Source organism: Pantoea sp. GM_Pan_4 (assembly GCF_026541005.1).
GTDB classification, from domain to species: domain Bacteria; phylum Pseudomonadota; class Gammaproteobacteria; order Enterobacterales; family Enterobacteriaceae; genus Pantoea; species Pantoea dispersa.
The window spans coordinates 1-226,105 of record NZ_JALNUZ010000001.1 but is presented as its reverse complement, the minus strand read 5'-3'; the positions used below and the strand labels follow the sequence as shown (position 1 = coordinate 226,105).

Below are 226,105 nucleotides of genomic sequence, written 5' to 3'. Positions count from 1 at the left end.
GCCGGTTTTTTGGCACCGATGCGCGGTGAGCCGGCATCGTCAAACAGCGCCGCGCGGTTTTTCTCTACCATCTGCGCGACCACGTTTTGCTGCTGGCGCGCGGCTTCTTTATCAAATGCGTCGGCGGCTTCCGCCAGAATCGCCGGATTTTGCACCAGGGTTTCGCGAATCAGCTGTTTGATGCGCGCCTCCTGCTCAGGGGTAAATGGCGCGGCGGCCAGGGCGGGTGCTGCCAGTAACATCAGCGAAAGTAACAGGGATTTTTTCATCATTTTTTTGCCTCAGAGAGTGTTGAAATCACCGCATCACGACTTAATAACGGCGATAAAATCTGGCCGTGCGGCAGTGCCGGGCCATAAATCTGGTTAAAGGGGATCGCTACGCGATCGCGGCGGCGCAGGAACTCGCCGATGGCCGGATCCGGTTGTGTCCAGTCACCGCGCAGCAGCACCACATCCTCTGCGCCGAGGGCGGCACGCACGTCAGGCTGATTCAGCACCCGCGATTTATTCACTTTGCAGGTGATGCACCAGTCAGCGGTGACATCGACAAAGACGCGCTTATCCTGCTCCAGCGCCTGATTGATGGCGGCTTCGGTCAGCGGTTGCCACACCAGCGATTCTTCTTCCGGTGAGAGACGCGTCAGCAGTAACAGCGCGCCCGCCAGCGTCACGGTAATGAACACCAGACCTGCCTGCGGCAGCGCGCGGCGTGCGATTAGCCAGCCCGTCAGCGCCAGCATAAGGATGGCCGCCAGCAGAATGGCGACGGTGCTGCCCCAGTGTGGAATCAGCAGCGTCACCAGCCACAGCGTTGCCAGCAGCATCAGCAGCCCCAGCAGCGTGCGCAGATGCAGCATCCAGCGCCCCGGACGTGGCAGGCAGCGCGCCATGCCCGGCAGCGCCGCAACCAGCAGCCACGGCAGACTCATGCCGACGCCGAGCGCGACAAACAGCAGCCACAGCTGCGGCAGCGGCGCGGTCAGCGCATAGGCGACGGCGGTGCCAAGAAACGGTGCGCTGCACGGCGTCGCCAGCAGCGTGGCAAAGGCCCCCTGGCCAAAATGCCCTGCCAGACCGGCACCGCCGTGCGTCGCCAGCCGGGTAGTCAGGCCGGAAGGCAGGCGAAAATGCAGCAGATCGAACAGACTGGCGCTGAACAGGAACATCACCAGCACCATCACCAGCAGAAAGCCGCTGCTCTGAAACTGAATGCCCCAGCCCAGCGCCTGACCGCTGAGCCGTAGCACGGTCATCAGCAGCGCCAGCAGCAGGAAAGAGAACAGAATGCCGGCGCTGGACGCGAGAAACTGCTGACGCGTCTGGCGTTGCGTCTGTCCCTGCTGCTGCACCAGACTGCTCAGTTTGATCGCCAGCACCGGCAGCACACAGGGCATCAGGTTGAGAATCAGCCCGCCGAGCAGCGCCAGCAGCACTACCGACCACAGCGTGGCGTTTCCGGCAGAGGGAGAAAACAGCGGCTGATGACCAAGGGTCAGCTGGCTTTGCTGAGCGATACCGGCGTCAGCGATAACCAGCGACAGCGCTTTACCGCGCAGGTCCGGCGCGGCCTCGCCCCATTCATCGGTTACTGCCACGCGGGCGGTCAGCATCTCGCCCTGCACGCTGATTTGCGGCGCCGCCAGCATGCTGCCCTGCGGATAATCAAAGAACAGTTCCGGCTGCTGCCAGCCCTGCTGACGCTGCGCCCGGATTTGCAGCGTGCCATCAACGAAGCTGGCATCAAGCTGATCGGTCAGCCCGCTGTCAGCCGGGATCTTCCCCATCGCCTGGGCGAAATCACGTGCAAAATCCGGACTGGCGGGCTGCGAGAGATCGAGCTGGAACGGAAAATCCGTCAGGATGCAGACGTCGCTACAGGTGGACAGCGTCAGCGTGCCGGCCAGCGTGCCCTGCGGGGCAGAATCGAGCACGATGGGCAGCGTAACGTTGCCTTTGTAGCCCTGCGTGGTGAGGCCGCTGACGTCAAAGCGCGCTGGCACTGGCCACGACCAGCGGGCGTTGACATCCGGCGTTTGCCAGCGGATTTCCGGCGCGACGCCGCCTTCGCCCGGCGAGCGCCAGTAGGTTTTCCAGCCCGGCTGCAGGCGAATATCCAGCAGCAGTTGCAGGTGATCGCCCTGCGGCGCGGCGCGCAGGCGCACTTCGGCGTGGCTGTTTTGCGCATTGCGCAGCCAGCCGGTATCGGCGGCTTGCACGCTCAGCGCGCAGCTCGCCACGAGGAGCAGCAGGCTCCTGATCAGGAATGTCATAATCGTTTCTCCGGTGAATAACAGGGTTTACGCGGTGTATCGCGTAGTGTTATTCCCGGAAGACGCAGAGCGTGAGATGGCGCCGTCGCAGCGGCACAAACAGCGGTTCACGCCGCCAGACAGTGGCAGACGAGGTCTGGAAGAGCGTGGCGATCAACGCCAGCAGCAGTACGAGGAATGGCAGCGCGGTATCGAGCAGCGGCGCGCTGCCGCTGAGTGACTTAGCGCCCAGCGCACAGGGTTTATCACTGCTGGCACCGTCATCAACGGCGGCGCTGTGAGCAGTAATGCTAACGACAGGCTGAGTCGGGAGATTGAAGCTGCGCTGGACGAGACAAAATGCCAGCACCAGACAAACCAGTGCCAGAATCCATTTTGCGCGTTGGGGCGATATCGTCATGCCACAGCCTCAGAGAAAAGTGCGGCCAGTTTATGCAAAAGCAGCAGAAACACCAACCCCTGCTGTGTAAACTTTTGTCTTTATGCCAGCGGGAGCAGGCTGACAGCAGAGAGGGAGAAATAATTCACGTTGATTAACCTCTCCGCCCTTGTGGTCATAGCCTAAAGGCTATAAACTCATTTATAGCAAAAAAGCTATGGGATAGCGCTATGTGGGAAATATTAACAACGGATGTTTTTGATGACTGGTTTCTTGCGCAAAATGAAGGTTTACGTGAGGACATGTTAGCAGTGATGCAAATCCTGGCGGAGATGGGACCAAAACTCGGTCGTCCCTACGTTGATACCTTGAAGGGGTGTCAGTTTCCTAATCTAAAAGAACTGCGTGTGCAGCATGCAGGCATGCCTGTCAGAGCCTTTTTCGCCTTCGATCCGGTGCGCCGTGCGATTGTACTTTGCGCAGGAAATAAGGCTGGCTGTCAGCAGAAACAATTTTACCGCACAATGATTCGCCTGGCTGAAGCGGAATACCGCAAGCATTTAGTGCATATGGAGGGATAATGGGGACCTACAAGCAACTACTGGCAAAACAATCACCTGAAAGTCAGCAGCGCATCGCTGAAAAGGTGGAAAAGCTGCGTCAGGAAATAGCCCTGAGCCAATTGCGTGAAGAGCTAAACCTTTCGCAAACTGAACTGGCGCGCACCATCGGTGTATCACAACCAACGCTGGCAAAGATGGAAAATCCGGAAAACGATCCGCGCCTGTCAACGCTAAAACGCTACGTCGCCGCGCTTGGTGGGGAACTTCGTATTGATGTTAAACTGCCAAACGGCAAACATTTTGCTTTTCAGCTGTGATTAATCAGTAAACGCCAGCGGCGGCGTTCGCGCAGCAGGCGCTGATGCACCCGCTGCAGCTGGGGTAACGTGAGCGCGGCGACCGCTTCTGGCGTAAGCACCGGCAGTCCCTGCTGTTTTCGCAGTGCCTCACTGGCGGCGTCGGCGTTCTGGTGTGGCTGGCACTGCGCCAGTAGCGTCGCCTGCCAGCCCTGCAGCGTTTCATCGTTGATGGCGGCGAGTTCACTCACCATATCGCGCAAAAACGCTTTGCAGTGTTGCAGCAGCGTGCGCCAGCCAATGGACGGGGATTGCAGCGCCAGCTGGAGTCCATCCACATCCGCCACGCGCTGGTAGCGCGCTGACACCACGTAGCCAATCTGTTGCTCAACCCGCAGGCGCTGAAAGAAGCGTGGTTCAAACATCAGCGCCAGCGCACGCAGCGCCGCGAGGCTGGCATCATCGGCAGCGGGCAGCGGAATAAACAGCAACAAGGCCTGTTCGTTCGCCGCACAGCGCAGCGCGCTGACGCCGTGCTGCAGCGCAGCCGCGCGCGCCGGCGCAGGCTGAGTCTGAACCACCTCGCTCAGCCCGTGCGCGGCGTGCTGACTGACGCTTTCGCTGTGGCCGCACCAGGCGGCCTGCCATGCAGGATGCGCAGCCGGGGCCAGCAGCTGCTGCGGTAGCGCTTCCAGCAACTGACGAATCACAATATTTTGTGCAGCACGGTGCGGTTGCGGCAGCACCGGCGCATTCAGCGCCGCCAGCACGCCAGGCAGCTGTTGCAGCGCGGGCATTGCATCGTCAGGCAGATCAATCACCAGTTGCCAGACGCCCTGCTGCTGTTGCCAGCGTCCGCTGCCACCGGCATGGCGCAGTGCGGCCAGCCGTGGGCGCAGCTGCTGCTGCCAGCTTAGCGCCGCCTCGTCACTCAGGGTGTGATAAAACGCCGGGCGCACCAGCAGCGTTTCCCGCGGCTGCACCGGGTTTGCGCGCAGCAACGGCGGGCAATTTGCCGGGAGTTCCGGCGAATGCCGGACGTCAGCGCACGGATAAAATGACCAGTTAACCGGCGCGACCGGGCCAACCGCGGTCGGTGGCCATGGCGCGCGCTGCAGACAGAATCCCTGCGTGGTATAAGGCACGGCGGACAGCTGTCGCTGCGTCAGCAGCCGCGTGCACGAGGCCTGTGACAGCGCGGCGATAAAACCGGTGAAATCTGCGGGAACGTCAGCTGCCGGCGCCGATCCCAGCGCCTGTCCGCGCAGCTGCGTCAGCGGCGACAGCGCAGCGAAATCCTGCTGGGCCAGTTGCAAATAGTGACGATACTGCGCTGGCGTGGCGGCGCGCACCGCACGCAAATGCTGCCAGAAGAGCTGTTCAATGCGTCTTGCCGCCAACGCTGACAGCGCTGGCGCACTGAAGCGCAACGTCAGCCAGCTATGATCGGCGCTCTGCCACAGCCATTCACACTGCAGCGATGCGCACAATTGCTCGCTGCGCAGCTGCGCCATCAGGCTGCCAGGGGCTTCATCCTGCCAGAAAGCCTCCAGCAATGTGACATTGTCACGCAAGGCGTTTTCTTCGCCGTTGATAAACAGGCTAAGCCAGAATGACTCTTCATCGGGAAGCTGGATGAGCGTTTCAACAGGCTCCGGCGCGGGAATGGCTGGCAATGAGGAGTGCACCGCACCGCCTGACTGGCGAACAGCAAACGCCTCAGCCAGCTGCTGTAATTCATCCAGCGATTGCGGTCCGCTCAGCCACAGCTGCTGGTTGGCGGCGACAAAATGCTGCTGATGAAACAGCCGCAGCGCCTGCTGCAGTTCCGTTACGTTGTCACCAAAGCTCGCCGCACTCCCGACGCGAAAGCGGCGCAGTGCGCCACCGGCCGCGTCGAGCAGCGCTGCTTCACTCAGCGTTTCGGCATGATGCCGTAGCAGCTGAAATTCTGCCTCAATGACCGCCGCTTCCTGCGTAATCGCCGTACCGGTCAGTAGTGGCGCAGCCAGCACATCTGCCAGCCTTGCCACGCCCGCCGCCAGCGCCTGCGCCGGCAGCTGGAAGAACCAGGCACTGCGGCTGAGTTGCGTGGTGGCATTCACCTGACCACCCTGTTGCTGCAGCCACGGCATCAGGCGCTCATCGCCGGTAAAGCCAGCGCTGCCGCAAAACAGCAGATGTTCCAGCAGATGCGCTAGGCCGGGCCAGCGATCGGGTTCGTGCAGGCTGCCCGCGCCGACGCGCACCAGCGCCGAGCTTTCCCGCGCATCGGGCTGGTGCGACAGATGACAGCGCAGACCGTTAGCCAGCGTCAGGCTGCGTTCGCACATCAGGTGACCCGCTGTTTGAAAATCAGCTCAGAATTGCTGCGGTTGCGGAACTGCAGCTGGGCGATTTTGATATCGCTGCAGCTGGCTTCGCGGCGTGCCTCAAGAATTTTTCCATGATGCGGCGACTTGCTGCATACCGGGTCGGTGTTGTCGGCATTGCCGGTCAGCATGTATGCCTGGCAGCGGCAACCGCCGAAATCTTTCTCTTTCTCATCACATGAGCGGCACGGTTCCGGCATCCAGTCGAAGCCGCGATAGCGATTGAAGCCAAACGAGTTGTACCAGATATCCTCCAGGCTCTGCTCCAGCACTGAGGGAAACTGCACCGGCAACTGGCGCGCGCTGTGACAGGGTAACGCCGTACCTTCCGGCGTCACGCTGAGAAATATCGATCCCCAGCCGCCCATACAGGGTTTGGGCCGCTCTTCGTAGTAATCCGGCGTGACAAACAACAGATTGGTGAGATTGCCGCTGCTGCCCATGCGCTCACGGTAGCGCGCAACCACCGCTTCGGCGCGGGCAATCTGCTCGCGCGTTGGCAGTAATCCCTGACGGTTAAGATGCGCCCAGCCGTAAAACTGACAGGTGGCCAGCTCGACATCATCCGCCTCCAGCTCAATACACAGATCGATGATTTTATCGATCTGGTCGATGTTATGGCGGTGCAGCACGAAGTTCAGCACCATCGGGTAGCCGTGCTTTTTCACCGCTTTTGCCATCGCCAGCTTCTGCTGAAACGCCTTCTGCGAACCGGCCAGCGCGGCGTTCAGCGTTTCATCACTCGCCTGGAAACTGATCTGGATGTGATCCAGCCCGGCGTCGGCGAAGGCATCAAGCTTTTTCTCCGTCAGGCCAATGCCGGAGGTGATCAGGTTGGTGTAAAAGCCCAGATCGCGCGCGGCGCGAATCAGCTCCGGCAGATCTTTGCGCGTCAGCGGTTCACCGCCGGAAAAGCCCAGCTGCACGCTGCCCATGGCGCGTGCCTGGCGGAACACCTCGATCCACTGTTCGGTGCTCAGCTCTTGTTCCTGCTGCGAAAAATCCAGCGGGTTCGAGCAGTAAGGACACTGCAGCGGGCAGCGATAAGTCAGCTCCGCCAGCAGCCACAGCGGCGCATTCACGCCAGGTTTATTCGGGTTCACGACACTGGATCCACTTCTGTTCAATGGCCGATTGCAGGAAGTCTTTGACGTCATCATCGACGCCGCCCGCCTCCGGAAAACGCGCATTGAGCGTGGCGATAATGGCCGCCACATCCTGCTTGCCGGTCACCAGTTCCAGAATGGCGGCAGCGGTTTCATTCAGCTTCGCCATCCCTTCCGGGTAAAGCACCACGTGGCTGTCCTGCGCGGCTTCCCACTGCAGACGATAGCCGCGGCGAAACGCCGGAATCAGAGTCTCTTTCATGTGATTACACCAGTCTTGTACTGTGCCAGGCGACCTGATCGGTCACCGTGTGGTACGGCGGACGCTGCAGTGCGTATGCCATGGTCATGGCATCCAGCATGGTCCAGAGAATGTCGAGTTTAAACTGCAGGATCTCCAGCATACGGTTCTGCTGCTCAGCGCTGGTAAAGACTTCCAGCGCCAGCGCCAGGCCATGTTCCACATCGCGGTTCGCCTGGCTCAGGCGGCTGCGGAAGTAGAAATAGCCTTCCTCTTTGATCCACGGATAGTGCTGCGGCCAGCTGTCGAGGCGTGACTGATGAATCTGCGGGGCAAACAGCTCGGTGAGCGAGCTGCACGCCGCTTCCTGCCAGTTGGCGCGACGCGCAAAGTTGACATAGGCATCAACGGCAAACCGTACGCCTGGCAACACCAGCTTCTCTGACAGCAAGACTTTGCGATCGAGACCGACCGCTTCTCCCAGCTGCAGCCAGGCTTCAATGCCGCCTTCCTCACCGTTACGACCGTCGTGATCGAGGATACGCTGTACCCATTTACGGCGCGTTGCCGGATCCGGACAGTTGGCCATGATCGCCGCATCTTTCAGCGGAATATTGGTCTGATAGTAAAAACGGTTCGCCACCCAGCCCTGAATCTGCTCGCGCGTCGCGGCACCGTTGTGCATCGCGATATGGTAAGGATGGTGAATATGGTAATACGCGCCTTTGGCACGCAGCGCCTGTTCAAAGGCTTCGGGTGACAACGCCTCGGTAATGATCACGATGCGGACTCCTGCAAATGAATCGCCATGCCGTCCCAGCTCACTTCAATGCCCTGCTGCGTCAGGAACTGGCGCTGCGGCGAATGCTCGTTGAGAATCGGATTGGTGTTGTTAATGTGAATCAGAATTTTGCGTCTGGCCGGCAGCGCGGCCAGCAGCGCCATCAGCCCCTGCTCTTCCGCCAGCGCCAGATGGCCCATGGCCTTGCCGGTATTTTTGCCGACGCCGGTGGTCAGCAGCTCATCATCCTGCCACACGGTGCCGTCGATCAGCAGGCAGTCGGCTTTTTGCAGCCACGGCATAATCACCGCATCCGGTTCGCCGAGGCCCGGCGCATACAGCAGCGTCTGCCCGCTGGCGGTGTTTTCGATAAACAGCGCCACGTTATGTCCCGGCAGCGGACGATCGCGATACGGCGAATACGGTGGCGCGTTGCTGAGAATCGGAATGGCGGTGAATTGCAGACTGGCGCAGACGTCAACGCGAAACGGCTCAAGCGGCGTGAGCGCACGATGCTGCAGGCCGCCGTTCCAGTGCTGCAGCATGGTAAAAATCGGGAAGCCGCTGGTGAGGTCGGCATGCACTTCCGGCGTGCACCATACCTGATGCGGACAGCCCTCACGCAGGCTCAGCAGACCGGTGGTGTGATCGATCTGGCTGTCGGTCAAAATAATGCTGCCAATCGCCGTTCCGCGCAGCACGCCGTGTTTCACCAGTTCCGGCGTCCGGGCGATTTGCTGGCTGATGTCCGGCGAAGCGTTGCACAACACCCAGTCGGTACCGTTATCGCTGACAATGATTGAGGATTGGGTGCGCGCCTGCGCCTGGAGCGTGCCGTTACGCAGCCCGCTGCAGTTGGCGCAGTTACAGTTCCACTGCGGAAAGCCACCGCCAGCCGCCGAACCGAGGACTTTAATAAACATGTGAAGGACCGAAGCAGGAAAAGAAAATGCCCGCACGAACGGCGGGCAGGACGTCTTAGCGGTTGGAGATGTACAGCGTTACTTCCAGGCCCAGACGCAGGTCAACAAACTCAGGTTTTTTCCACATAATATTCTTCCTCATATTCTTAAAACGCAGAGCAGGCTCTGCTAAAAACATTGCGACAGAAACAAAGCTTCCGCCAGCAATGGATAACGCGGGGCGATGTTGCGCCAATGTAGCGAGCAGATCAACCCTGATTGCGTAAGGAAATACACTTACGCCTGCCAGATTTGGTGCAATACCCGCTGCCAGTTGCCCCAGGCAAGTTGTTCCAGCAATGCCTGATCATAGTTGAGACTGCGCATCAGCGCATACAGCCGCGGCAAACCGGTGACATCTTTAAGCTCTGCGGGCACGCTGATGCCGTCAAAATCCGACCCCAGCGCGACGTGATCGCTTCCCATAATAGTCATCAGATGCTCACAGTGTTTAACAATTTCGATCAAGCCGCCATCATCGTCGCGCTTACCGTCGGCGCGCAGAAAGGCGTTGCCGAAATTAATGCCGACCACGCCACCGCTATCGCGAATCGCCCGCAGTTGGTCGTCGGTAAGGTTGCGCGGCTGCGCGCACAGCGCGTGCGCATTCGAGTGGCTGGCGACCAGCGGCGCGGATGAGAGCCGGGCCGTGTCCCAGAACGCTTTTTCATTCATGTGCGACACGTCGATCATCATGCGCTGCTGATTCGCCAGCGCGATCAGCCGCTCGCCATCGGCAGTCAGCCCCGGACCGCTATCCGGCGAACCGGGAAATGCGCCGGTGACGCCAGCGCCAAAGCGATTTTCCAGATTCCAGAACGGACCGATGCTACGCACGCCCGCCTGCCAGAAGGCGGCAAGATCGGCGCCGTCGCCGTCAAAACCGTCCGCGCCCTCAATGTGCGCCACCATTGCCAGTATGCCATCGCGCCGGCAGGCGGCGATATCGGCGGTGCTGAGGCAGAGGCGCGCCCGGCCGTCAGAACGGGCAACCAGCGTTTTCAGAATCTCCAGCTGCTGCCACAGGATCTCCAGCGGCTGCCAGGCTTCACTGGCCAGCTGCGGCGCCTTTTCGCTGACGTAGCGCTGCGGTGGCACAAACAGCGCAAACAATCCGCCGGCAAAGCCGCCCTGCTGCATGCGCGGAAAATCGAGGTGTCCTTTTTCGATACCGGTAAAGAAGGCGGCGGCTGGATCGTCGCGATGATGCAACCACAGGTTGAGCAACAGATCATTATGACCATCAAAGGTTTTGATTAACATTGGGTTATCCGCCACGGATTTGATGCCGCCATGCTACGCGCATCACGCCTGTTCGCCAAATACCGGCGCACAAAGGGTTACTGTTGTGCCACCTGCAGACCGCGATAAAAGGTCGGCTTGACATCGAGTGGCTGAGCAATCAGGCCGTACTTTTGATAAAAGTCGGCGGTTTCCTGCTGCTGTTGTACGGTGTGGTCGTCAATGCTCTGCCAGTGTGACTGACGTCGGGCAAAAGATTTGGCGGCAGCCTCCTGAGGAAAGCCGATGATCTTCGCCAGCCTGGCGGAATATGCCTCAACGTGGCGATTGGCCCAGCGATCAGCGGCCGCCAGCCGGTTAATATAATCCTGCAGCGCCGCACGTTTACTGGCGTCACTCAGTGCCGCATCGGTGGCGGCGAGGAAGCTGTTGCCGCTGGAGAGCCCCACGCCGTTGATCAGCACGCGGCCGGTATGCGTTACTTCTGCCAGCGCGGTGTAAGGATCCCAGGTTGCCCACGCATCGACGGAACCACTTGCCAGCGCAATGCGCGCATCGGCAGGCGTGAGAAAGCGCCAGCTGACGGCTTTATCGCTCAGCCCGGCACTTTCCAGCGCTTTCAGCGCGATAAAATGACCGATCGACCCGCGCCCGGTGGCGATGCGTTTACCGCGCAGATCCCGCGGCGTTTTGATGGGTGAGTCCGGCGCAACCAGTACCGCCAGCCCGGCCGGGGTGGATTTGCTGACGGCCACCGCTTTGACCTGCGAACCTGCGGCCAGCGAGAACAGCAGCGGCGCATCACCAATAATACCGGCATCAACCGCCCCGGCATTCAGGGCTTCGGCCAGCGGAGCGGCGGCCGGAAATTCCGCCCATTCGATACGGTAGGAGAGATCGTTGAGCTGCTGCGCTGCTTCCAGCTCGGCGCGCATGTTGCCCTTTTGATCGGCAATGCGCAGGGTAACGCCGTGCGCCGCGACGCTGCCGCTGGCCAGTAACAGCATCGTTAAAGTCACTCTTTTCATTATCATTTCTCTGCTGATGAAAAGCCCAGACTACCCTGCGCGTAACAAATGACCGATGCCGATTTCGCATGAGGATTGCCGGAAGGAACATAACGATGCGCGGCTGATGAGGGCGCAAAAAAAAGCCCGCAACACGAGGTGCGGGCAACGTAATACTGGAAGCAATGTGAGCAATGTCGTGCTCTTCTTCGGTAGAGCCACCGTCGAAGCGCAGAAGAATAATAATCATTCCTATTATCATCTGTAAAGCTCTAATTGAGAATTTTTCTCATTTCCACACTAAGGTTGTGCTTACCCCCGTCGCCCGCTGGGTAAAAAAAGCGCAGATGCGCGGCGAATTTGGGGAGTGCGCGTGCTTTGCGATACACTCTCGCTATTGCCCGAGAATCGTTGAGTTCTATGCCAAAATTATTCCCCGCGCTGCTGCTTGGTCTCAGCGTCCTGAGTGCCTCTGCGCTCGCCGCGCCCGCGGACTCTATCCGTCACAGCGGCTTTGTCTATTGCGTGAACGGCACGGTTAACACCTTCAACCCGCAGATGGTCAGCAGCGGGCTGGTGGTCGATACGCTGGCGGCACAGTTGTATGACCGCCTGCTCGACGTCGACCCTTATACCTATCGCCTGATCCCCGATCTGGCGCAGAGCTGGGAAGTGCGCGATAACGGCGCGACTTACCGCTTCCACTTGCGCAAAGATGTTTCGTTCCAGCACACCAACTGGTTTACGCCGACGCGCAAAATGAATGCCGACGACGTGGTCTTCAGTTTTGCCCGCATGTTTGATCGCCAGCATCCGTGGCATAACGTCAACGGCGGCAGCTATCCCTACTTCGACAGCCTGCAGTTTGCCGACTCGGTGCAGAGCGTGAAGAAGCTGGATAACAACACGGTAGAGATCCGCCTCAACAGCCCGGACGCCTCGTTCCTGTGGCATATCGCCACCCACTACGCGCCGGTGTTGTCGCAGGAGTACGCCAGCCAGCTGAGCGCAGCAGGCCAGCAGGAACAGCTGGATCGCCAGCCGGTGGGCACCGGCCCGTTCCAGCTGAGTGAGTACCGTACCGGGCAATATCTGCGTCTGGCGCGCAATCCGCACTACTGGAAAGGCGTGCCGCGTCTGCAACAGGTGGTGATCGACCTCGGCGTGGGCGGCACTGGCCGCCTGTCGAAATTGCTGACCGGCGAGTGTGACGTCCTGGCCTACCCGGCCGCCAGCCAGCTGTCGATTCTGCGCGACGATCCGCGCCTGCGCATGACGCTGCGTCCTGGCATGAACATTGCCTATCTGGCGTTTAACACCCGCAAACCGCCGCTCGACCGGCCGGAAGTGCGCCACGCGCTGGCGCTGGCGATCAATAACGAACGTCTGATGGAGTCGATTTATTACGGCACGGCGGAAACCGCAGCCTCGATTCTGCCGCGCGCCTCGTGGGCTTACGATAATGATGCGCGCGTGACGGAATACAATCCGGCAAAAGCGCGCGAAGCATTAAAAGCACTGGGCATTGAGGATTTGCATCTGCGCCTGGTGGTGCCGACCACCTCAATGTCGTGGAACCCCAGCCCGCTAAAAACCGCCGAGCTGTTGCAGGCGGATCTGGCGCAGGTGGGCGTGCGCGTCACCATCGCGCCGGTCGAGGGGCGTTTTCAGGAAGCACAGCTGATGGCCATGAACCACGATTTAACCCTGACCGGCTGGGCCACAGACAGTAACGATCCGGACAGTTTCTTCCGCCCGTTGCTCAGCTGTGCGGCGATTCGTTCGCAGACCAATTACGCGCACTGGTGTTCGCCGGCGTTTGATGAGGCGCTGCAGCGCGCGCTGCTGTCGCAGCAGCTGTCGGCGCGTATCGATAGCTACGATCGCGCCCAGCAGATGCTGGCGCAGGCGCTGCCGGTGCTGCCGCTGGCGTCGTCGCTGCGCCTGCAGGCTTACCGGCACGATATTAAAGGCCTGGTGCTGAGTCCCTTCGGTAATGCCTCGTTCGCCGGGGTTTACCGCGATGAGCACGGCGAGGAGTAAGCATGATTATCTATCTGTTGCGTCGCCTGCTGTTGTTGATCATCACCCTGTTCTTACTCTCGCTGGTGAGTTTCAGCCTGAGCTATTTCACGCCTAACGCGCCGCTGGAAGGCGCCTCGCTGTTCGATGCCTGGTGGTTCTGGTTTAAAGGGCTGCTGCAGTTTGATTTCGGTGTCTCCAGCACCAACGGTCAGGCAATTGATATACAGCTGCGCGAGGTGTTTCCCGCCACGCTGGAACTGTGCGTGCTGGCGTTTATGCTGGCGCTGCTGGTCGGTATTCCGCTCGGCATCTGCGCCGGCGTAATGCGCAATAAATGGCAGGATAAAGCCATCAGCGCGCTGGCGCTGCTCGGCTTCTCAATGCCGGTGTTCTGGCTGGCGCTGCTGTTTACCCTGCTGTTTTCGCTGACGCTGGGCTGGCTGCCGGTTTCCGGTCGTTTCGACCTGCTCTATCCGGTGCAGAACATTACTGGTTTTGCCCTGATTGACGCCTGGCTTAGCCCTTCACCTTGGCGGCACGAAATGCTGGTCAGTGCGCTGACGCACCTGATTCTGCCGGTGATCGTGCTGGCCGTGGCACCGACCACCGAAGTGATTCGCCTGCTGCGCAACAGCACCAGCGACGTGATGGATAAAAATTACGTCAAGGCAGCGGCAACGCGCGGCTTGTCGCGCTTCACCGTGATTCGCCGTCACGTGTTGCACAACGCACTGCCGCCGGTGATCCCGCGTCTTGGCCTGCAATTCTCCACCATGCTGACGCTGGCGATGATCACCGAAGTGGTGTTCAACTGGCCTGGACTGGGGCGCTGGCTGATTAACGCCATCCGTCAGCAGGATTACGCGGCGATCTCCGCGGGCGTGATGGTGGTTGGCGGGCTGGTGATTCTGGTCAGCGTACTGTCGGATATTATCGGTGCGGCGCTCAATCCGCTGAAACACAAGGAGTGGTATGCCCTCAGATAACATCTACGCCGAGAAGCGGCTGCCGAGTGCGTTTCGCCTCAGCTGGCAGCGCTTTTATCGCGATACCAGCGCCATGATTGGCCTGTACGGCTTCGGCATCCTGCTGTTTCTCTGCCTGTTCGGCGGGCTGCTGTCCCCTTACGGCATCGACCAGCAGTTTCTCGGCTATCAGTTGTTGCCCCCGTCGTGGTCGCGCTACGGCGATGTCTCCTTCTTTCTCGGCACTGACGATCTCGGGCGCGATGTGCTAAGCCGTTTACTGAGCGGCGTGGCACCGACGGTTGGCTCTGCGCTGCTGGTTACGGTGCTGGCAGCAATCTGCGCGCTGCTGCTGGGCGTGCTGGCGGGGATTACCCACGGTTTGCGCTCGGCAGTGATGAATCACGTGCTGGATACGCTGCTGTCGATTCCCTCTCTGCTGCTGGCGATTATCGTGGTGGCCTTTCTTGGCCCGCGGCTGGAGCATGCGATGCTGGCGGTACTGCTGGCGCTGATCCCGCGTCTGGTGCGCGAAATCTACACGGCAGTGCATGACGAGATGGAAAAAGAGTATGTGGTGGCGCTGCGGCTGGATGGCGCGCGCAACCTGAATATTCTGTGGAATGCGGTGCTGCCAAACGTTCTGCCGCTGCTGGTCAGTGAATTTACCCGCTCGCTGTCGATGGCCATCCTCGACATCGCCGCGCTCGGCTTTCTTGACCTCGGCGCGCAGCTGCCCTCGCCCGAATGGGGTGCGATGCTGGGTGACGCGCTGGAGCTGATTTACGTGGCGCCGTGGACGGTGATGCTGCCGGGTGCCGCGCTGATGGTAAGCGTATTGATTGTTAACCTGCTGGGCGATGGCATCCGTCGCGCCGTCGCTGCGGGAGTGGAATAATGCCGTTACTGGACATCCGAAATCTGACCATTGAATTCATGACCGCTGAAGGTCCGGTGAAAGCGGTCGATCGCATCAATCTGACGCTAAACGAGGGCGAAGTGCGTGGCCTGGTGGGCGAATCCGGCTCGGGGAAAAGTCTGGTGGCGAAAGCCATCTGCGGCGTGACCAAAGATAACTGGCGTGTCACCGCCGACCGCATGGTATTCGATGATATCGATCTGCTGCGCCTGTCGCCGCGCGAACGGCGGCGTATCGTTGGCCATAACGTGTCGATGATTTTTCAGGAGCCGCAATCCTGTCTCGATCCTTCTGAAAGTGTCGGCCGCCAGCTGATGCAGGCCATTCCACGCTGGACCTTTAAAGGCCGCTGGTATCAGCGCCTGTGGTTCTGGCGCAAAGAGCGCGCCATTGAGCTGCTGCACCGCGTCGGCATCAAAGATCACAAAGACATTATGCGCAGCTTCCCGTATGAGCTGACCGAAGGCGAATGTCAGAAGGTGATGATCGCCATCGCGCTGGCCAATCAGCCGCGCCTGCTGATTGCTGATGAGCCGACCAATGCCATGGAGCCCACCACCCAGGCGCAGATTTTCCGTCTGCTGAGCCGCCTCAATCAGAATAACAACACCACGATTTTGCTGATCAGCCATGACCTGCGCACCATGAGTCAGTGGGCGGACCGCATCAACGTGATGTACTGCGGACAAACGGTGGAAACCGCGCAGAGTGACGATCTGATGGAAACGCCGCACCATCCGTATACGCAGGCGCTGATCCGCGCCATGCCCGACTTTGGCCGCGCGCTGCCGCATAAAAGCCGCCTGAATACGCTGTCCGGCGCGATACCGTCGCTGGAACATCTGCCGATTGGCTGCCGTCTCGGTCCGCGCTGCCCTTACGCGCAGCGTAAATGCATCGAAACGCCGCGCCTGAGCGGCACTAAAGCGCATCTTTACGCCTGTCACTTCCCGCTGAATATGGAGAGCCAATAATGGAAACCCTGCTGGAAGTGCGCAACCTGAGCAAAACCTACCGCTACCGCACCGGGCTGTTCCGGCGCCAGCATGTTGAAGCGGTGAAAAACGTCAGTTTTACCCTGCGCGAAAAGCAGACACTGGCCATTATCGGCGAGAACGGTTCGGGCAAATCCACGCTGGCGAAGATGCTGAGCGGCATGGTGGCGCCAAGCGAAGGCGAGATGCTGATTGACGATCACCCGCTTAGCTACGGCGATTACGGCTACCGCAGCCAGCGGATTCGCATGATTTTTCAGGATCCGTCGACGTCGCTCAATCCGCGCCAGCGCGTCAGCCAGATCCTTGATTTTCCGCTGCGGCTGAATACCGAGCTTGATGATGAAGCACGCGAAAAGCGCATCATTGCCACGCTGCGTCAGGTCGGGCTGCTGCGCGACCACGCCGGCTACTATCCGCACATGCTGGCCCCCGGACAGAAGCAGCGTCTGGCGCTGGCGCGCGCGCTGATTCTGCAGCCGAAGGTGATTGTCGCTGATGAAGCCCTCGCCTCGCTGGACATGACCATGCGTTCGCAGCTGGTGAACCTGATGCTGGAGCTGCAGGAGAAACACGGCATCGCCTATATTTATGTCACTCAGCATCTTGGCATGATGAAGCACATCAGCGATCAGGTGCTGGTGATGCATCAGGGCGAAGTGGTGGAGCGCGGCGGCACCGCTGACGTGCTGGCCTCGCCGCTGCACGACTTAACCAAACGGCTGATTGCCAGCCATTTTGGCGAAGCGTTAACCGCCGAGGCGTGGCGGCGCGAGCGTTAAATTTTTCGAAACCTTAGAGGAGGGAAATCCCTCCTCTAAAATGTTTACCAGACTAAAAACTTATCGTAGAAGTGATTAGCTAGATTTTTACCTCTCTCAGCTATTTCTTTCTGCCCCCAGGTTTTTTTTGTTGCATATAGCTTTAAAAAATCGCTTACCATATAGTATTCTGATTTGGCATAACTTTTTATTTTTACGTCAAGTTTCTTATTACCTATTCGACTATTAATATTAGCACCCAACGGCAAAAGATTACCGATATCATATCGATTATCAATGGATTCATCGCTTTGGGAGGCAATATGTTCAATAGTAATATTAGAAGGTTCAAATTCATCCGTAAAGGTATTGTCGCGTTCAATTTTCAAGAAAATATATTGTATTATTTTTTTATCTTTGGTTATTTGATCAGAAAATTTTAGCTTTAAAAAACCTTCTACAAAGAGTTCTTTTTCAGGCATCCACGAGGATAAATTTTGGTTTAACTCCTTAATTATCGCTGAAACCTCACGCTTGTTCTTAGCTGTTCTTAAACCACGTGCAGCTTTGGAATAACTACCCTCTATACCGGAAGGACGCATTGAACAGATTGAGTTGAAAGCAAAGTGAAATCTTTCAATTTTTTCAAGGGTGGCATTTAAATCTGTATGCTTCAAATTCCCTTTGGCTTGAGCATCAAAAAGAGACATTATTAGCGGCCGATTTTGTGTAATATTAAAATTTCTTATAGAAACCAAACTGGTAAACAGCTTCTTATCTTGTTGCTGAGGGAAGTCGCTAGCAATAGGAGAAAAAAGCTTTGTATATAACCGAGCTCCATCCAAAAGATCTTCAATGAAGTCATGCGCTGAAAAACCGGGCTTAGAAGACTCTTTCTTAAAAGCGGGATAAATATTTTCCTTACTAGCATATGAATATTTAGATATCCACCAATGTCTAATAAACTGTTCCATATCAACATTGGCACCATCACGCTTAGTCAGTTCTCTTTTAATATTATTCCAATATGTTTTAGCATCATCATCTGGATGAAGTTCTTTTAAAGATTTAAAGATTTTATTTTTTATCAAGTCTACAAAGCTAAGGTTCATTCCTCTTGCATTTAGCGTTTCAAAAATTGTGTAAGCTTCCTCTTCCTCTTTTACTGTGATATAAATAACCTTTAGGTTATTTACTATTTGATCTCTCACACTCACCAGCGTCTTTTTATAAAATTCTTTATCTGATTTCTTAAAGTTGAATTTTTTGGAGAGAGATACATCAGAAAGAAGTTGCAAGCAAAGGTTGTAGCTATTTTCTAGAGTTTTTTCTTCTTCAGATATAGCTAAGGTCTTTCTCTTTTTAGTTATATGTTGAATTTCATTTTGGAAAAATGGTTTGGGGTTCTCATTTTCCAGCTTGAAATAGGGCTGGGCGTTATCATCAACTCCAGAAATATAGTTTTTATAAATTGAGTCTGCTAATGGTTCGTGGCCCACATCAATAAATTTTTGACATAAGGCTGAGAGTAGAATAGTAAGGGTAGTTAGCCTCTGTTGACCATCTACAATCTGCATAGACAGATCTTTATCATCCCCGATAAGAACCATTGAACCGATAAAATACTCTTGATTGATGTATCTACCATCTTCTACTTCAATATTATTAAGAATGTCATCCACTAGCTCTCTGACTTGATCTTTTACCCATGAATAAGGTCGCTGAAATCTTGGAACAACGTACTTCCTTTTCTGTGAAAAAACATCAGATATAGTTCGCGTGTAGGCATGTAATTCCATTTTTAACCTCAGGGATGGTAAATTAGTTTTGGCTTTAATTTAGTGACTGTTCAACCGAATATTACAATAATTATGGCTTCTTTCGATTGATTAGAATCTTTTATCATAATCAATTGAGGTTTAAAACAAGTCTTTAGCAGAGATTGTAGCTTTGTGCTAGAATCCGCACGTCGATTAACGTCGGTCGCACAATTTTTAATCATCGCGACCGCCAACAACAATGACCATAAGGATTACAGCTATGGGTTTTCTTTCCGGTAAGCGCATTCTGATTACTGGCGTTGCCAGTAAACTTTCCATCGCCTACGGTATTGCGCAGGCGATGCACAAACAGGGCGCAGAACTGGCTTTCACCTACCAGAACGACAAACTGAAAGGTCGCGTGGAAGAGTTCGCTAAAGAACTGGGCTCAGACATTGTTCTGCCGTGCGATGTGGCAGAAGACGAGAGCATCACTGCCCTGTTCACTGAACTGGCAAAAACCTGGCCGAAATTTGACGGCTTTGTTCACTCCATCGGCTTCGCCCCGGGCGACCAGCTGGATGGCGACTACGTGAACGCCGTTACCCGTGAAGGCTTCAAAATCGCGCACGACATCAGCGCCTACAGCTTTGTGGCGATGGCCAAAGAGTGCCGCGCGATGCTGAACCCGAACGCAGCACTGCTGACCCTCTCTTACCTGGGTGCAGAGCGCGCTATCCCGAACTACAACGTGATGGGTCTGGCGAAAGCGTCGCTGGAAGCCAACGTGCGTTACATGGCGAACGCGATGGGTCCGGAAGGCGTGCGTGTTAACGCCGTGTCTGCCGGTCCAATCCGTACCCTGGCTGCATCAGGCATCAAAGATTTCCGTAAGATGCTGGCACACTGCGAAGCGGTTACCCCGATTCGCCGCACCGTCACCATCGAAGACGTGGGTAACTCTGCGGCCTTCCTGTGCTCAGACCTGGCGGGTGGTATCACCGGTGAAGTGGTGCACGTGGATGGCGGCTTCAGCATTGCCGCAATGAACGAGCTGGAATTGAAATAAGTTCTGCGGGCGAGCCAGGTGCTCGCCCTTTTTCTTTTCTCTCCCCCGCCTTATAGCCACACGCTATTAATTATTCCCCATCATTCTTTTGCCGTGGACAGCCGTTCAGCGACGATAAGCTAGCCCTTGAGTGGCGATGCGCTTTTCAGATTTGCCCGTTGTGCACTCAGTCCGTTTTTTGCGAAAGGAATGACCATGGAACACCGCCGTTCTCCCGGCCATGACCACTGGTTTTATGAAAGCCAGACTCGCCCTCATACGTCCGCTGCTGCTCCCCTGGTTCCCGAAGCCGCTCATATTGATGACCGTTTTCTGCTCGGCCTGCAGCAGGAAGCCAGCGCACTGCAGCCGCTGCTGCAGCGCTTTCAGCCAGTGCTACAGGCGGCACGCGACCTGAGCCATACCCTGCTGCCCGATGCGGTCAGCACCTCGCTGACCCACACGCTAACGCTGTACGATCGTCTCAGCACCGCACTCACGGTGGCGCAGGTGGCTGGCGTGCAGCGGTTGTGCAATCACTACTCGGCGCGGCTTAATCCGCTGCCGGGACCGGATTCTTCGCGCGAAAGCAATAATCGCCTGACGCAAATCACGCAGTATGCGCGCCAGCTGGCGATGCAGCCGGAGCTGATTACCGCCAGCAGCATCAGCGCGCTGGATGCGGTAGGCCTGACTGAACCCGATATCGTTACGCTCAACCAGCTAGTAGGCTACGTCAGCTATCAGGCGCGCGTGGTCGCCGCGCTTCAGGCGATGATGGGCCTGCCGGTGCGCTGGATCCCTGGCGTCACGCCGCCCGCCGACGCCGATGCGGCGCTGTTCAGTCAGGCTGCTGCCTGGCAGCACGCCATCAAGCCGGTTGAGCTGCGCTATGCCAGTGCTGACCAGCTGGCGGCGGTGACCTTTTGTCAGGGTATGGCCGGACTCGACGACGCTGTCTGGCTACTGGTGCACGATGCCCAGGCGCTGTATGGCTGGGCGACGCTGCGCCAGCGGCTTGAGGCTTATGGTGGGGAAGAGGAACAGCTGGCGCAGGCAGTCAGCGCGCGCGTGCTGGGCTGCCGACGCCAGTTCGCGCAGCTGGCGAACGGCTGGCGCAGGCGTTTGCTGCACGATGTGGATCAGGCCAGCGATGACAGCCTGACGCAGCAGGTAATCGCGCTGAGCGCCCAGCTTACCCGGCTGCCGGAGCGCTTCAGTGCTGCCCATCTGCAGCCGCTGTTAAACGCGGGCTGGGGCAGCGAGCGCCTGTTCACGCTGATGCAGGCGGTGGCATTTGCCAGCTGGCAGGATCGACTGCTGATGGCGCTGGGCGAAGCGCGCTAATCTGCCAGGTGGCGTCGTGCTTCGTCAAAGAAGTGCTGCGACAGCGGCGACGCCCTGCCCGGCTCAGCAATCACCAGCGCCGCCTGACGTCCCATCGGCGCGATATCAATTGGCCGGCGCGCCAGATGGTGCAGCATTTCCGGTAGCAGATGGCCGCAGGGCGACACCATGACGCCCAGACCAACCTGCGCACTCTGAATCAGCTGCATCACCGAGGCGCTTTCCACAATCACCCGCGGCAGCACGCCGGTTTCACGCAGCTGTCCGTCGAGGTAACGCCGGAAATAGCGCGTGGGCTCGGCCAGGCACAGCGGCTGGCTCGCCAGCGTGTACAGCGATAGCCGCTCATGCTGCAGCAGCACCGGGAAGTGATCGGGATGGAAAATGGCTTCGACACCGCGATCGTTGAGCAGCGCGGTCTGGAAATGCAGTTCCCGCAGTGACGTCAGCTCAAAAAAGCCGATACCGCCGTCCACGGTGTGGCTGTTTAGCGCTTCCAGCAGTTGATCGGCGCTCATGGCGGAAACGCGATAGTCGAGCTGCGGATAGCGCGCTTCCACCGCTTTAAGTAACGCCGGCAGCGCCACGCTGCACTGCGGCATCACGCCCAGCCGCAGCGTGCCGTTGACGCCGTGCTTAAGCGACTCCACTTCCAGCTTCAGTCCCTGATACACCGAAACAATTTCGCGCGCCCACGTCAGCACGCGTTCCCCTTCCGGCGTGAAGCCGTCGAAGTTGTTGCTGCGATTGATCAGCGACAGCCCCAGCTCACGCTCAAGGTTTTTAAGCCGCATCGAGAGCGTGGGCTGGCTGACGAAGCTGGCCTCCGCCGCCCTGCCAAAATGGCGCTCGCGTTCAAGATTGCACAGGTAAATCAATTGCTTGATGTCGATTTTCTTATCCACCGTCGAATTTTTATCGCGTTATGGTAGCAAAACTCGTCGCGCTCCAATGCGCACTCAGCGAAGAAATTTCTGCGTTGTCAGGCGGATTGCTCAGGCGGATAGCGGGTGATATATACAAGGAGACGCGGCGGGTCGCCACCGGCCGCGACCCGCATGATTAACGGTTACGCCCGGCATCAGGCGACGCCGAGCGCACTTTTCACCTCATTGGCGATCTTCTCGACCTGCGGCCCGTAAATCACCTGCACATCGTGCTCGCTGACGCGATTAACCCCGTTAGCGCCGGTCGACAGCAGCGTTTGATCCACCACTTCTTTCATCTCTTTGACCCGCACGCGCAGGCGAGTGAAGCAGCAATCGACGTCCTCTATATTGGCCTCTCCGCCCAGCCCGCTGATGATCACACGGGTGCGTTCATCCGCCGCCACCTGCTGCGGTTTGGCTTCCTCTTCGGATTCGCGCCCCGGCGTTTCCACCTGCATCCGGGTAATCACCAGGCGAAAGCCCCAGTAATAAACCGGCGCGTAAATGGCGCCCAGCACCAGCGTCCACCACCAGTGGGTTTTGCTGCCGCCGAGAATGCCAAACACCAGCAGATCAATCGCGCCGCCCTGCACGTTACCGATCATCAGGTGCAGCATCGACATCAGCATAAATGACAGGCCGGTCAGCAGCGCGTGCATCACGTACAGCACCGGTGAGACGAAGATGAAGCAGAACTCCAGCGGTTCGGTGATGCCGGTGGTAAACGAGGTCAGCGCGCCGGCCAGCACCAGCGCTTTGACCCGCTGCTTATGTTCAGGTTTGGCAGTGTGATAGATGGCCAGCGCGGCGGCGGGCAGACCGAACATCATTACCGGGATTTTGCCCTGGGCGAGAAACTGCGTGGCGGTACGCACGGTGTCGTCCGGAATCGCGCCGGGATGGGTCAGCGAGGTGTTGAAAATATTCAGCGCGCCGACGATGGTCTGGCCGTCCACCGTCGCCATGCCGCCAATCGGCGTAAAGCGCACGGTTTCATTGAGGATGTGATGCAGGCCGGTCGGGATCAGCAGGCGCTCGCAGGCGCCGAGCAAAAAGGCACCGTACTGACCGCTTTTACCGATCATCTGACCGACCCACGCAATGCCCTGGCCGATGGTTGGCCAGATTAGCGCTAGCAGCACGCCCGTCAGCGGCAGCACCACCACCGTCACGATGGGCACAAAGCGACGGCCGCCAAAAAAGCTGATCGCCGTGGGCAACTGCTGGGTATAGAAGCGGTTGTGCAGCATCACAGTGAGCAGGCCGGCAATCACCCCGCCCAGCACGCTCATGTTGTAGGTAAAAATGCCGAGCATGTCGATGTACTCGGCTGACGTCATCATGGCGCTGGTCTGGTCCATACCCGCCTGCTGCAGCGCCTCGGGCGTGGTGGTGGCTGCCGTCAGCCCTTTCGCCGCCAGCGTGGCGCTGATCCCCACATTCATGGCGATATAGCCAATCACTGCCGCAAACGCGGCGGTGGGTTTCTCCGCTTTGGCCAGCCCAATTGCGCTGGCGACGGCAAAAAATACCGGCAGGTTGGCAAACAGCGCGCCCGCCACTTTACGAATAAAACCGATGATCAACTGCGGCACCTGTAAACTGGCAAATGCTTCACCGGTGATCGCCGGATTCTGCAACGCGGCGGCCAGACCGAGAAAAATACCGGCGGCAGCAATGACGGAGATCGGCATCATTAAGGCTTTGCCGAATGCGTGAACCTGACTGGCAAGTTGCTTCATGGAGCGCGCCCTTTTGCTAACGGAAAGAGCAATTATTAGCCACTATTTGGCCGCGCACTTACCCGCCGGCGCGCGACAGCGGATAATTTATGATGGCGATCACGCTTTTACCCCTGGCGCGCGATAAACGTTAACTATCGCACCATTAAGTCAATCAATTAGACAACTTTTGGCGTCAGTCGCACACTTCTCACCAACAGAAGTCATATTCTGATAACAATTCATAAACAATAAGCCTGCGACTATCATGAAATTTAAACGTAAGATTCAGCCCTATCGCGCCGCTGCGGGCGGCTGGGGCTCGCTGGAAGCCACCACCCGTTTTGTCCTTGACAGTAAAGCCGCCCTGAAAAACATGCGTAACCTGATGCGCATGAACAAAGCGCGCGGCTTTGACTGCCCGGGCTGTGCCTGGGGCGATGATAACAAGAGCACCTTCAGCTTCTGCGAAAACGGCGCGAAAGCCGTGACCTGGGAAGCGACACGCCGCGTCGTCGAGCCAGAATTTTTTGCCCAGCACAGCGTCAGCACCCTGTATCAGCAGAGCGACTATTTCCTTGAGTATCAGGGCCGCCTGACCCACCCGATGCGCTACAACAGCGCGACCGATCACTATGAGCCGATTAGCTGGGATGACGCCTTTGCGCTGATCGCGCAGCATTTGCAGGCAATGGATCATCCGGACCAGCTGGAGCTGTACACCTCCGGTCGCGCCAGCAATGAAGCCTCGTGGCTGTACCAGCTGTTTGGCCGCGTGCTGGGTACCAACAATTTCCCTGACTGCTCCAACATGTGCCACGAAGCCAGCGGCACCGGACTGAAACGCAGTATTGGCGTCGGTAAAGGCACCATTCGCCTGGATGATTTCGACCACGCTGATGCGATTTTTGTCTTTGGCCAGAACCCCGGCACCAACCATCCGCGCATGCTGCACAGCCTGCGTCACGCTGCCGATCACGGCGCCAGAATCGTGACCTTTAATACCCTGCGTGAGCGCGGCCTGGAACGTTTTGCCGATCCGCAGAAGCCGCTGGAAGTGGTGACGTCGATGGCCGGCAACATCAGTTCTGCCTATTATCAGCCCAACCTCGGCGGCGATATGGCGGCGGTGCGCGGCATGGTTAAAGCGCTACTGGAAGAGCAGCGTAAACGGCTGGCCACCGGTGAAAAAGGCATTTTCGATCAGGCCTTTATTGACGCCAACACCCAGGGCGTTGAGCAGTATCTGGCGGCTGTGGACGAGACCCGCTGGGAGCAGATTGTGCAGCAGTCGGGCCTGAGTGAAGCGCAGATTCGCGAAGCCGCCGCCATTTACCAGAGCGCCGAACGGGTGATCATCACCTGGGCGATGGGCATTACTCAGCACAAACACTCGGTCGATACGGTACGGGAAATCGTTAACCTGCAGCTGCTGTTTGGCCAGCTCGGCAAACAAGGCGCGGGCCTGTGCCCGGTGCGCGGCCACAGTAACGTGCAGGGTAACCGCACCATGGGCATCGACGAGAAACCGTCGAAAGCGTTCCTCGATGCGCTGGGGGCACATTTTGCTTTTGAACCGCCGCGCGAACACGGTCATAACACGGTTGAAGCGCTCAACGCCATGCTGCGTGATGAGGTCAAAGTGCTGATTGCGCTGGGCGGTAACCTTGCCGCGGCGGCGCCGGACTCACCGGTTACCGAAGAAGCGCTGCAGCACTGTGACCTGACGGTGCATATCAGCACCAAGCTGAACCGCAGCCATCTGGTACCGGGCCACGAAGGCCTGATTCTGCCGACGCTGGGCCGTACCGAGCGCGATCGCCAGGCCAGCGGCAACCAGTTCATCACCGTGGAAGATTCGTTCAGCATGGTGCATGCCTCAGAAGGTGTCGGCATTCCGCTGGCGGAAACGCAGCGTTCGGAAACAGCCATTGTGGCCGGTATCGCGCACGCGACGCTGGGCAGCGACCACATCGACTGGCTCGGCATGGCCGCTGATTACAACGTCATTCGCGATCACATTGCGGCGACCATCCCCGGCTTCGCTGATTTTAACCGTCAGTGTGATATTCCCGGCGGCTTTTACCTCGGTAACGCTGCCGCAGAACTGCGTTTCAATACGCCATCGCGTCAGGCAGAATTCAGCGCGGCGGCACTGCCGACCTCGCTGTTCCCGCAGCTGGGCAATGACGTTGAAGTGCCGTTCACGTTGCAGACGCTGCGCTCGCATGACCAGTACAACACCACCATTTATGGCCTGGATGACCGCTATCGCGGCGTGTACGGTCAGCGTGAAGTGGTGTTTATCCACCCGGACGACATGGCGTCGCTCGGTTTCAGCGAAGGGCAGCTGGTTGACATTGAAACCCTGTGGAATGACGGTCTGACGCGTCGCGTCAGCGGCTTTAAGCTGGTGCCGTATAATATTCCGCGCGGTAACCTTGCCGCCTACTATCCGGAGACCAATCCGCTGGTACCGCTCTCCAGCTACGGTGACGGCAGCGGCACGCCCACCTCCAAATCGGTACCGGTGAAGCTGGCGCTGACCGCCGCCGCGCCCACCCAGCGTATCGCCTGAGTTCTGTGCGTTACCAGAAAGTAAAAAGCCGCGTAAAGCGGCTTTTTCGCCTGTTTTAGCCTTGCCGCGCGGACCTGATTCGCGTAAAACTGTCCACCGCTCTTAGGCCACGAAACTAAATATATTATGTTCCAGGATAACCCGCTGCTCGCGCAGCTGAAAGAGAAGCTTCACGCGCAGACCCCGCGCGCCGAAGGTGTTGTGAAAGGCACGGAAAAAGGCTTTGGCTTCCTCGAAGTTGACGCTCAGAAAAGCTACTTCATTCCTCCTCCGCAGATGAAGAAAGTGATGCACGGCGACCGCATTTCCGCCGTGATCCACACTGATAAAGACCGCGAGAGCGCGGAGCCGGAAACCCTGATTGAGCCGTTCCTGACGCGCTTTGTCGGCCGCGTGCAGAAAAAAGATGACCGCCTGTCTATCGTGCCGGATCATCCGCTGCTGAAAGACGCGATTCAGTGCCGTGCGGTGCGTGGCCTGACCCACGATTTCCAGAACGGTGACTGGGCCGTGGCAGAGATGCGCCGCCATCCGCTGAAAGGCGATCGCGGTTTCTATGCCGAACTGACCGAATTTGTTGTCACCGCGGACGATCACCTCGCGCCGTGGTGGGTCACGCTGTCGCGCCACAATCTGGAGCGTGAAGCGCCGGAAGTCGGCTTCGGCGAGATGCTGGACGAACAGCTGCAGCGTGAAGATCTCACCGCGCTGAACTTTGTCACCATCGATAGCGCCAGCACCGAAGATATGGACGATGCGCTGTATGTTGAAGAGCTGGCAGAAGGCAAGCTGGCGCTGACCATCGCCATTGCCGACCCGACCGCTTACGTTGCCGCCGGCAGCGAACTTGACCAGCTGGCCTCCAGACGCGCCTTCACCAACTATCTGCCGGGCTTTAACATCCCGATGCTGCCGCGCGAACTGTCAGATGATGTCTGCTCGCTGCGCCCTAACGTCAGGCGTCCGGCGCTGGTGTGTCGCGTCACTGTGCTGCCGGATGGCAGCCTGGCTGACGATGCCCACTTCTTTGCCGCGTGGATCGAATCCAAAGCCAAGCTGGTGTACGACGAAGTGTCGGACTGGCTGGAGAACAGCGGCAGCTGGCAGCCGGAAAATGACACCATCGCGCAGCAGATTCGCCTGCTGCATCGCCTGTGCCTGGCGCGCGGCGAGTGGCGTCAGACGCACGCGCTGGTGTTTAAAGATCGCCCTGACTACCGCTTTGTGCTGGGTGTGAAAGGCGAAGTGCTGGATATTATTGCGGAACCGCGCCGCATCGCTAACCGCATCGTGGAAGAAGCGATGATCCTCGCTAACGTCTGCGCCGCTAAAGTGCTGCAGGAGAAGCTTGGCTTCGGTATCTACAACCTGCACACCGGTTTCGACCAGGCGAACGCGGAACAGGCGGCTGGCGTGCTGGCTGGTCACGGTATCACGGTTGATCCGCAGGCGATTACTACGCTGGAAGGCTTCCGTCAGCTGCGTCGTCAGCTTGATGCGCAGCCAACCCAGTATCTCGACAGCCGCATTCGTCGTTTCCAGAGTTTCGCCGAAATCAGCACCGAACCGGGCCCGCACTTTGGCCTCGGCCTCGACGCCTACGCGACCTGGACGTCACCGATTCGTAAATTCGGCGACATGATCAACCATCGTCTGCTGAAGGCTATCGTGCGCGGCGAAAGCATTGCGCGGCCACAGGATGACGTGACCCTGATCATGAGTGAGCGTCGCCGTCTCAACCGCATGGCCGAGCGCGATGTCGGTGACTGGCTGTATGCGCGCTTCCTCGCGCCGTTTGCCGGCACTGACCGCAAATTCAGCGCGGAGATCATCGACGTTTCGCGCGGCGGCATGCGCGTGCGCCTGCTGGAGAACGGTGCGGTCGCCTTTATCCCTGCCCCGTTCATTCACGCCGTACGTGACGAACTGGTGTGCTCGCAGGAGAGCGGCACCGTGCAGATCAAAGGTGAAGTGGCCTACCGCGTGACCGATGTGATTGATGTGACCATCGCCGAAGTGCGCATGGAAACACGCAGCGTGGTGGCCCGTCCGGCCGCCTGAGCATGAAATCGTGCGGGATAACATCCGTTATCCCGCATTTTTCCCCACCCGCCTGCGCAGTTGTTAAATTTGTTTCCCGCTTCACACTTCTGATCCAATCCACTGTCGTTAACAATTCATTACATTACTTTTAACTTGTTGTATTCCGATCGCCTTTTTCCCGGTCCCTACAAGGAGTTAACTCATGAACAACGTCAGAACCGGATTGATCTGGTTAGCGGTGGCGTTAATTGGTGCGGCTGCGTTCGCCATGCTGGCGCTCAGTCGCGGCGAGCACGTTAATGCCGTCTGGCTGGTGATAGCCTCCGTCGCCTGCTATAGCATCGCGTATCGCTTCTACAGCCTGTTTATCGCCAGGCGCATTTTTGAGCTGGACGACCGGCGCCGCACGCCGGCAGAGCGCTTCAATGACGGGCTGGACTATGTTCCTACCAACAAATGGGTGCTGTTTGGCCACCACTTTGCCGCCATCGCCGGTGCCGGTCCGCTGGTCGGGCCGATCCTGGCGGCGCAGATGGGTTTTCTGCCCGGCACCATCTGGATTCTGGTCGGCGTGATGCTGGCCGGCGCGGTGCAGGATTTTCTGGTGCTGTTTATCTCCACGCGCCGCGACGGTCGTTCGCTGGGTGAGATGGCGCGCCAGGAACTGGGCTCGTTCGCCGGCGTGGTCACCATGCTCGGTGCGCTCGGTGTGATGATCATTATTCTCTCCGCGCTGGCGCTGGTGGTGGTGAAAGCGCTGGCTAACAGTCCGTGGGGGCTGTTTACCATCGCCGCCACCATTCCGATTGCTCTGTTCATGGGCGTGTACATGCGCTTTCTGCGTCCGGGTAAAATCGCCGAAGTGTCGATCATCGGCTTTGTGCTGATGATGGCGGCGATCATTTACGGCGGTGACGTGGCGGCCGATCCGTACTGGGGACCGATTTTTACCCTGAAAGGCACCGAGCTGACGTGGGTGCTGGTGATCTACGGTTTTGTTGCCTCGTCGCTGCCGGTGTGGCTGCTGCTGGCGCCGCGTGATTACCTCTCCACCTTCCTGAAAATCGGCGTGATCATCGGGCTGGCGGTGGGCATTCTGTTCGCCATGCCGGAACTGAAGATGCCGGCGGTGACGCGCTTTATCGACGGCACGGGGCCGGTGTTCTCCGGCGCGCTGTTCCCGTTCCTGTTTATCACCATTGCCTGCGGCGCGATCTCCGGCTTCCACGCGCTGGTGTCGAGCGGTACGACGCCAAAACTGGTGGAGCGCGAAAGCCATATTCGCTTCATCGGCTATGGCGCCATGCTAATGGAGTCCTTTGTGGCGATCATGGCGCTGATTTGTGCCTCGGTGCTCGATCCAGGCGTCTACTTTGCTATGAACTCACCGGCGGCGCTGATTGGCACCACGGTGGAGAACGCGTCTCAGGTAATTAACGGCTGGGGCTTTGTGGTGACGCCGGAGATGCTGAGCGGTATCGCCGGCGAAGTGGGCGAAAGCACCATTCTCTCCCGCGCCGGTGGCGCTCCGACGTTTGCCGTCGGGATGGCGCATATCATCACCGAGGTGTTTAACAGCCGCGCGATGATGGCGTTCTGGTATCACTTCGCCATTCTGTTTGAGGCGCTGTTTATCCTCACCGCCGTTGATGCCGGTACCCGCGCCTGCCGTTTTATGGTGCAGGATCTGGTCGGGACCGTGGTGCCTTCGCTGGCTAACAATCGCTCGTGGCTCGGAAACATGGCCGGTACCACCGTGGCGGTGGCCGGCTGGGGTTTCTTCGTGTATCAGGGCGTGGTCGATCCGCTCGGCGGCATCAACACCCTGTGGCCGCTGTTCGGCATCGGTAACCAGATGCTGGCGTCGATGGCGCTGATTCTCGGTACCGTGGTGTTGTTCAAAATGAAAAAGCAGCGTTACGCCTGGGTGACGATTGTGCCGACCGCCTGGCTGTTTATCACCTCCATGACCGCCGGCTGGCAGAAAATTTTCCATGAAAAACCGTCAATTGGTTTCCTCGCGCAGGCCAGTAAGTTCCGTAAAGGTCTCGATGAGGGCGTGATTATCGCACCGGCGAAAACCGTTGCCGACATGCAAACCATCGTGTTCAGCAACCAGATCAACGCGGCGCTGTGCGGCTTTTTCATGCTGGTCGCGGTAACCATGCTGATTGCGGCGTTCTTCGTGATCCGGCGCGCGCTGCGCAGTGCAGTGCCGACCACCCATGAGTCGGATGTGTCACTCCGTCAGGAGGTGCGAAATGTCTGAGGCCATTTTACGCTGGAAAAAGCCGCACGCGGGCTGGCAAATTCAGCAGTGCTTACCGCTCGCTGCCCGCGCCCCTGCCGCGCCGTGCTCACGCTGGCAGCGTCTGTGGCAGGGATTACAGCAGAGCTTCCGGTTAATGGTGGGCGTGCACGACTATCAAACTTATCTGAAGCATATGCGCGAAAAACATCCGGAACAGCCCCCTATGGATGAGCGCGCCTTCCATCGTTACTGCCTGGAGGCGCGTTTTCCCAGCCAGGCGGGCAAACTCGGCAAGTGCCCGTGCTAACCTTTCAGCCCCGGAATCCGGGGCTTTTTCGTGCCATTCTTTAATAAAAACAAAAATATATTCAGTTTGCATCTTGTGCTGGCGCAGGAGGTTGAATACTGTTGCTAAAATAATGAGATACCCCTGCTGCGCATTCCTCCGGAGGAAGTTTCCATGACCGATGAACAAGGGCAAACGTTGCTATATACCTTGTTTGGCACAACCAGCCCTCATTGGCGTTTAACTTCAGATAGCGATGCGCTGCATTTTGCCGAAGATGAAAATGCCAATACCAATATGGCGGTGCCCCTGACGCCGGCTCAGGCCAGTCTGCTGCGTGCCATGACGGTAATTACCTCCAGCATTAACCTGACCCTTTCACTGCACGGCTCGCCAGTGCCGATGCACTTTGTCGGCCGTAAAGTGAATCAATCCACCTGGGCCGGCACTGCATCCGCCTGGGGCGATACCTCGTCGGTGGCGCGCGATTTAACCCTTGGCCTCTCCTTCGCCGAACAGGTGGTGTCTGAAGCGAATTCAGTGATCGTCATCCTCGATCAGCGCGGCAACATTCAGCGTTTTAACCGCCTGAGCGAAGAGTACACCGGCCTGAAAGAGCAGGAAGTAATTGGCCGCAATGTGTTTCAGCTGTTTATGACCAAACAGGAAGCGCAGGCGTCGCGCCGCAATATCGCCGGCTTCTTTCGCGACGGTAACTCCTACGAAGTGGAGCGCTGGGTTAAAACCCGAAAAGGTCAGCGACTGTTTCTGTTTCGTAATAAGTTCGTCCACAGCGGTAGCGGAAAAAATGAAATTTTCCTCATCTGTTCCGGAACCGACATCACAGAAGAGCGTCGGGCGCAGGAGCGCTTACGCGTTATGGCCAACACCGACACGGTGACCGGCCTGCCGAATCGCAACGCTATCCATCAGCAAATTAGCCTGGCACTGGAGCTGGCTAACGGCAGCCAGACCGGCGTGGTTTACCTCGATCTCGACAATTTTAAAAAGGTAAACGATGCCTACGGCCATATGTTTGGCGACCAGCTGCTGCAGGCGGTGTCGCTGGCGATCCTCAGCTGTCTCGGCAAGGATCAGACGCTGGCACGTCTCGGCGGTGATGAATTTGTGGTGCTGGCTGAGCACACCAGTCAGGCGGCGCTGGAGGCGATGGCCTCACGCATTCTGGAGCGGCTGCGTCAGCCGTTCCGTATCGGGCTGATCGAAGTCTACAGCGGCTGCTCGATTGGTATCGCCCTCGCCCCGCTGCATGGTGAAGATCGCGAAAGTCTGATTCGTAACGCCGATACCGCGATGTACCACGCTAAAGAGAACGGGCGCGGCAAATTCTGCGTGTTCGCCAGCGAGATGAACCAGCGCGTATTTGAATATCTGTGGCTGGATACCAATCTGCGCAAAGCGCTGGAGCAGGATCATCTGGTGGTGCACTATCAGCCGAAGATCGATCGCGACGGTGAAGTGCGCAGTGCCGAGGCGCTGGTGCGCTGGAATTCACCTGAACGCGGCCTGGTGCCGCCTGGCGATTTCATCTCTTACGCGGAAGAGTCCGGACTGATTGTGCCGCTCGGGCGCTGGGTAATGCTGAACGTGTTGCAGCAAATCGTAAAATGGCGCAGCGAAGGCATTTACCTGCGTGTCGCAGTGAACGTTTCCGCCAAGCAGCTGATCGACCAGAGCATCTACAGCGACCTGAAACAGGCGCTGAGCGAAGCGGGCATCAGTGAGTGCCCGATAGACATCGAGCTGACGGAAAGCTGCCTGATCGAGAACGAGGCCGGTGCGCTGAAGCTGATGAAACAGTTTCAGGAGTTAGGCGCACAGGTGCATCTGGATGATTTCGGCACGGGCTACTCCTCGCTCTCCCAGCTGGCGCGCGTGCCGATCGATGCGATTAAGCTGGATCAAAGTTTTGTGCGCAATATTAACAAGCAACCGGTAGCGCAGTCGCTGGTGCGCGCGATCGTTGCCGTGGCGAAAGCCCTGGATTTACAGGTCATTGCCGAAGGCATCGAAACCAAAGCCGAAGAGAAGTTTGTGCTGACCAACGGTGTCGATGGGCGTCAGGGTTATTATTATGCGAAACCAATGCCCGCAGAGCAGCTCGGGCATTGGCTGGCTAAGCATCCTGCCCGCGTTTAACGTCTTAGCGTACTGCTAACCGGCTTTACGCAGTGATGCGCTGTGACGATTTTGCAGCTGTACCAGACGTTCCATGTAGGCAATATCTTTCGGTTCCAGCGTGAAAGCATAGTCGACCCAATCCTCAGTGATATCCATCAGTTCTGCCCGTGACAGCTGCAGCACGCGCTGTCGCGCTTTCAGCATGGCACGGACTCCATTCAGTTTTGGCCGCAGCGTATCGATAAAGGTGCGCGTGGTGCGGTAGCTGTCACCAGGCTGGAACACTTTGTCGACCAGACCACGGGTTTCATACCACTCTGCGCTGTGCGACTCCCCTTCACAGATCAGCTCTTCGGCCAGCTTCATCCCGGAGCGGCGGGCCACCAGTGAGTAGCCGCCCATGCCGGGGAACAGGTTGAAGGCAATTTCCGGGAAGCCCATACGCGCACTGTTCTGCGCCAGAATGAAGTGGTGCGCCAGCGCCGCTTCAAAACCGCCGCCCAAGGCACTGCCCTCAATCATCGCCAGCGTCACTGCGCCGGTGTCAAACCCGCGGGCCGCCGAATGGATGCAGTCAACACAGGCGCGGGCGTAGGCGCGCAGTGCTTCACGCCGGTTGTTGCGAATGCATTCGACAAAGAAACGCAAATCGCCCCCGGCGTTAAACATCTGCGGCACCAGCGATCCGGTCACCCAGAAATCAATCGGCAGACCGGAACGCTGAGCGGCGTAGCTCAGGTTCATGATCTCCTCAATTAATTCGTGGTTGAAACTGGGGCGCGGCTGAGCGCGCAGCATCATCCACATGGTGTGTCGACCTTCCTCATAATAGGCGGCGAGCTGTGTGGTTTGGCCGACTTCGGTAAACAGGCGGCAGGTTGGTTGGTTAATTACTGTCATCGTCTCATCCTCTATTTATGTGATGCGTTAAACGCCACATCAGCGTAATGCAGAGTGAGGCCAGACCAAATGAGAGTTTGATTTATAACGTAAAATCCAGAGAGATCCCCGAGCCCCTGCCTGAGGAAAGATTAGCGGGCTTACTTAATGACGGCGCAACAGCCGGCAAGCGCATAAAAACGCTTAACGCATGGTGAATAAACGACAGCATCAACAGCCCCGTCTCGTCCGGGCACGCAATCCCCTTAAATAAAAAAGGCACCCGCCGGTGCCTTGAGAAAACATCACGCGCTCAGCCTTGCCCGTACCAGGCGTTCTTCCCGTGCTTGCGCAGATAGTGCAGGTCAAGCAGGGTCTGGGCGATAGGCGGCAGCTCGGCACGCAGCTGCTCGGTGTGCAGCGCCATGTAGGCCACCTCTTCCAGTACCACCGCACTGTGCACCGCGCTATGTGCATCTTTCCCCCAGGCAAACGGCCCGTGGGAGTTCACCAGCGCAGCAGGAATCGCGCCGGGCTCAATGCCGCGCTGCGCAAAGGTTTCAATGATGACCTGGCCGGTGTGCCATTCATATTCCTGCTCAATCTCTGCCCGTTGCATCGCGCGAGTGCAGGGAATGGTGCCATAGAAATCGTCAGCGTGGGTGGTGCCCCATGCCGGGATGTCCCTGCCCGCCTGCGCCCAGATGGTGGCGTGGCGCGAATGGGTGTGCACGATGCCGCCAATCTCCGGCCACGCCAGATACAGTGCGCGGTGTGTCGCGGTATCAGAGGATGGCCGCAACTGGCCCTCCACGACATTGCCGCTTTCCAGTTCGACCACCACCATGTCGTCGCGCTGCATCTGCTCATATTTAACGCCCGAGGGTTTGATCACCAGCAGCCCGCGCTCGCGGTCTACCGCGCTGACATTGCCCCACGTAAAGGTCACCAGGTTGTAACGCGGCAGGTCGAGATTGGCCTCCAGAACCTGCTGTTTCAGCGCTTCCAGCATTGTGTTTTCTCCGCCATACAGTCATCACTGAATTGTGCGGAGCCACCGGTAAAAACGTTATGGAGGGAATGGCTGGATTAGCAGCGGAAAGTGGCTAAAGCGGGCAAAGTGTGGGGTTTGATACGGGATCCGGATGCGGACACCACGTCAGGATTTCAGAGTTTTCTTTCTGCATACACATCCGCTTACGCCTAGAATTATCTCAAGCCTGCGGCGGTACCAAAATGGTCTTTGCCAGCAGCGTGAACAACGCGCGCTAAGGGCTGCGCGCCAGCGTGCAGGCTGAAGGAAAAGCACCGCCTGAGTGCATCGGGCGAACAACTTCAGGGCGTAACATCTATACTTAACGAGTTGCCTCTGAGCAAACCATCAAGGAGATGTCCATGACTACAACAATGAAACGCGTGACGGTTGCCGTGCTGGCAACGACGTTAGTGGTGGCCCTGAGCGGCTGTTCCAACTGGTCAAAACGTGACCGCAACACGGCGATTGGCGCCGGTGCCGGTGCTATTGGTGGATCGGTGCTCACCAACGGCAGCGCGCTGGGTACCGTCGGTGGCGCTGCGGTGGGCGGCATTATTGGCCATCAGGTTGATTAATAATAATATTGTAGCAGGCTACGCAGCGCATCTACGTTACATCGGGCCACCTTGTGTGGCCCGCTTTCATTAACCGCCCGCCAGCTTAACCTTCATGCCTTTGGCTTCCAGCAGCGTTTTAAGCAAATCGCGCTTATCGCCCTGAATCTCAATCACGCCCTCTTTCAGCGCCCCGCCGCAGCCGCACTTCTTCTTAAGCTCGGCCGCCAGCTTTGCCAGCGCGTCATCATCGAGATCGATGCCGGTGATCAGGCACACGCCTTTACCTTTACGCCCGCTGGTCTGGCGCTGAATGCGCACGATGCCATCGCCTTTCGGTCGCTGCGGTTTCTCTTCGCTATGTGTAATACGGCCGGTTTCGGTGGAGTAAACCAGCGGATTGTCCTGAGCCATTAGCCCTCCTGTAAACTGTGCAGGATTTGCTGCAGCGTCTGCGCCGGATCGGCAGATTGGGTGATCGGTCGCCCAATCACCATGTAATCCACGCCGGCCTGTTGTGCCTGCTGCGGCGTCATGATACGACGCTGATCGCCGGCCTCGCTCCCCGCCGGGCGAATACCCGGCGTGACCAGCGCGAAATCCTGCCCGATAACCTGTTTGAAGTGCGCGGCTTCCTGCGCCGAGCACACCACACCATCAAGGCCACATTCGCGCGTCAGCCGTGCCAGACGCTCAGCCTGCTGCGCCGGCGATAGGGTGATGCCAAGGCCTTTGAGATCGTCTTCGTCCATGCTGGTCAGCACCGTTACCGCAATCAGCAAGGGCGCATCACTGCCAAACGGCAGCAGCGCTTCGCGCGCCGCATTCATCATCCGCGCCCCGCCGCTGGCATGCACGTTGACCATCCACACGCCGAGATCCGCTGCCGCCGCGACCGCATGTGCCGTCGTGTTCGGGATGTCATGAAATTTGAGATCGAGGAATACCTCGAAACCGCGCGCCTGCAACGTCTTCACCAGCGACGGTCCAAACAGGGTAAACATCTCTTTACCCACTTTCAGACGGCACTGGCCCGGATCGATACGGTCAACGAACTGCAGTGCGCTATTGAGATCATGATAGTCGAGTGCCACCAGAATCGGTGAGTGAGTAACAGGCATAACGTTTCCTCAGAGGCTGGCACCCGCAGGCGCGATGGACAAACGGCAAGCATTCTACCCGTGCAACCCGGCCACGACAACGTTGCGACGGCGATTGCCTTGCTGTTTGACGAGGCGATGCACAGTGCTGAAATGTGGATGATAATTTCTCTATAAGTATGTTGTAACTACTATGCGTTATGAATAATCACCGAACGCGGCCAGCTTACTGGCCGTCGAGCCCGCGAATCGGTTTAACGGAAGACCAGGCGCGACACGATGGGCAGTGCCAGTAGAGCGCGTGCGCGGTAAAGCCGCACTTCTGGCAGCGGTAGCGCGGTTTAGTACGAATCTGTTCGCCAACCATGTCGCGCAGCACCATCAGACTCTCTTTGGCACGGCCATCTTCTGCCTCATGCAGGTGGAAATCCATCAGACGATGGAACACGCGCATGGTGGGATGACGCTGCAGCTGACGGTTAATGTAAAGCTGAGCCGCTTCCGGCCCCTGCTGCTGCTCCAGAATGTCCGCCAGATAGAGTTCCGCCGCGGCACCGGTGTTCTCTTCAACGCAGCGTTGCAGGAACTGCGCCCAGCTGTCAGGCTGCTCCAGCCGCTGATAGCAGGTTTCCAGCATCGGCAGCGTTTCGCTCACCAGTTCTTTGTCCTGCTCCAGCACGCGCTGCAGCCGCTGCGCCGCTTTCGCGTATTCGCCCTGCTCCATCAGGATACGTCCCATCATGATGGAAACGCGCGCGCTTTGGTGGTCGGCCGCTTCACCCTTTTTCAACAGGTTCATGGCACGATCAAGGTCATCACTGCTCAGCGCCTGCAGCGCCAGCTCGCAGTAGAAATGGGCGATTTCGCCCTTTTGCTTATCTTTGCCGAGTTTTACCAGCCGCTCCGCCACCTCGATGGCTTTCTGCCAGTCGCTGGTCGCCTGATGAATCAGCAGCAGCTGCTGCAGCGCGCTGATGCGAAAATCGGTTTCATCGATCAGCTGACTGAACATGTCTTCGGCGCGATCGTACAAGCCGGCAGCCATGTAGTCGCGTCCCAGCTGCTGAATGGCCAGCAAACGCTGATCGTAAGTAAGCGACGCGCTTTCCATTAACGACTGGTGGATGCGGATGGCGCGGTCGACTTCGCCGCGCGAACGGAACAGGTTACCGAGCGTCAGGTGGGCTTCAACGGTGCCGCTGTCCTCTTTCAACATATCGAGGAACAGATCGACCGCTTTATCCTGCTGATTAGAAAGGAGAAAGTTAACCCCAGCCACGTATTCACGTGACAGACGGTTAGCTTCCTGTTGCTTATCCTGTTGCGCACTGCGGCGGCCCATATACCAGCCGTACGCCGCCGCGACAGGAAGAAGCAGAAACAGCAATTCAAGCATCGAACATTAATCCCGACGCACTGCAGTGGAGGTGCTATTTACCGCAGCAGATTGTTCATTTAGCGCCTGCATGCGCTTCAGTTTACGCTGTGCATGCGCCAGCGAAACACGAATGCGCAGCCAGAATAGGCCACAGATCGCCCAGCCCAGCAAAAATCCGGCACCAAACAGGCAGGCCAGCAAGGTTGAAATGCGGAATTCGCCCTGCGCCAGCAGATAGTTGAAGGTGACAATCTGGTCATTATGCGCTCCGAGCGTGACGGAGATGATGAAAATGACCAAAACCACGAGAAAAATCAGCAAATATTTCACAATGCGTCCTGTCGTGAGGTTATCCGGTAGAGTATGCCAAAAAAGTGCCGCCGTTGCTGCTTATCCGCGCAGCAGTTAGTGCCCTTTCTGCAAGTACAATCAATCATATGGGGGCAAAGGGAGAAATTACAATCCGTCATCGCGCCCGGCAATCTCACGCTGCTCTTCCGGCGGCACGCTGAGCGGGCCACAAAAGCGCTGCGCCAGCCAGGTTGCCAGCGTCACCAGCAGCCAGGAGATCAGCGTCGCGACCACCAGATCGCGCGGCCAGTGCATGCCCAGTACCAGCCGGCTGCCCATGACCAGCGTAGCCCAGACAAACAGCACCACCACCGTGACAACATGCCGGCGCGGCCATAACAGGCCAATCACCAGCAGCGCCCAGCTGGCGGCAAACATGGTATGGCCAGACGGAAAAGCAAAGCCCGTCTCAAACGCCCAGTGATTTTTTAACCAGGCGGGCAGCTTTGTGTCATTGGCGAGCAAGGCGGACACCATTTCGCCGCGCTGCTGCCGTTTCAGCTGATAAAACTGCTGTTCGTTGACGCCGTGGCTGTGCTCAAGCCAGACCACATACGGCCGCGGCTCCTGCACCTGCTCTTTAATAAAGGTTTTGGTCGACTGACCGGCCAGAATCGCGCCGTTCATGATAATCAACAACAGAATGGCCGGCCGGAGGCGAAAGCGCAGGCACCACAATACCCAGCCGCTCAGAATCAGGCTGGTCAGCGTGCCCCACGGACTGGTGACGGTTTCGGTGATCCAGAACAGCACGCGCAACAGATGCCCGCTCTCTCCCGGTTGCCACTGCCAGCCGGAAAGCCATACGCCCAGTGGCATCAGCAGTAATAAAAACGCGCCCAGCGTGGTGCGTTGCACAATTTTTAACATCTTGTCCCTTTATTGTTTCCCGACCTGACAGGCGTATTGCATAACTTTAGTTGAAAAAAGAATAACATACCCGTTGCGGCTTAGATAATTGTGCTTTATCACTACAATCACTCTGACTGATTAGCGGCCCCGGTTCAGGTTGTGGCACAATATCGGCAGTTTCGTCGGGCCAGTCGGGCCCGTGCGTTATCATGATGATAGCGCATCCTCTGAAGGTTCTGGAGAGTCACATGCAGCTGAAACGGGTAGCAGAAGCCAAACTGCCCACGCCATGGGGAGATTTCCTGATGGTTGGTTTTGAAGAACTGGCAACCGGCCACGACCACGTCGCGCTGGTTTATGGTGATATTAGCGATCACAATCCGGTGCTGGCGCGCGTCCACTCCGAATGTCTCACCGGCGATGCGCTGTTCAGCCTGCGCTGCGACTGCGGCTTCCAGCTGGAGGCAGCGCTGACCGCCATTGCGGAAGAAGGACGCGGCGTGCTGCTGTACCATCGTCAGGAAGGCCGTAACATCGGGCTGCTGAACAAAATTCGCGCCTATGCGTTGCAGGACAAAGGCTACGACACGGTGGAAGCGAACCATCAGCTGGGCTTTGCCGCCGATGAGCGTGACTTCACCCTGTGCGCCGACATGTTTAAACTGCTGGGCATTAATGAAGTGCGTTTGCTGACCAACAATCCGCGCAAAGTGGAGATCCTGTCAGAAGCGGGTATCAATATCGTTGAGCGCGTGCCGCTGATCGTTGGCCGTAACCCGAAAAATGCGCACTATCTCGATACGAAAGCCGAGAAGATGGGACATCTGCTGCCGAAATCGTAACGCGGCGGTGCGCTCTCGCATCATGCACTTTCTGCGTCAATAATAAAGCCGGGCATGCCCGGCTTTGTTTTTTAGTTGAGCATATTGCGTATCACGTAATGCAGGATGCCGTCGTTCTGGTAATAGGTCAGCTCATTACCGGTATCGATACGACAACGAGTATCCAGCGTCTGCTGACTGCCGTCAGCCCGCGTCAGCGTTACCGGGACGCTGCAACCGGGCTGCAGCTGCGCCAGATTTGCCACGTCGATACGCTCTTCCCCGGTCAGCTGCAGCGTCTTACGCGTTACGCCCGCCGGGAATTCCAGCGGTAAAATACCCATGCCGATAAGGTTAGAGCGGTGAATACGCTCGAACGATTCGGCAATCACCACGCGCACGCCCTGCAGACGCGGACCTTTCGCCGCCCAGTCGCGGCTGGATCCGGAGCCGTACTCTTTCCCGGCGATCACCGCCAGCGGCACGCCCTCCTCCTGATACTTCATCGCCGCATCGTAGATAGCCAGCTGTTCCTGGCTCGGATAGTGCCGGGTATAACCGCCCTCGACGCCAGGCACCATTTCGTTGCGAATACGGATGTTGGCAAACGTACCGCGCATCATGACTTCGTGGTTGCCGCGTCGTGAACCATACGAGTTGAAGTCGTTACGCTCAACGCCGTGCGCCAGCAGATAACGCCCCGCCGGACTCTCCGCTTTAATGCTGCCAGCCGGGGAGATATGGTCGGTCGTCACCGAATCACCGAGCATCGCCAGGATGCGCGCACCGTGAATGTCCTGCACCGGCTGCGGCGTTTTTTCCATATCGTCAAAGAACGGTGACAGACGAATATAGGTTGAGCCTTCGTCCCAGTCATAGGTGGCGGCTTCGCTGACTTTGATCTGCTGCCACTCGGGCGTGCCGTCGAACACCTCGGCGTACTCTTTATGGAACATGTCGCTGGTAACTTTCTGCACCGATGCGGCAATCTCTTCCGGCGATGGCCAAATGTCCTTCAGATAGACGTCATTGCCCTGCTGATCCTGGCCGATCGGATCAGTCTGCAGGTTGATCTTCATGTTGCCCGCCAGCGCATACGCCACCACCAGCGGCGGAGACGCCAGCCAGTTGGTTTTCACCAGCGGATGGATGCGCCCTTCGAAGTTGCGGTTGCCGGACAACACGGCGCCCACCGTCAAATCGCCCTCTTTGATCGCGCTTTCGATCTCATCCGGCAGCGGGCCGGAGTTACCGATGCAGGTGGTGCAGCCGTAACCCACCAGGTTAAAGCCCAGCTCATCAAGATACGGGGTCAGCTGCGCCACGGCGAGATAGTCGGACACCACTTTTGATCCTGGTGCCAGCGAGGCTTTTACCCAGGGTTTGCGCATCAGCCCGCGCTCGACAGCTTTTTTCGCCAGCAGGCCAGCCGCCATTAAGACGCTGGGGTTGGAGGTGTTAGTACAGGACGTAATCGCGGAGATCACCACGGCACCATCATCCAGCTGGATGCGGTCGCCGGTTTCGCTGTCCAGATAGCTGACCGTTTTGTGCGGCTTCTGCGCATGATTCACTTCCAGCTCGTTACTGGCGTCGAAGGCCGCCGGTACGTCGCCGAGGGAAACGCGGTCCTGCGGACGTTTCGGACCGGCGAGGCTCGACTCTACCTCAGCCATATCCAGCGCCAGCGTGCTGGTGAAGATGGGCTCATCGCCCGGTTTACGCCACAGCCCCTGCTGTTTTGCATAGGCTTCCACCAGCTCAACCTGCTGCGCATCGCGCCCGGTGAGCGTCATGTAGCTGAGCGTTACTTCATCAATCGGGAAGAAACCGCAGGTTGCGCCATATTCTGGTGCCATGTTGGCGATGGTTGCGCGATCCGCCAGCGGCAGATCGGCCAGTCCGTCACCGTAGAATTCGACAAACTTACCGACCACCCCGTGTTTACGCAGCATCTGCGTCACGGTTAATACCAGGTCGGTGGCGGTGATACCGGGGCGCAGTTTGCCGGTCAGCTTGAAACCTACCACATCGGGAATCAGCATTGAAACCGGCTGGCCCAGCATGGCGGCCTCAGCTTCAATGCCGCCCACGCCCCAGCCAAGCACGCCCAGGGCGTTAATCATGGTGGTATGCGAATCGGTGCCGACCAGCGTATCCGGATAAGCCACTTCTTTGCCGTCCAGCGTTTCATGCCAGATGGCTTTACCGAGGTACTCCAGATTGACCTGATGACAGATACCGGTGCCCGGCGGCACGACGCGGAAACGGTTAAAGGCTTTTTGCCCCCAGCGCAGGAAAACGTAGCGTTCGTGGTTGCGTTCCATCTCCAGGCGCACGTTTTCTTCAAACGCATCGTCATCGCCAAAATGGTCGACCGTGACCGAGTGGTCAATCACCAGATCGACCGGTGACAACGGGTTAACTTTCGCCACATCACCGCCCAGCCGCTTAACGGCTTCACGCATCGCCGCCAGGTCAACCACGGCCGGTACGCCGGTGAAATCCTGCATTAATACGCGCGCCGGACGATAAGCAATTTCGCGATCGGCATGTGCAGTTTGCTGCCACGCCACCAGCGCCTGAATATCTGCTGCCGTTACGGAATCTTCATCCTGCCAGCGCAGCAGGTTTTCCAGCAGAACCTTGAGGGATTTTGGTAAGCGATCGATGTCACCTACCTGCTGACCGGCTTTCGGCAAGCTGTAGTAATGATATTTTTTTGCCCCTACTTCCAGCGCATCCTGACTCTGCTCACGTAACGTTAACGACATAACTCCTCCTTTTATGGGCTCTTCTGCTAAACCTCAGAGAGTGCAAGGTTTAGCTTAAAGATAGACCACATTTTCGTTAACGTTTTGATAACAACACGAATTGACACACAAAACCGCAACGAAAAATGCCCTGAATAATGTCAGGGCATTCAGAAAGCGTTAACTGGCAGGATTAGCGAATTACAGGACGGCCCAGACGGCCGCAGCCCAAAAGGCCATTGAGAAGGCATAAACGCTGAGCCATGAAAAAGTTGTGGTATTCATCTGCCACTCCTCCCGGATCGCGGGCAACAAAAAGCCATCGTCTTCAGCGTTGTACTGATGACACCGTTTTTTTAGATGCTGAGTGTTAAAGGACGGGCTTTTAACGTGCCCACCGGAGAGTCCGGTAAAAATGCGCGACAGTATGTCTTAATAAGAATTGGACGCAGACTGCGTTATTTAGACTTCGGATCCATGAATGATTCAATAAAGCTGCGCTGCTGTTCACTCAGTTCCCAGGAAGCCGGGATTGCCACTTGCGGTTCAGCGGGCGCGTCTTTGGCTTTGCACACCGGTGCTTTAGGCTGACGCGCAGCGACCGGATATTTACGACTGAGTGTATTTGCCCACATGGCTTAACCCCACATACGCCAAATCATTAACGCCACCACTACCCAGAACAGTGCTGAAGCAGCGAAGACAGTCAACCAGGCTTTGCGACGGATGTTACCTGAACGCTCTACCTTGGTGCTTTTAGCCCGGAAGTCCGGTTGTACAGTTAATCTCGTAGTCATAGTTTTTGATAATCACTCTCAATAAAACGATTGATAACAACGATGAAGATTTAGGACGAATCCTAAACTTGTTAAGTCCAAAAATCCAGTTATTTTTATTGAGCACAACGATTAACGCTATTTATCAAAACCGCCAAAACTGATGAGATAAATTTAAGCACGCTGCAAACTATTAATTTAATAGTTACATTGTAAATTTGGCTTAAACCAAAATTAGATCCACTTTAAATTTGAGTTTAATTTAACGAGCCAGTTAAAAAGCCCTTTCTCATCAGCTCTTAACTGGAGTATGGGAATATTCCTGGCAGTCCGCAAAGCGGCAAAGTAAAAATTGTGTACTGATTCGCATTTAATAAATAACAATGAAAAAACATGTGACGCATGTTTCATTTACAAAAAAATAATGGAATTTTTTGAGGTTCTGCTGGTGCTAAGCGGCGGGAGGTGTGCGGGAAGTCGCTGGACATCCCGCAAAAATAATGAGTTAGGTGATTACCTGAAAGGAAGCTTGATATCGCGGAACATCGCTTCGATATCTTCGTTTGAGCGCAGCGCCACAGCGGCGTCCACCACGTCTCGCGTCAGATGCGGTGCGAAGCGCTGAATGAAATCATACATATAGCTGCGCAGGAAGGTGCTGCGCCGGAAACCAATCTTGGTGGTGCTATTGGTGAAGATTTCTGAAGCTTCAATGCGCACCAGATCCGGATCGGAAACCGGGTCCACCGCCATGCTGGCAATCACCCCAACCCCCAGGCCTAAACGCACATAGGTTTTGATCACGTCGGCATCGGTTGCGGTAAAAACAATACGCGGCGTTAATCCGGCACGGTTAAACGCAGTATCCAGTTCTGAGCGGCCGGTAAAACCAAAGGTGTAAGTCACCAGCGGGAAATCAGCCAGCTCCTCAATCGACACATTGGATTTCCCCGCCAGCGGATGATCCGGTGTGACCACAATGGCGCGGTTCCAGTGATAGCACGGCAGCATAATCAAGTCGTCGTACAGGTGCAGCGCTTCGGTGGCAATGGCGAAATCGGCATTGCCTTTGGAGACCGCCTCAGCAATTTGTGTGGGCGAGCCCTGATGCATATGCAGGGAGACGCGCGGATAGCGTTCGATAAAGCCTTTGATTACGCCAGGCAGTGCATAGCGCGCCTGAGTGTGGGTCGTGGCCACGTACAGCGATCCTTTATCTGGCCAGGTGTGTTCACCGGCAACCGATTTAATCGCATCCACTTTGGACAAAACTTCGCGGGCAATACGGATAATCTCTTCACCCGCTGGCGTCACCTGCGTCAGATGTTTGCCGCTGCGGGCAAAAATCTGCACGCCCAGCTCATCTTCCAGCATGCGCACCTGCTTACTGATGCCCGGTTGCGAGGTATACAGCCCCTCTGCCGTGGAGGAGACATTGAGGTTGTGGTTAACGACTTCAACGATGTAACGCAACTGCTGCAATTTCATAGTTATATCTTCCCGATAGCGACAGAGGTGCATTCCCTGCAGGCGTGTATCCGCCCTGATGGCGTAATAATGAGGGAAAGCGAGTCAGCAAAATGCAATAAGCTATAACTACTATATCAGTTAACGTAAGAATGTAGAACGATTAGCTATAAGGATGGGAAAAAGGCCAGCGAACGCTGGCCTGTAGGGGAAATTACTTCTTCGCTTCCTGCCACTTACCGTTGATATAGAAAACCGACCAGCCGGTCGCTTTGCCCTCTTTTTCTGAGGCAACATACTGCTGTTTGGTCTTACGGCTAAAACGCACCAGCGTTTTATTGCCTTCCGGGTCCACTGCCGGCGCTTCGGCCAGATATTTCAGTTTCTCCGGCAGACGGTCAGCAAAGCGCTGCAGCTCTTCCACCAGCGGCGCACGGGTTTCACGCGATTTCGGGAAGGTATTAGCGGCCAGGAACACGCCCGCAGCCCCGTCACGCAGCACGAAATACGCATCCGATTTTTCGCACGGCAGCTCCGGCAGCGGTACCGGATCTTCTTTCGGCGGCGCGACTTCGCCGTTACGCAGAATCTTACGGGTATTTTTACACTCGTCGTTGGTACAGGCCATGTACTTACCAAAACGCCCCATCTTCAGGTGCATTTCAGAGCCACATTTTTCGCACTCAACAATCGGACCGTCATAACCTTTGATACGGAATTCACCCTGCTCGATTTCATAACCGTCACACTCCGGGTTATTGCCACAGACGTGCAGTTTACGGCCGTTGTCGATCAGGTAGCTGTCCATCGCGGTGCCGCACTTCTGGCAGCGACGACGGGCGCGTAGCGCGTTGGTTTCGGCATCATCGCCTTCCAGCACGTTAAGCACTTCGTTTTCCGGGATCAGGTTAATGGTCTGCTTGCAGCGCTCTTTCGGCGGCAGTGCATAACCGGAACAGCCCAGGAACACGCCGGTGCTGGCGGTGCGAATCCCCATTTTGCGTCCGCAGGTTGGGCAGTCGATGGAGGTCAGCACCATCTGGTTCGGCTGCATGCCGCCCTCTTCCGGATCTTTCTCCGCCTGCTCCAGCTGCTGGCTGAAATCACTGAAGAATGAATCCAGCACCGCTTTCCATTGCGCTTCGTTATTCGCAACCTGGTCGAGACTGTCTTCCATATGCGCGGTGAAATCATAATTCATCAGCTCACGGAAGTTCTCTTCCAGACGATCGGTAACAATCTCCCCCATCTTCTCGGCGTAGAAACGGCGGTTTTCCACCCGCACGTAACCGCGATCCTGAATGGTGGAAATGATCGAAGCATAGGTAGACGGACGGCCAATGCCACGCTTCTCCAGCTCGCGCACCAGCGAAGCTTCGCTGAAGCGCGCCGGCGGCTTGGTAAAGTGCTGGCCAGGCAGCAGGGATTTCAGATCCAGCGTGTCGCCCACGTTCACCGGCGGCAGCGTCAAATCTTCATCATTTTTACGCAGCGCTGGCATCACTTTAGTCCAGCCGTCGAAACGCAGCGTACGCCCTTTCGCTTTCAGTTTGAAATCTGCCGCGCCGACGGTCAGCGTGGTGGAATCATATTGCGCGGGCACCATCTGGCAGGCCACGAACTGGCGCCAGATCAGCTGATACAGCTTCTGCGCATCCGCTTCCATATCCTTCAGCTGCTCGGCGGCAACGTTGACATCAGAAGGACGAATCGCTTCGTGCGCTTCCTGTGAATTCTCTTTGCTGGCGTAGGTGTTGGGCGCATCCGGCAGGTAGTTCTTGCCGAATTTTTTCTCCACGTAGCCACGCGCCATCGCCACCGCGTCCTGACTCAGGTTGGTGGAATCGGTACGCATATAGGTGATGTGACCGGCTTCATACAGACGCTGTGCCATCATCATGGTTTTCTTCACGCCAAAACCAAGGCGGGTGCTCGCCGCCTGCTGCAGCGTCGAGGTGATAAACGGTGCCGACGGTTTGCTGCTGGTCGGCTTGTCTTCACGATCCAGAACGGCGTAACGCGCCTTTTCCAGGATGGCCACGGCCGCTTCGGTTTGCTCGCGGTTAACCGGGCGGAACGCTTTATCGCCCTGATGCGTTACCCTGACCGCCAGTGCATCGCCTTTCGGCGTCGACAGATCGGCGTCAATTTCCCAGTACTCTTCCGGTACGAAGGCTTTGATTTCGCGCTCGCGCTCCACCACCAGGCGCACGGCAACCGACTGCACGCGTCCGGCCGACAGGCCACGGGCAATTTTTTTCCACAGCAGCGGCGAGACCATATAGCCCACCACGCGGTCCATAAAACGACGCGCCTGCTGCGCATTGACGCGCTCAATATTCAGTTCGCCCGGCTTCTCGAACGCCTGACGAATCGCATTTTTGGTGATTTCGTTAAACACCACGCGGCTGAAGCGTTTGTCATCGCCACCGATCACTTCCCGCAGGTGCCAGGCAATGGCTTCCCCTTCGCGGTCAAGGTCGGTTGCGAGATAGATGTGGTCGGCATCGGCAGCCAGGTTCTTCAGTTCGGAGACGACTTTTTCCTTGCCGGGCAGAATCTGGTAGTCCGCTTCCCAGCCGTGCCACGGGTCAACGCCCATGCGATTAACCAGCGCGGCCTTTTCATCTTTCTTTACTTTCTTGCCGGTTTTCGCCTTTTCCCCGTCGGCACTTTTACGGGCCGTTGAACCACTGGTCGGCAAATCACGGATATGACCGACGCTGGATTTCACCACGTAGTCATTACCGAGGTATTTATTGATTGTTTTGGCCTTTGCCGGGGACTCAACGATGACGAGTGCTTTACCCATATGTACCTTTACCTAATTGAAACGTCCTGATAAACGGGAGAGGATTGGCAGCCCCAAAACCCAATGGGTTCAATATTGCTGCTGACTTTTTGCTTTTCAAGCCAGCGGGGACAATCTCTGGTCAGATTGCATCGGCATTTGCAACTTGATGATTAAGAGCGAGTTTTCCGTCTGACGGTATCACACATCCTGGTGTGATCTCCCTGAAAGCTGAATCGCCCACACTCTACCTGATAAAATCTGTTACGCAACTTAATTAGCATTCTGTTTAATTTCTCGCCAGTTTTCTGACCGAACGCTGATTTGCTGAACGCACCGACAGGCAAGTAATATAGAAGGAGAAAATTCGCTGTCAAAAAAGAGGTGAAAAATGTCAGCAGAAACGGAATCCATTTCACGCCAGGCGCTACTGGAAATCGCTAATCAGCTCCTTCAGCAGCACGATGAATATTTTGCCGGGATGGAAGCCACTGAGGTGATTCAGCAGGGCGAGGTTCTGGTGTTTCGCGGCCCGTGGTTCCTCGACGATGAAGGGTTGCCGACCGCCAAAACCACGGCGGTGTTTAACGTGTTTAAGCACCTTGCCGTGGTGCTCTCCGCGCAGTATCACCTGGCATAAAAAACCCGGCCTGCGCCGGGTTGGTTCACAACAGCGGTTTATCACCGCGCTGCCAGATTTTCAGAATCAGCCGCTCGGCTGCCACGCTGGCACTGTGGGTCATGCGATCAATCATTTTTTTCTTGCGCGCGAAGTGCACGCCCAGCACGCTAAAACGGTCCATGCGCGCAATGATCAGCGCATCGCTGGTACCAATCTCATCAATCAGCCCCAGATCCAGCGCCTGACGGCCATACCAGTGTTCGCCCGTCGCCACTTTGTCCAGATCCAGCGCCGGACGCATCTGATGCACAAAATCTTTAAACAGCTGATGGGTTTCATTCAGGTCTTCCTGAAACTTCTCCCGCCCTTCCTCGGTATTCTCACCAAACAGCGTCAGCGTACGTTTGTACTGGCCGGCAGTGTGCAGCTCCACATCAATGTCGTTGCGCTTCAGCAGCCGGTTAAAGTTAGGGATTTGCGCCACCACGCCGATGGAACCAATGATGGAGAATGGCGCCGCCACGATGCGATCCGCGACACAGGCCATCATGTAGCCACCGCTGGCGGCAACTTTATCCACTACCGCCGTCAGCTGCAGCCCCGCATCACGCAGACGTTGCAGCTGCGACGCGGCCAGGCCATAACCGTGCACCACGCCACCGGGACTTTCCAGCCGCAGCAGCACTTCATCACCCGGTTGCGCTACCGCCAGCACGGCGGAGATCTCTTCGCGCAACGAGCTGACTTCACCGGCGTCCATACTGCCTTTGAACTCCAGCACATAGAGAGTCGGCTTCGCCGCTTCAGTCACACCGGCTTTGGCATTGCGCTTTTCGGCTTTGGCTTTCTGTTTCTCTTCTTTCTTATGCTGCTTCAGCCACACTTTTTGCGCCTGCGGCTTCATCTTCGCCAGCTGCAGGTCCTCTTTCATCTCGCGATAGGCTTCGTCGAGATGGGTTAAGCGCAGCTGACCGCCGCTGTGACGTTTACGCAGCGCGGCATTGAGCACAATCAGTACAATAGCTGCGATCGCCACCACGACGGTGACGGCCTTGGCCAGAAATAATCCATAGCTGGAGAGTAAATCCATTCTGCCGCCTTATTAAACAGTGAATTACAGTCAAACCCTGAGTTTACCCGCTTTGATGCTGTTCGTCGCCTGAAATGCCGGCAGGCGGCACAGAATGCGCGTTGCGGCGATTGCACCTTGCGCCAAATTGAGGCATAAAGCCAAAAAACCCTCTGACCTGCAAAGGACATCGCTGTGCATTATCAACCGAAAAGCGACCTGCTGGACAATCGCATCATTCTTGTGACCGGCGCTTCCGACGGCATCGGCCGCGAAGCCGCCCTGACCTATGCGCGCTACGGTGCGCGCGTGATTCTGCTCGGCCGCAATGCCACCACGCTACAGCAAACCGCTGAGGCGATTAATCAACTCAATAAACAGCCCGCCGCTACGCTGCTGCTGGATCTGGCGCACGCCACACCAGAAAGCTGCCAGCAGCTGGCGCAACAGGTTGCCGCGCTGGTGCCGCGGCTGGATGGCGTGCTGCATAACGCTGGCATTCTCGGTGAGATCGTGCCGCTGGCGGAACTCGATCCGGCGGTCTGGCAGCAGGTGATGCAAATCAATCTCGACGCCACCTTCTATTTAACGCAGGCGCTGCTGCCGCTGCTGCTGAAATCCGACGCCGGTTCGCTGGTGTTCACCACCTCCAGCGTGGGCCGCACCGGCCGCGCAGGCTGGGGCGCGTATGCCGTGTCGAAATTCGCCACCGAAGGCATGATGCAGGTGCTGGCCGATGAGTATAAAAACCGCCATCTGCGGGTGAACTGCATCAATCCCGGCGGCACGCGCACCAAAATGCGCGCCAGCGCCTTCCCGGAGGAGAATGCCAGCCTGCTGAAAACCCCGGCCGACCTGATGCCGCTCTACCTCTATCTGATGGGCGATGACAGCCGCCGTAAAACCGGCATCAGCTACGATGCACAACCGGGGCGCAAGCCGGGACCGGCCAGCGCATGAGCGATCGTCACCAGCAACGCCAGCAGCGGCTGAAAGAGCAGGTTGACGCCCGCATCGCCGCCGCCACCGAAACGCGCGGCATCCTGATGGTGTTTACCGGCAACGGCAAAGGTAAAACCACCGCCGCTTTTGGCACCGCGCTGCGCGCCTGTGGCCACGGTAAAAACGTGGCTGCCGTGCAGTTTATTAAGGGTGAATGGCCTAACGGCGAACGCAATCTGCTGGCGCAGCACGGCGTGGAGTTTCAGGTGATGGCCACCGGCTTTACCTGGGAGACGCAAAACCGTGCCAGCGATACGGCCGCCTGCCAGCAGGTGTGGCAACACGCCAGACGCATGCTGCAAGACGCGTCGCTGGATCTGGTGATACTGGATGAAATCACCTACATGGTGAGTATGGATTATCTCGATCTGGATGAGCTGGTCACTGCACTGCAGCAGCGTCCGCCGCAGCAAAGTGTGATCATTACCGGGCGCGGCTGTCACCGCACGCTACTGGAACTGGCGGATACCGTCAGCGAGATGCGTCCGGTCAAACACGCGTTTGACGCCGGCATTCAGGCACAGCAGGGAATCGACTGGTAAAAACGGACGCCGCAGGCGCGGCGTCGGGGAGCATCAGGCACCGCGTTTGGTGTTGTTGCGACGCGGGCTGTTATTGCTTACCGCGCTATGGCGTTTCACCGCCCGGCGGATTTGGTTCGCTTTGGTGCGGCGACGATCTTTCTCGACCGCCACTTTGGTCACGGTCTCTTCCGGCAGTCCCACCAGCTTACGCAGGTAGTTGACCGCCGGCAGTTCCATCTCCATCCAGCCGCCGCGCGGCAGACCTTTTGGCAGCTGAATATCGCCGTAGCGCACGCGCATCAGACGGCTTACCTGCACGCCAACCGCTTCCCACAGACGACGCACCTCGCGGTTACGCCCTTCCGTCAGGGTGACGTTGTACCACTGGTTAATGCCTTCGCCGCCGGCGAATTTGATGGTTTTGAACGCTGCCGGACCGTCTTCCAGCTGCACGCCCTTGCTCAGCTGACGCACTTTTTCGTCATCCACTTCACCGAATACGCGCACTGCGTATTCACGCTCAACTTCGCGGCTTGGGTGCATCAGGCGGTTGGCGAGCTCACCGTCGGTGGTGAACAACATCAGACCGCAGGTGTTCACGTCCAGACGGCCGACGGCAATCCAGCGTGAACCGCGCAGGCGCGGCAGACGATCAAATACTGTTGGGCGCCCTTCCGGATCGTTGCGCGTGCACAGCTCACCTTCCGGTTTGTAATACGCCAGTACGCGACACACCTCGGTGGCCGATTCAGCAATCGATACCAGATGGCCATCAATACGAATTTTCAGGGTTTTGTCATTTTCGATGCGATCGCCCAGCGTCGCCAGTTTGCCATCGACGCTGATGCGTCCGGCTGAAATCATTGCTTCGATTTCACGGCGCGAACCGTGTCCGGCGCGCGCTAATACTTTTTGTAATTTCTCGCTCATGGAGCTGCCTCGTTGTCGCCTTCCCAGGCGTCGTGGTAATGAAGAGGTAAGATACCGGCGTTACCAGGTCCCGTATCAGAATCTGTGACCGCTTCGCGCCAGGTGCCAGCGCGGACGGCCGGAGATTTTACACCAGCTACAGTTTCGTTAACACCTTTTCCTTTTCTGCCGATAATAAAGCTCCTGTGGTCCGGAGGCTGAAGCGGGCAGCAAGGTCATTGATTCAGATTTCTGATTGATTTGCGTAAAGAGCGTGATGATAGCCTGCGCAACCCGCTGAAATTACGTTGTTTTGCCTGAGACCGTTTATTTATTTAATGACGCGCCGATTAGTGCCGCAATAGATTAAAGAGACTCACCAGTCTGTTACCCGCAGCGTTCCCGGCCAGGCTGCAGTTGTACAAACAGAAAATCGGCGCAAAACACCAAAATCAGCACAAAGAACTGAATAGTGGCGTTAGCAAAGTTTATTACAGCCAGCAACCCCAGCCATACAGCGGATTGGCGCTGCAGGTTGGATTAAGTCTGTATTTTCGCTTTTATTTGATAAAGATTAAATATGATGAATTGTTCTGCCGCGAAAACTGTGTAAAATTTAATCCTGAATTCGGCTAAGCAGTATCAGAAATTATTTTAATTACTTTTTATAAGCTTTCAAACAACAAGCCATTAACAAATAATGGTACAGCTGGCCTGATAATATAATCCGGCGCGCTCGGGAAATGGCGCGCTAATCGTTTCACGGATTGAATTTAATTTGTCTGTCGAAAGTCTTCACCAGGGATTTTGCTGACGGACATTAAATGAAGACCGCCATCATGAGAACCTCCCTGCTTTGGCCGGCGCTTGCAGCGCTGGCACTGAGCGGCTGTTCCGTGGGCCATACTGAGTACAGTCGTACGGCGCTGCAGCACGTGGATATGAGCGTGACCGGCATCCCGACGGTACTGGGTTTGGGCATCCTCGGTACAACCATTCCGTTAACGCCGGAATACAGCCTGACTGCCGCGCACGTGGCCAAAACCGCCGTGCAGCGCGTGAAGGCTTATCACCCCTATTGCGACGTCGCAATTATTTATCATAAAAACAGTCCGGATACGCTGGCGAAATTCCGCAGCAGCGCGGTGGGCGAGCCAATTAAAATGTATGGCTACAGTTTTATTTCCGCGATGCCGGTCGAGTCGAGCGGCGTTAATCTGGCGCGCACCGCCATTAATAATCGCTGGAATAAAAAGCCCTGTATGGCAATGGCTTCCGATGCCGGTGTCGTTCAGGGGATGTCGGGCGGCGCTGTCTATAATGCCGACCAGACAATTAGCGGAGTGATTGTGGGTTACAGCCATGAAATTGCTAACATACGCAGCAAAAAAGTCATCTTAAAAGATGTCTCGCTGTACATTCCGTACGGCGATTTCAAACGCTGGCTGGAAGCCAATATTGGCCAGACGCCACAAACAGCGCCTGGCCCGGCGTAATCACAGGAACGGGCGGGTATCGCCTGCCCCTTCACGCACGATGACGGGCGCATCGCTGGTGAGATCGATCACGGTGGTTGGCTGCTGGCCCAGCGTGCCGCCATCGATAATTAAATCCACCAGCTTGCCGATGCTGTGCTGGATCTCTTCCGGATCGGATTCAGTGAAATCATTGCCTGGCAGCATCAGTGAGGTCGACATCATCGGCTCATTGAGGCGTTCCAGCAGCGCCAGCGCCACCGGGTTTGACGGGACGCGCAGGCCGATGGTTTTACGTTTATCGTTCATCAGACGACGCGGCACTTCTTTGGTGGCCTTCAGAATGAAGGTGTAATTGCCTGGCGTGTTGTTTTTCAGAATGCGAAACGCGCTGTTATCCACCTGCGAATAGGTCGACAGCTCAGAGAGATCGCGGCACATCAGGGTAAAGTTATGGTTACCATCAAGCTGACGAATGCGGCAGATGCGTTCCATGGCATTCTTCTCTTCCAGACGGCATCCCAGCGCATAGCCGGAATCAGTCGGATAGACAATAACGCTGCCCTTATTGAGATAATCCACCGCCTGATTAACCAGACGCGGCTGCGGATTTTCCGGATGAATGTGAAAAAGTTGACTCATAAAAACCTCATGTCACCCATCAACGTGCGATCTGACCGGCGCTAAAGCGGGAAAACGCTCCCAGACCGGCTCCACGCCGCCCGGCAGCCATAGCTTGCGCCCCAGTTCAATCCACGGACAGGGTTGGTGAAAATCGGACCCCTGCGAGGCCGCCAGCTGATTATCGCGCGCATAGCTCGCCAGCTGGGTACGTTCATTCGGTGCCTGCTGACACTGTGCCACTTCCATCGCATCGCCGCCTTCTGCGGCAAAATGCGCAATCAGTCGCTTCAACCATTTGGCCGACAGCCCGTAGCGCGCAGGATGGGCCAGCACCGCCACACCGCCAGAATGATGAATAGCATCAATAGCTTGTTTAATTGTACACCATTGTGGCGGCACGTAGCCGGTTTTGCCGCGCGCCAGATAGTTTTTAAATACCTGCGCCATGTTATCGGCTTTGCCCAGCTCTACCAGATAGCGGGCAAAATGCCCGCGGGTGATCACCCCGCCCTGCGCCAGTCGCTGAGCGCCGGCCAGCGCGTCAGGAATGCGCGCGCGCTCCAGACGTTCGGCAATCAGTTCTGCACGTGCCATACGGCACTGGTGCTGCTGCGCCAGAAAAGTGGTTAACGCCGGATGCTGCGTATCAACGTTGAGCCCGACAATATGAATTTCGTGGTTTTCCCACAGCGTCGACGCTTCCACCCCGGCCAGTACCCGCAGCGGTAGCTGAAGCTGCTGCACCGCCGCCTGCGCTTCGGCAACGCCCGCCACGCTGTCGTGATCGGTAATCGCCAGCACGCCGACGTGCATCTCAACGGCGCGCTGCACCAGCGCGGTCGGCGTCAGCAAACCGTCAGAAGCCTGGGTATGGCTATGTAAATCATAAAGTGGAAAACGGGCGATATCTGACAAGGTCACTCCAGCGACTGCATTAAACCGGCTGGCATGATAACGATTTTGCCCCTAACTGAAAAAGGGTATTGACTTTTTTCACCCGAACCAGTTAACTAGTACACAAGTTCACACGTAACGGGTATTTAATCATGGCTCTTATCGGTACGCATGTTAATGGTTGGTGGCGCGATGATCCCTTTCACGGGCGACGTCGTCATGCACATTTTGCGTAACCGCAGTGCAGATACCTGAGCCCGCCACCGAGCGGGCTTTTTTTTGAGCGAAATTCAGAGAATCCATTATGGCTAATGCGAAACCTACATTGAAGTTGATTACCGGTACCGCGCCCTACCGCGAAGATCCGGCCGCAGTGTTTCATCAATTATGCGGCGCACGTCCGGCAACTCTGCTGCTTGAATCTGCCGATATCGACAGCAAGCAGAACCTGAAAAGCCTGCTGATTGTCGACAGCGCGCTGCGCATCAGCGCACTGGGCAATGTTGTTACCCTGCAGGCGCTGTCGGAAAACGGCCGCGCGCTGCTGCCGCTGCTGGACGAAGCGCTGCCGCCCGAGGTGCGCATCGCCGTTCGCCCGGACGGACGTGAGCTGCATTTCACGCCGGTTGAGGGTCTGCACGATGAAGACTCGCGCCTGAAGGCGCTGTCGGTGTTCGATGCGCTGCGTCTGATTCCGCATCTGGTGAACAGCCCGGCCGAAGAACGTGAAGCCATGCTGCTGGGCGGCCTCTTTGCCTACGATTTGGTGGCGGGATTTGAAGATCTGCCGCCGCTGCGCAATGACCAAAGCTGCCCGGACTACTGCTTCTACCTCGCCGAAACGTTACTGGTGATCGATCACCAGCAGCGCAGCGCCCGTCTGCAGGCCAGCCTGTTTGCACCGTCCACCAGCGAGTTTCAGCGTCTGCAGAGCCGTATTGAACAGCTGCACGGTCAGATGACGCAGCCAGCACCTGCGCTGCCGGTGCAGCGCGTCGAGCAGATGACGCTGAGCACCAGCCAGAGCGATGAGGCTTACTGCAATGTGGTGAGCGAACTGCAGCAGGCCATTCGCATCGGCGAAATCTTCCAGGTGGTACCGTCGCGCCGCTTCTCGCTGCCGTGCCCGTCACCGCTGGCGGCTTACGATACGCTGAAAAACAGCAACCCCAGCCCGTACATGTTCTTTATGCAGGATCAGGATTTTGCGCTGTTCGGCGCTTCGCCGGAGAGCTCGCTGAAGTATGACGCCAGCTCGCGCCAGATCGAAATCTACCCGATTGCCGGTACGCGTCCGCGCGGTCGCCATGCGGATGGCTCGCTGGATCGCGACCTGGACAGCCGTATTGAACTGGAAATGCGCACCGATCATAAAGAGCTGGCTGAGCACCTGATGCTGGTGGATCTGGCGCGCAACGACCTGGCACGTATCTGTGTGCCCGGCAGCCGTTACGTGGCGGATTTAACCAAAGTGGACCGCTACTCGTTTGTGATGCATCTGGTATCCCGCGTGGTCGGCACGCTGCGTAACGATCTTGATGTGCTGCACGCCTATCGCGCCTGCATGAACATGGGCACGCTAAGTGGCGCACCGAAAGTGCGTGCGATGCAGCTGATTGCGGAAAAAGAAGGCACGCGGCGCGGCAGCTACGGCGGCGCGGTCGGCTACTTCACCGCCAGCGGCGACCTTGATACCTGCATCGTCATCCGCTCCGCCTGGGTGGAAGGTGGCGTTGCCACCGTGCAGGCCGGTGCCGGCGTGGTGCTGGATTCTCAGCCTCAGGCTGAAGCGGATGAGAGCCGCAACAAAGCCCGCGCGGTATTGCGCGCCATCGCTACTGCCCATCACTGCAAGGAGATTTTCTGATGGCCGATATCCTGCTGCTCGATAATATCGACTCCTTTACCTACAACCTCGTTGATCAGCTGCGTACCTTTGGCCACAACGTGGTGATTTACCGCAACAACGTCCCGGCAGAAGTGCTGATCGACCGACTGCAGCAGATGGAAAACCCGGTGCTGATGCTCTCACCCGGCCCTGGCGCACCGAAAGATGCGGGCTGCATGCCGCAGCTGTTACAGGCGCTGCGCGGTCAGCTGCCGATCATTGGTATCTGTCTCGGCCATCAGGCCATTGTCGAAGCTTACGGCGGGCACGTCGGCCAGGCGGGCGAAATTCTGCACGGCAAAGCCTCCGCCATTACCCATGATGGCGAGGCGATGTTTACCGGCCTCAGCAACCCGCTGCCGGTGGCGCGTTACCACTCGCTGGTGGGCAGCAATACGCCGGCGGAACTGACGGTTAATGCCAGCTACAACGGCATGGTGATGGCGGTGCGTCACGAAACGGACCGCGTGTGCGGCTTCCAGTTCCATCCCGAGTCGATTCTCACCACGCAGGGCGCACGTCTGCTGGAGCAAACACTGGCCTGGGCGCTGGCGAAATAACAGGGAGATGATGATGCAAACTATTCTGGAAAAACTGTATCAGGCGCAAACGCTGAGCCAGGCCGAGAGCCACCAGCTGTTCAGTGCGATTATTACCGGACAGCTGGAGCCGACGCAGCTGGCAGCGGCGCTGATCGCCATGAAAGTGCGTGGCGAGCGCCCGGAAGAGATCGCCGGTGCCGCCTCCGCGCTGCTGGCCGATGCCAGACCGTTCCCGCGTCCGGACTATACCTTTGCCGATATCGTTGGCACCGGCGGTGACGGCAGCAACAGTATTAATATTTCAACGGCCAGCGCCTTTGTCGCCGCCACCTGCGGGCTGAAAGTGGCTAAGCACGGTAACCGCAGCGTCTCCAGCAAATCCGGATCTTCCGATCTGCTGGCCGCTTTCGGTATCAATCTCGACATGCCGGCGCAGCAGGCACGGCAGGCGCTGGACGATCTCAACGTCTGTTTCCTGTTTGCGCCGCAATATCACAGCGGTTTCCGCCACGCGATGCCGGTGCGCCAGCAGCTGAAAACCCGCACGCTGTTTAACGTGCTTGGTCCGCTGATCAACCCGGCGCGCCCACCGCTGGCGGTGATTGGCGTCTACAGTCCGGAACTGGTGCTGCCCATCGCCCAGACGCTGAAAGTGCTGGGCTACCAGCGTGCTGCTGTGGTGCACGGTGGCGGCATGGATGAAGTAGCGCTGCACAGTGCGACCCAGGTCGCTGAGCTGCGTGACGGTGAGATCACCAGTTACCAGCTGACGCCGGAAGACTTTGGCTTCAGCTTCCAGCCGAAAGAGGCGCTGGCCGGCGGCACACCGGAAGAAAACCGTGACATTCTGACGCGTTTGCTCCAGGGTAAAGGCCAGCCCGCCCACGAGCAGGCCGTTGCGGTAAATGTCGCAATGTTGCTGAAAGTATTCGGAAATGAAGATTTGCGCGATAACGCTGAGCGCGCCATGGCTGCCATTCGCAGCGGTCAGGCGTACGAGCGCGTTGTGGCACTGGCAGCGAGAGGATGAAATGAGTATCAAGGGCACCGTATTAGAGAAAATTGTGCAGGATAAAGCCCTGTGGGTTGAAGCACGTAAATCGCAGCAGCCGCTGGCCTCCTTCCAGAACGATCTGCAGCCGGCGGAGCGTCATTTTTACGAGGCGCTGCGTGGCACGCGCACCGTCTTCATTCTGGAGTGTAAAAAAGCCTCCCCGTCGAAAGGGCTGATTCGCGCCGATTTTGATCCCGCGACTATCGCCGGGATCTACCGCCATTACGCCTCTGCGGTGTCAGTGCTGACCGATGAGAAATATTTCCAGGGCAGCTTTGATTTCCTGCCGGTGGTCAGCGCCGCCATCACGCAGCCGGTGCTGTGCAAAGATTTTATTATCGATCCCTACCAGATTTACCTGGCGCGCCATTATCAGGCCGATGCCATTCTGCTGATGCTGTCCGTACTGGATGATGAGCAGTACCGTCAGCTGGCTGCGGTGGCGCACAGCCTGAAAATGGGCGTGCTGACCGAAGTCAGTAATGAAGAAGAGCTGGAGCGGGCTATCGCGCTGGAAGCTAAAGTGGTCGGCATCAACAACCGCGATCTGCGTGATTTGTCGATTGACCTGAATCGCACGCGTCAGCTGGCCCCGCGTCTCAGCCATGGCGTCACCGTGATCAGCGAGTCCGGCATCCATAATTACGCCCAGGTGCGCGAGCTGAGCCATTTTGCCAACGGCTTTTTAATTGGCTCGGCGCTGATGGAAGAGCACGACCTCGACGCCGGTGTGCGCCGCGTGCTGCTGGGCGATAACAAGGTGTGCGGCCTGACCCGCCCGGAAGACGCGCAGGCCGCGCATCAGGCTGGCGCGCTGTATGCCGGCGTGATTTTTGCCGCCGGTTCGCCGCGCCAGGTTAACGAGGCGCAGGCGCAGGCGGTGATCGCCGCCGCACCGCTGAAGTATGTCGGCGTGTTCCGCAATCAGACTATCAGTGACGTTGTCACGTTAGCCACACGTTTATCGCTTGCGGCCGTCCAGCTGCACGGCGACGAAGACAAAGCCTACGTTGCGGAACTTCGCCAGGCGCTGCCAGCCAGCGTGCGCATCTGGAAGGCGCTGAGCATTCAAGATCGGTTGCCGCCACGCGACTGGCCGCACGTTGATCGCTACGTGCTGGATAATGGCCAGGGTGGCAGCGGTCAGCGCTTTGACTGGTCGCTGCTGCAGGGTGAAGGCCTGGCTAATGTGCTGCTGGCCGGTGGCCTGAGCGCCGATAACTGCGTCGAAGCCGCTCAGCTAGGCTGTGCCGGCCTCGACTTCAACTCCGGCGTGGAGTCCGCGCCGGGCATCAAAGATGCCAGCAAAGTCGCGGCGGTATTCCGCACGCTGCGCGCCTATTAATTGCGTCTGCCCGCCTGCGGGCGGGCCGGATAAGGAAGAGGACACAATGACGACATTACTTAATCCCTACTTTGGCGAGTTCGGCGGCCAGTATGTGCCGCAGATTTTGATGCCAGCACTGCGTCAGCTGGAAACGGCCTTTGTTGAAGCACAGCGCGATCCGGCGTTTCAGGCAGAATTTACTGACCTGCTGAAAAACTACGCCGGTCGCCCGACGGCCCTGACGCTGTGCAGCAACCTGACCAAAGGCAGCAAAACCCGCCTGTACCTGAAGCGCGAAGATCTGCTGCACGGCGGCGCTCACAAAACTAACCAGGTGCTGGGCCAGGCGCTGCTGGCAAAACGCATGGGCAAAAACGAGATCATCGCGGAAACCGGCGCCGGTCAGCACGGCGTGGCGTCGGCACTGGCGTGTGCCCTGCTCGGCATGAAATGCCGTATTTACATGGGCGCGAAAGACGTTGAGCGTCAGTCACCCAACGTGTTCCGTATGCGGCTGATGGGCGCAGAGGTGATTCCGGTACACAGCGGCTCGGCCACGCTGAAAGATGCCTGTAACGAGGCGCTGCGCGACTGGTCCGGCAGCTACGAAACCGCGCACTACATGCTCGGCACTGCCGCAGGTCCGCACCCGTTCCCGACCATTGTGCGTGAATTCCAGCGCATGATTGGCGAAGAGACCAAAGCGCAGATTCTGGAAAAAGAGGGTCGCCTGCCGGATGCAGTACTGGCGTGCGTCGGCGGCGGTTCTAACGCCATCGGCATGTTTGCGGACTTCATCGAAGAGAGCAGCGTGCGCCTGATCGGCGTGGAGCCTGCGGGTCACGGTATTGACACCGGTGAGCACGGTGCGCCGCTCAAGCACGGTCGCGTCGGCATCTATTTCGGCATGAAGGCGCCGATGATGCAGACCGAAGAGGGACAGATCGAAGAGTCCTACTCCATCTCTGCCGGTCTCGATTTCCCGTCGGTCGGTCCGCAGCATGCGCACCTGAACAGCACCGGCCGCGCTGACTACGTGTCAATCACGGATGATGAAGCGCTGGATGCCTTTAAAACGCTGTGTCGTGCCGAAGGCATCATTCCGGCACTGGAGTCATCACACGCGCTGGCGTATGCGCTGAAGATGATCCGCGAAAACCCGGACAAAGAACAGCTGCTGGTGGTGAACCTTTCCGGCCGCGGCGACAAAGACATCTTTACCGTTCACGATATTCTGAAAGCTAAGGGAGAGATCTGATGGAGCGTTATAATCAGCTGTTTCAACGTCTGTCCGCGAAACAGGAAGGCGCGTTTGTGCCCTTCGTCACCCTTGGCGATCCGTCGCCGGCGCTGTCGCTGAAAATTATTGATGCGCTGGTCGCGGGCGGTGCGGATGCGCTGGAGCTGGGCATTCCATTCTCCGATCCGCTGGCCGATGGACCGACGATTCAGGGCGCTACGCTGCGCGCCTTTGCCGCCGGCACCACCGTGGCGCAGTGTTTTGAAATGCTCGCCACCTTGCGCCAGAAATACCCCGATCTGCCGATTGGCCTGCTGATGTACGCCAACCTGGTGTTCAGCAGAGGTATTGACAACTTCTACGCGCAGTGCGCTGCGGTTGGCGTTGACTCGGTGCTGGTGGCAGACGTGCCGGTGGAAGAGTCGGCCCCGTTCCGCCAGGCGGCGATGCGTCACAACATTGCGCCGATCTTTATCTGTCCGCCCAACGCAGATGACGATCTGCTGCGCGAAATCGCCTCGCACGGCCGTGGCTACACCTATCTGCTGTCACGCGCCGGCGTTACCGGTGCAGAAAATCGCGCCAGCCTGCCGCTGCATCATCTGATCGAGAAGCTGCGCGAATATCATGCTGCGCCGCCGCTGCAGGGCTTTGGCATCTCTGAGCCGGGTCAGGTGAAAGAGGCCGTTGCCGCCGGAGCCGCCGGGGCCATCTCCGGCTCGGCCATCGTGAAAATCATCGAGCGTAATCAGAACGACCCAACGGCGCTGCTCAGCGAACTGCAAACGTTCGTCAGCGATCTCAAAGCGGCTACCCGCTGAGTTGGCACGGCCCTGCACTGGCTGCAGGGCCCTTCTTACTTCCTGCCCCCTTTTTTCTCCCCTGCGACAAACTTTTTCATCGCGCCTGAGTTGCCGAAATGCGAGGCACGGCCCACACTTAAGCGTGCCGTCACGTTACGGTGCACCACCATCTATGACAGGGAGATAACCAATGAAATTGTTCAAAGTCGTTGCGGGTTTTTTAGTGGCTGCAGTGATGGCGCTCACCTTAAGTGCCTGTGCACCAACAGCAACAAAGGAAGGGACCGGCGGTTACATCGATGACACGGTCATTACCACCAAAGTGAAGGCACAGCTGCTGAATGACGAGGCGCTGAAATCGACAGAAATTAACGTTGAGACCTTCAAAGGGAAAGTACAGCTGAGCGGCTTTGTCAGCTCGCCGCAGATGGCCAACCGTGCGGTTGCGGTAACGCGTAACGTGGCGGGGGTAAAATCCGTCGTCAACAATATGCAGATTAAGTAACTAAAAGGGCGACCTGCGGGTCGCCCTTTTCTTTCTGGTGTAAAAATCAGAAACGGTAGCCCGCGCCAAAGAAGAACACCCACGGATCGATGCGGGTATTGATATTCTGCTGTTCGCCCGCCGCTTTGAATTTCACTTCGGTATCGATGTCCATGTACCACAATGACGCGTTGAGCATCCAGTCGCGGTTGATCTGATAATCCAGCCCGACCTGACCCGCTACGCCCCAGGAGTCTTTCACGCTCAAATCGCTCAGCTGCGCATCCTGCCCGGTCTGGTTGAACTTCGCATCGTAGAAGGTGGTGTAGTTGATCCCGACGCCAACGTAAGGGCGTAGCGCGCTTTGGCTATCGAAAAAGTAGTACTGCGCCATCAGGGTGGGCGGCAGCTGACGCACGGTAGCGAGGTTGCCGGTCGGGCCAAGTCCCACTTTGTGGCGGAACGGCGTGGCCGCCAGCAGCTCAACGCCGATATTGTCGGTCGCCATCCAGGTAAACGTCAGACCCAGCTGGGTATCATTACTGACGCTGAAGCCGCCCATACCCAGCACATTATCGGAGCCTTCGGTCGGACGAACGGTCGCGCTACCGGCGCGCACAAAAAAATCACCGGCCTGGTGAGCCAGTGCCAGTTGCGGGATCGCCAGCGCCAGCAGCAGCGCGCATTTAGCCAGTTTCATAATCACTCCTTTGCCGGAAAACAGGGTATTGAGGTTAATCGCGGCACAAGATTTACCCCTTTTTTGCCAAAAGATCATCAGCATCAATTCAAATTAATCACTTATAAAACAATGAATTGATTCAGATCAATTTTGCCTTTACAAGCGGACATAAAAATCCTGTTGCCGCCATGACACGGCGTGATTATGTTGCTATTCCCCTTTTGTGATTTTGGTTCGAAGCCTCAGGAGTGGCGGGCGATCAGATGAGCGATTTACTTAACCCCTGTATGACCTGTGGCGCCTGCTGCGCCCATTTTCGCGTTTCTTTTTACTGGGCCGAAGCCGACGACGGCGGTGGCGCGGTGCCGGTTGAACTGACAGAACCCCTGAGCCTGATGATGCGCAACATGCGCGGCACCAACGATCGTGCTCCGCGCTGCGTGGCGCTGCAGGGTGAAATTGGCGGCTGTGTTTCCTGTGGGATTTATGCACAGCGGCCGTCACCGTGCCGGGAGTTCGCCATGTCCGGCGAAAATGGCGTGCCGAATGACGCCTGCGATCGCGCCCGGGCGCGATATGGTTTACCCGCGCTTTTTCACCCTTCTTTACCTGAGATGACAGAAAGTTATGGGATTCCGGGTGCCAGCCTGCCTGCAGAACATGTACAATCGCCGGGTTAATTAACCCGGTTCCTTCAAGGAGTGTACATGTCTATCACGGCAAGCTCGTTATACCGTGACACAGGAAATTTTCTGCGCCATCAGCTGGTCACCATCGTGCTGATGGCGTTGCTGACCTCGTTTATTACCGTGATTGTTGGCCACGCCCTGACGCCGGGCGAGGATCAGTTATCCCTGCTCAGCCAGACCGACAGCAGCGCCTCATCGCTGTTTGAAATCGTTCAGAACATGTCACCGGATCAGCAACGCATTCTGCTGCGCGCCTCTGCCGCCGGCACTTTCGCTGCCCTGATTGGCAACACACTGCTGCTGGGCGGCATGCTGTGCCTGCTGCCGATGGTATCCAGTGGACAGCGCGTCAGCGCGCTGCGCGCGATTGGCGCCTCTGCGCCGCTGCTGCCGAAACTGCTGGTGCAGACCTTCCTGATCACCCTGCTGGTTCAGCTGGGCTTTATGGTACTGATGGTGCCGGGTGTGATTCTGGCGATTCTGCTGTCGCTGGCGCCGGTGATGCTGGCAAGTGAAAAAATGGGCATTTTCAGTGCGATGCGCGCCAGTATGCGTCTGGCCTGGAAGAACATTAAGGTGATCGCCCCGGCGATTATTTTGTGGCTGCTGGGGAAAATTGCGCTGATGTTCTTCTTCTCCTCGCTGACCGTGCTGCCTGCCAATATCGCTTCGGTGGTGCTCAACGCGCTGGGCAACCTGGTATCAGCCATTCTGATTATCTATTTGTACCGGCTGTATATGCTGTTACGTTAAGCGTTACGGCGCCCGCTGCGGCGCCGTAACTCAACGCTCCTGCCCCTGACTGGAAACGCTATGAAGCAGTTACTCGATTTTCTTCCCCTGGTAGTTTTCTTTATTTTCTACAAGCTGTACGACATTTTCGTCGCCTCCGGCGCGCTGGTGGTGGCGACCGGTATCGCTCTGGTGGTCAGCTGGGTGCTGTACCGCAAGCTGGAAAAGATGACCATTTTCACCTTTGTGCTGGTTGCGGTGTTCGGCACCCTGACCTATGTGTTCCACAATGATGAGTTCATCAAGTGGAAAGTCACGGTGATTTACTCGCTGTTCGCGCTGGCGCTGCTGTACAGCCAGTGGTTTATGCAGCAACCGCTGATCCAGACCATGCTTGGCAAAGAGCTGCATCTGCCGGGTGCGGTATGGCGTCGGCTGAATATCGCCTGGGCCCTGTTTTTCCTGGCCTGCGGCCTGGCGAATATTTATGTCGCGTTTTGGTTATCCCAGGCGTTTTGGGTTAACTTTAAGGTGTTCGGTCTTACCGGCCTGACCCTGCTGTTTACGCTGTTAAGCGGCCTGTATATCTGGCGACAGATGCCGCAACAAGAACAAAAATAATCGATGCAGCCCGGTCTCCGCCGGGCTTGTCTTCACCTGCAGAAGAACTGAGCAATGGACGAAAAACATAAGTTGCCGCAAGGCGAGATGGTCTCGCGTACCCTGGCGATGCCGGCAGATACCAATGCCAACGGTGATATCTTCGGCGGCTGGCTGATGTCGCAGATGGATATGGGCGGCGCGATACTGGCTAAAGAGATTGCCAAAGGTCGCGTGGTAACGGTGCGCGTGGACGGTATGACCTTCCTCAAGCCCGTCGCCGTCGGCGATGTGGTGAGCTGCTACGCGCGCTGCATCCGCACCGGCAATAGCTCGATGACCATTAACGTGGAAGTGTGGATTAAAAAAGTGTCGTCCGAACCGATCGGCCAGACTTACTGCGCCACCGAAGCGGTGTTTGTTTATGTGGCGGTCGATAACAGCGGGAAATCCCGTCCACTGCCGGAAGGCCAGGCCAATCTGAGCGATTAAGCGTATAAAAAAGCGGCCCGGAATGGCCGCTTTTTCTTTGCCTGTCTGGCTTTACTCGATGTTCGCGCCGCCGTTAATGCGGAACACGATGTTCATCGTCAGCCCTTTGCCCGGCCGCCCTGGCTGATAGCGCCACTTCTTCATCGCCTGCTTCACTTCGCGCTCAAACATGTTGCGCGGCTCGGCGGACAAAATCTCGACGTTATCGACGCGCCCATCGCTGTCCACGTCAAACTTCACCCGCACCCGCCCTTCAACGCGCAGCGCGAACGCACGCGCCGGATAGGCCGGCTTGCTGACGCTCATCGCTTTCGGTCCATCCGACACCGTCTGCGTCGGGGCCGGGTTACTCTTCGGTGCCGTCGAGGGGCGCGTTTGCGCGGCTGGCGCGTCCTGTTTAAACGGATTCTCCTGCGGCTTCACCTGCTGGCGCGGCTTCGGCTCTGCCTTTTTCTCCACCTTTGGCTTCGGTTTCGGTTTTGGCTTCGGTTTAGGTTCCGGCTTAGGGATCGGCACCGGCTCGGCTTTTGGTGGCTCTGGCGCGACTTCCGGCTCGGGTTCCGGCTCGGGCGGCGGCGGCGGGGTTACTGCTGCCGGCGCCGGTTCAGGCTGCACTTCGGGGGCTACCATGCTAATGCTGATAGGCTGAGACGCTTTAGGAACCTCAATGGTCTGATGAAATGAAGCATAAAGAATGCCGGCGATTACCGAACCGTGAAGGAGCACGGATAAAATCACGGACACAGGCGTTCGGGTTGGAAAAGGCGTAGTCAACGTCGTCATATCAGTCATGTTCATTGAGTGAAGCGCTGATTTTAAATGCAAATAGCAATCAGTTTCAATAAGCACGCTACTGAAGCCCAAAAGAAAGGCGCTTTTTAACCCTGCCTGCGTTGCAGCGCGCGCCCATTATCTTTCGTTTGCACTCTGTTTAGCGATCACTTAACGTGTCTCGCAAATTCGGCAAGTCTAACGGGAGTATCCCATCGTGCTTTACGTCATTTATGCGGAAGATACCGCAGATTCACTGAAAAAACGTAACTCTGTGCGCCCGGCACACCTGGCGCGTCTGCAGCTGCTGCAGGATGAGGGGCGTCTGATTGTCGCCGGTCCTCTGCCTGCCGTCGACAGTAATGAGCCGGGCCCGGCTGGCTTCACCGGTTCTGTGATTGTTGCCGAGTTCTCATCGCTGGAAACGGCCCAGTCATGGGCCAATGACGATCCATATATCGCCGCTGGCGTGTACGACAAAGTCACGGTTAAACCGTTTAAACGGGTGTTCTGATGCAGTGGCAGCCCCTTCTGTTGTTAGTGCTGGTGCTGCTGCTGATTGGTCGTGCGCTGTGGCTGTGGCGCCGTCAGGGCTGGCGTCAGGCGCGCCAGCACATCGTCATGCTGGTGGTACTGGCGGCAGCCCTGCAGATAGTGAATGTTTCACTGGTATTACGCGGCCACTGACGACCGCGTTCATTGCTCAGGTATTCTGCGTGATAAACAGGATGGAGCGGCGCTGCTGCTGCGCTACCTGATGACGAATCGCATGGATGCGCTTATAACGACGTGACTGCCCTTCCAGCCAGCGGGCACGACGGCGATGCGCCTGGCGTAACATTCTCCAGCGGGCCACTTCATTTCTGCTGCGTCTCATCACATCCTCTCTGACTGGCTAAACCCGCGACGCATTATAGTGATCTGGCTAAAAATGCCAAATCGAAACCTTCATCGAAACGTCATCAACGATTAAAGGTTTCGCTGGCGCAGATCAACACGTAAACTTTGCCCATCAAAGCGCGAACGGGACGTCCACTTTATGACCACATTTTATACCCTTATCAGTTGGTTGCTGCTGTTTGGCTACTGGCTGCTGATTGCCGGGGTTACGCTGCGCATCCTGATGAAGCGGCGTGCGGTGACCTCAGCGATGGCCTGGCTGCTGATCATCTACATTCTGCCGCTGGTGGGTATTATCGCCTATCTGTCGTTTGGCGAACTGCATTTAGGTAAACGTCGCGCAGAACGCGCCCGCACCATGTGGCCCTCGACCGCCAAATGGCTCAACGACCTGAAACAGTGTCGTCACATTTTCGCGACTGAACACAGCGACGTGGCGCGTTCCCTGTTCGAGCTGTGCCGTCATCGTCAGGGTATTGCCGGCGTTAAAGGCAATCAGCTGCAGCTGCTGACCAGCGCCGATGACGTGATGCAGGCGCTGATCCGCGATATCCAGCTGGCGCGCCATAATATTGAGATGGTGTTTTACATCTGGCAGCCGGGTGGTCTGGCTGATGATGTAGCGGAATCGCTGATGGCTGCCTCACGGCGCGGCGTGCACTGCCGCCTGATGCTGGACTCCGCCGGCAGCGTGGCGTTCTTCCGCAGTCCGTGGGTGGGCATGATGCGCAACGCCGGTATTGATGTGGTCGAGGCATTGCAGGTCAGCCTGTGGCGTGTGTTCCTGCGCCGCATGGATTTGCGTCAGCACCGCAAAGTGGTGCTGATCGATAACTACATTGCCTATACCGGCAGCATGAATCTGGTGGATCCGCGCTTCTTTAAACAGGATGCTGGCGTGGGTCAATGGATTGATCTGATGGCGCGCATGGAGGGTCCGGTGGCCACCACCATGGGCATCGTCTACGCCTGCGACTGGGAAATCGAAACCGGCAAACGCATTCTGCCGCCGGCGCCGGACGGCAATGTGATGCCGTTTGAGCAGGAGAGCGGTCACACCATTCAGGTGATCGCCTCAGGGCCGGGCTTCCCGGAGGACATGATTCATCAGGCGCTGCTGACGGCGGTGTATTCGGCGCGCGAGCAGCTGATCATGACCACGCCCTACTTCGTGCCGAGCGACGACTTACTGCACGCCATCTGTACCGCCGCGCTGCGTGGCGTTGAGGTGAGCATTGTTGTACCGCGCCACAATGACTCGCTGCTGGTCGGCTGGGCCAGCCGCGCCTTCTTCACTGAACTGCTGGAAGCCGGGGTGAAAATCTATCAGTTTGAAGATGGCCTGTTGCACACCAAGAGCGTGCTGGTGGACGGTCAGCTCAGCCTGGTGGGCACGGTGAACCTGGATATGCGCAGCCTGTGGCTCAACTTCGAGATCACGCTGGTGGTGGATGATGACGGCTTTGGTAGCGATCTCGCCACCGTCCAGGATGATTATATCGCCCGTTCGCGTCTGCTGGACGGCGCGCGCTGGGCAAAACGTGCCTGGTGGCAGCGCATCGTCGAACGACTGTTTTACTTCTTTAGCCCTTTACTGTAAAACGAGCGAAAATATTACCGCCTCAGGGCAAGCAGGAATGACCATGGATTTAAATAATCGCCTTACTGAAGATGAAACGCTGGAACAGGCTTACGATATTTTTCTTGAGCTGGCAGGCGATAACCTCGATCCGGCAGACATCATTCTGTTCAATCTGCAATTTGAAGAGCGCGGCGGCGCCGAGCTGTTTGATCCATCCGAAGACTGGCAGGAACATGTGGATTTCGATCTCAACCCTGACTTCTTCTCAGAAGTGGTGATCGGCCTCGGTGAAGCGGACGGCGAACCGATTACCGATGTGTTCGCACGGATCCTGCTGTGCCGCGAGAAAGACCATAAGCTGTGTCATATTCTGTGGCGTGAATAAGCCGCAGCGCATAAAAAAACGCCGGGCACTTCCCGGCGTTGTTGTTTATGGCAAAGCTATTAAAGCGGATCAACCTTCAGACAGGACACCGCATGGCGGAAACTGCCTTCGAGTAGCGGTCGGGTTTTGGCGCACTCCGGGCCGGCAATCGGGCAGCGGGTGCGGAACACGCAGCCTGATGGCGGATTGATCGGCGACGGCAGTTCCCCTTCCAGCAGCTGAATCTGCTTATTCTTCTCCAGGTCCGGATCAGGAATCGGCACCGCCGACATCAGCGCTTTGGTGTACGGATGCTGTGGATCGTTATACACCGCATCATAGGTACCCAGCTCAACCGCGTGGCCGAGATACATCACCAGTACGCGATCAGAGATGTGCTTCACCACCGCCAGGTCATGCGCGATGAAGATCAGCGACAGGCCCATTTCACGCTGCAGTTTCTGCAGCAGGTTGACCACCTGCGCCTGAATCGACACGTCGAGCGCCGACACCGGCTCATCACAGATAATCAGCTTCGGCTCAAGAATCAGTGCACGGGCGATACCGATACGCTGGCACTGGCCACCGGAGAACTCGTGCGGATAGCGGTTGATGAGGTTCGGCAGCAGACCGACCTTCATCATCATGGTTTTAACCTTATCCTTCACTTCCTGACGCGGCATCTTTGGATAGTAGGTGCGCAGCGGTTCGGCAATGATGTCACCAATGGTCATACGCGGGTTGAGCGAGGCCAGCGGGTCCTGGAAGATCATCTGAATGTCGCTGCGCGCCTGTCGCCACTCTTCCTGGCTCTGGCCCAGCAGATCGCGCCCCAGCCACGCCACGCGCCCGTCGGTGGCTTTCACCAGACCGATAATGGCGCGCGCCAGCGTGGATTTGCCGCAGCCGGATTCACCGACCACGCCAAGGGTTTCGCCTTCATACAGACGCAGACTGACACCATCCACCGCTTTCAGGGTTTTCGGCGGCTGCCAGAACCACTGCTTGCCGTCTTTGATATCGAAATGCACCTTGAGATCGGCGATTTCCAGCAACACTTTTTTCTCTTCAATTACGGTGCTCATACTAACTCCTCCACCGGTTTGAAGCAGGCGCGCAGGCGCCCTTCGGCAAACGGTTCAAGCGGCGGTGATTTGGCACAAATATCCATGGCATAAGCGCAGCGCGGCTGGAACGGACAGCCCTGCGGCAGACGCAACAGGTTGGGCGGGTTGCCGGGAATGGTGGTCAGCGACTCTCCCTCCGCGTCAAGACGCGGCACCGCGCTCAGCAAACCGATCGAGTACGGATGGGCCGGCTGGTAGAACACATCGCGCGCACGGCCATATTCCATGGTGCGCCCGGCATACATCACCAGCACCTTGTCACAGATCCCGGCAACAACGCCAAGATCGTGAGTGATCATGATGATGGCGGTGTTAAATTCACGCTTCAGCTCATTCAGCAGCGTCATGATCTGCGCCTGCACGGTGACATCCAGCGCGGTGGTTGGCTCATCGGCAATCAGCAGCTTTGGCCGGCACAGCAGCGCCATGGCGATCATCACGCGCTGACGCATGCCACCGGAAAACTCGTGCGGGAACATCTTCATGCGCTTGCGCGCTTCAGGCATTTTCACCGCATCCAGCATGCGCACCGACTCTTCAAACGCCTGGGCGCTACTCATGCCTTTGTGCAGTTTCAGCACCTCCATCAGCTGTTCGCCGACGCGCATGTACGGATTGAGCGATGTCATCGGGTCCTGGAAAATCATCGCAATCTGTTCCGCGCGCAGCTTGTTCAGCTTACTTTCCGGCAGATTGAGGATTTCGCTGCCGTTGAACTGCGCCGAGCCGCCAATGCGACCATTTTTCGCCAGCAGCCCCATCAGCGCAAACGCGGTTTGCGATTTTCCGGAGCCGGATTCACCGACAATGCCCAGCGTTTCACCGGCGCGCAGGGAAAAGTTGAGGTCGTTCACAGCGGTCACGTCGCCGTCGTGAGTACTGAAGGTGACGCGCAGATCTTTAACGTCCAGCAGCAGGTTAGCGTTTCCCGCAGGTGCAGCCGCCAGCGGCTGCTGAGTATCATGATGGGTCATCGGGAAACTCCTTAACGATCTTTCGGGTCGAGGGCGTCACGCAGGCCATCGCCGATAAAGTTGAAACAGAACAACGTCACCACCAGGAAGCCCGCCGGGAACATCAGCAGCCACGGTGATACTTCCATCGAGTTAGCGCCGTCGCTCAACAGCGCGCCCCAGCTGCTCAGTGGCTCCTGGGTGCCGAGGCCGAGGAAACTCAGGAAGGATTCAAACAGGATCATGCTTGGCACCAGCAGCGAGGCATACACCACCACCACACCTAGCACGTTCGGCACGATGTGGCGCAGCACGATATTGCCGGTAGAAACACCGCCGACCTGCGCCGCTTCGATGAACTCTTTGCGCTTCAGTCCCAGCGTCTGGCCGCGCACGATACGCGCCATATCCAGCCATGACACCATGCCAATGGCAACGAAGATTAGCAGGATATTGCGGCCAAAGAAGGTCACCAGCAGGATGACGAAGAACATAAACGGGAACGAGTTGAGGATTTCCAGGATACGCATCATCACCGAGTCAATCTTGCCGCCGAGGTAGCCGGCCAGCGAACCGTACAGCGTGCCCACCAGCACCGCGATCAGCGCTGAAGCGATGCCGACCATCAGCGAGATACGGCCGCCAATCGCCACGCGCACCAGCAGGTCACGTCCCGAGGAGTCGGTGCCAAACCAGTGGCCTGAGGTGGTGTCCGGCGGTGCAGACATCATCGCCCAGTCGGTATCATCATATTTGAACTGCGCCAGCATCGGGGCGAACACCACGAACAGCGCAATCACCAGCAGCACCAGCAGGCTGATAAGGGCCGCACGGTTATGAATAAAGCGGCGACGTGCGTCCTGCCACAGGCTGCGCCCTTCCACTTCCAGCTTTTCACTGAACGCGTCCAGAGCTTCGCTATTTTTCTTACTTAACATCATGAGCGAGCTCCACCATCAGTAACGAATTTTTGGATCGATAACGGCGTACAGCACGTCAACGATCGCATTGAACAGGATGGTCAGCACGCCGACCAGAATCGTCAGGCTCATCACCAGCGAGTAGTCACGGTTCAGTGCGCCGTTGACGAATAGCTGACCGATGCCCGGCAGACCGTAAATTGATTCGATTACCATCGAACCGGTGATGATGCCAACAAACGCCGGCCCCATATAGGAGAGCACCGGCAGCAGCGCCGGCTTCAGCGCGTGGCGCAGCACGATACGGCGCAGCGGCAGCCCTTTCGCACGCGCGGTGCGGATGAAGTTGGAGTGCATCACTTCAATCATCGAGCCGCGGGTGATACGGGCGATACTGGCGATGTAAGCCAGTGACAGCGCCACCATCGGCAGCAGCATGTAGTTCCACTGGCCGCCATTCCAGCCGCCGCCTGGCAGCCAGCGTAGGGTGATGGCAAAGATCAGTACCAGCAGCGGTGCCACCACGAAGCTGGGAATGACCACCCCGGTCATCGCCACCCCCATGACCGCATAATCCCACAAACTGTTTTGCTTCAGCGCGGCGATAACCCCCGCCGTGACGCCCAGCACCACCGCAAGGAAGAAGGCTGCCAGCCCCAGTTTGGCCGATACCGGAAACGCATGACCGACCAGGTAGTTAACCGAGTAGTCTTTATATTTAAACGACGGCCCGAAATCACCGTGTGCCAGCTGCACCAGGTAGCTGAGATACTGTTTGCCGATCGGATCGTTGAGATGATATTTGGCCTCAATGTTGGCCATGACTTCCGGCGCCAGCGCACGCTCGCCGGTGAACGGACTGCCGGGTGCCAGTCGCATCATAAAGAAGGAGATGGTGATCAGAATGAATAGCGTCGGGATGGCTTCAAGGAGCCGACGCAGGATGAATTTTAACATTGCCGTACCTACCAGGCTGTTGCTTCACAAAGTCAAAAAGGCGGCGCCGCAGCACCGCCACTGTCGATAGCCTGAGTGCTATTAATGCTTAATGATGTACAGGTTCTTATCCAGGGTTTTATCCAGCGGATCGTTGCCGGTGTAGCCGCCAACGTACGGTTTCACCAGACGCGCGTTCACGTAGTAGTAAACCGGCACGATGGTGCTGTCTTTATCCAGGATCTGCTCTGCTTTCTGATAATCGGCCACGCGCGCTTTGTCATCCGCCGCTTTCACCGCATCGTGAATCACTTTGTCGAAGTCCGCGCTCTTATAGTGCGAGGTGTTACTGCTGCTGTCCGACAACATGATGTTCAGGAAGGAAGTCGGTTCGTTATAGTCGGCACACCATGCCGCGCGGGAGACATCGAAGTTGCCCTGATGACGGGTATCCAGGAAGGTTTTCCACTCCTGGTTTTCCAGCTTAATGTTGACGCCGATGTTCTTTTTCCAGATGGACGAGGCGGCAATCGCCAGTTTTTTGTGCAGATCGGAGGTGTTGTACAGCAGATTGAAGGTCAGCGGTTTGTCGGCGGTATAACCGGCTTCGGCCAGCAGTTTCTTCGCTTCTTCGTTACGCTTGTTCTGATCCCACTTGTACCAGTCCGGCGGCAGCAGTTCCATGCCGTCAGTGGCTGGCGGTGTGAAGCTGTAGGCCGGCTGTTGACCCTGCGCCAGCACTTTGTTCACCATGATGTCGCGATCCAGACCCAGCTTCAGCGCGGTACGCACGCGGACATCGGTAAACGGTGCTTTCTGGTTGTTTATTTCATAGTAGTAGGTGCACAGATACGGTTTCACCATCAGCTCTTTACCGTTATCACGCTGCAGTTTTTTAAACAGCTCGATCGGCATGTTGTTGTAAGTGATGTCGCTGCCGTTCTCGGAGAAATAACGGTTCACATCGCTGACTTCGGAGTTGATTGGCAGGAAGGTGACTTTATTCAGTACGGTATGTTCGTTGTCCCAGTATTCCGGGTTACGCACCAGCGTCACGCGTTCGTTGATCACGTGAGATTCCAGTTTAAATGCACCGTTGCCGACCCAGTTCTGCGGCTGCGTCCACTGGTCGCCAAACTTCTCAATGGCGGGCTTATACACCGGTGACATCACCGCGTTGATCAGCAGCTTATCGAAGTACGGTACCGGCTCGCTCAGCGTCACTTCCAGCGTGTGGTCATCCAGTGCCTTCACGCCGAGATCGGAGGTCGGTTTTTTGCCGGCGATGATGTCATCCACGTTGAGGATGTGGCCATACTGCGGGTAGCTCGCATAGGGCGAGGCGGTTTTTGGATCGACCAGACGCTGCCAGCTGTAGACGAAGTCCTGCGCGGTGACCGGCTCGCCGTTTGACCATTTGGCATTTTTACGCAGATGGAAAGTCCAGACTTTGTAGTCTTTGTTTTCCCAGCTTTCCGCGACGCCCGGCACCGGTTTGCCGTTGCTGTCGCTCACGATCAGACCTTCATACAGGTCACGGGCGATATTATCTTCCGGCACGCCTTCGATTTTGTGCGGATCCAGCGACTGCACTTCATCGCCATTGCCGCGCACCAGTTCCTGTTTCGCTGCCAATTCGGTACCCGCCGGTACGTTGGCCGCCAGTGCAGCATTCCCTGCCAGCGCGCCGATGGCCGCCAGTACGCCTGCGGCGATCAGGCTTTTTTTCGTGATGTTGTTCATTATTACGCTCCAGTTTTATTATCGTCACCGGGTCGGCTGACCGCCCGGCGTACCCCGTTTCCGGGAGATCTCCGCCTGTCTGCGCGAAGATCACTACCACCCTGCAGGGTTACCACGGCAACGTGACGCCCGACTGTAGCGCCGGATCGTCACATTACTCAATGTTTCTTTATGTAATAGTATTTCAGCGCCAGCATATCCTGCGGATCTTTGCCGCTGAAACCGCCCACCCACGGCTTCACCAGCCGCACGCTAACGCGGTAGTAAACCGGAATGATCGGTGAATCCTGATCCAGCTGTTGTTCCGCCTGCTGATAGAGCTGCGCGCGCTGCGCGTCATCTGCGGTGTTGAGCGTTTGCGCCATCAGCGCATCAAATGCGGCACTGTGATAAAACGCGGTGTTGATGGAGGAGCCACTCAGCAGCAGATTGAGGAAGCTGGATGGCTCGTTGTAATCCGCACACCAGGTGGCGCGCACCACATCAAACTGTGCCTGATGACGGGTCTCCAGTAGCGTTTTCCACTCCTGATTTTGCAGCGTGACCTGCGCACCGAGATTCTTTTGCCACATCGAGGCAGCCGCAATCGCCTGACGCTTGTTCTGTTCTGAGGTGTTATACAGCAGGGTAAAACGCAGCGGATGCCGGGCATTGAAGCCAGCTTCCGCCAGCAGCTGCTTCGCTGCCGCGTTACGTTGCGCCTGCGTCTGCTGCGCCCACGCTGGCGTATTGAGAGCAATACCGTGAATAAAGGGCGGCGTCAGGCCGTAGGCCGGGATCTGTCCCTGTCCCATAATTTTCTGCGCGATGATGTCGCGGTCGAGCGTTAACTTCAGCGCGCTGCGTACGCGGACGTCGTCAAACGGCGCTTTCTTGTTATTGATTTCGTAATAGAAGGTGCACAGCAGCGGGCTAACTTTTACTTCATCTCCCAGCGACTGCTGCAGTTTTTTGAACATATCGGGCGGCACCACGCTGTTGGTCATGTCGGTGCCGCCACTGCGATAGCGGTTTATATCGCTATTCTCAGAGGTGAGTGCCAGAAATACGCCTTCGTCCAGCGTGGTATGGGCATTGTCCCAGTAGTGCGGATTACGCTTCACCACGATCTGCTCATTCACCACCCAGTCCGCCAGCGTGTAAGCGCCATTACCCACGTAATGCCGCGGCTGTGTCCAGGCATCGCCCCACTGCTCTACCGCCGGACGATACACCGGTTTCATCGAAGTATGAGCCAGCATATCAACAAAATACGGTACCGGTTCGGAGAGCGTAACCTGCAAATGATGGTCGTCCAGCGCTTTCACGCCCAGCAGGGAAGGCGCAGCTTTACCAGCCAGAATGGCATCAATGTTGCTGATGTGCGCAGCCTGTAAATAGCTGGCGTACGGCGAGGCAGTGCGCGGATCGGCCAGACGCTGCCAGCTGTAGACAAAGTCCTGCGCGGTGACCGGCTCACCATTGCTCCAGCGGGCGTCTTTACGCAGCGTGAACGTCCAGATGCGGCCCTGCTGATTTTGCCACTGCTGCGCCACGCCGGGCACCAGTTGACCGTTGTTGTCGGTCTCAACCAGTCCTTCCAGCAGATTGCGAATCACATTGGATTCCGGCACGCCCTCGACTTTTTGCGGATCAAGTGAGGACACTTCGCTGCCATTGTTAATAACGATGCGTTGCGTATCCGCTAATGACGTCCCGGCCGGGATCTCAGCGGCCTGACTTTGCGCCAGCGCACTGGAGAGGCAAAGCGCCAGAAACGTGCGCGCTGCCGTTTTCGCTACCATGCTTTTCATCAACCAATATCAACCTTCAACATAAACCTGATAGCAGTAAGCAAGAAGCGTACACATTTGTTGCTAGCAGATAAAAAATTTTGCGGTGAGCCGAAAATTATCAGAAGCGTTGCCCGCACGCCAAAGCTAAACCACAAAAATGTTAGCTGATTCTCTTTTATCACGTTGCCGCGCACAGGAAAAGTGTTAATTCTTGAGCAGAATTATCGACTAATCCACTGAAAAATAATGAATTTCACCCTCATTTGCACGTTAATTATTCGTTAATCAACTAACTTTATAATATTTATGAATATTGCTGCTTTTAATGCTGAAGCCCGGATATTTATTCAGATTTATAGCACAAGCTATAGAATGATACTGCGGATGATTTGCAGAGCAGTGGGATATACTGTGACGATTATCACAGTATTTTGCGGCTCAGGGTATATGCGGGATAACATCAGTAGTAAAACTGATGAGGTTAAGCCGATATTAAGCGCGACAAATAAAATCACTATAATGGTGCAATATTTCGTTTAATTGCACCATTCTGGTTCATAAAGCGCTTAGCGATAAAAAATAACCGCCGTTAATTCAGTAATCCTGGAAACAGGGCTTTCATTCCGGTCACGACAAACTCAATGCCCAGCGCCATGAGCAGCAGCCCCATGATACGCGTAATGACGTTGATACCGGTTTGTCCCAATACGCGCACCATCAGCGGTGCGGCCCGGAACAATAACCAGCAGCAGAAGGCAAATATCGCAATCGCCAGGGTAAAGCCAAGCAGATTTGGCCAGCTGTGATAACGCGAGCTCCAGACAATGGTCGAGCTGATCGCGCCCGGCCCTGCCATCAGCGGCAGCGCCAGCGGCACCACGCCGATGCTTTCACGAATCGCCGTTTCTGACTTCTCCTGCTTGTTCTGTTTGTCTTCACCCAGCTTGCCGCTGATCATCGACATGGCGATGGTGACCACCAGAATGCCGCCGGCGATGCGGAAAGAGTCAATCGAGATACCAAACAGATGCAGGATACCGTCGCCAAGAAACAGCGAGGTCCAGAGGATAATCGCCACCGCCAGGTTCGCGGTCAGGTTGGTTTTATTGCGCTCCGCCACCGCCTGGTAGCTGGTCATGCTGATAAATACCGGAATAATGCCGACCGGGTTAACCAGCGCGAACAAACCCACAAAAAATTTAATGTAGCCAGAAAGATCGAGTAGCGCAGGGGTCACGGTGGGCTCCAGATGATGGCGAAAAAAATCGCGCTTAATGTAGTGCAAAAGCCTGGCGAAAAACCAGAGGCTAACGCAGAAATAAATGCTGCACTTAAAGCACTATCCCAGTTTATTCCGCTACTGTTAGCACGATGTTATCGGCCTGCAGCCGGTCAGATCGGCTTCTGTAGCCGTCGACGCTAACTTTACTTGCAAAAGTGAGCGCTGAAAGGTGTCAGCTGATAGTTAAATTGATCTGCATCATAAATCGCCTACCCCATCAGGGGTAATCTTAGCCCATCGGAACTCAACCCTGTGACACAGGTCATCCTGGCGGAAAAACCTTTTTAGTAAGCAACGGCACGGGCATCGCCATCCTTAGCTATCCATAAGCGTAACGAGACTATACTTCTGGATTCAGGCTTGTTTACTAAAAAAGTTTAACTTCCTTAGGAGAGTATTATGGCCGTTACTAATGTTGCCGAGCTTAACGCACTGGTAGAACGTGTTAAAAAGGCACAGCGCGAATACGCCAATTTTAGTCAGGAACAAGTTGATACCATTTTCCGTGCGGCCGCCCTCGCCGCTGCCGATGCCCGTATCCCTCTCGCCAAAATGGCCGTTGCCGAATCCGGCATGGGTATCGTTGAAGATAAAGTCATCAAAAACCACTTCGCTTCCGAATATATCTATAACGCTTACAAAGACGAAAAAACCTGTGGCGTGCTGGACACCGATGATACCTTTGGCACCATCACCATCGCTGAGCCGATTGGCCTGATTTGTGGCATCGTGCCCACCACCAACCCGACCTCTACCGCCATCTTCAAGGCCCTGATTAGCCTGAAAACCCGTAACGGTATCATCTTCTCTCCTCATCCACGTGCCAAAGACGCCACCAATAAAGCGGCTGACATCGTACTGCAGGCTGCTATCGCGGCCGGCGCGCCAAAAGACATTATTGGCTGGATTGATGCGCCATCGGTTGAGCTCTCTAACCAGCTGATGCATCACCCGGATATCAACCTGATTCTCGCCACCGGTGGTCCGGGCATGGTGAAAGCGGCTTACAGCTCCGGCAAACCAGCGATTGGTGTGGGCGCGGGTAACACCCCGGTAGTAATTGACGAAACGGCCGATATCAAACGCGCGGTTGCCTCGATCCTGATGTCAAAAACCTTCGACAACGGCGTGATTTGCGCGTCTGAACAGTCAGTGATTGTGGTGGATTCTGTCTATGATGCCGTGCGTGAGCGCTTCGCCAGCCACGGTGGCTACCTGCTGCAGGGCAAAGAGCTGAAAGCGGTGCAGGATATCATCCTGAAAAATGGCGCGCTGAACGCGGCGATTGTCGGTCAGCCGGCTTACAAAATTGCTGAACTGGCAGGGATTAGCGTGCCGGTGAGCACCAAAATTCTGATTGGTGAAGTGAAACTGGTGGATGAGTCTGAGCCATTCGCCCATGAGAAGCTCTCGCCAACGCTGGCCATGTACCGCGCGAAAGATTATTACGATGCGGTGGATAAAGCAGAAAAACTGGTGGCAATGGGCGGTATCGGCCACACCTCCTGTCTTTACACCGACCAGGATAACCAGCGCGAGCGCGTTAACTTCTTCGGCGACAAAATGAAAACCGCGCGCATCCTGATCAACACCCCGGCTTCACAGGGCGGGATCGGTGACCTGTATAACTTCAAGCTGGCCCCTTCACTCACGCTGGGCTGCGGTTCATGGGGTGGTAACTCTATCTCTGAAAACGTGGGTCCAAAACACCTGATCAACAAGAAAACCGTGGCCAAGCGAGCTGAAAATATGTTGTGGCATAAACTTCCGAAGTCTATCTACTTCCGCCGCGGTTCACTGCCAATTGCGCTGGAAGAAGTGGCGACTGACGGTGCAAAACGCGCCTTTATCGTCACCGACCGCTTCCTGTTCAACAACGGTTATGCTGACCAGGTCACCCGCGTGCTGAAATCACACGGAATCGAAACCGAAGTGTTCTTTGAAGTAGAAGCAGACCCAACGCTGAGCATCGTGCGTAAAGGTGCCGAGCAGATGAACAGCTTCAAACCTGACGTGATCATCGCTCTGGGCGGGGGTTCACCGATGGATGCGGCCAAGATTATGTGGGTAATGTACGAGCATCCGGAAACCCACTTTGAAGAACTGGCGCTGCGCTTTATGGACATCCGTAAACGTATCTACAAGTTCCCGAAAATGGGTGTCAAAGCGCGCATGGTGGCCATCACCACCACTTCCGGTACCGGTTCAGAAGTTACGCCGTTTGCGGTAGTCACCGACGATGCCACCGGCCAGAAATATCCGCTGGCAGACTATGCCCTGACGCCGGATATGGCGATTGTCGATGCCAACCTGGTAATGGAGATGCCGCGTTCGCTGTGCGCCTTTGGGGGTCTGGATGCCGTCACCCATGCGCTGGAAGCCTACGTATCGGTACTGGCCAACGAATACTCTGACGGTCAGGCGCTGCAGGCACTGAAGCTGCTGAAAGAGAATTTACCTGCCAGCTACCGTGACGGCGCGAAAAATCCTGTGGCGCGTGAGCGTGTTCACAATGCGGCGACCATTGCCGGTATCGCTTTTGCCAACGCCTTCCTCGGCGTGTGTCACTCCATGGCGCATAAACTGGGCTCTGAGTTCCACATTCCACACGGTCTGGCCAACGCCCTGCTGATTTGTAACGTGATTCGCTACAACGCGAATGACAATCCAACCAAGCAGACTGCCTTCAGCCAGTACGACCGTCCGCAGGCACGCCGCCGCTATGCGGAGATTGCTGACCATCTCGGTCTGAGCGCTGCCGGTGACCGTACCGCGCAGAAAATTGAAAAACTGCTGGCATGGCTGGAAGAGATGAAAACTCAGCTGGGTATCCCAACTTCTATCCGCGAAGCGGGCGTGCAGGAAGCTGACTTCCTGGCGAAAGTCGACAAGCTGGCGGATGATGCGTTCGATGACCAGTGTACCGGTGCTAACCCACGCTATCCGCTGATTGCCGAACTGAAACAAATCATGCTGGCTACTTTCTATGGCCGTGAGTTCTCAGAAGCAGATAACAGTGTTGCCGCTGAGGGTGAAGCTAAAGCCGTAAAGAGTGAGAAGAAAACCAAGAAGGCCTGATTGGCCTGATACAAAAAAACCCGCTGCGGCGGGTTTTTTTATGCTGCGGCTATTCAGGCGTGAGGCAGTTGTGAACCGTAAATGGCGTTTAGCGAGCCGTCATTAATCGCCTGTTTATAGTGCTTGCGGCACACAGAGATATAGCGCTCATTACCACCGATCACCACCTGCTCCCCTTCGCTGAACGGTTTACCCTGCGCATCCAGCCGTAACACCATGCTGGCTTTGCGTCCACAGTGACACACGGTTTTCAATTCCACCAGCTTATCGGCCCAGGCCAGTAAATACTGACTGCCGGTAAATAACTCACCGCGAAAGTCGGTACGCAGACCATAACACAGCACCGGTATATCCAGATTATCTACCACGTCCGACAGGCCTTTCACCTGCTCCCGCGTCAGAAACTGGCTCTCATCCACCAGTACACAGTGAACCGTCTGCTTCGCGTGCTGTTCCGCTATTTCACTTTCCAGGTTGGTCTGCGCGTTATATAAAAAAGCCGGAGACGAAAGACCAATACGCGAGCTGACTTTTCCGGCGCCGAAGCGGTCGTCAATTTCCGCGGTATACACCAGCGTACGCATACCGCGCTCGTGGTAATTGTAGGAAGACTGCAGCAGTGCGGTGGATTTTCCCGCGTTCATCGCTGAGTAATAAAAATAGAGTTGCGCCATAAAATGTCTCTTGTCACTGCCCGAAACTGTTGCGCGTGAGTCTATCATAAAGCTGCTGCACTGTTGCGATGCATTATTTTTATCAACTGCTCAAATTAACGCCATCGTCATAGATCAGCAGCATCCTTATCAACATTTCGCACGTTATGTCAAAGCCGTGATCATGCAGCAATTTTATTCAGCATTATTAGCGCTGATGCGCGGGCGAAAGGCGCACAGTGGTATTTATCCCTGCAAAACCTGTGCTATCAAATCTATAAAAAGAATAATAAATAGCGCCTTAAAAAGCTTAACAACATTAACTTTACGTTTTGCTTTTTAATCTGGCTATTGCAGTTATTTTTCACCGCCACTATTATGAGGCGGCAGAACAACTCCATTTATTATATTTTGAGATTAGGACAATGAGCGAAGCACTTAAAATTCTTAATAATATCCGTACATTGCGCGCGCAGGCTCGGGAATGCTCTCTGGAAACACTGGAAGAGATGCTGGAAAAACTTGAGGTTGTGGTAAATGAACGTCGTGAAGAAGAATCTCTTGCCCAGGCGGAAAATGCCGAGCGCAGCCGTAAGCTGGAACAATATCGTGAAATGCTGATGGCAGACGGTATTGATCCAAACGAATTGCTGCAGGCATTAGCTGAAACCAAAGCGCCAGGTAAAGCCAAACGCGCGGCACGTCCGGCGAAGTATGGTTACGTCGACGAGAACGGTGAGAACCGTACCTGGACCGGCCAGGGACGTACGCCAGCCGTGATTAAAAAAGCGATTGAAGAACAAGGTAAACAACTGGACGATTTCCTGCTGTAAGGAACCAGTGCTTCGCAGCATGCCAGCCCTGGCGCTGTGCTCTGTTTTACACCGGGTAAGAAAAAAGGAAGCCGCTGGCTTCCTTTTTTTTATCGCGACTTATTGCTGATAGAAGTCGCGGTACCAGTCAACAAAACGCTGCACGCCCTGCTCTACGCTGGTCTGCGGGCGGAAATTTATCGCGTCATACAGCGGCTGCGTGTCTGCGCTGGTGCCTAATACATCGCCGGGCTGCATCGGCAGCATATTTTTCTTCGCCTCAATCCCCAGCGCTTTTTCCAGCGACTCAATGTAAGTCATCAGGCTGGTAGGCTGACTATTGCCAATATTGTACACACGATACGGCGCCGAACTGGTGGCAGGTGAGCCGTTTTCCACCGTCCAGTTTTCATCTGCCTGCGGAATCACGTCCTGCAAACGCACAATCGCTTCGGCAATATCATCAATATAGGTGAAGTCACGTGTCATCTGGCCGCGGTTATACACATCAATCGCGTCACCGGCCAGCATCGCGCAGGTGAACTTAAACAGCGCCATATCCGGACGGCCCCACGGACCATAAACGGTAAAGAAGCGCAATCCGGTGGTAGGTAATTGGTAAAGGTGTGAATAGGTATGCGACATTAATTCGTTGGCTTTTTTCGTCGCAGCATAAAGTGATACCGGATGATCAACGGAATCATCCGTGGAGAACGGCATTTTACGGTTCAGGCCATAAACCGAACTCGATGAAGCATACAGCAGGTGGCCAATCTTATGATGACGGCAACCTTCCAGAATATTTAAGTGACCAATCAGGTTGGCATCAGCGTAGGCGTGCGGATTCTCAATGGAATAGCGAACACCCGCCTGTGCACCTAAATGGATCACACGCGCAAAAGCATGCTGTTCAAACAGGGAAGAAATGGCCTGGCGATCTGCCAGGTCCATTTTAAGAAAAGTAAACGCGGGATGTGCGGTAATCTGGTCGAGGCGCGCCTGTTTCAGGCTGACATCGTAGTAATCATTCAGGTTATCGATACCAACAACCTGGTGACCGGCAGCCAGCAAACGCTGACTAACGTGAAAACCAATAAATCCTGCCGCGCCGGTGACCAGAAAATTCATACATCCCTCATTTATTACACAATTTGAATAGACGCTCCGCGGCCGATTGCATAATAAACGAAACCGCGTTTGCTGATACGCTCCGGATCATACAGGTTACGACCATCAAAAATCACGGGTTGTTTTAACGAGGATTTAATCACGTCGAAATCCGGAGCACGGAAGTTCTGCCACTCGGTGCAGATCACCAGACCATCGGCGCCCTGCAGCGCAGCTTCTTTAGTGCCGCACAGCTTCAGATCGTCACGATGGCCGTAGATGCGCTGAGCTTCTTCCATCGCTTCCGGATCAAACGCCTGCACCGTTGCGCCCGCCTGCCACAGTGCTTCCATCAGCACGCGGCTTGAGGCTTCACGCATGTCGTCGGTGTTCGGTTTGAACGCCAGACCCCACAGCGCAAACGTCTTGCCACGCAGATCGTCGCCAAAGTGACGTTTAATAAACGTCGGCAGCTTGTTCTTCTGCGAATCGTTGACGTCTTCTACCGCCTGCAACAGGCGCGGGGTGTAGCCGATTGACTCTGCAGTGCGAATCAGCGCCTGCACGTCTTTCGGGAAGCAGGAACCGCCGTAACCACAGCCCGGATAAATAAAGTGATAACCGATGCGTGAATCAGAACCGATGCCCTGACGTACTTTTTCCACGTCAGCACCCAGGCGTTCCGCAAGGTTGGAAATCTCGTTCATGAAGCTGATTTTGGTCGCCAGCATGCAGTTAGCTGCATATTTGGTCAGCTCTGCACTGCGGATATCCATCAGAATCATGCGATCGTGATTACGGTTAAACGGCTCGTACAGTTCACGCAGCAGTTCGACCACTTCATCATTGTCAGTGCCCACCACGATACGTTCCGGACGCATGCAATCGTTAACTGCGGCGCCCTCTTTCAGGAACTCCGGGTTGGAGACCACATCGAACGCAATATTGGCATCACGCTGCTTCAGCGTTTCGCTCATCACCGCGCGCACGCGGTCAGCGGTGCCTACCGGTACGGTAGATTTGTCGATGACGACTTTGTGATCGTTCATGTGCTGCGCGATAGTACGCGCAACCGCAGTCACATATTTCAGGTCGGCAGAGCCATCCTCATCCGGCGGCGTGCCCACAGCAATAAACTGCATTACGCCATGGTTTACGCCCTCTTCTGCGTTGGTGCTGAATTTCAGGCGCCCCGCTTCATAGTTCGACATAACCAGCGGCGTCAGGCCCGGTTCAAAAATTGGGATGATGCCCTTTTTCAGGTTTTCGACTTTCTTTTCGTCGACATCAATACAGAGAACGTCATGTCCGACTTCGGCCAACACCGCAGCCTGAACCAGACCGACATAGCCGATACCAAATACAGTGACTTTCATTGAATTATCCTGTGCTTAATGAATTACTTTTTGTTGCCTGCAACGCCGTCGAGCCACTGAGCGAAATCTTTGCCCAGCACCGGATGACGCACGCCATACTCAACAAAAGCTTGCATATAACCCAGTTTGTTACCGCAGTCGTGGCTCACGCCGGTCAGGTGGTAAGCTTCTACGGTCTCTTTTTCCATCAGCATGGCGATGGAGTCGGTCAGCTGTACTTCGCCGCCAGCACCCGGAGGGGTTTTCGCCAGCAGAGGCCAGATGTCCGCAGACAGCACGTAACGACCGACTACCGCCAGGTTAGATGGCGCTTCCGAGGCTTTTGGCTTCTCAACCACGCCCACCATTGGTGCGCTCTGGCCCGGTGCCAGCTCTGCGCCCTGGCAGTCAACCACGCCGTAAGCGGTGACATCGGCAACTGGCTCAACCATGATCTGGCTGCGACCGCTCTCTTCGAAGCGCGTCAGCATTTCTGCCAGGTTATCTTTGGTTGGGTTAGATTCGTACTCATCAATGATCACGTCTGGCAGAATCACCGCGACTGGCTCATCACCAACCAGCGGATGAGCACACATCACGGCGTGACCGAGGCCCTTGGCGATACCCTGACGTACCTGCATGATGGTGACGTGTGGCGGGCAGATTGACTGGATTTCATCCAGCAGCTGACGCTTCACGCGTTTTTCCAGCATCGCTTCCAGTTCGAAACTGGTATCAAAATGGTTTTCGATGGAGTTTTTAGAGGAGTGCGTAACCAGCACGATCTCATTAATACCCGCAGCAATACACTCGTTCACGACATACTGGATCAACGGCTTATCGACCAGCGGTAACATCTCTTTTGGAATAGCTTTGGTGGCAGGCAGCATACGCGTACCCAGACCTGCAACCGGGATTACCGCTTTTTTTACTTTAGACTTATAGGCAGACATCAAATACCTCTCTTAATAGGCCGTTCAAGTTAATACTTGATATGTCGGTTTAAAAAACGAAATGAGTATATCAGTTAGTGTCAGACGGATTTATCCTGGATGGAGTTAATCCGCGGAATTTAAGACTATTACCCAAGTGTAAAGCTAAGCTTTGGCCCTGTCTTTAACCCGCGGAAAATATAAATCTGAGTGGCTATTCTTCGGACGATAACATCAGGCGAAGCCGGCCGCCGGCTCCCCAGACGTGACATTGCCAGGCATCGGCGCGCTGGCTGATTTGATTAAGATGGGTGCTGCCCATAGTGCCAAGCGGCACGCCGTTACTGAGCTGGATTTGCTGAGTATTGATGTGCAGTGTGGCATTCAGGCCGGCTGAAACCAGAATCAGATTTTTCAACTGACGATGGTAGTAGCCCACCAGCAGCGGGAACTGACCGTTCAGGTTGGCCTGACGCAACAGCATATTCACCTGGCGTAGCAGACCATTGAGTTCCGGCAGACGCTGCTTTTGCCCGGACAGTTGCTCCTGCAATAAACCGTTAAACAGTGCTCTGAGCAATAATGCAGCCAGCACGCCGTTGTCGCCGGCACGCGTCACGTCCAGGCAATAAAACGCCAGATCTTTGTCCGACAGCGCGGCAATATCCAGCACCAGCCCCGGCTGTTCCGCCATGGTGAGTTGACGGTAGTTTATGCGGCAGCTGGCGATGGTTTGCTGGACTGGCGGTTGCAGTTGTTTGAGCAGCTTGGCGGCAGCGAGCGGATCGCGCACCAGGGCATCCCAGTCCTGAAACAGCTGTTCATCTTCTTCCACTTTCGAGGTGAACATCGAAGGATAGAGGCACTCAAACACCGCTTCACGGAAACGTTCCAGGTTTTTTAGCGGCTTGAGCAGCACGTCCTGCACGCCAAGGCGCAGCACGTGGGCGATGTCGGCCATGTTCTGCGTGGCGGAGATGATCAGGATGGGCACGCTATTACCGCGTGTACGAATTCGCTCGACAAACTCAATACCGCCCATGCGCGGCATTTCCAGATCGCAAATGACCAGGTCCACCGACTGCGCGGCGAGTAAATTCAGGCCGTCGAGTCCGTCGCCCGCTTCGAACGTGCTGGCTCCGAGGCCAGTTAACAATGTGTCCAGCAATGAACGGAAAACGACCTCATCTTCGACAATGAGTATCTTTTTGCCGATTAGCGGTTTTTCCATTCTCTCCCCCTGCGTACCAGATATTTCAATAGTGGTTCATAAAACGCCGTTGCGCCTTTCAGAATTGGCTGAAGTCACAACCCCCGTGAATGAACAACTGATTATCTGCTACGGACCAGCGGTAATAGTTCATCCATTTTTTTCTCCACGGCGGCCTTGCCTGCCGCAATGGCCTCTTCAGCCCGATGAAAGTCCAGCGTTGAAATCTGCGGACAAAAAGGCTGAATCAGCACATCCGGCGGATCGCCTGCCATACGATTACGTTTCAGGCGATTTTCCAAAACCTGGATTGACGTAGACATAATTTCCATCGCGCCTGGAGACTGGCTGGCGCGCCGATGGGTCAACCCCATCAGACGCTGGCGCAGTTTTTTGCCCCAGCTCAGTGCTTCTGCCGCTGCCGCCTCTTCACCGCTCTGCGGCGTGACCGACAGCAGATCCTGCTGCATCAGGTGCGCATCATGTTGCAGGTCAACGGCAATCACAATGTCAGCGCCCAGCGCGCGGGTCAGCGAAATCGGCACCGGATTGACCACCGCACCATCCACCAGCCAATAACCATTGTAGCCAACCGGAGGCAATAAGCCTGGCATACTACACGAAGCACGCACCGCCTGGTGCAAATCCCCTTCGGTCAGCCACAGCTCGCGTCCGGTGCTGAGGTTGGTTGCCACCACACCAAAGCGCTTATCCGCGTCTTCGATGAGCTCGTTAGGGATCAGCTGACGGATATGGCTAAACACCCGGTCACCGCGCAGCAGGCCGCCACGCTGCCAGGAGAGATCCATCAGACGGATAACATCCCAGTAGCGAAACGCGCTGACCCACTTCTCCATCAACGCCAGACGGCCGTTGACGTAGGCAGAACCCACCAGTGCGCCGACGGAACAGCCGGCGACGACATCCACCTCAATACCGGCGCGCTCCAGCGCGTTGATGACACCAATATGCGCCCAGCCTTTGGCAGCGCCCGATCCCAGGGCCAGCCCAATCCTGACTTTTCTCATCTCACCTCGTGATCAACCTGATGCGTAGCTTCACGCTGGCCAGTCGGCTAACATAGCGCACACTTTCATTAACTTTAATCACTCTCAGGAGATGATGTGTCCGAAAAGTGCCCCTGCTGCAGCGGAGAGCAGTATAGCCTATGTTGTCAGCCCTTTCTGAACGGGCAACAAACGCCACAGCGCGCTGAACAGTTAATGCGCTCGCGTTACAGCGCTTACGTTAAGCAAAACGCCGCCTGGCTGGTGGAAACCTGGCATCCCAGCCAGCGCGTGGCCGGACTGGAGACGCTATTATCCGAAAGTTTCGCCACCACAGAATGGCTTGGCCTGAATGTAACCCGTTGTAATCACGGAAGCCATGAGAATGAAGCCTTCGTGACTTTTTTTGCGCGTTATCTCGAAAAAGGTCGTACCTGCAGCCTGTATGAATGTTCACGCTTTCTTCGCGAGGATCAACGCTGGTACTATGTCGACGGAACAACGCCGGAGTTAGGGCGTAACGATCGCTGTCCTTGTGGCTCCGATAAAAAATACAAAAAATGTTGTGGCTAATGTGGACAGATGCCCAACAGCTTCACCATTCATCGCTTTGACAGGACTCTGATCGAGATGCAAGCGCAAACCATGCAACGAAAAGTTTTACGGACCATTTGCCCCGATGCCAAAGGTCTGATCGCCAAGATCACCAACATTTGCTACAAGCACGAACTGAACATTGTGCAGAACAATGAGTTCGTCGATCACCGTACCGGGCGCTTTTTCATGCGCACAGAGCTGGAAGGCATTTTCAACGACAACACGCTGCTGGCTGACCTCGACAGCGCGCTGCCGACCGGTTCGGTACGTGAGCTGCACAGCGCCGGACGTCGCCGCGTGGTGATTCTGGTCACCAAAGAGGCGCATTGCCTGGGCGACCTGCTGATGAAGAGCGCCTTTGGTGGTCTGGACATGGAAATCGCCGCCGTCATTGGTAACCATGAAACGCTGCGTTCGCTGGTCGAGCGTTTTGACATCCCTTTTGTGCTGGTCAGCCATGAAGGCCTGACGCGCGAAGAGCACGATAACCGCATGGCAGATGAGATCGATCGCTATCAGCCGGATTACGTGGTGCTGGCGAAATACATGCGCGTGCTGACGCCGGCGTTTGTGCAGCGTTATCCCAACCAGATCATCAATATTCACCACTCGTTCCTGCCAGCTTTCATTGGCGCACGCCCTTATCATCAGGCCTATGAGCGCGGCGTGAAGATCATCGGTGCCACAGCGCACTACGTGAACGACAACCTGGATGAAGGCCCGATCATCATGCAGGACGTGATTAACGTCGATCACAGCTATACCGCTGAAGAGATGATGCGTGCCGGACGCGACGTGGAAAAGAATGTACTGAGCCGCGCGCTGTATAAAGTGCTGGGCCAGCGCGTGTTTGTTTACGGCAACCGCACGATCATTCTTTAACCACTGCGGCGCTGATTTGCGCAACTCTTCAGCGCCACGCGTAAAAAGTGGGCAAACGATTGAGTTTTTTACTGCGGGCGCTTTACAGACTGAACGCATTTGGTATGATGCGCCCCGCTTTCAGGCATAAAGATTCAGGCCAGTGGCGGGATTCCCGAGCGGCCAAAGGGAGCAGACTGTAAATCTGCCGTCATCGACTTCGAAGGTTCGAATCCTTCTCCCGCCACCATCTGAATCCATTCTGTGCCTGAATCTTCTGAGCTTCATATCCCTGGCGGGATTCCCGAGCGGCCAAAGGGAGCAGACTGTAAATCTGCCGTCATCGACTTCGAAGGTTCGAATCCTTCTCCCGCCACCATTTCATGCTGCACATCTCCTCCAGCCGATAGAAAAACCAATAAATAACATCCGGAGCAGGATGAGAAGCTTCGACCGAAGGTTCGGGTCGAACGCAGTGAGACAACGCGCGCAGCGCGGCCCGCAGGGTGAGCCGCTTGCGGCGAATAATCCTTCTCCCGCCACCCTTTCATGCTGCACTTTTCACCAGACCGACATCTGAATTTACGCGATGCCAGGCCGGCATCAATGGCGCCCCTGCAGTGGTACGGCCTGAAATGTTACCCATGTGACCGGTTTATATTCTCATCGTCCCAGTTGTCACCCGGATTGTAGGGTGCGCATTAATGCGCACCTGGATATTCACATCAACGCCCCCAGCTGAACGGCATCGCCTGCCTCAGCCCGCTCTCCTGCGTCTCCCACGACAAATCACCTGCGTTCTGCCTCTTACTCTTATCGGCACGCTCTTATGACGCAAGCCATGACTTTTGCCGCAAACCTGGTTACCATCGCCGCAACCTTTTGCGACGAAAAATGGCAGCGAAATGAAATTTGTCTCTTTTAACATCAACGGCTTGCGCGCACGCCCTCATCAGCTGGCGGCGCTGGTTGAACAGCATCAACCGGATGTCATTGGCCTGCAGGAAACCAAAGTGCACGATGATATGTTCCCGCTGGAAGAGGTCAGCAAGCTCGGTTACAACGTGTTTTATCACGGCCAGAAAGGCCATTACGGCGTGGCGCTGCTGACCAAAACGCAGCCGGTGGCAGTTCGACGCGGTTTTCCCGATGACGGTGAAGATTCCCAGCGACGTCTGATCATGGCAGAAATTCCCAGCCCGATTGGCGATATCACCGTCATCAACGGTTACTTCCCGCAGGGGGAAAGCCGTGACCATCCCATCAAGTTCCCGGCCAAAGAGAAGTTTTATCGCGACCTGCAAAGCTATCTTGAGCAGCAACTGGCGGCCGACAAGCCGGTGCTGATCATGGGCGATATGAACATCAGCAGTACCGACCTGGACATTGGTATTGGTGAAGAGAACCGCAAGCGCTGGCTGCGCACCGGCAAATGCTCTTTCCTGCCGGAAGAGCGCGAGTGGATGGACCGTTTGCTGCAGTGGGGACTGGTTGATACGTGGCGTGAGAAAAACCCGGAAACCGCCGATCGCTTCTCGTGGTTCGACTATCGCTCAAAAGGATTTGATGACAACCGCGGTCTGCGCATCGATCTTCTGCTGGCCAGCCCACCGCTGGCGTCGCGCTGCATCGATAGCGGCATCGACTACGCTATTCGCAGTATGGACAAACCGTCCGATCACGCGCCGGTGTGGTCCAGTTTCAAGCTGTAACTGAACAGCGTGGCGCCTGCGCGCCACGCCCGCTTACTTAATGATTTTCCAAATCAGCGGATTGGTGCCCAGTACTTTTTCGTCACGCGCACACTGCAGCAGTACACCTTCCGCTTTCACCACAGCGCCTTCGGAGTAGCTGCGGTTTTCATAGATACAGCACTGCAGGCAGTTGTTCTGCTGGCGATTCTGCCCCTGCGTCCACACTTCCGGCGGCATATCCACCACCACATCGGTATTGCCCATTCGCGCGGGCTCCGGCTGGCGATTAGCCAGCGCGGCATGGCTGCACAGCAGCAGCCCACTCAGCAACAGCGTTGCGTAACGCATTATTCCGTCTCCTTCGTTTTGCGCCGGGGCGTTTTGCCTTTACTGCGCGTCTTCGCTCCGGTCGCGGCTAATCCACGAAAAGCCTGCAGCGACGGCCTCTGGCGCGCTTCACCAATCAAACCAATTAAGGTACTGACCAGCGGCTGCATAAACTCATCATAGCGACAGGCTTTTTCACTGATGCGGGTAAGCGTTGACTCCCAGTGCGCCGTCATATCCGGCCGCGCGGCCATCTCAGGTAACGCATGAATCAGTGCCCTGCCCGCCTCGGTTGAGTGAATATAGCGACCTTTTTTCACCAGAAATGTACGGCGGAACAGCAATTCTATGATGCCGGCACGCGTCGCTTCCGTTCCTAAACCATCGGTCGCACGCAGCACTTTCTTTAATTCTTTATCCTGCACAAAGCGGGCAATACCGGTCATGGCCGACAGCAGTGTGGCGTCGGTGAACGGCCGCGGCGGCTGAGTCTGCTTCGCCAGTACCTCACCACGCTCACACAACAGCTCATCGCCTTTACTCACCACCGGTAGCGGCGTGCCATCATTCTCTTCATCGCGCTCTTTACTGCCCAGCAGCGCACGCCAGCCGGCTTCGGCAAGAAAACGTGCTTTGGCAACGAACTTGCCACCGCCGATATCGAGGTCGATGACGCATTTGCGAAATACCGCGTCGGGACAAAACTGCATCAGATACTGGCGCGCAATCAGACCGTAAATATTGGCTTCATTGTCGCTCAGGTTCACCTTGCTGGCGCGCGCCGTAGGAACGATGGCATGGTGCGCATCCACTTTTTTATCGTCCCAGCAGCGATTTTTCTGATCCGCATTGAAATCCGCTGGCAGCGACACGTCCGGCTGATGCGCCTGAATGGCGTTCAGCACCGCATGACGTCCGGCAAAATGTTCATCCGGCAGATAGCGGCTGTCCGAACGCGGATACGTAATCAGCTTATGGGTTTCATACAAACGCTGACAGCAGTCCAGTACCGTCTGGGCACTCAGGCCAAAACGCTTCGCCGCCTCGATTTGCAGGCTGGAGAGGGAAAACGGCAGCGGCGCCGTTTCTGACTCCCGCTTATCGTTGTAGCCGGTAACCCACGCCGGTTTGCCGTTGATACGTTCAAGCACGTGGTCAGCGAGAGGACGATGCAGCAAACGGCCCTCGTCATCCTGCCACGGTTCACAGGCATCACTGGGGATCCAGCTGGCAACGAAGCGCTCCTCTTTCGGGGTGACGATGTGCGCCTTCACTTCGAAGTAATCCTTCGGCACAAAGTTTTCGATCTCTTCATCGCGCCTCACCACCAGCCCCAGCACCGGCGTCTGAACGCGTCCCACCGAGAGCACGCCGTCGTAACCGGCGTTGCGGCCCAGCAGCGTCCAGGCGCGTGTCATGTTGATGCCATACAGCCAGTCAGCGCGCGCCCGGGCCAGCGCCGAGACGCACAGCGGAATGAATTCACGGTTCTCGCGCAAACGGCTCACTGCGCGCTCGACCGCCGCAGGGTTGAGGTCGTTAATCAGGCAGCGCTGCACCTGCTGGCGCTTTTCAGCCGGCAGCTGCAGATAATCGAGCACTTCGTCGACCAGCAGTTGTCCTTCGCGATCCGGATCACCGGCGTGCACCACCACGCTGGCCTGCTGCAGTAAGCCCTCGATCACTTTGAGCTGCTTCGCCACCGACGGGCGCGGCTGCAGGCGCCATTTGTCCGGGATGATGGGTAAATCCGCCAGATTCCAGCGCGCATAGCGGCTGTCATAGCTGTCAGGCTGCGCCTGTTCCAGCAGATGCCCGACACACCAGGTTACAACCTGATCATTACCACAGGCAATATAGCCGTCGCCACGTCGATGCGGTTTGGGTAGCACATCGGCGATGGCGCGTGCCAGACTGGGTTTTTCAGCAATAAACAAACGCATGAATGGCGTCGTTCCTTTACGTCAGGTGACTACAGTAATCAGTGGATGGGCGCGGTCGGCCGACAGCAGTGTGCCAATCGCCGTGGCCTCAACGCCAGCCTGCGCGGCGCACGCGCGAAACGCCGCCACAGCGTCAGGCTGTACCGCCACCAGCAGCCCGCCGGAAGTTTGCGGATCGCACAGCAGTGCGCGCGTGGCCTCATCCATGGCAGAAATGTGCTCGCCGTAGCTGGCGAAGTTGCGGCTGGTGCCGCCCGGCACCGCGCCGGCCGCAATGTACTGGTCCACGCCGGGCAGACGCGGTACCTGTGCGGCCTGCACGTGTGCGCGCAGGCCGGAGCCCAGACAGATTTCACTCAGGTGCCCCAGCAGACCAAAGCCGGTGACATCGGTCATGGCGCTGACGCCGGGCAGTTTAGCAAATTCCGCCCCTGCGCTATTGAGCTGGCACATCACCTGCGCCGCCAGCGTCTGATGCTCCGCACGCAGCAGCCCTTTTTTCTCTGCGGTAGTCAGAATACCGATGCCGAGCGGTTTGGTGAGGAACAGCTCGCAGCCCGCCTGCGCAGCGCTGTTCTTTTTCACGTGCGCTACATCAACGATGCCGGTAACGGCAAGGCCAAAAATCGGCTCCGGCGCATCGATTGAGTGGCCCCCCGCCAGCGCGATGCCAGCCGCCTGGCAGGCCGCGCGACCGCCTTCAATCACCTGCTGTGCCACTTTCGCGTCCAGCACATTAACCGGCCAGCCGAGAATAGCGATGGCCATGATCGGTTTGCCGCCCATGGCGTAAATATCACTGATGGCGTTAGTGGCCGCGATACGGCCAAAGGTGTGCGGATCGTCAACGATGGGCATAAAGAAGTCAGTGGTGCTGACCACCGCCGTGCCGTTACCAAGATCGTAGACGGCAGCATCGTCACGGGTTTCATTGCCGACCAGCAGTTGCGGATCGTGAAAGGCAGCCAGTTCGCTGTGCAGAATGGTCTCGAGCACCTGAGGTGAAATTTTACAGCCGCAGCCAGCGCCGTGGCTGTATTGCGTCAAACGAAGCGGTTCGCTCATGGCGGGTTCCTTGTGCGCTGAACAGAGAGGGCTATGTTAGCCTGGCTGCCCGCTGCTGGTAAGCGCTGTCGCCGCTAAGCGCGATCTTTCGCACAGCGACTGTGCAATCAGAGTCGTTGCATGCACCTTGCCGCAGAAACCCGCTGCTGTCTGTCAGAAATAACTGACAAACGCCTCGCTGTCGGGCGCGACCACGGTGGTATTGGCTTTCAGCTGCGGCGTACCGAGGTAGAGGAAACCCACAATTGCATCCTGCTCGCGGCAGCCAAAGGCGGCGCGTACCTGCGGATGATCGGTCCATGGCCCGCTGCGCCAGATGCCGTTAAAGCCCTGCGCGACGGCCGCCATTTGCATCGCCATCACCGCGCAGCCCGCGGACACGACCTGCTCCCAGCGCGGCACTTTGGCGGAAGCTTCGCAGTGCGCGACAACGGTAATGATCATCGGCGCGCGGAACGGTGACATCCGGGCCTTCTCAATGGCTTTGTCATCCAGCTGGCTGTCGCGTGCGGCCTGCTCCAGCAGATGACTAAAGCGTTCGCGCCCCTCATTTTCAATAATGATGAAGCGCCACGGCTGCAGCGTGCCGTGATCCGGTGCGCGCATACCCGCATGCAGAATATTCTGCAGCACCTCACCGGCCGGTGCCGGCTCGGTCAGACGCGACGCTGAACGACGGTTTACCAGTAATTCCAGTGCATCCATCTTGATTCTCCCGTGATTAACAAAGCGTGGGCTAATCCTGGCACAGCGCGATCTTTTGTAACAGTCTGGCGCGATTTCCTGCTGACTTTTCGCACGCTGCTCTTTAGGATGAACCCGACATCGGGGCAGACCGCATACCGGCTGCCCTGGCTACGTGAATATGGAGAGTTTATGCGCACATTGTGGCGAATTATTGCTGGCCTGTTCCGCTGGAGCTGGCGGGTGCTGAATTTTATCCGGGAATTTATCCTGAATCTGTTCCTGATTGTGTTAATTCTGGCCGGCGTCGGTATCTGGCTGCAGCTATCCAGCGCCAGCAGCAGTGAACCAGTGCAGCAGGGTGCGCTGAAAGTCGATCTGAGCGGCGTGCTGGTGGACAAACCGTCGGTCAGCAATCGTCTGAGCCGTATCAGCCGCCAGCTGCTGGGTGCCAGCAGCGATCGTTTGCAGGAAAACTCGTTGTTTGATGTGGTCGATGCCATTCGTCAGGCAAAGAGCGATAAAAATATCACCGGCATGGTGCTGGATCTGCGCGATTTTGCCGGCGGCGATCAGCCTTCGCTGCAGTACGTGGGTAAGGCGCTGCGCGAATTCCGCGACGCGGGCAAACCCATTTTTGCCCTCGGCGACAGCTATAGCCAGGCGCAATACTATCTCGCCAGCTACGCCACGAAGGTGTATCTGTCGCCGCAGGGCACGGTGGATCTGCACGGTTTCGCCACCAACGGCCTGTATTACAAATCTCTGCTGGATAAGCTGAAAGTCAGCTCACACGTGTTCCGTGTCGGCACCTATAAGTCCGCAGTTGAACCTTTCCTGCGTGATGATATGTCGCCGGAAGCGCGCGATGCTGACGGCCGCTGGGTCGGCCAGCTGTGGCAGAACTACCTCAACACGGTGTCCGCCAACCGGCAAATCACGCCGCAGCAGCTGTTCCCGGGGGCGGCGGGCATCATTAGCGGTCTGCAGGCCGTTCAGGGCGATACCGCTAAATATGCCCTGGATAACAAACTGGTGGATGTGCTGGATTCGCGCGCTGCCGCCGATCGCGAGCTGGTGAAAACCTTTGGCTGGGATAAAGCCAGCAACGACTACCGCAACGTCAGCATCTATGACTACAACGTCAAACAACCGACGCAGCAGGATGGCAACATTGCGGTGATTCTCGCCAGTGGTGCCATCATGGACGGCGAAGAGAGCGCCGGCAACGTCGGTGGCGACACCACCGCTGCGCAAATCCGTGACGCCCGCCTCGACGACAAAATCAAAGCCATTGTGCTGCGCGTCAACAGCCCGGGCGGCAGCGTAACGGCCTCTGAGGCCATCCGTGAAGAGCTGGCGGCGGCGCACGATGCCGGTAAGCCGGTGGTGGTGTCGATGGGCGGCATGGCGGCATCGGGCGGCTACTGGATCTCCACGCCGGCCGACTACATCGTCGCTGCGCCGAGCACCCTGACCGGGTCGATCGGCATCTTTGGCGTGATCAATACGGTGGAGAACAGCCTGAGCAGCATCGGCGTGCACAGCGATGGCGTTGCCACCTCGCCGCTGGCGGATGTGTCGACCACCAAAGCGCTGCCGACTGAAGTGCAGCAGCTGATGCAGCTGACCATTGAAAACGGTTATCGCAACTTTGTCGGTCTGGTCGCGGCGTCACGCCATAAAACGCCACAGCAGATTGATGCCATTGCGCAGGGTCACGTCTGGACCGGTAGCGATGCTAAAGCCAATGGGCTGGTGGATGCGCTGGGCGACTTCGACGATGCGGTGGCCAAAGCCGCCGAGCTGGCGAAGGTCGCGAAACCTGAACTGAGCTGGTATCAGGACGATCCGGGGATGATCGACCTGCTGCTGAACCAGATGAACGCGTCAGTGCAGGCCGTACTGCCGGCCGCGCTGAAAGTGTGGCTGCCGGCACCGGTCAGCGAAGTGATGGGCGCGCTGCAGGCGCAGCCGGGCCTGATGAATAATCTCAACGATCCGCAAAACCGTTACGCGTTCTGCCTGACCTGCGGCAACGTACGCTAATCTTTACAGCCCGGCCGCTGGTCGGGCTGCTTTTCCCCGCTAATCCCCTTATACTGCGCGTTTTACGGCAAGTCTGAGTCCATTCATGCAAAAGAAAAATATCTATGTAGCCTACACGGGCGGGACCATCGGTATGCAACGCTCCGCGCAGGGTTACATTCCGGTCTCTGGCCATCTGCAGCAGCAGCTGGCGATGATGCCAGAGTTTCACCGTCCGGAAATGCCGGATTTCACCATCCACGAATACCATCCGCTGATTGACTCCTCGGATATGACGCCGCAGGACTGGCAGTCAATCGCTGACGACATCCAGCTGAACTACGATCGCTATGACGGTTTCGTCATTCTGCATGGCACCGATACCATGGCGTTCACCGCGTCGGCGCTGTCGTTCATGCTGGAGAACCTGGCCAAGCCGGTGATCGTCACCGGGTCGCAGATCCCGCTGGCCGAGCTGCGCTCAGACGGTCAGCAGAACCTGCTGAACTCGCTATACGTCGCGGCCAACTATCCGATTAATGAAGTGGCGCTGTTCTTCAACAACACGCTGTTCCGCGGTAACCGCACCACCAAAGCCCACGCCGACGGTTTTAATGCGTTTGCGTCACCGAACCTGTCGCCGCTGCTGGAAGCGGGCATCCATATTCGCCGTCTCAATACGCCGCCAGCACCGCGCGGCAGCGGTGAGCTGATCGTCCATCCGATCACTCCTCAGCCGATTGGCGTGGTGACCATTTATCCTGGCATCTCTGCCGACGTGGTACGCAATTTCCTGCGTCAGCCGGTGAAGGCGCTGATTCTGCGCTCTTACGGTGTGGGCAACGCGCCACAAAACGCCGAGTTTCTTGCCGAACTGCAGCAGGCCAGCGAGCGCGGCATTGTGGTGGTGAACCTGACGCAGTGCATGTCCGGTAAGGTCAATATGGGCGGTTATGCCACCGGCAACGCACTGGAACACGCCGGCGTGATCAGTGGTTTTGATCTGACCGTCGAGGCCACCCTGACTAAACTGCACTTTTTGTTAAGCCAGAACCTCACCAGCGCTGAAATTCGTGCCAAAATGCAGCAGAATTTACGTGGCGAACTGACCGAAGACTGATACGGAGCAAAATCCCATGAAGCGGGCATTGATAATCATCGATATTCAGAACGATTTTTGCCCCGGCGGCCCGATGGCCGTGCGTGAAGGTGACCAGACGGTTGCCGTTGCTAATCGCTATGCACGCGAATTCCGCGCGCGCGGTGAATGCGTGGTGGCGTTGCAGGACTGGCATCCGGCCAATCACGGCAGCTTTGCCTCGGTCTCTGGCGAGCCGGTGTATACCCTCGGTGAACTGAATGGTCTGGCGCAGATCTGGTGGCCGGATCACGGCGTGCAGCACTCACAGGGCGCGGATTTCCATCCGGATCTCGATCGCAGTCTGATTGATGCGGTGTTCCATAAAGGCGGCGATGTGGATGTGGATAGCTACAGCGCCTTTTTCGATAACGGGCACCGCCGCAAAACCGAGCTCGACAGCTGGCTGCGCGAGCGCGGCATTACTCACCTGGTGATGCTCGGCCTGGCGACCGATTATTGCGTTAAGTACAGCGTGCTGGATGCGCTGGAACTGGGATATCACGTTGAGGTGGTGCAGGAAGGCTGCCGTGGCGTCAATCTCAATCCGGACGACAGCGAGATCGCGATCGCGCAGATGCAGGCGCAGGGTGCGGTCATTATCTGAAAATCAGGGCTGGAACTCTCCAGCCCTGCAGCCGGTCAATGCAGGTTGATGCGCGTCACGTCGGACTCGATTCCCCACTCTTCCTTCAGCTGTTTTTTCGACTTCATCACCATCTCACCGCCTTTACCAATGGTCATGTGCTGCGGTTCGTCGTTATGGCGCGCCTGCCACAGCATCACCAGCTGCAGGCAGTTATCTTTCTGATCCTGCGTCAGCGCCACGCCGTCTGGCCACTTGCCGGTTTCCACCGCGCTGGCGAGGCGATCGTAGACTTCCGGCGTCATCGCCGCCAGCATTGCTTCCAGTTCCTGCTTCATGCTCAGCCCTCGTGCTGATTGCCCTGCTCGTCGGTAAAGTTCAGCGACGCTGAGTTGACACAATAGCGCTCACCGGTTGGCTGCGGGCCATCCGGGAAGACGTGGCCCAGATGGGCGTCGCAGTTACCGCAGCGGATTTCGACGCGGTGCATACCGTGCGAGTCATCTTCCAGATAGCGGATAGCTTCATCGTTATACGGCTGGTAAAAGCTCGGCCAGCCGCAGCCGGAGTCATACTTGGTTTCGGAGAGAAACAGCGGTGCGTTGCAGACCAGGCAGTGATAGATGCCCTCCTGCTTGTTGTGCAACAGCGCGCCGGTGAAAGGCGGTTCGGTTCCACGATGCTGAGTGACGTAGCGCTGCATTTCCGACAGCTGGGCAATTTTTGCCTCGGGTGCGGTGTCTTTAGCCATTTTGAGTTCCGGAGTGTCATTCTGTAAAAATCGTCTAGTATTCTAACAAACGAACAACATCTTCCGGGTCTTTTTTCGTGCGGATGCTTTTGCCCCGACCAGCACTGCGCAATTTTGTGATGACGATCACTCTTTGCAACAGTCATCCCTTTTTAGTCTGCATTCGGCGTAAGATAGGTGCGCAATAAGGGCGCTGCGCAAGCGTTTGCGCACCCAATTATTCCTGGCGCTGGAATTGACCTGTCGCAACAATTGACACGATTCCGCTTGACGCCTGGTAAGGTTTTTGTAATTTTACAGCCAACCTTTTATTCACTAACAAATAGCTGGTGGAATATATGACTATCAAAGTAGGTATCAACGGTTTTGGCCGTATCGGTCGCATCGTTTTCCGTGCTGCTCAGCAGCGTTCTGACATCGAAATCGTCGCGATCAACGACCTGCTCGACGCCGATTACATGGCTTACATGCTGAAGTATGACTCTACACACGGTCGTTTCGACGGCACCGTAGAAGTGAAAGATGGCGCGCTGATCGTTAACGGTAAAAAAATCCGTGTTACCGCTGAGAAAGACCCGGCTAACCTGAAATGGGACGAAGTGGGCGTTGACGTTGTTGCTGAAGCAACCGGTATCTTCCTGACCGACGAAACCGCACGTAAACACATCACTGCCGGCGCGAAGAAAGTGGTTCTGACTGGTCCGTCTAAAGATGACACCCCAATGTTCGTTCGTGGTGCCAACTTCGACAAATATGCCGGCCAGGACATCGTGTCTAACGCTTCCTGCACCACCAACTGCCTGGCACCGCTGGCTAAAGTGATCAACGACAAGTTCGGTATCGTTGAAGGTCTGATGACCACTGTTCACGCCACCACCGCCACCCAGAAAACCGTTGATGGCCCGTCTCACAAAGACTGGCGCGGCGGCCGCGGTGCAGCGCAGAACATCATCCCATCTTCTACTGGCGCAGCGAAAGCAGTAGGCAAAGTTCTGCCAGAGCTGAACGGTAAACTGACCGGTATGGCGTTCCGCGTACCAACGCCAAACGTGTCTGTGGTTGACCTGACCGTTCGTCTGGAAAAACCAGCGTCTTATAAAGACATCTGTGCAGCCATCAAAGCCGCTGCTGAAGGTGACATGAAAGACGTGCTGGGCTACATCGAAGACGACGTGGTTTCTACCGACTTCAACGGCGAAACGCTGACTTCCGTGTTCGACGCGAAAGCCGGTATCGCTCTGAACGACAACTTTGTGAAACTGGTTTCCTGGTACGATAACGAAACCGGTTACTCCAACAAGGTTCTGGATCTGATTGCACTGGTTGCTGCTAAGTAAGCTAACCAGCTAAACAGACAAGGGGTGACTTCGGTCGCCCCTTTTTTTTCGATTGGATGAGAGAAGGTCTGACAATGCACAATTCGCTCTTTAACTTGCCCGTGGTGACGCAGATCACCCCTTACCTGTCGCAGCGTCAGATGGGTGAATTGCCAATTCTGGTGATCAGCCATCCGAAAGTGCGCGCCGCCATTGCCCTGCAGGGTGCGCACCTGCTGGCATGGCAGCCGGCCGGTCAGCAGCCCGCCATCTGGCTCAGCGACAAGACGCCATTCGTCAGCGGAAAAGCCATTCGCGGCGGCGTGCCGGTCTGCTGGCCGTGGTTTGGTCCGGCAGGTGAACCTGCGCATGGCTTTGCCCGTAATCAGCCATGGACGCTGACGGCGCATGATGAGAACGAAGATGCGGTCATGCTGACGTTCACGCTGGAAAGTAATACACAAACGAAAAAACTGTGGCCGCACGACTTCACGCTGCTGGCGCGCTTTCGCATTGCTGAACACTGTGAGATTGAGCTGGAAGCCTGGGGCGATTATGAAGCCACGGCCGCGCTGCACAGCTATTTTCAGGTGGCGGACATTGCGCAGGTTGAAGTCAGCGGGCTCGGCAACAGCTACATCGATAAGGTGCAGGACAATGCCATCGGTAGCGCAGCGGACGGTAAACAAACCTATCCCGATCGGGTTGATCGCATTCATACCGCAGCGGAAGACTGCAGCGTGATCCACGATCGCGCCGGTAAGCGACAGATTGAAGTCTACCACCATTATCAAAGTGACGTTGTCACCTGGAATCCTGGCCCGGAACTGTCCTGCAGCATGGCCGATATGCCTAATGATGGCTATAAAACCATGGTGTGCGTGGAGACGGCGCGGATTAACAAGCCGATGAAAAGTGCCGGAGAAACCCCTGCCCGCCTTGGCGTCACGCTGAGAATCCGCAATAAGTAATGCTGAACGGCGCGCACGCGCCGTTTACACCACATCCAGCGCCAGTTTGTGCTGCGGCGGCGGAAAGGCGCGATCCAGCAGCGCCAGCTCATCGCTGGTCAGGGTGATATTCAGGGCCGCCGCATTCTCCTGCACGTGCGCCACGCTGCCCGCCTTGGGAATGGCCATTACGCCCGGCTGGCGAATCACCCAGCTCAACAGCAACTGAGCGATGCTGATGCCCTTCTGTTGTGCAATATGCTGCAGAGTCGCATCGTCAAACAGCGCCTGACGCAGCCGTCCGGCCTGCGCCAGCGGACAGTAAGCCATGACGGGCGTATGGTGCTGCTGACAGAGCGGCAGTAAATCAAATTCAATACCGCGCGAAGCCAGATGGTACAGCACCTGATTAGTCGCGCAGCCCACCCCTCCGGCTTCACTCCACAGCTCCTGCAGATCGTCGCTATCAAAATTGGAGACGCCCCAGTGGCGGATTTTGCCCTGCTGCTGCAGCGTTTGCATGGCGCGCACGGTCTCTTCCAGCGGTACATTACCGCGCCAGTGCAACAGATAAAGATCGAGATAGTCCGTCTGCATACGGCGCAGGCTGCGCTCACAGGCGTCAATCGCATCGACCTCACCGGCGTTCCACGGGTAAACTTTTGATACCAGCCAGGCTTGATCGCGCCGTCCGCGCAGCGCTGCGCCGACCACCTCTTCCGCGCCGCCTTCGGCATACATCTCAGCGGTATCGATCAGTTTCAGTCCGGCGTCCAGTCCAGCCTGCAGCGCAGCGATTTCCTGCGCCCGCTGTGCCGGATTTTCGCCCATATACCAGGTGCCCTGGCCGATAGCCGGTAACGGCGTATCGTCGTTAAACTGCATCGTCTTCATCTCACCTCCTGTTGCGCCATTACGGGGCGCAATATTGGTGCAGGGTAACAAAAACGCCTCATTATGAGGCGTTCGTGCGGTCATCAGAAGCTGTAGCTGACGCCGGTCCACAGCGTAAACTGACCGTCTTTATCTACCATCGGACTGTCTTTGATTTCACTGGCGAAGCGGGTGTAACGGCCTGACAGGCTGGCGTTCCAGCTCTCGCTGATCTGATAGCTGGCGTTCATCTCGACGTAAGGCGACCAGCTGTCGTCCGGGTGATAGCGATCGATGCCGGTACGCGCGCTTTCGTGGCCGGAAACGCCGTAGTAATAGCGGTTTTGGTTGGCACTGTTCCACATTGCGCCAATGCCCGGCGTCAGGCTGAACGCGCCGAAATCAAAGCGGTACAGGTAGGTCAGGTCCCAGATCATGCCGTTGCTGTTATTCAGCACATCGCCCAGCAGCGCGGTACGCACAATTCCCCAGTCAGCAACGTGACGATAAGTCGCGCCGGCCATCAGCGTCATGCGACGCTTGTCCAGCCCTTTCATATCGCCCAGATCGTTATCTTTCGGGTCATACTGCTGCGGCGAGCCCAGCAGCGTTAACGACAGCTGATTCTGCGGGTCTTTCCACAGATAATAACCGCCCTGCAGGCTGCGGAACCAAAAGTTTTCCCCCTCATAATTGATGACCGGGATCGGCAGATAACGGTCCTGGCCGCCGCGGTACGGCGACTGGGCATAAATAACCGAAGCCCCAAGTGACAAGGGTTCAGCGTAAGTGCTGAACGCCGCAAAATAGCAAGGACACATCACAGCAAGCGCTTTAAGTTTGAAATGGTTCACAATTTATTCATTCCATTAATATAACAATCACACGCAGAGTCTAACCAAATTTTGCCACTGGTTTAACTTTTAATGTTGATTTCCTTTTTATCCTGTCAGAAGCGTCTGAGACGCAGCGCACCTGTTGCCGCAAGGGCGTGACGGCCTTAGCGCTTATGAGACTTTGTTATTGATATATCGCTAAATAAGGAGAAAAGACGGAGCAATTTTTCTGATTGCCTTCTACAGTAAAAGTAAGACGAGAATTTTTTGTACGAGCAGAGTAACCATAAGAATTGTGAATCCCGATAAAAAATCGTCAGGTTGGCATAAGGGTTGCTGTACTCAATAAAGAATATCTTCCGGGAGCTGCAAGAGCATCTTATTACGCTCCTTTACCTGTGCTAAAAACGAAAGGACGGGCATCGCTATGAATATATTCGATCACTATCGTCAGCGTTATGAAGCTGCCAAGGACGAAGAGTTCACACTGCAGGAATTCCTCACCATCTGTAAGCAGGATCGCAGTGCATACGCCAACGCGGCAGAACGACTATTGATGGCCATCGGTGAGCCTGTGATGGTCGATACTGCCCAGGAGCCTCGCCTTTCCCGTATCTTCTCGAACCGCGTCATCGGACGCTACCCGGCCTTTGAAGAGTTTTACGGTATGGAGGAAGCGATTGAGCAGATCGTCTCCTACCTGAAACACGCCGCACAGGGGCTGGAGGAGAAGAAACAGATTCTGTACCTGCTCGGCCCGGTGGGCGGCGGTAAATCCTCGCTGGCCGAACGGCTTAAAGCGCTCATGCAGCGCGTGCCAATCTATGTGCTGAGTGCCGACGGTGAACGCAGCCCGGTCAATGACCATCCGCTGTGCCTGTTTAATCCGCAGGAAGACGCCAATATTCTGGAAAAAGAGTACGGCGTGCCGCGGCGTTACCTTGGCACCATTATGTCGCCGTGGGCGGCAAAACGGTTGCATGACTTTGGCGGCGACATCACCCGCTTCAAAGTGGTGAAAGTGTGGCCGTCGATTCTGGAACAGCTGGCTATCGCCAAAACCGAACCGGGTGATGAGAACAACCAGGATATTTCAGCGCTGGTGGGTAAAGTGGATATCCGTAAGCTGGAAAACCACGCGCAGAACGATCCGGATGCCTACGGCTATTCGGGTGCGCTGTGCCGCGCCAACCAGGGCATCATGGAATTCGTGGAGATGTTTAAAGCACCCATTAAAGTGCTGCACCCGCTGCTGACCGCTACTCAGGAAGGTAACTATAACGGTACCGAAGGGATTTCCGCCCTGCCGTTTAACGGCATCATTCTGGCGCACTCCAATGAATCAGAGTGGGTGACGTTCCGTAACAACAAGAACAACGAAGCTTTCCTTGACCGTGTGTACATCGTGAAGGTGCCTTACTGCCTGCGCGTGTCCGAGGAGATCAAAATTTATGAAAAACTGCTCAACCACAGTGAACTGACCACCGCGCCTTGCGCACCCGGCACGCTGGAAACGCTGGCGCGTTTCTCAATTCTGTCGCGCCTGAAAGAGCCGGAAAACTCCAGCATCTACTCGAAGATGCGCGTCTATGACGGTGAAAGCCTGAAAGACACCGATCCGAAAGCGAAGTCGTGGCAGGAGTATCACGATTACGCCGGGGTGGATGAAGGCATGAACGGCCTGTCGACCCGCTTCGCGTTTAAGATTCTGTCACGCGTGTTTAACTTCGACCATGCCGAAGTAGCGGCTAACCCGGTGCACCTGTTTTACGTGCTGGAACAGCAGATCGAGCGCGAGCAGTTCCCGCAGGATCAGGCGGAGAAGTATCTGGAACACCTGAAAGGCTATCTGATTCCGAAATATGCGGAGTTCATTGGCAAAGAGATTCAGACCGCTTACCTCGAATCCTATTCGGAGTATGGTCAGAATATCTTCGACCGCTACGTCACTTATGCGGATTTCTGGATTCAGGATCAGGAGTACCGCGATCCGGATACCGGCCAGCTGTTCGATCGTGAATCACTCAACGCCGAGCTGGAAAAGATTGAGAAACCTGCCGGGATCAGTAACCCGAAAGATTTCCGTAACGAGATTGTCAACTTTGTGCTGCGCGCACGGGCACAGAATAACGGACGCAATCCAAACTGGACCAGCTACGAAAAACTGCGCACGGTGATCGAGAAGAAAATGTTCTCCAACACCGAGGAGTTGTTGCCGGTGATTTCGTTCAACACCAAAACATCCACGGACGAACAGAAAAAACACGACGATTTTGTCGATCGCATGATGGAAAAAGGCTATACCCGCAAGCAGGTGCGTCTGCTGTGTGAATGGTATCTGCGCGTGCGCAAATCGTCATAATCGACAGCGGTAAGCTACGCGGCATCCACATGCCGCCTGAGGAGGCCGGACCCGTTCCGGCCTGGCTTACAGCGTAGTTTGGGGGAATTTATGGCCTATTTCATCGATCGGCGTCTTAACGGCAAGAATAAAAGTGCGGTCAACCGGCAGCGCTTTTTGCGCCGTTATAAGTCGCAAATCAAACAGTCGATCTCCGAGGCCATCAACAAGCGTTCGGTCACCGACGTGGAGAGTGGCGAATCGGTGTCGATTCCTGTTGACGACATCAACGAGCCGATTTTCCATCAGGGGCGCGGCGGCAGTCGTCATCGCGTGCATCCGGGGAACGACCACTTTGTGCAAAACGACCGCATTGAGCGGCCGCAGGGCGGCGGTGGTGGCGGCAGCGGTCAGGGCAATGCCAGCCAGGACGGAGAAGGTCAGGACGAGTTCGTGTTTCAGATTTCCAAGGATGAGTACCTCGATCTGCTGTTTGAAGACTTAGCGCTGCCTAACCTGCGCAAAAATCAGCATCGCCAGCTCAATGAGTACAAAACTCACCGCGCGGGCTTCACCTCGAATGGCGTGCCGGCCAATATCAGCGTGGTGCGCTCGCTGCAAAACTCGCTGGCGCGAAGAACCGCCATGACCGCAGGCAAACGTCGTATGCTGCACGAACTTGAAGCCACACTGAGCGAAGTCGAAAACAGCGAGCCGGCGCAACTGCTGGAAGAGGAGCGGCTGCGTAAAGAGATTGCGGAACTGCGGGCGCGCATTGAGCGCGTGCCGTTTATCGACACCTTTGACCTGCGTTACAAGAATTTCGAGAAGCGGCCTGAACCGTCCAGCCAGGCGGTAATGTTCTGCTTAATGGACGTTTCCGGCTCGATGGACCAGGCAACCAAGGATATGGCGAAACGCTTTTATATCCTGCTCTATCTGTTCCTCAGCCGGACTTACAAAAACGTCGATGTGGTGTATATCCGTCACCATACTCAGGCGAAAGAAGTCGATGAACAGGAGTTCTTCTACTCGCAGGAGACCGGCGGCACTATCGTCTCCAGCGCGCTTAAGCTGATGGACGAAGTGGTGAAAGAGCGTTATGACCCGTCGCAGTGGAATATTTATGCGGCGCAGGCCTCGGACGGCGATAACTGGGCGGATGACTCACCGTTGTGTCATGAAATTCTGGCGAAGCATATTCTGCCGGTGGTGCGCTACTACAGCTACATTGAGATTACCCGACGGGCGCACCAAACTCTGTGGCGCGAGTATGAGCATCTGCAGGCGATGTTTGATAACTTTGCCATTCAGCACATCCGCGAGCCGGAAGACATCTACCCGGTATTTCGTGAGCTTTTCCATAAACAGGTCGCTGAAGCCTGAGTTTACCAGCCGGTCACCGACCGGCTTTTTCTTTACCCCGCCCGGCTTAACCCCTCTGAAAACCCTGCTGTTTTTCTGTGCGGATTTAACCTTCTATGGGATAGCGCGCCACAGAATGAAAAAATGTGCAATTAACCGCTGACAAGCTATTGATAAGGCATTATCTTTTCACCTTGTCTGTGTGAATTGCCCGCAATTTGCTTTTTTATGCCCCGCCGCAGGAGAACGCCGTTGAATGCCAGCATGATTTACAGTTTGTTCATTATTGGTTCCGTGCTGGTCGCAGCAAGTATTCTGCTGAGTTCCTTCTCGTCGCGTCTCGGTATCCCGATTCTGGTGATCTTCCTGGCGCTGGGGATGCTGACCGGCGTGGACGGCATCGGCGGTATTGCCTTTGATAACTATCCGGTGGCCTATCTGGTGTCCAACCTGGCGCTGGCGATTATTCTGCTCGACGGCGGCATGCGCACCAAGGCCAGCTCGTTCAAGGTGGCGCTTGGTCCGGCGCTGTCGCTGGCCACCGTTGGCGTGATGATTACCGCCGGCCTCACCGGTCTGGCTGCCGCCTGGCTGTTTAAGCTCGATCTGATGCAGGGCTTCCTGATTGGCGCCATTATCGGCTCGACCGACGCCGCAGCGGTGTTTTCACTGCTGGGCGACAAAGGGCTTAACGAGCGCGTCAGTTCCACGCTGGAGATTGAATCAGGCAGCAACGATCCGATGGCGGTGTTTCTTACCATTACGCTAATCGACATGATCCAGCAGGGGCAGAGCGGCCTGAGCTGGATGTTTGTGGTGCATCTGGTGCAGCAGTTCGGCCTTGGCATTGTGCTCGGACTGGGCGGCGGCTGGGCGCTGCAGCAACTGATCAACCGCATCAGCCTGGCACAAGGGCTCTATCCGCTGCTGGCGCTGAGCGGCGGCATCATTGTGTTTGCCCTGACCACGGTGATGGAAGGCAGCGGCATTCTGGCGGTGTATCTGTGTGGTTTTCTGCTGGGCAACAGCCCGATTCGTAACCGCCACGGCATTCTGCAGACTTTCGACGGCATGGCCTGGCTGAGCCAGATTGGTATGTTTATCGTGCTCGGCCTGCTGGTGACGCCGTCTGACCTGTGGCATATCGCGCTGCCGGCGATGATTCTCTCACTGTGGCTGATTCTGGTGGCGCGTCCGCTGTCGATTCTGGTCGGGCTGCTGCCGTTTAAAGGCTTTACCGGACGTGAACGCATCTTTATCAGCTGGGTAGGCCTGCGCGGTGCGGTGCCGATTATCCTCGCGGTGTTCCCGATGATGGCCGGGCTGGAGAATTCAAAACTCTACTTCAATATCGCCTTCTTCGTGGTTCTGGTATCTCTGATGCTGCAGGGCACGTCGCTGGGCTATGCCGCTAAACGGGCTAAGGTGGTGGTACCGCCGACCGCGTCGCCCATCAGCCGCGTCGGGCTGGATATCCATCCGGAAAATCCGTGGGAGCAGTTCGTTTATCAGCTCAGCGCCGACAAATGGTGCGTTGGCGCCGCGCTGCGCGATTTGCAAATGCCGCGCGAAACGCGCATTGCCGCCCTGTTCCGCGATAACGCGCTGATGCACCCCAACGGCAATACGCGTCTGAAAGAGGGTGACGTGCTGTGCGTTATTGGCCGTGAGCGCGATTTGCCGGCGCTGGGCAAGATGTTCAGCCAGACGCCGCCGGTGGCGCTGGATCAGCGCTTCTTTGGTGACTTTATCCTTGATGCCGAGGCGCGCCTGCGCGATGTCGCGCAGATCTATGGCCTGGAGCTCGATGAAGAGACTAACGATCAGCAGTCGCTCGGCCAGTTGATTATGGGTCTGCTCGGCAGCACGCCGGTGGTGGGAGATCAGGTCGAGTGGAACCAGCTGACGTGGACGGTGGCGGAAAAAGAGGATAACCAAATCGTCAAAATCGGGGTGCGCGTGCGGGAAGAGAAGGAATAATCTGAGGCCGTATCGCTCGTAAACTGCGTGTCAGCGTCTATGATCACTATTCCACCCAGCAAACGGGAGAAGATGATGGGACACGTGGTGAAGATTGGTCGTTACGAGATCGTCGATGCAGTAATGGATGTGGAGAAGCTGGATACCGTCGGCATCCCCTGTCATACCAACCCCGGCCTGAGTTATCAGCTCGACGGCTGGGATCATGAAACCAGCGTACCGGCGTGGATTGATGGCGAACCGGTTGATCTGCAAATCGGCCACTATGACAAGCAGCAAGACCGCTGGGTATTGAAAAAACCGGCCTGATATTTTCCTCACCGCCATTCACTTTGACTGGCGGTCATTCCGAAAAGTAGTCTTAAAATAGTCTGTTATTTCATGGCACCTTTTACTTTTATTATTATTTTTCAATAAATTAGCTGACCTGTACTTTAATCAAATATTGTTTTTTCAGACTCTTTCCATATTAACTCTGTCAAATAACTCCTGCATACTCTTAAACGTTGCTGCAGCTTTTCGTGACGTAAATCACGTCTCAAACGGCCCTTTCCATGCAGCGCTTATGGCAGCACTGACTCATATCTCGCTGAATATTATTTTATTTCTGCTTTCAGCGGACGACTCCTGAGCGCGTACTTGATTCTGGTCAGGCCATCTTTTACTTAAGAAAAGAGAGCAGGTTTTATGGCAAGTACATTGGTAATGAACGATGCAACCCGCTCGTGGAGCGGACTGCGCAAAAATCTCATCGCGAAAGTGGCACTCAGCTTTTCGGATTTAATTGCACTGAACCTGGCATTATTTTTATCCGCGGCCACCGTCCAGGGTATTTGGGGAGAACTGGACAGTTTTATTCCGCCGCAGCAAATTGAATACCGATTTGTCGCACAGTTAGGTCTGTCAGTGCTGTGCACAGCCTGGTTCTGGGTGCGTATGCGCCACTACACCTACCGCAAACCGTTCTGGTTTGAGCTGAAAGAAATCGTCAAAACGCTGTTTGTGTTTTCGCTGCTGGATCTGGCGCTGATTGCCTTTTCCAAATGGGACTTCTCGCGCATGGTGTGGGTGTTTAGCTGGACCTATGCCCTGCTGCTGCTGCCGCTGATGCGCGCCGGCGTGAAGCGTGCCATCAATCGCGCTGGCCAGTGGCAGAAAGAGACCATTATCATCGGCTCCGGTAAAAACGCCATGGAAGCCTACGCGGCGCTGCAGAGCGAGGAGATCCTCGGCTATAACGTGCAGGCGTTTATCTCGCTGGACGATGAGCATCATCAGGAGAGCGTCAACGGCGTGCCGGTGATCACCTGGAAAGACATCAACTGGCAAACCATGGACCGTGACAACACGCAATTTATCGTCGCCACCGAATTTGAACAGCAGGTGGTGCGCGATAAATGGCTGAAGTTTCTGTCCAAGATGAAATGCCGCTCAATTTCGGTTATCCCTACGCTGCGCGGTGTGCCGCTGTATGGCACCGATATGTCGTTTATCTTCAGCCATGAAGTGATGATCCTGCGCGTCAGTAACAACCTGGCGAAACGCTCCTCGCGTTTCCTCAAGCGCACCTTCGACGTGGTGGTTGCCTCACTGCTGCTGCTGTTTCTTGCCCCGGTGTTCGGTCTGCTGTGCTGGATGGTAAAACGCGATGGCGGCAATGCCATTTACGGCCACGAACGCGTCGGTCAGGATGGCGTGAAGTTTAAATGCCTGAAGTTCCGTTCAATGGTGACCAACTCGCAGGAAGTGCTGCAAAATCTGCTGGCCACCAGTGCCGAAGCGCGCGCTGAGTGGGATCGTGATTTCAAACTGAAGAATGATCCGCGCATCACCAAAATCGGTGGCTTCCTGCGGAAAACCAGCCTGGATGAACTGCCCCAGCTGTGGAACGTGATTCGTGGCGAAATGAGTCTGGTGGGACCGCGTCCGGTGATTGAAGCTGAGCTGGAACGCTACGCGGGCGATGTCGACTACTATCTGATGGCCAAACCGGGCATGACCGGCCTGTGGCAGGTCAGTGGGCGTAACGATATCGACTACGACACGCGCGTCTATTTTGACTCCTGGTACGTGAAGAACTGGGCGCTGTGGACCGACATCGCTATTCTGTTCAAAACCGCTGGCGTGGTGCTGCGCCGCGACGGTGCTTACTGATACCCTCGACGCGATGTCTGCGCCGTCCCGGCAGACATCGCCTTTTCGTTTTAGCCCTTTCTTTTTGGCCGCAGACTCATTACCCTTCTCGCCTGTTTAACAGGACGTTACTGGTTCGTAATGCAAAAGTTTACCCTACTTCTTTTGAGCCTGGTGCTGCTGGCACCGCTGGGCATCGATCTCTACCTCCCCACGCTGCCGCAGATTGCCGAAGGTCTTAACAGCCCGGTCAGTCTGATCCAGACCACCATTCCGCTGTTTTTGCTGGTGATGGGTATAGGTCAGCTGGTCACCGGTCCGCTGGTGGATAATTTTGGCCGTAAGCCGATCGCGCTGATCGGCCTCGCGCTTTACATCATCGGCAGCGCAGTGGCTGCAACCTCCACCGTGTGGCCGGTGTTCTTCCTGGCGCGCCTGATTCAGGGCTGCGCGGTATGCTGTAGCGCGGTGGTGGCATTTAGCGGCGTGCGCGATCGGCTGAGCGGCGATGCCGCGGCGCGGGCTTATGGTTTCCTCAATGGCGCGCTGAACATCGTGCCGGCACTGGCACCGCTGCTCGGCGGTATTCTGGCGGAAGCCTATGGCTGGCGTGCGCCCTTCTGGTTCCTGTGCGGTTATGCGCTGGTGATTGGCGTCATTGTGGTGGTCGCACTGCCGGAAACGCGCCCGGCGGACACGCTGCGCGTCAAAGGACTGCCGCTGGCGCAGTATGCTGCCATCGCCCGGCAGCCGCGCTTTCTCGCTTTCGCCTTTGCCAACGCGGGCGCGCTCGGCATGGTGCTGACCTACGTTTCGCTGGCGCCGCACGTGTTGATGACCGAAGGTGGCCTGACGCCGCTGCAGTTCTCATTTGCCTTTGGCGCCAACGGTTTCTGGATCATGCTGGTCAGCGCCTTTGTTAATAAAACCATTCGCAAGGCGGGCCGCCCGTTTTGTCTCGCCATGGGGTTTGTCACCATGCTGCTCGGTGCGCTGCTGCTGGTGGCGGGGATGACGCTGTTACCTGCGGCCTGGCAAACCCACTGGTCGCTGTACATGATTCCGGTGGCGATCTCGGTGGCCGGCCTGGCCTTCACCGTCGGTCCGGCCACTAGTTATGCGCTGGAGCCGTATCAGCAGCAGGCGGGTGTGGCGGCGGCGCTGCAGGGATTTATCCAGATGGCGGGTGGTGCGGGCGGCAGCCTGGCGATGGTGGCGCTGCCGGTGGCAGAGAAATCAGCGTTAGCGCTGATGATGCTGGTGGGTGCAGCGCTGGCGCTGATCGCCTGGCGCTGCAGTAAGAACATGCGTGGTACAGTGACGGCGCTTAACTAAGCGTGACCGGGACGCGCGGCGCGAGCGCGCACATCAGCTCGTAGCCTACCGTTCCGGCGGCTTTCGCCACCTCATCAATTTTCACCTCGTTACCCCACAGCTCCACGCGCGATCCGATACCCGCCTGCGGGCAGGGTTCGAGGTCAATCATCATCATGTCCATCGAGATCGCCCCAAGCGTTTGCGTGCGGATGCCATCAACGCTGACCGGCGTACCGGTCGGCGCATGGCGCGGATAGCCGTCAGCATAGCCACAGGCCACAATACCGATACGCTGCGGCGCGGCCGCGTGGTAGCGATAACCGTAGCCAACGCCCTCGCCGGCACCGATCTGCTGTATGCCAATAATTTCACTGCTGAGCGTCATTACCGGCTGCAGACCGGTACTGGCGATATCCTGCCAGTCGCCGCTCGGTGACGCGCCATAAAGAATAATCCCGGGCCGCACCCAGTCAAAATGCGCCTGCGGATGCCACAGCGTAGTCGCTGAGTTGGCAAGCGAACGCGGACAGCTCAGCCCTTCCGCCGCCTGTTCGACGCGCTGCATCGGTTCCACCAGCCCCTGCGGGTTTTCCGCATCGGCGAAGTGCGCCATCAGCGTCATTTCCCCCACGTTGGGCAACGCACGCAGCTTGTGCCAGGCCGCCTGTGCCTGTTCCGGACGAAAACCGAGACGGTTCATGCCGCTGTTGATCTTCAGATAAACATCGACTGGCGCCGACAGCTGCGCCTTCGCCAGCGCCTGAATCTGCCAGTTACTGTGTACGCTGGTGGTCAGGCGATAGCGATCGATCAGCGTCAGGTCATCGGCGTGAAAGAAGCCTTCCAGCAGCAGAATTGGCTTTTTCCAGCCCTGCTCGCGCAGCAGGATCGCCTCTTCCATATTCAGCAGCGCGAAACCGTCGGTCTCCGCCAGACTCTGCCATACGCGGGCAATGCCGTGGCCGTAGGCATTGGCCTTCACCACCGACCAGACGCGCGCGTGCGGTGCCGCCTGACGCACAATCGCCAGATTGTGGCGCAGCGCCTGTTGATTAATGGTGGCACCCGTAGGACGTGACATGTTTTTACTCTCCCTGAAGTATCAGCGCGTCGCGCTGGCATTACGCAGCGGCGATGCCGGGGCCGCAAAGCCCGGCAGATAACGCAGCACCGACAAGTCGTCGGCGGCGATGGCCGGTTTACGTCCCGAAATCAGATCGGCCAGCAACTGGCCGGAACCACAGGCCATCGTCCAGCCCAGCGTACCGTGCCCGGTGTTCAGCCAGAGATTGGTCAGCGGCGTGCGCCCGACAATTGGCGTGCCATCCGGCGTCATCGGGCGCAGTCCGGTCCAGAACGTAGCCTGTTCAACATACCCGCCTTCAGGATAGAGATCGCGGACCACCATCTCCAGCGTTTCACGTCGTGCCGGCAACAGTTTGGTGTTAAAACCAACGATTTCGGCCATGCCACCGACGCGAATGCGGTCATCAAAGCGTGTTACCGCCACTTTATAGGTTTCATCCAGAATGGTGGAGACCGGCGCGCCCTGCGGATCTTTGATCGGGATAGTCAGGGAATAGCCTTTCAGCGGATAGACCGGAATCGACACGATGTCTTTCAGCAGCGCCGTGGAGTAAGAGCCAAACGCCACGACGTAAGCATCGGCTTTGATGACCTCATCGCCGCACTTCACGCCATAGATGCGATTACCTTCGCGCAACAGTTGATCCACCGACGTGTCATAACGGAAAGTGACGCCGGCTGCGGCTGCCATCGCCGCCAGACGCTGGGTAAACAGCTGGCAGTCACCGGTTTCGTCATTCGGCAGGCGCAGGCCGCCGGTCAGCTTGTGCGCGGTACCCGCCAGCGCCGGCTCCACGCTGTGCAGCTGATGCGCTTCCAGCAGCTCATAGGGCACCCCCGCTTCACGCAGTACCGCGATGTCTTTGCTGGCGCTGTCAAACTGTTGCTGCGTGCGGAACAGCTGCAAAGTGCCGCCCTGGCGCTCTTCATAGGCGATACCGGTGCTGCTGCGCAGTGCCTTCAGGCAGTCGCGGCTGTATTCGGCGATACGCACCATACGGCCCTTATTTTCCTGGTAGTGACGCATGTCGCAGTTGCGTAGCATGTTCCACATCCACTCCAGCTGGAATTTGCTGCCGTCGAGTCGCACTGCCAGCGGCGCATGCTTCTGAAACATCCACTTTACCGCCTTAAGCGGTACACCGGGCGCCGCCCAGGGTGCCGCATAGCCGGGCGAAATTTGCCCGGCATTGCCGGCACTGGTTTCCAGCGCCGCGCCGGGCTGGCGATCGATTACGGTGACGTCATGCCCCGCCTGCGCCAGATACCACGCACTGGCTACCCCTACGACACCACTACCCAGAATGACTACGCGCATAAGCCCCTCATCGCGAAAAGCATAATTAACTGGTATCACCATCGGGTTTAGCATAACCCGATGGCTGAACTGATATTACATTCGACCCTTTCATTTCACATGTTTTTCACTTAACTGCACACTGAAATCATGCACTCGCGCCAAAATCAGAGTTTTTTGTGCCTTAAAAGCGTTAACCAGCGAATTATTATGCGAAAGGCAGAGCATCTCACTTTTTTCAGGAGAAAGCGCCGCAGTCATATCGCGTGCTTATAAACAGGATTTAATGCTGCAATTTATCACTCAGATAACACATAACCTTATTAGCCACCAAAGCACGCCTATTATGATGATTTTGTACCAAAAGAATTCGATTGAGTTCCCGCATCGGATAAGCGACAGTGGGCTATCATTGAAGTGTTCGCTCAGTTTTTTTGGGCTGTCTTTCTCAGGATGAAGCCTTAAACGATCGTGACAGGTGACACTCTGTTGCCTGCCGCTTGCAAAACAGAGGTGCGCTATGACGACAATGTTTGACGAGCCAACCCGCAACAGCAAACGACTCAGTGACGGTCCCGACTGGACCTTTGAGCTGCTTGATGTCTACCTGGCGGAGATCGACCGCGTGGCCAAAAGCTATGGGCTCGATACCTACCCGCACCAAATTGAAGTGATCACCTCCGAGCAGATGATGGATGCGTACTCCAGCGTGGGGATGCCCATCAATTATGCCCACTGGTCGTTCGGCAAGAAGTTCATCGAAACCGAGCAGCGCTACAAACACGGTCAGCAGGGACTGGCGTACGAGATCGTTATTAACTCGAATCCCTGTATCGCTTATCTGATGGAAGAGAACACCATGACCATGCAGGCGCTGGTGATGGCGCATGCCTGCTATGGCCACAACTCTTTCTTCAAAAACAACTACCTGTTCCGCAGCTGGACCGATGCCAGCTCGATTGTCGATTACCTGCTGTTCGCGCGTAACTACATCTCTGATTGCGAAGAGCGTTATGGCGTGGAAGAGGTCGAGCGGCTGCTGGACTCCTGTCATGCGCTGATGAACTATGGCGTCGATCGCTATAAACGCCCGCAAAAGATTTCGCTGCAGGAAGAGAAAGCGCGGCAGAAAAGCCGGGAAGAGTATCTGCAGAGCCAGGTCAATACGCTGTGGCGCACCCTGCCACGCAAAGAGAAAGAGTTTACTCAGGTCGAGGCGGCGCGCTATCCCTCTGAGCCGCAGGAAAACCTGCTGTACTTTATGGAAAAGAACGCGCCACTGCTGGAGTCGTGGCAGCGTGAAGTGCTGCGCATTGTGCGTAAAGTCAGCCAGTATTTTTACCCGCAGAAACAGACCCAGGTGATGAATGAAGGCTGGGCGACCTTCTGGCACTACACCATCCTGAATCACCTGTACGATGAGGGCAAAGTGTCGGAACGCTTTATGATGGAGTTCCTGCACAGTCATACCAACGTGGTGTATCAGCCGCCGTATAACAGCCAGTGGTATAACGGTATCAACCCGTATGCGCTGGGCTTTGCCATGTTCCAGGACATCAAGCGTATCTGTCAGTCGCCAACCGAAGAAGATCGCTACTGGTTCCCGGACATCGCCGGCTCCGACTGGCTGAAGACGCTGCATTTCGCCATGCGCGAATTTAAAGACGAGAGCTTCATCAGCCAGTTCCTGTCGCCGAAAGTGATGCGGGATTTCCGTCTGTTTACGGTGATGGACGACGATCGCAATAATTATCTTGAGATTGCCGCCATTCATGATGAGGCGGGATATCGTGCGATTCGTCAGCAGCTGTCAGCGCAGTACAATCTGAGCAATCTGGAGCCGAATATTCAGGTGTACAACGTTGACCTGCGCGGTGACCGTTCGCTGACGCTGCGCTATGTGCCGCAGCAGCGCGCCCCGCTGGATAAGAGCCGTCGTGATGTGCTGAAGCATGTGCATCGGCTGTGGGGTTTTGATGTCAATCTGGAACAGCAGAACGAAGATGGCAGCGTGGAGCTGCTGGATCGCTGTCCGGCGCGCGGACCGGCGCTTTAAACACAATCCCCATGCTCAGGGACGAGCATGTATCTTCCTGCCTGGTAAAACCCTAATTTCACAGATAATCCTGCACCAACTTCACAGACAGTCAGTATCCGCTGATGCAGCGGGCTATTCGCAGCGCTGAGGCTTTTACGTAGCGCCAGGAGATTCCCGCGGGGAGGCGGGAATCAGGCCGGGCCGGTCAGGAAGACCGATACCGGCCGGTCCGTCAGGCGCAACGTGAACGCCGAAGGTACCGCGTAAGCGGCGCGAGGAGCAGCCCGGCAGCAGCGAATACTGACTGTCCGGGACTGGAACCCGCGAAACGTTTGTGCGCTGTTAACGCTTACTGCTCAAATCATCCGGCATGCTTTTCTGCATGCTGTGCCAGATTTCACCGCTGCGGCGGCCATACTTACGCACGCTGTCGACGATCTGATCCTGCGTCGGCTGTTTGCCACACAGATCCGCCAGCTGACGATAAAAGTTACGCGCCAGTTCACGCGCTTCCGGATTTGAGAAGTAATGGCGGCCAACGCGGGTGTACAGCCCTTTCAGACCGTTGAGAATCAGGCCGTAAATCGGGTTGCCGGAAGCGAAGGCCAGGCCGCGAAACACGCGGTAATCCAGCTCGGTATAGGCTTCAGCCTGATCTTCCTCGCTCAGCGCACTCTCCAGCACTTCACGCGCCTTATCCGGATGATGACGCAGCGCGCGGCTGATAAAGATCGACGCGATATTGGTGCGCACTGACAACAGGTTATCAATTAACTGCGGCACACTGTCGTGGTCAAGACGGGCGAGCGTTTCGAGGATATTAAGACCAGACGTTTCCCAGAAATCATTGACGCGGGTGGGTTTACCATGCTGAATGGTCAGCCAGCCATCACGAGCCAGCCGCTGCAGCACTTCACGCAGAGTGGTGCGGGTCACGCCGATCAGTTCAGAAAGCTCACGTTCGGCAGGAAGAATCGATCCCGGCGGAAAACGGCTGTTCCAGATGCTTTCAATTATGTACTCTTCAGCGAATCCTGCAGGGCTCTGTGCCTTAATCACCATAGCATTTATTTCTCGTTGCTTTCTTTGTCGTAATGGCACTCATCATACCAGAGGGGTCATAGCGGAAATAGCCTGCCAGCGGATTAAAAGCGCGCGCTGGCGCAAAATTCAGCCGCTGCGCAGCGAAAAAAGCCGCGGGTTACGCTGCGCTTGCGTGGGCGCTTTTGATGCCGTGTGCTAAAAGCCACGATTTTTTGGCGTGGATCAGGGATAAGTCATTTTTATACATGATTTTTTCCCCCTGCCTGGCTGGCACGGGTACGCTTTTGGTTTACACTGCGATGCATTAACGGCTACGGGAAAAGCAATATGTTGCGATACTTGAATCAATGCTCACGCGGACGCGGTGCCTGGTTATTAATGGCCCTGACCGCCCTGGTTTTTGAACTGGTTGCGCTGTTCTTTCAGCACGTGATGGGACTGCAACCCTGCGTAATGTGTATTTATGAGCGTTGTGCGCTGTTTGGCGTCATGGGCGCCGGCCTGGTGGGTGCAATTGCGCCTAAAACGCCGCTGCGCTGGGCCGCCATCGCCATCTGGCTCTACAGCGCTTATGAAGGGGTACGCCTCTCTTATGAGCACACCATGATTCAGCTGCATCCCAACCCGTTTGTGACCTGCGATTTTGCTGCTCGCTTCCCGAGCTGGCTGCCGCTGGATAAATGGCTGCCGGCGGTATTTGTCGCCAGCGGTGACTGCGCCGAACGCGGATGGACTTTCCTGACCTGGAGCATGCCGCAGTGGATGATCGTGATTTTTGCCGCTTATCTGCTGGTGGGCATTCTGGTATTGATTGCGCAACCGTTCAAAGCAAAACGTCGCGATCTGTTTGGTCGCTGAGTCCCAGTCAAACTACGTCTCAGACAAAACAGGCAGCCGCGGCTGCCTGTTGCGTTATCAGCCGTTCCGATCCGGCCGGTCAATGATGTGTTCTTCCCAGTCGCGCACTTCACTCTCGCGCACCGCGATGTATCGCACCGAAATACGCTGAGCATGCATCGCTTTCTTCGACCCGGCAATCAGCGGGTGCCACGCCGGCAGCGTTTTGCCCTCCCCCAACAGCCGGTAAGCGCAGGTGCGCGGCAACCAGTTAAAGGTGGTGAGATTCTCGCGCGTCAGCTTAATGCAATCTTCTTCGTACTCGAAGCGACGCTCATAATTGCGGCACTGACAGGTCTTGATATTGAGCTGATTGCAGGCGACGTTGGTGAAGTAAATCTCATCGGTATCCGCATCCTGCAACTTATTCAGACAGCACTGTCCACAGCCGTCGCACAGCGATTCCCACTCTGCGTCGTTCATTTGGTCCAGGCGTTTGGTCTGCCAGAAAGGTTGGTCGGTCATGATAGCGGTCCGGGTTGAGCAACAAGACCGCACCTTATAAAGCTTCAGGTGCGGTGATGCAAGTATTACAGTACGCGGGTGCTGATACCGTGACCGGCCAGCGACACTTCCAGCTTATCGCCGGAGCGCAACGGGCCCACGCCTTCAGGCGTACCGGTCAGCACCACGTCACCGGCGCGCAGCGTGAAGTACTGGCTCATGTAAGCAATCAGCGGCAGAATTTTATGGATCATATCTGCCGTAGTGCCGTGCTGGCGCACCTCGCCGTTAATAACCAGCTTGAGTTCGGCATCCTGCGGATCGACGCTGAATTCAGCCGCCGGAATAAACCCGGACAGCGGACAGGAGTTATCGAAACTCTTGGCGCGCTCCCATGGCTGACCGGCTTTCTTAAACCCGGCCTGCAGGTCACGCAGCGTTAAATCCAGCGCGACGCCATAACCGGCAATCGCTTTCGCCACGTGCTCCTCGCTGGCCTGCTTCAGGGTGGCGCCAATCAGCACCGCCAGCTCCACTTCATGATGCACCTCACCAAAGCTGGCCGGGATCGACAGTGGCTGCCGCAAATCGCACACTGCGGTTTCCGGTTTGATAAACACCACCGGCTCACTCGGGGTGGCGCTGCCCATCTCTTTAATATGCTTTGCATAGTTGCTGCCGACGCACACCACTTTGCTGACCGGATAATCCAACAGCGCGCCCTGCCAGTTACGATGCTGATACATGCTAATCCCCTGCTTGAGTTGTGTTTGGTGCCAGCCGCGCTGGCGAAGATGTCTCATCAGCCGCCGGAACGTGGCAGGCTGCTGAGCACTATATTAGCGGGTTTATCGCGGCGCACGTGACGGAAAGCGGCAAAAGCCGTTCCCCTGTTCATCAGGTCCGCCGCTTAAGACAACGATTATTGCCCACAATAATGGGTTAAGGTGAGCAATTAAATTAATGCCGAAGCACTGATTATATTTACAGGATATATTTTTACAGATGAATCTGAATTAAACTTTTTTACCCTGTTCAAGATGAATGTTGAGCAGACTTTCAACCGGTGGTGGGATCTGCAAATAATAACCTTGTTCGCTTAAACCCTGCTTCACTTTATTGATGTCAGCGTTGGCCAGCCTGTCGCGCTGGTCGAGCGACAGCACCATCGCCAGTTGCGGTTTACCAAAGCCGCGCAGCAATTCTTCCGGGACGCGCGAAAAATCGTCTTTTTTTTCTACATACAGATAAGTCTGGTCACGTTGCGGGCTTCTATAGATCACACAAAACATATTTTTTACTCGAATTAACTAAGGGCGTCACTTGCCTGAATATAGCAGTAACTATAACATGCTTGCAGAACTTCGAATATTGACCCGCGGATGTTAATGACGATTTTATCGGCGTTTACTTCAGGGTCGTAAAACAGGACTGAGTCAGGACAGATGTCGCAATCGCCAATCGAATTCAAGGGCAGCAGTTTTACCCTGTCAGTTGTTCATCTGCACCATTCGCAACCCGAGGTGATTCGTCAGGCGCTGCAGGACAAAATCGACCAGGCCCCGGCTTTTCTGCACAACGCGCCGGTGGTGCTGAACGTGTCAGCCCTGAACGGTGACATCAACTGGAAGCAGATGCAGCAGGCCGTCAGCGCCACCGGCTTACGCATTGTGGGCGTGAGCGGCTGTAAAGATGAAGCCCTGAAAAAGATGATTGCCCGCGCTGGCCTGCCGGTGCTGTCAGAGGGTAAAGAGAACCGCAAACGCGCTGATGCGCCCGCGCCGGAGCCGGAAGCGGTCGCGCCGCCGGTCAGCGAACCGGCCAGCAAAACGCGTATCATCAATACGCCAGTGCGTTCCGGTCAGCAGATTTACGCGCGCAACGCCGATTTGATCGTCACCAGCAGCGTCAGCGCCGGTGCCGAACTGGTGGCAGACGGCAACATTCATATTTACGGCATGATGCGCGGCCGCGCGCTGGCCGGTGCCAGCGGCGATCGCGACTGCCAGATTTTTTGCACCAACCTGTCAGCAGAGTTGGTCTCCATTGCCGGCGAATACTGGATCATGGACCAGATCCCGGCGGAATTCTTTGGTAAAGCTGCGCGCCTGTGCCTTAAAGAGGGCGCGCTCACCATCCAGACACTTAATTAGGCCCCTTTTCTTTCGTTAAGGAAATCAACATTTATGGCACGCATCATTGTAGTTACATCGGGTAAAGGGGGCGTTGGCAAGACCACGTCAAGCGCGGCCATCGCCACAGGGTTAGCGCAGAAAGGCAAAAAAACCGTGGTGATCGATTTCGATATCGGTCTGCGTAACCTCGACCTGATCATGGGCTGTGAACGCCGCGTGGTGTATGACTTTGTCAACGTTATTCAGGGCGATGCGACGCTGAATCAGGCACTGATTCGCGACAAGCGCACCGAGCAGCTTTACATTCTGCCCGCCTCACAAACCCGTGATAAAGATGCCCTGACCCGCGAAGGCGTGGAAAAAGTGCTGAACGACCTGGCGGCAATGGACTTCGATTTTATCGTCTGCGACTCGCCGGCCGGTATCGAAACCGGTGCGCTGATGGCGCTGTACTTCGCGGATGAAGCGATCATTACCACCAACCCGGAAGTCTCTTCCGTGCGTGACTCAGACCGTATTCTCGGCATCATCTCATCGAAATCGCGTCGCGCTGAAAACAGCGAGGAGCCGGTAAAAGAGCACCTGTTACTGACCCGCTATAACCCGGGACGCGTAACGCGTGGCGACATGCTGAGCATGGAAGACGTGCTGGAAATCCTGCGCATTCCTCTGGTCGGTGTGATTCCGGAAGATCAGTCGGTGCTGCGCGCGTCTAACCAGGGTGAGCCCGTGATCCTCGATGCAAACTCTGACGCCGGTAAAGCTTACGCTGATACCGTAGATCGCCTGCTTGGCGAAGAACGCCCCTTCCGCTTTATCGAAGAAGAGAAGAAGGGTTTCCTGAAACGCCTGTTCGGGGGATAACCAATGGCATTACTTGATTTCTTTTTATCCCGTAAGAAGAACACAGCCAACATAGCCAAGGAAAGGCTGCAGATTATCGTGGCCGAACGCAGAAGGGGCGACAGTGAGCCCCACTATCTGCCGCAGCTGAAGCGCGATATCCTGGAAGTGATCTGTAAATACGTGAAAATTGACCCGGACATGGTCACGGTGCAGCTGGATCAGAAAGGGGATGACATCTCTATCCTCGAGCTCAACGTGACGCTGCCGGAGACGGAAGACGTTCCTAAATGATTGTAGCGGGTTCCTGATTTTCCCCTGCGTGGTTGCGCAGGGGAAAACGTTCCGCTTACAGCGTGTGTAAAATCTCGTCGATACCGGCTTTCAACACCTCACCCCGCCAGCCTGCCAGCAGTTCCGGCGGACGCGTGGCGCTTTTCAGTCCCCAGTGCACACTCAGCACCTGGTTAATCTGGCGCCGTGATGCTAACAGCTCCTGACTGTAACCGGTCTGCTCACTCACCTGCTGTACCAGCGCTTTAATCGCTTTAAACGCCTGCTTGTAGTGCGCGTGGTCAATCAGATTAGGCAACGGCGGCGGTAATGCGGCCTCATCCAGCGCCTGCGCCTCTGCCACCATCGCCACCAGCGCCTTACCGTGGAAGCGGATTTCGTGACCGTTCAGGCCGAGATGATCCAGCTCGCCAAGGCTGCCGGGCATAAAGCGCGCGACTTTCCACAGGTTCTCTTCGCGCACCACAAAATTCACCGCCATGTCTTTCTGCCGGGCGAGGTTGAGACGCCACGCGGCCAGGCGCTGCAGCACCGCCAGCTGGCGCGGACGCAGCTGCCACGCATTGGTGATATCGCGCCACGCCTCTTCCGGCTGCAGCACGTCAAGACGGCGCTGACACAGCGTAGCGCACTCACTCAGCGCCGCCGCCATGTTGCCTGCCGCTTCGGTTTGCGCCACCAGCTGATGGGCGATCGGCAGCAGATAAGCCACATCGGCTGCAGCGTACTGGCACTGCCGCTCGGTAAGCGGACGCGCCAGCCAGTCGGTGCGCGCTTCGCTCTTATCCAGCTCAATCTGGTTGAAATGATTGACCATCGCGGCAAAGCCCCACGACAGCGGCTGCCCGGCGAAAGCGGCCAGAATCTGCGTATCGATCATCGGCTCCGGCAGGCAGCCGAAACGATGCAGGAAGACTTCGAGGTCTTCCCCGCCAGCGTGCAGGAACTTGGTCAGCTGACGATCCTGCAGCAGCGCAACAAACGGTGCCCAGTCGCTGATGGTTAACGGATCGATCAGAACCAGTTGCTCGCCATCGAAGAGCTGGATCAGGCCAAGCTGCGGATAGTACGTGCGGGTGCGCACGAATTCGGTATCCAGCGCCACGGCGCGATGCTGACGGGCCTGCTGGCATACGGCGGCCAGCTGGTCATTATGGTCGATCAGGGTGTAATTCACGTTGTCTTTCTCGCTGCGGCAAACCTCGCACAGCGCTCCATGTTAAAAGCAATAAAAACGCCGGACGGTGCCGGCGTTAACCTGAGCATTCAGCGGAAGCCAGTACTACGCTTCACGCTTCGCCTCGTCGCGCAATTCGCGACGTAAAATTTTACCGACGTTGGTCTTCGGCAGCTCATCACGAAACTCGATAATCTTCGGCACTTTATAGCCGGTGAGCTGACGGCGACAATGATCCAGCACTTCCTCTTTCGTCAGCGATGGATCTTTTTTCACGATGCACACTTTCACCGCTTCGCCGGAGAGATCGCTCGGCACGCCAATCGCCGCCGCTTCGCGCACCTTGGCGTGCTGCATCAGCACATCTTCGATTTCGTTAGGATACACGTTAAAGCCGGACACCAGAATCATGTCTTTTTTACGATCGACGATGCGGATAAAACCTTCAGCGTCCACGGTAACAATATCACCGGTGTGCAGCCAGCCATTTTTCAGCACTTCCTCGCTGGCATCCGGTCGCTGCCAGTAGCCAATCATGACCTGCGGCCCGCGAATGCACAGTTCGCCCGGTTCGCCCGGCGGCACGTCGCGATCTTCATCATCGACAATACGCACGTCGGTGGACGGAACCGGCAAACCGATGCTGCCGGTGTGGCAGGTAATATCATAAGGATTAACCGACACCAGCGGTGAGCATTCGGTGAGTCCGTAGCCCTCCAGCAGATAGTGTCCGGTGAGTTTCTCCCAGCGCTCGGCCACCGCTTTCTGCACCGCCATACCGCCGCCGGCAGACAGACGCAGCGTGGAGAAATCCAGCTGGTTAAAATTGGCATCGTTCAGCAGGGCGTTGAACAACGTATTAACACCGGTGATGGCGGTAAAGGGAAATTTGCTCAGCTCTTTAACGAAGCCGGGAATATCGCGCGGGTTGGTAATCAGCAGGTTGGTGCCGCCCAGGTCGAGGAACAGCAGACAGTTCACCGTTAGGGCAAAGATGTGATAAAGCGGCAGCGCGGTCACCACCTGCTCCTGACCGGCGCGCAGCAGTTTACCGTAGGTGGCTTTGGTCTGCTCCAGATTAGCCTGCATGTTGCCGTGGGTCAGCATGGCGCCTTTCGCCACGCCGGTAGTGCCACCGGTGTACTGCAGAAATGCCAGATCCTGATTATTGATCACAGGACGATGATAGCTCATCTGCTCGCCCTGCTGCAGCGCATGACGGAACGGTACCGCCCCTGGCAGATGGTATTTCGGTACCAGCTTTTTCACATATTTAACGACGAAGTTCACCAGCGTGGCTTTTACCGGCGCCAGCTGATCGCCCATGCGCGTCAGCATCACGTGCTTAACCGGGGTTTCCGCGACCACTTTTTCCAGCGTATGGGCGAAGTTGGAGACAATGACAATTGCATTGGCACCGCTGTCATTAAGCTGGTGCTTCAGCTCGCGCGGCGTGTACAACGGGTTAACATTCACCACCACCATACCGGCACGCAGCACACCAAACAGCGCCACCGGATACTGCAGCAGATTCGGCATCATCAGCGCGACGCGATCGCCCTGCTGTAAGCCTAATCCCTGTTGCAGCCAGGCCGCAAAAGCACGGCTCTGCTGCTCCAGCTGGCGGTAAGTCATTGGCTGGCCCATGTTAATGAAAGCCACCTGATCGGCATAACGTTGCGCTGCGTGTTCGAAAAGATCGACCAAAGAGGGATAACGGTCTGCGTTAATTTCCGCTGGTACATCTGGCGGATAGCGTTTCAGCCAAACCTTGTTCAAAGATTCACCCCGATATTCTTGTTGCGTAGCCATCGCCGCCTCTGCAATCAGTGTTGTTAACAATATTTTAACTGATTGTACCAGTTTGCCTGTTCCGGCATTTTCAGGTTGCGAGGCGCATCACTAAATTTCGCGCATCGGTTGCGCGCCCAATAAAAAGGCCCGTTCGCGAGCACCGCGACCGGGCCGTAAAAAAACCTGTTTAGCGCTATTCGGTAAGAATGGTCTCGACCTGCGCCGGACCGCCGGTATTCATGCCCCAGTAGGGGTTAGGCCCCCAATAGCCGGGATGGCGACGCGTCGGCCCGTACCAAATCCACGGATCGATCGGCTGCGGCGGCGTCATCACCTGCTGAGTCAAATGCCAGCGCTGATAACCGCGCACATCAATCACCACAAAGTTGTAACTGGCTTTGCCAATTTCTCCTTTCTCGGTGCCTTTGATGTTGCCCAGCACCGTGACGTACTGATTATTGACGTCGATCGGATCAACAAAACCATGAATGTCCGCATAAATGCGGCCAATTGAGGCAGCACCGAGGCGCGGTCGCGCGCTGTCATCCAGCGGCTGAGTGGCAATTTCCAGCCGGGTCAGGCCGTTGAGGTTAGTTACCTTCACGACTTTGCCGCCGAAGCGCGACTCCTGGCCGACATACAGCTGCGGCGCATTCATCACGCGTAATAAATCCTGCTGTGGAAGCTGAGAACTCCCTTTAATGGCATCCGGCACTGACACGCAGCCGCTGAGCAACAGCGCACAGGCTAACAGAGCGCCAGACATCCCTTTACGACTAATTGGCATAGCACTTCTCCTGTTATTTCTCCGTTAGACTGAAGGCGCAAAAATAAGTTGCGTGGGCGCCTAGCGTCCCGGCAATTTTTTCCATGCCACTTCATTGCGCAGATAAACCGGCTCAGCATTTTCCACTGCCACGCTGTCGCCGCGCTGCCAGGCGCTGAGCGCCAGCGGCAGCATATCTTCTGCGGCAGGCAGCGTGACCGTGGTGGTCAGCAGTTGTGCCCCGGTCGCGCCAGCCAGCAGCTGCGGATAAGCCTGCCAGCCGGTGCCGACGGTGGCCCACTCGCCGCTCAGCTGCGCGATGCGCGCCTGTGCCGCTTCCGGCTTGAGTACGGCTTCGCTCTCAGCGCCCTGCCACTCGCCCTGCTCATCACGCTGATACTCTGCCCAGTAGACTTCACCCATGCGCGCATCAATCGCCGCCAGCACGCGCGTTGCCCCGGTCAAACGCCAGGCGCCCTGCGCCATGGTTGCCAGCGAGGATACGCCAATCATCGGCAGATTTGCGCCCAGCGCCAGGCCCTGCGCGATGCCAATGCCGATGCGCACGCCGGTAAAACTGCCGGGCCCGCGGCCAAACGCCAGCGCGTCCAGCGCGCTCAGCGCCAGCGACTGCGCCTGCAGCAATTCCTGCACCAGCGGCAGAATACGTTGAGTATGATCGCGGGGCGCGATTTCGAAGCGGGCATCGATCTGCTGCTGATTCAGCAGCGCGGCAGAGCAGGCTTCTGTCGCGGTGTCCAGGGCTAAAATTCGGGCGGACATAACAACCTCAGAGAATCAAAATGGCGCGCATCTTACCATAGCCTGGCACAAATTAGTGCTGCTCTGGCGGACGCACAAAGTCAATCGCACGTTGTAAATCGCGGGTGCGCGGTGTCGGCGGCAGGCTATTAAGGAACAGTCCGCCATACGGACGCGACACCAGCCGCTGGTCACAAATCACCAGCACGCCGCGATCGTCGGTATCGCGAATCAGACGGCCCACGCCCTGCTTGAGGGTGATCACTGCGTCCGGCAGCTGCACATCGTTGAACGGATCGCCGCCGCGCAGACGGCAATCCTCCATGCGCGCCTTCAGCAGCGGATCTTCCGGCGAGGTAAACGGCAGCTTGTCGATGATCACTAGCGACAGCGCATCACCGCGCACGTCAACGCCTTCCCAGAAGCTGCTGGTGGCCACCAGCAGTGCATTGCCGGCATCAAGAAACTGTTTGAGCAGCTGCCCTTTGCTGGTTTCGCCCTGCAACAGCACCGGCAGGGTCATGGAGGCGCGGAACTCCGCCGCCAGCTCACGCATCATTTTGTGCGAGGTGCACAGGAAGAAACAGCGCCCTTTGTTGGCTTCAATCAGCGGTTTCATCATGCGTGCCAGCTGACGCGCACCGCCAGGATAGTTGGGTTCCGGCATGTTGCGCGGCACGCACAGCAAGGCCTGCTGCGCATAATTAAACGGACTTTCGAGGATCAGGGTGCGGGCATTATCCACGCCGAGCCGGCTGGCGAAGTGGCTCATCTGTTCGTTGACCGCCAGCGTCGCTGAGGTAAACACCCACGCCGCTTTGCGTCCGTCCATCACTTCGCGGAAGCGCTCCGCGACCGACAGCGGCGTCAGCGCCAGCGTAAAGTGCCGGCTGCTGCATTCGTACCAGTAGCTGAAGCCCGGTTCATCAATCGCGCGTAAACGCTTGAGCCGGGTGCGATACAGCGCGGCACGCTCGAAGGCGGCGTCCAGCAGCGCGGAACGGCCCAGCGACAGCTTAATCACGTCGTAACACAGCTCGAGCGCATCATCCAGCAGCGTAAACATGCGCATGATGTTGTTGTCGCTCAGCAGGTCACGCAGATTGCCGCGAAAACCGGGCTCGCCCAGCGTCAGGCGGAAATCCTGTGCGCACTGCGCCAGCCGGTCGGCGGATTTCTGCAGCTGCTGCACATCGCGCACCTCGGTGCGGTAGGCAAGGATAATGTCTTTGGCGAGATCCTGCAGTTGCCGGCTCGACAGCTGCTGGCCAAAATACTGGCTGGCAATATCCGGCAGCTGGTGCGCTTCGTCGAAGATCATCACGTCGGCTTCCGGGATCAGCTCGCCAAATCCCCCCTCTTTGACCACCAGGTCAGCGAGAAACAGGTGATGGTTCACCACCACCACATCCGCATCCATCGCTTTTTTGCGCGCCTTCACCACGAAGCAATCTCTGTACAGCGGGCAATCGCTGCCGAGGCAGTTATCGTTGGTGCTGGTAACGTAAGGCCAGATCGGGCTGTCTTCCGCGACGCCGGCGCAGCTGCTGACGTCGCCATCAACGGTCTCCGAGGACCAGCTGCGCACGTTAATCAGATCGCCGAGCGCCTGCACGCTGAGATCGCCGCCGGTCTGATTTTGCTGCTCCAGCCGTTCCAGGCACAGATAGTTGGAGCGCCCTTTCAGCAGCGCGGTTTTGCCGCTGAACGCCAGGGCGCGGGCAATGGTCGGCAGATCGCGGTTGTAGAGCTGATCCTGCAACGCTTTGGAACCGGTCGATACAATGACTTTTTTCTTCGCCCGCAACGCCGGTGCCAGATACGCATAAGTTTTACCGGTGCCGGTGCCGGCCTCGACCACCAGCTCGCCCGCCTGCTGCACCGCTTCGCTCACTGCCTGCGCCATTTCGCGCTGTGCCGCGCGCGGCTTAAAGCCGGGAATCGCCTGCGCTAACGCGCCATCCGCTGCAAAATCGTCTGCCACACATCCTCACCGATTGCTCTTAAAACACCTGTAATTATGTCAGGATTCACCGCAGGCGACCACAACAGATGACAGCCGGCCATGGGATATGGCAGGCTAACGCAGCAAAAATAAAGGAGAACAGCATGACCATTACGCGTATTGATGCCGAGCACCGCATGTCCGAAGCGGTTGTACATGACCAGACCGTGTATTACACCAGCGTGCCGGAGAATCTGGATGACGATGCGGAAGCGCAGACCGCCAACGCGCTGGCGGTGATTGACCGCATCCTGACGCGCGTGGGTTCGGATAAAAGCAAAATTCTCGACGCCACCCTTTTCCTGGTAGACAAAGAGGACTTTGCCGCGATGAACCGCGCCTGGGATGCGTGGGTCTCGCCGGGTAATGCGCCGGTACGCTGCACGGTGCAGGCCGGCCTGATGAATCCGCGCTATAAAGTGGAAATCAAAATCATCGCCGCGCTATAACGCTCGCCGGGCGCTATTCGTCGTCTTCGTCCTCTTCGAAGCGCGCCCGAATCGCTTCGCCCTGATGGTTCTGGCGAATTTCCTGCGCCACCTGCGCAATCGCCTGCCCGCTGGACATGCCGCCGGCCATCAGTTCCTGAATACGTTCCACTGCCTGCTGCTGTTGTTCGTGCGATAAAGCCGGAAGACCTGAAAACATGATGCACTCCTGTAATGGGGGGACGCATTATTCCACGCTGAACAAACAGGTGCCAGCAGCAAAAAAATATGCCAGGCTACGCGCCTGCCTGCTGAACTGATTTAGCCAAACGAACGTGAAAACCCTCTCGCTACAGTATACGCCCGATACACTTTTACACCGTTTTTCCACGCTGGCGCACCGTCCGTGGGCGATGCTGCTGACCTCAGGTCACGCCGAGCACGCGGATAACCGTTTCGATATCCTCACCGCCGACCCGCGGGTGACCCTGACGACGCGCGGTGACAGTACCGCCATCGACGACGGCACCGGCATCAGCCACTCTAACGCCGATCCGCTGCAGCTGGTGCAGCAACAGCTGGACGCGCTGGGCATCTGGCCGGCGTTTGATGCAAATCTGCCGTTTCAGGGCGGCGCGCTGGGTCTGTTTGGTTATGACCTCGGTCGCCGTTTCGAAACGCTGCCGCAGCGGGCGCAGCAGGATTTACACACGCCGGATATGGCGGTCGGCATTTATGACTGGGCGCTGATTGCCGATCATCATCGCCAGACGCTGACGCTGATTGCCCAGCACGACGCGGAGCAGCGCTGGCAGTGGCTACAGGCGCTGGCGGTGCCGCAGCCCAAACCCTTTGCCCTGACCAGCGACTGGCAGGCCAATATGAGCTATGCGCAGTACGCCGCGCGTTTCCAGGCAGTGCAGGCCTACATTCAGGCGGGCGACTGCTACCAGGTTAATCTGGCGCAGCGTTTTCAGGCCAGCTATCGCGGCGATGAGTGGCAGGCGTTTTTACGTCTCAACCGCGCCAACCGCGCGCCGTTCAGCGCCTTCCTTCGTCTGCCGCACAGTGCCGTGCTGAGTCTGTCGCCGGAGCGTTTTCTCTCGCTGCAGCAGCAGCAGATTGAAACCCGGCCGATTAAAGGCACGCTGCCGCGCCTGGCCGATCCGCAGGCCGATCGGTTGCAGGCGGAGAAACTGGCCAGCGCCGAAAAAGATCGGGCGGAAAACCTGATGATTGTGGACCTGCTGCGTAATGATATTGGCCGCGTCGCCGAGCCGGGCAGCGTCAGCGTGCCGGAGCTGTTTGTGGTGGAGCCTTTCCCGGCGGTGCATCACCTGGTGAGCACGGTGCGGGCCAGGCTGCCGGACGCACTCTCCGCTACCGATTTGCTGCGCGCCTGTTTCCCCGGCGGATCCATTACCGGTGCGCCCAAGATCCGCGCCATGGAGATCATCGAGGAACTCGAACCGCAGCGGCGCAATGCGTGGTGCGGCAGTATCGGCTACATCAGCCTGTGCGGGCGTATGGACAGCAGCATTACCATCCGCACGCTGATTGCCGAAAATCAGCAACTGTACTGCGCGGCGGGCGGCGGCCTGGTGGCTGACAGCGATGCTGAGGCGGAATATCAGGAGACGCTGCACAAGCTCAACCGTATTCTGCCCTGTCTGCGTGATGAGGCGTGATATGGAGCTGACGCTGGCGCAGTTTCTCAGTCGCTTTGTGTTGCAGCCGCCGCTGGCGACCGCGCACAGCGTGATCAGCGGACGCCGTGCCGCGGTGCTGGTACCGGTGATTGATGGCGACCAGCCCGAACTGCTGCTGACCCGCCGCTCCGCGCTGCTGCGCAAACACGCCGGGCAGGTGGCGTTCCCCGGCGGCATGATGGATGCCACTGACGATTCGCTGATCGCCACCGCGCTGCGTGAAGCGCAGGAAGAAGTAGGCATCGCACCGCAGCAGGTGCGGGTGGTCGGCGTGTTACCGCCAGTCACCAGCAGTACCGGTTTCGCCGTCACGCCCGTGGTCGGTATCATTCCGCCGCACTTACCGCTGCGGCTCAACCCGGATGAAGTTGAAAGCGCCTTTTCCATGCCGCTCGCAGAGGCGCTGCGGCTGGGGCGCTACAGCGGACTGACGCTGCGCCGCGGTCATCGCCAGCACCAGGTGTGGCTGTCGTGGTATGAAGATTATTTTATCTGGGGCATGACCGCCGGTATCCTGCGCGCGCTCGGCCAGCAGATCGCCCTGCCCTGATCCCCCGTCCCGTTTCACCCTGGCCGAAAAATTGATCCCGTTCACATCCGGGGATACGGATAACTATTTCTGTGGTTTATAATTAGTTTATTTCATGCGAAAAGCTGCTCGCTGCCGCCCGCTGGCGATTACTATTAGCCGCATTAACGGCCTGCGCCGTAGAAAAGAAGATTTGTGAGGAGCGTCACCGGTGATAAGTGTTTTTGACATGTTCAAAGTGGGTATCGGCCCGTCCAGTTCGCATACCGTTGGCCCGATGAAAGCGGGCAAGCAGTTTGTTGATCTGCTGATCGAGCAGGGCAAGCTGCAGGACGTGACGCGCGTGGCGGTGGACGTCTACGGCTCACTGTCGCTCACCGGGAAAGGACACCACACTGACATTGCCATCATTATGGGTCTGGCCGGCTTTGAGCCTGCCAGCGTCGACATCGACAGCATTCCGGCGTTTATCAAAGATGTCGAAACGCGTGAGCGGCTGCTGCTGGCACAGGGCGCGCGCGAGGTCGACTTCCCGCGTGACGGCGGCATGGCCTTCCGCAGCGAAAACCTGTCGCTGCATGAAAACGGCATGACCCTGTACGCTTTTGCCGGCGATCGGCTGCTTGAGCGCAAAACCTATTACTCGATTGGCGGCGGCTTTATTGTCGACGAAGCGCATTTTGGTCAGTCAGTGCTGGATGAGGTCGCCGTGCCCTACCCGTTCCATTCAGCCAAAGAGTTGCTCAGTCATTGCCGCGATACCGGCATGTCGCTTTCCGGGCTGGTGATGAAAAACGAACTGGCGCTGCACAGCCGTGACGAGATTTACGCCTATTTTGGTAACATCTGGCAAACCATGCAGGCGTGTATCGATCGTGGCCTGAATACCGAAGGGGTACTGCCGGGCCCGCTGCGCGTGCCGCGCCGGGCGGCGTCGCTGCGACGTCTGCTGGTCTCCTCGACCAAACACTCCAACGATCCGATGAACGTCATCGACTGGGTCAATATGTTTGCGCTGGCGGTGAATGAAGAGAATGCGGCCGGTGGTCGTGTGGTCACTGCACCGACCAACGGTGCCTGCGGCATCGTGCCGGCGGTGCTGGCGTATTACGATCACTTTATCGAAACGGTCACGCCGGATATCTTTATCCGCTACTTCCTCGCCTCGGGCGCGATTGGCGTGTTGTATAAAATGAACGCTTCGATTTCCGGTGCCGAAGTCGGCTGCCAGGGTGAAGTGGGCGTGGCCTGCTCAATGGCCGCCGCCGGCCTTGCTGAATTACTGGGAGCCAGCCCGGAGCAGGTGTGTGTTGCCGCTGAAATCGGCATGGAACACAACCTCGGACTGACCTGCGATCCGGTCGCTGGTCAGGTACAGGTGCCGTGCATTGAACGCAACGCCATTGCCTCCGTCAAGGCGATTAATGCCGCGCGAATGGCGCTGCGCCGCACCAGCGCGCCGCGCGTATCGCTGGATAAGGTGATCGAGACGATGTACGAGACCGGCAAAGACATGAATGCTAAATATCGTGAGACCTCGCGCGGCGGTCTGGCGATCAAGGTGCAGTGCGACTGACCGGCAAAGTCGCGTTTCGCTGCTGACAATTGCAGCGATCGGCCATTATTTCTGCAATGGCCTCTACCTCCGCGTTATCAAACCAGATACATTATTTTTGCGCGCGACCTCTAATGGTCGCGCGATTTTTTAGTGCCGCTTTTTTTCTCCAGCCGCGCTAAATTTGGCCGCCGCCATGCCGATAACCTTCACGTTAATTTGGCCTCATTCTTTGTCTTAGCAAGGTGGTTACTGATGCTCCTTCCCCAGCAATTTGTGGGTCAATTTCGCCGTAAGCGCCTGCTTATTGCGTTGGTGATCGCGTCGCTGGTTCTCATTCTTACGCTGACTTTTCGCTACATCGAAGAGAAGTCACGCATTGAGCAGCAGTCCCTTGACTTTGCCACCCGCGCGATTGAGCGCTTTGACCGCATGTTTTCGCCGCTGGACGTCTCCGCCAACAACACGCTGGGGCTGGTGGGCGTGCCCTGCACGCAGGTGCGCTATCCGCTGATTGAGAAGATCGCCGCGCTGCAAACCGTGCGCACCGTGCTGCTGGTGCAGGACGATACCATCTACTGTTCGAGTATTTATGGCCCGCGCCACATCTCGTTCAGCCAGACCTATCCCGAGCTGGCGATCAACAACCAGCGCATGATGCTGTCCACCGACGACTACCTGCTAAAAGGTTCGCCGGTGCTGCTGCTGTGGACGCCAAAGTCGCTGGATAACCAGGACGGCCTGCTGCAGATCATCAACATTGAGCTGATGACCAACTATCTGCTGGAGCCGCAGCTGCCGTGGGTGGAACGCGCGATCTTCAACGTAGGCGGACAGAGCCTCGAGTACGGTAATCCGCTGATCGAGCATACCGTGCCGTCCGATGACGAAGTGGCGTACGATCAGGCCTCGCTGCGTTATCCCTACAGCATTACGCTGTACGGTCCCTCTCCGGCGCGGCTGGCGCTCAACACGCTGCCGTCTCAGCTGCCGCTGGCGGTACTGCTGAGCCTGCTGCTGGGCTATATCGTCTGGCTGGCCACCGCCAATCGCATGAGTCTGAGCTGGCAAATCAGCTATGGCATCACCGCTAACGAATTTATGGTTTACTGCCAGCCGCTGATCAATGCCCGCAGCGGCGACTGCGATGGTATCGAGCTGCTGCTGCGCTGGCACAATCCGCGTCAGGGCTGGATTGCCCCGGACGTATTTATTCCGCTGGCCGAACGCCAGAATCTGATTGCACCGCTGACGCGCTTTGTGATTGCCAGAGTCGTCGCGGAGTTGCCTAATCTGCCACAGTGCCCGGCATTTCATATCGCGATTAACGTCGCGGCCAGCCACTTCCGCGACCGCCTGATTGTTGAGGATTTACAGCGCTACTGGTGGCCCGCCAATCCCCTGCCGAAACTGGTGGTGGAGCTGACCGAGCGCGATGCGCTGCCGGTCATCGACCAGACGGTCGTGGCGCAGCTGCATGAAATTGGCGTGCGGCTGGCGATTGACGATTTCGGTACCGGCCACAGTTCGCTGGCCTATCTGAAAGACCTGAAGCCGGACGTACTGAAAATCGATAAAATCTTTACCGCCGCGATTGGCACTGACGCGATCAACGCCACGGTGACGGATATGGTGATTTCACTGGCGCAGCGGCTGAATATCGCGCTGGTCGCGGAGGGCGTAGAAACCGCCGAGCAGGCGCATTATCTGCGCGAGCGCGGCGTGGATCATCTGCAGGGTTACTACTATGCGCGCCCGATGCCGATTGAGGACTTCCCGCAATGGCTGGCGCAGCATCAGGCGCAGCTGGGCGCCTGATGCCGGACGACATCAGGCGTCGCCCTCTTCCTCGTCGTGGTGCGGCTTGTCTTTGGTGACGCGCACCAGATCGATACGGTAATCCGTGGCTTCGATAATCTGGAAGTGCAGCGGTGGCAAATCGATAATCTCGCCCGGCAGCGGCAGCTGTCCCTTCTGCTCAATCAGCAGGCCGGCGAGCGACGCGTGATCTTCATCCGGATCGACCAGCTCATGGTGGTCGAGCAACTGCTGCAGCGAGTGCAGATCGGTACCGCCCTTCACCAGCCAGCCGTCGCCATCCGCCACCACATCCGGCGTTTCGTCTTCGTCCGGGAACTCACCGGCAATCGCTTCCAGCACGTCCAGCGGCGTAATCAGGCCCTGTACCACACCAAATTCGTTGGTAACGATGACGAAGCTCCCTTTAGCACGACGCAATACGCCCAGCAGGTTGATCGGATCCAGCGTTTCCGGTACCACAATCGGCGGCGTGTTGGCCGCGAAGGTCGCGACATCCATACCGTGCTCCAGCGCCACCAGCAGCTCTTTCGCGCGCACCACGCCAATGATCTCATCCAGCTCGCCACGACACACCGGGAACAGACTGTGAGGCGTATCCAACAGCTGAATGCGGATCTCATCCAGCGGACGCGAGACGTCAACCCACGAGATATCGCCGCGCGGCGTCATGATGCTGCGAATCGAACGCTGTGACAGCGTCAGCACGCCGTTAATCATGTAACGCTCTTCGTCTTTAAACGCTTCCTGCGGCATCGCTTCCGTCAGCGACGCTTCTTCGGTATGCGCCGGCTGGTTACGCTGGCGCCCGCCCATCAGACGCAGAATCGCTTCGGCGGTACGTTCACGCATCGGACGGTGCGCCTGATGACGGATAAAGTTCCGGCGCGCAATCTGGTTAAACAGCTCGATCAGAATCGAGAAGCCAATTGCCGCGTACAGATAACCTTTCGGAATATGGAAACCAAAGCCTTCCGCCACCAGCGACAGACCGATCATCAGCAGGAAGCTCAGACACAACACCACCACCGTTGGGTGCGCGTTGACGAAGCGGGTCAGCGGTTTTGAGGCCAGCAGCATCACGCCCATGGCAATCACCACCGCCGTCATCATCACCGGCAGATGGTTCACCATACCGACGGCGGTAATCACCGCATCCAGGGAGAATACCGCGTCCAGCACCACAATCTGCGTCACGACCGCCCAGAAGCTGGCATAGGCTTTGTTGCCCTGATGCTCCATGCCGCGGTTTTCCAGCCGCTCGTGCAGTTCCATGGTGGCCTTAAACAACAGGAACAAACCACCAATCAACAGAATTAAATCTCGTCCGGAAAAGCTGAAATCGCCTACGCTGAATAGGGGTCGCGTTAGCGTCACCATCCAGGAGATCAGCGACAGCAGGCCGAGGCGCATCACCAGCGCCAGCGACAGACCAATCAGGCGCGCTTTATCGCGCTGTTTCGGTGGCAGCTTGTCGGCAAGAATGGCGATAAATACCAGGTTGTCGATGCCGAGCACAATCTCCAGCACGATCAGCGTCAGTAAACCCGCCCAGATTGAGGGGTCGAAGAGAAATTCCATCAATGACTCCTTGCTAAACGTAAGGGCGAACGCGACTGAGCCTGCGCCGGAAGGCGAGACGAGAGAGCGTTAACGGATGAGGCAACACCGGCAGGTGTCAGGGTGCGCGCTGAGCAGCGCGGGGAACAAGTGAAGCGACGTCGGTGACGGTCCATATAGGTGAGCTAAAGCCCGGTACTCCTGAGTAATAAACAGAAAGCTAATGTATCAGTTACATCAACAACGTCAAAAAATTTTCTTACATTTACAAATAACTGCGCCAGCGCAAGAAACTGCCATAAAAATGCCCGTTGCCGCCGGTACGCTCTGAATAGCAGAGCAACGTCACATATTTTATTTTTTCGCTCACTAAAATAAATCGCGACCTTACTGCTGTATCGCGGAATGTTTTGGGCCTTTTCCTGATGACTTTCTTCAATTTAGTCCCGGGCGATCCACAGAAAATAACAACGGTAATTCTCAATGATTCCCGGCCATGGTCGGGAACTCTCATGCGAACGGAGGTAGCAAGTGACCATTGCGCTTGTAATTGGTACACATGGCTGGGCGGCAGAACAGCTGCTTAAAACAGCAGAAATGCTGTTGGGCGAGCAGGAAAATGTCGGATGGATTGATTTCGTGCCCGGCGAGAATGCAGAAACGCTAATCGAAAAATATCAGGCGCAGCTCGCCAGACTCGACACGTCGAAGGGCGTGCTGTTTCTGGTGGACACCTGGGGCGGCAGCCCGTTTAACGCCGCCAGCCGCATCGTGGTGGATAAATCGGGCTATGACGTTATTGCCGGGGTCAACATTCCCATGCTGGTGGAAACCCTGATGGGCCGCGATGACGATCCATCGCTGGAAGAGCTGATCCACATCGCCGTCGAGGCCGGCCGCGAGGGGGTGAAAGCGCTCAAAACCGAATCCGCCGCGCCGGCCGCGGCCGCACCGGCCCCGAAAGCCCCTGCCCAGCCGCAGAAACAGCTGGCGCCGGGCGAGCACATGAAAATTGGCCTGGCCCGTATCGATGACCGTCTGATCCACGGCCAGGTGGCCACGCGCTGGACCAAAGAGACCAACGTGACGCGCATCATCGTCGTCAGTGATGAAGTGGCCAACGATCACGTACGCAAAACCCTGCTGACTCAGGTGGCGCCGCCGGGCGTGACCGCCCACGTGGTGGATATCGCCAAGATGATCCGCGTGTGGAACAACCCGAAGTACGGTTCCGATCGCGTTATGCTGCTGTTTACCAATCCGACCGATGTTGAGCGCGTGGTGGAGCAAGGCGTGGATATCAAGTCGGTGAATATCGGCGGCATGGCCTTCCGTCAGGGGAAAACGCAGGTTAATAACGCGGTGTCGGTGGATGAGAAGGACATCGCTGCCTTCCGCAAGCTGAATGAGCGCGGTATCGAACTGGAAGTGCGTAAAGTCTCCAACGACCCGAAACTGAAAATGATGGACCTGATTGCGAAGGTCAATGCCTGATTCGCCTGTGCCTGCGCGCGTGGGCAAAAAGTTCTGATCTTGCTGAGGAAAAATGCAATGGAAATAACCTCGCTACAAATAGTGTTGATATTTATTGTGGCCTGTATTGCCGGGATGGGATCCATTCTCGATGAGTTCCAGTTCCACCGGCCGCTGGTGGCCTGTACCCTGATTGGTGCAGTGCTGGGTGATATGAAAACCGGCATCATCATCGGCGGTACGCTGGAGATGATCGCGCTGGGCTGGATGAACATCGGTGCGGCAGTGGCACCGGATGCGGCGCTGGCTTCCATCATCTCCACCATTCTGGTCATTGCCGGCGGTCAAAGCGTCGGTGCCGGTATTGCGCTGGCCATCCCGCTGGCCGCGGCCGGTCAGGTGCTGACCATCATCGTGCGTACCATCACTGTCGCCTTCCAGCACGCCGCGGATAAAGCTGCGGAGAAAGGCAACCTGACGGCGATTTCATGGATCCACGTCTCTGCCCTGCTGCTGCAGGCGATGCGTATCGCTATCCCGGCGCTGATTGTGGCGGTCTCGGTCGGTACCAGCGCGGTACACAGCCTGCTGAGTTCAATTCCTGAAGTGGTCACCAATGGTCTGAATATCGCCGGCGGCATGATCGTGGTGGTCGGTTACGCGATGGTCATCAACATGATGCGTGCCGGTTATCTGATGCCGTTCTTCTATCTTGGCTTTGTCACCGCCGCGTTCACCAACTTTAACCTGGTGGCGCTGGGCGTGATTGGCGTGGTAATGGCGGTGCTGTACATCCAGCTGGCGCCAAAATACAACCGCGTCGCAGGCGCTGCCTCGGCGGGCCCGGCTAACAACGACCTCGACAACGAACTCGACTAGGAACAGGTGACATCATGGTAGATACAACCAATACTCCAAAGAAACTCACCCCCGGTGACGTGCGCGGTGTGTTCCTGCGCTCTAACCTGTTTCAGGGTTCGTGGAACTTTGAACGCATGCAGGCGCTGGGCTTCTGCTTCTCAATGGTGCCGGTGATCCGTCGCCTGTATCCGGAAAACAACGACGAGCGCAAGCAGGCGATTAAGCGTCACCTTGAGTTCTTCAACACCCATCCTTACGTGGCAGCGCCAGTGCTCGGCGTGACCATGGCAATGGAAGAGCAGCGCGCCAACGGTGCGGCGATCGATGACGGTGCCATTAACGGCATCAAAGTGGGCCTGATGGGTCCGCTGGCTGGCGTGGGCGACCCGATTTTCTGGGGGACCGTGCGTCCGGTGTTCGCCGCACTGGGTGCCGGTATCGCGATGAGCGGCAGCCTGCTTGGTCCGCTGCTGTTCTTCTTCCTGTTTAACATTGCGCGTATGCTGACCCGCTATTACGGCGTGGCCTATGGCTATCGCAAAGGGGTGGATATCGTCAGCGATATGGGCGGCGGCTTCCTGCAAAAACTTACCGAGGGGGCATCGATACTCGGCCTGTTTGTCATGGGGGCGCTGGTCAACAAGTGGACACACGTCAACGTGCCGCTGGTGGTATCCCGCATCACCGACCAGACCGGCAAAACCACGGTCACCACCGTGCAGTCGATTCTCGACCAGCTGATGCCCGGCCTGATTCCACTGCTGCTGACCTTTGGCTGTATGTGGCTGCTGCGCCGTAAAGTTAACGCGCTGTGGATCATCGTTGGCTTCTTTGCCATCGGTATCTTTGGTTACTGGATCGGCCTGCTCGGTCTCTAATCTCACCGCCGGGAGTCAGACTCCCGGCGTTTTTTAAACGGCGTGACCTGAGCGCCAACGCTGAGGTCACTTCGGTTGAGGAAGAAGCCTGTATGTCACTGACTGACGCCCTGATTGCCCTGCTGATCGCCGCTCTCGCCCTGTTTGCGATTTACGACGATGTCATCCTGCCCCGCCGCAATGGACCGACCCGACTGCGCGTCACCCTGCGACGCCGCCATAAAATCGACAGCGGCATCTTTATCGTGCTGCTACTGATTCTGCTGTGGAACAACGTCAGCCATCATGGCCCGCAGCTCACCACCACTTTGCTAATGGTGCTGTGCTTTATGGCTATCTGGCTGTTCTGGATCCGCAGCCCGCGGCTGCTGATGAAAAATGACGGCCTGTTTTTTGCCAGCGTGTGGATCGATTACCGGCGTATTCAGAGTATGAACCTGTCAGAGGATGGCATTCTGGTGATGCAGCTGGAGCAGCGTCGCCTGCTGATTGCGGTGAAACAGCTCGACGACCTGGAGAAAATCTACCATACGCTGGTGGAGGCGCGTTAAACGCGCTGCCACAGCGTCAGGGTGAAATCCGCGTCACAGCTGAAGGTGGCGCTGGAGGCCAGCTGCTGCCACACCGCTTCACGCGCACGCCAGGCAAAAGGGGTCATCTGCAGCAGGCTCACCGCTTCCGCCCCGTTCAGCGTCATCGAGTAGTGAAGGTTTTGCTGATCGATCTGTTCAAATCCCGCATAGTTTTTCTCTTCCGCCGTATGCAGCTGCACTTCACGATAGATCAACGCTTTAAACTGCTGCAGATGGTGCGGCCCCGGCGTCACCGTCAGCAAATAGCCGCCGGGCCTGATAACGCGGCTCAGCTCCTGCTCGTTACAGGGCGCGTAAATGCGCACGATGGCGTCCAGTGAACCATCGGCAAACGGCAGGCGCTGGCTGGAGGCGACACAAAAGTTAACCGCGCGATAGCGCTTTGCCGCCATGCGCACCGCGGCTTTGGCCACATCCAGACCGTACAGCTGGCTGTCGGGCAACGCGGCAGCCAGGGCGGCGGTGTAATAGCCTTCGCCACAGCCGATATCCAGCAGCTGCGCGGGCCGGTTCGTGAGCGGCTGAGCCAGTCGTTGCGCCACCCGATCGCGCAGCGGCTGATAGTGTCCGGCATCCAGAAAGGCCCGGCGCGCCTGAAGCATCTCTGCGCTGTCGCCCGGTTCCCGTGAACCTTTGTGCTGCACCGGCAGCAGGTTGACGTACCCCTCTTTCGCCCGATCGAACTGATGACCGGACGCACAGCGATAACTGCTGGCGTGCAGGTGCAAAGCGAGGTGGCAAAGTGGGCAAATCAACGACATAGATAACTCCGGGTTAGCGATTCGCGGCGCAGTTTACCCTGATCATCCGGTAACAGAAAGGATAAAGAAAAGCCCCGCTCATTGAGCAGGGCTTTTAAGATTCGATTCAGCGGTGCATGACACCGAGCCTGAGAGCGAAATCAGATAGCAGTAACGTTAACTGCTGCCGGGCCTTTCTGGCCGTCCTGAATTTCAAACTCAACTTGTTGACCTTCGGCCAGGGTTTTAAAACCGTTGCCCTGGATAGCAGAGAAGTGAACGAACACGTCTTTGCTGCCGTCAGCAGGAGTAATAAAACCAAAACCTTTAGACTCGTTGAACCACTTAACCTGACCTTTAATCTTTGCCATTTTTGCAAATTCCTTAGAGTGTTTATATTGCCCGCAGGCAGTCTTACAGAGAAACCAGAGACATTACTGAATGAGGCACTAATTTAAGGTTCGGCAAGGAAGCGGTATTCAACGTCAACGTCTTTACTCGTAACTTCTTTACTGAAGATGCCATACATAAACAGAACTGTACCTCGTTTGACCCACGATTCGTTATCACATATCCGCTAATTAATGGCAAGCCATTTTTAAACAGTGATCGACATGCCGCACATAATTGCCTGAAACTGGCAGCGAAAGGTGGATAACGTTATTGACAGCAACGCCTCGGCGTGTGCAAAAAAAGTCTATGCGTCAGTATAGTTAGCGCCAGACTAGCGTTTCGTCAAGCGCAGCGGCAAACGCTGCTTTTTCACATTTAAACCGAATAAGTCTAGGCAAAAAATATTGCATTAATATGGCACAGATAAGCTATTTCACTGGCCGTTGTGCAATGAGCAACATAACTGCGCAGCGCTTAAATCTTGTACAATAAATTCCTGACAGTACAAGTTAATAATAGTTTTGCACCAAAATCAGGAAAATATAATCGCCGTTGCCCCAAATATAGGCAGACTGTACGCTGGCATTTATCTCATTTTTTTCTAAACACCCAACAATAAAATGTTAAAAAGCGCCGAAGCCGCTGGCATTTAACAAAAATGGCTTAGGATAAATCTTAATCGTAATTCATCAGGCTGCGGCTCTCGCCAATTCGCCATGGGGCAAAAGGCGCATCGACCTCGCCCGCCTGCTGCAATGCTTGCGCCAGCGCCGTCGGCGGATCGTCAAGCGATTCGTCCGCAAGCTCAAATACGCCCCAGTGAATGGGAATCGCCAGCGGTCGCCCTATCTGCTGCCAGAGCTGTACCGCCTGATCCGGGTCCATGTGCTGGCCGCGCATGAACCATTTTGGTGCATAGGCACCTATCGGTAACGCAGCCAGATTAAACGGCCCCAGACGCTGCGAGATGGCTGAGAGATTATCGCTGTAGCCGCTATCGCCGGAGAACCAGAAATTGAGCTGCGCATTACGAACTACCCAGCCGCACCACAGCGACCGGTTGCGATCCCAGAAGGTACGCATGCTCCAGTGGCGCGCGGGAACGGCTGTGAAGCTGATGTCGTCCAGTTGCACCTGCTGCCACCAGTCCAGTTCGGTGACGGTGCGCACGCCACGCCGGCGACACCAGTCGGCCATTCCCAGCGGCACCAGAAAGTGCGCGGCTGGAAAGCGGCGGGCGATGCGTTTCACCGTAGGCCGATCAAGGTGATCGTAATGGTTATGCGAGATCAGCACATAATCAAGATGCGGCAGCTGCGCCACGCTGATCGGCGCCGGGGTTTTACGCTGCGGCCCGGCAAACGGCAACGGCGAAGCGCGTGCCGACAGCGCCGGGTCGATCAGAATATAGCGCTGATTGAGACGCAGCAGCAGCGCGGCGTGGCCCAGCCACCAGACACGGTCATCTTCACCGCTCAGGTCGGCCTGCTGGCACCAGCTGGCGGTAAAGGCCGCATAGCCGGACTGCGGTGGCAGCGGCAGATTCTGCTGCTTACGCTCGCGCCGCCAGCGCTGTAGATCGCCAGGCTGACGCAACTCCTCTTCCGGGTTACGAAAGCCGTGCGGCGTATGATGGGCCAGCGAAGCGTCATACCAGGGATTTTGCCAGGCCATGGCCTCTCCGTTGTGGGCTTAACGTTCCGGGATCAGGCGAATAAAGTCGCGCTTGTCCCCGGTATCCTGCTCATCCTGCGCTTTTTCGGCCACCGGCTGCGCCTCAGCGATACGGCGCAGCAGCGCGTTCTGTTTCTTTTGCTCTTCCAGCAGCGCTTCCAGCAGCTGAAGCTGTTCACTGGCGCGCACGCTGGCCCGGTTAACAAAAAACCAGGCAATAAAGGCCACAACCACAATGATGGCCAGCACGCCATAGTTAAACAGCGGACCGGTACTGGCGGCTAATTCGTTCATAACTGCATCAATCCTCAAACATCATTCAGGTACATCGCCGCTGATTCTACTCGTTGCGTGCGGAAAAGATACGGTGGCGGAGATAAAGCAGATTATCCCGCCTGCGTGCCGCTTTCAGTTATCTCTGATCGATCCGGCGAGAAAAGCGAGGCATGCTGCTACTATAGAGTTCGCAGCAACGCGGGAACAGCTGCGCTATGTAACACAAGGAGATAAAAATGAAACTACTGATTCGTGCGGTGATGGTGCTGGCTGTCTTGTGGCTGGCGATGCTGTTTACCGGCTACGGCGTGTTAACCGGCAGCAATAAAAACGCAGCCGGGCTGGGCTTACAGTGTAGCTACCTGACCGCGCGCGGCATGATTACCGCACAGTATCTGCACACCGACAGCGGCATTGTTGGCGTTACCGATTGTCCGCTGCTGAAGAAAAGCGGCGAAGTGGTCGACAACTGAGTTAAGCCGCCTGCCGGGCTGCGCGTCAGCCCGGCAGAATTCAGAACGGATAGTCGTAATAACCCATTTGCTCCGACACCTTACGCGCGGCACGGTGCAGCATCGCCACATACTCTTTTTTTGCCGGTTCGGAGAAGCGCACCGTCGGGAACGAGAGGCTCATGCCGGCAATCACCACGCCGAAGCGATCAAACACCGGTACCGCCAGACAGCGAATTCCCGCTTCCTGCTCTTCATTATCCTCACCAAAGCCCTGTTGCCTGACCTGCTCCAGCACCGGCAGTAGCGCCTGCGCGCTGACGATAGTGTTAGCGGTGCTGCGACGAAATTCCACTTCACGCAGAATGTCGTTCACCTCCGCGCGCTCACGCCACGCCAGCAGCACTTTGCCGATGGCGGTACTGTGCAGCGGATTACGCCGGCCGATGCGCGAATACATGCGCAGGTTATACAGCGAGTCAATCTTGTGGATATAGACGATGCTGTCTTCTTCCAGCGCACCGAGATGAATGGTCTCTTTGGTCTGGCGCGACAGTTCGCGCATCTCCACATCGGCGCTGCGAATTAAATCCACGTTCTGCAGCGCGTGCGCGCCAAGTTCAAACAGCTTGAGCGTGAGCGAATATTTTTCGCTCTCGCCCTCCTGCGCCACGTAGCCGAGCGATTTCATGGTCTGCAGAAAGCGGTAGACCGTGCTTTTCGACATCATAACCCGCTGCGAAAGCTCGGTGATGCCGTGATCGCGCTCTTCGCCCAGCGCCTGCAGAATGCCAAACACTTTCATCACTGATGATACGGCATCCGGCTGTTTATCGTTATCGCGGCTCGCCATGCGGGACTTCCTTAACGCTTTTGCAAAAAACGCCAGTATAGAGGTTACAGCCGGACGGCGGCAACGACACATCCACTTGTAATTTTTGTCCATTAATGCGGTGATTTCAGGCAGAAAATTGATTAGCATGACGATATTCACTTACTTCACTTCTCCCTGTTTATGTCTCCTACCGTGTCTCAGGATGGATTACCCGTTCCACAGCGCTACGGCGCAATAATTACCATTGCGCTTGGCATCATGATGGCGGTGCTGGACGGCGCCATTGCCAACGTGGCGCTGCCGACCATTGCGCGTGAGCTGAACGCCAGCCCGGCGGAATCGATCTGGATCGTCAACGCCTATCAAATCGCTATCGTGATTTCGCTGCTGTCGCTGTCGTTTCTTGGCGATATGTTCGGCTACCGGCGCGTCTATCAGGTCGGGCTGGTGCTGTTTGTGTTCACCTCGCTGTTCTGCGCCCTCTCCTCTTCGCTGAATATGCTCACCTTGGCGCGCGTGCTGCAGGGCTTCGGCGGTGCGGCGCTGATGAGCGTCAACACTGCGCTAATCCGTATTATTTACCCGCAGCGCTTCCTGGGACGCGGCATGGCCATCAACTCGCTGATCGTGGCCGTCTCCAGCGCCGCCGGTCCCACGGTGGCGGCCGCGATTCTCTCTATCGCCAGCTGGAAATGGCTGTTCCTGATTAACGTGCCGCTCGGTGTGGTGGCGCTGTGGCTGGCGCTGCGCTTCCTGCCGGATAACACGCAGAAAGCGAAGCAGCAGAAATTTGATGTGCCGAGCGCCATCATGAATGCGCTGTTTTTCGGCCTGCTGATTTCAGCGCTGACCGGCTTCGCGCAGGGAGAAAATGGCTGGCTGATTGCGGGTATGCTGCTGGCGCTGCTGCTGATCGGTGTGGTGTTTGTGCGGCGTCAGCTGGCGATGCCGGTGCCGCTGCTGCCAGTAGATTTGCTGCGCATTCCGGTGTTTTCGTTGTCGATCGGCACCTCGATCTGTTCGTTCTGTGCACAAATGCTGGCGATGGTGTCGCTGCCGTTTTTCCTGCAAAACGTACTGGGCCGGGATGAGGTCGCAACCGGCCTGCTGCTGACGCCGTGGCCGCTGGCTACCATGGTGATGGCACCGATTGCCGGCCGTCTGATCGAGAAGTTTCATGCCGGGCTGCTGGGTGGGCTGGGGCTGGCGCTGTTTGCCGCCGGGCTGTTTCTGCTGGCGCTGCTGCCTGCACAACCCACGGATGCCGATATTATCTGGCGCATGATGCTGTGCGGTGCCGGCTTCGGGCTGTTCCAGTCACCCAATAATCACACCATCATCTCGTCGGCTCCGCGCCAGCGTAGCGGCGGTGCCAGCGGCATGCTCGGCACCGCGCGACTGGTCGGGCAAAGCACCGGCGCCGCGCTGGTGGCGCTGATGTTTAACCTGTTCAACGACAGCGGCACGCATGCCTCGCTGCTGCTGGCCGGAACCTTTGCCAGCGTGGCGGCGATCGTCAGTATGCTGCGCATGACGCAAAGCCGTCAGCCGGCAGAGTCATAAAAAAAGGGCGCCCGCAGGCGCCCTGTTCATTTTCTATGTGGCTTACTTAAGGTAGGCACCGCTGCGCAGCGCTTCGATACGCTTGTCGAGCGGCGGGTGCGACATAAACAACTCGCTCAGCGACTTACCTTTACCGTTAATACAGAACGCCATCATGCTGCTGGGTTCCTGCGGTTCGTAGCTGGTTTTCAGGCGCTGCAGCGCGGCAATCATCTTTTCACGACCCACCAGCTTCGCAGAACCGGCGTCGGCGTGGAATTCGCGATGGCGCGAGAACCACATGGTAATGATGCTGGCGAGAATACCAAACACCAGTTCCAGCACCGTCGCCACGGCAAAATAGACCAGCGGATTGCCGTTGCTGCTCTCTTCACCGTCGCGGTTGCCGGACAGGAAGCCAGACGCCACCTGCGCAATGATACGCGAAATGAAGATCACGAAGGTGTTCACGATACCCTGAATCAGCGTCATGGTGACCATGTCACCGTTCGCGATGTGGGCGATCTCGTGCGCCAGCACCGCCTCCGCTTCATCGCGGCTCATGTTCTGCAGCAAACCGGTGGAGACCGCCACCAGCGAGGCGTCACGGCGTGCGCCGGTGGCAAAGGCGTTGATATCGGGCGCGTGGTAAATCGCCACCTGCGGCATCGCAATGCCGACCTGCTGAGCCTGGCGGCCGACGGTTTCCATCAGCCAGCGTTCCGTCTCGTTACGGGGTTGTTCAATCACTTCACCGCCGACCGAGCGTAACGCCATCCATTTGGACATCAGCAGTGAAACAAACGCACCGCCAAAGCCAAACAGACCTGCCATAATCATCAGACCCTGAACACTGCTTGACTGGATTCCTGTCAGACTCAGAATCAGTCCGAATACCAACATCACCGCCAGGTTGGTGACCAGGAAAAGCGCAATACGCATCATAAACGTTAATCTTCCTCAGTTGTGCTCGCGCTCATGCGCGGATATACATCCTATGTCCATTGTGGCGCTTTTCAAGCGACCTTAATCTTTAAGTGCCTAAAAAGACATAACTTTACATTTGGTAATGGTAGCTGGTGCAGCCTGCCGGGCGGCGATTTGCAGGCAAAAAAAAGCACCGCCGCAGCGGTGCTGTGATTTCAGACCGAAGGGTTACTTCGCTGCCGCCGGCGCTGGCTGATCTTTTTCCAGCTGGGCCAAATCGTTAGCGATTTTCACCGTTTCATCCAGATACGGATCCGGCTCTTTGTAGTCTTTCGGCAGATCGTCCAGGCTCTTCAGCGGCGCTTTGCCTTCCGCCTGGTAGCGCGCATTGATACGTTCCAGACGCAGCGCATCTTCTTCGTGGTTCTCTTTCTCGCGCTGGGCCAGATTGAGCGACACGATGTTACGCTTGTCCTTCATCGCGTTGAAACGTGCAATGTCTTTCATGATGTACTGGAACTCGCGATCTTTGGCGATGCGATCGGCGTGCTCTTTGGTCAGCTGCGGCACCAGCGGCGTGATATCGCCGGTTTTGGTGTAGGTCGCCGCGTTGATGCTGTCCCACGGCAGCGCGTTATCCTCAAACTTCTCGCCGGTCTCTGCCGCTTCCACACCGGTCGGCATCAGCAGGTCCGGCGTGACGCCTTTCCGCTGAGTACTGCCACCGTTGATGCGGTAGAACTTCTGAATGGTGTACTGGACTGAGCCCAGCGCCGGCCATTCCGGACGCAGCATCTGATCGTAGATGCGGTTGAGTGAGCGATACTGCTGCACCGTGCCCTTACCAAAGGTCGGTTCGCCGACAATCAGCGCGCGGCCGTAATCCTGCATCGCCGCGGCAAAGATTTCCGACGCCGAGGCGCTGAAGCGATCGACCAGCACCACCAGCGGACCTTTGTAGTAAACGATGCCGTCGTTGTCGCTGTCCTCACGCACGCGACCATTATTGTCACGCACCTGCACCACCGGGCCACTCGGAATAAACAGGCCGGAGAGCGATACCGCTTCGGTCAGCGCGCCGCCGCCGTTGGTACGCAGATCGATGACGATGCTGTCGACGTTCTGCTTCTGCAGTTTCTGCAGCTGCACTTTCACATCGTCGGTCAGGCCAACATAGAAGCCCGGGATATCCAGCACGCCGACTTTCTCTTTGCCGACGTTGTGCACGGTGCCCTTCACCGCGCGATCTTCCAGACGGATTTTCTCACGCGTCAGCGTCACGGTACGGGTTTTGGTGCCCTTGCCGGCTGGCAGGATCTCGAGGCGCACTTTGCTGCCCTTCGGCCCTTTGATTTTGGACACCACGTCGTCCAGACGCCAGCCAATCACATCTTCCATGGGCTTGCCCGGCTGGCCGACGCCCACAATGCGGTCGCCCACGCTGATGGATTTGCTCTTGGCCGCCGGACCCCCGGCGACCATCGAGTTGATCACCGTGTAATCATCATCCATCTGCAGCACGGCACCGATACCTTCCAGCGACAGGCTCATTTCGGTATTGAACTGCTCGGTGTTGCGCGGTGACAGATAGTTAGTATGCGGGTCGATTTCATGCGCGAACGCGGTCATCGCCAGCTGGAACACATCTTCGCTGTTGCTTTGTGCCAGACGACGGATGGCAAAGTTGTAGCGTTTGGTCAGCGTCTCGCGAATCTCTTTGTCATCTTTCCCGGCCAGCTTCAGGCTCAGCTCGTCATACTTCACCTTGGCATCCCACAGCGCGTTTAGCTCATCTGTGCTTTTCGGCCACGGTGCTTTGGCACGATCGATATCGATGGTGTCATTGCCGGTGAAGTTCATCGGGCGGTTCAGCACGCTGAGCGCATACTGATAGCGCTCGAAGCGGCGCTTCTGCGCCAGATTATAAAGATCGTAAAACACATCCAGCTTGCCGCTGCGCAACTCATCACCGAGCGTGGTTTTCTTGTCGGCGAATTGTGCCACGTCCGACGCCAGCAGCACGTTATGGCTGTAGTCGAGCAGATTCAGGTAGCGGTCAAAAATTTTCGCCGAAAAATCCTGATTCAGATCGAACTGACGATAGTGAGAGCGGGTGAAACGCGAGGTGACGCGTTCACTGACGGTAGGATGCTGTGCTTCTTCGTGTAACTGGGGAATCTGGTCGGCGCGGGTAATGTTGTCCGCGCCAAAGGTGGGGCCTGCCAGCAGCAGGCCCGCGATCATACCGATCTTAAAAATGCTGTTCATGCCAGGGTCGGGCCTCCGTTTCAGAACTGCAAGTGTTCTGCGCGCACAATCATTGCCAGGCCGGAAGCGAGCTGGACCCGGACGCCATCTTTAGTAATTTCCAGGATGGTAGCGTCCATTGCACTTTTGCCTGCTTTGACTTTGATGTTTTGACCCGCTTGCAACGTTGAAGTGTCAGTGACGGGTTTTGCCCGCGGTGGACGCGGAGCAGCCTGACGCTCACCGGCCGCAGCACGCGGTGCCTGTGGACGTGGCTTACGCGGTGCGTCACCCTCCGCCGCTTTACGGGCAGCAGGCTTGCGCGGACGACGCTCAGCGGTCTCTTCACCGGCTTCACGTTTTTTCGCTTTTTGCTGCTCGCGCTGCGCCTGCACGCGCGCTTTGGCTTCTTCCAGCTGCTTGCGCGCATGTTCTACGTGCTGCTCATCCAGCACGCCACAGGCGTTGCCGTCGAGATCGACACGGGTGGCACCGGCTTTAATGCCGTAAAGATAACGCCAGCTTGAGGTATAAAGGCGTAAGGCCGAACGCAGTTGCGTCTTGCTCAGGCTGTTTTCGCCCTGAACGCGCTCCACCAGATCCTGAAAGATACCGATTTTGAGCGGACGCGCTTCACCTTCGGCGCTAAAGCAGTGCGGAAAACGCTGCGCCAGAAAGGCGATGACTTCTTTACTGCTGTTCAACTTAGGTTGATTTTCCATGAAATTTCCTGATTACAACGGGTTTGCCGACCAGAGCAGGCATGAACAGGCGACATTATAATGACAACATCGCCAAATGCTATGTGATCCAGTCGATTAGCTGCGCGTCAGCTGAAGAAATTTTTCAATGTCGCTGTTCGCCAGCACTGCACAAAGCCCGTCGGTAAGGGCTACCAGCCCCGCTTCATCCTCGCTATCGAAGCGAGAATAAACCGTACTGTCGATGTCGAGAACACCGACCATCGTGCCATTCACTTTCAGAGGAATCACGATTTCCGCATTACTGGCGGCGTCGCAGGCAATGTGCCCCGGGAAAGCGTGCACATCTTCAACCCGCTGCACACTATCCTCCGCAACCGCGGTGCCACATACGCCTTTACCCATCGGAATGCGGACGCAGGCGATTTTGCCCTGGAACGGACCCAGCACCAGCGTCTCCGGCTCGGTCAGCAGATAGAAGCCTGCCCAGTTAACTCCTTCCAGGCGTTCAAACAGCAGCGCACTGCAGTTGCCCAGCGCCGCCAGGAAAGAAGTTTCGCCCGCTAACAGTGCGCGGACATCGCGATTTAAATCCTCGTAAAAGGCTTTTTTGTTCATTGTTTAACCATAACTCATCACTGGCGTGACCTTGTTGTCACTCAGTTGTTAAAATAAGCACTAATAATCCAACCCCACAAGGTGAATCATTGTGTTAGTTACTATACCCTTAGCACGCTATGCTTGAGACTATTCTCGTACCATAGATTGATGCAGACAGACGTGCTCTGCTCCGCATGCCGGTAACTGTAACGAACAATGGGCCCCTTGCGTCATTTATGAAAATTCACGCCATCAGCCAGACGTTGCCCCACGCACGTTATCAGCGTTGCCCGCAATGCGATACCCTTTTTTCCTTACCGGATGTGAAATCGCATCAGTCGGCTTATTGCCCGCGCTGTCATGCCCGTATTCAGAACGGTCGCGACTGGTCAATGACGCGGCTCACCGCCATGGCCGTCACGATGATCGTACTGATGCCGTTCGCCTTCAGCCTGCCGCTGGTGGATATCCGCCTGCTTGGCATGCGCATCAACGCCAGCCTGCTGGAGGGCGTGCTGCAGATGGCGCAACAGGGCAACGTGCTGACAGCCGCCATGGTGGCGTTTTGCACCATTGGCGCGCCGGTGACGCTGGTGGCCGGCATCTGCTATTTGTGGATTGGCCACGCGCTCGGCATGAACCTGCGTCCGGTCCTGCTGATGCTGGAGAAACTCAAAGAGTGGGTGATGCTGGATATCTATCTGGTCGGCGTGGCGGTGGCATCGATTAAGGTGCAGGATTATGCCGCGCTGGAGGTCGGCTACGGGCTGATCGCCTATATCGCACTGACCATCATGAGCCTGCTGACGCTGATTCATCTCAACGTGGAGGAGCTGTGGGAACATTATTACCCGCAGTCGGTGCCGCACGAACCGCCCGAGCGGTGGCAGGTTTGCCTGAACTGCCACCACACCGGTATGCCCGATGAACGTGGACGCTGCACGCGCTGCCATACGCCGCTCGATTATCGCCGCCGCCACAGCCTGCAAAAATCCTGGGCGGCGCTGATCGCCTCGATTGTGCTGCTGATCCCGGCTAACCTGCTGCCGATTTCGGTGGTGTACGTCAACGGTGCGCGGCGCGAAGACACCATTTTCTCCGGTATTCTTGGCCTCGCCTCCGGTAACGTGCCGGTGGCGGCAGTGGTGTTTATCGCCAGTATTCTGGTGCCGTTTACCAAGGTGTTAGTGATGCTGACGCTGTTGCTCAGCATCCATTTTAAGTGTGAACAGGGTTTGAAAACCCGCATCCGTCTGCTGCGCGCCGTCACCTGGGTGGGCCGCTGGTCGATGCTGGATCTGTTCGTCATTGCTTTAACCATGTCGCTGGTCAATCGTGACCAGCTGCTGGCTTTTACCATGGGACCTGCCGCCTTCTACTTTGGCGCGGCAGTCATCCTGACCATTATGGCCGTTGAGTGGCTCGATAGCCGCCTGATCTGGGATGCACATGCAACAGGAAACGCCGACTACACCGACTAGCGCTAATCTGCGTAATAAACGCAAGATTTCGCCGTTCTGGCTTTTGCCCATTATCGCCCTGCTGATTGCCGGCTGGCTGTTATGGACCAATTATCAGGAGCGCGGCACCACCATCACCATCAACTTCCAGACCGCGGACGGCATCGTGCCGGGTCGCACGCCGATTCGCTATCAGGGCGTGGAAGTGGGCACCGTGCAGGGCATTGTGCTGAGCGATGACTACCGCAGCATTCAGATCAAAGCCAGCATCAAGAGCGACATGCGCGATGCGCTACGGGAGAACACCCAGTTCTGGCTGGTGACGCCAAAAGCCTCGCTTGCGGGCGTCTCCGGGCTGGATGCGCTGGTGGGCGGTAACTACATCGGCATGATGCCCGGCGACGGCAAAGAGCGCGACCACTTTACCGCGCTGGATACCCAGCCGAAATACCGGGTAAACACTGGCGAACTGCTGATTCACCTGCACGCGCCCGATCTCGGCTCGCTCAACACCGGTTCGCTGGTCTATTACCGTAAAATTCCGGTCGGCCGCGTCTATGATTACAGCATCAACGGTAATACCGATGGCGTGACCATCGACGTGCTGATTGAGCGGCGCTTCACCAACCTGGTGAAAAAGCAGAGCCGCTTCTGGAATGTGTCGGGCGTTGACGCCGATGTCAGCCTGAGCGGTGCCAAAGTGAAGCTGGAGAGCCTGGCCGCGCTGGTGAATGGCGCGATTGCCTTTGACTCGCCGGACAGCGGCGAACAGGCCAACAGCGATCAAAACTATCAGCTCTATTCGGATCTGGCACACAGCCAGCGCGGCGTGCTGATTTCGCTCGATCTGCCCAACGGCGACAACCTGAAAGCCGACAGCACGCCGCTGATGTATCAGGGGCTGGAAGTGGGTACCCTGACCAAACTGACGCTGTTGCCGGGCGGCAAAGTGTCCGGCGAGCTGACGATTGATCCCTCCGTCACCGGCCTGATGCGCAGCGGCACGCGGATTGAGATGCGCGCGCCGAAACTCAGCCTGACCGACACCAGCCTGAGCAGCCTGCTGACCGGCAATACGCTGGAACTGGTCCCGGGCGAAGGTGAGCCGCAGGATCACTTCAGCGTGCTGCCGGCCAGCGAAACGCTGTTGCAGAAGCCGGATGTGCTCACCGTTCAGCTCAGCGCGCCGGAAACCTACGGTATCGACGCCGGACAGCCGGTGATGCTGTATGGCGTGAAGATCGGCCAGGTAATTTCGCGCCGGCTGGATGAAAACGGCATCAGCTTTGTGGCGGCCATCAATCCGGAGCACCGCCAGCTGGTGCACGCCGACAGTAAGTTCATTGTTAACAGCCGTCTCGACGTTAAATTTGGCCTCGACGGCATGCAGGTGCTGGGCGCCAGCGCGCGCGAATGGGTCGACGGCGGTATCCGGCTGGTGCCGGGTGCGAAAGGTCAGCCGTCCAGCCGCTATCCGCTGTACGCCGACTCAGAGCGCGCGGCAGAAGGCATTACCGGCGATCAGCCGCCGACCACGCTCAAACTGACCGCCAACAGCCTGCCGGATGTGCAGGCCGGCTCGGTGGTGCTGTACCGCAAGTTCCAGGTCGGTGAAGTGGTGGATGTGGTGCCGCGCGCCGATGCGTTTGAGATTTCGGTCCATATCCAGCCGCAGTATCGCAAGCTGCTGACCAGCGAGAGCGTGTTCTGGGCCGAAGGCGGCGCCAAAGTCCAGCTCAACGGCAGCGGTCTGACCGTGCAGGCTTCACCGCTGAACCGCGCACTGAAAGGCGCAATCAGCTTTGATAACCTGACGGGCGCGCAGGCAGCGAAAGGCGTTAAGCGTGTGCTCTATCCGTCAGAAACCGCCGCGCGTGCGGTCGGCAGCCAGATTACCCTGCACACCTTTGATGCCAGCAAACTGTCGGCCGGCATGCCAATCCGCTATCTCGGCATCAACGTCGGTCAGGTGGAGTCGCTGGCACTGAGCCAGGATAACAACCAGGTGGTGGCGAAAGCGGTGCTCTATCCGGAGTATGTGCAGGACTTCGCGCGCATCGGCAGCCGCTTCTCTGTTGTCTCGCCGGAGATTTCGCCCGCCGGCGTCAATCACCTGGAAACGCTGCTGCAGCCGTATGTGAACGTGGATCCGGGCAAAGGTGCGCTGGCGCGCAGCTTTGAGCTACAGGAGAGCACCATTACCGACTCGCGTTACCTTAACGGGCTGAACATCTATGTGGATACCACCGAAGCCGGATCGCTGTCGATTGGCACGCCGGTGCTGTTCCGCGGTGTAGAAGTCGGCACGGTAACCGGCACTTCGCTGGGTAACATGGCCGACCGCGTGCAAATCGCGCTGCGCATCAGCAAGAAGTATCAGCATCTGGTGCGTAACAACTCGGTGTTCTGGCTGGCCTCCGGTTATAACCTCGACTTTGGCCTGATTGGCGGTGTGGTGAAAACCGGCACCTTCCAGCAGTTCATTCGCGGCGGCATCCAGTTTGCCACGCCACCGACTGTGCCGCTGGCGCCGCAGGCCGGTGCCGACAAGCACTTCCTGCTGCAGGATGAAGCGCCAAAAGAGTGGCGTAACTGGGGCACGGCGATTCCATCGCCATACTGAGACAACGGGCAGCCTGCGGGCTGCCCGACTTATTTGCGCCAGGGATATTGCGCACGGCTGTACCTGAGCCGGGCTCGGCGTTACACTTCGCCCTCACTTTGTTAGTCCGGTAGATATCCGTGTCCGATCGTTTTCCTGAAGATTTTCTCGCGCTGATGCGCGCCAGCCTGGCCGACGAGGCCGAACTCGAACGCTTTCTCGCCATCAGTCAGCAGCCGCTGCGCCGCAGTCTGCGCGTCAATACGCTGAAAATCAGCGTGGAGGATTTTCTCACGCGCGTGGCGGGCTACGGCTGGCAGCTGACGCCGATTCCGTGGTGTCGGGAAGGCTTCTGGATTGCGCGTGATGACGAATCGCTGCCGCTCGGCAGCGTCGCGGAGCACCTCAGCGGTCTGTTCTACATTCAGGAAGCCAGCTCAATGCTGCCGGTCAGCGCGCTGTTTGACGCCGCGCCGGATGCCCGCCAGGTGATGGATGTGGCCGCTGCGCCGGGCTCTAAAACCACGCAGATGGCCGCGCTGATGCGCAATCAGGGCGCGATCCTCGCCAATGAATACTCCGCCAGCCGGGTGAAAGTGCTGCATGCCAATATCAGCCGCTGCGGCGTCAGCAATGTGGCGCTGACCCATTTTGACGGGCGCGTCTTTGGTGCCGCGCTGCCGGAACAGTTCGATGCCATACTGCTGGATGCGCCCTGCTCCGGCGAAGGCGTGGTACGGAAAGATGCTGACGCGCTGCGCAACTGGACGCTGGCCAGCACCGAGGCCATCGCCGCCACCCAGCGCGATTTACTCGACAGCGCTTTTCACGCGCTGCAACCGGGCGGCACGCTGATTTACTCGACCTGTACGCTTAATACTATCGAAAACCAGCAGGTGATTGCCTGGCTGCAGCAGCGCTATCCGCAGGCGCTGGAAATTGTGCCGCTCAACGATCTGTTCGCTGGCGCCGAACGCGCGCTGACGCCGGAAGGCTTCCTGCACGTGTTTCCGCATATCTTCGACAGCGAAGGCTTTTTCGTCGCGCGGCTGCGCAAAACTGCCAGCGTGCCGCCATTGCCGGCGCCGACCTACAAACTCGGCAAGCTGCCCTTCTCGCCCGCCAGCCGCAAGCTGGTGGCGGAGGTGGCGCAGGCCGCGCACAAGGTGGGACTGCACTGGGATGAGAGCCTGACGCTGTGGCAGCGCGACAAAGAGCTGTGGCTGTTCCCGGCGGCGCTGGAGAGCTGGCTCAGCAAAGTGCGTTTCTCGCGTATCGGTCTCAAACTGGCGGAAACCTTCCCGAAAGGCTTTCGCTGGCAGCATGAAGCGGTGGTGGCGCTGGCGCAACCGGACAGCGCGCTGGCGTTCGAACTGGACGAAGCGCAGGCGGAAAGCTGGTATCGCGGACAGGATATCCATCCCGACACACCGCCCGTGCGCGATGAGGTGATTGTCACTTACCAGCAGCAGCCGCTGGGCCTGGCGAAACGCGTCGGAAGCCGCATCAAAAACAGCTATCCGCGTGAACTGGTGCGCGACGGCCGGCTGTTCCGTTAACAACCATTACTGCAACTGCACCAGCGTCAGCCGGTTACCAAATACCGCGCCGGTATCAATGTAATGCTGATTCGCGGCTTTAAGCGGCTGCTCCAGCGGCGTATGGCCAAAGTAGAACGCACTGGCGCCGGCGATCGGCTGCGAACGACCGCGCTGATGGCGAGCGAGCCGGTCGCGGCTCCAGACGACCTGATGCCAGTCGACATCCTGTCCCAGTGCATAGGCACTGGCAGGATAGTCGGCATGAGCAATGACGATGACGCGCTCTTCAAATTGGAGATGTAAAATCAGCGGCAGATCGGCACAGCGCTTCAGCGCATGACGCGCGGCAATCAGCCGCGCACCGCTCAGCTGCCAGAACCAGTCCCCGCCGTTCATCATCCACAGCATCGGATCGTCGCCCTGCAGCGCATCGAGCGCCATCTGCTCGTGATTACCGCGCACGCAGCGGAACCACGGCTCTTCCAGCAGTTGCAGACAGCCGAGGCTGTCCGGCCCGCGGTCGATTAAATCCCCGACCGATAGCAGCAGATCCTGTTGCCGATCAAAGCCCTGCCGCAGCAGCTGCGCATCAAGCTGCGCGCGGCAGCCGTGCAAATCACCGACCACCCAAATATTGCGCCAGTTATTTGCACGCAGCGTCTGATAAAACATGTAATCTGCCCCGGTTGACTGGAAGTTTAGTAAACCCGGCATAAAGTATAGTCCGGTGAGGGGTAGCCGCGGAGGCATCAGCGTGAGCAGTCGGAAACAGTTTGTTGGCATCCTCGTGATGATTTTTATTGGCAGCCTGCTGCTGCTGGAGTCGCTCGCGCGCCTGGTGCATCTGCTTTTTGTCGGCTGAGCGGTGTTTCATACCGCGCTAAACGCTTACACTCCTTTGCGTATCACTGAAAGGAGTCTCCATGAGTCAGAATATCTACGATAACCCCGATTTTTTTGCTGGCTACGCCACCCTGCCGCGTTCGGTCAACGGACTGGACGGCGCGCCCGAGTGGCCCGCGCTGCGGGCCATGCTGCCTGAACTGCGCGACCAGCGCGTGCTGGATTTGGGCTGCGGCTACGGCTGGTTTTGTCGTTACGCGCAGCAGCAAGGCGCGCGTGAAGTGCTGGGGCTGGATGTGTCAGAAAAAATGCTGGCGCAGGCCGCTGCCATGACCGATCGGCCTGGCATCACTTACCAGCGCGCTGATCTCGAAACCCTGCAGCTCAGCAGCACCTTTGATGTGGTGTACAGTTCGCTGGCGCTGCACTATCTCAGCCATATCGACGCCCTGTTTGCCACGATCTTTCATGCGTTACGTCCCGGCGGCGCGCTGGTGTTTTCATGCGAGCACCCAATTTATACCGCTCCGCGTCAGCAGGAGTGGTTCATTGATGATGCCGGGCAGCGCAGCTGGCCAGTCAATCAGTATCAGCAGGAAGGGGAACGGGTCAGCAACTGGTTTGCCGCTGGCGTGAAGAAGCAGCACCGCAAGCTGGCAACGTGGATAAACGCGCTGATTGCCGCCGGTCTGGTGATTGAACGGCTGGATGAGTGGGGTCCGGATGTACAGCAGGTAGCGGAGAATCCGGCGCTGGACGAGGAGCGCGAGCGTCCGATGCTGTTTTTGCTGGCGGCGCGCAGGCCGCTGTAAGGTTTTCAGCAGTGGCTGCATCCTGCAGCCCTGTGAAAATTCCCCCCGGCGCTTATCTCCGGCACTCAATCAAGGTGTTAGCTCTGTAAGGGACGGCACCTACTGTAACGCTTAAGATTATTCCGAACAAGTTAAATGATATTAACTATCATTCTCAACTATTGATCTGGCGCGCTGTTAATGCCCGTTGCGTTTGTGTCGCTTCTGTCTGCTGAATCCCACAGGAGCCCGCATGATCACTGACTACACCTTTAACTATCTGAATGGCCTGGATGTGCACTACCGCTATAAACCGGCCAGTCTGGATAATCAGCATCTGTTGATTGTCATGTCCGGGTTTAACCTGCCCGATCCTACCGTGTATGATTTTACTTTGCTGGAGCACACCCGCGCAGCCGTGTTATGGATCAAAGACGATTTCAACGGTTTGCCAGCGTATTACCTGTGTAACAATCTTCAGTTCAACATCGAGCACGGCGTCAGCCAGCTCATCCGGGCGGTGATTGAGCTAACCCAACCTTCTGACGTGACCATTCTCGGCGCGTCGAAAGGCGGCAGTGCCGCGCTCTACTTTGGTATCCGCCACAACATCAGAAACATTATCACTGCAGTACCGCAGTTTTTTCTCGGTGACTATGCAAGCCAGATTTGGCCCAGTGTGGGGAAAGCGATGATGGGAGAGATAAGCCCGGCTGCGGTCGCGTTGCTAAATAAATACCTGCCCAATGCCCTGCGACGCGATCGCCAGACACAGAAAAATATTTATCTGTTTACTGCTCTGGCCGATCATCAGCGCGAGCAGGAAGTGTTACCGCACCTCGGGCTGCTGGAAAAATACAGTAATTTCAATCTGATTGAATCGTCATCACCCTGTATCACGCAACATAATGAGGTGACCCGCTATAACCTCAACCTGATTCTGGCGCTGATATATCAGCTGGAGCAGAATATCACCCCGCGCTGGGGCCATATTCGCAACGGCAGCAGTTGGTAACGGCGCAGCTGAAAATCATAGGTTGGCTATGACGAATCCCCGGCTAACGCGTGATTAAAAAGATCGCCAGCATAAAACCGACAAACAAACCGGCAAAGGTCAGCAATCCGGTGCGCGGCGTTTTGGCCTGACCGACAATCGCGCCGATAAAAATGCTCAGAATGGTGAGCGTGCCAATCATCACCCAAAGAAGATAGTGTGTATTTGCTGCCATGCGAAATCCTGTTAAGCGGCCATCAATCAATGCGCCCTGTTATACCATTTTTCGCTGTGGCTGGCTGCTGCAAATATCCGCTGCGTTGCGCTCAGCATGACGATGCGTAATATGTGACAACGTCACTTACGTATTATCTCACGCAATGTTATCACGCTTAATAAATGCGCTAATTGAGCAAATAAAGTCCGGCGACAAGGGTACCGACGGAAATAATATGGAATAGCTCAGTCATGGTAGCGACCTCAATTTGATGCCTGTACGACTCAGTCAAGAACAGCATCTGGCGTTCGTCAAATCATCACCGCCTGCATTAAGCGCAGCCGATGGCATAAATACCAATCGATGCTTAACTGAATACGTACCCATAAGACAGGAGGAAAGCCATGAGCCAGTCTGCATTAGCCACCTACCTTGCGTTAAGCGACGACGACCTCAATGAGATGGGCATCCGTCCGGACACGCTGTTCAAAGCGCAGCCCGACGATAACGGCGCCGCCGGTTACTATTTCAACGTACCGGACACCACGCCGCAGCGCGTGCTGGGGCAGAAACGCTGGTCGCTGGGCGATCGCATCGACATTCCGGCAAGCGTGTTAAATAACGATTCAGCGTAACGGCTCCCGGGATGCGCGATCCTGTGCCAGGCTTAAGTCATTGTGGAATGTTGCAATCAAGAGGGAATGATTATGATGAAAAAAACGGTACTGGCGTCACTGCTGATGGTGTTTAGTCTGGGCGCTATCGCTGAACAGGGCGGCTTCGAGGGCGGTAAAACCCCGCCGCCGCAGAAACAACAGGACGCCGGTTATAAAGGGTCTGAAGACACCGGCCAGACGCATATCGAACAGATTCGGGATTTTCGTCAGGGCGGCTATGTCACGCTGGAAGGTTATATCGTTAAAAAGTTAAGCGGTGATAATTATCAATTCCGCGACAGCACCGGCACCATCACCATTAAAGCCGCTGTCGATACCTTCAAAGGCAAAACCTATAACGCTGAGGATCAGGTACGGGTAAGCGGCAAAGTGTATGGTCGTGGCGAAAATACCCGTGTGGATGTTGCACGTATCGAAGAACCTTAATGCGTTATCGTCCGGTCCGCCGTCGCGTGTGCGGCGGACATTATCTTTCCATTGGCAGGAAATCATCGCATGAAGAGCCTGTTTGCCAGTCTGTTAATCCTCTCCACCCTGACCGCGCTGGCTGGCTGTCAGCAACCTGAACGGCCAATTGGCCCGGACGGACGCCCTAATGTCCCTGCAGAACAACCGGTGCCCGGCGGTCCAATGAGTAAGGGGCCGGTAGGTCAGCCGCAGGCCTGACTGTTAGCGGCATCAGTACTTACCGCGCCCTGCCCTGAAATTTATTGTCCTTATCGCCGCCGGGTATTATTTCCGGCGGCTTTTTTACGTCTGGCTTAATTAACGCCCACCACCATTACCCTGATTAAATTTTCATGGCTATGCTTGGTTATTACGCTGAACTAAAGGATATGCTGATGCACAGTCTTGATCCACAAATGTTGCTGTTACTCTATTTTGTCCTACCGGTTTGGCTTATTGCTGGTTTTGCCGACTGGCTTTGCCATCGCGCAACCGAAATAGAGCACACCTCCGGCGTTAAAGAGACGTGGATACATATTTTAATGTTTCTGGAGATGGGCATTCCGCTGCTGCTGGCATTATTTTTTGAGGTGAATGCGCTGATTATTGCGCTAATGATCGTGCTGTTTTTTTGTCATGAAGTCACTGCGTTATGGGACGTCAGCTATGCGGTGAAAAGCAGAAAAGTGACGCCGGTCGAACAACACATCCACAGTTTTCTCGAAATGGTGCCGCTGATGGCGCTGCTACTGGTGATCTCCCATCACTGGCCGCAATTTCTCGCGCTGTTTGGGGCCGGCAATGAAACGCCCCGGCTTACTCTTACGCTGCGTGCCGATCCGCTGCCGCAGGGTTATATTATTGGCGTACTGTGCGCAATCGTGGTGTTTGAACTGCTGCCTTATCTGGAAGAATATCTGCGTACCCGGCGCGCGAAGAAAAACGCCTCAACGTGAACAGCATAAACCACCGTGCTGAATGGAAATGGGAATGATTGGGGAAGCTATTGATTCCACCACAGCCAATACCCACATGATAAAAAAACCTCCCGCGGGAGGTTTATCGATTAGATCGGTTTTTGCCCATCGTCTTCAGGCAATCCGGTGCCGGTATCATCATCGTCATCAAGCGGCTCTTCGCCGGGCACCTGCGCATCATCAGGCAGCGGAGTGACATCATCGGGTCGTTCTGACATAAGCACCTCCATACCCCACATTGGGTAATAACTATTTTAGTTGCGTTATCCTTCAGCCCGGCGGGTTTATCACGCATCTGTGAATTAAGCGTAAGAAGTAAATTAGTTATGGGTTAACGCTTTGCTTATCGCCAGGCTTCAGCTAGTAACCATAAAAAAGGCCACCCGAAGGTGACCAATAATAGGGTACTCGCTGCGTTAGTCATCAGGTGTGGTTATTAATTTATTTCGCCACATGAATAACACAACTGAATTAATTCGCTTCTTTCATCACATACAACGACGAGGCGATGGCAATCATAATCGACTTACAAAAAATACATTTTGCGCCGAGTGGATTTTGCCTGTTCCTGTCAAAAATGGACTGGCGATATTGAGAGCCCTGACATTGTGGGCATCTCATAGCATTAATTACTGTAATAATCAGAGACCTGTAACGTTAACAGCGGACGGACCTCTAGGGCCGTTTTCTACAGAGAATTCAACTTTCTGACCGTCATCGAGTGAGCGGAAGTCAGTTCCCTGAATGGCAGAGAAATGGACGAAAACGTCTTTGCTGCCGTCTTCCGGAGAAATGAAGCCGAAACCTTTCTCAGCGTTGAACCATTTTACTGTACCGAGCATTTTATTTGACATGTTTATACCTTGATAATGAGCCATATGGCATTAGAGGCTGAACCGCAGCGACACATCAGAACCTGAGATAAAACTCAAAGAGAAAGGCACAGGAAAGGCACTAACACAGATGAGAGATACAAAACGAACTAACTATGGGACTGTCTGCTTATCAGACCGGAGATGCATTAACGCACGTCTGGCGGGTAAACACAAGGGGTAATAATATTTATTGATAAATTTCGGGTTTGACGAAGCGGTTACTGCGCCGCGTTTAAAATTTTAAGTTAATAGATTTAGTCACTATTTTTCATTTCTGAAAGTATCAGGCATTTAAATAATTACTTTGCTGCGGCAACGACTGTCATCTTGTCTGATAAAGAGCAGGTGTCCATGACGTTCAGAGTTTTGCTGTGGTGATGATGTCTCGGAGCACCGTGGTGTGCATTTCGATCCACTGATTGGCCGCCCGCAGTGTTTAATGCCAGCTCAGGCGGTCAAGTTCTTTGATGAGGTCAAAGGTGCTGATGGTATACCTCACGTTTCACCGTTTGCCAGTAAACAATCATGAATTGCAACAATCGCTTAGCGCATAAATCATGTTGCTGAGGCAATAAAAACCTTACTTAAATGCAACCGTTCATGCCATGCTTTGCCCGGAGCATTACAAAAGTATCGCGCTGCAGTGTCCGCGCGGCATTGACCCGTTTTATCTTTAAGTTGCAGGAACCGTTACCCGATGAAATGAAGCAGAAGACGCGTAAGGAACTGTACTACTTTTACATCATGATGATAAATATACGACGAAATTATGAAGCTAAGAAAAACACAGTACCTGCGCACCAACCCGATTTATTATAAGGATGCGGATAAATGAGCATAATTTTTGTTCCCCCGCTTATCACGCTTCTACTTAGCAGGGAGAGTGAGAAAGGCAGCCCACTGACTGAGGATGAAGTAAATAGCATCAGAGACGATGCGACAGCTATCAATCTGGATAGTGAAACTGCTTTGGCGATGGGGGAGAGCCGCGGCTATCGGGATATAGACCCTGAAAATTGCTGGGCAGAATGGTTAGCATTCAGGAGCGATAAGTAGCGTTTAAGAGCCTGGCGCCAATAAAATACAAGCCGCTTATACGCAGCGGAGAATTAGGGAAAGATTTGCGCAACGGTTGCCAGACAACAAGAACATGTCCAGGACCAAAAAGTATCTGGATTGACGCGGTCAGGTATAAGTGATGATTTGATTTGGATATAAGGATTTCGGACACATTTAGGACATTTTCGTACTGGCTGTAATTAATCCTTGTAAAACAGATATATAAAAAAAGACCCAATACTAATTAAAAACACTAAAATCAATGACTTACATTTGTACTAGGCGACAATTTGGCTGACAAGAAACGTATATGCAATCTAAAAATTTTACTTAATATCATTCGGAAAAATTTAAACAAAAAAAGCTAATGTAATCATAACACTAAAGATTATTTAATCACTTTATATGTGACTTAGATCACACTAACTCATAATGGGTCTTTAACGTTCTAAAGGTTTAGGATAATTCTTAACATCTTCTTACAAACTAAAGGACTTAGCATGAGTGGATCTGGTGGTGGTATCAGCGGTTCAGATATATTGACTCCCTGTGATAATCTTAAATTTACTACGGACCTTGCTTCACCCAAAGCAGCAGCCATGAGTTTAGAAATTGGCGACATACTCGAAATTACGCTCAACGGTGATGCCCTAGTTGTTATGTACGATGGGGAGATAGTGGGTGGAATTGCTTGTAAAGAAAGTTCAAGGTTAAGATTTTGTTTATCCCAAGGCAATTCTTATAAAGCGAGTGTGCTTACTAAAAATCTAGGACAAATTAAAATTTCCGTTTATCCGGGGTAACTAATCATGATTAATGTGATAGGCGGAGTTTACCGGGAAAAATGTTTAAGACCTTCTTGGGACCATGTTTTTGGCTCTGGTGGCAGGGCTGCAATAGCTATTGCTACCATGGGAACCAAAGTTAACCTACATGCCTATATCAGTGATACCCTTTTATATGACTTTAATTTTAAAGTTGCTTTATTAGGAAACGATGTATTTTCACTAACTAGGTTACCTTACAATAAAGACATAATCTTTAACTATTCACACGGTCTCGATCCTTTAAATCCCCCCATAGTTGAAAAGAAAGAAAACATAAAATTAATAAGTGATAACGCCCTAGTTTTCGGAATGTTAGAATGTGATTTTGAAATCACTGTAGATTACGCTGTTTATGATCCTCAAAATACTTTTAGCACTGAATCATTTTCTAAAAATGGTTCTAAAGCAAATCACTTAGCTCTTGTACTGAACGAAAATGAAGCTAGAACATTGTGTAGTAATAGTCATATTGTAAACATTGAAGAAATCATAGACGTACTTCATACACAAGAAGCAGCTGAAGTTGTTATTGTTAAATGTGGTCCATCTGGCGCAATTGTTTCATATGCCGAAGAAAAAATGAGAATACCCGCTTTTCAAACAAATAGTGTTTGGAAAATAGGTTCTGGAGATTGTTTTTCTGCACACTTTGCTAACAACTGGATTGTAAATAAAGAGCCACCAGAAGTTGCCGCCTATAATGCATCTTTAGCTACGGCATTTTTTTGCGAGAGTTCTACTCTACCTTCTGCATTTATGCTTTCAGATTATAGTCCTAAATCAATTGTACTTGATGACTCTTCACGTAAACCAGTAGTTTATATTGCCAGTCCCTTTTTTACCTTACCCCAGCTGTGGCTCGTTGAACAAATCAGATTCAATTTGATCGAAATGGGTCTTCACGTAACCTCACCCTATCATGATATAGGCATGATTCAGAGTGAAAATAGCAAAGATTGTAATAAGGTATGCGATGCTGATCTGTTAGCAATACAGAGTTCTGATATTATCTTTGGTGTAATTGATGGGTGTGATTCTGGTACTATCTTCGAAATTGGTTATGCTACAGCTTTAAATAAGAAAATCATTTTACTTAATGAGAATGTGCCATTAAATGACTTGGTGATGTTCCATAACAAACATACTTTAATTACTAATGATTATGTAACGGCTATTTATAAAACACTTTGGGCAAGTCTATGAACAGTAAAGTTGGATTAATATTATCTGGAGGCATGGATTCTGCCTGCTTAGCTTGGTGGATGAAACCTAACATGGCCTTCACCATCAATTATGGGCAGTTAGCAGCTGAAGCAGAAATCGAAGCTTCAAGTGAGATTTGCCGCATATTGCAAATAGAACATCATATTATCTCTATTGACTGTAAGCAACTTGGTTCTGGTGACATGGCTGGCAAACGAGCAGATGAAAAAGCACCTGCTACCGATTGGTGGCCTTTCAGAAATCAAATGCTAATTACTTTTGCAGCAATGAAAGCTATATCTTTTGGAATTGAAAAGCTCTTAATAGGTACGGTTAAGAATGATAGTTTCCATAAAGATGGTACATTTGAATTTATAGATGCAATCTCAAATCTTTTATCTCTACAAGAGGGCAACATCATAGTTGAGGCACCAGCATTCACTCTTGATACGTTAGATTTAATTAAGGCATCCTCAATTCCATACGAAATATTAAAACTTACCCATAGCTGCCACAAATCAATCACTCCCTGCAATAATTGTCGCGGTTGCAATAAGCACAATCAAATTTTAAATGATTTGGGGAGGTATTAGTATTTAAGTTATTTTTTGGGCGCAATATGAGCGCCCCAATATATAAGTGTATTAGTTGAAGCTTATTGTAGCCAAAACTTTACCAGAAAACTCTATGTCACTTAATAAGCACTCGAAGTTGGAACTAGGGTTGGTCACCATAATTTTTTTTCCGGGCAGTAAAGATACATCATAAACGTCATATTTATCATCAACACCTAAAACCCAACGGCCGTTACTAACATTCGTGACTTCTGAATCAATAATCCATGCTCCGAAGCTACTGGTTACTAATATAGGGGACACAACGTGCTTTGGCAGAAAAGATATATCAGAGATCCATTCCCCTGAATCTACTAATAAACCATCCTGTAGAACTTTCTTTGGAATTCTATCTTTTTGGTCAATAGCGATGGTTGCATCTCGCTGATTACCTCTACCCGTTGCAAGCCATTTAATTGATACCCCGGTATCTAGCGCGCAGCTTACTACAACATCCCCTGGAAAATAATTACGCCGTATCCATGTACTAACTGTTCCAGAGGAGATATCAAGCAATTCACATAACTGTTTTTGCAGAGTAAATCCATATGCATCAAGTATCCGCCTCAGCACCGGTTTACCACCATTCGCCATAACTTCGTCGTACACAGCCCTGCCACTTAAAGTTGGCAAATTGCTATTGCAACTTGCTTTCTCAAGTTCCCCAGTCACTAACCAGTTAACGTCCGCTCCGGTATCAAGAGAACATTGGACGATAACGTTTCCCGGAACCTGTCCACGCGCCAACCAACTGGCAACATTGCTCTTAGCAATTTCAAGTCGATCGCTTAGTTGCTTCTGCATGGTGAAGCCATAGGCTGACAGGATTCTTTCAAGAACATCTCCCGCCACAGCATTTTCAAGACGCATTATTTTCACCGATGAACGCTAAATTATGTTTATAGTTAAACAATAGCGATCTAGAGTGTTCACACACCACATGTAACACCATAGAACACGTTTAACTACGAGGAGATACTGCGTTATGCATACTGAAAATGCAAACAGCCAGAACGCATTTGACTTAGTGCAATCTAAAGAATTCATTGCCAATGTCGCTGCAATTCTAATGCCCGCTATCAGCGAGGCGGTTAACGATGCCGTAAACAAAGCTGTCACGTTAGCAACTTCACCAACCATGTCTAAGCAAGACTTCGCCGCAGCCAACCGCATCAGCGACTCGGTGCTGGAGAAGTGGATATCTAACGGTGTTGTATTGCTCGCCCCTACACCGTCTTTCACATATACCCAAAACCGCACCAACAAAAAGACCGGTGAAAAGGTCGAAACCACCATGACCAAACATGGCAATCCACTTATCAATGTTGCCGCCTGGCGTGAAAAAAACCGCCAGCACGCAATCAAATGTCGCTACATCAAACCCTAATTTGATTTTGCAAGTTGAGGGCGTTTCAAACATGTTTGATTTCAAGGTTTCTACCCATACGCACTACGACGATGCCTGTCGCAAGTTCGCATTAGCACACAACATGGAAGACGTTGCACAGCAAACTGGCATGCGCGCGCAAACGCTGCGTAACAAGCTGAATCCCGACCAGCCGCACCAGCTTACCGTGCAGGAAGTGTTAACGCTCACCGATGTCACCGAAGATGCGACGCTTATTGATGGCTTGCTTGCGCAAATCCAGTGCTTACCTTGCGTGCCGGTCAATGAAGTCGCCAACGACAAGCTGCCACTGTATGTGATGAAAGCCACCGCTGAGGTTGGTCAACTCGCTGCTGGCGCGATCTCAACTGAGCAATTAAGCGCGAGCTGCAAACGCGGTCTACTACAAAACGTGAATAGCGGTATTCGCTGCTTAACGCTGGCAGCAATCGCTGTTCAAGCGCGCATACAGGCTAACCCTGCTTCGTCTTCGACAGTCGATGCGATCAGCGGCCTTGGCGCTTCGTTCGGCGTGGTGTGAGGTGCAGCCATGATTTCATTTGCTGCACAGCTCAAGAGGCAAAGCCCGTCAATGTCCTACGGGCACGGATGGATTTTAGGTGACAACGGTAAGCGCTGGCATCCGGTTAAACAGGTTTCAGGCGCACCACGTTCTCAGGCAATACCCAAGAGAGGCAAATCATGGCTATTGAAGGCGATTCAATGCTTGTCGAATTGAGTGCCGGTCAGCGCGTCGCTGCACTCAATCACGTTGCGTTATTGCGCTCGCAGTTTAAGGGCGGCGACGGTGAAAAAGATTTATCGCGATTCTTCGATTCAATGCGTGATGTGAGAGACAACAACTACCAGGACAATAAGCGTACACTAAGCGCAATCTTTTTCCTGGCGAATATCGGTAAAGACCGACACAGCGCTGATTTTAGCGAATTAAGTACCGATGAAAAATCCGCAGTCATTCGTGCAATGAACCAATTAAAAGCCGTTGTGAGTTTATTCCCTAAGCGAATGACACTTTCTAACTAAATAACTCAATGCAATTAACTGGCGTAAACCCGCCGGGATTCACTTTGCCCAAAAACAGGAAATTACATGCTGAATAATTCATCCCAATTTAAACAAACGGCTGCATATATCGACCTCGACATGATGCTCAATGACGCGCGCAAAGAAGAGCGTCGCGATCGCGCTGACTTGATGGTCAATCGTCTGAACATATTGGCCGCGAAAATCCGTCACGACGAATTATCGTCGATTGAAGCCGCCGAACTACTCCATCAGGAAATCGAAAAAATCCAAACGCAAATTGCGGAGTCACACTAATGGCCGACTCAATGGATATTGTGCAACAGCGCACCGAGGAAATGCTCGAACGTAATATCGCGCTTATCGTTAACCGCGCCCCTGCGATCAGCGCTTCTTTCTGCGAAGACTGCGACGCACCGATTCCAGAACTGCGCCGCCGCGCCTATCTTGGCGTTACCCGCTGCGTTTCTTGTCAGGAAATTGAAGAACAGCGCGGCAAACACCAGCAGGCCAAGGCCTGATGTCCGATACATATGCATACCCGTGGAATGCTCCACGGCAAGCCATTGTCAGCCCCTATCCCACTTATGATGAGATTCACAATCTCAATCTTCTGAATGCTTAAAAAGCTGAACAAATAGCCAAGCTGAATCAAGCTCATCATCTGCTAGAAAAACAACCTCAGATTGTTCAATTTGATGTCAAACGCCGTATGGCCGAACTTGAAAAATCACAAGGTGAAATTCGTGCCAATGCGTACTTAACAAAGACATTTGTTGAGCGCACATTGCCACGCGTTGAATGTGTGAACACCAAGTATCGCCTCTGCGAAATGAAGGCCGGCACGCAAGCCCTACTCACTAAAAATTCAGACAAAGCAATTGGCGCAGCCAGAGCAAGTGGCGCGCTATGGGAATTGATGCGTCGTTTTAACCGCTTGCCTGATATGGCTCGCGCCGATGTTGATTTACTGGCGGGTGATATTGCCAACTTTACTCTGGCTGAACTGGTGCAAGCACATGGTCAATCTGACAGCGAATCAGATTACAAATACACACATCGCATCTACATGACCGCGGCCACCATCACCCGCGAATTCGACCAGACTCCGCCACTTTGGGAAAAGGTCACGTCTCGATTCTTTGAACCTGAAGAAGTCACACCTGCGATTTTGCGCATGCAGACCGAGAAATGGTGGAAGGGTCGCCTGCGTCGTATCGCGGCATCATGGCGTGAACATCTGCAAATTGCCCTCGCCAACGTCAGCAAAAAACACACGCCCTATGCAAGCAGAATGACGGTTTCGGAATGGCGCGAGCAAAAGCGCCGCACGCGTGAATTTCTTAAAGGGCTTGAGCTTGAGAATGAGGAAACCGGCGAAAGAATCAGCCTAATCGACAAGTTTGATGCAAGCATATCGAATCCTGCCATTAAGCGCTGCGAGTTGATGAATCGCATTCGCGGTTTTGAAAATATCTGCAACGACATGGGCTTTGTCGGTGAGTTTTACACGATCACCGCGCCTTCTCGCTATCACGCCACTATCAAGACCGGTCATCGTAACCGCAAGTGGAATGGCGCTAGCCCGGCAGATACGCAGCGTTACCTCTGCAACGTGTGGCAGAAAATTCGCGCCAAGCTGCATCGCGAAGAAATCCGCATCTTCGGCATTCGTGTTGCCGAACCCCATCACGATGCAACACCGCACTGGCATATGCTGATGTTTATGCTGCCTGAAAATGTCGATCGTGTGCGTGAGGTGATCAGCGACTATGCATGGCGTGAAGATGGTATAGAACTAACCAGCAAAAAAGCGCGCAGAGCGCGCTTTCATGCCGAAGCCATTGACCCCGACAAGGGCAGCGCCACCGGCTATGTGGCGAAATACATATCAAAAAACATCGATGGCTATGCACTCGACGGCGAGCTGGACGATGAAAGTGGTAAAGAACTTAAAGACACCGCGCCCGCCGTTTCGGCATGGGCTGCACGTTGGCACATCCGGCAATTCCAGTTCATTGGTGGTGCTCCGGTCACGGTTTATCGCGAACTACGCCACATGGCCGACAGCGAAACCGCGCATGGACTCAGTATCGAGTTCGCGGCCGTGCATGACGCTGCTGATGCAGGCGATTGGGCTGGCTACGTTAACGCACAGGCGGCGCATTTGTGCGTCGTGATGAGCTGGCCGTGCGCACCTAGTATCAACCAAGCGAAGATCTCAACGCTTACGGCGAAGAAACTATTCGTATCAAAGGTGTGTAGGCCACTGACGCTGGCGCAGATACACCAATCCTAACCAGATTGACGCAATGGAAGATGGTGCCGAAGCGTGCTGTTGATTTGGCCGTTGACGTTAAGGGCGCGTCCGCGCCCTCTTGGAGTTCTGTCAATAACTGTACGGCGTCGCCGCCAGTTGATATCCCTCTCGATTTCTCACAGACGCCAACACGAGCAGAAAGGCGGCGTATTTTGCGGCGACTGCACGAAAGCACACATGTTAAGCAGCGAAAACAGCCACCGCCAGCGCCAAACGCTCAGCACTTGGAAAAGCGCGAACAGCTTAAAGAGATATTCCACGATGTCTCGCGTTTACACCTGTCCGAAGGTGAGATCACCTGGATGATGAGCGGCCGAAAACTGAAAGTAGGTGAGCAAACATTCTGGAGCGGCAGCAGCGGGCATCTGTTCCGGAATCGGCGTAAAGCATCCACCGTCCTTAGCAGGTTTGAGGCCTTGGCTAAGAAATGTATGGGCAAACGCAGCGCTCAATAAAACAGCATTTAACTTACAAAAAACCATGCGAATCTTTACGGTTCCTAAATCGCATGATACTGTTCATTCATACAGTATAAAAATTGATTCAGGAGTTAATTAACTGATGGACTTAGACAATCTGAGCGAGACCGTTGCACGCATTCAGTTTATCGCCGACGTTTCGCTTGTCGCACACTGCAAAGAAAATGAACTAAAATTGGCACTGTCGATGATCAGTGAGATGGCCGGAAAGATTGATACAGCGATTTATCAGGATGCCATTTTCCGTCAGGCTGAATGACTTCTTTTCAGTAACTCCCCTGCCCTGAGCCACCATTTCGGTGGCTTTTTCATGCTGCAGCAAAGTGCATGATTTTGCATGATCCAGATAGGATCGCCGATCGCTACAGCGCCCATAGCTGGCGCGGCTTGACGAGGTGCATGCATCTGCATGAAAAGCGATGCATAAAGCGGGCAGGCGTGGCGGGGATAGCATTGCGCGCCTAGCCTAATCTTTAATATCTACTTTAAAGGTTGTACTATTGTCGTCTTGAGTTTACTTTCATCCCAATATTTAAGGAAGAATATGACTATCACTAAGAATCGTGCCGATAGCAAAACCTTACCATCATGGTCATTTGAGTTTAAGAATATAGGGTGCCTTAAAAGTGGGCAACTTGACATAAAACCTTTAACCATTCTTTGCGGCAGAAATAACACTGGTAAGACATGGATAATGTACAGTATTTATGGTTTTCTTAATACAGCCAAGCCTAATACAAAACTTCCTCATGTTTCAGAAATCAATAAAGAACTAAAATCGCTTGGTACTTATGAACTTAACTTAGAAAAGTGGATTGAACAATATTATACCACTATAAGAAAAGAGTTTGATAAAGATTCAGCATCAATGCTTGAGGAGGTTTTTAACACTTCTGATGAATCTATTTTTTCTAATTCACATTTTTCATGGGTAGTTGACAAAGAGACTCTCATAAATCACGCCAAACAAAAAGAAATTTACTTCACTCTGACATTAGGCACTAGTAAAAAAGAAATAATCAGTATAGAAAAAGAAAGTGGAAACCCCATTTTAAAAATAACCCTTTTGGATGTTGACTTTACCCAAAGTGAGCGATTCATTAATCATACATTAATTCAGGTTTTACAACTTGAACATGACCGCCGCCCCGCATTTTTAATACCTGCAGAACGAAATGGATTACACCTTTTCTATAATGAACTAAGCTCAAGACGCACAGCGCTACTTCATCATGCATCCAAAGAGAGCTTTGATTTGAGTTCATTGCTCAAAGATGTATTAAAATCAAAATATTCTGCACCAATTGCTAACTACATTGACTGGCTCAATGAGTTGAAAACAATTAGAAAGAAAAAAAGTGTCGAATTCCATTCAGCTGCAGAAGAAATTAAAAAAATAATCTCTGGGAAATATACAGTAGATAACGAAGGTCAAATCTATTTCTCTACTTACAAAAAGGGAAAGGAAGAGTCTAAAAAATTAGAGCTTCATTTATCATCCTCTACAGTTAAGAGCCTCTTTGGACTATGGTTTTATTTAGAGCACCAAGCTGAGATTGGCGATATATTGATGATTGATGAACCTGAATTAAATCTTCACCCTGCAAACCAAAGAATTATTGCTAGATTTTTAGCAAAACTATCAAACTCTGGATTAAGAGTTATAATTAGCACCCATAGCGATTAATTTCTTAAGGAAATCAATAGCTTAATAATGCTTTCATCTTCTGACACTGATGATATTGACAAAAAAAATATATTAAAAAAACAGGGTATTGATAATGAAAGTATAATCACAAGCCAAAACGTTACGGCATATCTTTTTGATAAAAATCAAATTCAAGAGATGGTGAAGACAAACGAGGGCATAAATGCTGTAACATTTGATGAGGTTATCCATAGCATCAATGATAACAATGATGAAATTTACTTCTCTTTAGTTGATAAAAAAAACAACCATGATGAAAGTTTCATTGATGAAAACTCACTCAATGGTGACGAATAATGGCGGAAATCACTAGTGTCTTTCAAAGCTCAATTGAATCTAGTTATGTATTAACTAGACAAGCCGCCTTTTGGGTAGTTGAGGAAACCAATCCAAACTCAAAAAACACTAAGCTATTGGTTAATGGCTCGGGGATATTTGGTTTTTCACTAGATAGTAATCTCGTCCCCAAACCTGCATGGAAATTCATTAAAAGTAATGCAGTTAAGGGATTGAGTTCAGTTTGCGATGGGATATTCGTAACAAGCCATGATCAAAGAGACTATTTTATTGTAATTGATCTCAAATCAACCAAATCAACTGGAATTTCAAAGCAATTGCTTACATCTATACATTTGTGTAAATGGCTTCACAATGTATTAAGTTTGCATGGGCATTTAAATAAAGAAACTAGATTTGCTGGAGTTGTTAGTAAAATCAGCAATCGAACCCAAGCAGCGAAAATAGGTTCTGTTAGAAAACCCATTCCTGAACCAATAATTCATCAGGGGTTTCCTATCTTCCAGTTGCATGACGTCCAAAAAATATCTTTAAATGACATTTGCAGCAAGTGCTAAAATAAAGGCTCATATCTGAGCCTTTATAAACCTAAATTTATCTATGATATTTATTTTGAAAAATTGTATTCTCTGAAACGTATAACCTCACAATTCAACCAATCATTTAATGCAATAAGCCTTTCTTGCAGCGGCGTCAGCTCATTCCGCACAAACACCTGCGCCGCCTTCACCGCATCCCCGAACCCGCCCGCACTGTCCGGGATTATCCCCATCATCTGCGGCGGCACGCGGTGTGCACTAAGCAAATCATCGCGGCTGGCCTTCTTAATGTTGAAAAAGTCATCCTTGGTAGCCACTTCACTCAGCGGCAAAATCTTGATCCCATCCGGCTTGCCATTGGGCGCATACATAAACAGGTTGCGGAAATTGCCAATCCCTTTAGTGTCCCGCATCGCCTGCCGCATGCGCTCGATGTCACTGCTACTTTGCGCTGCATCGGTCATGTACAGGATTTAACCCGCGTGCGCGCCGTTCTGGTAATACTTGCGGCGGAACAACGTAGCAGCCTCATTTAGCCAGGCGGAATTAAGCGCGCTAAGATATTCCGGCAGACCGTAAAGCTCCTGATTCACGTCTGACTCAATCAGGTGGAAAACCCGATCCGTTTCAAACTGGTGCGCCTCCTTCCACTCATTCACGAACCAGTAAACACCCTTCTCCACGCCGCGCCGCGTGTACTTGGCTGGTGACGTTTCCAGACGCAGCGGTTTGCCGAGCGCGTTGCGGCGCAGCTCCGCGAATGCATTGCCAAACACCAGATAGTCAAGCGCAAACTTGCTGAACTCCTGCTGGCTCAGCAGCGGATGCGGGATAAACGTTGAGGCCAGTATGTTGCGCATCACGTAGAGCGGCGAGCTGTGATGCACTGCCGAACGCAGGCTTTTGGCGAGGCCGTGGAAGCTGACCGGCGGCTCGTACCAGCGGCCGTTATGGATGCACTCGGCGTAATCCATGATGTCGCGCTTATCGAGTACCGCCGTTGGCTCGCCGAAGCTGAACGCCTCAAAAGGCTGTGACGCATCCTGCGCGGGCTGGGTTTGTGCGGTAAATGCCTTGTGGCGGTTGCGTTTACTCATCAGTAAAACTCCATAAATGAAAGGTTAGCGCCGCCGCTGGCGGCGGTGAGCGGTTCGTTCAGCAGGGCGTGCATGATTGCCCACGCGACATCGGCGTGGCTGGCTTCCTCGCTGTGGCTGGCCTCGTAGGTTGAGCGGTTGCCGCTGGCCGTCATGGTTTTGCGGATCGACATAAACGACTACGTGATGTCGGTCTGGCCTGCGTCGTATTCGAGACGACCGCAGCTGATGGTGTCCTTGGCTTTCAGCACCATTGCGGTTTTTACTTCCGGCGAATATTTGATTTCGCGCGTCGCCGGAAAGAACTGGCGCAAAAGCTGGAATACGCCCTGACCGATGCCAGTGGTGTCCACGCCGATGTATCGCACTATGCCGATCGGTAAAGAGCTGCACGATGAATTGAAAGATAAAGAGGGAGAGTTTTTCGCGGAGTATTATCGCCAGTTTTATCGCGTAATACGTCTAACCCGAATTGAATTGCCAGAAGGATTCATGAGCCACATTCCACGCCATAGATTCACCAGCCACTTCATAATGACCTGTGGTATCCCCCTGGAGTTACAGCGCATATTTGAACACTAAGATATAAGCGTAACCATGCGTTATCCCCACTTCGCGCCTGATCATCTTGAAGATGCTATTCACTGCAATCCATTAACGATTATGGCCGGAAAAAGTGGCGGAAAAATGGCGGCGAAGGTTATCACAGGGTAGAACACGGTATAACAGGATTGGTAATAACTCATTGATAAGTATGAAATTATTGTCAGTCAACAGTAAATAAAAAAAGACCCAATACGATTCCTGTATCGGGTCCAGGGAAATGGCTCGTTGAGAGCCGTGCGCTAAAAGTTGGCATTTTTGCAGGCGAGGACGCCTTGCCTTTTAAAGGTAGACCAGCATCGGTGATTTTCCAGCCAGCGGGCTTCGCCGCCGGCAAAAGCTGCCAACTCTGTGATCAGGCTGGCACTAACGGCTGGCAGGCGCAGCGGCAAAAATGTGCGCTACGCCTGAAAATGCAGGGATTATTTACCGCACAACTGCTGGGCGCGATCGACGATCGGCTGCAGGCTCATTTTTTGTCCCGGATGCGCTTTATCGGCGGCAAGGATGGTATCGATGGATTGCAATGTGCCCTGCCCGGCATTGCCGCGCGCCAGCGCTTTATCATTAAGCGGATACTGCAGCAGCGTGCTGGGGTTGATGGCAAACAGCGCGCCATCTTTCTCGCAGGTCAGCATCACCTCTTCACGGGTGAACGGCCACTTATCTTTGCCAATTTCAAAACGGCTGACGGTGATAATCTGCCCGGCGAACGCCTGGCTGCACAACGCCATCAGTAACCCAGCTGGAATCAGTTTCTTCAGCAAAATCTCGACCTCATCTCATCTTTTAACAGATTCAGGCCGGCGACAGCGTAGCAAACACGCTCACCAGCCCGATAACAATCAACGCCAGCAGCAGCTCGAGCTGCGTCAGACGGATAAAAAGCTTCGGTGCCCGGCTGGCGGCCAGGCGAAAACGCGGCACCAGCAGATAGCGATTAAGCAGCGCAATCAACACCATCAGTGCCACCAGCAACGCTTTGCTCACCAGCAGCTCGCTCCACAGCGTGGCGGTCCAGTTGAGCGGCGTGCCGGCAATCAGCAGGCTGTTGACCGTGCCGGTAACAATCGCCAGCGCCACGGCCAGATGACCATAGCGTGAAAAGCGCATCATGCTGCGAATGGCATCGGTGCGCCAGGCAATGTTGCGCGCCTCGCGCATTAATAGCAGCAGCGGCAGCAGACCACCGGCCCAGAAGGCGGCCGCGATCAGGTGCAGCGCATGGTTGCCCTGCTGCAGCAGTCCCGGCATGCCGTCACGCATCGCCGCATGGCCAACGCCCGCGAGGGCGATCAGCTGTAACAGCGCGCTCGCCAGTAACGCCTGCTGGCGCAGCTTACCACGCAGGAGCAGCGCCAGCGTGCTGAGCAGGGCAAACAGGATAACCCAGCGCCACACTACGCCGAAGCGGGTGGTCAGCACTGCGAGCCAGACATCCGCGCTGGCGATGCTGCGCCAGTCGCCGCTCATCAGCCCGGTCTGCGCCGCCAGCATCAACAGCGCACTGAGTAAACTCAGTACGGCGCTGTATCCCATCAGCCGCCGCCAGCGCTGTGCCAGCACCGGTCGGTAGCGCGCCGGCGCCAGCAGCGCGGTATAAAATGCACTGCCGGTGAGCAGAAACAGCGCCAGAAAATGCAGCGCCCGCAGGCCGATCCAGAACGCGCTAAGACTCATTACTTCACGCTGAAGCTGTAGCTACCTTTGGTTTTGTGGCCGTCCACTGACAGCACGTGCCAGTTGACCTGATACTGGCCCGACGCCAGCGGCTGGGCGATCGGCACAATCAGCTGATCGTGCTGCTGCGGATTCAGCTGGGCTTTCTCCAGCGCCACCGGTTGCTGCTGCGCGTTGATCATTTCCACGCCGCTGAATGCCGGTTCAATATCTTCGGTGAATGTCAGGGTGAGTTGCTGCGGCGCGCGCTCCACCACGGCGTTGTCCGCCGGCACCGGGGCTTTCAGGTGGGCATGCGCCAGAGCCAGCTGGCTGAAGCTCAGCGTCGCGCCCGCCAGCAGTAGCGCGATAACGCGCCTGGATGCAGTTTTCATCATCACGTCTTCCCTTTTAACTGCGGCACTGCGCCGCAAATGTGGCAGCAGGATACGCCGCTGCTTTTAGGCTGTCGAGACTTGCGGTGCGATCCAATTCCCTTGATCCAACAGGGCGAAACCATTATTTTTGCCCCTGTTTATCAGGAGAAAAGCATGAGCCAAAACCTTGCCCTGCTGTCGCAGGAAGAGAAAGACAAAGTAAACGTCGATCTCGCCGCCGCTGGCGTGGCGTTTAAAGAGCGCTATAACATGCCGGTGATCGCCGAGATGGTGGAGCGCGAGCAGCCGGAAGCGCTGCGCGACTGGTTCCGTCAGCGCCTGATGGCCTATCGCCAGGCATCGCTCAGCCTCTCCCGCCTGCCCTACGAACCTAAGCAGAAATAATTTATGTTACGCGTAATCGATACGGAAACCTGTGGCCTGCAGGGCGGCGTGGTGGAAGTGGCGTCAGTGGATGTCATTGACGGCCAGATCGTCAATCCGATGAGCGATCTGATCTGCCCGGATCGGCCCATCAGTCGTCAGGCGATGGCGGTGCACCGCATCACTGAAGCCATGGTGGTAGGCAAACCGACCATCGAAGAGGCGATTGGCCGCTATCACGGTAGCCCGCACTATGTGGCACATAACGCCAGCTTTGACCGGCGCATGCTGCCGACGATGCCGGGCGAATGGATCTGCACCATGACGCTGGCGCGCCAGCTGTGGCCGGGCATTAAATACGGTAATCAGGCGCTGCGCCACAGCCTGAAACTCGAGGTGTCGCCGCCGGATGATCTGCACGCGCACCGCGCGCTGTACGATTGCTACGTCACCGCCGCGCTGCTGATCCGCATTATGGAAACCTCCGGCTGGAGCGCCAGCGAGATGGTGAGTCGCTGCCAGCCGGCGCCGGTCAGCGACGAGGTGTTCCCGTTTGGTAAGTATCGCGGTCAGAGCATCGGCAGCATCGCGCGTAAAGATCCGGGCTATTTGCGCTGGGTACTGGAAAACGTACGTGATTTGCGCGCGCCGCTGCGGCAGACGCTGCGCAAATACGTTAAGGACACTCAGTAATCGCTGCGCGGCGGCAGCGAGCCCTGCGCCAGGGCGATCAGGAAAGTGAACTCCTGCGCCACGCCTTCATAGGATTTATAACGTCCTGATTTGCCGCCGTGGCCGGAATCCATATCGGTGCAGAGTAACAGCAGCGCATCGTTGGTGCGCAGCTCACGCAGCTTTGCCACCCACTTCGCCGGCTCCCAGTACTGTACCTGCGAATCGTGCAGCCCGGTGGTCACCAGCAGGTGCGGATATGCCTGCGCCGTCACGTTGTCATACGGGCTGTACTGGCGGATGTAGCGATAGAATTCCGCCTGCTCCGGATTGCCCCACTCATCATATTCACCGGTGGTCAGCGGAATCGACGGATCGAGCATGGTCGTGACCACATCGACAAACGGCACCTGAGCGATCACGCCGTGAAACAGCTGCGGCGCCATATTCAGCACGCCGCCCATCAATAAGCCTCCGGCACTGCCGCCCATGGCATACAGCTGCTGCGGGTTACCGTAACCTTTCGCCACCAGCGCTTCGGTAACATCAATGAAGTCGGTGAAGCTGTTCATTTTATGTTGCAGCCGGCCATCGTCATACCACTGCTGGCCCAGCTCGCCGCCGCCGCGCACGTGGATTATCGCGTAGATGAAACCGCGCTCCAGCAAACTGATGCGGCTGGTGCCGAAGCTGGCCTCCATGCTGCTGCCATACGCGCCGTAGCCGTACGCCAGCAGCGGATTGGCGCCGCGCTGAAAGTGTTTGCGGTGATAAACCAGCGAGACAGGCACTTCCGTGCCGTCGCGCACCGTGATCCACAGGTGTTCACTTTTGTAGTCGGCAGAGTCAAAACCCGGCACCGGGGTTTGCTTGAGAATGCGCCGTTCGCCGGTCTCCATGTTCAGTTCGAACAGCGTGGTCGGCGTCGTCATCGACGAGTAGCCGTAGCGCAGCGTGTCACTTTCCGGCGTGGGGTTGTAGGCCAGCCAGGTGACATAGGCCGGATCGTCAAAGGCAATACCGTAGCTCTCACCGCTGGCCCAGTTAATCTGGCGCAGGGTATTTACCCCGCGCTGGCGCTCTTCGACTACCAGCCAGTTACGAAACAGCTGGAAATCTTCCATCACCACGTGGTCGCGCGGCGGAATCAGGGTTTGCCAGCGATCTTCAGCCAGCCACGCGCTGCGGTACAGGCCGAAATTTTTGCCGTCGCGGTTGGAGCGAATGAAGAACTGGTGATCGTAGTGATCGATGCTGTATTCATGATCGCGCCGCCGCGGACAAAACACCTGCGGCTGTGCGTCCGGATATTCCGCGTCAATCAGCAGAATTTCACTGGTAGTTGTGCTGAACAGCGCGATCAGGATGAAGTGTTCCGAGGTGGTTTTATGCACGCTGAGGTGGAAAGACTCATCCTGCTCTTCATACACCAGCTGATCTTCCGACTGCGGATGCCCCAGTTCGTGACGCCACACCTGATAAGCCAGCAGCGTTTTCGAATGCTTGCGTACGTAGTAGAGGGTGCGTGAGTCGTTGGCCCACGCCACGCTGGAGGACGCGTCGCGCAGCACCTCCGGATACCAGCTGCCGCTGTTGAGGTTACGAAAGCGGATGCCGTACTGGCGGCGCGATAAAAAATCTTCCGCCAGCGCCATCACCTGGTTATCCGGGCTGATATCCAGCGTGCCCATGGTGTAAAAGTCACTGTGCGCGGCGCGCTGGTTGCCATCCAGCAGCAGTTGCCACGGCTGGTCGGCGGGCGCATCCACCGGCTGGCGGAAATAGGCCGCGTACTCATTGCCGGCTTCGTAACGGCTCTGGTAGCGATAGCCGCGTTTAACGTACGGTACCGAGTGGTCCTGCGCCGGTAGCCGATCGATGATCTCTTTCAGTACCCGATCCTGCAGCGCATCCTGAGAAGCCATCATCGCTTTACCGTAGCGGTTTTCCGCCTCCAGATAAGCCAGTACCTCGGGGTTTTGCCGGTCATCATCACGCAGCCAGAAATAGTTATCGGTGCGCGTTTCGCCGTGTAACGTCATGTGGTGGGGGATTTTTTTCGCTTGCGGCTGATTCATTACAGAGTTTCTCCCTGAAAGACGACATCCTGCAAGCGTGGCACTTCTGGCTGAGGAAGCCAAGCCGGAAACGCACGCGAAGTGTAACCGGAGGCCGCCGCAACCGCCTCCGGCGTGACTCAGGCCGCTTTTTCCGCCGCGATGTCGCGCTGAATACCGTCGCGCACGTCCTGCGGGATTTTCAACGCATCACCGAGCGCGGAGAGATAACTGCGCTCCATGAAATGATCGACATCGATCGCCGCACAGCTAAGGAAATAGAGCTCCAGCGCTTCCTCTTCGTTTTTCACGTCGGCGGCCAGCCACTGCGGATCGAGCGGACGGTTCATTGCCTGCTGAATCAGCGCTTCCGCCTGCGCCCCGTAACCGGCCTGATGGATATTCTGCTCGATGGCCGTGCGCTCGCGATCGTCAATGTGCCCGTCGCTTTTCGCAGCAAACACCAGCGCGGTGACCAGTCGCTCCGCGCGCTGGTCGAGCGGCGTCTGCAGCTGGCCAAACGCAGGCTCACCCTGATGGGTTTCCCGCACGCGCTGCTTGTATTTATTCCACAGCACCGCGCCTGCCGCCGCCCCGCCACCGACCAGCAGCGCGGTGCCACCGTATTTGGTTAACAGCTTGCGCGACGATTTGCTGGCAACCAGTAAACCCGCCAGGCCACCCAGCGCGCCGGGTGCCAGCATATCGCTCAGGCCGCCTGATTTGCCGTCACCGCCCTTCTTTGCCAGAACCGATTGAATTTGCTGCAGCCAGTTACTCATCGTTTAACTCCTGTTTAAGTTTCCGCTCACTATGCTGCCGCACGCTGTGTCAGTTAACGTCAGAGCCGGCAAAGTATGGCAAAGCCGGACGTGCGCAATGCGTGAGTGCGCAAACGTTTTCGTTTATACTGCGCGCGCATTTTGACTGCTAAGGTGAAATTATGACGACTCTTGGAACCGCGCTGCGTCCTGCCGCAACGCGTGTCATGCTGTTAGGTTCAGGTGAATTAGGTAAAGAGGTGGCGCTGGAGTGTCAGCGTCTCGGGGTGGAAGTGATCGCCGTCGATCGTTATGCCGATGCCCCGGCGATGCACGTTGCGCATCGCAGCCACGTCATTAACATGCTGGACGGTGACGCACTGGCGGCGCTGATTGCGCAGGAGCAGCCCCACTTTGTGGTGCCGGAAATTGAAGCCATCGCCACCGAAAAACTGCTGGAGCTGGAAGCGCAGGGGCAAAAAGTGGTGCCGACGGCCCGTGCTGCGCGTCTGACCATGAACCGCGAAGGCATTCGCCGTCTGGCGGCAGAAGAGCTGGCGTTACCGACCTCAACCTACCAGTTTGCGGATAGCAAAGCGCGTTTCGTCGCGGCCGCGCACGAGATCGGTTTCCCCTGCATCGTAAAACCGGTAATGAGCTCCTCCGGTAAAGGCCAGAGCTTCATTCGCGAAGCCAGCCAGCTGGATCACGCCTGGGATTATGCGCAGCAAGGCGGACGCGCGGGCGCGGGCCGGGTGATCGTCGAGGGCGTCGTGAAGTTCGATTTTGAAATCACCCTGCTGACCATCAGCGCGGTGGACGGCATCCATTTCTGCGCGCCAATTGGTCATCGTCAGGAAGACGGTGATTATCGTGAATCCTGGCAGCCACAGCAGATGAGCGAACTGGCGCTGCAGCGCGCGCAGGACATCGCCGCTAACGTGGTGAAAGCGCTCGGCGGTTACGGCCTGTTTGGCGTGGAACTGTTTGTGTGCGGCGACGAGGTGGTGTTTAGCGAAGTCTCTCCGCGTCCGCACGATACCGGTATGGTGACGCTGATTTCGCAGGATCTCTCTGAGTTCGCGCTGCACGTGCGCGCCTTCCTCGGCCTGCCGATTGGCGGCATTCGCCAGTATGGACCGGCTGCTTCGGCGGTGATCCTGCCACAGCTCGATAGCCACAACGTGCAGTTTGTGAATGTGGAAGCCGCACTTGGCGCCGGTTTGCAGCTGCGTCTGTTTGGTAAGCCGGAAATTGCCGGGCAGCGCCGTCTGGGTGTCGCGCTGGCGACCGGTGACAGCACCGATGATGCCGTGGCCCGCGCCATTGCCAGCGCCGCGGCGGTGCAGGTTCAGGGCTGATTGACCGGGTGGTGACGCAGCGCCATCACCACCCGCAAAAATTGACCGCTGCCGCGTTGCAGTTACGCGGCAGCGCTATTCGCGATCAGCGGGGTGAAGCCGCACCTGCCACAGCCTCACGCGCCAGCTGCGTAATGCGATCCCAGTCGCCGCTCTCCAGCGCATCGTTTGGCACCAGCCACGAGCCGCCAATACACAGCACGCTTTTCAGCGCCAGATAGTCTCGATAGTTGGCCGGTGAAATGCCGCCGGTCGGACAGAAACGCACCTGCGGGAATGGACCACTAATCGCCGCCAGCGCTTTGACGCCACCGTTAGCCTCTGCCGGGAAGAACTTGAACTCGCGCAAACCATAATCCATGCCGACCATCAGTTCCGACACGGTGCTGATGCCTGGAATCAGCGGCACCGGGCCTTCCACCGCCGCCTTGAGCAGTGGTTCAGTGAGCCCCGGGCTAATGACAAACTGCGCGCCGGCGTCGGTCACTTCTTTCAGCTGCTGGGTATTGATCACCGTGCCGGCACCCACAATCGCTTCCGGGACTTCTTTGATCATTGCCCGCAGCGCATCCATCGCCACCGGCGTGCGCAGCGTCACTTCCAGCACGCGTACGCCACCTGCGACCAGCGCTTTGGCCATCGGCACCGCATGTTCCAGCTTGTTGACGACGATCACCGGCACAACCGGGCCGGTAGTCAGAATCTGTTCCGCACTCGTTTTCCAGTTCTTCATTACGTTTCCTCAGGAGAGACAGCCCGACGCGCGGTCCGGCTGTCAGAAAGAGAGCCCTACCATACAAGATCGGCCGGACGGACGTCTATTGGATATCATCAATTTTTGAAACCGCGGTTCATTTTGGTGATGACCTGTATCCGCTCGCAAGTTGAGCCTGATGCCTGCGTCTGCAGTTTTAACCCAGCACCAGTGAGACAACCGCTAAAACAATTAATAAAAACACCAGTGCACTGACCAGAGCCATACCAGCCACGATGGCATGGAACGTCAGAGTGGCACCTGCGAAAAACAGCGCGCCGTAAACACTCCAGCGGCTCTCTTTGCGCATACCACCAAACGCGGCCAGCAGCAGGGCAATAGACGCCAGCACGACATCCGTAATGGTAAGCAGCCCATCGATGTCCATCTTGCTGGTTTTCGATGTAGAACTTTGCACGTTCTCTCCTTTTAGTCCGGCAAGAACACCTTTCTTCACTGCGGCAATCTGTTCTGCTACCACCTGCTCAATTGAGGGACGATGTTGGAACGGGCCGAAAGTAAAGTGAACTGCAACCAGCATGAATGCTATGGCCCCCAGCAGCATACCGACAGAACTCCATTTATTGCGCAATAGCGTTTCCATACGTTTCCTTAGCATTATCATTTGCGCATTATTGCGCACCATTCTGTAGGGTTGCCATTAATGGCGACCAGGATAAACCCTGCTGACTGAAAACAAAACGCCCCTGGCGAACAGCGCAGGGGCGTAAATATAAACTTCTCAGTCAGCGATACAGGAGCGGTTATTCAAACTCGTTCCATGAACGGCCGTCGCGGGTGATCATCGCTACCGACGCCACCGGGCCCCAGGTGCCGGCCTGATACGGTTTGGAGGCGTCACCATCCGCATTCCACGCTTCAATAATCGAATCGACATAAGTCCACGCCGCTTCAACTTCATCGCGGCGCACAAACAGTGCCTGAATGCCGCGCATGGTTTCCAGCAGCAGACGCTCGTAGGCATCCGCCAGATGCGACTGATTGAAGGTTTCGGAGTAGCTCAGATCCAGTTTGGTGGTCTGCAGCTTATGCTTGTGATCGAGACCCGGTACCTTGTTGAGGATCTCAATATCCACGCCTTCGTCCGGCTGCAGACGAATCGTCAGCTTGTTCTGCGGCAGCTCGGCGTAAGAGTCCTTAAACAGGTTCATTTCCGGGTTTTTGAAGTACACCACCACTTCTGAGCACTTGGTCGGCAGACGCTTACCGGTGCGCAGGTAGAAAGGCACGCCCGCCCAGCGCCAGTTATCGATATCCACGCGGATGGCGACGAAGGTTTCGGTGCTGCTCTGCTTGTTAGCCCCCTCTTCTTCCAGGTAGCCCGGCACTTTTTTGCCCTGCACAAAACCGGCAGTGTACTGACCGCGTACGGTTTTCTCGCGCACGTTGGTCTGGTCGATGCGGCGCAGCGAGCGCAGCACTTTCACCTTCTCATCACGAATCGCGTCAGCACTGAGATCGGACGGCGGCGACATGGCGATCATGGTCAGGATCTGCAGCAGGTGGTTCTGGATCATGTCACGCATCTGGCCGGCTTTGTCGAAGTAACCCCAGCGGCCTTCGATACCTACCTCTTCCGCCACGGTAATCTGCACGTGGTCGATGGTGCGGTTGTCCCAGTTATTGACGAAAATCGAGTTGGCAAAACGCAGCGCCAGCAGGTTGAGCACCGTCTCTTTACCGAGATAATGGTCGATACGGAACACCTGGCTTTCATCGAAGAATTTACCGACGCTGTCGTTAATCTCCTGCGAGGTCTCCAGCGAGGTGCCAAGCGGCTTCTCCATCACCACGCGCGCCGGTTTGGCGTTGAGTTTAGCGGCGCCCAGGCCTTCACAGATGGCGCCAAAGGTGCTCGGCGGCATGGCAAAGTAGTTGATGGTGACGCGGTTTTTCTGATCCAGCATCTTGCCCAGTTTCGAGAAGTGCGAGGTGTCGTTAACGTCGAGGTTGCAGAAGTCGAGACGGCCGCTGAGTTTGTCCCACAGCGCTTCGTCAATCTTCTCCTTCATGAAGGTTTCCAGCGCTTCACGCACCACTTTGGTGTAGGCCTCTTTGTCCCACTCCGCGCGACCCACGCCAATAATGCGCGTGGTATCGTGAATCTGACCGGCTTTCTCCAGCTGATACAGTGAAGGCAACAGTTTCCGGCGTGCAAGATCGCCTTTGGCACCGAAAATCACCAGATCGCATGCCTGGGCTGTTTGTGTTACCGCCATTTTCCTCTCCTCGTTGCAGGATATACCCGGCCTGAGCGTCCTCATCCTGCCGGGTCCTTATTGTAATTTTCTTACAGCACAATGTACTTTTTTCACCGCGCCAGGACAACCCGGCTGCGGTCGGTTACAGGTGATTATCCTGCACCGCCGGGGCGCATTTAACGTGTTGCGAAGTGCGCTAACGCGCCTTTTTCTGTTTCGATGTTTGTCGGGCGAAAACCCGGCAGCGATCAAAGTATGACAAAAAAAGCGCGGTTACATTTGTCCGCCGCTGCGTACGTCAGGCTATTACACGGTATATTCCGCATAATTGGCAGCGATTTCACGCACGGGTGAACGCAAAAAAGTGATTGATGGTCATCGGGTTAACAACATGCTGGATCAAATACAGGCGCAGCTGGCCGCGCTGAGCAAATCAGAACGCAAAGTGGCAGAACAGATTCTGGCCGCGCCGCAGCAGGCGATGCACTCGAGCATTGCCACGCTGGCACAGGCGGCGCAGGTCAGCGAACCGACGGTGAACCGCTTCTGTCACCGCATGGGCACGCGCGGCTTTCCCGATTTCAAGCTGCAGCTGGCACAGAGTCTGGCCAAAGGACCGAGCTGGGTCAGTCGCGATGTCGAAGAAAATGACAGCGTAGAACGCTACAGCCACAAGATTTTCGATTCCGCGCTGGCGGGACTCAGCCGCGTGCGTCAGCAACTGGATATGCAAGTGGTGGCTCAGGCGGTGCAGGCATTGTCACAGGCGCATAAAGTGGCCTTCTTTGGTCTTGGCGCCTCGGCGGTAGTGGCGCATGATGCCACCAATAAATTTCTGCGTTTTAATCTGCCGGTTATCTGGTCCGAGGATATTGTGATCCAGCGCATGAGTTGCATAAATAGTGGACCAAATGACGTGTTTGTTCTGATATCGCATACTGGCCGCACCAAAAATATGATAGAACTGGCTCGCCTGGCGCGTGTAAACGCTTCCACCGTGCTGGCTATCACCTCGCCCGGATCGCCGCTGGCAGATGAAGCCACGCTGGCGCTGACGCTGGATGTACCGGAAGATACCGACATCTATCTGCCGATGGTTTCCCGCCTGGCGCAGCTCACCGTGGTTGACGTGCTGGCAACCGGTTTTACCCTGGAGCGCGGTACCGCTTTCCGCGAGAATCTCAAACGGGTAAAAGAGGCGCTGAAAGCGTCGCGCCTCGAAAAGCCGGCACCGGAATCACGTGCACAGCAAAATAATTAACATCACATTCACAATGTGAGTCGAATCACAGCCCCTCGATCATATAGAATGAGTGACCATTGCGTGTCACTTGTGATCGACACGATACTTTGTCAACGGAGTCCTTCATGTCCAGACGTCTCAGAAGAACCAAGATCGTTACAACCCTCGGCCCCGCCACCGATCGCGATAACAACCTCGAAAAAATCATCGCGGCAGGCGCTAACGTTGTGCGACTCAATTTCTCCCACGGCACCCCGGAAGATCATCAACTGCGCGCCGATAAAGTGCGGCAGATTGCGGCCAAACTCGGTCGCCACGTCGCCATTCTTGGCGATCTGCAAGGCCCTAAAATTCGCGTATCAACCTTCAAAGAAGGCAAAGTTTTCCTCAATGTCGGTGACCGCTTCCTGCTGGATGCCAACCTGAGCAAAGGCGAAGGCGACAAAGAGAAAGTCGGTATCGACTATAAAGGCCTGCCGGAAGATGTGGTGCCGGGCGATATCCTGCTGCTGGACGACGGTCGTGTGCAGCTGAAGGTGCTGGAAGTTCAGGGTGTAAAAGTGTTCACCGAAGTGACCGTCGGCGGTCCGCTCTCCAACAATAAAGGCATCAACAAGCTCGGCGGCGGTTTGTCGGCTGAAGCGCTAACCGAAAAAGATAAGCTGGATATCATTACCGCGGCGAAAATTGGCGTCGACTATCTGGCGGTCTCCTTCCCGCGTAACGGCGAAGACATGAACTACGCGCGCCGTCTGGCACGCGATGCCGGCTGCGACGCCAAACTGGTGGCAAAAGTGGAGCGCGCCGAAGCAGTGGCAACGCAGGAAGCGATGGACGACATCATCCTCGCCTCCGACGTGGTGATGGTGGCGCGTGGCGATCTCGGTGTGGAAATTGGCGATCCGGAGCTGGTGGGCATTCAGAAAGCATTGATTCGGCGTGCGCGTCAGCTGAACCGCACCATCATTACTGCTACCCAGATGATGGAGTCGATGATCACCAATCCGATGCCGACCCGCGCGGAAGTGATGGATGTGGCAAACGCCGTGCTGGACGGCACCGATGCGGTGATGCTGTCGGCAGAAACGGCGGCCGGTCAGTATCCGGCGGAAACCGTGTCGGCGATGGCGAAGGTGTGTCTCGGCGCGGAAAAAATTCCAAGCGTGAACGTATCCAAACACCGCCTGGACGTGCAGTTCGACAACATCGAAGAAGCGATTGCCATGTCGGCAATGTACGCCGCTAACCATTTGCAGGGCGTGTCGGCCATCATTACCATGACCGAATCTGGCCGTACCGCACTGATGACGTCGCGCATCACTTCCGGTCTGCCGATCTTCGCAATGTCACGTCATGAACGTACCCTGAACCTGACCGCGCTGTACCGTGGCGTGACGCCGGTGTTCTTTGACAGCAACAACGATGGTGTCGCCGCCGCGCACGATGCGGTTAATCTGCTGCGCGACAAAGGGTTCCTCGTCTCCGGCGATCTGGTGATTGTCACCCAGGGCGACGTGATGGCGACCACCGGCACCACCAACACCAGCCGTGTCCTGCGCGTAGACTGAGTTTTACGCACCTCCTGACAGCGGCTGTAACAACATGGACAAACGCGACTGCCTGGCAGTCGCGTTTTATTTTTCACTGACAAGGAGGCCAGATGGCCCGCTATCAACCCATCAGTCAACTCACCGGGCGCGTGCTGCTGTTTCCGCTCGCGCTGGTGCTGTTTGAGTTCGCGACTTACATCGCCCACGACATGATTCAGCCCGGCATGCTGCTGGTCACCGCCGAGTTTAACGTCGGCCCGGAATGGGTATCCACCTCACTCACTGCCTATCTGATGGGCGGCGTGGTGCTGCAGTGGCTGCTCGGTCCGCTGTCGGATAAATATGGCCGGCGTCCGGTGTTGCTGTTCGGCATTCTGTTCTTTGCCGCCGCCTGTGTTCTCACCACCTGGGTGAGCAACATCGAGCAGTTCGTTACGCTGCGCTTTATCCAGGGCATCAGCCTGTGCTTCATTGGCGCAGTAAGCTATGCCGCAGTGCAGGAGGCGTTTGACGAGGCGTTAGCTGTGCGCATGATGGCGCTGATGGCTAACGTGGCGCTGCTGGCACCGCTGGCGGGTCCGCTGGCCGGTGCCGCCTGGCTCACGGTGGGCGAATGGCGCAGCATGTTCTGGCTGTTTGCGGTTTGCAGCCTGCTGGCGTTTGTGGTGCTGTGGCGCATCATGCCGGAAACCGCCGGCGATCGCAGCCACTCCATTGCGTTACCAAACCTGGCGCGCGGCTACGGACGGCTGGCGCGCGATAAGCAGGTGATGTACGGCTCCTTCGCTATCGGCCTGGTGTTCATCCCGATTCTTACCTGGGTGGCGCTGTCGCCGGTGATTCTGATACATGAAGAGGGCTTATCCCGCCTGCAGTATGCATTGCTGCAATTACCGGTGTTTCTGGCGATGATCGCCGGTAACCTGACGCTGGGCAAACTGGCGGGACGCGTGGCCATCGAGCAACCGGTTAAATTTGCCGCCTGGCCGATTCTGCTCGGCCTGAGCATCGCACTGGTGGCGAACCTGCTCAACAGCCACAGTTACCTGCTGCTCACCGCCGGCCTTAGCCTGTATGCGTTTGGTGCCGGGATGGTCAACGCCGGGCTGTACCGGCTGACGCTCTATTCCAGCAGCGAAGGCAAAGGCAGCATCGCCGCCATGCTGGGGATGATCAGCATTCTGACGCTGGCGGCGGGCATTGAAGTGGCGAAAAGCGGTTATTTCAGCGGCGGTACGCCGTGGTTCAGCGCGATCAACTTCGTCGCCGGCGTGTTGTGGTTTGGCCTGGTGACGCTGTTCCTGCGCGAGCGTAAGCGGCGCAGTCGCCTGACAAGCGTCGAATGAGTGATGACGAACCGTGCCGGGCGGCACGGTTCAGCACGCGTTAGCTATTTACGCGGGTACAAATCCTTTCGCGCGTAAGGCTCAATATCCCCTGCTTTACGCGTCTTCAGCAGCTTAAGAATCCACGTGTACTGCTCCGGATGCGGACGCACGAAGATTTCCACCTCTTCGTTCATGCGCCGCGCCAGCGTGGTGTCATCGGCATCCAGCAAATCGTCCATCGGCGGGCGCACATAAATCTCCAGCTTGTGCGTCGCGCTGTTATACACCGGGAACAGCGGCACTACGCGCGCACGGCACACTTTCATCAGACGTCCGACCGCCGGTAATGTCGCTTTATAGGTAGCAAAGAAATCGACAAACTCGCTGTGCTCAGCACCGTGATCCTGGTCCGGCAGATAGTAGCCGTAATAGCCCTGACGCACCGAGGCGATAAACGGTTTGATGCCGTCGTTGCGCGCGTGCATGCGGCCGCCGAAACGGCGACGCACGGTGTTCCAGATATAATCCATCAGCGGATCGCTTTGATTGTGGAACATCGCCGCCATCATCTGGCCTTCCGAAGCCAGCAGCATCGCCGGAATATCCACGCCCCAGCCGTGCGGCACGAGGAAAATCACGTTCTCATGATTCTCCTGCAGCGCCGTGATGATCTCGCGGCCGTGCCACTCAACGCGCTGGCGCACGCGTTCAGGATTACGCATCCCCAGCTCGGCCATCATCACCATCGCCTGCGGCGCGGTGGCAAACATACGATCAGCAATCTCTTCGCGCTGCGCTTCGCTGAGCTCCGGCAGGCAATAGTAGAGATTGATCAGCGCACGGCGGCGCGCACTTTTCGCCAGCTTGCCGGCAAACTTACCCAGCCCGCCCAGCACCGGATCGCGCACCTTGGCCGGCAGCATCGCCATACCGGCCAGCGCACCAATCGCCAGCCAGCTGCCCCAGTATTTCGGCTTTAAAAAAGAACGTTGAAAAACGGGAATAAACTCACTGTTATTTTTTTTTCGGGTTTCCATGCACTCGCCTCTGACAATGACGGCTCAATAATAGTGACGGCAGGTAATTTTGCAATCTTCACAGGCCAGATAGCAAAAAACCGACGAAGAATCCGTCGGTTTTTGCACGTTTGCCCGGAAATTAACGTTATTTCAGCGTCAGCTGTGGCAGATAACTCTTCACCTGCGCCAGATAGGTGCTGCGATCTTTACCAGTCAGCCCTTCCATGCGCGGCAGCTTCGCCGTCAGCGGGTTGACCGCCTGGTTGTTGATCCACACTTCATAATGCAGATGCGGTCCGGTAGAGCGGCCGGTGTTACCGGAAAGCGCGATGCGATCGCCGCGTTTCACTTTCTGTCCCGGTTTCACCAGCGCTTTGCTCAGATGCATGTAGCGGGTCATGTACTGGCGACCGTGACGGATCGCGACGTAGTTACCGGCGGCTCCGCCGTTTTTCGCGATCACCACTTCGCCATCGCCGACGGCCAGCACCGGCGTACCAATCGGCAGCGCAAAATCGACGCCTTTATGCGGCGCGATGCGCCCGGTCACCGGATTGAGGCGGCGCGGATTGAAGTTTGACGAGACACGGTATTGCTTGACCGTCGGGAAGCGCATGAAGCCCCGCGCAAGACCGGAGCCGTTGCGGTCGTAGAACTTGCCGTCTTCCGCGCGGAACGCGTAGTAATCTTTACCGCCGGTGCGCAGGCGCACGCCGAGCAGCTGGCTCTGCGCACTTTTACCGTCCAGCATCTCGCGCGACATCAGTACGCTAAAGTCATCGCCGGCTCGCAGTTTGCGGAAATCCATCTGCCACTGCATGGCTTTAATCACGCTGCTGGTTTCGGCGCTGGTCAGGCCGGCGCGCTGGGCGCTGGCGGCGAAACTGCCGCGCACTTCGCCTTTCAGCACGCTGTTCTGCCATTCACCCTTCTGCATCTCCTGCTGCATCTTAAAGCTGCCATTCGGCTGACGCGCATAGGTGCGGGTTTCACGCCGATCGATCTCCCAGGTGAAGTCCTGCAGCGCGCCATCGGCATCCAGCGTCCAGCTCAGCTGTTGTCCCACGCGCAGATTACGCAAACTCTTGTCGCTGCTGACCAGCGCATTGATGTCACCGAGATCGATACCGTACTGATTAAGCGCGCTGCTCAGCGTATCGCCTGAGGAAACGGTGTAGTCATGCTGATCGGGATTGACCGGTACGTCTTTGTCGATGTCATCCGACGGGATCTCGTCTTCCGGTTCCGCCGTGGTTTGATCGATCGGTTCACTGGCTTCCGGCAGCAGCGTGCGCAGTTCGTTTTTGTCCAGCGTGATGTCTTTCACGATGGGCGCAACATCGCGGGGATGATAGACGTAAGGCCGCCAGACAGCGACGGCCAGTGTAACAACGGTGAGTGACCCCAGCATAACGCGGTGGGGGCGCGGCAAATTATTAAATGCGAGGGCGACAGAGCGGGCTATCTGCTGCACTTTTACCTATTCCTCTATGCTCCATTCAGGCAGCTCGCATACTGGCTTGACAGCTGTGAGAGGAATTTCACGTAGCTGTCTTTGGTTAAGCTGATTCCCATGCCTAACGGGTCGAGGGTGCCTTTACGCACGCTGGTTCCGCGAGACACGGCATCGATGACCGCCGGCCTGAATTGTGGTTCAGCAAAAACGCAGACTGCTTTCTGCTCAACCAACTGTGTTCGTATTTGATGTAAACGCTGGGCGCCCGGCTGGATCTCAGGATTGACGGTAAAATGACCTAATGGTGATAAACCGTAATGTTTCTCAAAGTAGCTGTAAGCGTCGTGAAAAACGAAATAACCCTTGTTCCGTACCGGCGCGAGTTGTGCGCCAATCCGTTTGTCTGTGTCCGCCAATTGTGCCTCAAACTGCTGCAGGTTGGCGTCAAGTTTGGCTTTGCTTTGCGGCATAAGTTCCAATAATTTTCCGTGGATTGCAACAGCAGATTGTTTCGCAATCTCCGGCGACATCCACAGGTGCATATTAAACTCGCCGTGGTGGTGATGAGTATGAGACGGGTCTTGCTTCTCAGAATTGTCTGAGTCATGGTCGTGATCATGACCGTGCTCATGTTCGTCCTCATCTTCACCGCCGCTAATCAATAGCGGTTTTACGCCAGGCAAGGCGGCAATTTCGAGGTTTTTACTGGCCGGTAACCCCCCGGCGGACTTCGTCAGAAAGGCTTCCATCTCCGGACCGGTCCATACCACTAAGTCAGCGTTTTTAATACGTTTTACATCGGATGGCCGTAAGGCATAATCGTGCTCTGAAGCACCGTCCGGCAGCAACACTTCAACCGGCGTAATGCCATCGGCAATGGCGGCTGCGATAAATCCGAGAGGCTTGATTGAAGCCACCACCGCAGACTGCGCGGATAACGTGGTGGCGAGGCTTAACGTCGCCGCAGAAAGGGTAAAAGCCAGGCGCTTTTTATTGTGTAACATAATGCGTCATTCCATCGTGACCAGGTGATGGAATGTGATATTATAACATTCGAAATTCTATGCAACCCGTAAATATCATGTCGTCACTTGTTACACTCGAAAACATTTCGGTGAAGTTTGGCCAGCGTGCGGTATTGGCAGGCATCAGCCTGTCGCTGCAGCCGGGCAAAATTCTCACCCTGCTGGGTCCCAACGGAGCTGGCAAGTCCACGCTGGTGCGCACGGTACTCGGCCTGCTCGCGCCAGACAGCGGCAGCGTCCGCCGCGCGCCGGGGCTGCGTATTGGCTATGTGCCGCAAAAGCTGCACATTGATCCGACGCTGCCGATCAGCGTTGAGCGCTTTATGCGTCTGACGCGCGGCAGTCGCCGTGACGATATTCTGCCGGCGCTGAAGCGGGTGCAGGCCGGCCATCTGCTGCAGTCACCGCTGCAAAAACTGTCTGGTGGCGAAACGCAGCGCGTGCTGCTGGCGCGCGCCCTGCTCAACCAGCCGCAGCTGCTGGTGCTGGACGAACCGACGCAGGGCGTGGATGTTAACGGCCAGGTGGCGCTCTACGACTTGATCGATCAACTGCGACGCGAGCTCAACTGCGGCGTGCTGATGGTGTCGCACGACTTGCATCTGGTGATGGCAAAGACCGACGAAGTGCTGTGCCTCAACCATCACATCTGCTGTTCCGGCACGCCGGAAGCCGTCTCGCAGCACCCGGAATTTATCGCAATGTTTGGCCCACGCGGCGCACAGCAGCTGGCGATTTACCGCCATCACCATAATCACCGTCACGATTTACAGGGACGCATTGTTCTGCGCAAAGGAAACGGCCCGTCATGATTGAACTGTTATTACCCGGCTGGCTGGGCGGCGTTTTGCTGGCCCTGGCGGCCGGTCCGCTCGGCTCTTTTGTCGTCTGGCGCCGCATGTCCTATTTCGGCGATACCCTCGCCCACGCCTCTCTGCTCGGCGTGGCGTTTGGTCTGCTGCTGAATGTGAACCCCTATTATGCGGTGATTCTGGTCACCGTCTGTCTGGCGCTCGGGCTGGTGTGGCTGGAACGACGCCCGCATCTGGCGATCGATACGCTGTTAGGGATTATGGCGCACAGCGCGCTGTCGCTGGGTCTGGTGGTGGTCAGTCTGATGCAGGGCGTGCGCGTTGATTTGATGGCCTATCTGTTTGGCGATTTGCTGGCGATCACCCCGGATGATTTGTCGCTGATGGCGGGCGGCGTGGCAATCGTGCTGGTGGTGATGGCGTGGCAATGGCGTTCGCTGCTGTCGATGACCATCAGTCCGGAGCTGGCGCAGGTAGACGGCGTAAACATTCAGCGTACCCGCCTGATGCTGATGCTGGTAACCGCGCTGACCATTGGTGTGGCGATGAAATTTGTTGGCGCGCTGATCATTACTTCACTGCTGATCATTCCGGCCGCCACGGCGCGACGCTTCTCGCGTTCGCCAGAACAGATGGCCGGCTTTGCGGTGCTCATCGGCATCATTGCCGTCACCGGTGGCCTGACCTTCTCTGCCAGCTACGACACCCCGGCCGGTCCGTCGGTGGTGCTGTGTGCTGCGGTACTGTTCATTATCAGCATGGCAAAAAAACCGGCGGCGTGACGCCGGTTACTCTTCGCGGCTGATGCCGAAATGCTTATAGGCGTGCTGCGTGGCCATCCGGCCGCGCGGCGTGCGCTGAATAAAGCCCTGCTGGATCAGGAAGGGTTCGATAACGTCCTCGATGGTTTCACGCTCCTCACCAATCGCCGCCGCCAGGTTATCCAGCCCCACCGGACCGCCCATGAACTTGTCGATGATCGCCAGCAGCAGCTTGCGGTCCATATAGTCGAAGCCCTGATTGTCCACATTGAGCATATCCAGCGCGCTGGCGGCCACTTCGCCACTCATGTTGCCGCTGGCGCGCACTTCGGCGAAGTCACGTACACGGCGCAGCAGGCGGTTGGCGATACGCGGCGTACCGCGCGCGCGGCGCGCCACTTCCAGCGCGCCCTCTTCGCTCAGCGTCAGCCCCAGGCAGGCGGCGCTGCGTCCGACGATGTGCTGCAGATCCGGCACATTGTAGAACTCCAGGCGCTGCACAATCCCAAAGCGATCGCGCAGCGGTGAGGTGAGCGAGCCTGCGCGGGTGGTAGCGCCAATCAGGGTGAACGGCGGCAAATCCAGTTTGATCGAGCGCGCTGCAGGTCCGTCACCGATCATGATATCCAGCTGATAATCTTCCATCGCTGGATACAGCACCTCTTCCACTACCGGCGACAGGCGATGAATTTCATCGATAAACAAGACGTCGTGCGGTTCAAGGTTGGTGAGCATCGCCGCCAGGTCACCGGCCTTTTCCAGCACCGGACCGGATGTGGTGCGCAGATTGACGCCCATCTCATTGGCCACGATGTTGGCCAGCGTGGTTTTACCCAGCCCGGGCGGACCAAAGATCAGCAGGTGGTCCAGCGCATCGCCGCGCAGTTTGGCGGCCTGGATAAAAATCTCCATCTGCTCGCGCACCTGCGGCTGCCCGACATATTCCGTCAGCAGTTTGGGGCGAATAGCGCGGTCGAGGCTCTCTTCCTCAGTGAAAGAACTGCCCGAGACCAGGCGGTCGGCTTCAATCATGCATTACCTCAAATAGCAGCGCGCAGGGCTTCGCGAATCAGGGTTTCACAATCCGCATCTGGTTTGCCAACCTTGCTGACCATACGGCTGGCTTCCTGCGGTTTATAACCCAGCGCTACCAGCGCCGCAACTGCTTCAGCCTCGGCGTCATTGTTATCCTGCTGTGCCGACGGTGTGGTCAGGGTAAACGCCGAGTCGCCGCCAAACAGGTCGCCGTGCATACCTTTGAAGCGATCTTTCATCTCAACCACCAGACGCTCAGCGGTTTTCTTGCCCACGCCCGGCAGCTTCACCAGCGAGGCGATCTCTTCGCGCTCCACCGCCGTGACAAACTGCTGCGCTGACATGCCGGAAAGAATCGCCAGTGCCAGTTTGGGCCCGACGCCGTTGACTTTGATCAGCTCACGGAACAGCGCCCGCTCCTGCTTACTGTTAAACCCGAACAGCAGCTGCGCATCTTCCCGCACCACAAACTGGGTGAAGATAATCGCTTCCTGGTTGATGTCCGGCAGCTCGTAAAAGCAGGTCATTGGCAGGTGCACTTCGTAACCCACACCGTGCGCCTCAATCAGCACCAGCGGCGGCTGTTTTTCCAGAATAATGCCTCGTAAACGACCAATCACCTGAGCAATTCCTTAGTGTATGTATAAGCGTCTGAATCATCGGCCTCCTGCCACACCGCGCTCAACCGCGCGCCTGCTGAAGGTAAAATGTCGGCTATGTATATCATAAAAAAGGCTGGATGCATATCCAGCCTATTGAATGGCCACGCTTTTGCTAACCGGATCGCAAACGTCCGCGCGTCAGTACCAGTTTGCTGTCGCTCATGCGCGCCGCATTCTGGCTGACGTGGCAATGGGTGATGGCGATGGCCAGCGCATCGGCGGCATCCGCCTGCGGATTGGCCGGCAGTTTGAGCAGCGTGCGCACCATGTGCTGCACCTGGCTTTTTTCCGCGCTACCGATGCCGGTTACCGTCTGCTTCACCTGACGGGCCGCATACTCAAACACCGGCAGATCAAGGTTGACTGCTGCGACAATTGCCGCGCCACGCGCCTGCCCCAGCTTGAGCGCCGAATCCGCGTTCTTCGCCATAAACACCTGCTCAATGGCGAAGTAATCCGGCGCGAACTGGGTGATGATTTCGCTGACGCCAGCGTAAATCAGTTTGAGGCGGGAAGGCAGATCGGTGACGTTAGTGCGGATACAGCCGCTGCCCAGATAGCTGAGCTGGCGGCCGGTCTGGCGGATGACACCGTAGCCGGTGACGCGCGAGCCGGGGTCAATCCCGAGTATTATCGCCATAGCGCGTCTCCGTATTGCAGGGGTTTGCGTAACGCCATTACAGCGTTTCCGCTACCTCATCAGAAATTTCACCGTTATGGTAAACTTCCTGCACATCATCACAATCTTCCAGCATGTCGATCAGACGCAGCAGTTTAGGAGCCGTCTCGGCATCCAGTTCCGCTTTGGTTGATGGAATCATCGACACTTCAGCACTGTCGGCTTTCAGACCAGTGGCTTCCAGTGCATCGCGCACGCTGCCCAGCTCTTCCCACGCGGTAAAGACGTCAATCGCGCCATCGTCATAGCTCACGACGTCTTCTGCACCGGCTTCCAGCGCCGCTTCCATCACGGCATCTTCGTCCTGGCCTGGCGCGAAGGAGATCACACCCTTCTTGCTGAACAGGTAAGAGACCGAACCGTCGGTGCCGAGGTTGCCACCGGTTTTGCTGAAGGCGTGACGCACTTCGCCCACGGTACGGTTACGGTTATCACTCAGACACTCCACCATGACCGCAGAGCCGCCCGGACCGTAACCTTCATAGATGATGGTTTCCATGTTGCTGTCATCTTCACCGCCGACGCCGCGCGCGATCGCACGGTTCATGGTGTCACGCGTCATGTTGTTGGACAGGGCTTTGTCCATCGCTGCGCGGAGACGCGGGTTGGAGCCGGCATCGCCACCGCCCAGCTTGGCCGCTGTCACCAGCTCGCGAATAATTTTGGTGAAGATTTTACCGCGCTTGGCGTCCTGAGCCGCTTTGCGGTGCTTCGTGTTTGCCCATTTACTGTGTCCAGCCATCTTACATATTCTCCGATCTTTAACAGGGTGCAGGCTATCTTGCTGGCAATCTTGTTCCCCGGCAGTGCGCGCAATCCTCACGTACTCATGTACGCTCCGGTTGCTGTGCGCTGGCGGTGAACAACCTTGCTGCGCCGATGACGCCTGACTGTTCTATTTTAGCGGTGCAAATCTTTCGACTTACACCGTATGTCTGTAATTTAACGATAAAACCACCGGAAAAACGCGCGGTGGCGGGCATTCAGATAAATTCGTCGATTGCCTGACGATTACTCCACGAGCGGGTTAGTGCGGCGGCGGCGACCGGTGTCAGCCACTGTGCGGCGAGGTGCTCGCTCAGCACTGGCTGGCGTTCGGCGGGCAGCGCCAGCCGGAACCAGTGTTCCCGGTTATGCGTGATGCCCGGCGCATAGCGATGGCGATAGTGCGGAAAGATCTCAAACTCAATCTGTTTGTGGCAATCTTCCAGCACCAGCCCCTCTGCGGCGATATCAATCGCCAGCTCTTCAGCCACTTCGCGCTGCGCCGTTTGCGCCGGCGTTTCGCCCGGCTCCAGGCTGCCGGTAACCGACTGCCAGAAGCTGAGGTCATCGCGCCGCTGCAGCATTAACACCCGGCCGGTATCTTGCGCAAAAATCACCACCAGCACCGATACCGGGTGTTTATAGCCCATTATTTCGTCTCTGGAGTGACTTTCTTCGGCGCGATCTGGATACCGAGGTCCGCCAGCGCCGCCGGATTGGCTTCGCTCGGTGCTTCGGTCATCAGACAGGCCGCCGCGGTGGTTTTCGGGAACGCAATCACATCGCGGATATTGTCGGTGCCGGTCAGCAGCATGGTCAGACGGTCAAGACCGAATGCCAGACCTGCGTGCGGCGGGGTACCGAACTTCAGCGCATCCAGCAGGAAGCCAAACTTCTCACGCTGCTCTTCTTCGCTGATGCCCAGAATGCTAAACACCGTCTGCTGCATATTGCCGCTGTGGATACGCACTGAACCGCCGCCCACTTCATAACCGTTGATCACCATATCGTAGGCGTTCGCCACCGCCTGCGTCGGATCGGCCGCCAGCTGTTCCGCCGTCAGCGCTTTTGGCGAGGTGAACGGATGGTGCATCGCCGCCAGGCCGCCTTCGTCGTCCTCTTCGAACATCGGGAAGTCAACCACCCACAGCGGAGCCCAGGCTTTATCATTGGTGATTTGCAGGTCACGGCCCACTTTCAGGCGCAGTGCACCCAGTGCATCCGCCACCACTTTGGCACGGTCGGCGCCGAAGAAGATCAGGTCGCCGTCCTGCGCGTCGGTACGCTGCAGAATAGCTTCAACGATCTCTGGCGTCAGGAATTTGGCCACCGGGCTCTGTACGCCATCGAAACCGCTGGCGCGCGCATTGATCTTCATCCACGCCAGACCTTTGGCACCGTAAATGCCGACAAAGCTGCCGTATTCGTCGATTTGCTTACGCGTCAGCGCGGCACCGCCCGGCACGCGCAGCGCCGCAACGCGCCCTTTCGGGTCGTTTGCCGGGCCGGCGAACACCTGGAATTCAACGCTTTTCAGCAGGTCAGCAACGTCTACCAGCTCCATTGGGTTACGCAGGTCTGGCTTATCGGAGCCGTAACGATTCATCGCTTCGGCGAAGGTCATCTGCGGGAAGTCACCGAGGTCGACGCCTTTGATGTCCAGCCACAGCTCACGGATCATCTGCTCCATCACGCTGCGCACCTGCTCAGCGCTCATGAACGAGGTTTCCACGTCGATCTGGGTGAACTCCGGCTGACGGTCTGCACGCAGGTCTTCGTCACGGAAGCATTTGACGATCTGATAGTAGCGGTCAAAACCAGACATCATCAGCAGCTGTTTGAACAGCTGCGGTGACTGTGGCAGCGCGTAGAATTTACCTTTGTGCACCCGGCTCGGCACCAGGTAGTCACGCGCGCCTTCCGGCGTGGCTTTGGTCAGCATCGGGGTTTCGATGTCGAGGAAGCCTTCACCGTCCATAAAGCGGCGCACGAAGCTGGTAATTCTGGCACGGGTTTTCAGACGCTGCGCCATTTCCGGACGACGCAGGTCGAGGTAGCGATAGGTCAGACGCGCTTCTTCGCTGTTGGTCTGGTTAGAGTCCAGCGGCAGCGGTTCTGCGCGGTTAATGATGTTCAGCTCATGGGCGAACACTTCGATGTCACCGGTGGCCATGTCGCTGTTGCGGTTTTTCTCTTCACGCGCACGCACGGTACCGGTGATCTGGATACAGAATTCATTACGCAGTTCAGACGCCAGCTGGAAAGCCTGCTGATGATCGGCATCGAAAAACACCTGCGCGATGCCTTCGCGGTCACGCATATCGATAAAAATCAGGCTGCCGAGATCGCGACGGCGATTGACCCAGCCGCAGAGAGTAACTTGCTGACCCACATGAGACAGATTGAGCTGTCCGCAATATTCTGTACGCATAACGTATCCTTTTAACTTCGCCGCTGCTGCCAGACAGCATCAGGCCGCGTAACCTTCTGAGATGCTGCCGCAAAAAAGGCGGCTATTATAATGGAAAATGGCAGGCAGGATAAGCAGATCCCGCGCAAAGCGGACAAATCGTCAGCGTTTGCCGCGCGATCGGTTCCTGCCCGTGGCAAAACCAGGTAACGTACGGCGCATTTTCCGCGCCACAGCAGGCAGGAGCAGTTTTGACACTTCGTATTGGATTACCACAATGGCAGCACGCCAACTGGAAAGTATTGGGTATCGAAACCCTGGCGGATTACGCTCGGCTGTTCGGCTGCGTCGAAGGCAACACCACGCTTTACGCGCTGCCCAAACCCGAAGTAGTGCAGCGCTGGTATGACATGACTGACGACGCCTTTCGCTTCTGCTTTAAATTTCCTGACACCATCAGCCACAAAGCGGCGCTGAAGAACTGCGATGAGCTGGTGAATGAATTTCTGCGCCTGCTGGATCCGCTCAGCCAGCGCATCGGCCAGTACTGGCTGCAGCTGCCCGCCGCCTTTTCACCGGCGCAGCTGACAGATTTATGGGCGTTTCTCGATCGCCTGCCGCGCAGCTTTCACTATGGCGTTGAAGTGCGCCATGCGGCCTTTTTTGCCAAAGGCGAGGCCGAGCGCGCGCTGAATCGCGGCCTGCATCAGCGCGGGGTTAATCGGGTGATTCTCGACAGCCGTCCGGTGCACGCCTCTGCCTCGCTCAGCCCGGCCGCCGCGCATGCGCGCGCGCAAAAGCCGCGCGTGCCGACGCATGCGGTGCGCACTGCCGGACAGCCGATGGTGCGCTTTATCGGCAGCGACAGCGTGGAGGAGAGCCTGTCGCTGTTTGATGTCTGGCAGCAAAAACTGGCGGACTGGCAGCACGACAGCGACCCGCTGCTGTTCATCCACACGCCGGATATGGGCGCGGTGTTTCCGCTGCTGCAGGCGCTGTGGCCGCAGCTGCAACAGCTGGAGCCGACGCTGCGCCCGCTCCCCGCCTGGCCACAGCAATCCAGCCTGTTCTAAACGCAGGGAAACGGGTGCAGCCTGCGGCAGTTTCTGCCAGAATAGCGCCCTTTCCGTTTTCTCTCCGGATAATTCATTATGTCTGACCGCGATACGCTATTCTCCGCGCCCATCGATAAACTGGGCGACTGGACCTTTGACGAGCGCGTGGCTGAAGTCTTTCCCGATATGATTCAGCGCTCGGTGCCGGGTTACTCCAACATCATTTCGATGATTGGCATGCTGGCAGAACGCTTTGTGCAGCCCAACAGCCAGGTTTACGATCTCGGCTGCTCGCTGGGCGCGGCCACGCTGGCGGTGCGCCGCAATATTCAGGCACCGGGTTGCCAGATTATTGCCGTCGATAATTCCCCGGCGATGGTGGAACGCTGCCGCCGTCACATCGACGCCTTCCGCGCCGCTACGCCGGTGCAGGTGCTGGAAGCGGATATCCGCGATATCCACATCGAAAACGCCTCACTGGTGGTGCTCAACTTTACCCTGCAGTTCCTCGAGCCGGACGCGCGCCTGACGCTGCTGCAAAAAATCGCTGCCGGCCTCAATCCGGGCGGTGCGCTGGTGCTGTCGGAAAAGTTCAGCTTTGAAGATGCCGACGTCGGCGAACTGCTGTTCAACATGCACCACGACTTTAAGCGCGCCAACGGCTACAGCGAGCTGGAGATCAGCCAGAAGCGCAGCATGCTGGAGAACGTGATGCTGACGGACAGCGTGGAAAAGCATAAAGCCCGTCTGAAAAGCGCTGGCTTTGCCCACGCCGAGCTGTGGTTCCAGTGCTTTAACTTTGGCTCACTGGTGGCGTTGAAATGATTGATTTTGGCCGTTTTTATCAGCAAATCGCCACCGGTCCGCTCGCCAGCTGGCTGGAAGTGTTGCCGGCGCAGGTCGCCGCCTGGCAGCGTGAAAACCTGCACGGGCACTTTCGCAACTGGGAGAAGTCGGTCGACAATCTGCCGCTGCTGGTGCCGCAGCAGCTCGATCTGCTGCACAGCGTCAGCGCGCAGAATGACGCGTTAACCGATCGCCAGCGCGCCGGCATCGAAAAGCTGCTGCGTAACCTGATGCCGTGGCGCAAAGGGCCGTTTTCGCTCTACGGCTGCGACATCGACACCGAATGGCGCTCCGACTGGAAGTGGGACCGCGTGCTGCCGCATATCTCTTCGCTGGCCGGTCGAACCGTGCTGGATGTGGGCTGCGGCAGCGGTTATCACATGTGGCGTATGATTGGTGCCGGCGCGCAGCTGGTGGTCGGTATCGATCCGATGCAGCTGTTCCTGTGCCAGTTCGAAGCGGTGCGTAAGCTGCTGGGTGACGATCGTCGTGCGCATCTGCTGCCGCTGGGTATTGAGCAGCTACCGGCGCTGCAGGCGTTCGATACCGTGTTCTCCATGGGCGTGCTCTATCACCGGCGTTCGCCGCTCGACCATCTGCTGCAGCTGAAAAATCAGCTGGTCAGCGACGGTGAACTGGTGCTGGAGACGCTGGTGATTGAAGGCGATGAAAACGCGGTGCTGGTGCCGGGTGAACGCTATGCGCAGATGCGCAACGTTTACTTTATTCCGTCTGCGGCGGCGCTGAAAAACTGGCTGGAGAAGTGCGGTTTTGTCGATGTGCGCATCGCCGATTACGCCATCACCTCGGTGGAAGAGCAGCGTCGCACCGACTGGATGACCAGCGAATCGCTGGCGGAGTTCCTCGATCCGCACGACAGCAGCAAAACGATTGAAGGCTATCCCGCCCCGCTGCGTGCCGTGCTGGTGGCGCGCAAACCGTAACGCTTAACGCCGCGACAGCGCCAGCTTCGCGGCGAAACCAATAAACACGCAGCCGGTCAGGCGATCCATCACTTTTAACACTGCCGGACGGCGCAGATGACCAGCAAAGTACTGGCTGCCGCTAATCAATACCGCGTTCCACACTAAGCCAATCACCATGTGGGTGAGCGCCATCAGCGTGCACCACAGCGCCACCGATCCGCCGGCCGGGATAAACTGCGGCAGAAAAGTGACGTAAAAAACCCCGACTTTGGGATTGAGCAAGTTACCGGTCAGGCCACGCGCGAAGCAGGTCAGATAGCGCTCTTCCCGCTTTTGCCCCTCCTGCCCGCTGGCCACCGTGCTGCGCGGGTTAAGCAGCAGTCTGACGCCGAGATACAGCAGGTACACGGCACCGATGCCTTTCAGCAGGTTATAAGCCATTTCCGAAGCCAGCAGCAGTGCGCCTAAGCCCAGCCCGACCGCCACGCCCCACACCAGACAGCCGAGCGTAACGCCCAATGCTGTCGCTGAGGCACGCTGCCAGCCCTGCGCAGCCGCTGAACGCAGCACCAGCGCGGTATCGAAGCCGGGCGTCAGCGTAAGCAGGGTAATGGCGAAAAGGAATGAAATAATCAGTGTCATGATGGGCTCCCGGGTTGTGCACAGAACAGCATACGCGACGGCGCATCAATTGTCCGTCGCCGGACGATCCCAGTACTGATATTTGTAGGCCGAACTCAGATGCCGCTCAATGGTGCCTTTGGCAAACACTTCGGTCTCATGCAAATAGCTCAGCGTGCAATTGCCCACCTCGTCCCACAACTGGCACTCATCCACCGATCGCAAAGTGCTGACCGGCGTGGTCGAGGTGCCGTGCAGCCGCAGTTCGCGCCACTGATTATCGTAGCTGTAGGTCTCTTTGCTGCGCGCGCTGGTGGATGCCACCACCAGCCCCTGCTGATTCCAGCGCCAGGTATTCTCGCCGTTAGTCAATTCATCGCTGCCGCGCGCAATACTTTTTTCCAGCCGGAAGTGTTTATCGTAGCGGTAAGTGGTATCGGTAAAGCCCTCTTTCCCCATGCTGGTAAATTTGTCCGAGGCGCTGATGATGTTGCCGTGTTGCCCCATCTGCCAGCTGATGGTGCCCTGCCGGTTATCCACCACTTCCTCTTTGCCCGCGCGGGTCACTTTAACCAGATAAGCATAGTCAGCCACCCAGCCGCGCTGCACGCGCGCGATATGCTGCTCCATGCTCAGCACCACGTTGCCTTCGCTTTTGTCATAGGTGATGTCAGCCACCATCAGATCGCCGCACTGGTCAAACTGCCCGAGCACGCGCTTCTGCGAGTTGACGTCTTTACCAAACTCCCCGGCCACCACCTGGCGCACCGCGCCTTTGGCATCGCCGCCCAGCATAATCCAGTTGTTGCTGCTGGTGATGTTTTTGCTCAGCGGCGGGCAGGTGCTGCTGGCGGCCAGCGCCGCGCCGGCAACGGGGAACAGCAGAATCACAACAGCATAAGGGAGGGATTTCATCAGCGTTATCCGCGCGTTAAGCCATAGAGTAATCAAAGCATCTTTTTCACCAATGCGCTATTCATGGCGAAGCGGCAGACAAAAAGAACCCCAGCAAGGAACTGGGGTTTGGTACTTGCAAACATCACGTCAGGTTTTCGGCGTGCTGCGCGGCAAAATTGGTACGGGTCAGGCGACCCGGTCAACGCTCATCTGCATCATGCTCTTCATGGCTTCGACGACATCGCCATCGACACAGGAGCGGCTGAATTCATCGGTTTCCGCTTCAGAACACATCGAGACACCGGCTTTACGGTAGCGCATCGGTGACGCGACGGCACGGCTGGCGGAGCTGTGGACTTCCTGCAATCCGCTGTCGAGGAACTTTTGCAGATTGCTGAGGCGCACGCCTGCCCCTGCCATAATGATTGGACCGGTGCTGTATTCATTTAGTTCCCGTAATAATGCAATTCCGGTTTCAGCGCTCTGCTGCTGACCGGAAGTCAGAATGCGGGCGATCCCTAAATCAGTCAGAACCTCCAGCGAACGCTTCGGGCTGTGGCACAAATCAAAGGCGCGATGGAAAGTCACCGCCATGCCGTCGCACAGCGCCATAATCTGCTGCATGCGTACCGTGTCGACGTGCGCATCTTCGTCCAGCATGCCAATCACCAGGCCAGGAAAACCCAGCTCGCGAATACGCGCCACGTCCGATTTCATCACCTCAAATTCGCGTGCGGTGTAACAAAAATCGCCGCCGCGCGGCCGCACGATCGGGTGGACCGGAATGGTCAGTTCACGTTGTGCGGCTTCCAGCATACCCGCCGAAGGTGTCAGTCCGCCTTCACGCGGAGCACTGCACAGCTCCACGCGATCGGCACCGGACGCCTGCGCAGTCATTGCGCAGTCGATGCCATAGCAACAAATTTCCAGTTTCGTCATACCTTGCTCCTTTTCATGACTGCTGGCTCGGGAGGAGTGCATCAGTTAGTCTGCTCATTCAGACAGTTTACGTGGAAAGCGCACTATGGCATTCGATTTTGATCAAGGGATAGACCGTCGTCACAGCGATAGTTTGAAATGGCACAAATATGGTGATCGCGATGTGCTGCCTTTGTGGGTTGCCGACACCGATTTTCGCTCGCCGCCGTGCATCATTGAGGCCATTAAACAGCGTGCCGACCACGGTGTTTTCGGCTATGGCGCGACGCCGCACGGTTTGATTGATATCACTATTTCCCGCTTAGCCCAGCGCTATGGCTGGCAGATTGAGCCAGAATGGATTGTGTTGCTGCCGGGCGTGGTGAGCGGACTGAATTTATCGGTCCGGGCATTTACCGAGTCGTCGCAGAGCACCGTGGCACCGACGCCGATTTATCCGCCGTTTCGCGCGGCGGCGCGGCTGGCGCAGCGCGCTCAGGTCAATCTGCCATTGCAATTGCAGCAGGATCGCTGGGTGATGCAGCTGGATGACAGCCAGATGCAGGGCAACGAGCGCCTGCTCATGCTGTGCAATCCGCAGAATCCGGGCGGCACCGTCTACCGCCGTGATGAACTGGAGGCGCAGCTGGCCTTTGCCCAACGCCACGATTTGCTGGTGTGCTCCGATGAAATCCATTGTGACCTGCTGTTGACGCCTGGCGTACAGCACATTCCGTTTGCCTCGCTGAGCGAAGACGCCGCCCAGCGCAGCATCACCCTGATTTCGCCGTCTAAAACCTTCAACATCGCCGGGCTGGGTGCGTCCATGGCCATTATCCCTCATCCCGAACTGCGGAAACGCTTTAAGCAGGTGCGTGAAGGCATCGTACCGGGCGTGGATATTCTGGCGCTGGTGGCGGCGGAAGCCGCATGGCGCGGCGGTGATGCATGGCTGGCGGACCAGCTTGCTTACCTGCGCGCCAATCGTGACTGGCTGGTGCAGCAGGTGAATGCGCTGCCGGAACTCAGCATGGTCGCGCCAGAGGCCAGCTATCTCGGCTGGATTGACGCCAGCCAGCTGGATGTTGCCAGCCCGGCGCTGTATTTCGAAAAACACGGTCTCGGTTTCTCGCCGGGCCGTGATTTTGGCGACGATCGCTTCGTGCGCTTCAACTTTGGCTGCACGCACGCCACCCTGCAGCAGGCGGTATCGCGCCTGCAGCAGGCGGTGGCAGCGCGGCGCTAAGTCTGTTCGCTGGCAACGATCTCCTCCAGCCGCCATGGATGAAACTTGATGGTAGTTTGCCCGTCCGTCACCGCTAAGGTCGGATTGGGCAGACGTTCATTTTCACCCTGCGGCGTGCTGGTTTTAAACGCGATGCCCGGCTGCGTCAGCGCCTCGTCTGCCAGCAACGCCATCGCACGCATGCCCAGCGTTTCCGGCTCGCCGCGCAACACAATTTCCACATGCTCCCAGCCTTCATGGCGATACAGCTTCTCACCGGGCCACGGCAGCTCGATCACATCCACCTGCCAGCCCGCGATGCGCAGCGGCTGATGCAACTTAAACAGGCAGATCGGCCGTCCATTAATCATCGCTTCGGAAAACTGCTCGCCGATTTGCATTAACCCGGCTTTCCAGCGTTCTGCCGTGGCGAACTGGTGACAGCGCACCGCCACGTGGTCCGCCTCGTGCTGCGTGAGGTCAAGACCGAGGCGTGCCGCAAAGTGTTGCAAAGCCTGTTCAAATCGGGACAGGTCTTGTTTTAAGTCACTCAGTTCTGAAGGAAAATCCAGATTCATACGTTAAATACCTCAAACTCAGTTCAGATCTTTTAATCAATAAAAAAACAGGGCTGCCGCAGCTTTCGCTTGACAAAATGCTCGGATTCATCCGATTTCACGCCAAAAACCTTCAAAAACCGCATAAATCGCCCCTCTCTTTCGGATTAATCGCGTAATCAGGTCCACACGTTACTTTATAAAAGCGCCTTAACCAACTGTTATTATTAACAATAGTTAATACAATGAGATAACTCTTATTTACCCGTCAATCAATTGCAGTAGCTGACCCTTTCTTATAAATTTGGGTTTCACAACTACAAGGAATGGCCCTATGTCTATGCTCATTGTTGTCGCGGTCCTGATAGCCTTGATGGGATTTGCAATTTCCCGCCACTGGAAGGTGCGTGAAGACAAAAGCGTTAAAAATCCCCGTCGCCACCCGCGCCGCCGTTAACCGGCGCGCGGGCCTGCGTCCAACGGCAGCCATAACCGATTGCTGACGCACCCCAACATTTCACGTATACTTCCCCTCTTATTTTTTCCGTCCCGACACGCACGCGGGATGACGACATCGGCTCGCCCTCAGCTGGCGGGCCTTTTCAGCATATGAAGGTAACGCGGTGAATATTCAGGCTCTTCTTTCCGATAAAGTCAGTCAGGCGATGGTGGCGGCAGGCGCACCGGCCGATTGCGAACCGCAGGTTCGTCAGTCTGCAAAAGTGCAGTTCGGCGATTACCAGGCGAACGGTATCATGGCCGTGGCGAAAAAGCTCGGTCAGGTGCCGCGCCAGCTGGCTGAGCAGGTAGTTCAGCATCTGGATCTGGCTGGCATCGCCAGCAAAGTCGACATCGCCGGTCCCGGCTTTATCAACATCTTCCTCGACCGCCAGTGGCTGGCACAGCAGGCCGCGCAGGCGCTGCAGCTGCCACGCCTGGGCGTCAGCGAAGTGACACCTCAGACTATCGTGATTGACTACTCGGCGCCCAACGTGGCGAAAGAGATGCATGTCGGTCACGTGCGATCCACCATCATCGGTGATGCCGCAGTACGCACCCAGGAGTTCCTCGGCCATCACGTCATCCGCGCTAATCACGTCGGTGACTGGGGTACACAGTTTGGCATGCTGATCGCCTATCTGGAGAAGCAGCAGAACGAGCATCATGAAGATATCGCGCTGGCTGATCTGGAAGCCTTCTACCGCGAAGCGAAACGCACCTATGACGAAGACGAAGCCTTCGCCGAGCGCGCCCGCGGTTACGTGGTGAAACTGCAGGGTGGCGACGAATATTGCCGCGCCATGTGGAAGAAGCTGGTGGATATCACCATGAGTCAGAACCAGCAGGTGTATGACCGCCTTAACGTCACCCTGACGCGTAAGGATGTGATGGGTGAAAGCCTGTATAACGACATGCTGCCGGGCATCGTCACCGATCTGCGCGAAAAAGGGCTGGCGGTGACCAGCGAAGGCGCCACCGTGGTTTTCCTTGATGAGTTCAAAAACAAGGAAGGTGAACCGATGGGCGTGATCATCCAGAAGAAGGATGGCGGCTATCTCTACACCACCACCGATATCGCCTGCGCCAAATATCGCTATGAAACGCTGCATGCCGATCGCGTGCTGTACTACATCGATTCCCGCCAGCATCAGCATCTGCAGCAGGCGTGGACCATCGTGCGCAAAGCGGGCTATGTGCCGGAGTCAGTGCCGCTGGAGCACCATGCGTTCGGCATGATGCTGGGCAAAGATGGCCGTCCGTTCAAGACGCGCAGCGGTGGCACCATCAAACTCTCCGATCTGCTGGATGAAGCCGTTGAGCGCGCCCATGCGCTGGTCAGCGAGAAGAATCCGGAGATGAGCGCGGCAGAGCTGAAAGAGCTGGCGGAAGTGGTCGGCATCGGCGCGGTGAAATACGCCGACCTGTCGAAAAGCCGCACCACCGATTACATCTTCGACTGGGACAACATGCTGGCGTTTGAAGGCAACACCGCGCCGTACATGCAGTATGCCTACACGCGTGTGCTCTCAGTATTCCGTAAAGCGGGCATTGAGGCAGACAGCCTGCACGGTGATATCATCCTGACTGACGAGCGCGAAGCGCTGCTGGCGACCCGTCTGCTGCAGTTTGAAGAGACCATCACCCAGGTCGCGCGCGACGGCACGCCGCACGTGATGTGTGCTTATCTGTACGATCTGGCCGGTCTGTTCTCGGGCTTCTATGAGCACTGCCCGATTCTCTCCGCCGAAGAGGAAAACGTACGCAACAGCCGTCTGCAGCTGGCTGCGCTGACGGCGAAAACCCTGAAGCAGGGGCTGGATACGCTGGGCATCAAAACCGTCGAGCGAATGTAAGCCTAAAAAAACCCGCTGCGGCGGGTTTTTTATTGGCTATTGGCTATTTGCTATTGGTAATTGACCATCACTTCACTGCTCACCACCCGCAGGCCGGGCGGCAACGCGCCCTGCCCCTGAAATCCGAAAGCCAGATGCAGCGTTTCATCGGCTGCCACGTTGGCGAGCCCGCGTGTGCTGCCGCTGGCGCCGTCCAGCTCCACGCAGCGCTGGCTGGCGCACAGCCGCACCACCAGCCCTGATGGTGCAGGGCGGCTCAGCGTGTAGCGCCAGTTCACCAGCGAAATAGTCCCTGCAGCCGCCGAGGGCGCTTTAAGCGCCGGCGACAGCAGCCAGTTGCCGCGCACGCCAAGGCTTGGGCCGCTGGCGCTGGCCTGCCACGCACCGCTGGCGGCTTTGCCCGTTAGCGGCAGCGCCAGCAGCGCCGCCAGCAGCCATGAGAGCGTCACGCCGCGCATTATTTGCCGCCTATGGTAGCAGTCATGCGGATCTGCCGGTTATCGGTCAGCTCCATATTGGACAGCACCACCAGCTGCGGCAGGTTGCGGCGCAGGAAGCGCGCCAGCAGCGCCCGCAGCGGATGGTTAACCAGCAGCACCGGCGGCGCACCGGTCATCTCCTGCTGCTGCAGCGCGGCCTGCGCCTGCATCAGCAGTCGATCGGCAAGACCCGGTTCCAGACCGCCACCGCCCTGCAGCGCCTGCAGCAGCAGACGCTCCAGTGTGGCATCCAGTCCAATCACCTGCACTTCGCCGTTGCCCGGGAACCACTGCTGGGTAATCGCACGGCCCAGCGCGACGCGTACCACGCTGGTCAGTTCCTGCGGATCGTTCTGCACCGGCGCATGTTCGGCCAGCGTTTCGATAATGGTGCGCATGTCGCGGATCGAAACGCGCTCGGTCAGCAGATTTTGCAGCACTTTGTGCAGCGTGGTCAGGGTGATCACGCCCGGCACCAGATCTTCCGTCAGCTTTGGCATCTCCTGGGTGACGCGGTCCAGCAGCTGCTGCGCTTCCTGACGCCCAAACAGCTCGCTGGCGTACTGGCCGATCAGGTGATTAAGGTGGGTCGCCACCACGGTACTGGCTTCCACCACGGTGTAGCCCTGAATCTGTGCCTGCTCTTTCAGCGCGCTGTCGATCCAGATGGCCGCGAGGCCAAACGCCGGGTCAACTGTCGCTTCACCCGGCAGCGTGCCCGCCGCCGTGCCCGGGTTGATCGCCATCCAGCGTCCCGGATAAGCATCGCCGCTGCCAATCTCCACGCCCTTCATCAGGATGCGATAGCGCGCCGGCGGCAGCTCCATGTTGTCACGAATGTGCACCACCGGCGGCAGGAAGCCGACCTCCTGCGCCACCTTTTTACGGATACTGCGGATACGCCCGAGCAGCTCGCCGTTTTGCAGATGATCGACCATCGGAATCAGGCGATAGCCCACTTCCATGCCGAGCGAATCTTCCAGCTGGACGTCGGTCCATGAGGCTTCGACCGTGGCCGGCGTCTCCTGCGTTTTCACCACGCTGGAGGCTTCACTTTGCTTCTTCGGCTGCATTTCGCGGCCGCGCAGCCACCAGGCCAGGCCGAGCAGCGCCGCGGTGAACAGCAGGAACACAAAGTTCGGCATGCCGGGCACCAGGCCCAGCAGGCCAATCACGCCGGCGCTCAGCATCAGCACGCGCGGATTGTTAAACAGCTGGCCCACCATCTGTTCGCCGACGTCCTGATCGGTGCTGACGCGGGTAACGATGACACCGGCAGCGGTAGAGATCACCAGCGCCGGGATCTGCGCCACCAGGCCGTCACCGATGGTCAGCAGCGTATAGGTTTCCCCGGCATGGCCGAGATCCATACCGTGCTGCACCACGCCCACCAGCAGACCACCGATCACGTTGATCACCATGATCAGGATGCCGGCGATGGCGTCGCCGCGCACAAACTTACTGGCACCGTCCATCGAGCCGTAGAAATCCGCTTCCTGGGTCACCTCGGCGCGCCGGCGTTTGGCTTCGTCTTCACCAATCAGGCCAGCGTTCAAATCGGCATCGATCGCCATCTGCTTGCCGGGCATACCATCCAGCACGAAACGCGCGCCCACTTCGGCGATACGTCCGGCACCTTTGGTGATGACCATGAAGTTGATGATCACCAGGATGATGAATACCACGATACCAATGGCGAAATTACCGCCGACGAGGAAGTGACCAAAGGCTTCAACCACGCGCCCGGCGGCATCAGCACCCGTATGCCCTTCGAGCAGGATGATACGCGTTGAGGCGACATTCAGCGCCAGACGCAGCAGCGTTGAGAACAGCAAAATGGTCGGGAAGGCAGCGAATTCCAGCGTGCGCTGGGTGAACATCGCCACCAGCAGCACCATGATGGACAGCGCAATGTTGAAGGTAAACAGCAGGTCAAGGATGAACGCCGGCAGCGGCAATACCATCATCGACAGGATCAGCATGATCAGCACCGGACCAGCCAGCACCTGCCATTGCGTGTCTTTAAAATTGCCCGGTAAACGCAGCTTTTCGGCCAGATTAGCCATGGTTGGTGTTCTCTCCTGCAAAGTCCATCTCTGCCGGGACCGGCAGATGTTTTGGTTTGTTTGGAATCAGGCCGCCTTCGCGCTTCCAGCGTCGCAGCTGCCAGACCCACGCCAGCACTTCTGCCACGGCGGCATAGAGCGCGCCGGGAATAAACTGGCCAATTTCCGTATGACGATAGAGCGCACGCGCCAGCGGCGGCGCTTCCAGAATCGGTACGCGGTGCTCTTTTGCTATTTCACGAATGCGCAGGGCAATGTCACCGGCGCCTTTGGCAATCACTTTCGGCGCACTCATCTTGCCTTCCTGATACTGCAGCGCCACCGAGTAGTGCGTCGGGTTAGTCACGATGACGTCCGCCTTCGGCACGTCGGCCATCATGCGGCGGCGGGCGGCGGCACGCATCGCCTGGCGGATACGCCCTTTAACGTGCGGATCGCCCTCGTTCTGCTTGTGTTCATCGCGAATTTCCTGGCGCGTCATGCGCAGCTTTTTGAAGTAGCTGTAGAGCTGCCAGAACACATCAAAGCCAACCATCGGGATCAGTCCCAGCATCACCAGCGCACAGCTGATGGCGGTCATCGACAGGCCATGCTGCAGCGCATTCACCGGCGATTCGCTCATTAGACGCAGCATCTCCTGCCAGTGACTCCACAGATACCAGCCAGCCACCAGTGCCACCAGCACCGCTTTGAGGATCGCCTTCACCAGTTCCGCCCACGTCTGACCGGAGAACATGCGCGCAATGCCCGGTAACGGGTTGAGCTTTTTAAAATCGAATTTGATGGATTTTCCGCTGATGTTGATTCCGCCCAGAATCATCGGCGCGGCGATGGCAACGATCACCAGCCCGGCCATCAGCGGCAGCAGCGCGATCACCGCCTGCATCACCAGGTTGCCGATGTGCGAGACGATAATTTTATCGTCGTTGACCATGCCGTGGTCAAAGCGGAAGCCGGTGGCCACCATGCTGGCCAGCCGTTGCGCCATATTGTGGCCGCCCAGCCAGATGATCAGCAGCCCGGCCAGCAGCATCAGTACCGAAGTCAGCTCGCGCGAACGCGGAATCTGCCCCTCCTGCCGTGCTTTCTCAAGTCGGTGGGGGGTGGGCGATTCTGTTTTGTCCTCGTTGCTCTCTTCAGCCACGACATACCTCAGCTGGCAGGAATTCTGAGCATAGGATGCCAAAACCCTTCGGGTCTAAAGCGCGGATTAAGCGAGAAAAAGATGGGTTTATTTAGCCATAAGTGAAATCAGGCCCTGCGCTAACCTGGTGCGGGCCAATCACCAGCGCACGGTTCCGCGACCTTTGCTGCTCATTACGGATTAAGTGGCGCAGCCAAGCAAAAGCCGTGCCGGACTGGCTGGGTTATCGGCGCGGCTGCGCCCGGAAATTCCGAAAATCTTAAAATTGTTTCGCCGCGCAATCTTTTTTCATCTAAAAAATAGATAAATCTTATTTACCAATTCCCCTAAGCACCATCAGGGGGCAAATGTCGCGCCGCACGCCAGCCGCGCTTGCTTACGCAAATAAATTAATGCAGCTTATCTATCATCCCAGCCAGAACGATCGTGGCGTGCCGTTAAGGCGTTTTTTCGCCCGGTAGCACGGGATTTGCCGCGGTGCAATGGTTTGAATTCTCAAAAGTCTTAGGTAGACTTAAGTCAGCACTATCTTTCTGTAATTTGACTGTTTTTTAGTGGCCTTCTCACTGCATAATCTGCCCGCCCGCTAAGTGCGTGCCGGATACAACTCTGCAGCGATACTGATGAAAATTTGAGGATCATGGTGAATAAGAGTCTCTTGCTAACGCTGCTGGCGGCTTTAACGCTGGCGGGATGTAAAGCGCCTCCACCGCCCGTGACGGATGACACCCTGGTCACCAGCGAAGTGAACGGCGTAAAACTGGTTCATCGTCATGCAGTGGCAGCACCCGGTGAATTTACCCCGGTGAATGAGAGCTTTCGCGCGCTGTATGCCGCCTCTGTGATGACCCTGCCGGATTACGGCGGCAAAGTGGTGCGTTATCTTGATAACGCCCAAACCTTTGAGGTGCTGGGTCGCGTCGAGCACAACTGGCTGGCGATTGCAGAAGAACCCAGCGGTCAGCTGATTGGCTATGTGCCCCCCAAAGCTGGCGTGGAGAGCAGCCGCTATGACGCCACGCTGCGCAGCGACCGGCCGCGTCCCCGTCGTACTAAACAGGTCTGCGTGGCCGTGGGCGGCGCTAGTAAAGCATGCCGCACAAATGATACCGCGACCTGGATCTTAGACTGATGATGCAATCCGGCGCATATTGCCCGCAGCACACCGCTGCTTTGCGGGCTAACCGTTCCGTTATTGCCAGGATAATCGAGATTTAATGACTCAGGACTCCCTTGCCCGCGATGGCATTGTCGCGGGCAACGATAACCTTTTGCTGAATGCCGCAGCCCCGATTCTGAATGCCGTCGTGCGTATACGGCAGGCGGCGACGCACGACGATCCCGCTGGCCTGCGTCAGCTACTGATTGAAGAGATCCGCCAGTTCGAGCAACGCTGCAAGCAGGCGGGTTTGCCGTTTGAGATGATCATCGGTGCACGCTACTGCCTGTGTAGCGTGCTGGACGAAGCGGCGGCGCAAACCCCCTGGGGCACGCGCGGCGTCTGGTCCGGCAACGGCATGCTGGTGACCTTTCATAACGAAAGCTGGGGCGGCGAAAAAGTGTTCCAGCTGCTATCGCGCGTGTCGCAAAGCCCGCAGCAGCATTTATGGCTGCTGGAAGTGATTCACTACTGCCTGCTGCTGGGCTACGAAGGGCGCTATCGCGGCAGCGACAGCGGACGCGCGCAGTGTGAAGGCATCCGTAAACGGCTGGCGCAGCTGATTGCGGAAATCCGCCCGGCACCACCACCGCGCGCGCCGCTGGTGGAAGTCCATCCGCTGGTCAGCACCCTGACGCGACCAATGGTGCCACTGTGGGCCTGCGTCACGCTGGCTACGTTGATTGCCTGTCTGATCTACAGCGGGCTCAACTGGCGGCTGGGCAATGCGGCCGAACCGCTGCTGCGCGCCATCTATCAAACCCCGCTGCCACAAATCATGCCGGGGCGCCGCCCCACCTCACCGCAGGCGCTGCTCGATCTGCATCAGCGTCTTAACGATGTGATTGCCGCAGGCCAGCTGGAAGTGAGCGACGGTGCCTTTGGCAGCAAAGTGATCATCCCTGCGGACAAGCTGTTTGCGCCGGACGGTACGGTGGTGAACCAGGTTGGCCGCGCGCTGCTGGCGCACGTGGCCAGCGCGATGAAGACGGTAAAAGGCACGGTGCTGGTATCGGTCTATACCGATAATCGTCCGGTGGATGGTCGGTTCGCCTCCAGCTATGAATTCTCCTTCGCCCGCGCCCGTGCCGTTACGCAACTGCTGAATACGCAGCTGGCGGACGGTCACAGCGTTAAAGCCGAAGGCCGCGGCGACAGCAATCCGCTCTTACCCAATGACAGCAATGAAAACCGCGCCCGCAATCGCCGGGTGGAGATCACCCTGTTTGCGGCACCGGAAACCCTCGGCAATCATCAGGGAGGCCAGTGATGCGCGCATCACTCCAACATCTGTTAACCCATCGCCTGCTGTGGGGCCTGATTGGCGTCACGGCGCTGAGCTGCGTGCTGTGGATGCTCGGTCCGCTGTGGAGCTGGGGTGACACCCGTCCACTGGAGCCGGTATTCCCGCGCCAGCTGGCGGTCGGCCTGCTCTATTTCTGCTGGGTGCTGTTCCAGTTTATTCCCGCCATCTGGCGCGGCTGGTTTAACAGCAAGCTGCTCAATCGCCTGCAGGAAATGAGTCACGAAGAAGCGTCCGATCGCCAGGCGACCGAGACGCTGCTGACCCAGCGCTTCAGTGAAGCGGCGCTGCGGCTGAAACGCACCCAGTTTGGTCGCCGGCATCAGAAAAGCTGGCTGGCGCGTTTTCAGAGTCACTATCTGTATCAGCTGCCGTGGTACGTGATGATCGGCGCGCCCGGCGCCGGTAAAACCACCGCGCTGCTGAATGCTGGCCTGGAGTTTCCGTTAACTGACAGCCTCGGCAAAGAGGCGGTACGCGGCGTCGGCGGCACGCGTCACTGCGACTGGTGGTTCACCGACAGCGCAGTCTTAATCGACACCGCGGGCCGTTACGCACTGCAGGAGAGCCAGCGCGCGCGCGACGGCGCCGAGTGGCACAACTTCATAAAACTGCTTAAGCGCTACCGCACGCGCCAGCCGATCAACGGCGTGATCATGACCATCAGCGTGGCCGACCTGCTGACCGATTCCGCCGAAGCACGTCACGCCCAGGCCAGCGCGCTGCGCAGCCGCATGGTTGAGCTGCATCAGCAGACCGGCATTCATTTCCCGGTGTATGTGATGGTCACCAAAACCGACCTGCTTAAAGGGTTTATGAGCTTTTACGGCAACCTGAGTAAGCCACAGCGCGATGCCATCTGGGGCTTCACCTTCCCGTGGGAACCGGGCAAGCCGCATAAAGATGACTGGCACCGCAGCTTTAGCGAGCGCTTTCAGCAGCTGGAGCAGCGTCTGCAGCAGCAGCTGGCCGACGTGATGGCCGGCGAGCGCGATCTCACCCAGCGCGCCGACAGCTTTCTGTTCCCGCAGGAGTTCAGTTCGCTGCGTCCGTTACTCAACGAATATCTCGACGTGGTGTTTTCCCGCCATCAGGATGAGATTGCCTGGTCGGCGCGCGGCCTGTTCTTCACCAGCGGTACCCAGGAAGGTCTGCCGTTTGACCGCATCATGGGCGAACTCAACCGTAAGCTACAGCTGCCACACACCGGCGAGTCGAGCCTTGCCGCGTGGGACAGCGTTAACCGCAGCAATCCGATTCCGGGTACCAAAGGCCAGAGCTTCTTTATTCGCGACCTGTTAAGCGACCTGGTGTTCCGCGAAAGCGGCCTCGCCGGCAGCAACCGTCACTGGGAGTATCGTAACCGGCTGCTGCACTGGATCGGTTACGGCGCGCTCACCGGCGCGCTGGTGCTGCTCTCCGGTTTATGGCTCACCAGCTACGTGCAGAATCAGCGTTATCTCGATCAGGTCGCGGCGCGTATCGGGCCGATTACCGCGCAAAGTCAGCAGGTTATTCATCAGCCAGCCGATAATATTTTTGATCTGCTACCCTTCTTAAATAATCTGGTGAAACTGCCGCTGTCGGCGCATTTTTCTCTCGACAATCCACCGCTTACCATGCGCGCTGGACTGTATCGCGGTAACCAGGTGAGCGATGCCGCATGGGTGCTTTATCAAAATGCGCTTAAGTCTTTACTGCTGCCGCGCGTGGCCCAGCAAATTACCAACCTGCTGCGTGACGATCCCGGCACCGACAATGACTACAGCCGCAATGCGCTGCGCGCTTATCAGATGTTGTATCAGCCGCGTAACTATGACGGCGAATTTCTGCGCGGCTGGCTGATGCAAAATCTGCAGCGCACGCTGCCGGACAACGTCAGCGCGCGCGATCTGCAGCAGCTTGACTGGCACCTTAGCCAGCTGCTCGATCAGCAGATTCAGTCGTCGCCTTATGCGCGCGACAATGCGCTGATGATGCGTAAGCTTGCGGAAAATCTGAAAAATGCCGGTCAGAATGGCCGTATGCTGGCGGTTGCGCCACACACCGTATCGCAGCGATTGACCGGACACAGTGAGTAATGGTGAGGTAACCATGGCGAGTTACACCGCGCCGGGCTGGTATGGCAAATTACCGGCCACCGGTGATTTTCTGCGCCAGCGGCTCAGTGAAGCCACGGTGACGCCGTGGAGCCACTGGTTTCAACAAGGCTTAATCCACTGGCATCAGCAGGAAGAGGCCAGCACGCAACAGTTTTTACGCGCGCCGGTATGGAATTTTGTCCTGCCGCTATCGCCGCTGCGCCAGCAGGTGCAGCTGGGCTGTCTGCTGCCCTCGTGCGATCGCGTCGGCCGTGCGTGGCCGCTGCTGGCGCTGCACAGCATTCCGCTCAGCGCGTGGCATGCTTCACAACTGGCGATCTCCGGCGACTGGTATCAGGAACTCGGCGCGCTGCTGTGGCAGGCGGTGCGCGATCGCCTCAGCCCGGACGCGCTGGAGACGCAGATTCAGCAGCTGGCTCCGCTGCTGCTGCCGGATAAGCAGCGCAGCGACATCATGGATGTGATTGGTTTTGACGATTTGCCCTGCACCCTGAGCTGGCGTGAAGTGGCCGACCGTTTTGATCCCCAACAGCACATTAGCTACTGGTGGAGTAATCGCAGTGACGGCTTTGCCCACGCCACGCATAAACACAGTGGCCCGCTCACCGCGCAACTTTTTTCGTTATTGTTTAACCCGGCGGCGGGTGCCCAGCCGGGACGTAATGGCCTCTATCCACCGATGTTTGAGTAGGCCAGTGCGCTTGCCTTGTTAACGGGATGACTCATGCAATTTACCATTGTGCAGTGCAATACGGATGTGCCCGCCAAAACCGTCGCGTTTAGCCCGCCTGGCGGGACCATTGGCCGCAGCCAGGATAACGACCTGGTGCTGCCCGACGAATCGCGCGCTATCTCGCGCCTGCAGGCGCTGGTGCACCTGTCGCCAGACGGCGAGTGCCGCCTGACCAATCAGGGCAGCGTCACTTCAGTGGTGCTGAACGGCGTGGCGCTGCAGCGCGGCTCGCAGGTGCGGCTGCGCCACGGCGATACGCTGCAGATTGGCGAATATGGCCTGGAAGTGCGCGACCCGGCGTGTCAGAACGCACCGCAGGATGATCCGCTGGCGTTTTTTGCTGACAGCGCCGCCGATCCGCTGGGTATGCAGCAGGACGAAAGCGTGCCGGAACCGGAAGTGCTGTCACAGAGTGACAGTCCGCGTCACGAACGCCGCCCGGACGCACGCCTGGCGATCGATCCGCAAAGCGATGCGCCCGTGATGCCAGCCGTGCTGGCAGGCGTCGATCAGGACAAACTGATCGCCGCGCTGCTGGAAGGCATGGGCCTGAATAATGGCCACCAGACGCCGATCACCGAAGAGCAGATGCGCGTCACTGGCCGCATGCTCAGCCTGTTTTCGCAGGGTACGGTTGCCCTGCTCTCTTCGCGCTCCATCCTCAAGCGCGGCGTGAAAGCCGACATGACGATGATCCTTAACGAAGCCAACAACCCGTTTAAAATTCTGCCTTCCGGCAAAACCGTGCTGATGCAAATGTACCAGAGCCAGATGCCTGGCTTTATGCCACCGGAAGCAGCGGTGCGCGATGCGCTGGTGGATTTACAGGCGCATCAGCTGGGAATGATTGCCGGCATTCGCGCCATCATTGCCGCGATGCTGCAGTCGTTTAATCCGCAGCGTCTGGAAGAGGAAGCGCGCAAAGACGGCGTGCTGCCTAAGATGCCGTTTAGCGGCGGACGCAAAGCGGCGCTGTGGGACTATTTTCTCCGTCACTATCAGCGCACTGCGGGCGAGATTGAAGATGACTTCCACACCCTGTTTGGTGAAGCCTTTCTGCATGCCTACGACATGGAAGTGAATCAGTACAAAGATTCCCAGACGCGGACCGAAGACGCATGAAGATGAAGTTTGCCAGCCGCTGCCAGCAGGGTATGCGTGACGAAAACCAGGATCGCACCGGTGCCGAAGTCGATGAACAGAAAGCCTGTTTTCTGGTGTGCGACGGCGTGGCCGGTCTGCCCGGCGGCGATTATGCCGCCCAGCTGGTGCGCGATACCCTGCTGACGCAGCTGCAGCAAGGCGACACGTTCACGCTGGAGAGTACGCGCGCGGCGATTGAAAAGTGTCAGCAAACGCTGGTCAGCGCCCAGGGGAACAATCCGAATTTTTCGCGCATGAGCACCACCCTTGCCGCCCTGTTTATTGACCGCACAACGCAGCGCGCATGGTGGGCGCACGCTGGTGATAGCCGGGTTTATCACTTCCGCCACGGGGTGCTGCATCAGGTGACGCGTGACCACAGTCTGGCGCAGCAGCTGCGCGAAGCCGGCTATGAAAATACCGGCATTAACAGTAATTTACTTTATAATGCGCTGGGTATTGAGCCGGCCCGACCGGCCACCTTCAGCGAGGTGATTGAGCTGACCGATGGTGACGCATTTCTGGTCTGTACCGACGGTTTCTGGCTCAACCTCACCACCGACGAAATGGAACAGGCACTGCGCATGGTAAACGCCTGCGAAGAGTGGCTGGCATTGATGGAACAGGCCGTAAACCGCAGTGTTAAAAGCGACAATCTCAGCGCTCTGGCAATCTGGATTGGCGAACCGCAGGACGCGACGCTGCTTTATTCCCAGGCTGATGCGGCACGTTTTCTGCCGTCACGTTATTGATTGCAAGGATCATTATGAAACTGTGGTTGCCGGGCGTTGCCGCCCTGTTACTGGCCCTGAATGCGCAGGCGGAAGATTACCGGGTGGTCTACTCGCCCAGCCTGTCGCTGGAAGTCTATATCGATAACGTTGCCAGTAATGCGCCCGACGACTGGTGTAAAGAGACGCTGCCGCTGCGCATCGTATCCGGTAAAAGCAGCGACACCAGCATTCTTACCAGCTTCCTGCCGCGCGTCGGCACGCTGCTGGCGAACCAGTGTGGCCTGCTGGATGAGATCCCCTGGCAGATGACCAGCAAAGAGGGCAGCGTGCTGGCTAACGGCAGCGCGGCAAAACTACAGAACTGGCGGCCGATCATCCTTAACGACGCGACCGCCAGCGCCAGCGCCAATACCGCAGCGCCGCTGGATTTATCGCGTCCGGCCGACAGCACGCCGCTGCAGCACTTCGCCCTGCCCGGCGGCTGCCATTTCCGTACCTGGTGGGATGAAAACGGCGGTTCGCTGTTTATCCCTGAGAACCCGCAGCAGCATTGCTCAACCGAGGGCTGGCTGGAAGGTCCGGCGGCGATGACGCTGCTGAGTGACGGCAAAACGCGCAGCCAGACGGTAACCTTCCTGCAGGGTTATCCCATCGCCGATCTTACGCTGACCCGCGCGCCGCTGGAGGTGGTGGCGGTGAACAAACAGCGCATGATTGTCACGCGGCCCGATGCCAGCGATAGCTGGCTGGTGCTGGCGTTTGATGCTCAGCAGCACGTCTGGCGCTTCAGCGGCACGCTGCTGATTAAAATGGATAAAAACACCGGCACGGATAGCGAAGCGGTGAAATCGCGGGTTGATAGCTTACGCGGCATCTGGTCGCCGCAGTTTATGCCACAGCAAAAAGTGACTGTGTTACTGATTGACACCCTGCACGCCGATCTGGCCGATCCGGCAATTGGTGCCTGGCGTAACATTAATTAATTAGCGGTTGTTGCCCGCCGTCACCGGCGTGACGGGGCGCTACAGGACGTGTTCAGAGAGCTCACTATGTCGGCAAACGAAAATCATACCCCCAATGCCCTGCCTGCGGGCTACCGGTTTAACGAGTTTGAAATCAAGGAAGTGATCGGCGGCGGCGGCTTTGGCATTGTCTATCGCGCCTGGGATCATCAGCTGGAACGCACTATCGCCATCAAAGAGTACATGCCGGTGTCACTGGCGGTACGCGGTGCGGATCTGGCGCTGGAACTGCGCGGCGAGCGCTTCCAGAAACTGTTTAATGCCGGACGCAACAGCTTTATTCAGGAGGCACGGCTGCTAGCGCGCTTCAATCATCCCGGTCTGCTGCACGTCCTGCGCTTCTGGGAAGAGAACGGCACGGCTTACATGGGCACGCTCTACTACAGCGGCATGACGCTGAAAGAGTGGCAGCTCACCAGCCCGGACAGCATTGACGAAGCGTGGATTCGCCGTCTGTTGCCGCCGCTGTTTGGTGCCATCAACACCATTCACACCGCCGGTTACCTGCATCGTGATATTTCGCTCGATAACATTCAGATTCAGGAAAACCAGCTGCCGGTGCTGCTCGACTTTGGCTCGGCGCGCAAAGAGATTGGCAACCTGTCGGATGAAACCGAGATCATGCTCAAGCCGGGCTTCGCGCCGATTGAGCAGTACAGCGAAGAGGGGGAAGTCGAACAGGGACCCTGGACCGATATCTACGCGCTGGGCGCGGTGCTGCATACGCTGATCACCGGCCACGCGCCGCCGGTCAGCGTGGTGCGCTGCATTGAAGATAACTACCAGCCGCTGGTGGAGCGCAAGCCTGAGGGGTATTCGCTGCCGCTGCTGCACGCGATCGACTGCGCGCTGGCGATGAAGCCGGAAGACCGTCCGCAGAGTATTGATGCTTTTGCCCGGCTGATCGATCTGCCGGTGAGCGATGTCGAAGCGCTGGTGACGACCTTCCCGGTGACCGCGGAGAGCCAGCCCGTGCCGGAGCCGGTAGCGGCCGTGCCGGAACCGCAGGTAATGGCGGTTAATCATGCCGCCGCCGCGATTGAACCGGTGACGCCGCGCAATGTGCGCCGTTTGTCGCCTGCCCTGCTCGCCGCCGCTGCCGTGGCGTTGCTTGCCGTGGTGGTCGTGGTGTGGAAAGCCAATCGCCCGAGCGACGCACCGCCGGTGGCGGCCAGCAGCGCCCCGGCGGCGACCCCATCAGCGGGCAGCGCGCCCGCCAGCAGCGCACCAACCATGGCGACGGTTTATCTGCAGTTGCAGGCAGGGGAAAATATCGTGCTGAACGGTGAAGCGAAGGATGTGAAACCCGCCAGCAGCGGTTTCGCCTCGCTGAATCTGGCGGCAGGCAGCTATCGTATTGAAGTGCATCACGGCAGCCAGGTGCGCAGCCAGATGCTGACGATTAACCAGCCGGGCACCTGGCTGATTAATCCGGGTAATTAAGGTTAGCCGCGCGCGGCGCTCTGCTGCAGCGCGCGCACTTCGGCCGCCAGGCGCGTTAACGCCTCTTCCTGCATGCCGCGTTTGCCCAATTCCTGTTCCAGCGAGAACAGATACTGCGCGTTGCTGCCGAGCGGACCGCTGGCCTGAGCGATCAGCGGAGCAATGGTGCTGCGGCAGGAGTCGGCTTCATACAGCGGATGACGCGGATCCATGATAAACACCAGCGCCGTAACCGTGCGGCCATCCTCCAGCGTCAGTTCACACCAGGTGGGCAGATAGCAGCCGGTGATCATTTCCCGTTTCCACAGCAGCTCAAGCTCTTCATGCAGGCGCGCTTCCGGCAGGCGAAACGCCAGACCACTGGTAGAACCGCCCTCTTTCAGCGCCAGCATCCGTCCCGGTGCGGCAACGGTGCCGCGTCCGGCGGTCAGTCGCAGGCAAAAGGCACGATGCCAGCCCTCAAGCCGTCCGGTCGCCACCTCTTCCGCTTCAAAGACCGGGTTCCACATCAGGGAACCGTAGCCGAAGATCCACACCGGGCTTTGATCGGGACGACAGGCAAGTGTGGCGCAGAGCGACGCGGCGCGCTTCTCACAGCTCCACAGCAGCGCTTCGTCAATATCACCAAATGAAGTTTTGCAATCCGCTTTTAGTAAGAATTCCCGGGTTAACACTGCGATCTCCTCTACTGCGCTGACCTTCCTGTCGATATGGCTCCCTGAATCTGCGATTTTACAGGCGGCGCCCGCGGCGTCGACTTAAGACAAGACAGTAATGCATTTGCCATAAACGTTTCAAGATTGACCCCGATCACAAAGGGGAAATTATCTGTAAATAGCATCGGCTGCCTGGCAGGATTCTTGAACGAAGCGCGGAGAAGTGTGAAGCGGGCCGCAGTGGCCCGCGCGGGAGCTAGTGTTTAGGATGCCACTTGTCGTCCTCGCCTTTGGCGTACTCTTTTTTGACCGCCGCCCAGGCGACTTTGTGTGCCACCTGCTCGCGCGATTCATCACCGCGACGATCGTCTTCATCTTTATACTGATCCCAGGCGCTGTTAAACGCCTTTTGGTAGATGGTTTGCGCATGGCCCGGCAGCACGTGGCGCACGCTGTCCGGCAGTTCCCGGTTCGATGAATAAGGCATAGTTCCTCCTGTTTCAGGTTCCCTGTATAAGTCTGGAAGAGAACGGCAAAAACGCAAACCTGCTATTTCATACTTCTGCCAGCAAATAAGGCGGGTAGTGAGGATAAGGCCAGATGATTCAGTTCTGTTCTTGCTCCTTTCACGCAGGATAGATGAGAAACACGCACTCTTAACCTGCTGATGAAAAGGGTTAATTCGCTGATTAGCGCTAATTTCACTTCGTTCAGGTAAAAATGACAAAAAGTAAAAACGCGTAAAAAATCTGCGTGAGCAGTGGTGAAAAGTTACACTGCGCTTCGTCAGATGAGTCACTATATTTATCAGGCAGCAATTGCCTGTTTTTGTTCTTTTTGCCGAAGAGGATGGCGCATGGCTGGACATGAGAAGACCCGACACAGCGAGTATTCGCTGATTTTCCCGATTCTGGCGCTGGCGGTGCTGAGCTTTTTTGGCGGCCAGACAGCGCTTCTGCCGGTAATCGGCATCAATCTGCTGGCGCTGGTGGCGATTTTAAGCAGCGCCTTCAGCGTAGTACGTCACGCCGACGTTCTGGCGCACCGGTTAGGTGAACCCTACGGCTCGCTGATCCTCAGCCTGTCAGTGGTCATTCTGGAAGTGAGCCTGATTTCGGCGCTGATGGCGACCGGCGATGCAGCGCCCGCGCTGATGCGCGATACGCTCTACTCCATCATCATGATCGTTACCGCCGGACTGGTGGGCTGTGCCCTGCTGCTAGGCGGGCGTAAATTTGCCACCCAGTACGTTAACCTGGCCGGCGTGAAGCAGTACATGATCGCCATTTTCCCGCTGGCGATTCTGGTGCTGGTGTTTCCTAATGCCCTGCCCGGCGGCAATTTCACCACCGCGCAGGCGCTGATCATTGCGGCGATCTCTGCGGCGATGTACGGCGTGTTCCTGCTGATTCAGACCAAAACCCACCAGAGCCTGTTTGTTTACGAGCATGAAGACGAGAGCGATGATGGCGACCCGCATCACGGCAAACCTTCCGCGCACAGCTCGCTGTGGCACACCGCGTGGCTGATTGTGCATCTGATTGCGGTGATCAGCGTGACCAAGATGAACGCCAACTCGCTGGAAATGCTGCTTACTGAAATGAACGCGCCGGAGCAGTTTACCGGTTTCCTCGTCGCGCTGCTGATTCTGTCGCCGGAAGGTCTGGGCGCAATCAAGGCGGTGCTGATGAATCAGGTGCAGCGCGCGATGAACCTGTTTTTCGGTTCGGTGCTGGCCACTATTTCATTGACGGTGCCGACGGTGACCATTATCGCCACCCTGACCGGTCAGCAATTGATTTTCGGCCTTGAGCCGCCGCATATGGTGGTGATGAGCGCGGTGCTGATTCTGTGCCACATATCGTTCTCCACGGGCCGCACCAACGTGCTCAACGGCGCAGCACATCTGGCCCTGTTTGCCGGCTATCTGCTGACGATTATGCTGTAACGTGGAATTAAGTGGTCGCCATAAATGGCACCCTACAGCGCAGGGTGCGCATTCATGCGCATCAGGTGTATCGGTCGTCATGAACGGCGACCGTACAATGTAGGGTGCGCATAAA

The 226,105-nt window shown here is 56.5% G+C and carries 220 protein-coding genes, 2 tRNA genes, 1 other RNA gene, 5 pseudogenes and 1 other annotated feature (1 of these 229 cut by a window edge); of the genes and pseudogenes, 117 read left to right on the top strand and 111 right to left on the bottom strand.

The genetic code is table 11. The features are described 5' to 3' along the window. The 3 genes in view from OXR61_RS01140 to OXR61_RS01130 are tightly spaced (at most 49 nt apart) and all read right to left on the bottom strand, a layout consistent with a single transcriptional unit that may run on beyond the window. Window positions 1-269: the 5' portion of a DsbA family protein gene (locus OXR61_RS01140; RefSeq protein ID WP_031279069.1), read on the bottom strand. Its footprint begins 454 nt before the window's first position; 269 of the gene's 723 nt are visible here — the first part of the coding sequence; its start codon is at window positions 267-269; its stop codon lies off the left edge, out of view. Beyond that, a complete protein-coding gene (locus OXR61_RS01135) occupies window positions 269-2,272 on the bottom strand; it encodes a protein-disulfide reductase DsbD domain-containing protein (RefSeq protein ID WP_021505981.1) in 2,004 nt (667 codons plus the stop codon). Before OXR61_RS01135 ends, OXR61_RS01140 begins: the two co-directional genes overlap by 1 nt. A 49-nt stretch (window positions 2,273-2,321) precedes the next feature. Beyond that, window positions 2,322-2,672 carry a hypothetical protein gene (locus OXR61_RS01130; RefSeq protein WP_058758599.1) on the bottom strand — a complete coding sequence of 117 codons (351 nt, stop codon included), beginning with the start codon at window positions 2,670-2,672 and terminating at the stop codon, window positions 2,322-2,324. Between the two features lie 209 nt (window positions 2,673-2,881). Here OXR61_RS01130 and OXR61_RS01125 point away from each other — a divergent pair, with 209 nt between their 5' ends. Both OXR61_RS01125 and OXR61_RS01120 read left to right on the top strand, forming a co-directional pair. Continuing rightward, the gene (locus OXR61_RS01125) at window positions 2,882-3,232 is read left to right on the top strand and encodes a type II toxin-antitoxin system RelE/ParE family toxin (protein ID WP_021505979.1); all 351 of its coding nucleotides are present in this window, start codon (window positions 2,882-2,884) and stop codon (window positions 3,230-3,232) included. Further along, complete coding sequence (locus tag OXR61_RS01120) at window positions 3,232-3,531, top strand: helix-turn-helix transcriptional regulator (protein WP_021505978.1); 300 nt, start codon at window positions 3,232-3,234, stop codon at window positions 3,529-3,531. Before OXR61_RS01125 ends, OXR61_RS01120 begins: the two co-directional genes overlap by 1 nt. On the opposite strand, the gene pqqF is transcribed toward OXR61_RS01120, so the two are convergent. The 8 genes from pqqF to OXR61_RS01080 all read right to left on the bottom strand — a co-directional run bounded on the left by pqqF (window position 3,522) and on the right by OXR61_RS01080 (window position 11,242). Then, window positions 3,522-5,843, bottom strand: a complete 2,322-nt coding sequence (pqqF, locus tag OXR61_RS01115; protein ID WP_021505977.1) for a pyrroloquinoline quinone biosynthesis protein PqqF — start codon at window positions 5,841-5,843, stop codon at window positions 3,522-3,524. The two genes, OXR61_RS01120 and pqqF, sit on opposite strands and share 10 nt — an antisense overlap. Then, window positions 5,843-6,985 carry a pyrroloquinoline quinone biosynthesis protein PqqE gene (pqqE, locus tag OXR61_RS01110; RefSeq protein ID WP_021505976.1) on the bottom strand — a complete coding sequence of 381 codons (1,143 nt, stop codon included), beginning with the start codon at window positions 6,983-6,985 and terminating at the stop codon, window positions 5,843-5,845. Before pqqE ends, pqqF begins: the two co-directional genes overlap by 1 nt. Then, window positions 6,972-7,250, bottom strand: coding sequence for a pyrroloquinoline quinone biosynthesis peptide chaperone PqqD (pqqD, locus tag OXR61_RS01105; RefSeq protein ID WP_021505975.1), 279 nt, complete (start codon window positions 7,248-7,250; stop codon window positions 6,972-6,974). Before pqqD ends, pqqE begins: the two co-directional genes overlap by 14 nt. Window positions 7,251-7,254: 4 nt before the next feature. Further along, entirely contained in the window at window positions 7,255-8,010 is a 756-nt protein-coding gene (gene pqqC / locus OXR61_RS01100) for a pyrroloquinoline-quinone synthase PqqC (protein WP_021505974.1), read from the bottom strand. Continuing rightward, complete coding sequence (pqqB, locus tag OXR61_RS01095; RefSeq protein WP_021505973.1) at window positions 8,007-8,933, bottom strand: pyrroloquinoline quinone biosynthesis protein PqqB; 927 nt, start codon at window positions 8,931-8,933, stop codon at window positions 8,007-8,009. Before pqqB ends, pqqC begins: the two co-directional genes overlap by 4 nt. A gap of 55 nt (window positions 8,934-8,988) precedes the next feature. Further along, complete coding sequence (gene pqqA / locus OXR61_RS01090; RefSeq protein ID WP_010617686.1) at window positions 8,989-9,060, bottom strand: pyrroloquinoline quinone precursor peptide PqqA; 72 nt, start codon at window positions 9,058-9,060, stop codon at window positions 8,989-8,991. A gap of 149 nt (window positions 9,061-9,209) precedes the next feature. Continuing rightward, window positions 9,210-10,229, bottom strand: a complete 1,020-nt coding sequence (locus OXR61_RS01085) for a dipeptidase (protein ID WP_227746481.1) — start codon at window positions 10,227-10,229, stop codon at window positions 9,210-9,212. 83 nt (window positions 10,230-10,312) lie between these two features. Beyond that, the gene (locus tag OXR61_RS01080; protein WP_040679533.1) at window positions 10,313-11,242 is read right to left on the bottom strand and encodes an ABC transporter substrate-binding protein; all 930 of its coding nucleotides are present in this window, start codon (window positions 11,240-11,242) and stop codon (window positions 10,313-10,315) included. A gap of 399 nt (window positions 11,243-11,641) precedes the next feature. Here OXR61_RS01080 and sapA point away from each other — a divergent pair, with 399 nt between their 5' ends. From sapA to sapF, 5 genes are read left to right on the top strand one after another with little or no spacing between them, the layout of a single operon-like run. Next, window positions 11,642-13,264: an ABC transporter substrate-binding protein SapA gene (gene sapA / locus OXR61_RS01075; RefSeq protein WP_021505969.1), complete on the top strand. Its 1,623-nt coding sequence runs from the start codon at window positions 11,642-11,644 to the stop codon at window positions 13,262-13,264. 2 nt (window positions 13,265-13,266) lie between these two features. After that, window positions 13,267-14,232 carry a putrescine export ABC transporter permease SapB gene (sapB, locus tag OXR61_RS01070; protein ID WP_021505968.1) on the top strand — a complete coding sequence of 322 codons (966 nt, stop codon included), beginning with the start codon at window positions 13,267-13,269 and terminating at the stop codon, window positions 14,230-14,232. Then, complete coding sequence (gene sapC / locus OXR61_RS01065; RefSeq protein ID WP_021505967.1) at window positions 14,219-15,109, top strand: putrescine export ABC transporter permease SapC; 891 nt, start codon at window positions 14,219-14,221, stop codon at window positions 15,107-15,109. The genes sapB and sapC overlap by 14 nt, the downstream gene beginning before the upstream one ends. Continuing rightward, window positions 15,109-16,104, top strand: a complete 996-nt coding sequence (gene sapD, locus OXR61_RS01060) for a putrescine export ABC transporter ATP-binding protein SapD (protein ID WP_021505966.1) — start codon at window positions 15,109-15,111, stop codon at window positions 16,102-16,104. The genes sapC and sapD overlap by 1 nt, the downstream gene beginning before the upstream one ends. Then, window positions 16,104-16,907, top strand: coding sequence for a putrescine export ABC transporter ATP-binding protein SapF (gene sapF / locus OXR61_RS01055; RefSeq protein WP_021505965.1), 804 nt, complete (start codon window positions 16,104-16,106; stop codon window positions 16,905-16,907). The genes sapD and sapF overlap by 1 nt, the downstream gene beginning before the upstream one ends. 44 nt (window positions 16,908-16,951) lie before the next feature. On the opposite strand, the gene OXR61_RS01050 is transcribed toward sapF, so the two are convergent. Further along, window positions 16,952-18,685, bottom strand: a complete 1,734-nt coding sequence (locus OXR61_RS01050; RefSeq protein ID WP_021505964.1) for a DUF262 domain-containing protein — start codon at window positions 18,683-18,685, stop codon at window positions 16,952-16,954. A 241-nt stretch (window positions 18,686-18,926) separates the two neighbouring features. Here OXR61_RS01050 and fabI point away from each other — a divergent pair, with 241 nt between their 5' ends. Continuing rightward, window positions 18,927-19,715: an enoyl-ACP reductase FabI gene (fabI, locus tag OXR61_RS01045; protein WP_021505963.1), complete on the top strand. Its 789-nt coding sequence runs from the start codon at window positions 18,927-18,929 to the stop codon at window positions 19,713-19,715. A 195-nt stretch (window positions 19,716-19,910) separates the two neighbouring features. Continuing rightward, window positions 19,911-21,041: an oxidoreductase gene (locus tag OXR61_RS01040; protein ID WP_021505962.1), complete on the top strand. Its 1,131-nt coding sequence runs from the start codon at window positions 19,911-19,913 to the stop codon at window positions 21,039-21,041. On the opposite strand, the gene OXR61_RS01035 is transcribed toward OXR61_RS01040, so the two are convergent. Further along, complete coding sequence (locus OXR61_RS01035) at window positions 21,038-21,934, bottom strand: LysR family transcriptional regulator (protein WP_031279063.1); 897 nt, start codon at window positions 21,932-21,934, stop codon at window positions 21,038-21,040. The two genes, OXR61_RS01040 and OXR61_RS01035, sit on opposite strands and share 4 nt — an antisense overlap. Window positions 21,935-22,122: 188 nt before the next feature. Beyond that, the gene (locus tag OXR61_RS01030) at window positions 22,123-23,712 is read right to left on the bottom strand and encodes a PTS transporter subunit EIIC (protein ID WP_021505960.1); all 1,590 of its coding nucleotides are present in this window, start codon (window positions 23,710-23,712) and stop codon (window positions 22,123-22,125) included. A 247-nt stretch (window positions 23,713-23,959) separates the two neighbouring features. Between OXR61_RS01030 and OXR61_RS01025 the strand changes: the two genes are divergently transcribed. From OXR61_RS01025 to pdeR, 5 genes are all read left to right on the top strand, one after another. Then, entirely contained in the window at window positions 23,960-26,269 is a 2,310-nt protein-coding gene (locus OXR61_RS01025) for an FdhF/YdeP family oxidoreductase (RefSeq protein WP_021505959.1), read from the top strand. A 126-nt stretch (window positions 26,270-26,395) separates the two neighbouring features. Beyond that, window positions 26,396-28,330 carry an exoribonuclease II gene (locus tag OXR61_RS01020; RefSeq protein ID WP_021505958.1) on the top strand — a complete coding sequence of 645 codons (1,935 nt, stop codon included), beginning with the start codon at window positions 26,396-26,398 and terminating at the stop codon, window positions 28,328-28,330. Between the two features lie 184 nt (window positions 28,331-28,514). Then, a complete protein-coding gene (locus tag OXR61_RS01015; RefSeq protein ID WP_021505957.1) occupies window positions 28,515-30,581 on the top strand; it encodes a carbon starvation CstA family protein in 2,067 nt (688 codons plus the stop codon). Further along, complete coding sequence (locus tag OXR61_RS01010; RefSeq protein ID WP_021505956.1) at window positions 30,574-30,870, top strand: CstA-like transporter-associated (seleno)protein; 297 nt, start codon at window positions 30,574-30,576, stop codon at window positions 30,868-30,870. The genes OXR61_RS01015 and OXR61_RS01010 overlap by 8 nt, the downstream gene beginning before the upstream one ends. Before the next feature lie 153 nt (window positions 30,871-31,023). Beyond that, a complete protein-coding gene (gene pdeR, locus OXR61_RS01005) occupies window positions 31,024-33,009 on the top strand; it encodes a cyclic di-GMP phosphodiesterase (RefSeq protein WP_021505955.1) in 1,986 nt (661 codons plus the stop codon). 15 nt (window positions 33,010-33,024) lie between these two features. On the opposite strand, the gene OXR61_RS01000 is transcribed toward pdeR, so the two are convergent. Continuing rightward, window positions 33,025-33,891: a crotonase/enoyl-CoA hydratase family protein gene (locus OXR61_RS01000; RefSeq protein WP_021505954.1), complete on the bottom strand. Its 867-nt coding sequence runs from the start codon at window positions 33,889-33,891 to the stop codon at window positions 33,025-33,027. Between the two features lie 292 nt (window positions 33,892-34,183). Then, window positions 34,184-34,882 (bottom strand): L-ribulose-5-phosphate 4-epimerase, encoded by a 699-nt coding sequence (gene araD / locus OXR61_RS00995; protein ID WP_021505953.1) that lies wholly within the window; start codon window positions 34,880-34,882, stop codon window positions 34,184-34,186. 383 nt (window positions 34,883-35,265) lie between these two features. On the opposite strand from araD, the gene osmB reads away from it, so the two are divergent. Continuing rightward, window positions 35,266-35,481: an osmotically-inducible lipoprotein OsmB gene (osmB, locus tag OXR61_RS00990; protein WP_031279061.1), complete on the top strand. Its 216-nt coding sequence runs from the start codon at window positions 35,266-35,268 to the stop codon at window positions 35,479-35,481. Between the two features lie 69 nt (window positions 35,482-35,550). Here the strand turns inward: osmB and yciH are convergent, their stop codons facing one another. The 5 genes from yciH to pgpB all read right to left on the bottom strand — a co-directional run bounded on the left by yciH (window position 35,551) and on the right by pgpB (window position 39,159). Then, entirely contained in the window at window positions 35,551-35,874 is a 324-nt protein-coding gene (gene yciH / locus OXR61_RS00985; RefSeq protein WP_021505951.1) for a stress response translation initiation inhibitor YciH, read from the bottom strand. Next, a complete protein-coding gene (gene pyrF / locus OXR61_RS00980; RefSeq protein ID WP_021505950.1) occupies window positions 35,874-36,581 on the bottom strand; it encodes an orotidine-5'-phosphate decarboxylase in 708 nt (235 codons plus the stop codon). The genes yciH and pyrF overlap by 1 nt, the downstream gene beginning before the upstream one ends. 205 nt (window positions 36,582-36,786) lie before the next feature. Further along, the gene (lapB, locus tag OXR61_RS00975; RefSeq protein WP_021505949.1) at window positions 36,787-37,956 is read right to left on the bottom strand and encodes a lipopolysaccharide assembly protein LapB; all 1,170 of its coding nucleotides are present in this window, start codon (window positions 37,954-37,956) and stop codon (window positions 36,787-36,789) included. 6 nt (window positions 37,957-37,962) lie between these two features. Next, window positions 37,963-38,268 (bottom strand): LapA family protein, encoded by a 306-nt coding sequence (locus OXR61_RS00970; protein WP_021505948.1) that lies wholly within the window; start codon window positions 38,266-38,268, stop codon window positions 37,963-37,965. 126 nt (window positions 38,269-38,394) lie between these two features. Continuing rightward, window positions 38,395-39,159, bottom strand: coding sequence for a phosphatidylglycerophosphatase B (gene pgpB / locus OXR61_RS00965; protein ID WP_021505947.1), 765 nt, complete (start codon window positions 39,157-39,159; stop codon window positions 38,395-38,397). 230 nt (window positions 39,160-39,389) lie between these two features. Here pgpB and ribA point away from each other — a divergent pair, with 230 nt between their 5' ends. After that, window positions 39,390-39,983, top strand: a complete 594-nt coding sequence (gene ribA / locus OXR61_RS00960; protein WP_058758620.1) for a GTP cyclohydrolase II — start codon at window positions 39,390-39,392, stop codon at window positions 39,981-39,983. Between the two features lie 71 nt (window positions 39,984-40,054). Here ribA and acnA read toward each other — a convergent pair whose 3' ends face one another. The 5 genes from acnA to topA all read right to left on the bottom strand — a co-directional run bounded on the left by acnA (window position 40,055) and on the right by topA (window position 47,770). Beyond that, entirely contained in the window at window positions 40,055-42,736 is a 2,682-nt protein-coding gene (gene acnA, locus OXR61_RS00955; protein WP_267410487.1) for an aconitate hydratase AcnA, read from the bottom strand. A 437-nt stretch (window positions 42,737-43,173) separates the two neighbouring features. Then, a complete protein-coding gene (locus tag OXR61_RS00950; RefSeq protein ID WP_176428134.1) occupies window positions 43,174-43,350 on the bottom strand; it encodes a hypothetical protein in 177 nt (58 codons plus the stop codon). A gap of 3 nt (window positions 43,351-43,353) precedes the next feature. Next, on the bottom strand, window positions 43,354-43,512 hold the full coding sequence (locus tag OXR61_RS00945; protein WP_071813666.1) for a YmiA family putative membrane protein: 159 nt from the start codon (window positions 43,510-43,512) through the stop codon (window positions 43,354-43,356). 492 nt (window positions 43,513-44,004) lie between these two features. Further along, window positions 44,005-44,979 (bottom strand): HTH-type transcriptional regulator CysB, encoded by a 975-nt coding sequence (gene cysB, locus OXR61_RS00940; RefSeq protein ID WP_021510116.1) that lies wholly within the window; start codon window positions 44,977-44,979, stop codon window positions 44,005-44,007. Window positions 44,980-45,172: 193 nt separating this feature from the next. Beyond that, window positions 45,173-47,770 (bottom strand): type I DNA topoisomerase, encoded by a 2,598-nt coding sequence (gene topA / locus OXR61_RS00935; protein ID WP_267410486.1) that lies wholly within the window; start codon window positions 47,768-47,770, stop codon window positions 45,173-45,175. 370 nt (window positions 47,771-48,140) lie between these two features. Between topA and OXR61_RS00930 the strand changes: the two genes are divergently transcribed. Next, window positions 48,141-48,389, top strand: a complete 249-nt coding sequence (locus tag OXR61_RS00930) for a YciN family protein (RefSeq protein WP_021510114.1) — start codon at window positions 48,141-48,143, stop codon at window positions 48,387-48,389. A 25-nt stretch (window positions 48,390-48,414) separates the two neighbouring features. On the opposite strand, the gene sohB is transcribed toward OXR61_RS00930, so the two are convergent. Beyond that, window positions 48,415-49,461 carry a protease SohB gene (sohB, locus tag OXR61_RS00925; protein WP_021510113.1) on the bottom strand — a complete coding sequence of 349 codons (1,047 nt, stop codon included), beginning with the start codon at window positions 49,459-49,461 and terminating at the stop codon, window positions 48,415-48,417. A 174-nt stretch (window positions 49,462-49,635) separates the two neighbouring features. On the opposite strand from sohB, the gene OXR61_RS00920 reads away from it, so the two are divergent. Beyond that, window positions 49,636-50,400, top strand: a complete 765-nt coding sequence (locus tag OXR61_RS00920) for a YciK family oxidoreductase (RefSeq protein WP_021510112.1) — start codon at window positions 49,636-49,638, stop codon at window positions 50,398-50,400. Beyond that, window positions 50,397-50,984, top strand: a complete 588-nt coding sequence (gene cobO, locus OXR61_RS00915; RefSeq protein WP_021510111.1) for a cob(I)yrinic acid a,c-diamide adenosyltransferase — start codon at window positions 50,397-50,399, stop codon at window positions 50,982-50,984. The genes OXR61_RS00920 and cobO overlap by 4 nt, the downstream gene beginning before the upstream one ends. A 33-nt stretch (window positions 50,985-51,017) precedes the next feature. On the opposite strand, the gene rluB is transcribed toward cobO, so the two are convergent. Further along, window positions 51,018-51,896 (bottom strand): 23S rRNA pseudouridine(2605) synthase RluB, encoded by an 879-nt coding sequence (gene rluB, locus OXR61_RS00910; RefSeq protein ID WP_021510110.1) that lies wholly within the window; start codon window positions 51,894-51,896, stop codon window positions 51,018-51,020. Between the two features lie 818 nt (window positions 51,897-52,714). Between rluB and OXR61_RS00905 the strand changes: the two genes are divergently transcribed. Then, window positions 52,715-53,371, top strand: a complete 657-nt coding sequence (locus tag OXR61_RS00905; RefSeq protein ID WP_031280220.1) for a hypothetical protein — start codon at window positions 52,715-52,717, stop codon at window positions 53,369-53,371. Here the strand turns inward: OXR61_RS00905 and OXR61_RS00900 are convergent, their stop codons facing one another. Continuing rightward, window positions 53,372-53,992 carry an L-threonylcarbamoyladenylate synthase gene (locus OXR61_RS00900; protein ID WP_021510107.1) on the bottom strand — a complete coding sequence of 207 codons (621 nt, stop codon included), beginning with the start codon at window positions 53,990-53,992 and terminating at the stop codon, window positions 53,372-53,374. A 12-nt stretch (window positions 53,993-54,004) separates the two neighbouring features. Next, entirely contained in the window at window positions 54,005-54,889 is an 885-nt protein-coding gene (locus OXR61_RS00895) for a PHP domain-containing protein (RefSeq protein ID WP_021510106.1), read from the bottom strand. Window positions 54,890-55,044: 155 nt separating this feature from the next. Then, window positions 55,045-55,149: a sequence feature (Trp leader region), on the top strand. Between the two features lie 23 nt (window positions 55,150-55,172). Here OXR61_RS00895 and OXR61_RS00890 point away from each other — a divergent pair. The 6 genes and pseudogenes from OXR61_RS00890 (at window position 55,173) to OXR61_RS00865 (ending at window position 62,227) form a co-directional block, all read left to right on the top strand. Continuing rightward, entirely contained in the window at window positions 55,173-56,735 is a 1,563-nt protein-coding gene (locus OXR61_RS00890) for an anthranilate synthase component 1 (protein ID WP_031280219.1), read from the top strand. Beyond that, window positions 56,735-58,328 (top strand): annotated as a pseudogene (gene trpD / locus OXR61_RS00885) (bifunctional anthranilate synthase glutamate amidotransferase component TrpG/anthranilate phosphoribosyltransferase TrpD). The gene OXR61_RS00890 and the pseudogene trpD overlap by 1 nt, the downstream one beginning before the upstream one ends. 1 nt (window position 58,329) lies before the next feature. Then, the gene (gene trpCF, locus OXR61_RS00880; RefSeq protein WP_021510102.1) at window positions 58,330-59,697 is read left to right on the top strand and encodes a bifunctional indole-3-glycerol-phosphate synthase TrpC/phosphoribosylanthranilate isomerase TrpF; all 1,368 of its coding nucleotides are present in this window, start codon (window positions 58,330-58,332) and stop codon (window positions 59,695-59,697) included. Window positions 59,698-59,743: 46 nt separating this feature from the next. Next, a complete protein-coding gene (gene trpB / locus OXR61_RS00875) occupies window positions 59,744-60,937 on the top strand; it encodes a tryptophan synthase subunit beta (protein WP_021510101.1) in 1,194 nt (397 codons plus the stop codon). After that, window positions 60,937-61,740, top strand: coding sequence for a tryptophan synthase subunit alpha (trpA, locus tag OXR61_RS00870; RefSeq protein ID WP_021510100.1), 804 nt, complete (start codon window positions 60,937-60,939; stop codon window positions 61,738-61,740). Before trpB ends, trpA begins: the two co-directional genes overlap by 1 nt. Window positions 61,741-61,912: 172 nt before the next feature. Next, the gene (locus tag OXR61_RS00865; RefSeq protein WP_021510099.1) at window positions 61,913-62,227 is read left to right on the top strand and encodes a BON domain-containing protein; all 315 of its coding nucleotides are present in this window, start codon (window positions 61,913-61,915) and stop codon (window positions 62,225-62,227) included. A 46-nt stretch (window positions 62,228-62,273) separates the two neighbouring features. Here OXR61_RS00865 and ompW read toward each other — a convergent pair whose 3' ends face one another. After that, window positions 62,274-62,906: an outer membrane protein OmpW gene (ompW, locus tag OXR61_RS00860; RefSeq protein WP_058771265.1), complete on the bottom strand. Its 633-nt coding sequence runs from the start codon at window positions 62,904-62,906 to the stop codon at window positions 62,274-62,276. 245 nt (window positions 62,907-63,151) lie between these two features. On the opposite strand from ompW, the gene OXR61_RS00855 reads away from it, so the two are divergent. Genes OXR61_RS00855 through yciA form a run of 4 tightly spaced genes read left to right on the top strand, consistent with a single transcriptional unit; the run spans window position 63,152 to window position 65,401 of the window. After that, the gene (locus OXR61_RS00855) at window positions 63,152-63,568 is read left to right on the top strand and encodes a YkgJ family cysteine cluster protein (protein WP_021510097.1); all 417 of its coding nucleotides are present in this window, start codon (window positions 63,152-63,154) and stop codon (window positions 63,566-63,568) included. 27 nt (window positions 63,569-63,595) lie between these two features. Then, entirely contained in the window at window positions 63,596-64,330 is a 735-nt protein-coding gene (locus tag OXR61_RS00850; protein WP_267410485.1) for a YciC family protein, read from the top strand. Window positions 64,331-64,390: 60 nt separating this feature from the next. After that, window positions 64,391-64,930, top strand: a complete 540-nt coding sequence (locus OXR61_RS00845; RefSeq protein ID WP_021510095.1) for a septation protein A — start codon at window positions 64,391-64,393, stop codon at window positions 64,928-64,930. A gap of 54 nt (window positions 64,931-64,984) precedes the next feature. Next, window positions 64,985-65,401, top strand: a complete 417-nt coding sequence (gene yciA, locus OXR61_RS00840; protein ID WP_021510094.1) for an acyl-CoA thioester hydrolase YciA — start codon at window positions 64,985-64,987, stop codon at window positions 65,399-65,401. Between the two features lie 51 nt (window positions 65,402-65,452). Here the strand turns inward: yciA and tonB are convergent, their stop codons facing one another. Then, a complete protein-coding gene (tonB, locus tag OXR61_RS00835; RefSeq protein WP_031280217.1) occupies window positions 65,453-66,184 on the bottom strand; it encodes a TonB system transport protein TonB in 732 nt (243 codons plus the stop codon). A 205-nt stretch (window positions 66,185-66,389) separates the two neighbouring features. Here tonB and OXR61_RS00830 point away from each other — a divergent pair, with 205 nt between their 5' ends. Together OXR61_RS00830 and OXR61_RS00825 are read left to right on the top strand one after the other, a co-directional pair. Continuing rightward, window positions 66,390-66,686: a YciI family protein gene (locus tag OXR61_RS00830; protein WP_267410484.1), complete on the top strand. Its 297-nt coding sequence runs from the start codon at window positions 66,390-66,392 to the stop codon at window positions 66,684-66,686. Further along, window positions 66,686-66,859, top strand: a complete 174-nt coding sequence (locus tag OXR61_RS00825) for a hypothetical protein (RefSeq protein WP_021510092.1) — start codon at window positions 66,686-66,688, stop codon at window positions 66,857-66,859. Before OXR61_RS00830 ends, OXR61_RS00825 begins: the two co-directional genes overlap by 1 nt. Window positions 66,860-66,875: 16 nt before the next feature. On the opposite strand, the gene OXR61_RS00820 is transcribed toward OXR61_RS00825, so the two are convergent. After that, window positions 66,876-67,049, bottom strand: coding sequence for a YciY family protein (locus OXR61_RS00820; RefSeq protein WP_088517180.1), 174 nt, complete (start codon window positions 67,047-67,049; stop codon window positions 66,876-66,878). A gap of 162 nt (window positions 67,050-67,211) precedes the next feature. On the opposite strand from OXR61_RS00820, the gene cls reads away from it, so the two are divergent. Next, the gene (gene cls / locus OXR61_RS00815) at window positions 67,212-68,672 is read left to right on the top strand and encodes a cardiolipin synthase (RefSeq protein ID WP_021510090.1); all 1,461 of its coding nucleotides are present in this window, start codon (window positions 67,212-67,214) and stop codon (window positions 68,670-68,672) included. A 37-nt stretch (window positions 68,673-68,709) separates the two neighbouring features. Next, window positions 68,710-69,039 (top strand): HI1450 family dsDNA-mimic protein, encoded by a 330-nt coding sequence (locus OXR61_RS00810; RefSeq protein ID WP_013509338.1) that lies wholly within the window; start codon window positions 68,710-68,712, stop codon window positions 69,037-69,039. A gap of 59 nt (window positions 69,040-69,098) precedes the next feature. Here the strand turns inward: OXR61_RS00810 and oppF are convergent, their stop codons facing one another. From oppF to OXR61_RS00775, 7 genes are all read right to left on the bottom strand, one after another. Beyond that, complete coding sequence (gene oppF, locus OXR61_RS00805; protein WP_021510088.1) at window positions 69,099-70,103, bottom strand: murein tripeptide/oligopeptide ABC transporter ATP binding protein OppF; 1,005 nt, start codon at window positions 70,101-70,103, stop codon at window positions 69,099-69,101. Further along, on the bottom strand, window positions 70,100-71,119 hold the full coding sequence (locus tag OXR61_RS00800; RefSeq protein ID WP_021510087.1) for an ABC transporter ATP-binding protein: 1,020 nt from the start codon (window positions 71,117-71,119) through the stop codon (window positions 70,100-70,102). Before OXR61_RS00800 ends, oppF begins: the two co-directional genes overlap by 4 nt. An 11-nt stretch (window positions 71,120-71,130) precedes the next feature. Beyond that, window positions 71,131-72,039: an oligopeptide ABC transporter permease OppC gene (gene oppC, locus OXR61_RS00795; protein WP_021510086.1), complete on the bottom strand. Its 909-nt coding sequence runs from the start codon at window positions 72,037-72,039 to the stop codon at window positions 71,131-71,133. Between the two features lie 15 nt (window positions 72,040-72,054). Next, window positions 72,055-72,975, bottom strand: coding sequence for an oligopeptide ABC transporter permease OppB (gene oppB / locus OXR61_RS00790; RefSeq protein WP_021510085.1), 921 nt, complete (start codon window positions 72,973-72,975; stop codon window positions 72,055-72,057). Between the two features lie 81 nt (window positions 72,976-73,056). Then, the gene (gene oppA / locus OXR61_RS00785) at window positions 73,057-74,697 is read right to left on the bottom strand and encodes an oligopeptide ABC transporter substrate-binding protein OppA (protein WP_021510084.1); all 1,641 of its coding nucleotides are present in this window, start codon (window positions 74,695-74,697) and stop codon (window positions 73,057-73,059) included. A 158-nt stretch (window positions 74,698-74,855) separates the two neighbouring features. After that, entirely contained in the window at window positions 74,856-76,490 is a 1,635-nt protein-coding gene (locus tag OXR61_RS00780) for an ABC transporter substrate-binding protein (RefSeq protein ID WP_021510083.1), read from the bottom strand. A 571-nt stretch (window positions 76,491-77,061) separates the two neighbouring features. Then, complete coding sequence (locus OXR61_RS00775; protein ID WP_031280216.1) at window positions 77,062-77,709, bottom strand: YchE family NAAT transporter; 648 nt, start codon at window positions 77,707-77,709, stop codon at window positions 77,062-77,064. A 444-nt stretch (window positions 77,710-78,153) separates the two neighbouring features. On the opposite strand from OXR61_RS00775, the gene adhE reads away from it, so the two are divergent. Further along, the gene (adhE, locus tag OXR61_RS00770; RefSeq protein WP_021510081.1) at window positions 78,154-80,832 is read left to right on the top strand and encodes a bifunctional acetaldehyde-CoA/alcohol dehydrogenase; all 2,679 of its coding nucleotides are present in this window, start codon (window positions 78,154-78,156) and stop codon (window positions 80,830-80,832) included. A 53-nt stretch (window positions 80,833-80,885) separates the two neighbouring features. Here adhE and tdk read toward each other — a convergent pair whose 3' ends face one another. After that, window positions 80,886-81,506 (bottom strand): thymidine kinase, encoded by a 621-nt coding sequence (tdk, locus tag OXR61_RS00765; RefSeq protein ID WP_021510080.1) that lies wholly within the window; start codon window positions 81,504-81,506, stop codon window positions 80,886-80,888. A 10-nt stretch (window positions 81,507-81,516) separates the two neighbouring features. On the opposite strand from tdk, the gene OXR61_RS00760 reads away from it, so the two are divergent. After that, window positions 81,517-81,828 carry a hypothetical protein gene (locus OXR61_RS00760; protein WP_132462431.1) on the top strand — a complete coding sequence of 104 codons (312 nt, stop codon included), beginning with the start codon at window positions 81,517-81,519 and terminating at the stop codon, window positions 81,826-81,828. A gap of 82 nt (window positions 81,829-81,910) precedes the next feature. Then, window positions 81,911-82,318: a histone-like nucleoid-structuring protein H-NS gene (gene hns, locus OXR61_RS00755; protein WP_031280215.1), complete on the top strand. Its 408-nt coding sequence runs from the start codon at window positions 81,911-81,913 to the stop codon at window positions 82,316-82,318. A 99-nt stretch (window positions 82,319-82,417) separates the two neighbouring features. On the opposite strand, the gene OXR61_RS00750 is transcribed toward hns, so the two are convergent. From OXR61_RS00750 to rssA, 5 genes are all read right to left on the bottom strand, one after another. Next, a complete protein-coding gene (locus OXR61_RS00750) occupies window positions 82,418-83,425 on the bottom strand; it encodes an NAD-dependent epimerase (RefSeq protein WP_021510078.1) in 1,008 nt (335 codons plus the stop codon). Between the two features lie 14 nt (window positions 83,426-83,439). Continuing rightward, window positions 83,440-84,780 carry a UDP-glucose/GDP-mannose dehydrogenase family protein gene (locus tag OXR61_RS00745; RefSeq protein ID WP_021510077.1) on the bottom strand — a complete coding sequence of 447 codons (1,341 nt, stop codon included), beginning with the start codon at window positions 84,778-84,780 and terminating at the stop codon, window positions 83,440-83,442. A gap of 23 nt (window positions 84,781-84,803) precedes the next feature. Next, a complete protein-coding gene (gene galU / locus OXR61_RS00740; RefSeq protein ID WP_021510076.1) occupies window positions 84,804-85,712 on the bottom strand; it encodes a UTP--glucose-1-phosphate uridylyltransferase GalU in 909 nt (302 codons plus the stop codon). 193 nt (window positions 85,713-85,905) lie between these two features. Next, window positions 85,906-86,922, bottom strand: a complete 1,017-nt coding sequence (gene rssB, locus OXR61_RS00735; protein WP_021510075.1) for a two-component system response regulator RssB — start codon at window positions 86,920-86,922, stop codon at window positions 85,906-85,908. Between the two features lie 101 nt (window positions 86,923-87,023). Beyond that, the gene (gene rssA, locus OXR61_RS00730) at window positions 87,024-87,929 is read right to left on the bottom strand and encodes a patatin-like phospholipase RssA (RefSeq protein ID WP_021510074.1); all 906 of its coding nucleotides are present in this window, start codon (window positions 87,927-87,929) and stop codon (window positions 87,024-87,026) included. A gap of 96 nt (window positions 87,930-88,025) precedes the next feature. On the opposite strand from rssA, the gene OXR61_RS00725 reads away from it, so the two are divergent. The 6 genes from OXR61_RS00725 to xthA all read left to right on the top strand — a co-directional run bounded on the left by OXR61_RS00725 (window position 88,026) and on the right by xthA (window position 91,078). Continuing rightward, window positions 88,026-88,481: a YchJ family protein gene (locus OXR61_RS00725; protein WP_040679954.1), complete on the top strand. Its 456-nt coding sequence runs from the start codon at window positions 88,026-88,028 to the stop codon at window positions 88,479-88,481. Between the two features lie 57 nt (window positions 88,482-88,538). Further along, a complete protein-coding gene (gene purU, locus OXR61_RS00720) occupies window positions 88,539-89,387 on the top strand; it encodes a formyltetrahydrofolate deformylase (RefSeq protein WP_031280214.1) in 849 nt (282 codons plus the stop codon). Window positions 89,388-89,531: 144 nt separating this feature from the next. Beyond that, window positions 89,532-89,616, top strand: a tRNA-Tyr gene (locus OXR61_RS00715). Between the two features lie 44 nt (window positions 89,617-89,660). Further along, a tRNA-Tyr gene (locus tag OXR61_RS00710) sits at window positions 89,661-89,745 on the top strand. Window positions 89,746-89,784: 39 nt separating this feature from the next. Beyond that, window positions 89,785-89,911: non-coding RNA, RtT sRNA (locus OXR61_RS00705), on the top strand. 360 nt (window positions 89,912-90,271) lie between these two features. Continuing rightward, the gene (xthA, locus tag OXR61_RS00700) at window positions 90,272-91,078 is read left to right on the top strand and encodes an exodeoxyribonuclease III (protein WP_021510071.1); all 807 of its coding nucleotides are present in this window, start codon (window positions 90,272-90,274) and stop codon (window positions 91,076-91,078) included. A 33-nt stretch (window positions 91,079-91,111) separates the two neighbouring features. Here the strand turns inward: xthA and OXR61_RS00695 are convergent, their stop codons facing one another. From OXR61_RS00695 to OXR61_RS00680, 4 genes are all read right to left on the bottom strand, one after another. After that, window positions 91,112-91,408 carry a YnjH family protein gene (locus OXR61_RS00695; protein ID WP_021510070.1) on the bottom strand — a complete coding sequence of 99 codons (297 nt, stop codon included), beginning with the start codon at window positions 91,406-91,408 and terminating at the stop codon, window positions 91,112-91,114. Then, complete coding sequence (locus OXR61_RS00690; protein ID WP_021510069.1) at window positions 91,408-93,330, bottom strand: DNA topoisomerase III; 1,923 nt, start codon at window positions 93,328-93,330, stop codon at window positions 91,408-91,410. Before OXR61_RS00690 ends, OXR61_RS00695 begins: the two co-directional genes overlap by 1 nt. Before the next feature lie 21 nt (window positions 93,331-93,351). Beyond that, on the bottom strand, window positions 93,352-94,395 hold the full coding sequence (gene selD / locus OXR61_RS00685; RefSeq protein WP_021510068.1) for a selenide, water dikinase SelD: 1,044 nt from the start codon (window positions 94,393-94,395) through the stop codon (window positions 93,352-93,354). A 153-nt stretch (window positions 94,396-94,548) separates the two neighbouring features. Then, on the bottom strand, window positions 94,549-95,100 hold the full coding sequence (locus OXR61_RS00680) for an NAD(P)H nitroreductase (protein ID WP_021510067.1): 552 nt from the start codon (window positions 95,098-95,100) through the stop codon (window positions 94,549-94,551). Window positions 95,101-95,271: 171 nt separating this feature from the next. On the opposite strand from OXR61_RS00680, the gene sppA reads away from it, so the two are divergent. The 3 genes from sppA (at window position 95,272) to pncA (ending at window position 98,852) form a co-directional block, all read left to right on the top strand. Beyond that, on the top strand, window positions 95,272-97,128 hold the full coding sequence (sppA, locus tag OXR61_RS00675; RefSeq protein WP_021510066.1) for a signal peptide peptidase SppA: 1,857 nt from the start codon (window positions 95,272-95,274) through the stop codon (window positions 97,126-97,128). Window positions 97,129-97,213: 85 nt separating this feature from the next. Beyond that, complete coding sequence (gene ansA / locus OXR61_RS00670) at window positions 97,214-98,227, top strand: asparaginase (RefSeq protein WP_058757717.1); 1,014 nt, start codon at window positions 97,214-97,216, stop codon at window positions 98,225-98,227. Window positions 98,228-98,243: 16 nt separating this feature from the next. Then, window positions 98,244-98,852 (top strand): bifunctional nicotinamidase/pyrazinamidase, encoded by a 609-nt coding sequence (gene pncA, locus OXR61_RS00665; RefSeq protein WP_031280213.1) that lies wholly within the window; start codon window positions 98,244-98,246, stop codon window positions 98,850-98,852. Between the two features lie 35 nt (window positions 98,853-98,887). On the opposite strand, the gene OXR61_RS00660 is transcribed toward pncA, so the two are convergent. Next, a complete protein-coding gene (locus tag OXR61_RS00660; RefSeq protein ID WP_031280212.1) occupies window positions 98,888-99,169 on the bottom strand; it encodes a DUF1315 family protein in 282 nt (93 codons plus the stop codon). 2 nt (window positions 99,170-99,171) lie between these two features. Further along, complete coding sequence (gene msrB, locus OXR61_RS00655) at window positions 99,172-99,582, bottom strand: peptide-methionine (R)-S-oxide reductase MsrB (protein ID WP_021510062.1); 411 nt, start codon at window positions 99,580-99,582, stop codon at window positions 99,172-99,174. A gap of 338 nt (window positions 99,583-99,920) precedes the next feature. Between msrB and gapA the strand changes: the two genes are divergently transcribed. Together gapA and OXR61_RS00645 are read left to right on the top strand one after the other, a co-directional pair. Next, window positions 99,921-100,919 carry a glyceraldehyde-3-phosphate dehydrogenase gene (gene gapA, locus OXR61_RS00650; protein ID WP_021510061.1) on the top strand — a complete coding sequence of 333 codons (999 nt, stop codon included), beginning with the start codon at window positions 99,921-99,923 and terminating at the stop codon, window positions 100,917-100,919. A 74-nt stretch (window positions 100,920-100,993) separates the two neighbouring features. Further along, window positions 100,994-101,869 (top strand): D-hexose-6-phosphate mutarotase, encoded by an 876-nt coding sequence (locus OXR61_RS00645; RefSeq protein ID WP_021510060.1) that lies wholly within the window; start codon window positions 100,994-100,996, stop codon window positions 101,867-101,869. A 24-nt stretch (window positions 101,870-101,893) separates the two neighbouring features. On the opposite strand, the gene OXR61_RS00640 is transcribed toward OXR61_RS00645, so the two are convergent. Both OXR61_RS00640 and OXR61_RS00635 read right to left on the bottom strand, forming a co-directional pair. After that, the gene (locus tag OXR61_RS00640; protein WP_021510059.1) at window positions 101,894-102,742 is read right to left on the bottom strand and encodes an aldo/keto reductase; all 849 of its coding nucleotides are present in this window, start codon (window positions 102,740-102,742) and stop codon (window positions 101,894-101,896) included. An 83-nt stretch (window positions 102,743-102,825) separates the two neighbouring features. Beyond that, on the bottom strand, window positions 102,826-103,575 hold the full coding sequence (locus tag OXR61_RS00635; RefSeq protein WP_021510058.1) for a MipA/OmpV family protein: 750 nt from the start codon (window positions 103,573-103,575) through the stop codon (window positions 102,826-102,828). A 409-nt stretch (window positions 103,576-103,984) separates the two neighbouring features. Between OXR61_RS00635 and yeaG the strand changes: the two genes are divergently transcribed. The 6 genes from yeaG to OXR61_RS00605 all read left to right on the top strand — a co-directional run bounded on the left by yeaG (window position 103,985) and on the right by OXR61_RS00605 (window position 112,711). Continuing rightward, window positions 103,985-105,919 (top strand): protein kinase YeaG, encoded by a 1,935-nt coding sequence (gene yeaG, locus OXR61_RS00630; protein WP_021510057.1) that lies wholly within the window; start codon window positions 103,985-103,987, stop codon window positions 105,917-105,919. 90 nt (window positions 105,920-106,009) lie between these two features. Beyond that, window positions 106,010-107,284 (top strand): YeaH/YhbH family protein, encoded by a 1,275-nt coding sequence (locus tag OXR61_RS00625; protein WP_031280211.1) that lies wholly within the window; start codon window positions 106,010-106,012, stop codon window positions 107,282-107,284. 231 nt (window positions 107,285-107,515) lie between these two features. Next, window positions 107,516-109,243 (top strand): potassium/proton antiporter, encoded by a 1,728-nt coding sequence (locus OXR61_RS00620; RefSeq protein WP_021510055.1) that lies wholly within the window; start codon window positions 107,516-107,518, stop codon window positions 109,241-109,243. A gap of 75 nt (window positions 109,244-109,318) precedes the next feature. Further along, window positions 109,319-109,552 carry a DUF1480 family protein gene (locus OXR61_RS00615; protein ID WP_021510054.1) on the top strand — a complete coding sequence of 78 codons (234 nt, stop codon included), beginning with the start codon at window positions 109,319-109,321 and terminating at the stop codon, window positions 109,550-109,552. 378 nt (window positions 109,553-109,930) lie between these two features. Next, window positions 109,931-111,397, top strand: a complete 1,467-nt coding sequence (gene wbaP, locus OXR61_RS00610; RefSeq protein ID WP_031280210.1) for an undecaprenyl-phosphate galactose phosphotransferase WbaP — start codon at window positions 109,931-109,933, stop codon at window positions 111,395-111,397. 120 nt (window positions 111,398-111,517) lie between these two features. Beyond that, a complete protein-coding gene (locus tag OXR61_RS00605; protein ID WP_031280209.1) occupies window positions 111,518-112,711 on the top strand; it encodes a multidrug effflux MFS transporter in 1,194 nt (397 codons plus the stop codon). On the opposite strand, the gene dadX is transcribed toward OXR61_RS00605, so the two are convergent. Together dadX and OXR61_RS00595 are read right to left on the bottom strand one after the other, a co-directional pair. Beyond that, window positions 112,704-113,774 (bottom strand): catabolic alanine racemase DadX, encoded by a 1,071-nt coding sequence (dadX, locus tag OXR61_RS00600; RefSeq protein WP_021510051.1) that lies wholly within the window; start codon window positions 113,772-113,774, stop codon window positions 112,704-112,706. The two genes, OXR61_RS00605 and dadX, sit on opposite strands and share 8 nt — an antisense overlap. A 21-nt stretch (window positions 113,775-113,795) precedes the next feature. Then, window positions 113,796-115,097, bottom strand: coding sequence for a D-amino acid dehydrogenase (locus tag OXR61_RS00595; RefSeq protein WP_021510050.1), 1,302 nt, complete (start codon window positions 115,095-115,097; stop codon window positions 113,796-113,798). Between the two features lie 499 nt (window positions 115,098-115,596). Between OXR61_RS00595 and OXR61_RS00590 the strand changes: the two genes are divergently transcribed. After that, entirely contained in the window at window positions 115,597-117,132 is a 1,536-nt protein-coding gene (locus OXR61_RS00590; RefSeq protein ID WP_031280208.1) for a SpoVR family protein, read from the top strand. Between the two features lie 324 nt (window positions 117,133-117,456). On the opposite strand, the gene fadR is transcribed toward OXR61_RS00590, so the two are convergent. Continuing rightward, window positions 117,457-118,176, bottom strand: a complete 720-nt coding sequence (gene fadR / locus OXR61_RS00585; protein WP_021510048.1) for a fatty acid metabolism transcriptional regulator FadR — start codon at window positions 118,174-118,176, stop codon at window positions 117,457-117,459. Window positions 118,177-118,485: 309 nt separating this feature from the next. Between fadR and dsbB the strand changes: the two genes are divergently transcribed. After that, window positions 118,486-119,016, top strand: a complete 531-nt coding sequence (gene dsbB / locus OXR61_RS00580) for a disulfide bond formation protein DsbB (protein ID WP_040679952.1) — start codon at window positions 118,486-118,488, stop codon at window positions 119,014-119,016. A gap of 57 nt (window positions 119,017-119,073) precedes the next feature. Here dsbB and OXR61_RS00575 read toward each other — a convergent pair whose 3' ends face one another. From OXR61_RS00575 to OXR61_RS00565, 3 genes are all read right to left on the bottom strand, one after another. Continuing rightward, the gene (locus OXR61_RS00575; RefSeq protein WP_021510046.1) at window positions 119,074-119,520 is read right to left on the bottom strand and encodes a YcgN family cysteine cluster protein; all 447 of its coding nucleotides are present in this window, start codon (window positions 119,518-119,520) and stop codon (window positions 119,074-119,076) included. Window positions 119,521-119,585: 65 nt separating this feature from the next. Then, the gene (locus OXR61_RS00570) at window positions 119,586-120,245 is read right to left on the bottom strand and encodes a fumarylacetoacetate hydrolase family protein (protein WP_021510045.1); all 660 of its coding nucleotides are present in this window, start codon (window positions 120,243-120,245) and stop codon (window positions 119,586-119,588) included. 270 nt (window positions 120,246-120,515) lie between these two features. Next, the gene (locus OXR61_RS00565) at window positions 120,516-120,791 is read right to left on the bottom strand and encodes a YcgL domain-containing protein (RefSeq protein WP_021510044.1); all 276 of its coding nucleotides are present in this window, start codon (window positions 120,789-120,791) and stop codon (window positions 120,516-120,518) included. 153 nt (window positions 120,792-120,944) lie between these two features. Between OXR61_RS00565 and minC the strand changes: the two genes are divergently transcribed. Genes minC through minE form a run of 3 tightly spaced genes read left to right on the top strand, consistent with a single transcriptional unit; the run spans window position 120,945 to window position 122,771 of the window. Continuing rightward, window positions 120,945-121,652, top strand: coding sequence for a septum site-determining protein MinC (gene minC, locus OXR61_RS00560; RefSeq protein ID WP_021510043.1), 708 nt, complete (start codon window positions 120,945-120,947; stop codon window positions 121,650-121,652). Window positions 121,653-121,685: 33 nt separating this feature from the next. Continuing rightward, a complete protein-coding gene (minD, locus tag OXR61_RS00555; RefSeq protein ID WP_021510042.1) occupies window positions 121,686-122,498 on the top strand; it encodes a septum site-determining protein MinD in 813 nt (270 codons plus the stop codon). Between the two features lie 3 nt (window positions 122,499-122,501). Then, window positions 122,502-122,771 (top strand): cell division topological specificity factor MinE, encoded by a 270-nt coding sequence (gene minE, locus OXR61_RS00550; protein ID WP_010616394.1) that lies wholly within the window; start codon window positions 122,502-122,504, stop codon window positions 122,769-122,771. A gap of 55 nt (window positions 122,772-122,826) precedes the next feature. On the opposite strand, the gene rnd is transcribed toward minE, so the two are convergent. The 5 genes from rnd to OXR61_RS00525 all read right to left on the bottom strand — a co-directional run bounded on the left by rnd (window position 122,827) and on the right by OXR61_RS00525 (window position 129,254). Then, complete coding sequence (gene rnd, locus OXR61_RS00545; protein WP_021510041.1) at window positions 122,827-123,948, bottom strand: ribonuclease D; 1,122 nt, start codon at window positions 123,946-123,948, stop codon at window positions 122,827-122,829. Between the two features lie 105 nt (window positions 123,949-124,053). Continuing rightward, window positions 124,054-125,727, bottom strand: coding sequence for a long-chain-fatty-acid--CoA ligase FadD (fadD, locus tag OXR61_RS00540; RefSeq protein WP_241798699.1), 1,674 nt, complete (start codon window positions 125,725-125,727; stop codon window positions 124,054-124,056). Window positions 125,728-125,935: 208 nt separating this feature from the next. Further along, window positions 125,936-126,529 carry a Slp family lipoprotein gene (locus OXR61_RS00535; RefSeq protein WP_010616392.1) on the bottom strand — a complete coding sequence of 198 codons (594 nt, stop codon included), beginning with the start codon at window positions 126,527-126,529 and terminating at the stop codon, window positions 125,936-125,938. Between the two features lie 60 nt (window positions 126,530-126,589). Beyond that, on the bottom strand, window positions 126,590-127,291 hold the full coding sequence (gene tsaB, locus OXR61_RS00530; RefSeq protein ID WP_021510038.1) for a tRNA (adenosine(37)-N6)-threonylcarbamoyltransferase complex dimerization subunit type 1 TsaB: 702 nt from the start codon (window positions 127,289-127,291) through the stop codon (window positions 126,590-126,592). Window positions 127,292-127,343: 52 nt separating this feature from the next. Next, window positions 127,344-129,254, bottom strand: coding sequence for an ATP-dependent DNA helicase (locus tag OXR61_RS00525; RefSeq protein WP_021510037.1), 1,911 nt, complete (start codon window positions 129,252-129,254; stop codon window positions 127,344-127,346). Between the two features lie 125 nt (window positions 129,255-129,379). On the opposite strand from OXR61_RS00525, the gene OXR61_RS00520 reads away from it, so the two are divergent. Then, a complete protein-coding gene (locus OXR61_RS00520) occupies window positions 129,380-129,724 on the top strand; it encodes a RidA family protein (protein WP_021510036.1) in 345 nt (114 codons plus the stop codon). Window positions 129,725-129,737: 13 nt separating this feature from the next. On the opposite strand, the gene OXR61_RS00515 is transcribed toward OXR61_RS00520, so the two are convergent. Next, complete coding sequence (locus tag OXR61_RS00515; protein ID WP_021510035.1) at window positions 129,738-129,923, bottom strand: YoaH family protein; 186 nt, start codon at window positions 129,921-129,923, stop codon at window positions 129,738-129,740. Between the two features lie 115 nt (window positions 129,924-130,038). On the opposite strand from OXR61_RS00515, the gene pabB reads away from it, so the two are divergent. The 4 genes from pabB to OXR61_RS00495 all read left to right on the top strand — a co-directional run bounded on the left by pabB (window position 130,039) and on the right by OXR61_RS00495 (window position 135,314). Beyond that, window positions 130,039-131,391: an aminodeoxychorismate synthase component 1 gene (gene pabB / locus OXR61_RS00510; protein ID WP_031280205.1), complete on the top strand. Its 1,353-nt coding sequence runs from the start codon at window positions 130,039-130,041 to the stop codon at window positions 131,389-131,391. A 1-nt stretch (window position 131,392) separates the two neighbouring features. After that, window positions 131,393-131,962: a CoA pyrophosphatase gene (locus tag OXR61_RS00505; protein ID WP_021510033.1), complete on the top strand. Its 570-nt coding sequence runs from the start codon at window positions 131,393-131,395 to the stop codon at window positions 131,960-131,962. Between the two features lie 190 nt (window positions 131,963-132,152). After that, a complete protein-coding gene (gene sdaA, locus OXR61_RS00500) occupies window positions 132,153-133,517 on the top strand; it encodes an L-serine ammonia-lyase (RefSeq protein ID WP_031280204.1) in 1,365 nt (454 codons plus the stop codon). 234 nt (window positions 133,518-133,751) lie between these two features. Beyond that, window positions 133,752-135,314 (top strand): EAL domain-containing protein, encoded by a 1,563-nt coding sequence (locus OXR61_RS00495; RefSeq protein ID WP_021510031.1) that lies wholly within the window; start codon window positions 133,752-133,754, stop codon window positions 135,312-135,314. Window positions 135,315-135,326: 12 nt separating this feature from the next. Here the strand turns inward: OXR61_RS00495 and OXR61_RS00490 are convergent, their stop codons facing one another. Continuing rightward, entirely contained in the window at window positions 135,327-136,895 is a 1,569-nt protein-coding gene (locus tag OXR61_RS00490) for a TerC family protein (RefSeq protein WP_021510030.1), read from the bottom strand. A 510-nt stretch (window positions 136,896-137,405) separates the two neighbouring features. On the opposite strand from OXR61_RS00490, the gene manX reads away from it, so the two are divergent. The 4 genes from manX (at window position 137,406) to OXR61_RS00470 (ending at window position 140,637) form a co-directional block, all read left to right on the top strand. Beyond that, window positions 137,406-138,368 (top strand): PTS mannose transporter subunit IIAB, encoded by a 963-nt coding sequence (gene manX, locus OXR61_RS00485; protein ID WP_021510029.1) that lies wholly within the window; start codon window positions 137,406-137,408, stop codon window positions 138,366-138,368. Between the two features lie 57 nt (window positions 138,369-138,425). Then, window positions 138,426-139,226 carry a PTS mannose/fructose/sorbose transporter subunit IIC gene (locus OXR61_RS00480; protein ID WP_031280203.1) on the top strand — a complete coding sequence of 267 codons (801 nt, stop codon included), beginning with the start codon at window positions 138,426-138,428 and terminating at the stop codon, window positions 139,224-139,226. Between the two features lie 14 nt (window positions 139,227-139,240). After that, a complete protein-coding gene (locus tag OXR61_RS00475) occupies window positions 139,241-140,086 on the top strand; it encodes a PTS mannose transporter subunit IID (RefSeq protein WP_021510027.1) in 846 nt (281 codons plus the stop codon). 92 nt (window positions 140,087-140,178) lie between these two features. Then, on the top strand, window positions 140,179-140,637 hold the full coding sequence (locus tag OXR61_RS00470; protein ID WP_021510026.1) for a DUF986 family protein: 459 nt from the start codon (window positions 140,179-140,181) through the stop codon (window positions 140,635-140,637). Here OXR61_RS00470 and rlmA read toward each other — a convergent pair. From rlmA to OXR61_RS00445, 5 genes and pseudogenes are all read right to left on the bottom strand, one after another. Further along, window positions 140,634-141,440 (bottom strand): 23S rRNA (guanine(745)-N(1))-methyltransferase, encoded by an 807-nt coding sequence (gene rlmA / locus OXR61_RS00465; RefSeq protein WP_031280202.1) that lies wholly within the window; start codon window positions 141,438-141,440, stop codon window positions 140,634-140,636. The two genes, OXR61_RS00470 and rlmA, sit on opposite strands and share 4 nt — an antisense overlap. Window positions 141,441-141,580: 140 nt before the next feature. Next, on the bottom strand, window positions 141,581-141,790 hold the full coding sequence (cspE, locus tag OXR61_RS00460; protein ID WP_021510024.1) for a transcription antiterminator/RNA stability regulator CspE: 210 nt from the start codon (window positions 141,788-141,790) through the stop codon (window positions 141,581-141,583). Window positions 141,791-141,876: 86 nt separating this feature from the next. Next, a pseudogene (locus tag OXR61_RS00455) lies at window positions 141,877-141,948 on the bottom strand (DUF2627 domain-containing protein); the annotation flags it as partial. A gap of 539 nt (window positions 141,949-142,487) precedes the next feature. After that, window positions 142,488-143,486, bottom strand: a complete 999-nt coding sequence (locus tag OXR61_RS00450) for an MBL fold metallo-hydrolase (protein WP_267410483.1) — start codon at window positions 143,484-143,486, stop codon at window positions 142,488-142,490. 18 nt (window positions 143,487-143,504) lie between these two features. Further along, window positions 143,505-143,780: a YebO family protein gene (locus OXR61_RS00445; protein WP_021510022.1), complete on the bottom strand. Its 276-nt coding sequence runs from the start codon at window positions 143,778-143,780 to the stop codon at window positions 143,505-143,507. Between the two features lie 218 nt (window positions 143,781-143,998). Between OXR61_RS00445 and OXR61_RS00440 the strand changes: the two genes are divergently transcribed. After that, window positions 143,999-144,235 carry a YobH family protein gene (locus OXR61_RS00440; RefSeq protein WP_021510021.1) on the top strand — a complete coding sequence of 79 codons (237 nt, stop codon included), beginning with the start codon at window positions 143,999-144,001 and terminating at the stop codon, window positions 144,233-144,235. 40 nt (window positions 144,236-144,275) lie between these two features. On the opposite strand, the gene kdgR is transcribed toward OXR61_RS00440, so the two are convergent. Beyond that, complete coding sequence (gene kdgR, locus OXR61_RS00435; protein WP_021510020.1) at window positions 144,276-145,067, bottom strand: DNA-binding transcriptional regulator KdgR; 792 nt, start codon at window positions 145,065-145,067, stop codon at window positions 144,276-144,278. Between the two features lie 162 nt (window positions 145,068-145,229). Between kdgR and OXR61_RS00430 the strand changes: the two genes are divergently transcribed. Further along, entirely contained in the window at window positions 145,230-146,612 is a 1,383-nt protein-coding gene (locus OXR61_RS00430) for an MFS transporter (protein ID WP_031280201.1), read from the top strand. Window positions 146,613-146,654: 42 nt separating this feature from the next. Here OXR61_RS00430 and htpX read toward each other — a convergent pair whose 3' ends face one another. The 4 genes from htpX to OXR61_RS00410 form a co-directional block, all read right to left on the bottom strand. Next, window positions 146,655-147,536: a protease HtpX gene (gene htpX, locus OXR61_RS00425; protein WP_021510018.1), complete on the bottom strand. Its 882-nt coding sequence runs from the start codon at window positions 147,534-147,536 to the stop codon at window positions 146,655-146,657. 210 nt (window positions 147,537-147,746) lie between these two features. Continuing rightward, on the bottom strand, window positions 147,747-149,786 hold the full coding sequence (gene prc / locus OXR61_RS00420; RefSeq protein ID WP_021510017.1) for a carboxy terminal-processing peptidase: 2,040 nt from the start codon (window positions 149,784-149,786) through the stop codon (window positions 147,747-147,749). Window positions 149,787-149,806: 20 nt separating this feature from the next. Beyond that, entirely contained in the window at window positions 149,807-150,487 is a 681-nt protein-coding gene (gene proQ / locus OXR61_RS00415; RefSeq protein ID WP_010616374.1) for an RNA chaperone ProQ, read from the bottom strand. Between the two features lie 96 nt (window positions 150,488-150,583). After that, window positions 150,584-151,084, bottom strand: coding sequence for a GAF domain-containing protein (locus tag OXR61_RS00410; RefSeq protein ID WP_021510016.1), 501 nt, complete (start codon window positions 151,082-151,084; stop codon window positions 150,584-150,586). A gap of 218 nt (window positions 151,085-151,302) precedes the next feature. Here OXR61_RS00410 and yebS point away from each other — a divergent pair, with 218 nt between their 5' ends. The 3 genes from yebS (at window position 151,303) to rsmF (ending at window position 156,687) form a co-directional block, all read left to right on the top strand. Further along, on the top strand, window positions 151,303-152,547 hold the full coding sequence (yebS, locus tag OXR61_RS00405) for a membrane integrity lipid transport subunit YebS (protein WP_021510015.1): 1,245 nt from the start codon (window positions 151,303-151,305) through the stop codon (window positions 152,545-152,547). Continuing rightward, complete coding sequence (locus OXR61_RS00400; RefSeq protein WP_021510014.1) at window positions 152,516-155,149, top strand: PqiB family protein; 2,634 nt, start codon at window positions 152,516-152,518, stop codon at window positions 155,147-155,149. Before yebS ends, OXR61_RS00400 begins: the two co-directional genes overlap by 32 nt. A 119-nt stretch (window positions 155,150-155,268) precedes the next feature. Continuing rightward, window positions 155,269-156,687, top strand: coding sequence for a 16S rRNA (cytosine(1407)-C(5))-methyltransferase RsmF (rsmF, locus tag OXR61_RS00395; RefSeq protein WP_021510013.1), 1,419 nt, complete (start codon window positions 155,269-155,271; stop codon window positions 156,685-156,687). 6 nt (window positions 156,688-156,693) lie between these two features. On the opposite strand, the gene OXR61_RS00390 is transcribed toward rsmF, so the two are convergent. Next, window positions 156,694-157,341: a metallophosphoesterase gene (locus tag OXR61_RS00390; protein WP_021510012.1), complete on the bottom strand. Its 648-nt coding sequence runs from the start codon at window positions 157,339-157,341 to the stop codon at window positions 156,694-156,696. A 251-nt stretch (window positions 157,342-157,592) separates the two neighbouring features. Between OXR61_RS00390 and OXR61_RS00385 the strand changes: the two genes are divergently transcribed. Together OXR61_RS00385 and OXR61_RS00380 are read left to right on the top strand one after the other, a co-directional pair. Beyond that, the gene (locus tag OXR61_RS00385; RefSeq protein WP_059009737.1) at window positions 157,593-158,324 is read left to right on the top strand and encodes a class I SAM-dependent methyltransferase; all 732 of its coding nucleotides are present in this window, start codon (window positions 157,593-157,595) and stop codon (window positions 158,322-158,324) included. Between the two features lie 232 nt (window positions 158,325-158,556). Beyond that, window positions 158,557-159,318: a hypothetical protein gene (locus OXR61_RS00380; RefSeq protein WP_021510009.1), complete on the top strand. Its 762-nt coding sequence runs from the start codon at window positions 158,557-158,559 to the stop codon at window positions 159,316-159,318. 43 nt (window positions 159,319-159,361) lie between these two features. Here the strand turns inward: OXR61_RS00380 and OXR61_RS00375 are convergent, their stop codons facing one another. Further along, window positions 159,362-159,532 carry a hypothetical protein gene (locus OXR61_RS00375; RefSeq protein WP_165899336.1) on the bottom strand — a complete coding sequence of 57 codons (171 nt, stop codon included), beginning with the start codon at window positions 159,530-159,532 and terminating at the stop codon, window positions 159,362-159,364. Window positions 159,533-159,918: 386 nt separating this feature from the next. Here OXR61_RS00375 and OXR61_RS00370 point away from each other — a divergent pair, with 386 nt between their 5' ends. The 4 genes from OXR61_RS00370 (at window position 159,919) to OXR61_RS00355 (ending at window position 161,594) form a co-directional block, all read left to right on the top strand. Continuing rightward, entirely contained in the window at window positions 159,919-160,149 is a 231-nt protein-coding gene (locus OXR61_RS00370) for a hypothetical protein (protein WP_058781840.1), read from the top strand. A gap of 75 nt (window positions 160,150-160,224) precedes the next feature. Then, window positions 160,225-160,617 (top strand): NirD/YgiW/YdeI family stress tolerance protein, encoded by a 393-nt coding sequence (locus OXR61_RS00365; protein WP_264443659.1) that lies wholly within the window; start codon window positions 160,225-160,227, stop codon window positions 160,615-160,617. A 69-nt stretch (window positions 160,618-160,686) separates the two neighbouring features. Next, window positions 160,687-160,857 (top strand): hypothetical protein, encoded by a 171-nt coding sequence (locus OXR61_RS00360; RefSeq protein WP_058774586.1) that lies wholly within the window; start codon window positions 160,687-160,689, stop codon window positions 160,855-160,857. A gap of 176 nt (window positions 160,858-161,033) precedes the next feature. Further along, window positions 161,034-161,594 (top strand): diguanylate cyclase, encoded by a 561-nt coding sequence (locus OXR61_RS00355; protein WP_267410482.1) that lies wholly within the window; start codon window positions 161,034-161,036, stop codon window positions 161,592-161,594. Window positions 161,595-161,704: 110 nt separating this feature from the next. Here the strand turns inward: OXR61_RS00355 and OXR61_RS00350 are convergent, their stop codons facing one another. The 3 genes from OXR61_RS00350 to OXR61_RS00340 all read right to left on the bottom strand — a co-directional run bounded on the left by OXR61_RS00350 (window position 161,705) and on the right by OXR61_RS00340 (window position 162,469). Next, window positions 161,705-161,833 (bottom strand): hypothetical protein, encoded by a 129-nt coding sequence (locus tag OXR61_RS00350; protein ID WP_021510004.1) that lies wholly within the window; start codon window positions 161,831-161,833, stop codon window positions 161,705-161,707. Window positions 161,834-162,086: 253 nt separating this feature from the next. Continuing rightward, the gene (locus OXR61_RS00345) at window positions 162,087-162,236 is read right to left on the bottom strand and encodes a hypothetical protein (protein WP_230857119.1); all 150 of its coding nucleotides are present in this window, start codon (window positions 162,234-162,236) and stop codon (window positions 162,087-162,089) included. 20 nt (window positions 162,237-162,256) lie between these two features. Further along, entirely contained in the window at window positions 162,257-162,469 is a 213-nt protein-coding gene (locus OXR61_RS00340; protein WP_267410481.1) for a cold-shock protein, read from the bottom strand. Between the two features lie 852 nt (window positions 162,470-163,321). On the opposite strand from OXR61_RS00340, the gene OXR61_RS00335 reads away from it, so the two are divergent. The 4 genes from OXR61_RS00335 (at window position 163,322) to OXR61_RS00320 (ending at window position 166,172) form a co-directional block, all read left to right on the top strand. Beyond that, entirely contained in the window at window positions 163,322-163,546 is a 225-nt protein-coding gene (locus tag OXR61_RS00335) for a hypothetical protein (RefSeq protein WP_021510001.1), read from the top strand. Between the two features lie 503 nt (window positions 163,547-164,049). Next, window positions 164,050-164,352 (top strand): hypothetical protein, encoded by a 303-nt coding sequence (locus OXR61_RS00330; protein WP_071813665.1) that lies wholly within the window; start codon window positions 164,050-164,052, stop codon window positions 164,350-164,352. 6 nt (window positions 164,353-164,358) lie between these two features. Continuing rightward, entirely contained in the window at window positions 164,359-165,579 is a 1,221-nt protein-coding gene (locus OXR61_RS00325; RefSeq protein WP_071813664.1) for a PfkB family carbohydrate kinase, read from the top strand. Continuing rightward, window positions 165,576-166,172 (top strand): 7-cyano-7-deazaguanine synthase, encoded by a 597-nt coding sequence (locus tag OXR61_RS00320; protein ID WP_056889681.1) that lies wholly within the window; start codon window positions 165,576-165,578, stop codon window positions 166,170-166,172. The genes OXR61_RS00325 and OXR61_RS00320 overlap by 4 nt, the downstream gene beginning before the upstream one ends. 51 nt (window positions 166,173-166,223) lie before the next feature. Here the strand turns inward: OXR61_RS00320 and OXR61_RS00315 are convergent, their stop codons facing one another. Continuing rightward, a complete protein-coding gene (locus tag OXR61_RS00315) occupies window positions 166,224-167,063 on the bottom strand; it encodes a phage repressor protein CI (protein ID WP_071813663.1) in 840 nt (279 codons plus the stop codon). A gap of 115 nt (window positions 167,064-167,178) precedes the next feature. Between OXR61_RS00315 and OXR61_RS00310 the strand changes: the two genes are divergently transcribed. The 11 genes and pseudogenes from OXR61_RS00310 (at window position 167,179) to OXR61_RS00260 (ending at window position 173,985) form a co-directional block, all read left to right on the top strand. Continuing rightward, window positions 167,179-167,580 (top strand): hypothetical protein, encoded by a 402-nt coding sequence (locus OXR61_RS00310; RefSeq protein ID WP_021509999.1) that lies wholly within the window; start codon window positions 167,179-167,181, stop codon window positions 167,578-167,580. 31 nt (window positions 167,581-167,611) lie between these two features. Continuing rightward, window positions 167,612-168,121 (top strand): phage regulatory CII family protein, encoded by a 510-nt coding sequence (locus OXR61_RS00305; RefSeq protein ID WP_021509998.1) that lies wholly within the window; start codon window positions 167,612-167,614, stop codon window positions 168,119-168,121. A 9-nt stretch (window positions 168,122-168,130) separates the two neighbouring features. Continuing rightward, on the top strand, window positions 168,131-168,319 hold the full coding sequence (locus tag OXR61_RS00300; protein ID WP_021509997.1) for a phage filamentation protein Fil family protein: 189 nt from the start codon (window positions 168,131-168,133) through the stop codon (window positions 168,317-168,319). Continuing rightward, window positions 168,283-168,624: a DUF5347 family protein gene (locus OXR61_RS00295; RefSeq protein WP_031280197.1), complete on the top strand. Its 342-nt coding sequence runs from the start codon at window positions 168,283-168,285 to the stop codon at window positions 168,622-168,624. Before OXR61_RS00300 ends, OXR61_RS00295 begins: the two co-directional genes overlap by 37 nt. Before the next feature lie 66 nt (window positions 168,625-168,690). Then, on the top strand, window positions 168,691-168,921 hold the full coding sequence (locus OXR61_RS00290; RefSeq protein WP_021509995.1) for a DUF2732 family protein: 231 nt from the start codon (window positions 168,691-168,693) through the stop codon (window positions 168,919-168,921). Then, on the top strand, window positions 168,921-169,145 hold the full coding sequence (locus OXR61_RS00285) for a TraR/DksA family transcriptional regulator (protein WP_021509994.1): 225 nt from the start codon (window positions 168,921-168,923) through the stop codon (window positions 169,143-169,145). Before OXR61_RS00290 ends, OXR61_RS00285 begins: the two co-directional genes overlap by 1 nt. A 116-nt stretch (window positions 169,146-169,261) precedes the next feature. Continuing rightward, window positions 169,262-171,399, top strand: a pseudogene (locus OXR61_RS00280) (replication endonuclease). Window positions 171,400-171,505: 106 nt separating this feature from the next. Continuing rightward, window positions 171,506-171,682, top strand: a complete 177-nt coding sequence (locus OXR61_RS00275) for a hypothetical protein (protein WP_021509993.1) — start codon at window positions 171,506-171,508, stop codon at window positions 171,680-171,682. Between the two features lie 285 nt (window positions 171,683-171,967). Then, the gene (locus OXR61_RS00270) at window positions 171,968-173,110 is read left to right on the top strand and encodes an AAA family ATPase (RefSeq protein ID WP_267410480.1); all 1,143 of its coding nucleotides are present in this window, start codon (window positions 171,968-171,970) and stop codon (window positions 173,108-173,110) included. A 27-nt stretch (window positions 173,111-173,137) separates the two neighbouring features. Next, window positions 173,138-173,428 carry a hypothetical protein gene (locus OXR61_RS00265; protein ID WP_021313072.1) on the top strand — a complete coding sequence of 97 codons (291 nt, stop codon included), beginning with the start codon at window positions 173,138-173,140 and terminating at the stop codon, window positions 173,426-173,428. Then, window positions 173,428-173,985, top strand: a complete 558-nt coding sequence (locus tag OXR61_RS00260; protein WP_071813662.1) for a hypothetical protein — start codon at window positions 173,428-173,430, stop codon at window positions 173,983-173,985. The genes OXR61_RS00265 and OXR61_RS00260 overlap by 1 nt, the downstream gene beginning before the upstream one ends. A gap of 50 nt (window positions 173,986-174,035) precedes the next feature. Here OXR61_RS00260 and OXR61_RS00255 read toward each other — a convergent pair. From OXR61_RS00255 to copC, 5 genes and pseudogenes are all read right to left on the bottom strand, one after another. Beyond that, window positions 174,036-175,064, bottom strand: a pseudogene (locus OXR61_RS00255) (phage portal protein). Continuing rightward, window positions 175,064-175,426 (bottom strand): annotated as a pseudogene (locus OXR61_RS00250) (oxidoreductase); the annotation flags it as partial. The pseudogenes OXR61_RS00250 and OXR61_RS00255, both read right to left, overlap by 1 nt. 663 nt (window positions 175,427-176,089) lie before the next feature. Beyond that, complete coding sequence (locus tag OXR61_RS00245; protein ID WP_031280196.1) at window positions 176,090-176,437, bottom strand: YebY family protein; 348 nt, start codon at window positions 176,435-176,437, stop codon at window positions 176,090-176,092. Window positions 176,438-176,465: 28 nt separating this feature from the next. After that, window positions 176,466-177,347, bottom strand: a complete 882-nt coding sequence (gene copD, locus OXR61_RS00240; RefSeq protein ID WP_021509987.1) for a copper homeostasis membrane protein CopD — start codon at window positions 177,345-177,347, stop codon at window positions 176,466-176,468. Beyond that, window positions 177,347-177,724 (bottom strand): copper homeostasis periplasmic binding protein CopC, encoded by a 378-nt coding sequence (gene copC, locus OXR61_RS00235; protein WP_021509986.1) that lies wholly within the window; start codon window positions 177,722-177,724, stop codon window positions 177,347-177,349. Before copC ends, copD begins: the two co-directional genes overlap by 1 nt. A 153-nt stretch (window positions 177,725-177,877) precedes the next feature. Here copC and OXR61_RS00230 point away from each other — a divergent pair, with 153 nt between their 5' ends. Further along, the gene (locus OXR61_RS00230) at window positions 177,878-178,108 is read left to right on the top strand and encodes a DNA polymerase III subunit theta (protein WP_010616356.1); all 231 of its coding nucleotides are present in this window, start codon (window positions 177,878-177,880) and stop codon (window positions 178,106-178,108) included. A gap of 3 nt (window positions 178,109-178,111) precedes the next feature. After that, on the top strand, window positions 178,112-178,780 hold the full coding sequence (gene exoX / locus OXR61_RS00225) for an exodeoxyribonuclease X (RefSeq protein WP_021509985.1): 669 nt from the start codon (window positions 178,112-178,114) through the stop codon (window positions 178,778-178,780). Here the strand turns inward: exoX and OXR61_RS00220 are convergent. Both OXR61_RS00220 and OXR61_RS00215 read right to left on the bottom strand, forming a co-directional pair. Continuing rightward, on the bottom strand, window positions 178,774-180,837 hold the full coding sequence (locus OXR61_RS00220) for a prolyl oligopeptidase family serine peptidase (RefSeq protein WP_021509984.1): 2,064 nt from the start codon (window positions 180,835-180,837) through the stop codon (window positions 178,774-178,776). The genes exoX and OXR61_RS00220 overlap by 7 nt on opposite strands. 119 nt (window positions 180,838-180,956) lie before the next feature. Then, complete coding sequence (locus OXR61_RS00215) at window positions 180,957-181,598, bottom strand: DUF533 domain-containing protein (RefSeq protein ID WP_021509983.1); 642 nt, start codon at window positions 181,596-181,598, stop codon at window positions 180,957-180,959. Between the two features lie 161 nt (window positions 181,599-181,759). Here OXR61_RS00215 and purT point away from each other — a divergent pair, with 161 nt between their 5' ends. After that, window positions 181,760-182,938: a formate-dependent phosphoribosylglycinamide formyltransferase gene (purT, locus tag OXR61_RS00210; RefSeq protein ID WP_031280195.1), complete on the top strand. Its 1,179-nt coding sequence runs from the start codon at window positions 181,760-181,762 to the stop codon at window positions 182,936-182,938. Window positions 182,939-183,023: 85 nt separating this feature from the next. Here purT and OXR61_RS00205 read toward each other — a convergent pair whose 3' ends face one another. The 3 genes from OXR61_RS00205 to zwf all read right to left on the bottom strand — a co-directional run bounded on the left by OXR61_RS00205 (window position 183,024) and on the right by zwf (window position 185,932). Next, window positions 183,024-183,671, bottom strand: a complete 648-nt coding sequence (locus tag OXR61_RS00205) for a bifunctional 4-hydroxy-2-oxoglutarate aldolase/2-dehydro-3-deoxy-phosphogluconate aldolase (protein WP_021509981.1) — start codon at window positions 183,669-183,671, stop codon at window positions 183,024-183,026. 178 nt (window positions 183,672-183,849) lie between these two features. Further along, entirely contained in the window at window positions 183,850-184,296 is a 447-nt protein-coding gene (locus OXR61_RS00200; RefSeq protein ID WP_021509980.1) for a hypothetical protein, read from the bottom strand. 160 nt (window positions 184,297-184,456) lie between these two features. Further along, entirely contained in the window at window positions 184,457-185,932 is a 1,476-nt protein-coding gene (gene zwf, locus OXR61_RS00195) for a glucose-6-phosphate dehydrogenase (protein ID WP_021509979.1), read from the bottom strand. A gap of 373 nt (window positions 185,933-186,305) precedes the next feature. Here zwf and OXR61_RS00190 point away from each other — a divergent pair, with 373 nt between their 5' ends. The 3 genes from OXR61_RS00190 (at window position 186,306) to OXR61_RS00180 (ending at window position 190,053) form a co-directional block, all read left to right on the top strand. After that, window positions 186,306-187,175 (top strand): MurR/RpiR family transcriptional regulator, encoded by an 870-nt coding sequence (locus OXR61_RS00190; protein ID WP_031280194.1) that lies wholly within the window; start codon window positions 186,306-186,308, stop codon window positions 187,173-187,175. 107 nt (window positions 187,176-187,282) lie between these two features. Next, entirely contained in the window at window positions 187,283-188,725 is a 1,443-nt protein-coding gene (gene pyk, locus OXR61_RS00185; protein WP_021509977.1) for a pyruvate kinase, read from the top strand. A gap of 92 nt (window positions 188,726-188,817) precedes the next feature. Further along, window positions 188,818-190,053, top strand: coding sequence for an MFS transporter (locus OXR61_RS00180; RefSeq protein WP_021509976.1), 1,236 nt, complete (start codon window positions 188,818-188,820; stop codon window positions 190,051-190,053). Between the two features lie 44 nt (window positions 190,054-190,097). Here OXR61_RS00180 and lpxM read toward each other — a convergent pair whose 3' ends face one another. The 3 genes from lpxM to znuA form a co-directional block, all read right to left on the bottom strand. After that, on the bottom strand, window positions 190,098-191,072 hold the full coding sequence (lpxM, locus tag OXR61_RS00175) for a lauroyl-Kdo(2)-lipid IV(A) myristoyltransferase (RefSeq protein ID WP_021509975.1): 975 nt from the start codon (window positions 191,070-191,072) through the stop codon (window positions 190,098-190,100). Between the two features lie 127 nt (window positions 191,073-191,199). After that, on the bottom strand, window positions 191,200-192,528 hold the full coding sequence (mepM, locus tag OXR61_RS00170; protein WP_031280193.1) for a murein DD-endopeptidase MepM: 1,329 nt from the start codon (window positions 192,526-192,528) through the stop codon (window positions 191,200-191,202). 14 nt (window positions 192,529-192,542) lie between these two features. Then, the gene (znuA, locus tag OXR61_RS00165) at window positions 192,543-193,514 is read right to left on the bottom strand and encodes a zinc ABC transporter substrate-binding protein ZnuA (RefSeq protein ID WP_021509973.1); all 972 of its coding nucleotides are present in this window, start codon (window positions 193,512-193,514) and stop codon (window positions 192,543-192,545) included. A 77-nt stretch (window positions 193,515-193,591) separates the two neighbouring features. Between znuA and znuC the strand changes: the two genes are divergently transcribed. Then, complete coding sequence (gene znuC / locus OXR61_RS00160) at window positions 193,592-194,347, top strand: zinc ABC transporter ATP-binding protein ZnuC (RefSeq protein WP_031280192.1); 756 nt, start codon at window positions 193,592-193,594, stop codon at window positions 194,345-194,347. Continuing rightward, window positions 194,344-195,129 carry a zinc ABC transporter permease subunit ZnuB gene (znuB, locus tag OXR61_RS00155; protein ID WP_021509971.1) on the top strand — a complete coding sequence of 262 codons (786 nt, stop codon included), beginning with the start codon at window positions 194,344-194,346 and terminating at the stop codon, window positions 195,127-195,129. Before znuC ends, znuB begins: the two co-directional genes overlap by 4 nt. A gap of 6 nt (window positions 195,130-195,135) precedes the next feature. On the opposite strand, the gene ruvB is transcribed toward znuB, so the two are convergent. The 6 genes from ruvB to aspS all read right to left on the bottom strand — a co-directional run bounded on the left by ruvB (window position 195,136) and on the right by aspS (window position 200,680). Next, a complete protein-coding gene (ruvB, locus tag OXR61_RS00150) occupies window positions 195,136-196,140 on the bottom strand; it encodes a Holliday junction branch migration DNA helicase RuvB (RefSeq protein WP_021509970.1) in 1,005 nt (334 codons plus the stop codon). Between the two features lie 8 nt (window positions 196,141-196,148). Next, window positions 196,149-196,763 (bottom strand): Holliday junction branch migration protein RuvA, encoded by a 615-nt coding sequence (ruvA, locus tag OXR61_RS00145; RefSeq protein ID WP_021509969.1) that lies wholly within the window; start codon window positions 196,761-196,763, stop codon window positions 196,149-196,151. 154 nt (window positions 196,764-196,917) lie between these two features. Next, entirely contained in the window at window positions 196,918-197,445 is a 528-nt protein-coding gene (ruvC, locus tag OXR61_RS00140; RefSeq protein ID WP_021509968.1) for a crossover junction endodeoxyribonuclease RuvC, read from the bottom strand. 37 nt (window positions 197,446-197,482) lie between these two features. Beyond that, window positions 197,483-198,226 carry a YebC/PmpR family DNA-binding transcriptional regulator gene (locus OXR61_RS00135; protein ID WP_021509967.1) on the bottom strand — a complete coding sequence of 248 codons (744 nt, stop codon included), beginning with the start codon at window positions 198,224-198,226 and terminating at the stop codon, window positions 197,483-197,485. 241 nt (window positions 198,227-198,467) lie between these two features. After that, the gene (nudB, locus tag OXR61_RS00130; RefSeq protein WP_021509966.1) at window positions 198,468-198,899 is read right to left on the bottom strand and encodes a dihydroneopterin triphosphate diphosphatase; all 432 of its coding nucleotides are present in this window, start codon (window positions 198,897-198,899) and stop codon (window positions 198,468-198,470) included. Then, the gene (gene aspS / locus OXR61_RS00125) at window positions 198,899-200,680 is read right to left on the bottom strand and encodes an aspartate--tRNA ligase (RefSeq protein ID WP_058757509.1); all 1,782 of its coding nucleotides are present in this window, start codon (window positions 200,678-200,680) and stop codon (window positions 198,899-198,901) included. The genes nudB and aspS overlap by 1 nt, the downstream gene beginning before the upstream one ends. Window positions 200,681-200,910: 230 nt before the next feature. Between aspS and OXR61_RS00120 the strand changes: the two genes are divergently transcribed. The 3 genes from OXR61_RS00120 (at window position 200,911) to cmoB (ending at window position 203,504) form a co-directional block, all read left to right on the top strand. Further along, window positions 200,911-201,732: a DUF72 domain-containing protein gene (locus tag OXR61_RS00120; protein ID WP_241798684.1), complete on the top strand. Its 822-nt coding sequence runs from the start codon at window positions 200,911-200,913 to the stop codon at window positions 201,730-201,732. 78 nt (window positions 201,733-201,810) lie between these two features. After that, complete coding sequence (cmoA, locus tag OXR61_RS00115; protein ID WP_241798683.1) at window positions 201,811-202,539, top strand: carboxy-S-adenosyl-L-methionine synthase CmoA; 729 nt, start codon at window positions 201,811-201,813, stop codon at window positions 202,537-202,539. Further along, on the top strand, window positions 202,536-203,504 hold the full coding sequence (gene cmoB / locus OXR61_RS00110) for a tRNA 5-methoxyuridine(34)/uridine 5-oxyacetic acid(34) synthase CmoB (RefSeq protein ID WP_241798682.1): 969 nt from the start codon (window positions 202,536-202,538) through the stop codon (window positions 203,502-203,504). Before cmoA ends, cmoB begins: the two co-directional genes overlap by 4 nt. A 3-nt stretch (window positions 203,505-203,507) precedes the next feature. Here cmoB and OXR61_RS00105 read toward each other — a convergent pair whose 3' ends face one another. The 3 genes from OXR61_RS00105 to cutC all read right to left on the bottom strand — a co-directional run bounded on the left by OXR61_RS00105 (window position 203,508) and on the right by cutC (window position 205,943). Next, the gene (locus OXR61_RS00105; RefSeq protein WP_058757506.1) at window positions 203,508-204,128 is read right to left on the bottom strand and encodes a LysE family translocator; all 621 of its coding nucleotides are present in this window, start codon (window positions 204,126-204,128) and stop codon (window positions 203,508-203,510) included. Between the two features lie 45 nt (window positions 204,129-204,173). Continuing rightward, window positions 204,174-205,022: a hypothetical protein gene (locus OXR61_RS00100; RefSeq protein WP_241798681.1), complete on the bottom strand. Its 849-nt coding sequence runs from the start codon at window positions 205,020-205,022 to the stop codon at window positions 204,174-204,176. A 168-nt stretch (window positions 205,023-205,190) separates the two neighbouring features. Further along, window positions 205,191-205,943 carry a copper homeostasis protein CutC gene (cutC, locus tag OXR61_RS00095; protein ID WP_021509959.1) on the bottom strand — a complete coding sequence of 251 codons (753 nt, stop codon included), beginning with the start codon at window positions 205,941-205,943 and terminating at the stop codon, window positions 205,191-205,193. 85 nt (window positions 205,944-206,028) lie between these two features. Here cutC and OXR61_RS00090 point away from each other — a divergent pair, with 85 nt between their 5' ends. Further along, window positions 206,029-207,168, top strand: a complete 1,140-nt coding sequence (locus tag OXR61_RS00090; RefSeq protein WP_125310396.1) for a PatB family C-S lyase — start codon at window positions 206,029-206,031, stop codon at window positions 207,166-207,168. Here OXR61_RS00090 and OXR61_RS00085 read toward each other — a convergent pair. Beyond that, complete coding sequence (locus OXR61_RS00085; protein ID WP_241798680.1) at window positions 207,165-207,725, bottom strand: VOC family protein; 561 nt, start codon at window positions 207,723-207,725, stop codon at window positions 207,165-207,167. The genes OXR61_RS00090 and OXR61_RS00085 overlap by 4 nt on opposite strands. Before the next feature lie 313 nt (window positions 207,726-208,038). Here OXR61_RS00085 and OXR61_RS00080 point away from each other — a divergent pair, with 313 nt between their 5' ends. Together OXR61_RS00080 and argS are read left to right on the top strand one after the other, a co-directional pair. Next, on the top strand, window positions 208,039-208,161 hold the full coding sequence (locus OXR61_RS00080; protein ID WP_007889544.1) for a hypothetical protein: 123 nt from the start codon (window positions 208,039-208,041) through the stop codon (window positions 208,159-208,161). A gap of 166 nt (window positions 208,162-208,327) precedes the next feature. Next, complete coding sequence (gene argS / locus OXR61_RS00075; protein WP_241798679.1) at window positions 208,328-210,058, top strand: arginine--tRNA ligase; 1,731 nt, start codon at window positions 208,328-208,330, stop codon at window positions 210,056-210,058. Window positions 210,059-210,108: 50 nt separating this feature from the next. On the opposite strand, the gene OXR61_RS00070 is transcribed toward argS, so the two are convergent. Genes OXR61_RS00070 through flhB form a run of 3 tightly spaced genes read right to left on the bottom strand, consistent with a single transcriptional unit; the run spans window position 210,109 to window position 213,747 of the window. Continuing rightward, window positions 210,109-210,516, bottom strand: a complete 408-nt coding sequence (locus tag OXR61_RS00070) for a flagellar protein FlhE (protein ID WP_104093213.1) — start codon at window positions 210,514-210,516, stop codon at window positions 210,109-210,111. Next, on the bottom strand, window positions 210,516-212,603 hold the full coding sequence (flhA, locus tag OXR61_RS00065) for a flagellar biosynthesis protein FlhA (protein ID WP_125310400.1): 2,088 nt from the start codon (window positions 212,601-212,603) through the stop codon (window positions 210,516-210,518). The genes OXR61_RS00070 and flhA overlap by 1 nt, the downstream gene beginning before the upstream one ends. Further along, the gene (flhB, locus tag OXR61_RS00060) at window positions 212,596-213,747 is read right to left on the bottom strand and encodes a flagellar biosynthesis protein FlhB (protein WP_021509953.1); all 1,152 of its coding nucleotides are present in this window, start codon (window positions 213,745-213,747) and stop codon (window positions 212,596-212,598) included. Before flhB ends, flhA begins: the two co-directional genes overlap by 8 nt. 640 nt (window positions 213,748-214,387) lie before the next feature. Between flhB and OXR61_RS00055 the strand changes: the two genes are divergently transcribed. From OXR61_RS00055 to OXR61_RS00020, 8 genes are all read left to right on the top strand, one after another. Further along, window positions 214,388-214,879, top strand: a complete 492-nt coding sequence (locus OXR61_RS00055; RefSeq protein ID WP_021509952.1) for a hypothetical protein — start codon at window positions 214,388-214,390, stop codon at window positions 214,877-214,879. Between the two features lie 85 nt (window positions 214,880-214,964). Further along, a complete protein-coding gene (gene icmH, locus OXR61_RS00050) occupies window positions 214,965-216,176 on the top strand; it encodes a type IVB secretion system protein IcmH/DotU (RefSeq protein ID WP_021509951.1) in 1,212 nt (403 codons plus the stop codon). After that, window positions 216,176-218,290, top strand: coding sequence for a type VI secretion system membrane subunit TssM (tssM, locus tag OXR61_RS00045; protein ID WP_021509950.1), 2,115 nt, complete (start codon window positions 216,176-216,178; stop codon window positions 218,288-218,290). Before icmH ends, tssM begins: the two co-directional genes overlap by 1 nt. A gap of 13 nt (window positions 218,291-218,303) precedes the next feature. Continuing rightward, on the top strand, window positions 218,304-219,002 hold the full coding sequence (gene tagF, locus OXR61_RS00040) for a type VI secretion system-associated protein TagF (protein WP_021509949.1): 699 nt from the start codon (window positions 218,304-218,306) through the stop codon (window positions 219,000-219,002). 33 nt (window positions 219,003-219,035) lie between these two features. Continuing rightward, window positions 219,036-220,166 carry a type VI secretion system-associated FHA domain protein TagH gene (gene tagH, locus OXR61_RS00035; RefSeq protein ID WP_021509948.1) on the top strand — a complete coding sequence of 377 codons (1,131 nt, stop codon included), beginning with the start codon at window positions 219,036-219,038 and terminating at the stop codon, window positions 220,164-220,166. Continuing rightward, window positions 220,163-220,939, top strand: coding sequence for a PP2C family serine/threonine-protein phosphatase (locus OXR61_RS00030; RefSeq protein ID WP_021509947.1), 777 nt, complete (start codon window positions 220,163-220,165; stop codon window positions 220,937-220,939). The genes tagH and OXR61_RS00030 overlap by 4 nt, the downstream gene beginning before the upstream one ends. Before the next feature lie 14 nt (window positions 220,940-220,953). Continuing rightward, window positions 220,954-221,904, top strand: a complete 951-nt coding sequence (locus tag OXR61_RS00025; RefSeq protein ID WP_021509946.1) for a hypothetical protein — start codon at window positions 220,954-220,956, stop codon at window positions 221,902-221,904. A 66-nt stretch (window positions 221,905-221,970) separates the two neighbouring features. Further along, on the top strand, window positions 221,971-223,386 hold the full coding sequence (locus OXR61_RS00020) for a serine/threonine-protein kinase (RefSeq protein WP_058771211.1): 1,416 nt from the start codon (window positions 221,971-221,973) through the stop codon (window positions 223,384-223,386). A 2-nt stretch (window positions 223,387-223,388) separates the two neighbouring features. Here the strand turns inward: OXR61_RS00020 and OXR61_RS00015 are convergent, their stop codons facing one another. Beyond that, window positions 223,389-224,060, bottom strand: coding sequence for a gamma-glutamylcyclotransferase (locus tag OXR61_RS00015; protein WP_021508695.1), 672 nt, complete (start codon window positions 224,058-224,060; stop codon window positions 223,389-223,391). Between the two features lie 238 nt (window positions 224,061-224,298). Beyond that, window positions 224,299-224,529, bottom strand: a complete 231-nt coding sequence (gene chaB, locus OXR61_RS00010; RefSeq protein WP_021313035.1) for a putative cation transport regulator ChaB — start codon at window positions 224,527-224,529, stop codon at window positions 224,299-224,301. A gap of 369 nt (window positions 224,530-224,898) precedes the next feature. Between chaB and chaA the strand changes: the two genes are divergently transcribed. After that, window positions 224,899-225,990 (top strand): sodium-potassium/proton antiporter ChaA, encoded by a 1,092-nt coding sequence (chaA, locus tag OXR61_RS00005; protein ID WP_021508693.1) that lies wholly within the window; start codon window positions 224,899-224,901, stop codon window positions 225,988-225,990. Window positions 225,991-226,105: the final 115 nt, after the last annotated feature.

Bases quoted from the DNA above. Each gene is read 5' to 3' on its own strand.
- OXR61_RS01135 (WP_021505981.1), bottom strand. From the start codon at position 2,272: ATGACATTCCTGATCAGGAGCCTGCTGCTCCTCGTGGCGAGCTGCGCG.
- OXR61_RS01130 (WP_058758599.1), bottom strand. From the start codon at position 2,672: ATGACGATATCGCCCCAACGCGCAAAATGGATTCTGGCACTGGTTTGT.
- OXR61_RS01125 (WP_021505979.1), top strand. From the start codon at position 2,882: ATGTGGGAAATATTAACAACGGATGTTTTTGATGACTGGTTTCTTGCG.
- OXR61_RS01120 (WP_021505978.1), top strand. From the start codon at position 3,232: ATGGGGACCTACAAGCAACTACTGGCAAAACAATCACCTGAAAGTCAG.
- pqqF (WP_021505977.1), bottom strand. From the start codon at position 5,843: ATGTGCGAACGCAGCCTGACGCTGGCTAACGGTCTGCGCTGTCATCTG.
- pqqD (WP_021505975.1), bottom strand. From the start codon at position 7,250: ATGAAAGAGACTCTGATTCCGGCGTTTCGCCGCGGCTATCGTCTGCAG.
- pqqB (WP_021505973.1), bottom strand. From the start codon at position 8,933: ATGTTTATTAAAGTCCTCGGTTCGGCGGCTGGCGGTGGCTTTCCGCAG.
- OXR61_RS01080 (WP_040679533.1), bottom strand. From the start codon at position 11,242: ATGAAAAGAGTGACTTTAACGATGCTGTTACTGGCCAGCGGCAGCGTC.
- sapA (WP_021505969.1), top strand. From the start codon at position 11,642: ATGCCAAAATTATTCCCCGCGCTGCTGCTTGGTCTCAGCGTCCTGAGT.
- sapB (WP_021505968.1), top strand. From the start codon at position 13,267: ATGATTATCTATCTGTTGCGTCGCCTGCTGTTGTTGATCATCACCCTG.
- sapC (WP_021505967.1), top strand. From the start codon at position 14,219: ATGCCCTCAGATAACATCTACGCCGAGAAGCGGCTGCCGAGTGCGTTT.
- sapD (WP_021505966.1), top strand. From the start codon at position 15,109: ATGCCGTTACTGGACATCCGAAATCTGACCATTGAATTCATGACCGCT.
- sapF (WP_021505965.1), top strand. From the start codon at position 16,104: ATGGAAACCCTGCTGGAAGTGCGCAACCTGAGCAAAACCTACCGCTAC.
- OXR61_RS01050 (WP_021505964.1), bottom strand. From the start codon at position 18,685: ATGGAATTACATGCCTACACGCGAACTATATCTGATGTTTTTTCACAG.
- fabI (WP_021505963.1), top strand. From the start codon at position 18,927: ATGGGTTTTCTTTCCGGTAAGCGCATTCTGATTACTGGCGTTGCCAGT.
- OXR61_RS01040 (WP_021505962.1), top strand. From the start codon at position 19,911: ATGGAACACCGCCGTTCTCCCGGCCATGACCACTGGTTTTATGAAAGC.
- OXR61_RS01030 (WP_021505960.1), bottom strand. From the start codon at position 23,712: ATGAAGCAACTTGCCAGTCAGGTTCACGCATTCGGCAAAGCCTTAATG.
- OXR61_RS01025 (WP_021505959.1), top strand. From the start codon at position 23,960: ATGAAATTTAAACGTAAGATTCAGCCCTATCGCGCCGCTGCGGGCGGC.
- OXR61_RS01020 (WP_021505958.1), top strand. From the start codon at position 26,396: ATGTTCCAGGATAACCCGCTGCTCGCGCAGCTGAAAGAGAAGCTTCAC.
- OXR61_RS01015 (WP_021505957.1), top strand. From the start codon at position 28,515: ATGAACAACGTCAGAACCGGATTGATCTGGTTAGCGGTGGCGTTAATT.
- OXR61_RS01010 (WP_021505956.1), top strand. From the start codon at position 30,574: ATGTCTGAGGCCATTTTACGCTGGAAAAAGCCGCACGCGGGCTGGCAA.
- pdeR (WP_021505955.1), top strand. From the start codon at position 31,024: ATGACCGATGAACAAGGGCAAACGTTGCTATATACCTTGTTTGGCACA.
- OXR61_RS01000 (WP_021505954.1), bottom strand. From the start codon at position 33,891: ATGACAGTAATTAACCAACCAACCTGCCGCCTGTTTACCGAAGTCGGC.
- araD (WP_021505953.1), bottom strand. From the start codon at position 34,882: ATGCTGGAAGCGCTGAAACAGCAGGTTCTGGAGGCCAATCTCGACCTG.
- osmB (WP_031279061.1), top strand. From the start codon at position 35,266: ATGACTACAACAATGAAACGCGTGACGGTTGCCGTGCTGGCAACGACG.
- yciH (WP_021505951.1), bottom strand. From the start codon at position 35,874: ATGGCTCAGGACAATCCGCTGGTTTACTCCACCGAAACCGGCCGTATT.
- pyrF (WP_021505950.1), bottom strand. From the start codon at position 36,581: ATGCCTGTTACTCACTCACCGATTCTGGTGGCACTCGACTATCATGAT.
- lapB (WP_021505949.1), bottom strand. From the start codon at position 37,956: ATGCTTGAATTGCTGTTTCTGCTTCTTCCTGTCGCGGCGGCGTACGGC.
- pgpB (WP_021505947.1), bottom strand. From the start codon at position 39,159: ATGTTAAAAATTGTGCAACGCACCACGCTGGGCGCGTTTTTATTACTG.
- ribA (WP_058758620.1), top strand. From the start codon at position 39,390: ATGCAGCTGAAACGGGTAGCAGAAGCCAAACTGCCCACGCCATGGGGA.
- acnA (WP_267410487.1), bottom strand. From the start codon at position 42,736: ATGTCGTTAACGTTACGTGAGCAGAGTCAGGATGCGCTGGAAGTAGGG.
- OXR61_RS00950 (WP_176428134.1), bottom strand. From the start codon at position 43,350: ATGTGGGCAAATACACTCAGTCGTAAATATCCGGTCGCTGCGCGTCAG.
- OXR61_RS00945 (WP_071813666.1), bottom strand. From the start codon at position 43,512: ATGACTACGAGATTAACTGTACAACCGGACTTCCGGGCTAAAAGCACC.
- cysB (WP_021510116.1), bottom strand. From the start codon at position 44,979: ATGAAATTGCAGCAGTTGCGTTACATCGTTGAAGTCGTTAACCACAAC.
- topA (WP_267410486.1), bottom strand. From the start codon at position 47,770: ATGGGTAAAGCACTCGTCATCGTTGAGTCCCCGGCAAAGGCCAAAACA.
- OXR61_RS00930 (WP_021510114.1), top strand. From the start codon at position 48,141: ATGTCAGCAGAAACGGAATCCATTTCACGCCAGGCGCTACTGGAAATC.
- sohB (WP_021510113.1), bottom strand. From the start codon at position 49,461: ATGGATTTACTCTCCAGCTATGGATTATTTCTGGCCAAGGCCGTCACC.
- cobO (WP_021510111.1), top strand. From the start codon at position 50,397: ATGAGCGATCGTCACCAGCAACGCCAGCAGCGGCTGAAAGAGCAGGTT.
- rluB (WP_021510110.1), bottom strand. From the start codon at position 51,896: ATGAGCGAGAAATTACAAAAAGTATTAGCGCGCGCCGGACACGGTTCG.
- OXR61_RS00905 (WP_031280220.1), top strand. From the start codon at position 52,715: ATGAGAACCTCCCTGCTTTGGCCGGCGCTTGCAGCGCTGGCACTGAGC.
- OXR61_RS00900 (WP_021510107.1), bottom strand. From the start codon at position 53,992: ATGAGTCAACTTTTTCACATTCATCCGGAAAATCCGCAGCCGCGTCTG.
- OXR61_RS00890 (WP_031280219.1), top strand. From the start codon at position 55,173: ATGGCTAATGCGAAACCTACATTGAAGTTGATTACCGGTACCGCGCCC.
- trpCF (WP_021510102.1), top strand. From the start codon at position 58,330: ATGAGTATCAAGGGCACCGTATTAGAGAAAATTGTGCAGGATAAAGCC.
- trpB (WP_021510101.1), top strand. From the start codon at position 59,744: ATGACGACATTACTTAATCCCTACTTTGGCGAGTTCGGCGGCCAGTAT.
- trpA (WP_021510100.1), top strand. From the start codon at position 60,937: ATGGAGCGTTATAATCAGCTGTTTCAACGTCTGTCCGCGAAACAGGAA.
- OXR61_RS00865 (WP_021510099.1), top strand. From the start codon at position 61,913: ATGAAATTGTTCAAAGTCGTTGCGGGTTTTTTAGTGGCTGCAGTGATG.
- ompW (WP_058771265.1), bottom strand. From the start codon at position 62,906: ATGAAACTGGCTAAATGCGCGCTGCTGCTGGCGCTGGCGATCCCGCAA.
- OXR61_RS00855 (WP_021510097.1), top strand. From the start codon at position 63,152: ATGAGCGATTTACTTAACCCCTGTATGACCTGTGGCGCCTGCTGCGCC.
- OXR61_RS00850 (WP_267410485.1), top strand. From the start codon at position 63,596: ATGTCTATCACGGCAAGCTCGTTATACCGTGACACAGGAAATTTTCTG.
- OXR61_RS00845 (WP_021510095.1), top strand. From the start codon at position 64,391: ATGAAGCAGTTACTCGATTTTCTTCCCCTGGTAGTTTTCTTTATTTTC.
- yciA (WP_021510094.1), top strand. From the start codon at position 64,985: ATGGACGAAAAACATAAGTTGCCGCAAGGCGAGATGGTCTCGCGTACC.
- tonB (WP_031280217.1), bottom strand. From the start codon at position 66,184: ATGACGACGTTGACTACGCCTTTTCCAACCCGAACGCCTGTGTCCGTG.
- OXR61_RS00825 (WP_021510092.1), top strand. From the start codon at position 66,686: ATGCAGTGGCAGCCCCTTCTGTTGTTAGTGCTGGTGCTGCTGCTGATT.
- OXR61_RS00820 (WP_088517180.1), bottom strand. From the start codon at position 67,049: ATGAGACGCAGCAGAAATGAAGTGGCCCGCTGGAGAATGTTACGCCAG.
- cls (WP_021510090.1), top strand. From the start codon at position 67,212: ATGACCACATTTTATACCCTTATCAGTTGGTTGCTGCTGTTTGGCTAC.
- OXR61_RS00810 (WP_013509338.1), top strand. From the start codon at position 68,710: ATGACCATGGATTTAAATAATCGCCTTACTGAAGATGAAACGCTGGAA.
- oppF (WP_021510088.1), bottom strand. From the start codon at position 70,103: ATGAGCACCGTAATTGAAGAGAAAAAAGTGTTGCTGGAAATCGCCGAT.
- OXR61_RS00800 (WP_021510087.1), bottom strand. From the start codon at position 71,119: ATGACCCATCATGATACTCAGCAGCCGCTGGCGGCTGCACCTGCGGGA.
- oppC (WP_021510086.1), bottom strand. From the start codon at position 72,039: ATGATGTTAAGTAAGAAAAATAGCGAAGCTCTGGACGCGTTCAGTGAA.
- oppB (WP_021510085.1), bottom strand. From the start codon at position 72,975: ATGTTAAAATTCATCCTGCGTCGGCTCCTTGAAGCCATCCCGACGCTA.
- oppA (WP_021510084.1), bottom strand. From the start codon at position 74,697: ATGAACAACATCACGAAAAAAAGCCTGATCGCCGCAGGCGTACTGGCG.
- OXR61_RS00780 (WP_021510083.1), bottom strand. From the start codon at position 76,490: ATGAAAAGCATGGTAGCGAAAACGGCAGCGCGCACGTTTCTGGCGCTT.
- adhE (WP_021510081.1), top strand. From the start codon at position 78,154: ATGGCCGTTACTAATGTTGCCGAGCTTAACGCACTGGTAGAACGTGTT.
- tdk (WP_021510080.1), bottom strand. From the start codon at position 81,506: ATGGCGCAACTCTATTTTTATTACTCAGCGATGAACGCGGGAAAATCC.
- hns (WP_031280215.1), top strand. From the start codon at position 81,911: ATGAGCGAAGCACTTAAAATTCTTAATAATATCCGTACATTGCGCGCG.
- OXR61_RS00750 (WP_021510078.1), bottom strand. From the start codon at position 83,425: ATGAATTTTCTGGTCACCGGCGCGGCAGGATTTATTGGTTTTCACGTT.
- OXR61_RS00745 (WP_021510077.1), bottom strand. From the start codon at position 84,780: ATGAAAGTCACTGTATTTGGTATCGGCTATGTCGGTCTGGTTCAGGCT.
- galU (WP_021510076.1), bottom strand. From the start codon at position 85,712: ATGTCTGCCTATAAGTCTAAAGTAAAAAAAGCGGTAATCCCGGTTGCA.
- rssB (WP_021510075.1), bottom strand. From the start codon at position 86,922: ATGGAAAAACCGCTAATCGGCAAAAAGATACTCATTGTCGAAGATGAG.
- rssA (WP_021510074.1), bottom strand. From the start codon at position 87,929: ATGAGAAAAGTCAGGATTGGGCTGGCCCTGGGATCGGGCGCTGCCAAA.
- purU (WP_031280214.1), top strand. From the start codon at position 88,539: ATGCAAGCGCAAACCATGCAACGAAAAGTTTTACGGACCATTTGCCCC.
- xthA (WP_021510071.1), top strand. From the start codon at position 90,272: ATGAAATTTGTCTCTTTTAACATCAACGGCTTGCGCGCACGCCCTCAT.
- OXR61_RS00695 (WP_021510070.1), bottom strand. From the start codon at position 91,408: ATGCGTTACGCAACGCTGTTGCTGAGTGGGCTGCTGCTGTGCAGCCAT.
- OXR61_RS00690 (WP_021510069.1), bottom strand. From the start codon at position 93,330: ATGCGTTTGTTTATTGCTGAAAAACCCAGTCTGGCACGCGCCATCGCC.
- selD (WP_021510068.1), bottom strand. From the start codon at position 94,395: ATGAGCGAACCGCTTCGTTTGACGCAATACAGCCACGGCGCTGGCTGC.
- OXR61_RS00680 (WP_021510067.1), bottom strand. From the start codon at position 95,100: ATGGATGCACTGGAATTACTGGTAAACCGTCGTTCAGCGTCGCGTCTG.
- sppA (WP_021510066.1), top strand. From the start codon at position 95,272: ATGCGCACATTGTGGCGAATTATTGCTGGCCTGTTCCGCTGGAGCTGG.
- ansA (WP_058757717.1), top strand. From the start codon at position 97,214: ATGCAAAAGAAAAATATCTATGTAGCCTACACGGGCGGGACCATCGGT.
- pncA (WP_031280213.1), top strand. From the start codon at position 98,244: ATGAAGCGGGCATTGATAATCATCGATATTCAGAACGATTTTTGCCCC.
- OXR61_RS00660 (WP_031280212.1), bottom strand. From the start codon at position 99,169: ATGAAGCAGGAACTGGAAGCAATGCTGGCGGCGATGACGCCGGAAGTC.
- msrB (WP_021510062.1), bottom strand. From the start codon at position 99,582: ATGGCTAAAGACACCGCACCCGAGGCAAAAATTGCCCAGCTGTCGGAA.
- gapA (WP_021510061.1), top strand. From the start codon at position 99,921: ATGACTATCAAAGTAGGTATCAACGGTTTTGGCCGTATCGGTCGCATC.
- OXR61_RS00645 (WP_021510060.1), top strand. From the start codon at position 100,994: ATGCACAATTCGCTCTTTAACTTGCCCGTGGTGACGCAGATCACCCCT.
- OXR61_RS00640 (WP_021510059.1), bottom strand. From the start codon at position 102,742: ATGAAGACGATGCAGTTTAACGACGATACGCCGTTACCGGCTATCGGC.
- yeaG (WP_021510057.1), top strand. From the start codon at position 103,985: ATGAATATATTCGATCACTATCGTCAGCGTTATGAAGCTGCCAAGGAC.
- OXR61_RS00625 (WP_031280211.1), top strand. From the start codon at position 106,010: ATGGCCTATTTCATCGATCGGCGTCTTAACGGCAAGAATAAAAGTGCG.
- OXR61_RS00615 (WP_021510054.1), top strand. From the start codon at position 109,319: ATGGGACACGTGGTGAAGATTGGTCGTTACGAGATCGTCGATGCAGTA.
- wbaP (WP_031280210.1), top strand. From the start codon at position 109,931: ATGGCAAGTACATTGGTAATGAACGATGCAACCCGCTCGTGGAGCGGA.
- OXR61_RS00605 (WP_031280209.1), top strand. From the start codon at position 111,518: ATGCAAAAGTTTACCCTACTTCTTTTGAGCCTGGTGCTGCTGGCACCG.
- dadX (WP_021510051.1), bottom strand. From the start codon at position 113,774: ATGTCACGTCCTACGGGTGCCACCATTAATCAACAGGCGCTGCGCCAC.
- OXR61_RS00595 (WP_021510050.1), bottom strand. From the start codon at position 115,097: ATGCGCGTAGTCATTCTGGGTAGTGGTGTCGTAGGGGTAGCCAGTGCG.
- OXR61_RS00590 (WP_031280208.1), top strand. From the start codon at position 115,597: ATGACGACAATGTTTGACGAGCCAACCCGCAACAGCAAACGACTCAGT.
- fadR (WP_021510048.1), bottom strand. From the start codon at position 118,176: ATGGTGATTAAGGCACAGAGCCCTGCAGGATTCGCTGAAGAGTACATA.
- dsbB (WP_040679952.1), top strand. From the start codon at position 118,486: ATGTTGCGATACTTGAATCAATGCTCACGCGGACGCGGTGCCTGGTTA.
- OXR61_RS00575 (WP_021510046.1), bottom strand. From the start codon at position 119,520: ATGACCGACCAACCTTTCTGGCAGACCAAACGCCTGGACCAAATGAAC.
- OXR61_RS00570 (WP_021510045.1), bottom strand. From the start codon at position 120,245: ATGTATCAGCATCGTAACTGGCAGGGCGCGCTGTTGGATTATCCGGTC.
- OXR61_RS00565 (WP_021510044.1), bottom strand. From the start codon at position 120,791: ATGTTTTGTGTGATCTATAGAAGCCCGCAACGTGACCAGACTTATCTG.
- minC (WP_021510043.1), top strand. From the start codon at position 120,945: ATGTCGCAATCGCCAATCGAATTCAAGGGCAGCAGTTTTACCCTGTCA.
- minD (WP_021510042.1), top strand. From the start codon at position 121,686: ATGGCACGCATCATTGTAGTTACATCGGGTAAAGGGGGCGTTGGCAAG.
- minE (WP_010616394.1), top strand. From the start codon at position 122,502: ATGGCATTACTTGATTTCTTTTTATCCCGTAAGAAGAACACAGCCAAC.
- OXR61_RS00535 (WP_010616392.1), bottom strand. From the start codon at position 126,529: ATGCCAATTAGTCGTAAAGGGATGTCTGGCGCTCTGTTAGCCTGTGCG.
- tsaB (WP_021510038.1), bottom strand. From the start codon at position 127,291: ATGTCCGCCCGAATTTTAGCCCTGGACACCGCGACAGAAGCCTGCTCT.
- OXR61_RS00520 (WP_021510036.1), top strand. From the start codon at position 129,380: ATGACCATTACGCGTATTGATGCCGAGCACCGCATGTCCGAAGCGGTT.
- OXR61_RS00515 (WP_021510035.1), bottom strand. From the start codon at position 129,923: ATGTTTTCAGGTCTTCCGGCTTTATCGCACGAACAACAGCAGCAGGCA.
- OXR61_RS00505 (WP_021510033.1), top strand. From the start codon at position 131,393: ATGGAGCTGACGCTGGCGCAGTTTCTCAGTCGCTTTGTGTTGCAGCCG.
- OXR61_RS00495 (WP_021510031.1), top strand. From the start codon at position 133,752: ATGCTCCTTCCCCAGCAATTTGTGGGTCAATTTCGCCGTAAGCGCCTG.
- OXR61_RS00490 (WP_021510030.1), bottom strand. From the start codon at position 136,895: ATGGAATTTCTCTTCGACCCCTCAATCTGGGCGGGTTTACTGACGCTG.
- OXR61_RS00480 (WP_031280203.1), top strand. From the start codon at position 138,426: ATGGAAATAACCTCGCTACAAATAGTGTTGATATTTATTGTGGCCTGT.
- OXR61_RS00475 (WP_021510027.1), top strand. From the start codon at position 139,241: ATGGTAGATACAACCAATACTCCAAAGAAACTCACCCCCGGTGACGTG.
- OXR61_RS00470 (WP_021510026.1), top strand. From the start codon at position 140,179: ATGTCACTGACTGACGCCCTGATTGCCCTGCTGATCGCCGCTCTCGCC.
- rlmA (WP_031280202.1), bottom strand. From the start codon at position 141,440: ATGTCGTTGATTTGCCCACTTTGCCACCTCGCTTTGCACCTGCACGCC.
- cspE (WP_021510024.1), bottom strand. From the start codon at position 141,790: ATGGCAAAGATTAAAGGTCAGGTTAAGTGGTTCAACGAGTCTAAAGGT.
- OXR61_RS00450 (WP_267410483.1), bottom strand. From the start codon at position 143,486: ATGGCCTGGCAAAATCCCTGGTATGACGCTTCGCTGGCCCATCATACG.
- OXR61_RS00445 (WP_021510022.1), bottom strand. From the start codon at position 143,780: ATGAACGAATTAGCCGCCAGTACCGGTCCGCTGTTTAACTATGGCGTG.
- OXR61_RS00440 (WP_021510021.1), top strand. From the start codon at position 143,999: ATGAAACTACTGATTCGTGCGGTGATGGTGCTGGCTGTCTTGTGGCTG.
- kdgR (WP_021510020.1), bottom strand. From the start codon at position 145,067: ATGGCGAGCCGCGATAACGATAAACAGCCGGATGCCGTATCATCAGTG.
- OXR61_RS00430 (WP_031280201.1), top strand. From the start codon at position 145,230: ATGTCTCCTACCGTGTCTCAGGATGGATTACCCGTTCCACAGCGCTAC.
- htpX (WP_021510018.1), bottom strand. From the start codon at position 147,536: ATGATGCGTATTGCGCTTTTCCTGGTCACCAACCTGGCGGTGATGTTG.
- prc (WP_021510017.1), bottom strand. From the start codon at position 149,786: ATGAACAGCATTTTTAAGATCGGTATGATCGCGGGCCTGCTGCTGGCA.
- proQ (WP_010616374.1), bottom strand. From the start codon at position 150,487: ATGGAAAATCAACCTAAGTTGAACAGCAGTAAAGAAGTCATCGCCTTT.
- OXR61_RS00410 (WP_021510016.1), bottom strand. From the start codon at position 151,084: ATGAACAAAAAAGCCTTTTACGAGGATTTAAATCGCGATGTCCGCGCA.
- yebS (WP_021510015.1), top strand. From the start codon at position 151,303: ATGAAAATTCACGCCATCAGCCAGACGTTGCCCCACGCACGTTATCAG.
- OXR61_RS00400 (WP_021510014.1), top strand. From the start codon at position 152,516: ATGCAACAGGAAACGCCGACTACACCGACTAGCGCTAATCTGCGTAAT.
- OXR61_RS00390 (WP_021510012.1), bottom strand. From the start codon at position 157,341: ATGTTTTATCAGACGCTGCGTGCAAATAACTGGCGCAATATTTGGGTG.
- OXR61_RS00385 (WP_059009737.1), top strand. From the start codon at position 157,593: ATGAGTCAGAATATCTACGATAACCCCGATTTTTTTGCTGGCTACGCC.
- OXR61_RS00380 (WP_021510009.1), top strand. From the start codon at position 158,557: ATGATCACTGACTACACCTTTAACTATCTGAATGGCCTGGATGTGCAC.
- OXR61_RS00375 (WP_165899336.1), bottom strand. From the start codon at position 159,532: ATGGCAGCAAATACACACTATCTTCTTTGGGTGATGATTGGCACGCTC.
- OXR61_RS00370 (WP_058781840.1), top strand. From the start codon at position 159,919: ATGAGCCAGTCTGCATTAGCCACCTACCTTGCGTTAAGCGACGACGAC.
- OXR61_RS00365 (WP_264443659.1), top strand. From the start codon at position 160,225: ATGAAAAAAACGGTACTGGCGTCACTGCTGATGGTGTTTAGTCTGGGC.
- OXR61_RS00360 (WP_058774586.1), top strand. From the start codon at position 160,687: ATGAAGAGCCTGTTTGCCAGTCTGTTAATCCTCTCCACCCTGACCGCG.
- OXR61_RS00355 (WP_267410482.1), top strand. From the start codon at position 161,034: ATGCACAGTCTTGATCCACAAATGTTGCTGTTACTCTATTTTGTCCTA.
- OXR61_RS00350 (WP_021510004.1), bottom strand. From the start codon at position 161,833: ATGTCAGAACGACCCGATGATGTCACTCCGCTGCCTGATGATGCGCAG.
- OXR61_RS00345 (WP_230857119.1), bottom strand. From the start codon at position 162,236: ATGAGATGCCCACAATGTCAGGGCTCTCAATATCGCCAGTCCATTTTT.
- OXR61_RS00340 (WP_267410481.1), bottom strand. From the start codon at position 162,469: ATGTCAAATAAAATGCTCGGTACAGTAAAATGGTTCAACGCTGAGAAA.
- OXR61_RS00335 (WP_021510001.1), top strand. From the start codon at position 163,322: ATGAGCATAATTTTTGTTCCCCCGCTTATCACGCTTCTACTTAGCAGG.
- OXR61_RS00330 (WP_071813665.1), top strand. From the start codon at position 164,050: ATGAGTGGATCTGGTGGTGGTATCAGCGGTTCAGATATATTGACTCCC.
- OXR61_RS00325 (WP_071813664.1), top strand. From the start codon at position 164,359: ATGATTAATGTGATAGGCGGAGTTTACCGGGAAAAATGTTTAAGACCT.
- OXR61_RS00320 (WP_056889681.1), top strand. From the start codon at position 165,576: ATGAACAGTAAAGTTGGATTAATATTATCTGGAGGCATGGATTCTGCC.
- OXR61_RS00315 (WP_071813663.1), bottom strand. From the start codon at position 167,063: ATGCGTCTTGAAAATGCTGTGGCGGGAGATGTTCTTGAAAGAATCCTG.
- OXR61_RS00310 (WP_021509999.1), top strand. From the start codon at position 167,179: ATGCATACTGAAAATGCAAACAGCCAGAACGCATTTGACTTAGTGCAA.
- OXR61_RS00305 (WP_021509998.1), top strand. From the start codon at position 167,612: ATGTTTGATTTCAAGGTTTCTACCCATACGCACTACGACGATGCCTGT.
- OXR61_RS00300 (WP_021509997.1), top strand. From the start codon at position 168,131: ATGATTTCATTTGCTGCACAGCTCAAGAGGCAAAGCCCGTCAATGTCC.
- OXR61_RS00295 (WP_031280197.1), top strand. From the start codon at position 168,283: ATGGCTATTGAAGGCGATTCAATGCTTGTCGAATTGAGTGCCGGTCAG.
- OXR61_RS00290 (WP_021509995.1), top strand. From the start codon at position 168,691: ATGCTGAATAATTCATCCCAATTTAAACAAACGGCTGCATATATCGAC.
- OXR61_RS00285 (WP_021509994.1), top strand. From the start codon at position 168,921: ATGGCCGACTCAATGGATATTGTGCAACAGCGCACCGAGGAAATGCTC.
- OXR61_RS00275 (WP_021509993.1), top strand. From the start codon at position 171,506: ATGGACTTAGACAATCTGAGCGAGACCGTTGCACGCATTCAGTTTATC.
- OXR61_RS00270 (WP_267410480.1), top strand. From the start codon at position 171,968: ATGACTATCACTAAGAATCGTGCCGATAGCAAAACCTTACCATCATGG.
- OXR61_RS00265 (WP_021313072.1), top strand. From the start codon at position 173,138: ATGCTTTCATCTTCTGACACTGATGATATTGACAAAAAAAATATATTA.
- OXR61_RS00260 (WP_071813662.1), top strand. From the start codon at position 173,428: ATGGCGGAAATCACTAGTGTCTTTCAAAGCTCAATTGAATCTAGTTAT.
- copD (WP_021509987.1), bottom strand. From the start codon at position 177,347: ATGAGTCTTAGCGCGTTCTGGATCGGCCTGCGGGCGCTGCATTTTCTG.
- copC (WP_021509986.1), bottom strand. From the start codon at position 177,724: ATGATGAAAACTGCATCCAGGCGCGTTATCGCGCTACTGCTGGCGGGC.
- OXR61_RS00230 (WP_010616356.1), top strand. From the start codon at position 177,878: ATGAGCCAAAACCTTGCCCTGCTGTCGCAGGAAGAGAAAGACAAAGTA.
- exoX (WP_021509985.1), top strand. From the start codon at position 178,112: ATGTTACGCGTAATCGATACGGAAACCTGTGGCCTGCAGGGCGGCGTG.
- OXR61_RS00220 (WP_021509984.1), bottom strand. From the start codon at position 180,837: ATGAATCAGCCGCAAGCGAAAAAAATCCCCCACCACATGACGTTACAC.
- OXR61_RS00215 (WP_021509983.1), bottom strand. From the start codon at position 181,598: ATGAGTAACTGGCTGCAGCAAATTCAATCGGTTCTGGCAAAGAAGGGC.
- purT (WP_031280195.1), top strand. From the start codon at position 181,760: ATGACGACTCTTGGAACCGCGCTGCGTCCTGCCGCAACGCGTGTCATG.
- OXR61_RS00205 (WP_021509981.1), bottom strand. From the start codon at position 183,671: ATGAAGAACTGGAAAACGAGTGCGGAACAGATTCTGACTACCGGCCCG.
- OXR61_RS00200 (WP_021509980.1), bottom strand. From the start codon at position 184,296: ATGGAAACGCTATTGCGCAATAAATGGAGTTCTGTCGGTATGCTGCTG.
- zwf (WP_021509979.1), bottom strand. From the start codon at position 185,932: ATGGCGGTAACACAAACAGCCCAGGCATGCGATCTGGTGATTTTCGGT.
- OXR61_RS00190 (WP_031280194.1), top strand. From the start codon at position 186,306: ATGCTGGATCAAATACAGGCGCAGCTGGCCGCGCTGAGCAAATCAGAA.
- pyk (WP_021509977.1), top strand. From the start codon at position 187,283: ATGTCCAGACGTCTCAGAAGAACCAAGATCGTTACAACCCTCGGCCCC.
- OXR61_RS00180 (WP_021509976.1), top strand. From the start codon at position 188,818: ATGGCCCGCTATCAACCCATCAGTCAACTCACCGGGCGCGTGCTGCTG.
- lpxM (WP_021509975.1), bottom strand. From the start codon at position 191,072: ATGGAAACCCGAAAAAAAAATAACAGTGAGTTTATTCCCGTTTTTCAA.
- znuA (WP_021509973.1), bottom strand. From the start codon at position 193,514: ATGTTACACAATAAAAAGCGCCTGGCTTTTACCCTTTCTGCGGCGACG.
- znuC (WP_031280192.1), top strand. From the start codon at position 193,592: ATGTCGTCACTTGTTACACTCGAAAACATTTCGGTGAAGTTTGGCCAG.
- znuB (WP_021509971.1), top strand. From the start codon at position 194,344: ATGATTGAACTGTTATTACCCGGCTGGCTGGGCGGCGTTTTGCTGGCC.
- ruvB (WP_021509970.1), bottom strand. From the start codon at position 196,140: ATGATTGAAGCCGACCGCCTGGTCTCGGGCAGTTCTTTCACTGAGGAA.
- ruvC (WP_021509968.1), bottom strand. From the start codon at position 197,445: ATGGCGATAATACTCGGGATTGACCCCGGCTCGCGCGTCACCGGCTAC.
- OXR61_RS00135 (WP_021509967.1), bottom strand. From the start codon at position 198,226: ATGGCTGGACACAGTAAATGGGCAAACACGAAGCACCGCAAAGCGGCT.
- nudB (WP_021509966.1), bottom strand. From the start codon at position 198,899: ATGGGCTATAAACACCCGGTATCGGTGCTGGTGGTGATTTTTGCGCAA.
- aspS (WP_058757509.1), bottom strand. From the start codon at position 200,680: ATGCGTACAGAATATTGCGGACAGCTCAATCTGTCTCATGTGGGTCAG.
- cmoA (WP_241798683.1), top strand. From the start codon at position 201,811: ATGTCTGACCGCGATACGCTATTCTCCGCGCCCATCGATAAACTGGGC.
- cmoB (WP_241798682.1), top strand. From the start codon at position 202,536: ATGATTGATTTTGGCCGTTTTTATCAGCAAATCGCCACCGGTCCGCTC.
- OXR61_RS00105 (WP_058757506.1), bottom strand. From the start codon at position 204,128: ATGACACTGATTATTTCATTCCTTTTCGCCATTACCCTGCTTACGCTG.
- OXR61_RS00100 (WP_241798681.1), bottom strand. From the start codon at position 205,022: ATGAAATCCCTCCCTTATGCTGTTGTGATTCTGCTGTTCCCCGTTGCC.
- cutC (WP_021509959.1), bottom strand. From the start codon at position 205,943: ATGACGAAACTGGAAATTTGTTGCTATGGCATCGACTGCGCAATGACT.
- OXR61_RS00090 (WP_125310396.1), top strand. From the start codon at position 206,029: ATGGCATTCGATTTTGATCAAGGGATAGACCGTCGTCACAGCGATAGT.
- OXR61_RS00085 (WP_241798680.1), bottom strand. From the start codon at position 207,725: ATGAATCTGGATTTTCCTTCAGAACTGAGTGACTTAAAACAAGACCTG.
- OXR61_RS00080 (WP_007889544.1), top strand. From the start codon at position 208,039: ATGTCTATGCTCATTGTTGTCGCGGTCCTGATAGCCTTGATGGGATTT.
- OXR61_RS00070 (WP_104093213.1), bottom strand. From the start codon at position 210,516: ATGCGCGGCGTGACGCTCTCATGGCTGCTGGCGGCGCTGCTGGCGCTG.
- flhA (WP_125310400.1), bottom strand. From the start codon at position 212,603: ATGGCTAATCTGGCCGAAAAGCTGCGTTTACCGGGCAATTTTAAAGAC.
- OXR61_RS00055 (WP_021509952.1), top strand. From the start codon at position 214,388: ATGGTGAATAAGAGTCTCTTGCTAACGCTGCTGGCGGCTTTAACGCTG.
- icmH (WP_021509951.1), top strand. From the start codon at position 214,965: ATGACTCAGGACTCCCTTGCCCGCGATGGCATTGTCGCGGGCAACGAT.
- tssM (WP_021509950.1), top strand. From the start codon at position 216,176: ATGCGCGCATCACTCCAACATCTGTTAACCCATCGCCTGCTGTGGGGC.
- tagF (WP_021509949.1), top strand. From the start codon at position 218,304: ATGGCGAGTTACACCGCGCCGGGCTGGTATGGCAAATTACCGGCCACC.
- tagH (WP_021509948.1), top strand. From the start codon at position 219,036: ATGCAATTTACCATTGTGCAGTGCAATACGGATGTGCCCGCCAAAACC.
- OXR61_RS00030 (WP_021509947.1), top strand. From the start codon at position 220,163: ATGAAGATGAAGTTTGCCAGCCGCTGCCAGCAGGGTATGCGTGACGAA.
- OXR61_RS00025 (WP_021509946.1), top strand. From the start codon at position 220,954: ATGAAACTGTGGTTGCCGGGCGTTGCCGCCCTGTTACTGGCCCTGAAT.
- OXR61_RS00020 (WP_058771211.1), top strand. From the start codon at position 221,971: ATGTCGGCAAACGAAAATCATACCCCCAATGCCCTGCCTGCGGGCTAC.
- chaB (WP_021313035.1), bottom strand. From the start codon at position 224,529: ATGCCTTATTCATCGAACCGGGAACTGCCGGACAGCGTGCGCCACGTG.
- chaA (WP_021508693.1), top strand. From the start codon at position 224,899: ATGGCTGGACATGAGAAGACCCGACACAGCGAGTATTCGCTGATTTTC.